This is a genomic window from Streptomyces sp. NPDC050164, from assembly GCF_044459945.1.
Lineage (GTDB): Bacteria > Actinomycetota > Actinomycetes > Streptomycetales > Streptomycetaceae > Streptomyces > Streptomyces coeruleorubidus_A.
This window is the reverse complement of record NZ_JBITJK010000011.1, coordinates 1-196382: the sequence shown is the minus strand read 5'-3', so window position 1 is coordinate 196382 and position 196382 is coordinate 1. Positions and strand designations below refer to the sequence as shown.

The following is a 196382-nucleotide window of genomic DNA, read 5'->3' as shown; positions in this document are numbered from 1 at the left end:
AACTCGCCCCGGAGTCGTTCCACCTCCCCCAACCTCATACCGGAGAGGATGCCCACCACCAGGCGAGATCACCCAACGTAACGAAGCACTACTAGGCACCCGGCGTTCTTGCCGGCGCGGGGTGGTCCGAGCCCGGCGGAACGGGGTGCCGCCAGCGGTTGCTGGGGCCGAGGCGTTGCGCAACCCCGCGCTGCGGGGTGCCGCTGCGCCCCCTCCCCCAGGCTCTGGGCTTCGCTCGAACGGGGGGACCCTGTGAGCAGGGGCGACCCCCATCGCCCCAGCGGCACGAGCGCCCGCAGCCAGGCGGGACCGGCGGCCCGCCGCGCCGCGGCCTGCGGCAGCTCAGCCGAGACGCGCCCGCACCCGCGCACGCCGAGAAGGGGACGTGTCGGGGGGTGTCCGCCCGCAGCGGTTGGCGCGTCAACGGGGAGTCAGCCGGTGTCCGACCCCCTCGCGCCGTTCCGAGGACGGACACCCCCGGCGCGGCCCCGACCCACAACCACCGCGCAGGCGAAGGCGCGCCCCCACCGAACCCGCACAGGACGCGGCTAGAGCGTCTGCTCGGGCTTCGTTTCCTCTCCCCTCGCGAGGCGGCTGTGCGTGCGGCCGTAGAGGAAGTACACGAAGAACCCGGCGGCCATCCAGATGCCGAACCGCACCCACGTCTCGGCGGGCAGGTTGATCATCAGCCACAGCGAGGCGCACACCGACAGGATCGGGATGAGCGGCACCCAGGGGGTGCGGAAGGCCCGGTGCAGGTCGGGGCGGGTCCTTCGGAGGACGAGCACACCGATGGCCACGACCACGAAGGCGAACAGCGTGCCGATGTTCACCAGGGCGGCGAGCTCCGTCAGCGGAGTGAAGCCGGCCAGGATCGCGATGACCACGCCGAGCAGGATGGTCGGCCGGTGCGGGGTCTTGAACCGCGGGTGCACGCGCGAGAAGAAGCGGGGCAGCAGTCCGTCGCGGCTCATCGCGAAGAACACCCGGGTCTGCCCGAGCAGCAGGATCATGCACACCGTCGTCAGACCGACAGCGGCACCGAAGCTGATGAAACCCGCGTACCAGGGATGCCCGGTGGCCTTGAACGCGTCGGCGAGCGGCGCGTCGACGGACAGTTGGCTGTAGTGCTGCATGCCGGTCACAACGATCGACACGGCGACGTACAGGGCCGTGCAGATGAAGAGGGAGCCGAGGATGCCGCGCGGCATGTCGCGCTGCGGATTGCGGGTCTCCTCCGCCGCCGTGGCGACGACGTCGAAGCCGATGAAGGCGAAGAACACGACGGAGGCGGCGGTGAAGATGCCCATCACGCCGAAGTTGGAGGGCGCCCAGCCGAACATGAGCTGGATCAGCGGGGAGTCGAGACTCGACCCGGCCTCCACCGGCTTCTCCTTCGGGATGAACGGGTCGTAGTTCTCGCCCTTGATGAGGAACGCGCCCGCGATGATCACGACGAGGACGACCGTCACCTTGATGGCGACGACGATCGACGTGATCCGCGCGGACAGCTTCATGCCGAGCACGAGGATGCCGGTGAGGACGAGGACGAGCGCGGCGGCGAGGAGGTCGAAGCCGAAGACGTCGGAGCCCTCTCTGCTGCCCAGGGCCGCGGGCATCGCCCAGCCCGCGTTGTCCATGAGCGACTGGATGTACCCGGACCAGCCGACGGCCACCACCGCCGTACCGAGGGCGAACTCCAGAACCAGGTCCCAGCCGATGATCCAGGCGGACAGTTCACCGAGGGAGGCGTACGAGAACGTGTAGGCGGACCCGGCGACCGGGACCGTGGACGCGAACTCGGCGTAACAGAGCGCGGCCAGGGCGCAGGCGACGCCGGCCGCGACGAACGCCAGAGCCGTCGCGGGCCCGGCGTTGTTCTTCGCGACTGTTCCGGTGAGGACGAAGATGCCGGTGCCGATGATCACGCCGACGCCGAAGACCGTCAGATCGAGCGCGGACAAGGACTTCTTGAGCGCGTGCTCTGGCTCCTCGGTGTCGAGGATGGACTGCTCGACCTTCTTCGTCCGAAAGAGGGTGCTGCTCACAGGGGATACCTCCCACGCTTGTCGTCCTCGACATGATCGAGAGGGGGCACCATCCGTATGCCCCGGCACGGACGAATTCACGCCAATGGGCCGGTTACACCACCCTCATGGTGGGGTAACCGGCCCATCCGAACCGCTCGGCCGTGCCGGCCGTGTCAGTCGCGCGCGGACTCCACCGAGTCCACCGCGTCCGCGGCGGACCGCTCGTACCGCCCGTCCAGCTTGGCGACCAGCCCGGTCACCTGGCGGGCGATGTCCGGCGCGGTGAGGCCGATCTCGGCCATGACCTCGGCGCGCGAGGCGTGGTCGAGGAAGCGCGGCGGGATGCCGAAGTCGCGCAGCGGCACGTCGACGCCCGCGTCGCGCAGCGCCTGCGCGATCGCCGAACCGACACCACCGACCCGGCTGTTGTCCTCGACGGTGACGACCACGCGGTGCCGCTCGGCGAGCGGGGCCATGGCCTCGTCGACGGGTTTGACCCAGCGCGGGTCGACGACGGTCGTGGAGATGCCCTGCTTGTCGAGCAGGCCGGCGATCTCCAGGCACATCGGCGCGAGGGCGCCGACGGAGACCAGCAGCACGTCGGGCCGGTCGGTGCCGGGCTCGCGCAGCACGTCCATGCCGCCGACCCGGCCCACGGCGGGAACGGCGGGACCAACGGCGCCCTTGGAGAAGCGGACCACGGTCGGCGCGTCGTCGACCGCGACGGCCTCCCGCAACTGGGCGCGGACCTGGTCGGCGTCACGCGGCGCGGCCAGCCGCAGCCCCGGCACGACCTGAAGGATCGACATGTCCCACATGCCGTTGTGGGACGCCCCGTCGGTGCCGGTGACACCGGCCCGGTCCAGCACGAAGGTCACCCCGCACTTGTGCAGGGCCACGTCCATCAGCACCTGGTCGAAGGCCCGGTTGAGGAAGGTGGCGTACACCGCGAACACCGGGTGCACCCCGCCCGTCGCCAGGCCCGCCGCGGACACGGCGCCGTGCTGCTCGGCGATGCCGACGTCGTAGACCCGTTCGGGGAAGCGCTTGGCGAACCTGTCCAGGCCCACCGGCTGGAGCATGGCGGCGGTGATGGCGACGACGTCCTCGCGCTCCTCGCCGAGCTTGACCATCTCCTCGCCGAACACGGACGTCCAGTCGGCGCCGGAGGAGGCGATCGGCAGGCCCGTGTCGGGGTGGATCTTGCCGACGGCGTGGAAGCGGTCGGCCTCGTCCTGGAGGGCGGGCTGGTAGCCGCGGCCCTTCTCGGTGAGGCAGTGCACGATGACCGGCCCGCCGAACCGCTTGGCCCGCGCGAGCGCGGACTCCAGGGCCTCCAGGTCGTGTCCGTCGATCGGGCCGACGTACTTCAGGCCGAGGTCCTCGAACATGCCCTGCGGGGCGATGAAGTCCTTCAGGCCCTTCTTGGCGCCGTGCAGGGTGTCGTAGAGCGGCCGCCCGACGACCGGGGTGCGCTCCAGCACCTCCTTGGTGCGGGCGAGGAACCGCTCGTAGCCGTCCGTCGTCCGCAGCGTCGCGAGGTGGTTGGCGAGACCGCCGATGGTCGGCGCGTAGGACCGCTCGTTGTCGTTGACGACGATGACGAGGGGCCGGTCCTTGGCGTCGGCGATGTTGTTCAGCGCCTCCCAGGCCATGCCGCCGGTCAGCGCGCCGTCACCGATGACGGCGACGACGTGGCTGTCGCGCTCGAGGAGCTGGTTGGCCTTGGCGATGCCGTCGGCCCAGCCGAGGACGGTCGAGGCGTGCGAGTTCTCGATGACGTCGTGCTCGGACTCGGCCTGCGAGGGGTAGCCGGACAGGCCGCCCTTCATCTTCAGCCGGGAGAAATCCTGACGGCCGGTGAGGAGTTTGTGCACGTAGGACTGGTGACCGGTGTCCCAGAGCACCTTGTCCTTGGGCGAGTCGAAGACCCGGTGCAGGGCGATGGTGAGCTCCACCACGCCGAGGTTGGGGCCGAGGTGACCGCCGGTCTTGGAGACCGCTTCGACAAGGAAGGTCCGGATCTCCTCCGCCAGCTGGTTCAACTCCTCCAGGCTGAGCCGGTCCAGATCGCGCGGTCCCCTGATACGGGTCAGCAGCGGCACCCGTGCCTCCTTGCAGTAGAGCTGTTGCCGGGTTTGTCGAGTCTAATGTTCCGCCTTCGCGGGCGGTGCCGAGGCCATGCGTCGTACGTCACGCGTTCGGCTGTACCCAAGTTGTGCCACACCTACGACATGACTGTGCCCGGCACCTCACGGTGCCGGGCACAGCGGTGTTCTTCGGCGCTACGCGCGCCCTGCCGTCTTCTGTGTCTTACGCGTCACCGCGTCGATCACGACCGTGGCCAACAGCACACCACCCGTGATCATGTACTGCACCGGAGAAGCGATGCCCTCCAGGGCGAGCCCGTACTGGATGGACACGATCACCAGCACACCGAGCAGCGCGTTCCACGTACGCCCACGACCGCCGAACAGCGACGTACCGCCGATCACCGCGGCCGCGATCGCGTTCATCAGCAGGTCACCGCCACCGGCACCCTGGTTGGCCGCCGCGATCTTCGAGGCGATGAACAGACCGCCCACCGCGGCGAAGGTCCCGGAGATCGCGAACACCGAGATCCGGACCATCTCCACGTTGATGCCGGCCCGCCGCGACGCCTCGACGCTGCCGCCGAGGGCGAACACCTTCCGGCCGTACGCCGTGCGCCGCAGCACGAAGTCCGTGACCAGCAGCACCACGATGAAGATCACCACGGCCAGCGGCAGGCCCTTGTACTGGTTGAAGACGATGGCGACGGCGAACGCGACGATCGCCAGCAGCACCGTCCGCACGATGGTCTCGCTCAGCGGCCGCGACGGCACCCCCGCGGCCTCCCTGCGTCGGTTACCGAGGAAGGAGCTGAGGAAGTACCCGGCGGTCACCACGGCGGCCAGCCCGTAGGCGGCGGCCACGTCCGAGAAGTAGTAGCTGGTCAGCTGGGCCACGACCCCGTCCGGGTCGAGGTTGATCGTGCCGTTGTCGCCCAGGATCTGGAGCATGAAGCCGTTCCAGAACAGCAGTCCGGCCAGGGTGACGGCGAACGCGGGGACACCGATCTTCGCGAAGAAGAAGCCGTGCAGCGCGCCGGCGACCGTGCCGGTGACGATGGCCAGCAGGAAGGCGAGCCACTCGTTCATGCCGTTGGTGACGTTCAGCACGGCGAAGCTCGCACCCGCGACTCCGCTGACCGAGCCGACCGACAGGTCGATCTCACCCAGAAGCAGCACGAACACGATGCCGACGGCGATCATGCCCGTGCCGACCATGGCGACGGACATGTCGGACAGGTTGCCCGCGGTGAGGAAGTTGGAGTTCAGGCTCTGGAAGATGATCCAGATGATGGCCAGGCCGACGACGACCGGGATGGAGCCCAGGTCGCCGGACTTCATCTTGCGCTTGAACTCGGTGACGTAGCCCGCGAGGCCCTGCTCGCGCACCAGCAGCCGGGGGTCGACGACCGTGACGGCGGCCTTGGCCGCCTCGGGGTTCTCCACGGCGTGGTCTTCGGGCGCCGCGGAGGTCTTGTCGATGCTCACTTGGAAACCTCCCCGTTCGTGCGCGCCGCACGGCGGGTCACGGCGTTGTCGGTGGCGCCGGTGATGGCGGAGATGATCTCTTCCTGCGAGGTCGACTTCACCTCGAAGATGCCGTTGTTGCGCCCGAGGCGCAGCACGGCGACCTTGTCCGCGACGGCCTTCACATCGGCCATGTTGTGGCTGATGAGGATCACGGCGTGGCCGCGCTCGCGCAGCCGCTCGACCAGGTCGAGGACCTGCGCGGTCTGCTCGACGCCGAGGGCGGCGGTGGGCTCGTCGAGGATGACCAGTTTCGGCTCGCCGAGCATGGACCGGGCGATGGCCACGGTCTGGCGCTGGCCGCCGGAGAGCGAGGCGATCGGGATGCGCACGCTGGGGATGCGGATCGACAGCGTGTCGAGCAGCTCGCGGGAGCGGCGCTCCATCTCCACCTCGTCGAGGATGCCGCGCTTGCGGATCTCCCGGCCCAGGTAGAGGTTGCCGACGACGTCGATGTTGTCGCACAGCGCGAGGTCCTGGTAGACGGTCGCGATGCCCAGGTTCTGGGCGTCGTGCGGCTTGTTGATCTGGACGGACCTGCCGTCCCATTCGATGACGCCCTCATCGATGGGGTGCACGCCGGCGATCGTCTTGACCAGCGTGGACTTTCCGGCGCCGTTGTCGCCGACCAGGGCGACCACTTCACCGGCGTGGACCTCAAGCTCTACGTCGGTGAGCGCCTGTACGGCACCGAACCGCTTGGAGACCCCGCGCAACGCCAGCACGGGCGTAGCGGACACGTGAACCATCTCCTTCGCCGCCTGACCCGGCGGGAGGTTGTGCAGAAGTGTGGGAGGAGTGATCACTCCGGCGCCCCGCGGAGCTTTGCGGGGCTGGTGTGGCGGGGCGCCGGAGGAACTCGGGGCAGCCGGTCCCGTGCGGGAGTCACAAGAGTCACGAGCGTCACGGGAGTCCGCACGCGGACTCCCGTACCCCTCAAGGGACCTGACGACTGCTTAGGGGACCTGACGGCTGTTTAGTTGAGACCGATCTTGTCGCAGGCGGCCTTGTACTTGCCGGTGCAGATCTCGCTCACGGTGTAGATGCCGTCCTTGATGACGGTGTCCTTGATGTTGTCCTTGGTCAGCGAGACGACAGGGACCAGGACGGAGGGGATGGCCTTGGTGGTCGGGCTGTCGACCTTGTCCTTGGCGATCGAGTCGAGCGACTTGCCCTGGGCGAGGGCGACGGCCATCTCGGCCGCGACGTCCGCCTCCTGCGGGTAGGGCTTGTAGACGCTCATGTACTGCTCGCCGGTGACGATGCGCTGCACGCCCGCGAGCTCGGCGTCCTGGCCGGTGACCGGGATGTCGGCGATGCCGGCGGCCTTCAGGGCCGTGATGATGCCGCCCGCCATGCCGTCGTTGGCGGAGTAGACGCCGACGATCTTGTCCTTGCCGAGGGCGGAGATGGCGCCCTCCATGTTGGAGTTGGCGTTCTCCGGCTTCCACTCCTTGGTGTCGTACTCGCGGCCGATCTTCACCTTGCCGTCGAGGACGGAGTGTGCGCCCTTCTTGAACTGGGCGGCGTTCGGGTCGGTGGACGACCCGTTCATCATGACGATCTGGCCGTCCTTGGCCTTGTCGCCCAGGGCCTTCAGCAGGGCCTCGCCCTGGGTCTTGCCGACGGTCTCGTTGTCGAACGAGGTGTAGGCGTCGATCGGGCCCTCGGCCAGGCGGTCGTAGGCGACGACCGGGATGCCCGCGTCCTTGGCCTTCTTCACCGAGCCGGCGATGGCCTTGGAGTCCACCGCGTCCACGATCAGCACGTCGACCTTGTTGGTCACCATCGTGTCGACCTGCTGGTTCTGCGTGCTGGCGTCCTGCTTGGCGTTGGCGTAGACGACCTCGCCCTTGCCGTTGGTGAGTTCCTTGACCTTCTTCTGGATGAGCGGCCGGTCGAACTTCTCGTAGCGCGCGGTCGCGTTCTCCGGAAGGAGCAGGCCGACCTTGATGTCGTCGCCCTTCTTGGCGGACCCCGTGGAATCGGCGTTGTCGCCGGACTCCTTGGCGCTGCCACAGGCAGCAAGCGAAACAGCCATCGCACCGGCGGCAATCGCAACGGCGGCGCGACGCATACGCGTGTTCACTTCAGAAACCTCCCTGACGAGGCCGCGACATTGCGGCCGAGGTGGCTGGAAGTCAACTCGGCCACACGTGCGACGTCAAGAAGTAAATCCTTAACGAGATGGCAACGGTGCCATCCGTTCTCTAAGTGAAGGCAGGGGCCGTCGCCTGCAGCGCCCCGACGGCAGTGCCGTCCAAAAGGGTCGAATCGCCCATCTCGCTGAGGGCCAGCGCGAGCGCTCCGAGCACCTCTGCACGGCCGCCGAGTGCCCCGGGGAGAACGGACAGCTGGCGTGCCGCACTGGGGATGGCGTAGCGGCCCACGGACTCCCGGATCGGTCCGAGCACCAGCTCACCGGCCTCGGCGAGATCACCGCCGAGCACCACGCGGCTCGGGTTCAGCAGGTTGCAGAGATTGGCCACTCCACTGCCGATATGGCGGCCGACGTCGGCGATCACCCGACGGCAGCCCGGGTCTCCGTCCCGCGCGAGCCGCACGACGCCTTCCATCGTCAGGTCGGTGCCGTGGCTGGACTGGAGGAGCGGGAGCACGTAGCGCGCGGCCGCGAAGGTCTCCAGGCAGCCGCGGTTTCCGCAGCGGCAGACGGGGCCGGATTCGTCGAGTGTAATATGTCCGATTTCTCCGGCGGTACCGCCCGGACCGCGGTAGATCTTGCCGTCGATCACCAGACCCGCGCCGACACCGCTGGCGACCTTGATGTACGCAAGGTCGCGCACGCCGCGGCCGCTGCCCCAGACCATCTCGCCGAGGGCGCCGAGGTTGGCGTCGTTGTCCACGTGGACGGGGACGCCGAGGCGGCCGCGGAGCTCCTCGGCGGGCTTGGTGCCCGTCCAGCCGGGGAGGATCGCGGTCGAGCCGAGGGTGCCGGACTCCACGTCGATGGGGCCGGGCACGCCGAGGCCTACGCCGGCGATCTTGGAACGGTCGACTCCGGTGGCCTCGATCAGGCGGGTGACCAGCTGTTCCGCCCGGTCGAAGCCCTGGGTCGAGGAGGCGTCCACGTCCAGCGGCTCGGACTCCTCGGCGAGGACCTGGTGGGCGAGGTTGCCGACGGCGACGCGTAGGTGGGTGTGGCCGAAGTCGACCCCTATGACGATGCCGGCGTCACCGCTGAGCGACACGCTGCGGGCCCTACGGCCGCCTGCCGAGGTGGGTGTGACCTCGACCGTGCCGCCGTCCTTCAACTCCCGGACGATGTTGGACACCGTCGCCGCGGACAGGCCCGTCGTCCGGGCGATCTCGGCCTGGGTGAGGGAGCCCGCCAGGCGTACGGCTCGTACGACCCGCTCCAGGTTGGCTCGGTGCAGCGATGACTGCGACCCCGGAGTCTCCACGACGACCTCCTGCGCGCGGGGCCGCTTCGATGAGGCCCCGTCCATGTCCAACTAGTGAACTCTAAGCTGAGCCGTTCGGGTTGCCTCCCGTCAAGAGGTTGAACCGATTCGAGGTGTGTGCATGTGGTTGCGGAGGGCTACGGGGGCCTCCGGCGGTTGGGCAGGGGCGCCTACGCGGTGGTGGTGGGTCGGGGCCGCGTCGGGGGGTGTCCGTCCTCGGAACGGCGCGATGGGGTCGGACGCCGGCTGACTGTCCGTTGACGCGCCTAGCTGCGGGCAATCGTGCCGCTAAGGGCGGCACGGGTGGGCGCAGCGGCACCCCGCTTCGCCGGGCTGCGGACCCACCCGGCATCAGCGCCAGTGCCCGGGCCCTGCAACGCCGGGCTGCGAAACCCCTGCGGCTCAGCTGCCGCAGGCCGTCGCTACTTCAGCGCACCCGCCGTCAGGCCCTGCACCACCTGTCGCTGGAAGATGATGTACGCCGCCAGGACCGGGAGCATGGCCATGACCAGGCCCGCGAAGAGGCCCGACCAGTCACCCTTGTAGCCCTGGCTGACCGCCAGCTGGACGAGGCCCTGGGTGAGGACGCGCTTGTCGGGGTCGGTGTTGAGGACCGTGGGGAGCATGTACTGGTTCCACTGGCCCAGGAAGTTGAAGATGCCGACGCTGACCAGGCCCGGCTTGGCCATGGGCAGCATGATCTGGAAGAACGTACGGCTGTGCGAGGCGCCGTCGACGAAGGCCGCCTCGGCCACCGACGTCGGCAGCGTGCGGAAGAACGCCGTCAGGAAGAACACCGTGAAGGGGAGGGAGTAGGCGATGTAGACGAGGATCAGGCCGTGGATGGTGTTCAGCAGGCCCATGTTGTTCACGACGTAGAACAGCGGGACCAGCGCCAGCATGATCGGGAAGCTCATGCCGCCGATGAACAGGTAGTAGATGAAGCGGTTGCCCGGGAAGTCGAAGCGGGCCAGGACGTACGCCGCCATCGAGCCGAGCACCAGCGTGCCGACGAGCGAACCCCCCACCACCAGGACGGTGTTGAGGAAGTAGTCGCTCATGTTGGCCTCGGTCCACGCCCGCGACCAGTTGTCGAAGTGCAGCGTGTCCGGCAGCGACCAGGGCGAGCTGAAGATGGACCGGTCGTCCTTGAAGGACGTCATCACCGCCCACAGCAGCGGCATGACCACCATGAACGCCCAGAGGACGAGGATGCCGTGGGAGAAGGCGTTGAGGACCGTGCCCTCCTTCTTCTCCTTCCGGGGCGGGCCCGGCGGGGTGTCGGCCTTGGTGACCGGCGCACCGGACTCGGCCGGCACGGGCGCGGGGGTCTGCGTCGTCTTCATCAGTACTCCAGCCGCTCGCGACGGCCCAGCCGCATCACCACGGCGGCGAAGGCCAGCGTGACGACGAGCAGGGCGACACCGATGGTGGTGGCGTAGGCGGCCTGCCCGTCACGGAACGCCTTCTGGTACACGTACAGGACCATGACGGTGGTCGAGTAGTCGGGACCGCCCGGCCCGGTCGTCATGATCTGCACGACCGCGAACGACTCGGCCCCCAGGGCGAGGATGCCCATGTAGACCCAGCCCGACTGCACGGTGTCCCAGAGCAGGGGCAGGGTGATGCGGAAGAACGTCGTGGCCCGGCCCGCCCCGTCCAGCAGCGCGGCCTCGTACATCTCCGCCGGGATGGAGGCCATGCCGGCGGAGAAGAGGACCACGAAGAAGCCGACCGTGGACCAGACGAGCACCGCCATCACGGCCCACAGCGCGAGGTCGGGGTCGCCCAGCCACAGCGGCTGGACGCCGTCCAGCCCGATCCCGCGCAGGATCGAGTTGATCGCGCCGCTGTCCGGGTTGTACGCGAACGCGAACAGCAGCGCGACGATGGCGATCGAGAGGACCTGCGGGAAGAAGTAGACGATTTTGTAGAAGGAGGAGCCGCGGACACCGGAGACGACGGGGCCGTTCTTCCTCTTTCTGCCGCCCACATTGATCATGAAGGCGAAGAACAGCGCCAGGCTGATCGTCACGACCGGCAGCAGGAGCGCGAACAGCAGGCTGTGCTGCAACGACTTCCAGAAGATCTCGTCGTCCAGCATCCGGCTGTAGTTGTCGAAACCGACCATCTTGAATTCGGGGCTCAGGCCGGTCCAGTCCGTGAACGAGTAGTAGATGGACTGGATGAACGGCCAGACCACGAAGAGCGCGTACAGTCCCAGGGGCAGCGCGAGGAAGCCCACGATGAACCGGTACTTGCCGTGCTGCATCGCCACTCCGGTGCCGTTGCGGAAAAGGTTTCCGGTGCCGTTACTGGTGCTTGTAGTGCTTGATGGAGTCGTCCTTGGCGGCCTCGTCGGCGTAGCCCTGGATCTTTTTGATGGCTTCGGCCGGGGTGAGGCGGCCGGCCATCATCTCGCCCAGACCGGAGACACCGATCTTCTCCTTCTGCAACTGCACGTACCAGTCCTGGAGGCGGGGATTCACCACGTTCTCGCCCGCCTTTTCCAGCGCCGCGACACCCGATTTCAGACCGGGGGTGAGGGCGATGCCGTCGGTGCCGCCGTTGTACGCGGTCAGCGACTTCACCTTGCCGGTGAAGTTCTTCGAGGACGCCTCACTGAGCATGATGCGCAACTGCTCCATGCCGCCCTCGGCGTTCTTCGCCTTGGCCGGGACGATGAAGGGCTCGCCGCCGGAGGCCCAGATGGTGCCGAAGGGCAGCTTGTCGGAGGAGTCGAGGCCGGTGGGCGCGGAGACGGCCAGGCCGAAGTCCTTCGGGATGACGTTGGCCGACTCGTTCTCCACCCAGGAGCCGTTCGGGATGAACAGCGCCTTGCCCTGGGCCCAGGCGGTCTGCGACTGGATGTGGTCCAGGCCCGGGGTGCCCTTGAGGATGTAGCCCTTCTTGTAGAGCTCGTAGTACGCGTCGAAGCAGGCCTTGACGGCCGGGTGCTTCCAGGCGTTCGGCTCCAGGTTGTCGATGGCGTCGAGGACCTCCCGGCCGCCGACCTTGCCGATCATCGGGTAGAGCGAGAAGGGGAGGTAGTACGGGTACTTGCCCGCGTACGTCCAGCCCGCCATGCCCTTCTTCTTGGCCTTCTCGCAGACCGCGAGCATCTGGTCCCAGGTCTCGGGGTACTGCTCGTCGAGCGAGTCCAGGGCCTTCTGCGAGTACCAGACGCCGTAGACCGTGTAGGCGTAGTAGAGGATCCAGACCTTCTCGCCGTCGAACTGGCCCATCTCGACGATGCCGGGGCGCAGCGTGTCGCGGACCTTCTTGGCCGGGTCGTCGTAGGAGGGCGCGTCCAGCAGCGGGGTGAGGTCGGTGAGCTGGTTCTTGCCTACCAGAACGCCCATGTCCATCTGCTCGGCGCCGGAGTTGTCGATGAGGTCCGGCGGGGTGCCCTGGTTGAAGCGGGGCTGGAGGGTGGACTGGATCTTCTGGGTGGCGGAGAACTTCACCTTCGCCTTGGGGAAGTTCTTCTCGTAGATCTTCACGGCGTCCTCGGCGTACTCCTTGCCGAAACCGCCGTCGAACAGGACGAATTCCATGCCCGCGGTGTCGTTGACGCCGAGCGGGTTCTTCGCGGTCTTCTTGCCGGCCTTGGCCTTGTCCCCGCTGTCGCCGCCGCCGCTGCTGGCGCAGGCGGACAGGAAGCTCATCGTGGGAACGGAGATCAGCCCGAGCGCGGCGGACCTTTTGATCAGATCACGGCGGCCGACACCTTCGGTGCCGTGGTTCTCGGCGGAAGTGGATCCCATGCTCAAGTCCTCGCCTTCTCCAGGACTCAGGCGGTGAACCGGATCCTTCCCGGCACCGCGATCGGGTCAAGCTGGGTCGTGCAGGAAGTGCGGGTGGTGACGTGCGGATCGCGTGAATCGTCCGACAGGTATAGTCCACTTCCCGCCAGCGGATCAACATCGAACACAGGGTTGGCCGTGGGTCTTATCCGAGTTGAGACCTCGCGGAAAGTCGAGCGCTCTGCCGGTAACCCGGCGGAAAATTCCCGGTCGTCACCCCCGAATGCCACAGCCAACACCCTTGACACTCTCCGGCACCTGGGCAACTACTGGTCCTTGTGTTCGAATTTGACAACGTTGTCCACTGTATGCCCTGCCTCCGCAGCCACCCCCACGTGCACCACCCCGCCCCCAGTAACCACCTCAGCCAGCGACAACAGGCACATGCGTTCGCATCACCCAGTGCCCCCGGCAGGCAACGTTTACCCGTCAAGGAGCGGCGTCCGGTGCGTGCTCTCGGCGTGCCGCAAGAAACAGGGGAAGACGCCCGGGAACAGCGCGCGGAACGTGTACGTGCAGGGGCTGAAGGTCAACGGCCGGACACGGGCAGGCACGCGCGTTCAGCGTGAGGTCACCGGGTACGTACGAGAAGTACCGCCTGGTCCTCGACGGCGAGGGCACGCCGGCGGAGGTCGAACTGCTCGCCTGAGCAGCCGAGTTGGGGGTCTGATGCCGCTTCCCGTGCCCGTCTTGCCCGAGGGAGTCGATCCGGCCTGGCTGTCGCCCGCCGTCTTCCGGGCGGTCGGCAGCCGGCGGACGCTGATCCGTGGATCGAGTGCGCTGGTGGAGACGGTGCACGGGGAGGTGGCGGAGGCCTGCCGGCGGTTCGGGGGGCGGGTCGTGCGCGACGTCCAGCCGGGCGAGGGCGCGTACGACCTGGTCCTCGACCTGGGTGCCGACGGCTTCGGCGAGGAAGGCTTCACATCCGCGCGTGAGGGCGGCACGACGACCGTCACCGCCTCCGGCGGACGGGGGCTGCTGTACGGCCTGTTCCATGTCGTGCGGCTCGGCGAGGCGGCGTTCACCGGCGCGTGGGTTCGGCAGACGCACCGGCCCGCCCTCGCCCTGCGCATGCTCGACCACTGGGACAACGTCGCCGTGCACCCGGTCATGGGTCAGGTGGAGCGCGGGTACGCGGGCGGCTCGCTGTTCTGGGAGGACGGGCGGGCGCGCGGCGACCTGGAGCGGGTGCGGGCGTACGGCAGGCTGCTCGCGGCGTGCGGGATCAACGCGGTCGCCGTCAACAACGTCAACGTGCACGAGACCGAGGCGCACCTGCTGACCGACCGGATCGGCGAAGTGGCCGCGATCGCCGATGTGCTGCGGCCCTATGGGGTCCGCACACACCTGTCCGTGTCCTTCGCCGCGCCGGTGGTGCTCGGCGGACTTCCCACGGCCGATCCGCTGGGTGAGGCGGTGCGGGCTTGGTGGGCAGCGGCGACACGACGGGTGTACGAGGCGATCCCCGACTTCGGCGGGTACGTGGTGAAGGCCGACTCGGAGGGTCAGCCGGGCCCGTTCGCGTACGGCCGCACTCACGCGGACGGAGCGAACATGCTGGCCGCCGTGCTCGAACCGTACGGCGGCACCGTCCACTGGCGGGCGTTCGTCTACGACCACCGCCAGGACTGGCGGGACCGCACGACGGACCGGGCCCGGGCCGCGTACGACCACTTCGTGCCGCTGGACGGCGAGTTCGCGCCGAACGCCGTGCTCCAGGTGAAGCACGGGCCGATGGACTTCCAGGTGCGCGAGCCGGTCTCGCCGCTGATCGGCGCGATGCCGCGCACCCGGCTGGCGGTGGAGTTGCAGGTCACCCAGGAGTACACCGGGCAGCAGCGGCACGTCTGCTGGCTGGGGCCGATGTGGAGCGAGGTGCTGCGGTTCCGGCACGAACCGGAGTCGTCCGTGGGGGAACGGGCGCGGGGCGGGCTGGTCGCCGTGTCCAACGCCGGCGACGATCCGTTCTGGACCGGGCATCCCCTCGCCCAGGCCAACCTGTACACCTTCGGACGGCTGGCCTGGCGGCCGGACGCGGAGCCGCGTGAGGTGCTCGACGAGTGGATCGGGCTGACCTTCCCGGAGGTCTCGGAGCGCCTGTCCGACGGGCTGCACGCGGTGCTCGACGGCTCGTGGCGGACGTACGAGAAGTACACCGCTCCGCTCGGCGTGGGATGGATGGTGCAGCCGGGCCACCACTACGGGCCCAGCGTCGACGGCTACGAGTACAGCCCCTGGGGCACCTACCACTTCGCCGACCGGGACGGCATCGGCGTCGACCGCAGTGTGGTGACCGGCACCGGGTACGCCGGGCAGTACGCCAAGCCGTGGGCCGAGCTGTACGAGTCGGCGGACACCTGCCCCGACGAGCTGCTGCTGTTCTTCCACCACGTGCCGTACGGACATCCGCTGAAGAGCGGGAAGACCGTGATCCAGCACATCTACGACACGCACTTCGAAGGCGTGGAGGAGGTCGAGGAGGCCCGGGAGGCGTGGGCCTTGCTGGCCGGGCTGGTGGACCCGGCGCGCCACGCGCGGGTGGCGGAGCGGTACGAGGAGCAGCTCCGCAGCGCCCGCGAGTGGCGCGACCAGATCAACAGCTACTTCTTCCGCAAGTCGGGGTTGCCGGACGAGCGAGGGCGCCGGATTTACTGAAGGATCGCCACGCCCAGGGGGTCGAGGACCAGGGGTTCGCCCTGCTCGACCCGTTTGCCGGTGAGCAGGTCGGTGGCGGTGGTGCGGGCCGTCAGGTGGGCCGGTTCGGGGGCGTGGTTGAGGAGGAAAAGGAGGGGGGTGCCGTCGGGGGTGACACGGGTGGCGGTCTCCACCGCGGGGTGGTCGGCGTAGGGGCCGAGCAGGTCGTGGCGGGCCAGGATGCGGCGGACGACCTCGTCGACGCCCGGCTGGTCGAGGGCGGTGGCGACGTACCAGGCCTCGCCGTCACCGAACCGGTTGCGGGTCACAGCCGGGGTGCCCGCGTAGAAGTCGGTGCCGTACGTGGCGACCGGTTCGGCGCCGCGTGGGAGCACGATCTCGAAGACGAGCCGTGCCTCGGCCGGCAGTTCGGGGATCGGCTGTGCGAACTCCGGGGGGCGGGCGTCCCATTCGTCCACGCGGATGCCCATGAGAGGGGCGAGCGGGCCGGGGACGTCGGTGAGCAAGGCGCGGTCGTGCTCGTCGACGCGGCCGGAGAGGAAGGTGGCCAGGACCGTGCCGCCGCGGGCGGCCACTTCTTCGAGGCGTGTGGCGAGGTCGCCCTTGACCATGTGGAGGACGGGGGCGAGCACCACGTCGTAGGGCGCGAGGTCGGCGGTCTGCGGGATCACGTCCACGTCGGCGCCGGCCTCGCGGGCGGCCCGGTAGTAGGCGTGGACCATGTCCGGGTACTTGACCGGCCGGGACGGGCCGTCGGAGATCTCCAGGGCCCACCAGCTGTCCCAGTCGAAGAGGAGGGCGGTACGGGCCGGGGTCCGGGCGCCGAGAGTCCGGTCGCCCAGGGACTCCAGCTCCCTTCCCACCTCGGCTACTTCGCGGAAGATACGGGTGTCGTCGCGGCCCGCGTGGCCGATGACCGCCCCGTGGTACTTCTCGCAGGCGCCCCGTGAGGCGCGCATCTGGAAGTAGAGGGCGGCGTCCGCGCCGTGGGCGATGGCCTGGAAGGTGGCGAGGCGGAGTTCGCCGGGTCGCCGGAGCGGGTTGACGTCCCGGCACGCGGTGGTGGAAGGCGTCTGCTCCATCAACCAGAACGGGGCGCCGTCCTTCAGGCCGCGCATCAGGTCGTGGGCGAGGGCGGGCCGGGTCGGCGGGGCGTCCAGGGGCGGGTAGTTGTCCCAGGAGGCGAAGTCGAGGTGGGGCGCCCAGCGGTGGTAGTCGAGGGGGCGAAAGGTGCCCATGAAGTTGGTGGTGACGGGCGTGTCCGGGTCGTGGGCGCGTATCACCTCCTTCTCGGCCAGGAAGCAGCCGAGGAGGGCGTCGGTGGTGAAGCGGAAGTAGTCGAGGGTGATGCCCTGGAAGGCGGTGTGGTCGGGGCCGCGCCAGTGTTCGGTGAGGGCGTTCGGCGGCTCGATCTGGTCCCAGTCGGTGTAGCGGTGCGACCAGAAGGTGGTCCACCAGGCGTCGTTGAGGGCGTCGAGGGTGCCGTGCCGGTCGCGGAGCCATTGACGGAACGCCTCGGCGCACAGCTCGCAGTAGCAGACGCCGCCGTACTCGTTGTTGATGTGCCAGGCGAGCAGGGCGGGATGGTCGGCGTACCGTTCGGCGAGGCGGGAGGCCAGCGCGGTGGCGTGCTCGCGGTACGTCGGTGAGCTGGGGCAGAAGTTGTGGCGCTGGCCGTAACGGTGGCGGCGGCCCTCGAAGTCGGTGCGGTTGACCTCGGGGTGGCGCTTGGCGAGCCAGGGCGGGAGGGCGGCGGTGCCGGTGGCCAGACAGACCCGGCGGTTCTCTGCGGTGGCACGGTCCAGGATGCGGTCCAGGACCGTGAAGTCGTAGGTGTCCGGGGCCGGTTGGGTGAGGGACCAGGTGAAGACGCCGACGGTGAGGGTGTCGATGCCGGCCCGGCTGAACAGGCGGTGGTCGTCGTCCCAGACGTCCTCGGGCCACTGCTCGGGGTTGTAGTCACCGCCGTAGGGGATCTTCGGCGTGCGGGGCGCGGTCATGCCGTGAAGTCCTCCTGGGTCTCGGTGATCACCGTGCGGCTGCCGTGCAGCAGGGACAGCAGTAACGGGGCGGCCAGCAGGGCTGCCACGGCCTCGGTCAGCAGGGCGGTCAGCGCGGCCGTCAGGACGAGCAGGGAGGCGGCGGCGAGGGTGGCGCGGCCGTGCCGGAGCAGGAAGTACCCGGCAAGGCGGGCGGTGTCCCGGGCGCGGAAGGCGAACAGCGAGGTGAGGACGAGGGCGTGCGCGCCCCAGAGGAGGGAGCCGGCGCCGATCGCCGCGAGCAGCAGCGCCCACCAGGCGGGCAGGCCGGTGGCGGAGAAGTGGGTCAGGGTGAAGGCGATGACCGTCAGCCAGGCCAGCAGGGGTGTCCACAGCTTCAGCGCCGGTACGGCGTTGAGCCGCCAGCCGCGCAGGAAGGCGCGGGCCGGGTGCAGTTCGGTGAGGTCGCGGCTGCGGTGGTGGAGGGCGTAGAGGGCGGCGGACAGGGCCGGTCCGGCGGGCAGGAGGCACAGGGCCGCGAGGGGCAGGTTGGCGGGGTCGGGGCCGAGCAGGAGCAGTCCGGCCAGTCCCGGGGAGGCGGCGAGGAGCAGCAGCGCCTCGACGGTGAGGACGGTGTGGATCAGGGCGGAGGCGCGGGAGAGGGCTCCGGTGCCGAAGTCGGAGGTACGTACGGTGCTCATGCCGCCTCCCGGCCGGGCAGGCGCCACTCGTCCCACCAGAGCGGGGTCCCGTCGGCGGCCGGGGTGAGCTCGACGAGGGTGACCTCGTGCCGGCCCAGGGTCAGGGGCAGGTAGACGCGGCCGGCGTCAGCGGCCAGCCGCCGACAGGTGCGCGCGGGCTCGGCGGAGTCCTGGAAGCCGCGGCGCAGGACCAGACCGACGCGGCCGGCGTCAGCGGCCAGCCGCCGACAGGTGCGGGCGGGCTCGGCGGAGTCCTGGAAGCCGCGGCGCAGGGCGAGGTCGTGGCGGCCGGTGCCGACGCGGTGTCGCCAGGCGCCGGTCAGCCGGCCGATCGGCGCGTCGGGGACGCGGATCACCCGTTCTCCTTCTTGAACCGCTCGTACGCCTTGTTGTGCAGGTCGACGAGCTGCTGCATGTTCTTCGACTTCAGTTCGGCGAGGTAGGCGTTCCATTCGGACAGCGGACGCTTGCCGAGGACGAACTGGAGGGTGTTCTGGATGACGGTGTCCTTGAGCGGGGTCTCCCAGAGGGTCGCCTGTTCCTGCTCGAAGGACTGGAGCGGGTGGGCCGGGTCGACGGGCAGCTGCTCGCGCTGGGTCATGGCGTCCTGGAACCTCTTCTCGTCCGGGCTGAACGAGGAGGAGACCAGGTCCCAGGTGCCGCCGTAGGTGAAGACGCCGTTGAAGAAGCCGTAGTCCTTCTGGAGGTCCTTCGGGGCGTCGGGGTCGGAGCCCATCAGGGAGATGCCGGGCTTCAGCCGGGGCCGGCCGCCGGACTCGGTGTAGGTGACGCCCTCGACGCCCCACTTGCAGAACTTCTGGCCCTCGTCGGAGTACCAGAGCCAGTCGAGGAACTGCATCATCGCGACGAAGCCGTCGCTCTTGAGGGCCTTGCTGGAGACCATGACGCCGTTCTCCAGGCGGGTGCCGCCGAGCACGACCGGGCCGGCCGGTCCGAGGGGCACCGGGACCATCTCGATCTCGGCCCCGTCGACCTGTTTCTCCAGGTTGTAGCGGTAGTTCTGCACCAGCTCCTGGGGGTTGGCGCTGATCGCGTAGGACTTCTCGGCGAGCAGCTTCTGCACGGCCTGGTCGTCGGTCTGGCTGAAGCTCTCGGGGTCCATGAGCTTCTCGGCGACGAGCCTGCGCAGGTACTCGACCATCTGGCGGTAGGCGTCCTGGGCGCCGGTGAAGACGAACTTCTGCGCCTTGTGGTCGAAGCTGATGTTGTCGTACGTCCATCCGGCCCGGACGCCGAAGGCCTGGCCGAGGTAGCTGAACAGGGCGCCGCAGGGGAAGGGGGTGTTGGTGCTCCAGCGGTCGGAGAAGGGGTACGTGCCGGGGTACTCCTCCCTGAGCGCCTTGAGGACGTCGTAGACCTCGTCCCAGGTGGTGGGCAGGCTCAGGCCGTGCTTGCCGAGGACGTCCGTGCGGAAGGACAGCGAGTAGCCGGACTTGGCCTTCTCGTGCAGACCGGGCAGCAGGTAGTACTTGCCGTCGGACTGGCGGATCGAGTCGAGCTCGGGCTCCAGCTTCCATTTGCGCACCTTGTCGCGGAAGTTGGGCATCAGGTGAACGTAGTCGCTGACCGCTAGGATCGCGCCCGACGAGACGAAGGCGACCTCGGAGGGGTGGTACGTCTTCGGGATCAGGAAGGGGGCGTCGCCCGCGCCGATGAGGACGCTGCGCTTCTTCTCGTAGTCGGCCAGCGGGACGTCGACCGGTTCGAGGGTGACGCCGGTGCGCTTGGTGAGTTCCTTCCAGAACAGCCAGCCGTCCTTCATGGGGTAGACGGGGTTGTTGTTGTGCAGGACCGAGAAGGACAGCGGCTTGGCCGCCTTGAACTGCTGCCCGGCCCGGTAGTTCTTCATCGCCCCGTTTTGCTTCTTCGACAGGTCCTTCCCGTCCCCGCCGTCCTCTGAGCTGCCGCAGCCGGTGACCGTGGCGAGGCCGATGAAGCCGGCGGCGGCGAGTATCTGGCGCCGCGACAGCTGTCCTGCGTTCTTCACGGAGACTCCTTTGTTCCGTAAGCGAGTTGATCCGTAGGCGAGTTGAGGAGGCCGCGTCAGCCCTTGACCGCGCCGAGCATCACGCCCGAGACGAAGTAGCGCTGGACGAACGGGTACACGCAGAGGATCGGCAGGGCGGTGAGGACGATGGTCACCGACTGGATGTTCGCGCCGACCTGGCTGAGCTGCTCCGTGCCCGCGCCGGCGTTGCCGCCGCCGGTGGCGCCCTGGATGAGGTTGCGGAGGTAGACGGTGACCGGCATCAGATCCGTCCGGTCCATGTAGAGGAAGGCGCTGAACCAGGAGTTCCAGAAGGACACCGAGTAGAACAGCACCATCGTCGCCACGACCGCCTTGGACAGCGGCAGGACGATCCTGAGCAGGATGCCGTACGTGCTGAGGCCGTCGATCTGCGCGGCCTCCTCCAGTTCGGTCGGCAGGTTCTCGAAGAAGGCCTTCATGACCAGGAGGTTGAAGACGCTGATCGCGTTCGGCAGGGCGATCGCCCAGACGCTGTTCTTCAGGCCGAGGCTGGTGACCAGGATGTAGTTCGGGATCAGGCCGCCGGTGAAGAACATGGTGAACACGGCGATCCCGACGAGCACGCCACGGCCCTTGAGGTGCTTCTTCGACAGCACGTAGGCGTAACAGGTCGTCAGCACCATGGCCACGGCCGTCGCCACGACCGTGTACAGCACGGTGTTGCCGTAGTTCCGCCAGAACATCGAGTCCTGGAACACGATCTCGTACGTGGTGAGGTTGAACCCCTTGGGCAGCAGGGTCACCTCACCGGCCCGGATCTGCCGCTCCCCGCTGAAGGACCGCGCGAGGATGTTGACGAAGGGGTACAGGGTCACCAGCACGACGAGGGTGAGGACCACCCCGTTGACGCCCTGGAAGACCCGGTAGGAACGACTCGGCTTCACCACAGGCTCGTCCCCACTGTGCGGCGCGAGAGTTGGTTGGCGGACGTGATGAGGACCAGGCCGATGATCGCCTCGAACAGACCGATGGCGGCGGCGTAGCTGAAGCTGTTGGACTCCACGCCGGACCGGTACACGTACGTCGAGATCACGTCGGCGGTCGGATACGTCAGCGGGTTGTACAGCAGCAGGACCTTCTCGAAGCCGACCGCCATGAACGCGCCGATGTTGAGGATCAGCAGCGTGACCATGGTGGGCCGGATGCCGGGCAGGGTGACGTGCCAGATCTGCTGCCAGCGGTTGGCGCCGTCGATGCGCGCGGCCTCGTACAGGTCCTCGTCGATCGTGGTGAGCGCGGCGAGGTAGAGGATCGTGCCCCAGCCGGCGGTCTGCCAGATCTCCGAGCCGACGTAGATCGTGCGGAACCACTCGGGTTCCTGGATGAAGCGGATCGGTTCGTGGCCGAACCAGCCGAGGATGTGGTTGACCGGGCCGTCGCCGGCCAGCATCTGCATCGTGATGCCCGCGACGATCACGATCGACAGGAAGTGCGGAAGGTACGACACCGACTGCACGAACCGCTTCAGGGAGCGCCGGCGTACCTCGTTGAGCAGCAGCGCCAGCACGATCGGGACCGGGAAGCAGAACAGCAGCGTGAGCCCGCCGATCCACAGGGTGTTGCGGAACACCTGCCAGAAGGTGGGGTCGTTGAGGAACATCTGCACATAGCGCAGCCCCACCCACTCCTCGCCGAAGAGCGATCCGCCCGGCTCGAAGCGCCGGAAGGCGATGACGTTGCCGATCATCGGCAGATAGCGGAAGACCAGGAAGAACAGCAGCGGCAGGATCGCCAGCGAGTACAACTGCCAGTCGCGGCGCAGCGCCCGCCGCCAGCCGGTCCGGGCGGGGTCCCGCTTGCCGCGTCGGGGTGCGGCTGAGGCCGGAGACGGATCCTCGGTGCCCGGCGGGGCCGATCTGGTGGACGTGCTCATTGCTCGGGCCTCCCGTGGGCATGGGACGCGGAACCGAAACTTTCGAGCTCTTACCGGTAACTTCGCGGCAACTTAAGGGCAGCAGAAAGCGCTGTCAATGGGTGCAGCGGCAGTCGGCTGAGGCCTCTGTGCCGCGTTGGAATCGCGTCGAACCTGGGTAGACCCCAGGGACCTGCCCCGTTGCCCGTCGCAAGTTTCTGGATGACCACCGACTCCTGCGAGGTGCCGCCGTGCCCGCGTTCGACCTGCCGCTGACGGAACTGGAGCTCCATCGCCCGGACATCGGGGAGCCCGCCGACTTCGACGCGTTCTGGCTGCGCACCCTGAAGGAGGCCGGCCAGGCGGACCCGCTGGTGTCGGTGCGGCCGGTGGAGACGGGCCTGCGGCTGACGCGGACCTGGGACGTGACGTTCCGGGGGTTCGCGGGCGACCCGGTGCGCGCCTGGTTCAGCAGGCCGGCGGTCTCCGGCGAACCCCTTCCCGCTGTCGTCGAGTTCGCCGGGTACGGACGCGGCCGGGGGCTGCCGCACGAGCGCCTGACGTGGGTGAACGCCGGGTACGCGCACCTGCTCATGGACAATCGCGGGCAGGGCGACGAGTACGGCTGCGGCGGCGACACCCCCGACCCGCACGCCACCGCACCGGGCGGCCCCGGCCCGGCGGTACGCGGCCTGCTCGCTCCCGAGGACTACCACTACCGGCGCCTGATCACGGACGCGGTCCGCGCGGTCACGGCGGTGCGGGAACTGCCCGGCGTCGACCCCGCGCGCATCGTCGCGGCCGGCAACAGCCAGGGCGGCGGACTGGCTCTGGCGGTCGCGGGGCTCGTCCCCGACCTGACGGCGCTGCTCGTCACCGCCCCGCTGCTGTGCGGCATCCGCCGCGCGCTCGACCTCACGGACGCGGGGCCGTACGGCGAGATCGCGTCCTATCTCGCCGTCCACCGGGGCGCCGAGCGCGACGTCTACCGCACCCTCTCCTACGTCGAGGGCGTCTCCTTCGCCCGTCGCGCGCAGGCTCCGGCTCACTTCGGCGTGGGGCTACGGGACACGGTGTGCCCGCCGAGCGGGGCGTACGCCGCGTTCAACCGCTATGCCGAACTGACCGGCACGGCACCGCGCAAGGAGATCCACGCGTATCCGTTCAACGGGCACGAGGGGGGTGACGCGGTGCAGGTGCGGCGTCAACTGGCCTGGATGCGAGAGGTGTTGGGCGGATCGGAGTGATGACCGCAGGGATTTGCGGTCACCCTTCGGGGTTCGTTGACCTGAGGTCCGGCCGGAACTCCGGGTGCGGGACGCCGGCCCGCCCATCGGCCTCGCAATTGGGGGCTACTTCCCGATCGGGGACTCCGCGGTGCAGCCGCCGGCGGTCACCAGACCATCGGCACTCTGCTCCTCGAGCACCTTGCCCTTGTGGATGATCTTGCATGTGACCTGGGCGCCTTCGGGGTCCGCGGCGACCGGCATGACCGCCGCGGGCATGATGCCGCGCAGCGTGACCGTCTTCTTCCAGGGCAGCTCGGGCTTCGACACCGACTCGACCTTCGGCTCCATGGCCTTGCCACCGCCGCCGTGGAACTCGATCGAGTCGACGTTCTTCCCGGTGACCTCGTAGGTGACTTGGTACGTCTCGTCCACTGCCTTGTCGACCTGGTCGACGGCCTCGGAACAGGAGCTGAGAGCGAGCGCGAGACCGGCGGTGGCGCCGACGCAGACGGCTGCACGGATGGTGCGGTTCAAAGGGATCCCCCCGGATCATGAAAGGTCGGATCCGCAGCCAATCGTGAAGGGAGAGCAAAGTCAACTTCACAAAACCCGACGCCGGTGACGCCGGAATCCTGACCGGCGCCCTGCTGCGACAGCCGTAGACAACTGCGCCGCTCGGCGCTAACTTCCGCAACAGCGGGGTGGGAGCGCTCCCATAAGGGTGGACCGGAACCCGCCCTTCGAGTCGCTCCCACCCCGCGCATCCGCGCACACGCATCCACAGGCCCGTACCTCAAGGAACGGACGATGCTGTCATGATCCTGACAAGAAACCCGGGTGGACCCCCGATTCCCCGATCAGTACTCCCTGCCCGGGCCAGAGCCTTCTTCCTGGTCCTGCTCTCCCTGCTCGTCACCGTTCCGGCCCTCGGCCTGGTCATGACGGCCGGTGGTGAGGCGGAGGCGCACGGCACTCCCATGAAGCCCGGCAGCCGTACCTTCCTGTGCTGGCAGGACGGTCTGACCGACACCGGTGAGATCAAGCCGGTCAACCCGGCGTGCCGGGCCGCACAGCAGGTCAGCGGCACCACGCCGTTCTACAACTGGTTCTCGGTGCTCCGCTCGGACGGCGCCGGCCGCACCCGGGGCTTCGTACCGGACGGCGAGCTGTGCAGCGGCGGCAACACCAACTTCACCGGGTTCAACACGCCCAGCAAGGACTGGCCGCTCACCCACCTCACCTCGGGCGCGACGGTCGACTTCTCGTACAACGCCTGGGCGGCGCACCCGGGTTGGTTCTACGTCTACATCACCAAGGACGGCTTCGACCCGACCAAGACGCTCACCTGGAACGACATGGAGGAGCGGCCGTTCCTGAGTGTCGACCACCCGCCGCTGAACGGCTCCCCGGGCACGGTCGAGGCCAACTACTCCTGGACCGGCAAGCTCCCCGAGGGCAAGTCGGGCCGCCACATCATCTACATGGTCTGGCAGCGCTCCGACAGCCAGGAGACCTTCTACTCCTGCTCGGACGTCGTCTTCGACGGCGGCAAAGGCGAGGTCACCGGCATCAAGCAGCCGGGCACCCCGTCCGAGCCGGTGCCCGGCACCTGCACGGCCACCCGCAAGACGACCGGCAACTGGAACGGCGGCTACCAGTCCGAGGTGACCGTCACCAACACCGGCACCGTCCCGATGCTCGGCTGGATGGTCGACTGGACGCTGCCGTCCGGCCAGAGGATCGAGAGCCTGTGGAGCGGCAACGCCACCTACAACGGCCAGTCGGTGATGGTCCACAACGCAGGCTGGAACGGCTCCCTCGATCCGGGCAAGAGCACGACGTTCGGGTACACGGTCTCCGGCTCGGGCGGTGACAGTACGACGAGCCTGCCCTGCCGGGTCGGCTGAACCGTCGCTTCGGGCGGGCCCGGTGGCCGGTGAGTCCCGGCTACCGGGCCCGCTTGCTCAGTGGACGTGGTGATGCGGCAGCGGCACCGAGTCACCGGCGGCCGGCCGTCGCCAGCAGGCGGCGCAGGGCGGCCTGGCCCGGTGGGCCCCAGGTGGACTTGCCGCCGGGGCGGCCCCGGACGCCGGCCTCGCCGATGAGGATGCAGGCGAGAGCGCGCCCGACGGCCCAGCCGCGGGCGCGGCGCAGGGTCGCGGGGTCCGGGGTCGGCCGGTAGGTGTCGTGGAAGCGGTCGGCGGCGCCGTCCGGCAGCAGGATCCAGGCGGCGGCGAGGTCAAGGGCCGGGTCGCCCGCGCAGAGGGCGCCGAAGTCGATCACGCCGCAGAAGGTGCCGTCGGCGGTGAGGATGTTGGCCGGGTGCAGGTCGCCGTGGAGCCACATCGCCGGGCCCGTCCATTCGGGCGCGGCTGCGGCGTCCTCCCAGACCGCGCGGACCCCGTCCGGGTCCGGGAGCAGTCCCATCTCCGTGGCCGCGGCGAGCTGCTGGGCGAACCCCTCGGCGGTGTCGGACAGGGGGCCGCCGCGGCCACGGTCAAGGGGTGCGTCGTCGGGAGCGGGGCGATGCAGAGCCGTCAGGAACGCGGCCAGGGCCTCGGCCGATTCCGCGGCGCGGGTGGCGGGGGCGCGGTCGGCGGGAGCGCCCTGCACCCAGGTGGTGACGATCCAGGGCCGCGGGAAGCGCTCGGAGGGTTCGCCGAGGCGCTGCGGGACGGGGACCTTCAGCGGCAGGCGCGGGGCGAGGGAGGGGACCCAGGTGTGTTCCTTGCGCAGCAGCGCGTCCGCGGACTGCGTCGCCCACGGCAACCGGACGGCCAGGTCGTCACCGAGGCGCCAGAGCTGGTTGTCCCAGCCGCGCGCGCCGAGCCGCACCGGGCGATCGGCCAGGTCGGGGTGCTGCTCGCGCAGCAGCTCACGGATCAGTGCCGCCGTGATCTCGATCTCGGTGTGGGCCATGCGGCGCAACGTTAGCGGGCGGCGGTCGTGGGAGACGCGCGTGGCCGGAAATCACCGGATCGACGGCCGAGCCGGTCCGTCGGTCCCATATGTCGCTGTTATCCAGGTGTGCGATTCTGTTGTGTGGGTGCCCTGCCGCTCATGTGGGGCGTGGATCCGCCGCGTCGTCGTCGCCTGAGTTCCGGGGACTCCCACCTGCCGGTAGCCACGGCATGGACGGGAGGTGGATGCGGACATGCCCCATCACGGCGATGCCCGGACCGCGGCCCCCGGCCTTCGGGCGCCGGGGAACGGGGGCACCGGTTCGCCTCGCCCCACGCCGGAGTCCGCCGCGCGGGAACGGGTCCTGACGTTCGCCGGGGTGACGCTGGCGGCGGTGTACGTACGGAGCGAGGACGGTGCGGAGCTCCGGCTGGTGGAGTCGGCCGGTGCCGAGCCGGAGCGGTACGGGCTGCCCAGCCGCGTGCGGCACGGCGGGGGCACCTCGCCCGCCCCGGCGCCGGGCTACGCGGAGGCGTCGGGAGACAGCGGGCCTGCCGTGGTCGAGGCCTTTCGCAACGGGCGGCCGCTGTGGCTCGCGGGTCGGCAGGAAGGCGGAGCCGCCGGCGCGCCGCTCGGGGCGGTGCCGCTGGGGGCCGCCGGCGGGTGGCTGGGATGCCTGGTCGTGGTGGGAGAGGCCGGGGAGGGGTTCGGGGCCGAGCAGCGGGAGTTCCTGCGGCGGTATGCCGAGGCGATCGCCGGGCGGCTCCGGGGGGAGGCAGACCGGTCCGCTCCCTCGCCCCTGCTCGATTCCGCCCTGCGTACGCTGGGGGTCGGCTCCTTCGCCCTGGCACCCGGCACCGGGCTGGTCGAGACCGACCCGGCCCTGCTGGAACTGGTCGGCATCCCCGAGGGCGGCTTCGACGGCAAGACCGACACCCTGCTCTCATACAGCGTCCCGGAGGACGTACCGGCCCTGTTGTCGGTTCTCGAACCGGCCCCACAGACACCCGGGCGCCGGGAACTGGAGTTCCGTACCCGCCGGGCCACCGGTGAACTGTGCTGGCTGCGCCTGTCCTGCCGCGTGCTGAAAGGGCCCGACGGCGTCCCGGAGCGGGTGCTGGGTGTGGTGACCGCGGCTCCCGTCCTGCGCCGGAGCGCAAGCGACGTCGCCCGGATCCAGTGGCTGACGGCCGCGCTCGACGACGCCACGACGGTCCGGGACGTCAGCCGCGTGGTGGTCGCCGCGCTGCGCGAGCCGCTGGGTGCCGACCGGGTGGCGCTCGCCGAGCTGCTGGAGGACCGGCTGGCGGTCACCGTGCTCGATCCGCCGGGTGCCGGTGCCTGGCCGGAGCTGTGGCGTTCCGAGTGGCGCTCGGAGTGGCCCGACGCGCCGGTCACCGCCCTGCCCACGCTCCTGGCGGCGCTGCGCGACGGGCGGATGAGCCTGTGGCCGGCGGGTGCCGTGCTGGAACCAGGGCTCGCGGGGATCGGCCCCGGCGGGCTCGCGGTCCTGCCGCTGCCGGCCAAGGGCAGGGTGGCCGGGGTGTGCCTGGTCGGCTGGGACGCGCCGCACGAGTTCGCGCCCGAGGAGCGGGCCCTGCTGACGGCGACCGCGGGGCTGGTGGGACAGGCCCTGATCCGCGCGCACGCCTACGACGCCGAGCAGGAACTCGCGACGATGCTCCAGCGCAGCCTGCTGCCGCGCCGTCTGCCCCTGTTGCCCGGGGGCACCGCCGTGGCCCGCTATCTGCCCGCCCGGCGCGGGCTCCAGGTGGGCGGCGACTGGTACGACGTGATCGCTCTGTCGGAGGGGAAGGTGGCCCTGGTCATCGGTGATGTGCAGGGGCACAGTGCCGGAGCCGCGACGATCATGGGCCAGATGCGCACCGCGGTCCGGGCCTACGCCGTGGAGGGTCATCCGCCGGACGTGGTCGTCGCGCACGCCAACCGGCTGCTCGTGGGCATGGAGACCGACCTGTTCGCCACGTGCTGCTATGTCGAGCTGGACATGGAGGAGGGCAACGCGCTGTTCGTGCGGGCCGGGCATCTGTCCCCGCTGCTGCGTCATCCCGACGGCGGCACGGAGGAGATCACGGTCGAGGGCGGGCTGCCGCTGGGCGTGCTGGAGGACGCGGAGTTCCCGATGACGGCGTTGGCGCTGGCGCCCGGCACGGTGCTCGCGCTGGTGACGGACGGCCTGGTCGAGTCGGCCGAACTGGACCTGGACGAGGGCATGCGGATCGTGGGCGAGGCGCTCGCCGCGGCCGATCCCTCCGACCCGGGGCGGATGGCGGACGACCTGCTCGGCGAGGCCGGCCGCCGGGAGGACGACGTGGCGTTGCTGCTGCTGCGCTACGACGGGATGCGGGTGCGGCCGGTGCGGGCGGGCTGGGTGGTGTGGCGGCTGCCGGACGCGGTCATGCACGCCCGCCGGTTCAGCGCGCGCACGCTGCGTTCGTGGGACGTCGTGGCCGAGGCCGACACCGTGCTGCTGGTGGTGTCCGAACTGGTCACCAACGCGCTCGTGCACACGCAGGGTGCGCTGCGGCTGGACCTGACCCTGGCCGCGGACCGGCTGCGGGTGACCGTGAGCGACTCCTCGCCGCGGGCGCCGGCCAAGCCGGTGGTCGTGGACTGGGAGTCGACCGGCGGCCGGGGGCTCTTCCTGGTGGAGGCGCTGTCGGCGGCCTGGGGCTCGGTGCCGGTCGGGGGCGGCAAGCAGGTGTGGAGCGAGATCGTCGTGTCTCGCCAGGAGCAGGAGGCGGACCGGGAACCGGAAGCGGAGCCGGTCCCGCAACCGTGGGTGGAGCCGGCAGAGGAACGGGAGGCCGGCCGGGACCGGGGCTGGGGCATCGGCCGCAACCGGGGCTGGGGCATCGGCCGCATCCGCGACCGAGGCGGAGGCCGTGCCTCGCGGCGGAACCGGGACCGCGACCAGCCCCGCATCCGAAACGAGAATCCGGGCCCCCCGAGCCCGGACGCGGGCCAAGGCCGACCCCGGGACCCCGCGGCGGCCGGGCCCCGGACCGGAGCAACCCCCGGGGACGAGGCCGGGACAAGGAGGGAGGTCCGGGATGAGGGGCCGTAGGTGGCGGGTGGGGGCCTGGCTCGTCGCGGCTGTCATGGCGGTGGCGTCGGCCGGCTGTACCGAGGACGGCGGGCAGGGCGAGGGCGGGCTCACCATCGGGCTGCTGCTGCCGAGCCGCGCGGTGCCCCGCTGGGAGCAGTCCGACAAGCCCCTGATCGAGAAGCGGGTGAAGGAGCTGTGCCCGCACTGCAGGGTCGTGTACGCCAACGCGGAGAACGACGCGGCGAGCCAGCGGCACCAGATGAACTCCATGATCACCAGGGGTGTGTCCGCCCTGATCCTGGACGTCGTCGACCCCAAGGCGCTGCGCTCCTCGGTCCGCGCGGCGGACCGCGCGGGCATCCCGGTCGTCGCCTATGACCGGCTCGCCGAGGGTCCGATCTCGGGTTTCGTCAGTTTCGACGGCGGCCGGGTCGGCAGGCTCCAGGGCGATGCGCTGCTGAAGGGCATGGGTGCCAGGGCCGACGACGGCGGCGTCGTCATGGTGAACGGCGACCCCTCCAGCCCCAACGCCGCCTGGTACGAGGGCGGGGCCCGGTCCGTGCTCCAGGACAGGGTGCGGATCCTCAAGTCGTACAACACGCTCGGCTGGCGCACGGAGAACGCGCACGACCACATGTCCGCCGCGATCAGCGCCCTCGGCCCGGACGAGATCGACGGGGTGCTCGCGGCCAACGACTCGATCGCCGCCGGCGTCATCGCGGCGCTCAAGAGCGCCCGCGTCTCGCCACTGCCCCCGGTCACCGGCCAGGACGCCGACCTCGACGCCGTGCGGCGCATCGTCAAGGGCGAGCAGTACATGACCGTCTACAAGCCCTTCCGGCAGGAGACCGAGGCGGCCTCCGCCATGGCCGTCGCCCTGGCGCGCGGCAACGACCTCGACGCCCTCGTCACGTCGACCGTGGACAGCCCCACCACAAAGGACGTCCCGGCGGTGCTGCTCGACCCGGTCTCCGTGACGGCCGAGACCGTCGGGCAGACGCTCGTCCGGGACGGCGTCTACACGATCGACCAGATCTGCACCCCGAAGCTCCGGTCGGCCTGCGACCGGATCGGGCTCACCCGGTGAGGGAGGTGATCCCCTGTGGTCCATCCACCCGTACTGGCGTTGCGTGGCATCTCCAAGCGGTTCGGCGGCGTACAGGCGCTCGTCGACGTCGACCTCCAGGTCCGGGCCGGTGAGGTCGTGGCCCTGGCGGGCGACAACGGCGCCGGCAAGTCCACGCTGATCAAGGTGATCTCGGGCGTGAGCCCCGCCGACCGGGGCGTCATCGAGTGGGAGGGGCGCCTCGTGCAGATCAAACGCCCGCACGACGCCCACGCCCTGGGCATCGCGACCGTTTACCAGGACCTCGCCATGTGCGACAACCTCGATGTCGTGGGCAATCTCTTCCTCGGCCGGGAGATCGACCGGGTGGGCGTCCTCGACGAGGTGGAGATGGAGCGCCGGGCCCGCGATCTGATGCGGGCCCTGTCGATCCGTATCCCCGACGTGCGCATGCCGGTCGCCGCGCTCTCCGCCGGGCAGCGGCAGGCCGTCGCGATCTCCCGCTCGCTCATGGGCGCGCCCAAGGTCCTGCTGCTCGACGAGCCCACCGCCGCCCTCGGGGTCGAGCAGACCAGCCATCTGCTCGACCTCATCGAGGAGGTGCGCGACCGCGGTATGGCGATCATCCTCATCAGTCACAACATGGGCGACATCAAGGCCGTCGCGGACCGGGTCGCCGTACTGCGGCTGGGCCGCAACAACGGTCTGTTCGACGTGAGCACCGTGACGCAGGAGCAGATCATCTCCTCCGTCACCGGGGCGGCGGACAACGCCGTGGCGCATCGCACGAAGGGCAACGAGGAGGCGTGGCCGTGACCGGGGGCGGGCCGCACCGGGGCGGCGGAACCGCCGGGACGGGCGGCGGCGCCGGGCCGGTCGCACCCGGCCGCGGGCCGCGCACCCGCGGCTGGCCCGGCAGTCTGCGCGACTACGCCCTGGAGATGCGCGGCAGTGTGCGGGACGCCGAGCGCGGGCCGCTGCTGGTGGTCGCCGGGCTGATCGTGATCTGGATCGTCTTCCAGGCGCTGGACGACAAGTTCCTCTCGCCGCGCAACCTGTCCAACCTGAGCGTGGACATCGTCGGGACCGGTCTGGTCGCCGTCGGCATCGTGTTCGTGCTGCTGATCCGGGAGATCGATCTGTCGGTCGGCTCGGTCAGCGGCCTGGCGGGGGCCGCCTTCGCGGTGCTGAACGTGAACCACGGGATGCCGGAGGGGCTCGCGGTGATCGTGGCGATCGCCGCGGGCATGGCGGTGGGCGCCTTCCACGGGTTGTTCTTCGCCTGGCTCGGCGTGCCCGCGTTCGTCGTGACCCTCGCGGGGCTGCTGATCTGGAACGGCCTGACGCTCGACCTGCTGGGCGCGAGCGGCACCATCAACATCGACGAGGAGGGCCTGGTCGCTTCCCTGACCAGCCGGCACTTCGATGACGACGTGGCGGCCTACGCGGTGGCGGCGCTCGGCACGGCCGGATACTTCCTGGCCGCCCACCGCAAGCGCGCCCGGCACCGGGCCGCCGGGATGCCGTACCGGCCGACGGTTGAGATCTGGTTGCGCACCGGTGTCCTCGCGGTGCTCGTCTTCGCCGCGGCCCACACGCTCAACCGGTTCCAGGGGCTGCCGCTCGCGCTGCTGATCTTCCTGGTGGTCCTCGTCGTCTCGGACTACGTGCTGCGCCGCACCCGTTGGGGGCGGCGGGTGTACGCGCTCGGTGGCGGGGTCGAGGCGGCGCGGCGGGCGGGCATCGCCGTGGAGCGGGTGCGGGTCGCGATGTTCATGGTGTCGGGGACGCTGGCCGCGATCGGCGGGCTGTTCGTGGCCTCGGGCCTGACCTCGGCGAGCCCCACGACGGCCCGCGCCGCCGGTTCCGGGATGCTGCTGATCAACGCGATCGCCGCGGCCGTCATCGGCGGTACGAGCCTGTTCGGCGGGCGTGGCTCGCCCTGGTCCGTGCTGCTCGGTGTGCTGGTCATCCAGTCGATCGCCTCGGGCATGGGGCTGCTGGGAGTGGAGGACGCCGTGCAGTTCATGATCACGGGTGGGGTGCTGCTGACCGCCGTCGCGGCCGACGCGCTCTCCAGACGCGCGGCGGCCCGGCGGGGCCGCCCCTGAGTCATGAATTTATCCCGAAATGCCTAAGAAACAGCAAAGATGGGTAAGGGGCGGAGTGCCATGAAACCCAGCCGCCTCGTCCGGGCGGCCGTGGCCGCCACGGCCGTCGCAGGCCTGGTCCTCGCCGGTTGCGGTGACACGGACCCGCCCGGCGGCGAGCAGGCCGACCTCAGCGTGCTCGCCACGGACGTGCCCCAGGTGCAGACCCTGAAGAAGCTCACCAAGAAGCACTTCACCGCGGAGACCGGCATCACGGTCGACTACACCCTGCTGCCGGAGAACGAGGCGCGGGAGCGGATGAACCGCGAGTTCGCGACCCAGGCCGGCCACTACGACGTGGCGAGCGTGAGCGCCTACGAGGTGCCGATCTACTCGGACAACGGCTGGCTCGCCCCGCTGGACTCCTATGTGAAGGCCGACGAGGACTTCGACCAGGGCGACGTCTTCCCGAACCTGATGTCCTCGCTGACCGGCGAGGACGGCAGGCTCTACGCCGAGCCGTTCTACGGCGAGGGCTCCTTCCTGATGTACCGCAAGGACCTCTTCCGCAAGGACGGGCTGACCATGCCGCCGAACCCGACCTGGGAGCAGGTAGCCGATCTCGCCGCCCAGGTCGACGGCACCGACGGCGCGAGCGGCATCTGCCTGCGCGGCCTGCCCGGCTGGGGCCAGAACCTCGCCCCCATCAACACGGTCGTCAACACCTTCGGCGGCACCTGGTACGACATGGACTGGAACGCGCGCCTGACCTCACCCGAGTTCAAGAAGGCCGTCGGCTTCTACGTCGACCTACTGCGCTCCCACGGCCAGCCCGGCGCCGAACGGATGGGCGTGCTGGAGATCCTCGACCGCTTCGTCGCGGGCAAGTGCGCCATGATGTACGACGCCACGTCGCTGGCCTCGTCGATCGAGGCCGACGGTTCCTCGGTCAAGGGCAAGGTCGGCTACGTCCCGGCCCCGCACGACCGGACCGAGAAGGCCGGCTGGCTGTGGACCTGGGCGTGGGGCGTCCAGCAGGCCTCCGACGACAAGGACGCCGCCTGGGAGTTCATCTCCTGGGCCTCCTCCAAGGAGTACCAGGAGCTGGTCGGGCAGGAGGTGGGCTGGACCGCGGCGCCCGCCGGGAACCGCAAGTCGCTCTACGCCAACCCCGAGTACCAGCAGGCGGCCGGCGCCTGGTACCGGCAGGAGTACACGGCGGCGACCGACTCCGCCGACCCGAAGAACCCCGGCGTCGCCCCCCGCCCCTACACCGGCATCGGCTTCCTGGGCATTCCCGAGTTCGCCGTGCTCGGTACGGCGGTCTCCGAGCAGATCGCCGCGGCCATCGCCGGGCAGCAGTCGGTGGACACGGCCCTGGACAAGTCGCAGGACCTCGCTCAGGCAGCGGCGGCGAAGTACCGGGGCGAGTGACCCGGCGGTCACCGCTGCTCGGAGAGCCCCAGTGCCCCGGCCGGCGACGGCAGTTCACCCTTCGTCTGCCGAGCGGGAGGAAGGTCCACGGTGAACTCGGTGTGTCCCGGCGCGCTGCGCACACCCGCGTGCCCGCCGTGCGCGGACGCGATCGCCTCGACGACGGCCAGGCCGAGCCCGGATCCCGCGGCTTCCGGGCCGCTGCGCGAGCGGGAGACGTCGGCGCGCGTGAAGCGGTCGAACACGGCGGCGAGGAGGTGCGGCGGGATGCCGGGACCGTCGTCGCGGACGCGGACGATGCGGCGCGACGCGGTGGACTCCACCGCGGCCACGACCGTGGTGCCGGGCGGGGTGTGCGCACGGGCGTTGGCGAGGAGGTTCGCCACGGCCTTGCGCAGGGCCGGTTCGTCGCCGGTGACCAGGACCGGCGCGTCGAGGCGCAGCGCCAGTCGCCAGGCGTGGTCCGCGTCCGCCGCCCGCGCCTGCCGCACGGCCTCGGCGACCAGCGCCGCCAGGTCCACCTCGGCGGACGGCAGGGGGCGGCCCTCGTCCAGCCGGGCCAGCAGCAGGAGGTCCTCGACCAGGACCGTCATGCGCGCCGACTCGGCGGCGACCCGGCGCCAGGCCGGCGCCGGGTCGACCGGGCCGGTGCCGCGGTTCATGAGCTCCGCGTAACCGACGATGGACGCCAGCGGGGTACGGAGTTCGTGGCCGGCGTCGGCCAGGAAGCGGCGCATGCGTTCCTCACCGCGGCGCAGCCGCTCCTCGCCCCGGCGGCATTCGGCACGGGCGGTCTCGGCATGGTCGATCATGCGGTTGAGCGCGGCGGCGACCCGCCCCGCCTCGCTGCCGGGGCCGGTGTCCGCCTCGGGCACCCGGGGCAGCCGGTCGCGGCCGAGCGGCGTCCGGGCGACCTCGGCGGCGATGGCGGCGACCCGGCCGAGGGGACGCGGCTGACGCCGTACGACGACGGCACAGGCGCAGCCCGCGACGGCGAGCCCGGCCGCTGCGACGACCGCCTCGACCACGGCCAGGCGGTGCGTCATCTCCTGTACGTCGCTTAGGGGGTGTCCGGCGAGGACACGGACCCCGCCCGCGTCCAGGCCCGTGACCCGGTAGGTGCCGAGGCCGGGGACGGTCCGGGTGTGGGGCGTGCCGTCGGGGGCGAGGCCGCGCAGGGCGGTGCGCTGGCCGGGGGTCAGGCTCCGCGGTGGGGCGTCCTGGCCGGTCACCGCCCCGGCCGTGACCGCGCCGTGCGCGTCGAGCCGGGCCGCGAGCAGCCCGCCGGGGTGCCCGGTCCCGTCGAGGAACGCCAGGTCCCGGTCGTCGTCCGGCCGCAGCGAGGCATGGGCCAGACCGTGTTCGGCGGCGTCCATGACCCGGCCGTCCAGACGGTCCAGCAGATACGCCCGCTGCGCGAGGACGCCGGCGAGCGCCATCGCGGCACAGACGGCGACGAGGGCGGCACCGATACGGACGAGGAGCCGGGTGCGCAGTGACCCAGGGGTGCCAGACATGTACCGATCCTGTCCCGGCCCGCTGGGGGAACCCTGTGTTCAGCCTGAGCGCGGGCGATGACCCCGTGCCGGCGGCCACCCGGCCCTGGCCTCAACGGCGCGGGCCGCGCCCCCGGTCACCCGGGAACGCGGCCCTCGAACTGCCGTGAACTGCCTTGCCGCTCCGCTTACTTGCGGATCAGGCTGCGCAGCACGTACTGCATGATGCCGCCGTTGCGGTAGTAGTCCGCCTCACCGGGGGTGTCGATGCGGACGACCGCGTCGAACTCGACGCCGGTGTCGGTGGTGACCTTCACCGTGCGCGGGGTGGTGCCCTCGTTGAGCTCGGTGACGCCGGTGATGGAGAAGGTCTCCTCGCCGGTCAGGCCGAGGGACTGGGCCGAGGCGCCCTCCGGGAACTGGAGCGGCAGGACGCCCATGCCGATGAGGTTCGAGCGGTGGATGCGCTCGTACGACTCGGCGATGACGGCCTTGACGCCGAGGAGCGCGGTGCCCTTGGCGGCCCAGTCGCGGGACGAGCCGGAGCCGTACTCCTTGCCGGCCAGGACGACCAGCTGGATGCCGGCGGCCTGGTAGTTCTGCGAGGCGTCGTAGATGAAGGAGACCGGGCCGCCCTCCTGCGTGAAGTCACGCGTGTAGCCGCCCTCGGTGCCCGGCGCGATCTGGTTGCGCAGGCGGATGTTGGCGAACGTACCGCGGATCATGACCTCGTGGTTGCCGCGGCGGGAGCCGTAGGAGTTGAAGTCGCGACGCTCGACGCCGTGCTCGGTGAGGTACTTGCCCGCCGGGGTGTCGGCCTTGATCGCACCGGCCGGGGAGATGTGGTCGGTGGTGACCGAGTCGCCCAGCTTGGCCAGCACGCGGGCGCCGGAGATGTCGGAGACCGGGGTGGTCTCCATCGTCATGCCCTCGAAGTACGGGGGCTTGCGGACGTACGTCGACCGCGGGTCCCACTCGAACGTGTTGCCGGTCGGGATCGGCAGCGCCTGCCACTGGGCGTCGCCCGCGAAGACGTCCGAGTAGGACTTGGAGAACATGTCCTCGCCGATGGCGTTGGCGACGACGTCGTTCACCTCGGCCTCGGAGGGCCAGATGTCCTTCAGGAAGACCGGGTTGCCGTCCTGGTCGGTGCCCAGGGCGTCACGGGTGATGTCCACCTTCATGGAGCCCGCGAGGGCGTAGGCCACGACCAGCGGCGGGGACGCCAGGTAGTTCATCTTGACGTCGGGGTTGATACGGCCCTCGAAGTTCCGGTTGCCGGAGAGGACCGAGGTGACCGCGAGGTCGTGGTCGTTGACGGCCTTGGAGACCTCCTCCGGCAGCGGGCCGGAGTTGCCGATGCAGGTGGTGCAGCCGTAGCCGACGAGGTTGAAGCCGACCTTGTCGAGGTACGGGGTCAGGCCCGCCTTGTCGAAGTAGTCGGTGACGACCTTCGAACCCGGGGCGAGGGTGGTCTTGACCCACGGCTTGCGGGTCAGGCCCTTCTCGACCGCCTTCTTGGCCACCAGGGCGGCGGCGACCATGACGTACGGGTTGGAGGTGTTGGTGCAGGAGGTGATGGCCGCGACCGTCACCGCGCCGTGGTCGATCTCGTACGTCGAGCCGTCGGGGGCGGTCACGGTGACCGGGTTGGACGGGGCGCCGTTCGGGGCGACGGCCGGGGCGTCGGAGGCCGGGAAGGACTCCTGGCCCGCCTCGTCCACGCTGTCGACGTAGTTGCGTACGTCCTGCTTGAACTGCTCGGCGGCGCCTGCGAGGACGATACGGTCCTGCGGGCGCTTCGGGCCGGCGATGGACGGCACGACCGTCGACAGGTCGAGCTCCAGCTTCTCGGAGAAGTCGGGCTCGGCCTTCGGGTCCAGCCAGAGGCCCTGCTCCTTGGCGTACGCCTCGACGAGGGCGAGCTGCTGCTCCGAGCGGCCCGTCAGCTTCAGGTACTTGATGGTCTCGTCGTCGATCGGGAAGATCGCGGCGGTGGAGCCGAACTCCGGCGACATGTTGCCGATGGTGGCGCGGTTGGCGAGGCTCGTCGCCGCCACACCCTCGCCGTAGAACTCGACGAACTTGCCGACGACGCCGTGCTTGCGCAGCATCTCGGTGATGGTCAGCACGAGGTCGGTGGCGGTGGTGCCGGGGGTGAGCTCACCGGTGAGCTTGAAGCCGACGACGCGCGGGATGAGCATGGAGACCGGCTGGCCGAGCATCGCGGCCTCGGCCTCGATGCCGCCGACGCCCCAGCCCAGCACACCGAGGCCGTTGACCATGGTGGTGTGCGAGTCGGTGCCGACGAGCGTGTCGGGGTACGCCTGGCCGCCTCGCACCATCACGGTCCGGGCCAGGTGCTCGATGTTCACCTGGTGGACGATGCCGGTGCCGGGCGGGACGACCTTGAACTCGTCGAACGCGGTCTGACCCCAGCGCAGGAACTGGTAGCGCTCGCGGTTGCGGCCGTACTCCAGCTCGACGTTCTGCGCGAAGGCCTCGTTCGTGCCGAACTTGTCGGCGATGACGGAGTGGTCGATGACCAGCTCGGCCGGCGCCAGCGGGTTGATCTTCGCCGGGTCGCCGCCCAGCTCCTTCACGGCCTCACGCATGGTCGCGAGGTCCACGACACAGGGAACGCCCGTGAAGTCCTGCATGATCACGCGGGCCGGCGTGAACTGGATCTCCTGCGACGGCTGGGCCTGCGAGTCCCAGCCGCCGAGGGCGCGGATGTGGTCGGCGGTGATGTTCGCGCCGTCCTCGGTGCGGAGCAGGTTCTCCAGCAGGACCTTGAGGCTGTACGGAAGGCGGGCCGAGCCCTCCACCTTGTCCAGCCGGAAGATCTCGTACGACTCGTCGCCCACCTGCAGCGTGCTGCGGGCGTCGAAGCTGTTCGCCGACACGACAGTCTCCTTCATTGATGTGCGCGTACCACCACGATCCTGCCGCCACGGCATCTCGACCGATCCGCTAAGGTAAGGCTAAGTTAGGTGAGCCTTACCGGGGTGGCGGCTGCGGTGCTCCTCGGCAGATATCTCGATGTCGAGATAACTCTAGTACACCGAGGCCGGTTGGTCATGCCCCGGCGTCCGCCATGCGGTCATACGCGCCCCTCTCCGGGGTATCCGAACCAGGTATCCACGCCACGAACGGAGAGGAGACAGGCATGCCACTCACGTTCCGCAAGAGTTTCCGGATCCTTCCGGGGGTGCGTCTGAACATCAACAAGCGCTCCTGGTCCATCACGACCGGCGGCGGAAAGAACGGCCCGCGTTACACCCGCAGCAGTACGGGACGTCGTACGACATCGATGGATTTGCCCGGACCTTTCGGGTGGCGACGTACGCGCACCACTCGCCGACCCTGAAGCCACCAGGGACGATTGACTTCCCGTCACCCGAACGGACCCCCCGGTCGGGCACCATCTCATATCTGAGATAACCTCAACCGCATGGCAGACGACTACCTCGTACGCATCGGCAAGCTCATCCGTGACGCCCGTCAGCACCGGGGCTGGACCCAGTCGCAGCTGGCCGAGGCACTCGGAACCAGCCAGAGTGCCGTGAACCGGATCGAGCGCGGCAACCAGAACATCAGCCTTGAGATGATCGCGCGCATCGGGGAGGCCCTCGACAGCGAGATCGTGTCCCTCGGCTACGCCGGTCCGATGCACCTGCGGGTCGTCGGCGGTCGCCGGCTCTCCGGCGCCATCGACGTCAAGACGAGCAAGAACGCGTGTGTCGCACTGCTGTGCGCCTCACTGCTCAACCAGGGGCGCACGGTGCTGCGCCGCGTCGCCCGTATCGAGGAGGTGTACCGCCTCCTGGAGGTGCTGGGCTCGATCGGCGTGCGCACCCGGTGGATCAACGACGGTGTCGACCTGGAGATCGTGCCGTCGGCCGAGCTGGACCTGGCGTCGATCGACGCGGACGCGGCCCGCCGCACCCGCTCCATCATCATGTTCCTCGGTCCGCTGCTGCACCGCATGGACCACTTCAAGCTGCCCTACGCCGGCGGCTGCGACCTCGGCACGCGCACGGTCGAGCCGCACATGATCGCGCTGCGCCGGTTCGGTCTGGACATCGCCGCCACCGAGGGCCAGTACCACGCCGTGGTGGACCGCTCGGTCCGCCCCGACCGTCCGATCGTGCTGACCGAGCGCGGCGACACGGTGACCGAGAACGCGCTGCTCGCCGCCGCCCGGCACGACGGCATCACCGTCATCCGCAACGCGTCCTCCAACTACATGGTCCAGGACCTGTGCTTCTTCCTGGAGGCCCTCGGCGTCAAGGTCGACGGCATCGGCACCACCACGCTCACGGTGCACGGCGTGCCGACCATCGACGTCGACGTGGACTACTCCCCCTCCGAGGACCCGGTCGAGGCGATGAGCCTGGTCGCGGCGGCCGTGGTCACCGAGTCGGAGCTGACGGTGCGTCGGGTGCCGATCGAGTTCCTGGAGATCGAGCTGGCCGTGCTGGAGGAGATGGGCCTCGACCACGACCGCACGCCCGAGTACTTCGCCGACAACGGCCGCACCCGGCTGGTCGACCTCACCGTCCGGCCCTCCAAGCTGGAGGCGCCGATCGACAAGATCCACCCCATGCCGTTCCCCGGCCTGAACATCGACAACGTCCCGTTCTTCGCGGCCATCGCGGCGGTCGCCCAGGGCAAGACCCTCATCCACGACTGGGTCTACGACAACCGCGCGATCTACCTGACGGACCTGAACCGCCTCGGCGGCCGCCTCCAGCTCCTCGACCCGCACCGCGTCCTGGTCGAGGGCCCGACCCGCTGGCGCGCCGCCGAGATGATGTGCCCGCCCGCCCTGCGCCCCGCCGTGGTCGTCCTCCTGGCGATGATGGCGGCCGAGGGCACGTCGGTGCTGCGCAACGTGTATGTCATCAACCGGGGTTACGAGGACCTGGCGGAGCGGCTGAACTCGATCGGGGCGCAGATCGAGACGTTCCGGGACATCTAGACTCGGGGAGACCACCCAGCCGTCGCGCTCAGGGGAGCGCGACGGCGCTCTGGCCGGCTGCGACGCGAAGAAGGTCCAGCTTCCCCGCGTCGCTGCTTGCGGCCGCTGCCGTGTAGGTGACCATGCGCAGGTCGGCGCCGGGAACGATGAGGACGTCGCAGTCGAGCTGGATGTCGCCGATCTCCGGATGCCGGATGGTCTTGCGGTCGCTGGTGTGCTGGGCGGCGGTCGTCTGCGTGGCCCAGTGATGGGCGAAGGCCTCGGACACGCCTCGCAGTTCCCGTACGAGACGATCGAGCTGGGCGTCCCCGGGATAGCGGGACACCGCGTCCTTGAGGTCGGCGACGATCGACGCCTCGAAGACGCCCGGTCCGCGCTCGGATCGGACGGGCGGCATCGCGGCGTGTGCGACGCCGTCGCCGAAGAGCGCACGGGCGAGGTTCCGTTCGGCGGGCGGGACGACGGCGGCGTCGCCGAACACGGCGCTCCACATGGTGTTCCACCACACCAGCGTCCAGTCCGCGCTGAACACGCCGATCGGGACGTCGCCCAGTCGCGCGGCGAGCCGTTGGATGCCCGGGGGCACATGGGTGCTGACCGTCCCGTCCTGCGGCGGCAGGAGCCCGGCGCTTCGGTACAGCTGGTCGCGCTCGGCACGGGAGAGCTGAAGGGCCCGTGCGAGGGCGCCGACGACCTGGGCCGAGGGGTTCTTCGCGCGTCCCTGTTCCAGCCGCAGGACGTAGTCGACGGAGAGCCCGGCCAGTTGTGCGAGCTCCTCGCGGCGCAGTCCCGGGGCACGACGGCCGTCCGTCACGGCGAAGCCGGCGTCGGCCGGAGCGAGGCGGTCTCGCCAGGCGCGCACGAGGGCGCCGAAAGGTGAGCGGGAGGAAGCCATGAGGGTCATTCTCGCCGCGCGGACCGAGATGAGCCTGGGTACTGCCAGTCCTGGTGACGGGGACGGCACTGGTCGGCGGTGGCGCGTGCGGTGAACGTGGAGGTGTGCCCGGGCCGGATGCCATCGGCTGACCTGTGAAGGAGCCTTCCATGAAGCACACCCTCGTGATGACGGGCGCGAGTCGCGGGATCGGCCACGTCGCCGCAAGGCACATCCTGCGCCGGTCGCCGGGCGTGCACCTCCTGGTTGTCGCCCGCGGATTCTCCGGCGCGCAGCTCGCCGCGGAACTCGCCACGGGCGGGCACAAGGTCTCGCACGTCCCGGCGGACCTCGGCTCGCTGGGCAGCGTCCGCTCGGCCGCCGGCGAGATCCGTGACCGGCTCGATCGCGGTGACCTCCCGCCGCTGCGCGGCTTCGTGGGCAACGCGGGCACGCAGTACACGAACGCGCTCACCGGGACACCCGACGGCTTGGAGTCCACCTTCACGGTCAACGTGCTCGCCAACCACCTGTTCGTCCGCCTGCTCCAGGACCGCTTCGCCGCCCCCGCCCGGATCGTGATCACCGCCAGCGACACCCACTTCGGCGACTTCAAGCACACCATGGGCATGGTGCCCGGCCCGGCCTGGAAGTCCCCGGACGTCCTCGCCCGCACCGGCGCCTTCCCCGACCCGGACACCGTGGTCGCCGGGCGCACCGCGTACTCGACGAGCAAGCTGGCCGCCATCTACCTCGTGCACGAGTACGCGCGCCGCCTTCCGGTCGGGATCGACGCCGTCGCCTACAACCCGGGCTTCGTCCCCGGCACGGGCCTGGCCCGCAACGCCGGCCCCGTCTCCCGGTTCGCGATGCGGCGCATCCTGCCGGTGATGGCCCTCACCCCGTTCGCCACCAGCCGCAACGCCGCGGGCCGCTACCTCGCCGACATCGTCCTCGGCACGCTCCAGGCGCCGACCGGCTCCTACGTCGACCGCAGCCGTGTGGACCGCTCGTCGGAGGAGTCCTACGACCCACGGCGTGAAGGCGAACTCTGGGATGCCGCCGAACGGCTCACCGCGGCGTGAGCAGCCACCCGGTCACCGGTCCTCCTCGGTGCGCGGCGGCGGGTGGGGCAGCTCGGCCCCTTCTCTCGTGTGGGTCCGCGAGAACGGGATAGTCCGGTGGTGTGGACGCGCTTTTGCTGACCTTCGGGCACAGCACCGCCGATCGGGACCGGATCGCCGATCTGCTGCGTCAGGCCGGCGTCACGGCCGTCGTGGACGTGCGGACCGCCCCCGGCAGCCGCCGCGACCCCGATCTGTCGCGGCGGCGGCTCGCCGAGTGGATGCCGGACCGCGGCATCGCCTACCGGTGGGAACCCGCCCTGGGCGGGTTCCGCACACCTCCCGTGGACAGCCCGGACATCGTCTGGCGCAACGCCTCCTTCCGCGGTTACGCCGCCCACACCCGCTCCCCCGAGTTCGTCACCGCGATGGACCGGGTGCTGCGCGAGGCCGCGCACGGCCGCACCGCCGTGATGTGCAGCGAGGCGGTCTGGTGGCGCTGCCACCGCCGGCTGATCGCCGACTTCTCGGTACTCGCCCGCGACGTACCCGCCCGCCACCTCATGCACGACGGGCGCCTCAGCACCCATACACCGACGCCCGGCGGGCGACTGCGCGACGACGGGCTTCTCGTCTACGACGGACGCGGAAGCCCTGCCCGCGGCTGAGCCCGTCAGTACAGCTTGTTGACCGCCGTGACGGTGGTGGTCTTGAAGTCGGAGACCTGGGCGTGCTGGAAGTTGCCCATCTGGCCCCACAGGACGATCGTCACGGTCCTGCCGTCGCGGCCGACCGAGAACAGGCCGATGTCGGAGGAACCCCACGCCGAAGCGGTGTGGAGACCGTAGACATGGGCGCCCTCCTCGACGTTCAGCCGGCCGTAGTACTTCTGCGTCGCCGTGATGTCGGGGTCCCGCTCCATCAGCTTCTTCGCGCAGCCGGCGAGGTCCTTGCGCAGCAGCGCCGCGAAGTCCTTGGCCCGCTGTACGTCGCGCTCCACGACCGTGATCTGCTGGGCGCTGGTCTCGAACTCGGTCCCGAACGAGCGGTGGGTGGCGATGGACGGCAGGGCCTCGCCGACGCAGACCGGCAGCGGATCCGGCTGACCGGCGGTGACCGGTCCGGCGTACCAGGGCGAGGTCGGGTGCGGCGGCAGCTCGGCCGGCTCCAGGAACCGGGGGGTGGCGGATGCCGGAGTGGTGGTGGAAGCAGGGGCGGTGGCGGCAGCGGCCGGGACGGCGGCTGCGGCGACACCGGCGGCGGCCGCCAGCGCGGCCACGGTGGTGCGGATGCCTCGGGTACGGACGTGCATGTTTCCCCCATGTTTTCGTGTGAATGCGCGGGCTTCAGCCCTTGCACCCACTACGACCCGTCACCCCCCGCATACGTTGCCCTGCACACCTGCTACGGGTTCGTCCCGAATGTCACCGGCACGCTACAGGGTGACGTAGGTGCTCTGCACGGGCCCCGGGCGGGAGGGGCGCATGCGTGCGGCTGATGGAGGCTCTGGGAAGACTGTGAGTAACGTCTCCTGTACGCAGTAGGTTCGCCTCACGCGCGCGTGGGTGTTGCGCGCGTTCTGGGCCGATGCGAGGGGGAGAAGAACGTGCGTCCCGGAGACGAGTTCGCCGGCCGCTATGTCCTCAAGGAGGTCATCGGCGCAGGCCGCGGCGGCGACGTGTGGCTGGCCCACGACACGGTGGTGGGGCAGGACGTCGCGCTGAAGCCGGAGCGGGTGGAGGGCGACCGCGAGACCGCGGTGCGGCGGCTGCTGGGCGAGCCGCGCGCCCTGGCCAAGTTCCGTGATCATCCCCATGTCGTGACGCTGTTCGACGTCGTCACGGTGCCGCCGGACGAGGACGCGGGCGGGGACGTGGGCGAGACCTACTGGTTCGTCATGGAGTACGTGCCCGGCGGCGGCCTCGACCGGCAACCGCCCATGAGCCCCGAGCGCGTGGCCCGGATCGGGGCCCAACTCGCCGACGCGCTCGCCGCGTTGCACGAGGCGGGCATCGTCCACTGCGACGTCAAGCCCGCCAACGTCGGCCTCACCCGGCGCGGCGCCGCGAAGCTGCTGGACTTCGGTGCCGCCTACCGGGCCGGCGGCAGCGAGACCATCACGGCCAACGGGCCCTACAGCTTCACCCCGGACTACGCCGCCCCCGAGCTGGCCCGGGGGAACGTCCCCCGGCCCGCCTCCGACGTGTTCTGCCTGGGTGCCACCCTCTACGCCCTGGTCACCGGTTCCCCGCCGCGCGGCGGGGAGCCGGAGGCGGACGGTGACGAGGCACGGGCCGCCGGGGAGGACCAGGACCGGCTGGCGTACTGGAAGGCCGAGCAATGCGTCGTCGAGATGGACACCGAGGCCGTGGGCCCGCTCCACCCCGTGCTCGGCGCCATGCTGCGGCGCGACCCGCGGCAACGCCCCGACGCGGCCGAGGCCGGACGGCTTCTGGCGGCCGTGGCGGACCACGGGACGGCGGACCCGGACGGCCGGCCCGCCGCGCCCGGCGGCGGGCGCCCGCGGCGGCGACGCCGTGTCCTGCTCGCGGCTGCCCTCGGCGTCGGCGTCGCGATCGTCCTGAGTCTCGTCGCCCTTCCCGGGAACGGTGACGAGCGCGGTGGCGGCGGGAACGGCACGCGTGGGTCAGCCGGGAGGCAGCTGCCGAAGGACTCCTCGAACGGGGGGACACGGGCCCTGATCGGTGATCCGCGCACCGCCGACGTGTGCGCCATGGCCGGCCCCGACGCGCTCGACCGGTTCGGGAAGAGCGAGGTCGACGTCGACTACGGCAACTTCGACCGCTGCGACGTGCTCGTCCACCCGGACGACAGGTCCCGTATCGACGTGTCGGTCCAGCTGCGCAGGGGCTCGCCGCCCGAGGCGTCGGACCCCGTGCGGACCATCGGGGGCATCGCCGTCCGGGAGGCACCGCCGAAGCAGGGCGAGTGCGGGCTGTTGCTGTCCCGGGACGCGGCCGGCAGCGGCGGCAGCAGCGGAGACAACACCGGCGGCGACATGTTCGTAGGGGTCCGTGTCGACGTGGGTCACGGCACGGTGGCGGGCGGTGCCGCGGCGCTGTGCGCGGTCGCCGACACCGCCGCCCGCAGCGCCGCCGAGATCCTCAACCGCGGCCCGCTCCCCCGCCGTTCCCCGCCCTACCCGGCCGCCTCGCTGGTCTGGACGAGCGCCTGCGCGCTGCTCGACGCCGAGGCGCTGTCCGTCGTCCCCGGCATCAAGGCCGACGTGCCGGAGGCCGGTGTCGCGGACTGGGACTGCGAGTGGTTCAGCGACGTCGACGATCTGGAGGCGGAGATCGCCTTCTTCCGCGACGAGCCCAAGTCCGCGCGGGACGGCCGCGTCGTCCGGCTCAGCGGCTACGACGCCGTCGTCGAGCCGGAGGGCAACGGCGACGACACCTGCACGGTCTTCGTCCCGTACCGCGAGTACGGCGGCCGTGACGCCGAGACGGCCGTCGAGATGCTGCGGCTGCACGTCGGCGGGCAGCGGCCCATCGGCGAACTGTGCCACCTGACCACCGAGCTCGCCGCCTCCGCGGCCGCGAAGCTGCGCGCCCGCTGACACCCCGCGCACCGGCGGGCAACCGGTCGTGGGGGCGGCCCGCAGGCCACGGGGAGGGGTCCCGAGCAGGTCGGCCCATGCTGACGGACACGTCCGGCAGGGCCCGCCCGCGCCGGGGCCGCACCGTGCCGATTCCGTACGAGTCGCACGCCCACGCACCGAGGAGACCAGCGATGACCTTCTCCGCCAGCCTCGCGCGCGGTGTCGCGCCCACCGCGCCCGGAACCCTGCACGCGCGCACGGTCACCGCTGACCTGTGCGCCCCGCCGCGTCCGGGACTGACCGTCCGCTTCGGACGGGGCGAGCGGCCGGACGTGGACCTGGAGGTCGGCGTGGACGACCTGCGGGTGAGCCGCCGGCACGGGGAGCTGACGTACCTGCACGGGCAGTGGTGGCTGCGCAACACCGGGCGGCAGCTGATGCGCCTGCCGCGCGGCCGGATGATGCACACCACCACCGAGCCGGTCCCCCTCACCACCGGCTACACGCCGCTGTTCGTGAAGGGCTCCGGCTACCGCGAGCACCTGATCGAGCTGTACGTGGCCGACCACGACGACCAGGGGCCGGTGTCGCGCCGCCGGGCCGAGACGCTGCGGCCGGAGACCTGGGCGCTCGACGACGACGAACGGCTGCTGCTGGTCGTCCTCGGCCAGCGGTACCTGCTGTACGAGGAGGACCCGCGGCCCCTGACGTACTCCATGGCCGCCCGGCAGCTCGTCCATCTGCGTCCGGACGGCAACTGGACGGAACGCAGGATCGAGCACCGCATCGAGGTGGTACGCCACCGGCTGCACGGCACCGGCTTCAAGTACCCGCTGGTGCACGACAAGAGCGAGGAGCGGCGGCCCTACGACAACACCCTGCTGCACAACCTGCTCAAGGGGCTCGTCGAGTCGACGACGCTGGTGCCGCCGGACCTCAACCTGATGGACGACACCCCAGACGACCCCGACGCCCCTGGACTCCACGACGGGTCGCCCGCGGGGCAGCCGTAGCCATGGGCGGTGACGCGCCTGTCGTCCGGGAACGGCTGCGGGAGCTGAGCGGCCCGGAGCTCTACCGCCGCAACGCCTTCCGGGTAACCGGGGCGAGCACCTGCGCGGCCCGCCGTACGATCGTCCGGCGCCGGCAGCAGATCGCCACGGCCGCGAAGGCCGGGGTCGCCGTCGGTCCCGCCGGTGAGCTGCGGCTGCCCTGCGAAGCCGGGCCGGAGGAACTGCGCACGGCCTTCGAGGTGCTCGACCATCCGCAGCGCCGGATCGTCGACGAGCTGTTCTGGTTCTGGGACGCTCCGGACGCCGCCTGCCCGTGCGAGCCGGAGCTGCACCGGCAGCACGACGAGGCGGTCCGGGCGCATGCCCGGGCGCTCGACGCGGAGTCGGGGGGCGGCGAGGCGCCGCGACGCCGGGCCGTGGGTGGGCCGAAACGTCCGGCCGGGAAGAAGAAGGGACGCGGCGGACCGCAGCGCCACGCCGAGCGGCCGCAGGACGGGTACTGGCAGACCGCGGCGCGGCTGTGGCGCAAGCTGCTCGGGCAGCGGGCGGTCTGGGCGCATCTGCGGCACCGGGTCGCCGCGCTCGACGACAAGCGGCTGACCGAGACCGCGGTGACGGTGCTCGAGGCCGAGGTGCGCCGCGTGCTGGTCTCGGCCGTCGCCGGTCTGGCCGCGCGCACGCAGGACCCGGCCCGGCTGGCCCGGTACTGCACGCAGTGGACCTGGACCGGGCGGGGCGTGCTCGGGGAGGCGCTGGAGGAGCAGTTGACTCCGTTGTACGAGTCGGCGGAGAGCGAGCTGCGCGAGACGGGGGAGAAACTCGCCGGCGCCTTCTCGGAACGCGACCGCAAGACCGCCGCGACCGCCGCGGCCGGGTCACTGCGCGCCCGGGTCGTCCCGGTCGTGGAGCGGCTCGACGCCTTCGCCGACTTCGGGATGTCGCTGGGCGTGGGCCAACTCTCAGACACCACCGCCCTGTTGCTCAACAACTGCGCGGTGGCCCTGTCCCCTGCCTCGGACACGGCCCCGCCCGTCCGGGAGAGCTTCGACCTGCTGGACCTGGCGCTGCGGCTGAAGCCGTACGAGGGGACGCGGCGGACGATCGAGCAGAACCGTGCGCGGCTGGACGATGCCGGGGTCTGGTTCGACAAGGCCAAGCCGGCCTTCGATCCGGTCGTGAAGGCGCTGGAGACGGCCGCGCGGCAACTCGACCGGAACGACGCGGACGGTGCGGCGGGCACCCTGGAGGCCGCCACGCCGCTGCTGCACGAGCTGCGCCGCCTGCGCCGGGGCGCGCTCGCAGGGCTTCCCGACATCCCGGAGGCCGTCGACCGGCTCAGCGACTCCGCCGCGATCCTGTTCAACAACTGTGCGATCGCCCTGGCGCCCGGTGAGAGCAGTCGCGGTCTCCGGCTGCTGGACCTGGCCGAGGATTTCTGCACGACCCAGGAGACACGGGTGCGCATCACCGCGAACAGGCTGCTGCTCGACCAGGCGCGGAAGATGGGGCTGCAGTACGGGACCTCGTACGGTGTGCGGCCGCCGCGCAAGAGCTTGCGGACGCATCTGGAGGAGATCTACTACGGGGAGTCCCCCATCGCCGCCAAGGTGTGGGCGTGGGTGGCGGTGCTGGTCATCGTCGGGCTGGTCGTGGTGTTCTTCGGCGGCTAGAACCGTCACTCGGGTGAGATGACGAGGCTGACCGTGCGGTTGCGGGCCGGGTCCGGGTGGGGGGCGTCGCGCTGGTCGGCGCTGTCCGTCGTGTACGCCGTGAGGGGTTCGCCGCTCGCGGCGCTGAGTTCGCGGGCGGCGACCAGGGCGCGCCACAGCGCGACGACGGAACCGCCGCTGCGCGGGGCGCCGGGGACGGTGGCCGCGTGGCCGTGCACGGTGACGGCCAGGTGCCGTCCGCCCAGCCGCTCACCGAGCAGGGCCAGTTGCCGGGCTCCGGCCGGGGTGAGCTGAGCGCCTTCGGAGAACAGCCCCTCGGTGAAGGCGACTTCGACCGTGTCGCCGTGCACGGTGACGCGCAGTCCGGGGGCGCGCAGGTCGTGGGCGAGCGCGGCGGCACGACGGGCGGCGGCCGGGTCCCCTTCCTGCCCGGCGCCCTCGGTGCCGCTCGCGCCGGTGGCCGCGTCGCCGGGGTCCGGCCGGCCGCTTCCCGCCGTGGCGCTCGCGCCGGGGCTCTGCGCTCCCGCCGCACGGTCGGTGCCCGCACGGTCGGTGTCCGCTCTGGCGGTGCGTGGTTCGTCCGGGGTGGTGACCACGCCGGCCACGACGGCGGTCACCACGCACGCCGCCGCGACCAGGGCCGTACGGGCGCGATGACGGCCGAGCGCGGCCACCGGTCCCGTACGGCCGAGCCGGGCGAGTCCCGCTCTGGCCGCCGGGTCCTCCGGGTGCCGCGCCAGGACCCGCTGCCAGCACTGAGCCGCCTCGGCCCTCTCCCCGCGCTGCGCGTGCACCCGCGCCCGCAGGTCCAGCACGTCCCGGTGCGCGCCGAGTTCCGTGGTCTCGGCCTCCCGCAACAGCCGTAGGGCACCGCCCAGTTCCCCGGCCCGGGCGAGCCCCCGGGCCCGCGACACGAGCAGCACGACGTCGAGCGCGGTGTCGCTCTCCGCGCCGGCCTGGTCTCTCATGCCGTCGGTCCGCCCGTCCGTGCCCGTTCCCCGCATGTCGCCTCCCTTCCGGCCCCGCTCCCCCGGCTCACCGGCTCTCCTGCACCCCGCCGATCCGCCGCTCCTCCGAGACCCCCGGAGGGAGCAGGCGGCGCAAACGCTGGTTGACGGCGGACAGGGCCGTGCGGTCGCCCGCGGCGACGGCTCGGCGGCCGTCGGCGATCGCGGCGTCCGCCTGGGCGCGGGAGGTCATCTCGTCGCGCAGTTCGACGAGGGAGTGGAAGACGAGGAAGTCCCACTGGTCGCTGCGGCGCAGCAGATCGACCTGGAAGTCCCGCACCCGGTCGGCGAGCCGGCGCAGCCCGGCCGGGCTGCCGTCCTCGCCGGCGCTGGTCGCGCGGGTGCGGAGGTTCTCCAGTTCGCGGCGTTCGGCCGGTCCGCCGCCGGTCTGTTCGATGAGGTCCTCGCAGTTGTTGAGGAGGTCCCACAGCTCGTGCTGGAGGCCGGGGATGTCGATGGCCTCCTCTACGTCGTCGAGCTGGGACTCCAGGTCCCGGATGCGCCGGTCGCTCGTACCGGCCGCACCCGTGTCGACGGCCGCCGCGTCGACCTCCTTGCGCAGATGGACGAAGGCCTTGTCGTCGGACAGGTCGTCGAGCTGGGTCAGTGCCTGCTCGGAGTGCACCTCCTCGGCGCGTTCCCGCAGGGCGTGCGTGCGCTGCTCCAGGTCGTGCAGCCGGTCGACCAGTTCGTCGTGCGTGGGCGCCACCAGCTGGGAGCGGTCGATGGCCGCCTCGAACTGGGCGTCGGCGACGGGGATGTCGGCGGTGACGGTGACTTCCCGGTTCGTGGCGTTGATCTCGAAGGTCACCTCGACGGGCGTCTGCGCGGGCAGGTCGAAGCGGACGTCCCGGGGCCGGATCTCCAGCAGCCCGACCCGGGTGTTGCGGTCGGCGCGCCGGCGTTCGCCCTCCAGCAGCGGGATGCGGATGACGGCGTCCGGCTGGGAGCGGCGCAGCGGGATGGACGTCTCGAACGTCTTCGTGATGGAGGTCGGCAGGGCGGTGCCCTTGCGCAGCATCGGCGCGAAGGAGCCGTCGGCCTTGCCGATGCCGAGCGTGCTGGTGAGCACGGCGTCGCCGGGCAGCACCTGGGCGTGGGTGATCGACAGGGTGTCCGGGGCGAGCCGCTGCCGGGTGCCGGTGCCGTCGGAGAGTTCCACGGTGAACCGGGACCGGCTGCCGGAGTCGATGGTCACCTCGGTGTAGAAGGCGCCGTCGGGGGTGAGTGTGGTCTGCGGTCCCCGGAAGGGCGGGTGGCCGTCGGGGTTGGTGAGGGTGACGGTGTACCGGGTCCAGTCGGGCACGGCGGTGCCGCCGCTGATCCGGCCGGAGACGGGGATGCCGGTGGTCTCCAGGGACTGGGGTTCGTAGTGGAGTTCCACGGTGAACTCGCCCGGCGCCGCCGTGCGCGGCTTGCTCGGCATCCGCACCGTACGGGCGAAGACGGCGGCCCCGCGCGCCACCACGGTGGTCGGGTCCTGGGTGTGGTCGAGCTGGATGCCAAGGCCCTCCACGGGATCGGCCAGCAGGTCGCGCAGCCCCGGGGCGAGGGTCGCCCCGCCGACGAGCAGCAGCCGGTCGATGTGGTCGGGCCGCAGCGAGCTCTCCGCGAGGGCGTCCCGGCAGAGCTTGACCGCGCGGGCGTAGAAGGGCTGGGCGAGGTCGTCGAGGGCGCCCCGGGTGAGGGTGAACTCGAAGGGCGTCGTGCCGCCTTCGCCGTCGGCGAGGTCGAGGACGATGTCGTAGGCGCCGCGCCGGGACAGCTCGATCTTGGCGTCCTCCGCGGCCAGTTTGAGCTTGGCGAAGTTGGCCCGCCAGCGCGGGGTGCGCCGGGCGAAGTCCGGCAGCCCGAGGTCACGCCGGACGGCGGGGACGAGCAGGTCCTCCACGATGGCCCAGTCGATGAGTTTGCCGCCCAGGCGCGGGTCGCCGGCGTGCTGGAGCAGTTGCAGTTCACCGTCGCGCTTGCTCATCACGGCCGCGTCGAAGGTGCCGCCGCCCAGGTCGAACACCATCCAGTGGGTGGACTCCGAGGCGTCCTGCACGCCGTACGCGATGGCCGCGGCGGTCGGCTCCTGGACCAGGGGGCAGTGCTCGCCGAGCCCGGCGAGGGCCGCGGCGGCGGACGTGGCGCTGTTCTGGTGCAGCGCGAAGGAGGCGGGCACCGTGATCACGGCCGCCTCCGGCGGGCTGCCGGTGTCGTGCGCGGCGTCCTGGCGCAGGGACTTGAGCACCTCGGCGGAGAGCTGCTCGGGGGTGAGGGACAGCCCCGCGCGGGCGAACCGCCGGTGGTATCCGGCCACGCCCATCTCCAGCTTGAACTCAGCGTGGGCGTCGTCGGGCTGGGTGTCGGTGCGCTCGCGGGCGCGGCGGCCCACGTGGATCACGTCCGGCTTGGGCATCCACACGGCGGACGGGGTGTAGTCCCAGCCGTCGTTGTTCTTGATGACGCGTACGCCGTCGTCGTCCGCCACCGCGATGGCGCTGTTGGTGGTGCCGAGGTCGATGCCGAAGTCGATGGTCTCGCGCATGGGGGTCGTCTCCTTGGTCGTTCACATGCCGGGTGCGGGCCGGCCGACGACGACCTGCCCCATCTGGATCCGCTCGCCGCGGTAGTAGACGGTGGGCCGCAGGGTCTCCAGCACCACCTCGTGGGTCAGGCCGGGTTCGTCCTGGAAGGCGAGGACTTCGAGGGACTGGCCCGGGTCGAAGGGCGCGCCGTCGTGTTCCTGGATCTCCAGTCCGCCGTCGGCGAGTGCCTGCCGGCCGGCCTGGACGTAGCGGCGCACCTGTCTGAGGTCCGCGGCCGACAGTTCGCCGGCGCACTGGTTCAGCTTGCGCTGGGCGCGCCAGAGGCCGGTGGCGGCGGCGAGCAGCGTGCCGGCGTCCGCGCCCTGCGGAGCGGGTTCCTCCGTGGCCGTCCCGACGTCGGCGAGTACGTCCGCGACCCAGTCGGCCTGGCCGGTGTCGAGGAACGGCGGCGGGACGCGGAACTCGGGCGGGTGGCGCAACTGGCCGAGGGCGGCGCGCACCCGGCCGGTCCTGTTGCCCCGACGGGAATGGAAGCTCATTTTCTTCTCCGTCCGCTGCGCACGCCGTCCGCCAGCCACGCCAGGAACCGCACGATGTAGCCGACGACACCGAGAACGGCGACTCCGATGAAGAGCACGGGGAGGAAGCCGAAGGCTTCGATCAGATAGCTGAGCGCGCCGCCGACGAACACGAGCACCAGGAGGAACGCCCTCCAGGGGAACGGCCTGGCCCGCGCGGGGCGGCGGCCGGTGCCCGTGAGGTGCTCGTAGATCGTCTCCCAGTTCTCCTTCAGCCCGTCCGAGTCACGGTCCGGGCCGATCTCGTACGCCTTCTCCGCGAGCCAGAGCATCTCCTCGCGCCGCGAGGCGCTCGGCGGGCGGTGCACGGAGATGCCGAGGAGCTCCACCGCGAGGTTGTTCAGCCCGACGGCGACGATGTGGGCGATCTCGTCGTAGCGCCAGTCGGAGACGAACGGTCTGAGCGGCGCCACGTCCTCGAAGCCGGGCACGACCCGGTCGCGCAGGAGCAGGAACGCCTCGCGGTAGTGGTGTGCCTCGCGCTCCCGCTCCGCCGTCAGCAGGTCGCCGTGGATCTTCTCGTACGCCTCTTCCACCGCGCGCTCGAACAGCTCGGCGAACAGTCCGGCGAAGGGCGGGAACCCGGTCCAGGCCGAGCAGACGAACGTCAGGCGGTTCGCGGTGGCCTGGTCGGCGAAGAGCCGGGGGAAGGGGGACGCGAGCAGCCGCGGCAGCCGGGCCAGGAGGTCGTCGGCCGCGTCCTCGTCGAGCCGGGGGTCGCCGAGCGCCCGGATCCGGTGCCGGACGTGCTGCCGCAGCGCCCCGTCCGCCAGCAGGTGGCCCCAGGCGGACACCACGTTCTCCCACATGGACGCCCGCAGCTCGACGGGCAGCCGGGACCGCCCGGTCTCCGCCTCCAGCACCCGGGCGTGCAGCAGCACGGCGGCGTCGTGCCATTGGTGCACGTCCGGGTCGCAGTCACAGCCGGAGTCCGATGGCCCCCACAGCCACAGCAGCTCGTCGACCATGCGCCGCCGCGGGTCCTGGAGGCCCTCGAAGGCGGCCCGTACCTCGTCCTTGCCGTAGCCGCCGGGCGGGGCCACTTCCGGGGCTCCGGGCCAGCTGTCCTCGACGGCCAGCCGAGCCTCCACCTTCTGCCGCTGCCGCCGCACGGCCGGTCCGCTCGCGCGGGTGGGCAGGCCGGTGACGGCGAAGACGTTCCTGCGGTACAGCTGTGTGCCCGCCAGTTCCTCGAAACGGTCGAACTCCCTTACCGGCGTGGTCACATGATCACCCCCCGGCGCCAGGTCATGAGTCGTGTCAGATGCCGCTCCCGCAGCAGCGGGTAGCGGCTGATGGTCTCCTCCAGCAGGTCGGCGGCCTCGCCGAGCCTGCCGGGCACCCGGGAGAGCGCGGTGGCCTCCCGGACCAGTGCGTCGGCGGACTCGGCCGGCTCGGCCGTACCGGCGGCTTCGGTTCCGGGCGCCGGGCACAGGCCGGCCGCGCGGTCGGCGACGTCACGGGCGGTGGCGGGCCGCTCGGCCGGGTCGATCCGCAGCATGTCGGTGACCAGCCGGTCCAGCTCGGGTCCCACGTCGTCGTTGAAGGCGCGGGGCGGCTGCAACGGCCGGGTGAACCGCTCCAGGGAGAAGGACTGCACCGGGTCGCCGCCGTCGTACGGGAAGTGCCCGGTGAGCAGGAAGTACACGATGGTGCCCAGCGCCCAGACGTCCCCCGGGCATCCGTAGCCCTTGCCGCGGCGCAGCACCTCGGGCGGCATGTAGGCGACGGTGCCCTGGGCGCTGGCCGCCATGGTGCCCGGGTCGGTCTCCTTGGCCAGGCCGAAGTCGCTCACCTTCACGCGCAGCCCGGTCTCGTCGTAGGTGATGAGCACGTTGGCCAGGGACAGGTCGCGGTGGACGATGGGGTGCGGCCGCTCGTGGGCGACGGCGAGTCCCTCGGCGGCCTGGCGGAGCACGGCGGTCACCTCGCCGACGGGCACGACGCCCGAGTGGGACTCCATCAGCCGCTCCAGGCTGCCGCCCGCCACGTACTCCATGGTGATGTAGCCGCGCACGCCCTCGGAGGTCTGAACGGTGCCGGCGTCGAACACCCGGATGATGTTGGGGTGGCCCAGGGTGGACAGGATCCGGGCCTCGTCGAGCATCCGGGACGTCGCCTCCAGCGAGGCCACGTGCTTGAACAGCTTCAGGGCCTGCCAGCCGAGGATGTGGTGCCGCACCCGGTAGACCTCGGCGAAGGCGCCCTCCCCCAGCCGGCGGTCCACGACGAGCGCCGAGTTGATCCGCTGCCCCTGCCGGAGCAGGGCGCTGCCCACGCCCGTCGCCGTGTCCTGCGTGCGGTCGAGCACGGGCTCACGCACCTTCCCCACCGGTGAAACCACCCGCGACGTCGCCGGTCCACTCCGTCCCGTCCGCCCTGCGGCGGCGCGGGACGCCAGGGTAGGAAGCCCCCGCCGGGACCCCTCCCGACGACCGGGGCCGTGATCCGTCTCACTCCCGGCACGGGTCGGTCCGGGGGTGGCGGTTATGGTGACCAGGGCGCATCAAAGCGCCCAAGACGGACAAGGTGGCGGAGGACACACGGTGTCGGACGAAGGGCGACTCGTCGCCGGGCGCTATCGGCTCGCCGAGCGGATCGGCCGGGGCGGCATGGGCACGGTGTGGCGCGCCGACGACGAGCTGCTGGGACGCCGGGTCGCCCTGAAGCAGCTGCACGAGCGGCCGCACCTGTCCGCCGACGAGCTCGGCACGCTGTACGAGCGCATGCGCCGTGAGGCCCGCAGCGCCGCGCGCGTCACGCACCCCAACGTGATCGTCGTGCACGACGTCGTGGAGGACGACGGCCGCCCCTGTGTCGTCATGGAGTACGTCCCCGGCCACACGCTCGGCGACCTCCTCCAGGACGGCCGGACCCTCGCGCCAGGACGGCCGGACCCTCGCGCCCCACGAGGCGGCCCGCATCGGCCTGGCCATGGTGGGCGCCCTGCGCGCCGCGCACGCCGCCGGCGTGCTGCACCGCGACGTCAAGCCCGGCAACGTCCTCCTCGGCGAGGGCGACCGGGTCGTCCTCACCGACTTCGGCATCGCCATGACGGCCGGTTCGTCGACGCTGACCAGGACCGGCGAAATGGTCGGCTCCATCGACTACATGGCCCCGGAACGCGTCAGGGGCCTCACTCCCGGCCCGGCATCGGACCTGTGGGCCCTGGGCGCGACGCTGTACCAGACGCTGGAGGGCCGCCCCCCGTTCCGCCGGGCGACGGCGATGGAAACGGCGTATGCGATAGCCACGGACCCCTTGGACCCACCTCGCAGGTCCGGCCCGCTGGGCCCACTCATAGGGTCCCTCCTGGCGAGGGACCCGGAGGTCCGCCCGTCCGCGGAAGAGACAGAACGTTCCCTCAGGGCAGTGGTGAACGACGCCCCTCAGGGGCGCGGGGCTGTGTCGACAGGCGGCTCCGCCGCGGGGCGCGACCAGCGACAAACAACCCGCACCCGCCGACGCCGCCGCATCACCACCCTCGCCGCGGCACTGACAGCCACCCTGGCCGTGGGCACCACCATTTACACAACAGCCCCGAACCGCACCGACAAACCGGACACCGACACAAGCCGCCCCGCCCCCACCCCCAAGGGCTACCACCGCGTCCACGAGGCAAAGCTCGGCATCTCCTTCCCCATCCCGGACGACTGGACGCCCCGCAACCGCACAGCGGAACAGGTCACCTACGCCACCCCCTCCGGCCTGGCCGGCATCACCATCGGCACGGTCGACCCCGCAGGCCCGAACCCCGCCGACCACTTCGCCGAGATCGAGGCGAACACCAAGGTCAACTACCCGACCTACCGCCGGATCCGCATGCAGCGCACGACCTTCCGCGAACAGCCCGCCGCCATCTGGGAGTTCACCTTCCAGGGCCGGGCCCGCCCGTTCCGCGCCATCGACCTCGGCTACGGCCGCGAGGGCGGGCGCGAGTACGACATCTACCTCTCGGCGCCCGCGGAGCAGTGGGACACCTACCGCCCCGTCTTCGACAAGGTCAGGGACGGCTTCAGGACAGGCTGAAGAAGATCATGGGGTTGTCCCTGCTGTCCTTGACGGGATGCCCGAGGCCGAGGCTCCGCTTGGCGTCGTTCAGCCGGTCGTGGATCTCGGGCGCGTGCGCCCGGGAGGCCGTGAAGTACCGGTTCCCCCGCTCGGCGAGCCAGCGCAGCACCACCGCTCCCTCGGTGAACGGCAGCGCCCGGCGACCGTGGAACACGTCGTGGACGCACACGGGTATGCCGGGCCGCATGAGCGGCAGCAGCTGCCGGACGTACCAGCGGGCGAAGCGCGCGGAGTGCGCGGCGTCGATGAACAGGAAGTCCGCCGTGTCGGGGACCTTCTCCAGGTTCTCCCGCACGTCCCCCTGGGTGAACGTCCAGCGGCCCTCGGCGAGTTGGCCGGGCACCTCGCGCAGGACGTGATCGACCACGTCGTACGAGTACAGATGGCCCGTACCGTTGTCGCGCAGCGCGCACAGGATCCAGGTGGTCGACCAGCCGTGGAACGTGCCGATCTCCACGACCGTCTGCGGCCGGGCCTCGCGCAGCAGCAGATAGGTGATCTCCGCCTCGAGGTCGTCGAGTTGGGCCTTCATCGCGTGGGGCGGTGCGAGCAGCGCGCGCTGCTCCTCGCGGACCCGGTCGAGGTCCGAGGCGTAGGTGCGGTAGAGGCGGACGACGTGGTCGATGTCGAGGGGCTGATGCATGTGGGCGCTCCGTGCGTACCGGTCCGTGGTCAGGGCGCGGCGACGGTAGGGCGCGGGACGTCGGCCGCACATCACACCCGGGTGCCAACCACGGTGTGGCACCTGGGTACGACCCTCGCCCGGGGCCTGCGGACTCAGCCGGTCGATCCGGGCACGACCAACCCCGATTCGTAGGCGAGGACCACCAGTTGGGCCCGGTCCCGGACACCCAGCTTGGCGATCAGCCGGGTCATGTGGGTCTTGACCGTCTGCTCGGCCACCACCAGCGTCCCGGCGATCTCCGTGTTGGACAGGCCCCGCGCGACCAGCCTCAGGACCTCCGTCTCCCGGGGCGTGAGGCCGTTCAGCCGCAGCCGGGCCTGCCGACCGGCCTGGGGGCGACGCCGGGCCATGTCCTCGATGAGGCGGCGGGTGACGGACGGGGCGAGCAGGGCGTCACCGGCCGCGATCACCCGGACGGCCTGGACGAGTTCGGCGACCGGGGCGTCCTTGAGCAGGAAGCCGCTGGCGCCGGCCTGGAGGGTCTCGTAGACGTAGTCGTCGAGGTCGAAGGTGGTCAGCATGAGCACCTTGGGCCGGTGTGTCACGCCCGGCGGCGGGTCGAGCAGCCGCCGGGCCGCCTCGAGACCGTCCATCTCCGGCATCCGGATGTCCATCAGCACCACGTCGGGGTGGGTGCTGCGGCAGACCTCCACCCCGCGCCGGCCGTCGGGCGCCTCCCCCACGACGTCGATGTCGCTCTGCGCGGACAGCAGCGCGGCGAATCCCGAGCGCACCATGTCCTGGTCGTCGACGACGACCACCCGTACGACCATGCTCACTTCTCCCGTTCCGGCACGCGAACCCGTGCGGCCCTGCCCCCCGTTGCCGGGGGCGGCGGTCCGCACCCCACTCTGCGTCGTGGCTGAGGGCCGCCGCCTCGGCCGAACGGCCACGACACACCGGCCCGACCTGCGAAGGCTCGGCCGAACGACGGATGCCGCGGCCCCGCGCCGGGCGCGCGCCGCGCAGCCGGACCGTGATCCGCTTCACACCGGCGCGGGGACAGGCCTGGGCCTTACATGGCGTAAAGCGACCGAAGAATGGATATGGGCTATACGGCGAAACGCGGGGAGTGTCCGAGGTGCCCGGATGCCGGGTGCAGCGGCTTCAAGGGAGGGAGCGCACATGGGTGGCCGGCCCTTGTATCTCGAACCGCGGCTGGAACCACGGCTCAGGTCGCTCCTCGCGGCGACCGGGACGCTGCACTCGCTCACCGACGCGCTCGGCTCACCGCTGCACGTCGTGGTGCCGGACCAGATCGCCGAGAACCTGGAGCGGTTCCGGTCCGTGTACCGCAGGCACCACCTGTCCGGCCAGGTCTACTACGCCCACAAGGCGAACCGGTCCAGCGCGCTGCTGCGCCGGCTCGCCGCCACGGACGCGGGCGTGGACGTCGCGTCGCTGGGCGAGTTGCAGCACGCGCTGGGGGCGGGTTTCACCGCAGGCCGGATCACGGCGACGGGTCCGAAGAACCCCGAGTTCCTGTGGCTCGCGGCCCTCACGGGCGTCACGGTCAGCGTCGACGGAGCAGGTGAACTGGACCAGCTCGCCGCGCTGGTGCGGGGGCACGCCCTCGCCCCGGTGCGGGTGCTGCTGCGGCTGTCGGGGTTCGAGACGTCGGGGGTGAAGGTGCTGAGCCGGCGCAGCCGGTTCGGCACGCCCGTACGGGAGTTGGATCCCCTGCTGGAGGCGGTCGAGCGGCAAGGCGACGCGGTCGAGCTGACGGGGGTGGCCTACCACCTGGACACCACGAGCGTCGCGGAGAAGGCGACCGCCCTCGAAGGGGCCCTGGCGGCCCTGGAGGCGTGCCGGAGCCGGGGGCTGCGGCCCCGGGCCGTGGACGTCGGGGGCGGGTTCGGCGTCAGTTACCTCGCCGAGCGGGAGCAGTGGGAGGCGTACACGACCGCGCTGACGGCCGCCGTCCTGGGCCGCCGTCCGCCCCTGACCTGGGGCGGGCACGGCTACGGGCTGCGGGGCGAGTCCGGCACCCTGCGCGGCGCGCTCGGCCTCTACCCCGCCCACCGGTCCGTCGCCGGCGCGGCCTATCTGGACGAGCTGCTGGCCCAGCCCGCCGCCTCCCTGGGCGGCCGTCCGCTGGCCGCGCTGCTGCTGGAGCACCTGTACGACCTGCACAGCGAGCCCGGCCGGGCACTGCTGGACCAGTGCGGGCTGACGCTGGCTAAGGTGCTGGAGGTCCGCTCCCAGGAGGCGGGCGGCGCACTGCTCGTACGGCTGGCCGCGAAGGCGGACGACATCGCCCTGGAGGACCACGGAGTGCTGATGGACCCGGTCGTCATCCCCGGAAGCGGAGCCGGGCCGGGCGAGGGGCCCGTCGCCGTCCACCTCTTCGGCGGCCTGTGCCTGGAGACCGATCTGATCACCCGGCGTACGGTCTTCCTGCCGCGCCGCCCGGTCCCCGGCGACCTGCTGGCCTTCGCCAACACCGCCGGTTACGCGATGGACTTCCACGCCACCCGCGCCCAGCACCAGCCCGCCGCCCGCAAGGTCGCCGCCTGGCAGGACGGCGACGCCTGGCGCTGGTGCCTGGACGAGCAGTTCTGGCCGATCACGCCCTCGGGGGGAGCTCAGTGAGGTACGACAGCATCACCGATGCGATAGGCAACACCCCGTTGGTACGGATCGACCCGGCCGTGCACGGCCTGCGCAACGTCGACCTGTTCGCGAAGCTGGAGATGCTCAACCCTTTCGGCTCGGTGAAGGACCGGGCGGCCTGGAACATGGCGCGTCCGCTGCTGGCCGAGGCGGTCGAACACGGCAGCCAGGTCGTGGAGTTGTCCAGCGGCAACACGGCGAAGGCACTGGCGGTCGTCGCGGGCATGCACGGCCTGGGCTTCAAGAGCGTCACCAACCGGATGCGGGTGCCGGAGATCAAGGACCTCCTGCTGCTGCTCGGTGCGGAGATCGAGGAGCTGCCGGGGCAGAGCGAGTGTCTGGACCCGACCGCGACCGACGACCCGCTGACCCTCTTCCACCGCACGCTGTCCGCCTCCGGCAGCGCCTATCTCCACACGGACCAGTACTTCAACCCGCGCAACACCGAGGCGCATCTCACCGGCACCGGCCCGGAGATCGTCAAGGACCTGGACGGCCGGGTGCCGGACTGGTTCGTCGCCTGTGTGGGCACGGCCGGTTCCTCCACGGGCGTGGCCCGCGCGCTGCGGGAGGAGGATCCCTCGGTGCGGGTGGTCGGGCTGGTCGCGGCCAAGTCCGACTTCATCCCCGGGATCCGCACCATCGACGAGGTGCAGGAGGTCGGCCTGTTCGACCCGGACACGTACGACACGATGGAGTCGGTGAGCGCCGACGAGGCGATCGAGGGGATGCTGACCCTGAACCGCCGCTGCGGCATCCTGGGCGGGCCCACCGGCGGCGCCGCCTACCACGGGGCCGTCCGTCATCTGCGCGCCGTCGACGAGGAGCTGACCGAGCGCCGGACGGCGGTGTTCATCGTCTGCGACCGCGTGGAGAGCTATCTGAGCTACGTCCGGCAGCGGCGGCCGGACCTGCTGGGCCGGCCGCCCCGGAAGAACTCGCCGGCCGACCTGACCGACGCCGAGGTCGGCGGGGCGCCGTCGGTCACGGTCGCCGAGGCCCGGCGGTGGATCGACTCCGAGGGGCCGCTCGTGGTCGACCTGCGCAGCCCCTACGCGTACGCGGCGCTGCACATCGACGGGTCGGTCAACATCGTCGACGAGCTGTTCGCCGAACTCCTCCAGGGCGGCCTGCCGTTCAGCCGGAGCCGGCCGGTGCTGCTGGCGTGCCCGGTGGGCGAGCAGTCCGCCCGGTACGCGGCGCTGCTGACCCGGATGGGCCATCCCGACGTACGCAGTCTGGCCGGCGGCATCATCGCCTGGCGGGACGCGGGCGCGCCCCTGGTGCGGGACTGACCGCCATGACCGCACCCGTGATCCGCGACGATCTGCGCCAGTGGCAGCAGGCGCTGCGCGCCCAGTTCCCCATCGTCACCGGGCACCCGGAGCTGGCGTACCTGGACAGCGCGGCGACGGCACAGAAGCCGCAGGCCGTCCTGGACGCCGCGCAGACGTACCTCACCACCAGCAACGCCAACGCGGCGCGCGGCACCTACACCTGGGCCAACCGGACCACGGAGCTGGTCGAGCGCACCCGCGAGCGCGTCGCCCGGTTCCTCGGGGATGACCGACCCGAGCGCTCCGCGGTCCACTTCACCAGCGGCACGACCGAGGGGCTGCACACGATCGCCCGCGACTGGCTGCCGGGGTTCCTGCGCGACGGCGACGAGATCGTCGTACCGGACGCCGACCACCAGGCCAACATCGCGCCCTGGCGGGAGGCCCAGCGGCTGCTGGCCCGCGAGGGCGTGCACGTCCGGGTGCTGCCGATGCCGTACCAGAGCGGTTCCGGGGACTACGACCATCGCGCGCTCGCCGAACGGGCCGGGCCGCGCACCCGGTTCGTCGCCGCCACCCACGTGCACCACGTCTACGGCGGCGACATGAACGTGCAGCGCATCCGCCGGGCGGTCGGCCCGGACGCGGTCATCTGTCTGGACGCGGCGCAGAGCGTCGGGCATCTGCCGGTGTCCGTGGCCGAGTTGGACGTCGACTTCGTCGTCTTCTCCGGGCACAAGGCGCTGGCGCTGCCCGGCACGGGGGCGGTGTGGGCCCGGCAGGCACGCGGCCCGGCGTTCACGCCGGGCGGGTGGAGCGGCACCCCGAACACCGTGGGCATCGCCTCGCTCGAAGCGGCCCTGGACTGGCTGGACGCCGCCGGCATGGAGCGCGTCGAGCGCTGGACGGTCGCCCTGGCGGCCCGGCTCACCGAGGGGCTGCGCCATCTGGACGCCTACGAGATCCTCGGCTGCCCGCTGAGCCTGGCCGCCGACTCAGCCGTGCAGCGGCGCCAGGGCATCGTCACCCTGCGGCACCGTGCCATCGACTCGGGCGACCTGGGCTTCATCCTGTTCAGCCACGGTTTCATGGTCCGCTCGGACAACCACTGCCAGGGCGACGCGGGCGAGAAGACCGGTTCGGTTCGGGTGAGTCTGCATGTGTACAACACCGTTGAGGAGATCGACCGGCTGCTGTCCGTCCTCGCCTCACTCCAGTGACTCCGCCAACTGGGCATAATGGGAACCGTTTCCACCTGTAGGCTCGGGCCGGAAAGAATCAGGTGCGAGACGGCAAGGTGGCGCGACCGGATGGGGCTGAGTCTGGCAACGGCACAGCGATGGGTGGAGCGCTGGGAGCTCCAGCAGCAGCGGTACGCGGTCGACCGCGAGGAGCGGTTCACGGTGATCGCCGACGTCGTCGAGCACGTCACGGCCGGGCACGCCTCCCGGCCCTTGGCCGTCGACCTGGGCTGCGGTCCCGGCTCCCTGGCGGCCCGGCTGGTGCGGCGGCTGCCGGACGCGGAGATCGTGGCCGTGGACCGCGATCCCCTGCTGCTGGAGCTCGGCCGCACCCACCACCCGGACGCGGCCCGCTACGTCGACGCCGAGATCGGCGCACCCGGCTGGACCTGGGCTCTGGACCTGGACCGGCCCCTGGACGCGGCCGTCTCCACGACGGCCCTGCACTACCTCGACCGCGACACCCTGCTGCGCACCTACCGGCAGCTCGCCGCACTGCTGCGGCCCGGCGGTGTCCTCGTCAACGGCGACCATCTCCCCCAGGACGACACGGGCCCGGCCGGGATCGCCACCCATGTCGGGCGGTGCCGGGCCGACCGGCAGCGGGTGTTCGCGCACGAGGACTGGGGTTCCTGGTGGGACGCCGTCGCCGACGACCCCGAGTTGACGGATCTGCTCGCCGAGCGCCGCCGCCGCGAGGCACCTCAGGACACCGGCCGCCCTGCCGAACTCCCCCTCTCCGCCCATCTGGAGCTGCTGCGGCAGGCGGGCTTCGCCACGGCGGGCCCGGTCTGGCAGTACGGCGACAGCTGCGTGGTCGTCGCGGTGCGCTGACCCGGGCGTCACCCCTGCGCCGCCCGGCCGGCGGGCGGCGCCAGGCGCCCGGACAATACATGCAGGAATCGCTATATGTTAATGTCGCCATGACAGCCCCGGCCGAAGCGCCGCGGGCGGCACGAGCCACACGCGAGGAGCCACCCCCATGACCACCGCCCAGCACATCACCCACGAGGACCACACCCACGCCCACGGCGACGACTGCGGCCACGTCGCCTTCACGCACGGCGACCACACGGACTACGCCCACGACGGCCACATCCACCGGATGCACGGGGACCACGTCGACGAGTGCGCGAACGGCGGCCACGCGGCACACCAGAACCACGACCACCAGCACGGCGACGACTGCGGCCACCTGGCCGTGCGGCACGGCGACCACACCGACTACGTGCACGACGGCCACCGCCACGCCGCCCACGAGGGACACTGGGACGACCACTGACGGTCCTGCCCCCGGAGACCACCGAGGCGGATTGGAAATCGTTGTCATATGCTAATGTGTGCATATGACAACGACGCCCTCTCCTCCGACGGACGATCCGGACCAGACCCTGCAGGCGGCCAGCGAGCTGCTGCGCGCGCTGGCCTCGCCCGTACGGCTGGGCATCGTGCGGGAGCTGTCCGCCGGCGGGAAATACGTCCATGAGCTGGTGACGGCCCTCGGGGTGAGCCAGCCGCTGGTCTCCCAGCATCTGCGGGTACTGCGGACCTCCCGGATCGTCACCGCCCGGCGTCAGGCCCGCGAGACGCGGTACACCCTCACCGACGACCACGTGGCGCACATCGTGCTGGACGCCATCCGGCACGCACAGGAGTAGCGCACACGGTGCCCCTCTTCGCGGGGTCAGGGGACGAGGGGGCGGACGTCCTCGGCCACGAAGCGGACGAAACCCTCGGGGTCCGGCTCATCGCCGGTGGGTTCGAGGATGACGGTGTCGGCACCGGCGGCGACCAGGCGTTGCACGGCCTCGGCCACCTTATTGGCGTCGCCGGCGACTCCCAGGTCGGGGATCTTGTCCGTGCCGGAGGCGGTGCGCTCGGCCTGGAGGCGGGCGGCGGCGTCCGGCCCGGTGGCGGTGAGGAGATAGACGACCACGCGATGGGAGCCGGTGCGGCCGGCCGACGCGCGGCCCTCGTCGATGAGCCGACGGGCCTTTCGCACGCCGTCCGGCGGGGTGGCCTCACTGAGCAGCGTGCCGTCGGCCACCTCGCCGGACAGGCGCAGCGAGCGGGGGCCGGTGACGCCGGCGAGCACCTCGGGAGCGGTGGGCGGGGGCCAGTCGAGGCCGACGTCGTCCAGTTTCACGTACCGCCCGTCCGTGGTGACGCGCTCGCCGCGCAGCAGCGCCCGGAGCGCGTCGAGGTACTCACGCAACAGCGTGACCGGCGACTCGGCCCGCGCACCGACCTGCCCCATCCAGTCCTGCACGCCGTGCCCGACGGTCAGCGTGAAGCGCCCCGGGAAGAGCCGGTCCAGGGTGGCGGCCTCCATCGCGGTGACGGCGACGTTCCGCAAGGGCACGGGCAACAGTCCGATGCCGACCCTCAGCCGTTCGGTCCAGGCGAGCGCGGCGGACGCGGTGGCGATCCCGCCCTCCAGGAAGCAGTCCTCCCAGAACCACAGCTCCTCCAGCCCCGCCGCCTCGGCGGTACGGGCTATGTCACGCAGCTTCTCGGGGGGCAGCTGAGGCCGGAAAACAGCACCAAGGGTAGTCATGGCCGCTTACCTACCCCTAGCGCTCCGGGATGAACAACTGCTTTATGCTGCTTGGCTCTTGACGCCGAGAGACGCCTTGCCGACGGAAGCGCACGCGCCGGTCCGGATCGGACCGAACCGGTGGCGCCCCCGCGAACCCGGGCCGCTCACCGGTCCGTTCACCGTTGTGCTCAGCCCTGGGTCAGGGTGACCGCCTGCCCCTGCACCGCGTGGAAGCGGGGCAGCGACAGGCCGCTGAAGGTGCGCAGTTCCACCAGGGTGGCCTCGACGTGGGCCGCGCCGGGCACGAGGGCGCCGGGCCTGGGGCGGCCCGTGTTCACCCAGCGGTGCTCCGCGCCGTCGCACACGGCCTGGGTGCCGCCGATGCCATAGCGGGCGGTGGAGGCGCCCTGGCTCACGGAGGAGCTGACGAAGACGGGGCCGCTGGAGCTCTGGCAGCGGTAGGTGCCGGAGAGGGTGACGGTGCCGTCGGCGGCGATCCGGCCCACCGTGTCGACCGTCACGGCCTCGTGGAGGGCGGGTGCCGCGGTGGCGGTCGCCGCGGGGGCGCCGGTGAGCAGGAGCAGCGCGGCACCGGCCGCGCCGAGAAGGGGACGCAGACGCATGGTGGAAACCTCCCGAAAGGAGTGGAATGGCGGCTTCCACTCGTACCGGGCCTCCGGCCCGGCGCCCGTGATCCTCACCCCTTCGGCGGCGAGTCCGACGCGTCCCTACGGCAGCACGGCGAAGCCGTCCAGTTCCACCAACGCCTCCTCGTCCCACAGCCGGACGACCTCGACGACCGCCATGGCCGGGTAGTCGCGGCCCGCCAGTCTCCGCCAGAGGCGGCCCAGTTCGGGGGCGTGGGCGCGGTAGGCGGCGACGTCCGTGGCGTAGACGGTGACGCGGGCCAGGTGGGAGGGCGTGCCGCCGGCCGCCGTGAGGGCGGTCAGCAGGTTGCCGAGGGCCTTCTCGAACTGTTCCGGCAGGGTCGCGCCGGCCACCTTGCCGTCGCCGTCGAGGGCGGTCTGCCCCGCCAGGAACACCACCCTGGACCCGGAGGCCACGACGGCGTGCGAGAAGCCCGCCGGCGGGGCGAGGCCGGGCGGATTGACGCGTTCGGTGGTCACCGGGCCTCCTGGTGGGCTGCGTACAACTCCTTGGCGATGATGCCGCGTTGGACCTCGCTGGCCCCCTCGTAGATGCGTGGGGCGCGCACCTCCCGGTAGAGGTGTTCGAGCAGGTGGCCGCGTTGCAGCGCGCGGGCGCCGTGCAGCTGGACGGCCGTGTCGACGACGTACTGCGCGGTCTCGGTGGCGAGCAGTTTCGCCATGGCGGCGCGCTGGGGCACGTCCGGGGCACCCTCGTCGTACGCCGTCGCCGCCGCGTAGACCATCAGCCTGGCCGCCTCCGTGCGCAGGGCCATCTCGGCGACCTGGTGGGAGACGGCCTGAAGGTCGCTCAGCTTGCCGCCGAAGGCGTCCCGCCCGGCGGTGTGCGCGAGGGTCGCGTCGAGCGCCGCCCGGGCCATACCGACGGCGAAGGCGCCGACGCTGGGACGGAACAGGTTGAGCGTCCCCATGGCGACCCGGAACCCCCGGTCGACCTCACCGAGCACGTCGTCGGCCGTCACCGGCACGGCGTCGAAGTCGAGCGCGCCGATGGGATGCGGGGAGAGCATGTCGAGCCCGCTGCCGGTCAGCCCCGGCCGGTCCGCCGGCACGAGAAAGGCCGTGACCCCGCGTGCCCCCGCCCCCGGGGTGGTCCGGGCGAAGACGGTGTAGAAGTCGGCCTCGGGGGCGTTGGAGATCCAGCACTTCTCACCGGTGAGGCGCCAGCGGGCGGGGCCGTCGGGGTCGGCGGCCAGTTCGGCGGGAGCCGGTGAGTCGTGGACCGCGCGTCCGGAACCCGACGAGCCGCTGGCAGCAGCCCCGGTTCCGCCACCGGACGCCGCCGCGCCGACTGAGCCACCGGCACGGGTCCTAGCACCGCGACTTCCGCCGCCGGCCGCTGCCGCTGAGCCACCGGCATGAGCCCGAGCACCCTGACTGCCACCGTCAGACGCCGGCGCGCCCGGCGAGCCGCCTTCACGGACCCCGGCGCCTTGAATGCCGCCGCCGGACGCCGCCGCGGCGGATGAGCGGTCGGCGGGAGTCGGAGTGCTCGGGGCACTTGCGTCGGGTGCCGCCGAGCCCGGTGAGCCGCCGCCCCCGATCCGGGAGCCCTGCGCGCCGTCGGATCCGGCAGGGCCCCGAGCGCGGCCGCCGGCTGTCGCGCCGTCACCAGCACCGGAAGCCACCGCACCGTCGGGTGCCGCCCCGCCCCGAGAACCGCCACCGGCCGTCGGCCCAGCACCGCCACCGGAAGCCGCCCCGCCTCGTGAGCAGCCGTCGGATACCGCCCCACCACCGCCCGAAGCCACCACACTTCCGGAAGCCACCCCACCCCGAGAACCGCCACCAACCGCCGCGCCTGCCCCGCCGCCGGAGGCCACCGCGCCCCCTGAGCCGCCGTCGGATGCCGCCCCCGGCGAGCCGTTTCGCTCCGCGCGCAAGCCCAGCGCCGCCGCGTCCGAGCCCGCGCCCGGCTCGCTCAGCGCGAAGGCCGCGATCGCCTGACCGTCGGCCACCCGGGGGAGCCAGCGGGCCCGTTGGGACTCCGTGCCGTGGGCGTGGACGGGGTGGGCGCCGAGGCCCTGGAGGGCCAGGGCCGTTTCGGCTTCCGTGCAGGCGTAGGCCAGGGACTCGCGCATCAGGCACAGGTCGAGCGCGCCGGAGGTGAAGAGGCGGCCGAGCAGTCCGAGGCTGCCCAGTTCGGCGACCAGGGCCCGGTTCACCCGTCCCGGTTCGCCCTTCTCGGCCAGCGGGCGCAGCCGCTCCGCGGCGAGGGCGCGCAGCTCGGCGCACCAGGCGAGCTGTGCCGGTTCGAGCGAGAATGCGGTCATCGCCGGTCCCTTCTCCGCCGCCCCTGCCTCCCGGCCGGGCCACTCCGAGGCTATCGCGGACCGTTGACTGTCGTCACCAACACGATACGCTCCAGGAGCGAGCCCACCACGCCAAGGGGGCGAATCGTATGAATCCACGGGGTACGGCCCACGTCGACACCTTCGCCCGTGACCATCTGCCACCCCCGGACCAATGGCCCGAGCTCCGTTTCGACCTGCCGGAGCTGCGTTACCCCGAACGGCTCAACTGCGCCGCCGAACTGCTCAGCGGCCCACCCGGCGACCGCCCGGCGTTCCTCACCCAGGCCCAGGAGCCATGGACGTACGCCGATCTGCGCGCCCGCGTCGACCGCATCGCGCACCTGCTCACCGGCGAACTCGGCGTCGTCCCCGGCAACCGCGTGCTGCTGCGCGGCCCGACCACCCCCTGGCTCGCCGCCTGCTGGCTGGCCGTGCTGAAGGCGGGGGCCGTCGCGGTCACCGTGCTCGCCCAGCAGCGCCCGCACGAGCTGAGCACGATGTGCGAGATCGCCCGGGTCCGGCACGCGCTGTGCGACATCCGGTCCGTCGACGACCTCGCCAAGGCCGAGATCCCGGACCTGCGGATCACGACCTATGGCGGTGACGCCCCGGACGACCTCCTCAACCGGCCTGCGCCCGGCACACCGTACGAGGCCGTCGACACGGCGGCCGACGACGTCGCGCTGATCGCCTTCACCTCCGGCACCACCGGCCGCCCCAAGGGCTGCATGCACTTCCACCGGGACGTCCTGGCCATCGCCGACACCTTCTCCCAACACGTCCTGAAGCCAGACGCGGACGACGTGTTCACGGGCAGTCCCCCGCTCGGCTTCACCTTCGGGCTCGGCGGACTGGTCGTCTTCCCGCTGCGGGTCGGGGCGAGCGCCCTGCTGCTCGAACAGGCCGGTCCGAAGCAGCTGCTGCCCGCCGTCGCCCGGCACCGGGTCTCCGTGCTGTTCACGGCGCCTACGGCGTACCGCGCGATGCTCGACGAGCTCGACGGGTACGACGTCTCGTCCCTGCGCCGCTGCGTCTCGGCCGGCGAGAACCTGCCGGCGGCCACCTGGCAGGCCTGGCACGAACGCACGGGCCTGCGCGTCATCAACGGCATCGGCGCCACCGAGCTGCTGCACATCTTCATCTCCGCGGCCGACGAGCGGATCCGCCCCGGCACGACGGGCGTTCCCGTACCGGGCTGGCACGCGCGCGTGCTGGACGAGCACGGCGAGCCGGTGCCCGACGGGCAGCCGGGCCTGCTCGCGGTGCGCGGACCGGTCGGCTGCCGCTACCTCACCGACCCCCGGCAGCGGGAGTACGTGCGCGGCGGCTGGAACATCACCGGCGACACCTACGTCCGCGAGGCCGACGGCTACTTCCGCTACGTCGCCCGCGCCGACGACATGATCATCTCTGCCGGGTACAACATCGCCGGCCCCGAGGTCGAGGACGCGCTGCTGCGGCACCCGGACGTGGTGGAGGCGGCGGTCGTGGGGCGGCCCGACGAGGCCCGCGGGCAGATCGTGGTGGCCTTCGCCGTCCTCAAGGAGGGCGCCGAACGGGACGCCGGGGCGCTGCGCGCCTTCGTCAAGAGCGAGCTGGCGCCGTACAAGTGCCCGCGCGAGATCGTCTTCCTGGACGCGCTGCCGCGCACGGCCACCGGCAAGCTCCAGCGGTTCAGGCTGCGTACGGGAGAGCTCCCGGACAGCGGCACCGAAAGCGACCGGGAGTGACCCGTACGACCTAAGATGATCAACGTGTCCGACCAGCATGCACCACGGTCTCTCATCGTCACGCTCTACGGCGCGTACGGCCGCTTCGCGACGGGCCCCGTGCCCGTCGCCGAACTGATCCGGCTGCTCGCGGCGGTCGGTGTGGACGCCCCGTCCGTACGCTCCTCGGTGTCGCGGCTGAAGAGACGCGGGCTGCTCGTGCCCGCCCGCACCGCCCAGGGCGCGGCCGGCTACGAACTGTCCCCGGACGCCCGCCAGTTGCTCGACGACGGCGACCGGCGCATCTACGCCACGGCTCCTCCCGAGGACGAGGGCTGGGTGCTCGCGGTGTTCTCCGTGCCGGAGTCGGAGCGGCAGAAGCGGCACGTGCTGCGCTCCCGGCTGGCCGGCCTCGGTTTCGGCACGGCCGCCCCGGGCGTGTGGATCGCGCCCGCGCGGCTGTACGAGGAGACCCGGCACACCCTCCAGCGGCTGCGGCTGGACGCGTACGTCGACTTCTTCCGCGGCGACCACCTCGGCTTCACCCCGACCGCTCAGGCCGTCGCCCGCTGGTGGGACCTGGCCGCCATCGCCAAGGAGCACGAGGCGTTCCTCGACCGCCACGCGCGCGTGCTGCACGACTGGGAGAAACGCGAGGACACCCCGCCCGAGGAGGCCTACCGCGACTACCTCCTCGCCCTGGACTCCTGGCGCCACCTCCCCTACACCGACCCCGGCCTGCCGTCCGAACTCCTCCCGGAAGACTGGCCGGGCACCCGCTCGTCGGTGGTGTTCCAGGGCCTGCACGAGCGGCTGCGGGACGCGGGCGCCGAGTTCGTGGGACTGCTCAGCTCCCCAGAATGAGGCGCGGCTTGGGCGCGTCCGTGCGGCCCGTCTGCGGGCGGCGGCTGCCCGCTCGGTAGGGGGCCGGCCAGACGGCGCCGGGGCCCGTGTAGCCCTGTTCGGCCGCCGCGTGCAGCGTCCAGTGCGGGTCGTAGAGGTGGGGGCGGGCCAGGGCGCACAGGTCCGTACGGCCCGCCAGGATCAGGGAGTTGACGTCGTCCCAGGAGGAGATCGCGCCGACCGCGATCACGGGGATGCCGGTGGTGTTGCGGATCCGGTCGGCGAACGGAGTCTGGTACGACCGCCCGAACTCGGGCCGCTCGTCCGCCACGACCTGCCCGGTCGACACGTCGATCGCGTCGGCGCCGTGCGCGGCGAAGGCCCGGGCGATCTCGACGGCGTCCTCGGCCGTGGTCCCGCCCTCGGCCCAGTCGGTGGCGGAGATCCGCACGGTCATGGGCCGCTCCCCCGGCCAGACGTTCCGTACGGCGTCGAACACCTCCAGCGGGAAACGGAGCCGCTTGTCCAGTGAGCCGCCATAGGCGTCGGTACGGCGGTTGGTCAGCGGGGAGAGGAAACCGGAGAGCAGATAGCCGTGGGCGCAGTGCAGTTCGAGCAGGTCGAATCCGGCCCGGGCTGCGCGGCAGGCAGCGGCCGCGAACTGCTCTCGGATGTCGGTGAGTTGGGCGCGCGACAGCTCGCGCGGGGTCTGGCTGAACGGCTTGTACGGGAGCGCGGACGCGGCCACGAGCGGCCAGTTGCCCTCCTGAAGCGGCTCGTCCATGCCCTCCCACATCACCTTCGTGGAGCCCTTGCGGCCGCTGTGGCCGAGCTGCACGCCGATCGCGGTGCCGGGCGCCTGGGCATGCACGAAGTTCGTGATCCGCTTCCAGGCCTCGGCCTGCCGGCCGGTGTAGAGGCCGGCGCAGCCGGGCGTGATCCTGCCCTCCTCGCTGACGCACACCATCTCGGTCATCACCAGCCCGGCCCCGCCCATCGCCCGCGCGCCCAGATGGACGAGGTGGAAGTCGCCGGGGACGCCGTCGACCGCCGAGTACATGTCCATGGGCGAGACGACGACCCGGTTGCGCAGGGTCAGGCCGCGCAGCCGCAGCGGCGTGAACATCGGGGGCGTGCCGGGCGGGCAGCCGAACTCCCGCTCCACCGCCTGTGTGAAGTGCGGGTCGCGCAGCCGCAGGTTGTCGTGGGTGACACGGCGGCTGCGGGTGAGCAGGTTGAAGGCGAACTGGCGGGGCGGCTGGTCCAGGTACAGGGAGAGGTTCTCGAACCACTCCAGGCTGGCCCGGGCCGCGCGCTGCGTGGAGGCGACGACGGGCCGCCGCTCCGCCTCGTACGCGGTCAGGGCCTCGTCCACGGCGCCCTGTTCCTCCAGGCAGGCGGCCAGGGCCAGGGCGTCCTCGACGGCGAGCTTGGTGCCGGAGCCGATGGAGAAGTGGGCGGTGTGGGCGGCGTCGCCGAGGAGGACGACGTTGCCGTGCGACCAGCGGTCGTTGACGACCGTGCGGAAGGTCGTCCATGCCGAGTTGTTGGACTTCAGGGGGCGGCCGCGGAGTGCTTCCGCGAAGATCTTGGCGCAGCGTTCGACCGACTCGGCTTCACCGAGTTCGTCGAAACCGGCCGCGTGCCAGACCTCCTCGCGCATCTCGATGATCACGGTGGATGCGTCGGGGGCGTAGGGATAGCCGTGCAGTTGCATGACGCCGTGTTCGGTTTCGGCGATCTCGAAGCGGAAGGCGTCGAAGGGGAAGTCGGCGGCGAGCCAGATGTAGCGGCAGTGGTGGGTCGTCACCCGGGGGTGGAAGACGTCCGCGCAGGTCTCGCGAGTGGTGCTGTGGATGCCGTCCGCCGCGATGACCAGGTCGTGGGTCTGCGGGAGGTCCTTCGGGGCCTCGGCGCGGAAGCGGAGGTCGACGCCGAGTTCGCGGCAGCGGGTGTGGAGGATCTCCAGGAGGCGTTTTCTGCCGAGTGCGGCGAAACCGTGCCCTCCGGAGGTGTGGCGCGTGTTGCGGTGGACGATGTCGATGTCGTCCCAGCGGATGAAGTGTCTCTGGAGGGCCTCGTAGACGTGGGGGTCTGCGTGTTCTATGCCGCCGAGGGTTTCGTCGGAGAGGACCACGCCGAAGCCGAAGGTGTCGTCGGGGGCGTTTCGTTCCCAGACGGTGATGTCGCGGGTGGGGTCGAGGCGTTTGAGGAGTGCGGCGGCGTAGAGGCCGCCGGGGCCGCCGCCGATGATTGCCACGCGTAGGGGGTGGCTCTTGTCGTTGGGCGGCTGCGGGTGCGTTGCGGCTTGTCGCGCCCCGCGGCGGAGCCGCACATCGACACAGCCCCGCGCCCCCGAAGGACGTGCACTCACCGTCCGCTCCACTTCGGGGGGCGCTTTTCTGTGAACGCCGCGTGGAACTCCGCGTAGTCCTCGCCTGTCATCAGGAGGGCCTGGGTCGAGGCGTCGAGTTCCACCGAGGCCGCCAGAGGCATGTCCAGTTCCGCCGTGAGGAGGGCCTTGGTCTGGGCGTAGGCCAGAGCTGGGCCGTCCGCCAGGCGGCGGGCCAGTTGTTGTGCTGCCTCATCGGCCCGGCCCTCCTGCGTCAGTTCGCTGATCAGGCCGATGCGCTCCGCCTCGGGGGCGCGGACCGGGTCGCCCAGCATCAGGAGGCGGGTGGCGTGGCCGAGGCCCACGACCCTGGGCAGGAGGTAGGCCGCGCCCATGTCGCCGCCGGAGAGGCCGACCCGGGTGAAGAGGAAGGCGAAGCGGGCCGTGGGGTCGGCCACGCGGAAGTCGGCGGCCAGGGCGAGGACCGCTCCGGCGCCGGCCGCCACGCCCTGGACCGCCGCGATCACCGGGAAGGGGCACTCCCGGATGGCGCGGACCACCTGGCCGGTCATCCGGTTGAAGTCCAGGAGCTGGGCGGTATCCATGCCCAGGGTGGCGCCGATGATGTCGTCGACGTCGCCGCCGGAGCAGAAGCCGCGGCCCTCGCCGGCCAGCACCAGGGCCCGCACGGACCGCTCCCGGGACAGCTCCGCGAGCAGGTCGCGCAGGTCGGCGTAGGCGCCGAAGGTGAGCGCGTTGAGTTTCTCGGGGCGGGCCAGCGTGACGGTGGCGACGCCGTCGGTGAGGTCGACGCGCAGGTGCTCCCAGCTCGGGGTGCGGGCGGCGGAGCCGGTGAAGGGACTCATGACGTGCGGCCTCCTCGGGCGGGCACTGCCTCACTGAGCTCTACCCCATGAAGTTATCACTCATTCGTGACTGTCGTCATGAGTGCGCGATAGACCGTCCGGGTAAGACTTTCACGGGGAGCCGGGCGTGAAGCGGGCCGGTTACATCCGTCACAGATCGTCCACACCGGCGTAACGGCGGGATCTGCTGTGCGCGGCACCGCGTTCACCTGGGTAAGCCGTGCGGCAAGGGGGCCGACGGCCCCCCGACGGCCCCCCGGCGGTGCCCCTCGGAAGCCACCGAAGAGCAGCGCCGTACCATTCATAAGGTTGAAAGCAGGATGTCCTGCTCCATGAACGGACCCGCCTTGTACGAACTCCCCTCAGCCCCCGCCTCCTGGCGCATCGCGCTGCCGCACACCGCCGCGGCGGTGCCCGTGGCCCGTGCCCTGGTCCGTACGGCGCTGGCCGAGCTGGAGCACGGGGCCGACTGCGACACCGCGGAGCTGCTCACGGCGGAGCTGGTGGCGAACGCCGTGGAGCACACCTCCGGCGAGACGCCGATCGAGCTGGTGGTGGAGCTGATGCCGTCGGGCTGCCAGGTCGAGGTGCACGACACCGACCCGAAGCCGCCCGGCGATCTCACCTGTCCGTCCGGCGGGATGCCCGACCCCTGGCAGGAGCACGGGCGCGGTCTGCTGCTGATCCGCACCCTGAGCTCCTCGTGCGGGCACCGGCCGACCGAGTCCGGCAAGGCGGTGTGGTTCAGGCTGCCCGTGGTGCCGGCTCAGCGGCGTCCGTCGGAATGACGGGTGAGGCGAGGCTCAGCCGAGCGTCGCGACCAGCACTGCCTTGATCGTGTGCAGACGGTTCTCCGCCTCGTCGAAGACGACGGAGTGCGCCGACTCGAAGACCTCGTCCGACACCTCCAGGTACTCCAGGCCGTGGGCCGCGTGGATCTCCTGGCCGACCTTGGTGCCGAGGTCGTGGAAGGCGGGCAGGCAGTGCAGGAACTTCACGTCCGGGTTGCCGGTGGCGCGCAGGACGTCCATGGTCACGGCGTACGGGGCCAGGGCGGTGATGCGCTCGTCCCAGACCTCCTTCGGCTCGCCCATGGAGACCCAGACGTCGGTGGCGACGAAGTCGGCGCCACGGACGCCCTCGTCCAGGGTCTCGGTGAGGGTGATGCGGGCGCCGCTGGCCCCGGCGAGGGCGCGGGCCCGGTCGACGACCTCCTCGGCCGGCCAGTAGTCCTTCGGGGCGACGAGACGCACGTCCATGCCGAGCAGGGCGCCGGTGACCAGGTAGGAGTTGCCCATGTTGAAGCGGGCGTCGCCCAGGTAGGCGAAGGCGGTCTCCGTCAGCGGCTTGGCACAGTGCTCGGTCATGGTCAGCACGTCGGCGAGCATCTGGGTGGGGTGCCAGTCGTCGGTGAGCCCGTTGTAGACGGGCACACCGGCGTGCGCCGCCAGCTCCTCCACCTTCTGCTGGCTGTCGCCCCGGTACTCGATCCCGTCGTACATCCGGCCCAGCACCCGCGCGGTGTCCCTGACCGACTCCTTGTGGCCGATCTGCGAGCCGGAGGGGTCGAGGTACGTCGTCGAGGCGCCCTGGTCGGCGGCCGCGACCTCGAAGGCGCAGCGGGTGCGGGTGGAGGTCTTCTCGAAGATCAGCGCGATGTTCCGGCCCCGCAGGTACTGCGTCTCGGTCCCGGCCTTCTTGGCGGCCTTCAGCTCGGCGGCCAGCTCGACCAGACCGCGGAACTCCTCCTCGGTGAAGTCGAGCTCCTTGAGGAAGTGGCGGCCGGCGAGGGCGGTCGGGACTGTCGCCATGGGGCGCTCCAGGGGTACGGCGGTACGGGGACGGACAGGACTCCTGGAATACTATACGAATGTCGGCATGCCTATACGTAGGTGCGGGTGCTCATACGCGCTCCCGTTCGACCGGGCAGCTCATGCACCGCGGCCCGCCCCTGCCCCGCCCCAGCTCACTGCCCGGGATCTCTATCACTTCGATGCCCTGTTTGCGCAGGTGGGTGTTGGTGGTGGCGTTCCGCTCGTAGGCGACCACGACACCGGGTTCGACGGCCAGGACGTTGCAGCCGTCGTCCCACTGCTCGCGTTCGGCCGCGTGCACGTCCTGGGTGGCGGTCAGCACCCGGATCTCGTTCAGGCCGAGCGCGGCGGCGATCGCGCGGTGCATGTGCTCCGGCGGATGGTCGGTGACCTTCAGCTCCTTCTCGCCGACGCCCGGTTCGATGGTGTACGAGCGGAGCATGCCGAGCCCCGCGTACTGGGTGAACGTGTCGCCGTCGACCATCGTCATCACCGTGTCGAGGTGCATGAAGGCCCGCCGCTTGGGCATGTCGAGGGCCACGATCGTCTCGGCGGAACCGGCGGCGAACAGCTTGTGCGCGAGCATCTCGACGGCCTGGGGCGTGGTGCGCTCGCTCATGCCGATGAGCACCGCCCCGTTGCCGATGACGAGGACGTCCCCGCCCTCGATGGTGGACGGGTAGTCGGCCTGCCCCTCGGACCAGAGGTGGAAGGTCTCGTCGCGGAACAGCGGGTGGTGCCGGTAGATCGCCTCGAAGTGCACGGTCTCGCGCTGCCGGGCGGGCCAGCGCATCGCGTTGATGGAGACGCCGTCGTAGATCCACGCGGAGGTGTCGCGGGTGAAGAGGTGGTTGGGCAGGGGGCCCAGCAGGAAGTCGTCCAGCTCCATGACGTGGAAGCGCACCGAGGTCGGCTCCGGGTGCACATCGAGGAACTCGCGCTTGGTCATGCCGCCGACCAGGAGCTCGGCCAGTTCCGCCGCGGGCAGGTTCTCGAAGGCGGCTCTGAGATGGTCGGTGGCCAGCGGGCCGTACTCCTTCTCGTCGAAGACCCGGTCCAGGACGAGGGCCCTGGCCGCCGGGACCTCAAGGGTCTCGGCCAGCAGGTCACCGAAGAGGTGGACGGTGACGCCCCGGTCGCGCAGCACGTCGGCGAACCCGTCGTGCTCGGCGCGAGCCCTGCGCACCCACAGCACGTCGTCGAAGAGCAGCGAGGTCTTGTTGCTGGGGGTGAGCCTTTTGAGCTCGAGATCGGGCCGGTGCAGGATGACGCGGCGCAGCCGCCCGGCCTCGGAATGGACGTGGTAAGCCATGCCTCCATCCTGACCATCACAGCGCCTGTTGACGCGCTGCTCGCGCGTTTCGGCGAACTCTTGTTTGTGTCCGCCTGACGACAATCAGCGTGGGCCGGGACGCCCCCGCTCAGCCGCTGGGCAGCGGCTGGAGCAGCTCCGGCCGGGCCAGCATGCGCCGCGTCGCCCGGCCCGGATCGAGCACGGCCCGGGCGACGATCCAGCCGGCCAGGGCGTGCGGCTCGGCGGGGTCGGAGGCCAGCTGTCCGGCGTACCGGGCGAGCGCGGCGGCCGCCTGCCCGGCGGCCAGGTACTCGTCTGCGGTGTGCGGAGCGGCGGGGCGGCCGGCGAAGGCGTGCGTGCGCACGTCGGGCCAGGAGGTGCGGTCGGGGCGGAAGCGGGGGCCGCCGTGTCCCGAGGTGGGCGGGGCGACGTTGCGCAGCCGCCACTCGGTGCGGTGCAGTGCGGCGGCCGTACGCGCCCGGGTGAGGGCGGCGTGCGGGACCGGCTCGCGCAGCCAGCCGTCGAGCGTGCGGGCGAGGCCGGATACGAGAGCGCGGCCCGGCACGGTCAGACGGCCGCTGGTCAGCAGGGTGCGCACGGCCAGGCGGCTCTGCAGGCGGCGCAGGGCGAAGAAGTAAGCGGCCCGCTCGACCGCCTCACTCCCCTCCGCACCGGCCAGCCGGTCCCGCCAGAAACCCGCGACGCCGGTGAAGGCGTACGCGCCGTGCAGCAGGCCGGTGAGGTGGCGGGGGTCGGTGCGCCAGGGAGCGTAGTAGCGCTCCGCCCGGTCGTCCTCCAGCAGCGGGAACAGGTGAAGGAGGGCGGCGAGTTTGCTGTGCTGAAGCTCGTGCACCAGGGTTTCGGCGAGGGCGAGCGCGGAGGCCGGACGGACGATGAGCATGCCGCCGAAGGAGTCACCGCTGGAGGCCGACACCTGCACGAAGGGGGGCGGGGGCGGGCTGACGGCGGTGCGCCCGAAGGGCACGATCGCCCGGATCATGGCGGGGTCGACCCGCCCGGGGCCGGGTATGCCCGGGCGGGCGAGGATCCGTACGGCCTCGCCGAACAACCGCTGCCACTCCTGTGCCTCCTCCTCGTCGAGCCGGGCGGGGGGCAGGTGGTCGTCGAGGTCGCGGTAGGGGTCGAGGTCTTCGAGTACGACGGTGACGGGGGCCATACCGTCGGGGCCGGTGTGGGTGAGGGTCCGCAGCGGAAGCCAGATGTCCCCTGTTGTCCCCGACCCGTCGGCGCCCGCACGCTCTCTCAGCGGGCGGTAGGTCACCCGCACCGTCCCGGTCGCGTTGCCCGGGCCCGTGACGGTCAGTTCTTCCCCGGCCGTCGTGGCCCGGCCGACCGCCAAGCCCTCTCTCGCGCCGGGAAGCCGGACCATGCCGAGACCGGGCAGGGGCAGGCGCCCGCTGGTGAGGGGAACGTCGAGGGCCGTCTCCGTGCCCGCGTGCAAGGAGGCCGAGAGGGCCAGCGCGCACAGGTGGCCCGCCTCGGCCCACAGCGGCGGCCCGGTCGCCGTGCCCTGCACCCGGCGCAGCATGTGGGAGATCCAGCCGCCGGTCGCCGGGGCCAGCAACAGGCGTTCGACCGGCTCGGGCGACTTCTCGGCCGCCTCCTTGAGTACCCGCCAGGCTTCGGCGACCGGGGTGAGAGGAGTGGGCAGGGCGTCGAGGTGGTCAAGGAGGGTGCGCAGGAGCAGCAACCGCCGTGCGCGTTCTGCCCGTTCGAGGAAGGCGACGGCCGCTGCCGAGCCGCCTCCGGCGGCCAGCTCCGCGAAGAGCCGGTCCGGCATGCGGAAGGGAGCGAGGTGCTGCTCGCTGGTCATCGTCGCGGACCTCCGGTCGGTTGGCGGACATGCGGGGACCCCGGTGCGCGTGCGGGTGTCGCACCGGGGCTCTGCCGTCGGGACGGTCGGCGGCTAGTCGGCTCGGGCGCCCGAGCCTCCTCCTTCACCGCTCCTCATGCTGCAGCGGGCACGCAGCACCTCGGTCAGCAGGCGCGTGGTGGGGGACAGGGTGGGGAGACCGTCCACGGCGCTCAGGGGCAGCGCCGCGAGGTCCGCCAGATCGGATTCCCAGACGTCGGTCCCCGCCATGGCGACGGCCGGTTCAGGTGCGACGGCTCCGGCGTGGTGCAGAACGGGCGGCTGGTCCAAGGTGCTCCCCCTTCTCGCACGGTGGCACGCGATGCCCCGTGTCTTTCCATCATGGCCAATACCCCCCGGAGCGAAAACCGTACGATCACGCCACTGATCATCGCCGATCACGCCGCTGCCCCGGCGCGGCTGCCAACTCGGCCAGGGCGGCGGCGAGTTCGTCCTTCAGTTCCGGATCGTCATCGAGAGCCACCACGGCGTCGAACAGGTCCCACAGTGCCTCCGGGTTCCGCCGGGCGAGGCCGCCGAGGATGTTGACGACGTCGGTGCGTGCCCTGCTGTGACGGCGCAGTACGGCTGCGACACGGGGGTCCAGCGCGGCGACGACCGTCTGCCGTTCGTCCGGATCGTTCATCAGGGAGTAGGCGAGGAGGGCCTCCACCGCTCGCTGCATCGCCATCAAGGGACGCGGCGCGGCGGGCGGTCCGGCCGGGGGCAGGGTCTCGGTGCGGTCGGGGCCCTGGAGCCGGATCTCGGGATGCTGAAGAGTACGGCCCTCTTCCCTGAGGGACGCGATGCGCGCCCGAACGGCCGGAAACAGTTCCTCCGGATCGGGCGGCGCGGGCAGAACGGCCGCCCGGTCGGCCAGCAGACCGAGCAGGACGTCGGAGAAAAGGCCGGTGGCACGGACGGGGTCGTTGGCCGCCGCCCTGCCCCGGCCGGCGGCGCGCAGCACGGTCTGCCGGTGCGCATGGTTGGGCTGGCCCACGGGCAGGGCGTCGGCGGGCAGCGCCTCCCGGAACGCCAGATCCTCCTCGAAGGTCTCGCAGGCGTCCACGATCCACATCTGCTCGCGCAGACCGGGCACGGCGTCGCCCGCGTACCGGGCGAGCGCGGAGTCCAGGTCGATGCCCACCTTGTCGGCGACGCCCGCGTCCGCGCAGAACAGCCGGAGCCGCCCGGCCCGGTCCAGCACGCCGTGCCCGCCCCACCACACCCACAGCATGTCGCCCTGGGCCGCGGACAGTTCGCGAACCAGCACCCGGCGCAGGGTCGCCTGGTCCGCGCGCTCGAACGGGACTTGCGGGTCGTACGACGGCAAGGAGGCCAAGTGGAGCCGCAGTTGGGACTCCGGAACCCCCGCGTCCCGCAGCAGTCGCCAGAACCGTACGGCGTCCCGTGCGGGCCCGGGCAGCCGCCACGCGTCCCCGGCCTCGTACGCCTCGATCCCGACGATCAGGGCGTGCACCCGGGCCGGGTCGACGGGCGGCATGGGAGCGGTCACGGCAGGTGGTCCACGATGTGGCGGTACACGGCGGGGTTCGTCCAGTAGGCACTGTGCGCTGCGGGGAACGGCTGACCGCTGTCGACGGCGACATCGGTGACTCGGCCCGGGAAGAGTCCCGCGCCGAGATAGCCGAGCAGATCGCGCGGGTCGTACAGGTTCAGCCAGGCGGGGACGTGCGACGGCAGGGGCGCGGGGTGTTCGAGGGACGGCAGGGAGCCCGACTCGTAGAGGAAGGGCCCCTGGGAGCCCGCCGTCACCAGGAGCCCTACCTGCGGCAGCGGGGCGGAGATCAGCGTGTCGAGGGCGATGATGCCGCCGAGACTGTGGCCGATCACGGCGACGGGCGGCTCCAGGTCGTCGACGAGGGTGCGCAGGCCCTCCCGGAAGGCCTCACCCCGGCTCAGGTAGCGCAGGATGTCACCGGCGGCGGGGTGGGCGGCCTCGGTGAGGACACGCCGGCGGCGCTCGACGGCGCGCGAGGCCACGGCTCCGGCTGTGCGCAGCAGGTAGGAGCGCAGCCCTCGCTCCGTGCCCCGGGCCGGTGCTCCGAGGGCCTCGGCGATCCGGTCGGTGACGGCGTCACGGGTCTCGCCGACCGGGACGAGCGGGGAGTCGGCGTCGAGGGCGCCGGCGATGAGGCGGGCGGCCAGGGAGCGGGCGGCGAGAACGGCGAGGTCCGCCGGGTCGAGGGCGTCGGCGGCGGGGCCGAGCAGGGGGTGGGCGGCCAGATCGGCGGCGGCGCGGGCCAGCCCGGGGCCCAACTCGGCACCGGGCGCGTCCCCTTGGGCGGCGAGTGCGGTGAGCTGTGCCCGTACCCGCTGCTGCGGCGGTACGGAACCGGGCGGGCGCTCGACGGCCGGACCGGATCCGGCGGCGGCCAGGGCCAGTTCGGCGTACGGGTCGGCGTAGAGGACGGCCCATGCCGCAGTCGTCTCGTCGCTCGGATCCGGCCCCGCCGGGCCTTCGCCGAGACCGCGCGTGGTGCCGGCCCGGGGTGGCAGACTCGCTCCGCCGGCCGCAAGCGTGGCACCGTGTGCCGCTGCCCAGTTGTAGGGGACGACGCGAAGCCCGTCGCGCTGTGCGGCCAGTCCGGCCGTCACACGCCCCACCAGCGCGGTGAAGCCCGGCTCGCGAACCCCGGTCCCATGGACGAAGACGACCGCCGCCATGCGCCCCCCGTGACCCGATTGCTCTTGCGATAGTCAACTTACCCATATTACGGGGGAGTTGAAGCCTCGTAAACGGAAGCGGCCCGCCGCCGGGAGGGCTCCCGGGCGGCGGGCCGTCGTTCGGCGCTCGCGTCACATGGGCATGGGAGCCAGGTCGCACTCGATGCGCCGGCGCTGGCGGGCGGCCTGGAGCCAGGGGTGGTCGTTGCGCAGCACTGCGGCGAAGCCCTCCACCGCCTTGCGCTGGAGCACGTCCGCCTCGTCACCCCGCCCGAGACCCCGCAGATCGAGGGCGAGGTTGGACGTGCAGGAGAGGGTGAGGGGGTGGTCCTCGCCCGCCACCTCTCTCAGCAGCGGCAGGTTGGCGGAGTCGATCTCATGCGCCCGCTCGAAGTCGAGCCGAGCGTAGGCGGTGTTGGCCTGGCCGATGCCGACGGTGAGGGTGATGACGTGGTGCGCCCCGACCGTGTCGCTCAGCCGGCGCACCACGTCGTCCTCCAGTTCCTGCGCGGTGTCCAGGGAGCCCAGGGCCCGCTGGGTGGCGGCCAGGTTCGCACGGGTCACCAGGGTGTGCGCGTGGTCTCCGCCGAGGCGCCGCACCAGCCGGGCCACGGTGGACTCCGCGATCCGGAGCGAGCCTTCCAGGTCACCGGCCAGACGGCGGTCGACGCAGACGTTGGTCGCCGTGGTCAGCGAGTCGAGGTGCTCGTCGCCGTAGCGGGACTTGAAGTTGCGCAGGGTCTCCTCGGCGAGCTTGGCGCCCTCGGAGAGGTCTCCGTCCCGGCGGCGGCAGACTCCGAGGTCACGGGCGATACGCAAGGTCAGGGGATGCTTCTCACCGAGGGCGGTGAGCGCCCGGCGGTAGACGTCCTCCTGCCATTCGCGCGCCTTGGGGTACCGGCCCGCCTCCCGCATGTCGATGCCGACGCAGTGCAGGGTGTTGAGCGTGAAGAAGCTGGTCTCTCCGAACAGCATGTCACGCTGGCGGGCGGTTTCCTGGTCGAGCGGCAGCGCTTCCCTGAACTCCCCGCACAGTCTCAGGTCGACGCCCCAGCTGTGGCTGCCCCGCAGGGTGGCCGGGTCGTCGGGGCCGAAGAGCGACCGGGCCAGTTCGGTGGCCTCCTTGCCCAGGTCCCGCGCCTCCTGGAAGCGGCCCTGGTACCGGCGGGCGTCGGACATCTCGCACAGGGAGTCGATGAGTTCCTCGGGCTCGACCTGCACCCGGCGGGAGACCTCCAGCGCCTTTTCGGTGAGCGGGATCGACTCGGTGATCTGACCCACCTGGCGCAGCAGGAAGGCGAAGCCCTTGGTCATCCGGATGACATAGACGTCGTCCTCGCCCGAGGCGGCGAGCCAGGCGCTCCACGCCTGCCGGCCGAAGGCCGCGGCGTTCTCGTGGTCGCCCCAGTAGTAGAGGAACCACATGGTGTCGTAGACCAGGTCACGCACATAGGGGTCCGTGCTGGTCACGGCCTGGGAGGCGAGAACGTGGGGCAGCAGCGCCTGGTAGTCGCGCCACTCCTGGGAGGATCCGAAGGGGCCGCGGTTGGCGGCGGACAGCAGCTGGTGGGCGGCGTCCCGCATCCTCTCGCGTTCCTCCTCGCTCAGCTTGGCGAGGAGCACGGTCTGGAGGAGGCGGTGCATTTGCAGGGTGCCCGCGCGCGGGTCGACCTTGATCAGGGAGAACTGGCTGAGGTCGCGGATGGCCCGGTTCAGTTTGATCGGCTCACGCAGCATCGGGTCGATCTGCGGCGTGATGTTGACGCCCCGGCTGCTGCGCAGGATCGACCTCGGGATCGGCTCGGGGGCCATGCTGGCGCAGATGTCGAGAAGCTGACGGGCGCCCGGGTTGTTCTCCCTGATGCGCTCCAGGGAGATGTCCCAGGCGGCGGCGACGGAGACCGGGTAGTCGGGGCTCTGCTCGATCTCGAGGATCTCCGGGCTGCGCTGGGCGAGCAGGTCGAGGTACTCGTCGACCTCCATGCCGGTGACGCCGAGCCAGGCTCCCGCCTGCTCCACGGCGAGCGGCAGGTCACCGAGCGCTTCGGCGAGCCGGTCGGCGTCCTCCCCGGGCAGGTCCTTGGCGCGCTTCTGGAGCAGTTCGATGGACTCGTCGCGCTCGAAGACGTTCACCGGCAGTGAGGTGGCCACCCGTTCCCAGCCCCGGTTCCGGGAGGTGACGATGACCTTGCCCGGCCCGTTGTGCGGGAAGTAGCCGCGCACCGCCTCGATGTCCTCGGCGTTGTCGAAGACCAGCAGCCAGTTGTCGTACGGCGTTCCGGTGCGCAGCGCCTCCAGTACGGCGGGCACGGCGGTGTTGGCCGCGGCGGCGCCCAGGCTGTCCTGGCCGGCCGGGGCGACACCCAGCTGCGAGGCGAGGGAGGACAGCGCGGCCAGGATGAGGCTCTCGCGCTCGGCCGGGATCCAGCAGATGATCCGGTAGTCGCGCTGATGGGTGTAGATGTACTCCAGCGCCAGCTGTGACTTGCCGACGCCACCGAGGCCGTGCAGGGCGTTGGGCAGCACGGCTGCGGTGTCCTGGGCGGCGAGCTGCTCCTCCACGGCCCTCAGCAGCGCCTGACGGCCGACGAACGAGGTGTTACGCATGGGGACGTTCACCAGTAGGGCCGGCGTTGCGGTCGTGGTGCTCTGCATGAGCGGCTCTGCCTCCGAGGTCTCTTGTCGGTGCGCGCCGGCCGTCTCAGACGGCGCGGATTCTCCAGTCGGATCGGGAATTTCCGAATCCGGGTTGATGCCCGCTGGGCTGGATGGAGTCGTTTCGCCCGGGTTATTCACCTGTGGGGGTGGCTGGGCGGACGCGCTGTTCTCCACCTGTTCGGCCGCGGCGGGCGGGTTCCTGGACAGGTTCGGTTCGATGCGCCTGGCCCGGTCGGAGTAGGGGCCCGACAGGGCGCGCATCACGGCCAGTTCGCTGCGCGCCCAGCCGCGTTCGGCGAGGTCGGGCAGTCTGGTCCGCAGCGGGTCGTGCAGGGCGGCACGCAGGGCGATGCCTCGCTCCCCCGCGGCGGGCAGCTCACCCACCACACTGACCGTGCGGGCGAGTTGGCTGCGCGTGGTGGTCGCCAGCAGCGCCTCACGGACGCCCTCGGCGAACTCGGGGCGCCCCTCCCCTCCACCCTCCCAGTCGATCAGCCCGCCCATGAGGATCTCGGCGAGGTGATCGGGACCTGTCTCCGGCATGACGCGTCGCCGTAACTGCTCGACGAGGTCGAAGTCGAAAGGGACGGCGGCGAGTTGGGTGGCGAGACGGCGGGCGGAGGGAGTGGCCAGACTGAAGAAGCGCCGTACGGCGGCGGTGGCGGCGCGTGGGAGGCGCGGGGCGCGCAGACCCGGAGCGGGCGCGCCCTTGCTCAGGGCGCCTGCCAGCACCACGGGCAGCGAACGCCGCACCCCGCGCCCACCGGTGACCAGATCGGACCAGGCGGCGAGGGATGCGGGTTTCAGGGAGAGCACCGGGACGGCGACGGAGCCGTCGCCCGTTTCGGGCAGAGGCCGCATCGGATCGGGGCCACCGGGCGGCGCCCAGTGCCCGAGGCTGCCGTTGGGGGCTCCGAACCCGCCGGCCTCCAGGACGGCCGGGTACGGATAGAGCGAGGAGCGGTGGCGCAGGTGCGGCGGCAGCAGGTGGACGAGGGCGGTGGGGCCGGCGTGGGCGAGCCGGCCGAGGAGTTCGTCGGCGGCGGTGGCGGCCCAGCCGTGGGCGAGTCCGTCGGTGACGACGAGGAAGATCCGGCTGCCCCGGCCGTCCAGCAGTTCCGCGGGGTCGGCGACGGCCCGTCCCGTGGACCAGCGCAGGGCGGCGGTGCCGGTGCGCGGGACGGTGACGCGGAGCGAGCGCACACTGCAAAAGGCCCCGCTGTGCTCGGCGGCGCGGGCCAGGCGTGCGGCGCTCTCCTCCCAGATCCGCATCGTGGGCGCGTCGTCGAGCAGCAGCACCAGGTCGAAGGCGGAGACCCGGGCGGGCCGCAGAAACGGCATCCACAGCCCGTCGGCGAGGCCCTGCTCGGCGGTGGTCTCCTCGTCCAGTTCCAGGCTGTCGCGGGACGGGATGCGGCGGGCCAGATGGTGCAGGGCGCGTGCGAGCAGGGCCGTGAAGCGGCCGGGCCCGGAGAGGTCGGGTTCGGCCCGGGGCAGCAGCGGCGACCCGAGGTGCAGGGTGGAGCGGCCTTCGGGGTGAAGCAAGAAACGATCGGCGGCACGGAATCCGGTTCGGTCACCGGAGGGGATCGACTCGGCGGGGGCGCGGTCGGCGGGCGTCGCCTCGGGAGAAGCATTCTCCTCGCCGGCCGCCCTCGGACCGTCGAGCGCGTCGTCGGACACCGGTGATCGGGACTGCTGTTCGACCTCGATGTCCTCCGGGCCCACGGAGGCCTCGGCGTCCTGCGGGCCCGCGGCCTCCACGGCCGGTCCCGACGCCTCCTGAGCGGCGTCGCCGGGGCCGGCGTACCGGCTCCGGTGGGCGGCGAGCCACACCGCGTCGGCGAACTCCTGCCAGCGCGGTACGAAGTGATCGGGAGCGGCCGGGACCCGGTCTTCGCGCTCGTTCGCGCGCGCGAGGGGGTCGGGGTACACCGAAGGAGGCGGCGACGATCCCGATACGGGATCCCCGTCGCCCAGTCCGGATGCGCGCTCCCGGGTCATCAGCGGCCCTTCGCGAGGTCGCGGAGCAGCAATTCGACGAGCTTACGCCCGTCACCGTCAGCCTGGAAACCACCCGCAGTAGTCATCTGGACAGCGTTGAGCAACTGGTCGAGGGAGTGGACACCGCCCGCCTGGACCCGCTGAACGAACAGGTCGACGAGGTCTTCGGTGCCTCGCGGCCGCTGGCCCAAGTGCCCTTCCACCATGGCCAGTAGTTGCTCCCGGGTGGGGGTGTGCATCTCCATCGGCAGACAGCGGCGACGGAAGGCGGCGGGGAATTCGCGCTCCCCGTTGCTGGTGATCACCACGACCGGGAACTCCCGGCACTCGACGCGCCCGCTGCGCACCACGGCCCGGCCTCCCGGGTCGCTGGTGTGCACGCTCGCCGCGTCCGCGGCGTCACGCACCAGCTCCGGAACCTCATAACTTCCATTCTCAAGAACGTGCAACAGGTCGTTCGGCAGGTCGATGTCGCTCTTGTCGAGCTCGTCGACGAGCAGCACCCGGGGCCGTTCGTAGGGCAGCAGGGCGGTACCCAGCGGTCCCAGTGTAATGAACTCGCCGATATCCGGCGCAAGTTGACGATCATTTGACGCGGTCGCGGGGTTGACGGCCTGTTCGCCCTCTTCGAACACCGGCTCCGCCCGTGCCGCGTCACGCAACCCCGCCTGCCAGGCGGCGATGGCCTGGGCCCTGCCCATGGCGTCGTGGACGTACAAGCCGTCGCGCAGGCTGGTACGACTCACGACGTTCCATTCGAGTACCCGGCCGAGCCCCAGCTCACGCGACATCAGGTACGCGAGCGTCGACTTGCCGACGCCGGGAGGGCCGGTGACCAGCAGCGGGCGGCGCAGCAGCAGGGCGGCGTTGACCGTCTCGATCTGCTCATCGTCGAGCTGGGGTGTGAGGCCGCCGGGCCCGAGGCGGCGCAGCGCGGCCTCGGCGTCGTCCGGGGGCGGGGCCTCGACGGGGCCTCCGCGGAACCTCCGCCAGGGCGGCGGGTCCGGCAGCACGGGTGGGACGTCCTGCGGGCGTCCGGTGGCGTGGAAGACGCGCCAGTCGTCCGCGGCCGTCCGTTCCTGTGCGCTCATGCCGAAGCCTCCTAGCTCAGCTGGCGAGATCATCTGGGTCGGTGATGTGCATGTCGACGACTCGAGTGGGGTCATCCCACATGAATCCGACATTTCGGGCAAGGTACTGGACCGCGTCCTCCGTGCCGCTCTCGGCGTTCAGACGCATGCGGTGAATGACGGAAGGAAGCTGCACGGGCATGGCGACGGCCGCGAAGACCGCGGTCACCACTTCGCGCCTCTCCTCTATGAACACACCTCTGCGGTCCCAGACCGCCAGTCCGATCCCCTCCGCGATCGCCGCTTTGAGCGCCTCCAGGGCCGGCACCCCGGTCGGCGCGTCCATGAGCACTGCCGTACTCCGTGATTCCCCGGCGAGCGCGATCTGCCACGCGCGCTGCCGCCGGGCGTCCGCCTCTCTCCAGGCGTGCACCGTGATCCCATGCTGCTTGAGAGCCGCCCAACGCCGCTGCCACTGCTGCCGGACCACGGCGTTGTCCGTACGCATGCGTTCAAGGCTGCGTAGATGCACCCCGTATCGCAGACCGAGCGGAGTGGGCTCACCGTCGCCGATGGCGAACGTCAACCCCGCCACATCGTGGTTCAGCAGATCGTATGGAAGTACGAACTCTATGTACGCAGGCGGTTCCTGAAGTCCGCTCGAGTCCGGTTCGCGGGGCACCAGCCAGAGTTGGGTGCCGCGCCGGAGCGCCATGTCCACGGCTCGGCCGAGATCGTCGAGGGGGATCGTGTCCGGCTCGCCGGGGCGTGGGTCCCAGCGGCCCGGGGTCGCGTTCGTCCAGGTCCGCACGGCCACGTCCGTGCTGCCGTCCCGGGCCGGTTCGACGGCGACGACGAGGGTGCGGGGGATGTCGGGCGACCACACCACCCCGGCGCGTCTCTCCCGGCGCTTCGCCAACTGCGCGGTCAGTCCCGCGCGTACGGCCCAGTCGTCCGCCCACGCGGTCAGCGCGAGGCGGTGTTCGACGGTCCGGGCGAGACGTGCCGCGTGGTCGAGGAGGAGGACGACCGGCGGCAGGCCGTCCTCCTGCGCGTTCCATTCGAGAAGGTGCGAGAAGAGCTGCTCGGGGGTGAGCCCGTCGGGTAGGTCGAGACCGACGAGTTCCTCCGCCAGCCCGTCCCGTAAGCGTGCGGCGGGCAGGTCTCCGCGGCTGAGCGCGACGCGGGCGCTCTTCTCGTCCTCCTTGGTCAGCGGTCCGGCCAGGGCGGGGGCAGGGGCGATCAGCCGCGCGAGTTCGTCCCCGGCCGGGGCGCCTTCGAGGATGCGGACCACCCCGACGAGTACGTGTTCCCCGCCCGCCACGCTCAGCGCGGCGGTCACCAGACTCACCACGTCCTCTCGGAGCCTCACGCCGCGTATGTCCACCGGCCTGCGGAGCTGGCCTGCCAGCAGCCCGGCGAACTGCACCCGGCTCGGCGCGTCCTCGACGCAGCCCAGCTCGCAGAGGAGGTCGGTGAGCTGAAACAGCAGCTCGAAGTCCGGCTGCCGTCCGGATTCGCCGCCGGACTCGCCGAACACCGCACCTGTCTGCACCGACTTTCCCCCTGAGTCGGTTCACCTGCCTGACCGACCAGCGAAGTTAGCACGGCAACCAGCGGTTAACCAGGGACGAATGGGACCCGAAGGACGACGTCCGGCCAGGATCGCCCCAGGGGGGACAAGCCTGGCCGGAACTGAGCGGCATCCGGCTCACAGCCTCGGGTCGACCGGCTCCGACTCCAGTGCCAGCACCCCGAACACCGCCTCGTGCACCCGCCACAGCGGCTCGCCCCCGGCCAGCCGGTCCAGGGCCTCCAGACCGAGCGCGTACTCGCGGATCGCCAGGGACCGCTTGTGGTTGAGGAACCGCGAGCGCAGGCGGGCCAGGTTCTCCGGGCGGGTGTACTCGGGGCCGTAGATGATCCGCAGGTACTCGCGGCCGCGGCACTTGATGCCCGGCTGCACCAGGCGGCCCTGCGCGTCGCGGACGAGTGCGCCGACCGGCTTGACGACCATGCCCTCGCCGCCGCGGCCGGTCATCTCCAGCCACCAGTCGACACCGGCCTGGACGGACTCGGGGTCGCCCGTGTCGACGTACAGCCGCCGGGTGGTCTGGAGCAGGCCGCTGCCGTCGTGCTCGACGAGCCGGTCGAGCAGGGCGAGCTGCTCGTCGTGCGGCAGTCCGGCGAGGCTGCGGCCCTGGACCGCGAGGATCTGGAACGGTGCCAGGCGGACGCCGTCCAGGCCGTCCGTGGTCCAGCAGTAGCGGCGGTACGCCTCGGTGAACGCTGCGGCGTCGGCGGACCGTTCGCGGGTGCGGGACAGCAGTCCGGTCACGTCGACGCCCCGTGCCGCCGCGCCCTGCAGCGCGGCCAGCGCGCCCGGGAACACCGCGCCGGACGCGGCACCCACGGCGGCGTACTGCGACCGCAGCAGCCCGGACGCCTTCAGCGACCAGGGCATCAGCTCGGCGTCGAGCAGCAGCCAGTCCGTCTCCAGGTGGTCCCACAGGCCGGCCTCGCCGGTCGCCGTGCGCAGCCGGTCGAGGATCTCCTCGGTGAGTGAGGCGTCGTCCAGGAACGGGCGGCCGGTGCGGGTGTAGAGGGAGCCGGTCGGCCCGTCCACCCCGAAGCGCTTGCGGGCCGCCTCCGCGTCCCGGCACACCAGGGCCACCGCCCGCGAGCCCATGTGCTTCTCCTCGCACACGACCCGCGCGACACCGTCCTGCGCGTACTGCGCGAAGGCCTCGGCCGGGTGCTCCAGGTAGCCGTCGACACGCGAGGTCGCGGTCGGGGCCATCGTCGGCGGGAGGTACGGCAGCAGCCGCGGGTCCACCGCGAAACGGCTCATGACCTCCAGGGCCGCCGCCGCGTTCTCCTCGCGGATCGAGACGCGGCCCTGGTGGCGGGTCTCCACGACCCGGCGGCCGTGCACGTCCGCCAGGTCCAGCGGGCGGCCGTCCTGCCCGCCGGGGGCCTCGGTGCGCAGCGGCCTGGCCGGCTCGTACCAGACCCGCTCGGCCGGTACGTCGACCAGCTCGCGCTCCGGCCAGCGCAGCGCGGTGAGCTTGCCGCCGAAGACGGCGCCGGTGTCCAGGCAGATGGTGTTGTTCAACCATGTCGCCTCCGGAACCGGTGTGTGCCCGTAGACGACAGCCGCCCGGCCCCGGTAGTCCTCCGCCCACGGGTAGCGCACCGGCAGGCCGAACTCGTCGGTCTCCCCGGTGGTGTCGCCGTACAGGGCGTGGCTGCGGACCCGGCCGGAGGTACGGCCGTGGTACCTCTCGGGCAGCCCGGCGTGGCAGACGACCAGCCGGCCGCCGTCGAGGACGTAGTGGCTGACCAGGCCGTCGATGAACTCCCGTACCTCGGCGGCGAACTCCTCGCTCTCGCCCGCCATCTGCTCGATGGTCTCGGCGAGGCCGTGGGTGGGCTGGACCTTGCGGCCGCGCAGGTACCGGCCGTACTTGTTCTCGTGGTTGCCGGGCACGCACAGGGCGTTGCCGGACTTCACCATCGTCATCACGCGGCGCAGTACGCCCGGGCTGTCGGGGCCGCGGTCGACCAGGTCGCCGACGAAGACGGCGGTCCGGCCCTCGGGGTGGACCCCGTCGGTGTAGCCCAGCTTGCCGAGCAGGGAATCCAGTTCGGCGGAGCAGCCGTGGATGTCGCCGATGATGTCGAAGGGGCCGGTGAGGTGGGTCAGGTCGTTGAAGCGCTTCTCGGTGACGACGGTGACGTGCTCGACGTCCTCCGCGCCGCGCAGGACGTGCACCTTGCGGAAGCCCTCGCGCTCCAGGTGCCTGAGGGAGCGGCGGAGTTCGCGGGTGTGGCGCTGGATGACCCGGCGGGGCATGTCCGCGCGGTCGGTGCGGGCCGCGTTGCGCTCGGCGCACACGTTCTCGGGCACGTCGAGCACGATGGCTATCGGCAGGACGTCGTACTGCCTGGCCAGCTCGACCAGCTGACGGCGGGCCTCGGGCTGCACGCTGGTCGCGTCCACGACGGTGCGGCGGCCCGCGGCGAGGCGCTTGCCCGCGATGTAGTGCAGGACGTCGAAGGCGTCTTTGGTGGCGCTCTGGTCGTTCTCGTCGTCCGAGACGAGTCCGCGGCAGAAGTCGGACGAGATGATCTCGGTCGGCTTGAAGTGCCTGCGGGCGAACGTGGACTTGCCCGAGCCCGAGGCTCCGACGAGGACCACCAGGGAGAGGTCGGTGACGGGCAGGACGCGCCCCTTGCGTACGTCGGTCATGCCGCCTTCGCCTCCTTCGGGGTGGTCAGTGTGAACACGGCCATCTGGGTGGGCGGTCCCACCTCCGGGTCGTCCGGGCCGACGGGTACGAACTCGGCCGCGTAGCCGTGCCGTTCGGCCACCGCCTCCGCCCAGGCGCGGAACTGCGCGCGGGTCCACTCGAAGCGGTGGTCGCCGTGCCGGACGTGGCCGGCCGGGAGGCTCTCCCAGCGCACGTTGTACTCGACGTTCGGGGTCGTCACGAGGACCGTCCTGGGCCGTGCGGCGCCGAACACGGTGTACTCCAGGGCGGGCAGCCGGGGCAGGTCGAGGTGCTCGATCACCTCGCTGAGCACGGCGGCGTCGTATCCCTTGAGCCGCTGGTCGGTGTAGGCGAGCGAGCCCTGGAGGAGCTTGACGCGCGCGGCCTGCCGCTCCCCCATGCGGTCCAGCTTCAGCCGGCGGGAGGCGATGGTGAGCGCGCGCATCGACACGTCAAGACCCACGATCTCCGTGAACGCCGGGTCCTTGAGCAGTGTCTGCACCAACTGGCCCTGCCCGCAGCCGAGATCGAGCACCCGGGCAGCCCCGGAGGCCTTGAGCGCGGTGGTGATCGCCTCCCGGCGCTGCACGGCCAGCGGGGTCGGCCGCTCCTCGGTCTCGGTCTCCGCCCCGACCGCGTTGTCGATCTCCTCGACCTCGCTGTCGTCCGCCTCCGCCAGCCGCACCAGCTCCAGCCGCTCCGTCGCCTGCCGGGTCAGCGACCAGCGGCGCGAGAGGTAGCGGCTGGTGATCAGCTGCTGCTCCGGGTGGCCGGGCAGCCAGCCCTCACCGGCGCGCAGCAGCTTGTCGACCTCGTCGGGGGAGACCCAGTAGTGCTTGGCGTCGTCCAGGACCGGGAGCAGGACGTAGAGGTGGCGCAGGGCCTCGGCGAGGGTGCGGTCCGCGGACTCCAGTTCGAGCCGGACGTAGCGCGAGTCGCCCCACTGCGGGAACTCGGTGTCCAGCGGCACGGGCTCGGCCGTGACCGTCCAGCCCAGCGGCTCGAAGAGCTTTCGCACGAGGTCGGGGCCGCCACGGGCGGGCAGCGCGGGCACCTCGATGCGCAACGGCCGGGCTGCGGCGGGCAGTTCGGGCCGGGCGTTGCAGACGCCCTTCATCGCGCTGGAGAACACACCGCTCAGCGCCACGGCGAGGAGGGAGGAGGCGGCGTACGGGCGGTCGTTGACGTACTGTGCGAGTGCCGCGTCCGGGGCGCCGCCCCGGCCCTTGCCCTTGCCGCGCCGGACCAGGGCCACCGCGTCGACCTCCAGCAGCAGCGCCGCCGTGCAGCGCTCGGCGTCCGCCTCGGGGTAGAGGACGTGGGCCGTGCCGTAGGACGTGGAGAACGCCTGCGCCTTCTCGGGGTGCTTGTGCAGCAGGAAGCCGAGGTCGGTGGCGGGGCGCTGAGGGGTGCCGGTGGTCGTGATGGTCAGAAACACGGTGGGTCGACCTTTGATCAGTGGTCTGAACTGCGGATACGCCCCACCGTACAGAGCCCGCACCGGCGGCACCCTGGAATTTTCGCTAGCCTCACGATCGACCGGGCGTTCGAGGGGGATTCAGGAAGAGCGCCCACGCACGCAAGGATGCGGAGGCCTCACGTGACAGACGCCGGGACCAGCGCGGGACAGATCGACACCGGCAAACCCCACTCGGCACGCATGTACGACTACTACCTCGGCGGGAAGGACAACTACCCGGTCGACGCGGAAGCGGCCGAGCAGGTGATATCCCTCTTCCCCGCCGCCAGGGAAATGGCGCGGACAAACCGCCTGTTCATGCACCGTGCCTCCCGGCTGCTGGCCGAGCGGGGTGTCCGGCAGTTCCTCGACATCGGAACCGGCATTCCGACCGAGCCGAACCTCCACCAGATCGTCCAGGGAGTCCTCCCGCAGGCCCGGGTGGTGTACACGGACAACGATCCGATCGTCCTCCGGCACGCCCAGGCGCTGCTGCACAGCGCGTCGGAAGGCAAGACCGCCTACGTCCACGGCGACGTGCGGGAACCGGGGAAGATCATCGCGGCGGCACGGGAGACGCTCGACTTCACCCAGCCCATCGCGCTGTCCCTCGTGGCCCTGCTGCACCTGGTGGACGACGAGGACGAGCCCGGCCCGATCGTCCGCGAGCTGCTCGAACCCCTGCCGTCCGGAAGCTACTTGACGCTTTCCCACGCGACGGGCGACTTCGACCCGGAGACCTGGGAGCGGGTCGTCGAGGTGTACCGCAAGGGCGGGACGGCGGCGCAGGTGCGCAGCCGCGACGAGTTCTCGGCGTTCTTCACGGGCCTTGAGCTGGTGGAGCCGGGGGTGGTGCTGGCCGCTCGGTGGCATCCCGAGCTCGGTGAACAGGGCGGGGGCGACGACGGGGGCGAAGAGATGCCCCTCTACGTGGGGGTCGGCCGCAAGCCGTGACGGACGGCGGGGGCCCGTGACGGACGACTGTCCGGCGGATCGCGCTCCGCACCCGATCCACCGGGCAGCCGTCCTTGCCGTACCGGCTTTACGACAGCTGGGACTGCACCTGCGAGGAGATCAGCTCCAGGTGGTCGAGGTCGTCCAGGTCGAGGATCTGGAGGTAGACGCGGCTCGCGCCGACCTCGGCGTAGCGGCCGATCTTGTCGACGACCTCGGCCGGGGAGCCCGCCAGGCCGTTGAGCTTCAGTTCGTCGGGCTGGCGGCCGATCGCGGCGGCCCTGCGGGCGACTTCCTGGTCGTCCCGGCCGACGCAGACGATGAGGGCGTTGGAGTAGGTCAGGTCGTCACCGCTGCGGCCGGCCTCCTCGGCGGCGGCGCGGACCCGGCCGAACTGGCGCTCGCTGTCCTCGATCGAGGCGAAGGGGATGTTGAACTCGTCGGCGTACTTCGCGGCCAGCCGCGGCGTGCGGGTGGCGCCGTGGCCGCCGATGAGCACGGGGATCTTCTGCTGCGCGGGCTTGGGCAGCGCGGGAGAGTCCGTGAGGTCGTAGTAGGTGCCGTGGAAGTCGAAGGTCTTGCCGAGATCCGTCGACCACAGGCCGGTGACGATCTCCAGCTGTTCCTCGAGGCGGGCGAACTTCTCCTTGGGGAAGGGGATGCCGTAGGCCTTGTGCTCCTCCTCGAACCAGCCGGTGCCGAGGCCGAGCTCGACCCGGCCGCCGGACATCTGGTCGACCTGCGCGACCTGGATGGCGAGCACGCCGGGGAGCCGGAAGGTGCCGGCGGTCATCAGGGTGCCGAGCCGGATGCGCTTGGTCTCGCGGGCGAGTCCGGCCAGCGTGATCCAGGCGTCGGTGGGGCCGGGCAGGCCGTCCACGGAGCCCATGCGGAGGTAGTGGTCGGAACGGAAAAATGCGTCGAAGCCGAGCTCTTCCGTGGCCTTGGCCACGGCGAGCAGAGTGTCGTAGGTGGCCCCCTGCTGGGGCTCGGTGAAGATGCGAAGATCCATGTTTCCATCCTGCACGCCGGGGTGCGGGACGACGAGATCGGACCCCCGTCCCACCCGGTCCCCGGTCGGGTGAAATTACGTCCATACCGCGACTCCCGCGTGACCGGGCCAGTGACCGGCCCCGTTGATGATCGTTGGCTCGGGCGGAGCCGGAGCCCCCGGCTTCCGCACCGGCCGGTGAGCGCCGGGGCGTCACCCGCGTCGGCCTCCCCGGGGGCCATGGGCCGAGGAGGCCGTCATGTCCGAAGAGACCGTGCCGCAGCAGGGCGGGACCGGGCAGCCGAAAGGGCTGTTGCAGCAGATGGAGGAGCTGATGGCGGCGTTGAACGCGGACCTGTCGGCACTGGACGCGGATCTTCAGGCGCCGGGGGACGCCGACCGGAGGCCGAGCGAGGAGGAGCAGGTCGGCTGAGGTCCGCTCCGGGGGCGGGCCCGGGCGGCCTTCGGCAGCCGCTACCCCGCCTCCCTCTCCGGTAACGCCTGTTCCCGGTCCGCGAGTCTGCGGAGCATTTCCAGGACGCGGTCGCGGGACTCGTCCGCCGCGTCGATGGCCTCCATGCACTGCCAGTACGTGCCCTCGTCGTCCGCGGCGCAGGCGAGGCCCACGAGCGCTATGCCGACCTCTCCGAGGAGGCCGCCGAGGTACATCAGGGTGTGGCGGGCGTCGCCCAGCTCGGTGAGCTGGCCCGCCCGCAGCTCACCGGGGGCCAGTTCGGGCGGGTCGAGGACACCGCAGCCGCGGCCCGCGAGCTCCGTCAACCCCAGTGCCTCGCCGCGCAGTTCGGGCGGGCCCGCGACCGCGAGACGACTTCCTATCGCCTGCGCGAGGGCCTGCGCCTGCCACACTTCGGCCAGGATCCCCGGCACGTCGCCGCCCGCGGCCAGGGACCGCCTGCTCGTCACGATGAGCCGCACAGCGTCCATGCGCTGCCCCCGTCCTGTCCCGACGCGCTCCGCGCGTCCGTCCGCCCGAACTCCCTTGTTCACTACCCAGAGTGAAGGGGTGTGAGACGAAAAGCCAGAGGAAGACGGAAATCTGCGGACAACAATTCGGATTCGGGCCGCGTTTTGGTTACGCAGAGTACATGTGGACTTCGCGACTCCCTGAAGTCGGCTGCGCGGCTCCTAGATCGGGAACCTCCGCTCGTTCCGGTCGATCTTCGCGTCCAGCGCCGTCAGCGGGTCGATGCCGAGCACCTCGCACAGCTGGAGCAGATACGCGAGCACGTCGGCGACCTCGTCGGTGACCCGGTGCGCGGTGTCCGGATCGGTCATGACGCGGGCCGACTCCTCGGGCGTCAACCACTGGAAGATCTCGACCAGTTCGGACGCCTCCACGCTGAGCGCGGCGGCCAGGTTCTTGGGGGTGTGGTACGGCTGCCAGTTGCGCGCGGCCGCGAACTCGGCCAGCCGGCGTTGCAGTTTCGCCACGTCGAGAGGTTCTGTCACGGCTTCAGGTGTACCACCCCGACCCCGTCGGTCCCGGCGGCCCACGACGCGTCACTCACCGCGCCGACCAGCCGGATGTGGCCGCGCTCGCACATCCGGGCCGCGAGCCGCAGCAGTTCGCCCCGCTGGCCGGGGTCGAGTCCCCGATCGAGGCCGTCGGCGAGCACGGTGAGGGTCTGCAGGGCGGCGGGCACCTCGCCGGCCGGGTCGACCTCCAGCACGCCGGGTCCGGTGAGCAGGACCAGTGCGAGCGCGACGTACCTCAACTCCCCGTCGCCCAGCCGGCCGAGCTCCGTTCGGATGCCGTCGCCCCGGTCGAGCACCGCCCGCACCGTCCCGTCGGCCGACGGCTCGGCCAGCACGTCCGCCACCGGCCCGGCGCAGCCGGCGCGCACCGCCGCGACGAACTGCGTGTGCCGCCGTGCGCACTCGGCGCGGGTGCGCCACAGGACGTCGGCGAGGTTGCCGCAGCCGCCGAGCAGCCGCCCGGAGCCGGCCGGTACGGGGCCGCGCATCCGGCCGGGGTCGGGGTCGCAGGTGAAGACGGAGCGCAGGGCGACGACCATCTGCTCGGCGGCGGCCAGCACCCTGCGCTGCCCGGGCGTCGTGCCGGCCACGCGCAGCGGCAGCAGGGCGGTGCCGAGCCGGTCGTCCGGCAGCGGGCCATGGGTCACCGGTGTCGGCCCGGCCGTGTGCCAGGCGGCCTGCACGGCGCGCTTGCCGGGGTCGCGCAGGGCGGTCTCCAGCAGAACCAGTCCGCCGGCCGTCAACCGCTCGCCCACGACGCGCAGGTGCGGCTCGGCCTGCACGGCGACATCGAGCCGGACCGGGCCGACGGGCCCGTCTGCCGTGCAGCCGATACGGAAGCCTCGGCGGCGCTGCGCGTCGGGCCGGGCCCGCTCCGGGACACAGGCGACGGGGTCGGGGAACGCCTCGCCGAGCGCGGCGCCCGCACCGAGCCGGGCGAGCGCCTCGTAGGCCCGCAGCGCGCTGGACTTGCCGCAGCCGCTGGGACCGGCGAGGAGGGTGAGCGGTCCGAGCGGGAGTGCGGCGCGGCGGTGGCCGGTGAAGGCGGACAGCCGCAGCTCGGTGATGCGCGGCCGCTCGGGGTGCGCGGCGCCGCCCGCCGGAGGGCCGGGCGGCACGAGGGGGGTCGGAGCGGGGGGCTGGGTCATATCCGGACCGTAGGACTCCGCCCACAGGGCGAACCGTTCCGTCTCCAGGGGCTTCCTACGAACGGGCGACCCGGCCCGCAGCGCACGTCACGTCACACCCCGGGAATCCCGACCCCCTCCATCAGCCCCGTCACCTCGGTCCCCGCCGGCGTCAGCAGGAACACGTTGCGGTCGACGCGGTGCATCCCGCTGGCCAGGCCGAAGACGACGCCCGTGCTGAAGTCGAGGACGCGCTTGGCGACCTCCGTCTCCGCGCTGGTCAGGTCGAGCAGCACCGGCACGCCCGCCATCAGGGTTTCGGCGACGTCACGCGCGTCGGCGAAGACGTTCACACGCAGCACGACGAAGCGGCGTCGCGCCTCCGTCTCGGCCTCGGGTATGGACCGGTGGTCGACGGAGGACGGCCAGGCGTCCCGGCCCCGCAGCGGCACGACCTGGGCGAGCCCCTCCCACTGTTCGTCGGTGACATCGTGGCTGTTCACCGGCATGCTCCGTCCTGGCTCCCGCTGGCTGTCTGCATCGGCCAATTCTTGCGCACGGTCACCCGTTCGGCCCAACAGCGACACGCTCCGCCACCTCTTTGCACCTCACAACGGCCGGAACGCGGCTGTGTGACGGGCGTAACTCCTGATGATCAAGCAATGTGACACCTGCGTAACGGGACATTCGTACCGTCGACGGCATGACCTCGACCACCCGGCCACAGCAGGAGACGCAAGCGGTGCGCACCGTCTGCTCGTACTGCGGGGTGGGCTGCGGCCTCGTGCTCGATGTGACCATGGGGCCGGACGGGCGGCGCACGGTCCTCAAAGCCTCCGGCGACAAGGCGCACCCGGCGAACGCGGGCCGGCTGTGCACCAAGGGCGCCACCACGGCCGACATGCTCGCCGCGCCCGGGCGGCTGACCACCGCGCTGGTCCGCGACGACCGGGGCGAGGAGCCGGTGCCCTCGCCCGTCGCCGACGCGATCGCCGAGACCGCCGCGCGGCTACGGGCGATCGTCGACGCGCACGGGCCGGACGCGGTCGCCTTCTACGTGTCCGGTCAGATGAGCCTGGAGGCGCAGTACCTCGCGAACAAGCTGGCCAAGGGGTTCGTGCGGACCAACGCGATCGAGTCGAACTCGCGGCTGTGCATGGCGAGCGCGGGCACCGGCTACAAGCTGTCGCTGGGCGCGGACGGGCCGCCCGGCTCGTACGAGGACTTCGATCAGGCGGACGTCTTTCTCGTCATCGGCTCGAACATGGCCGACTGCCATCCGATCCTCTTCCTGCGGATGATGGAGCGGGTCAAGGCCGGCGCCAAGCTGATCGTCGTCGATCCGCGGCGGACCGCCACCGCCGCCAAGGCCGATCTGTTCCTCCAGGTCAGGCCGGGAACCGACCTCGCGCTGCTGAACGGCCTGCTGCACCTGCTGCACGCGGACGGGCACACCGACCCGGAGTTCGTCGCGGCCCACACCGAGGGCTGGGAGGCCCTGCCCGGGTTCCTCGCCGACTACACCCCGGCGGCGGTCGCGCAGATCACCGGGCTCGCCGAGGACGACATCCGCCGGGCCGCCCGGCTGATCGGCGAGGCCGGCAGGCAGTGGATGAGCTGCTGGACGATGGGGCTGAACCAGTCCACGCACGGCACCTGGAACACCAACGCCCTGGTCAATCTGCATCTGGCGACAGGCGCGATCTGCCGTCCGGGCGCCGGGCCGTTCTCGCTCACCGGGCAGCCCAACGCCATGGGCGGGCGCGAGATGGGCTACATGGGCCCGGGGCTGCCGGGGCAGCGGTCGGTGCTCGTGGCCGAGGACCGGGCGTTCGTCGAGGACGTGTGGGAGCTGCCGCCCGGGACGCTGCGGGCCGACGGGGTCGGGCAGGGCACCGTCGAGATGTTCCGGAAGATGGCCGACGGGGAGATCAAGGCCTGCTGGATCATCTGCACCAACCCCGTCGCCTCGGTCGCCAACCGCCGTACGGTCATCGAGGGCCTGGAGGCCGCCGAGTTCGTCGTCACGCAGGACGTGTTCACCGACACCGAGACGAACGCGTACGCCGATGTCGTCCTGCCCGGCGCGATGTGGACCGAGGCGGAGGGCGTCTTCGTCAACAGCGAGCGCAACCTCACGCTGACCCGGGCCGCCGCGGATCCGCCCGGGGAGGCGATGGCCGACTGGCGGATCATCGCGGAGGTCGCGTGCGCGATGGGGTACGAGAAGGGATTCTCGTACGACAGCGCCGAGCAGGTCTTCGAGGAGATCCGGCGGTTCCACAACCCGAAGACGCAGTGGGACCTGCGCGGTGTCTCCTACGAGCGGCTGCGCCGGACGCCCGTGCAGTGGCCGGCCGCGCGGGAGGACGGGCCCGAACGCAATCCCGTCCGGTACGTGGGTGACGACGGGCTGCGGTTTCCGACGGCGAGCGGTCGTGCCGTCTTCTTCGCCCGGCCGCACCTGCCCGCCGCCGAGATGCCGGACGACGACTATCCGTTCGTGCTCAACACCGGGCGGGTGCAGCACCAGTGGCACACGCTCACCAAGACCGGGAAGGTCGCCAAGCTCAACAAGCTGAACGCCGGGCCCTTCGTGGAGCTCCATCCGCGGGACGCCGACGCGCTCGGGGTCGCGGAGGGCGATCTGGTCGAGGTGGCCTCGCGGCGCGGGCGGGCCGTGCTGCCGGCGGTGGTGACGGACCGGGTGCGGCCGGGCTGCTGCTTCGCCCCCTTCCACTGGAACGACCTGTTCGGCGAGTACCTGAGCATCAACGCGGTGACGAGCGACGCGGTGGATCCGCTGTCGTTCCAGCCGGAGTTCAAGGTGTGCGCGGTGTCGCTGACGAAGGTGGCGACGCCCGTGCGAGAGGCGTCCGTGCAAGAGGCGGCGAGCGCTGTGCGCGAGGAACCGGCCGGGGCTCTGATGCCGACGACCGTCACCCCCGGCGGGACCGACCCCTTCGGTCTCCAGCCCTCCCCTCCCCCCGTCCTGTCCGCCCAGGAACGCCAGTACCTCACCGGCTTCCTCGCCGGGCTCGGCTCGGGCGCCCCCGGCGTTCCGGTGCTCCCGCCCGACGCGCCCTTCACCCCCGAGCACGCCCTGTGGGTCAACGGGGTCCTCGCCGGCATGTACTCGCGCTCGGCGCCACCGGCCGCCCCCGCGAGGGAGCCGTCCGGCCGTGAGGTCGTGGTGCTGTGGGCCTCGCAGACGGGGAACGCCGAGGAGTTCGCCACCGCCACGGCCGAGCGGCTGACCGCGACCGGGCACCGTGCGACCCTCGTCGGCATGGACGAGGCGGACGTCGCCGCGCTCGCCCGCACGGCGGACCTGCTCTTCATCACCAGCACCTTCGGGGACGGCGACGCGCCCGACAACGGCACCGGCTTCTGGGACTCGCTCTCCGGCGAACGGGCCCCGCGGCTGGACGGGGTGCGGTACGCCGTGCTGGCCTTCGGCGACTCCTCGTACGACGACTTCTGCGGGCACGGGCGGCGGCTGGACGCGCGGCTCGACGAGCTGGGCGGGGTGCGGCTGGCGCCGCGTACGGACTGCGAGCCGGACTACGAGCCCTCCGCCGGGCAGTGGCTCGACCAGGTGCTCTCGGCACTGGGCGGTGCGGCCACCGCCCCGGCCACCGCCCCGGCCTCGCGACCGGAACCGAAGCCGAAGCCCGCCGCCACGGTCGCCCGGCTCGTCGGCAACCGGCTGCTCAGCGGGCCGGGCGCGGGCAAGGAGGTCCGGCGGTTCACGTTCGACACGAGCGGGACGGACCTGGCGTACGAGGCCGGGGACGCGCTCGGCGTGCGGCCGGTCAACGCGCCGGCCCTCGTGGCGGAATGGCTGGCGGTGACCGGGCTGGACGCCGGGGCGGCCGTCGAGGTGGCCGGTGTCGGCGAGGTGCCGTTCGACGAGGCGCTGGCCCGGCACCTCGACATCACGAAGATCACCCCGGACCTGCTGCGGTTCGTCGCCGAACGGGCCCGGGACAAGCACGAGTTGCGCAGGCTGCTGCGGCCCGACAACAAGGACGGGCTGGCGCAGTGGTGCTGGGGGCGGCAGGCCGTGGACGTGGTCGCCGAGTACGCGGTCCGGGCCGGCGCCGAGGAGTGGGCCGGGGTGCTGCGGAAGCTCCAGCCGCGGCTGTACTCCATATCGTCCAGCCCGCTGGTCGATCCGCGACAGGTGTCCCTGACGGTGTCCGTGGTGCGGTACGAGAACCTGCACGGGCGTCAGCGCGGCGGGGTGTGCTCGCCGTTCCTCGCCGACGCCGGGGCGGACACCGAGGTGCCGGTGTTCGTGCAGCGCTCGCCGCACTTCCGGCCCCCGGCCGACGCGTCGACGCCGATGGTCATGGTCGGCCCCGGCACCGGCGTCGCGCCGTTCATCGGTTTCCTCCAGGAGCGGCGGGCCCTCGGGCACCGGGCCCCCAACTGGCTGTTCTTCGGCGAGCAGCACCGCGCGACGGACTTCTACTACGAGGACGAGCTGACGGCTCTGCTCGACGAGGGCACCCTCACCCGTCTGGACAGCGCCTTCTCCCGCGACCAGCGCAACAAGGTGTACGTGCAGGACCGGATGCGCGAGCACGGGCCGGAGCTGTGGCACTGGCTGCGCGACGGCGCCCGCTTCTACGTCTGCGGCGACGCCTCCCGCATGGCCAAGGACGTGGACCGCGCCCTGCGGGACGTCGCGGTGGCGCACGGCGGGCTGAGCGAGGCGGAGGCCGCCGCGTACGTGAAACAACTGGCGGCGGACAAGCGGTACGTGCGGGACGTGTACTGAACGCCGGGCCTTACTCGCCTCACACCGGACTCTTCACCTCCGACCAGCCCCCGCTCACCTGCGGCGATTAGCGTCCTGCGGCGTGTACTCGGCAGAAACCACGCTGGTGGTACCCGGCCCGCGCACCCAGTCGGCGGCGGCCGGACCGCCGTCCCCGGCCCAGTGGCACCGCGTCCTGACCCTGCTCGCCGACATCAGCCTGCTGATCGGTACCCGAGCGGTGTGGGCGACGGCGGCAAGTCACCGGCCGGCCGTGGCCGCGGTGATCTCGGCGTGCTACGCCTCGATCCTGGCGTGCGGGGTGCTGGCCCTGGTCGTCCGCCGGGAACGGTCGCTGGCCCGGGTGGACCTGTGCGTGCTGGTGACGGGCGTGACGCTCACCCTGTGCGCGTGGATCATGCTGCACCACGGCTCCGACGAGGCGCTGCTCACCACCCAGGCGGCACGGGAACTGGCTGCGGGACACCCGGTGTACGGGCAGCCGTGGCCCTGGCTCTTCGGCCACGGCGTGGCTCTCACCCCGACGGTGACCGGGGGCTACGACCTCACCTACGGCTATCCGCCGCTGGCCCCGCTGCTGACCGTGCCGCTGCTGTGGCTGGGCCACGGCGGTGCCCCGGCGACGGCGGTGAGCATCGGCGCCCTGGTCGCCGGCACGGTCGTGCTGTGGCGGAGGCTGCCGGCGCCGTGGCGGTCGGCGGCGACCATGGTGTGCCTGGGCTTCGGGATGCTGCCGTCGTACGGGCGGCTCGGCTACCCGGCGATCGTGGCCCTGGCCCTGCTGGTGCCGGTGGTGGTGCGCTGGCCGGGTACGGGTGCGGGCGGGCGGCTCGGGGCGGCGGGTCTGGCGCGGGCCGCGTGTCTGGGGGCGGCGTGCGCGGCACAGCAACTCCCCTGGTTCCTGGCGCCGTTCCTGCTGGCCGGGATCTACGCCGTGCGCCGCGGCGAGCTGGGCGGCCGGGCCGCGGCGGCGGTGGTGCTGCGGTTCGCCGGGGCCGCGGCGACCGTGTGGCTGCTGATCAACACCTACTTCGTCGTCAGCGAGCCGGGCCCCTGGCTGACGGGGATCGCCCTGCCGCTGACGCAGGGCGCGGTGCTGCACGGGCAGGGCGTGGTGGACATCTCGCTGTACCTGACCAACGGCAGCGACCGGCTCGACTGGTACTCCTGCGCGAGCCTGCTGCTGCTCGCCGGCCTGCTCGTGCTGTTCGTGCTGTTCGTAAGGCGACTGGGTCCGGCCGCGACCGTCCTGCCCTGGTGCGCCTTCTATCTGGCGACCCGCTCGCAGGACGGCTACTACCTGCTGATGACGCCGCTGTGGCTGGCGGCGGCCGTCACCGCTCCCGCGTCGGCGTTCGCCGGGGCGTGGCAGCCCCGGCGGCGGTTGCTGTCCGGGCCGCGGCGCCGCCCGGTCCGGATCGCCCTGACGGTGCTGCTGCTCCTGCCCGCGCTGGGCGGCGCCGCCGTGGCGGCGACGGGTACGCCGCCCCTGCGCATGCGGGTCGTCGCGGCCCGCCACCCCACCCCGGCGACCGTCTCCCGCCTCACCCTCCAGGTCACCAACACCGGCGACACGGCCCTCGCCCCGCACTTCACCCTGACCATGGGCCAGGGCATGGATCCGTACTGGCGGATCGTCCGGGGCCCTCGCACCCTGTCCGCGCACACCACCGCCCGCTATGAACTCCGGCCGCCCAAAGGCCGGTTCACCCTGCCCCGGCCGAGTGTCCGGATCCGTCTGCGCGCGTTCACGGCGTCGCCGCAGACCCTGTCGAGTGCGGATGTGCAGCAGGCGGTGCGCCGGGCGGGCTGACGGCGGCGTCAGCCCGTGGCCCGGGTGAAGCGGAGGGCCGCGGTGACCGTGGTCCGGCCGCGGATCATCCCCAGCTGGTTCCAGCCCATGCCGAACTGGTCCCGGTCCACGCTGAACTCCGTCTCCAGCGTGAGTCCCGTGGTGTCCCCGTCCTTCAGGCGGGCGGTGAGGGACAGCGGCCTGCTGACGCCGCGCACGGTGAGCTGACCGACGATGTGCACCTGGTCGCCGTCGCGGAGCTCGGCGCTGCGGGCCGCGAAGGTGACCTCGGGGTGGTGGTCGGCGTCGAAGAAGTCGGCGGACCTCAGGTGGGTGTCGCGCTTGGCGTTCTTGGTGTCGAGGGAGGCGACCTCGAAGGCCAGGGTGCCGACGGCGGACCCGTCGGGCCGGACCTCACCCGAGCCGCCGATCGCGCCGAAGGTGCCCTTCACGGTGACCAGGCCCCACATGGTCTTGTGCCGGATGCCGACGGTCGAGGCGGTCGCGTCGAGCTGCCACAGTCCGGTTTCCACGGCGACGGTCATGATCCTTCTCCACTCATGTCGTTCAAATTTGGATGACTGCACACTAGCGGCTCGTTCAAAATTGGACAACCTCCTGCTCCAAATTTGGACGACAGGTAGGCTGGGACCCATGGCCGACCACCAGGAGCACCCCGCCGACCTGCCTGAATGTCCGTCCGCCGAGGGCGGCGGGCTGCTGCCGGCCGAGCTGCGCGCCTGGATGCTGCTGCTCGCCGCGACGGGGGCGGTGGAGCAGCGGCTGCGCGCGGTCGTGAAGGAGAAGCTGGACGTCTCGCACGACGAGTTCCTGATCCTTTGCCTGCTCGCGGAGCAGCCCGAGGGCGGCCTGCGCATGACGCGCGTCGCGGAGCTCCTGGGCCGCCCGAAGACCCGCCTGACCTACCAGATCGCCTGCCTCCAGCACACCGGCCTCGTCACCCGCAGGTCGGTGTGCGGTGACAAGCGCGGCGTCGAGGTCACCCTCACCGACAAGGCCCGCCGCCTCCTGACCGAGGCCTCCGGCCCGCTCGCCGAGACGGTGACGCAGTCCCTGGCCCGCTTCATGGGCCCGGACCAGCGTGAGGCGCTGTGCGCGCTGGTGCCGGACCTCGCCGGGGAGTCCCGCACGGAGTGAGCCGGGCGGTTCACCGGGACGGGGCCGGGGGTACCCGGCGGCTGCTCGTCCCGACACCAGCAGGAGGCCTCCATGGGCGCGCTGGCGCGGCACCACCACCCCGATCGGCGTCTGCCGGAAGTTGGACGCGTCCGTCGAGTACGCGGCCCGGCTCCCCCCCGTCGAACCGCACCTCACCGTCGACCCGCTCGCGCAACGCCTCGGCGAGCGCCACCGCGTCGACGGGCGAGCCGCCCACCGGATGCCGTACGACGGGATCGCCCACACCGCGCCTGTGTCGAAGGCGGCCGTCGCCGTGGCCGGGGTGGCGGACCGGGAGGTGCCGCTGGTCCCCGGGCGGACGCTCCAGCAGTGGTTCGGGGGGCACGAGCCCCGCGGCGACGGGCGGCGCGGGACGGTCCTGCTGTGGCCCGACACCTTCACCAACCACTTCCACCCGCACATCGGCCGGGCCGCTGTCGCACTGCTGGAACACGCGGGCTGGCGGGTCGAGCTGCCCACCGAGGCGCTGTGCTGCGGGCTGACCTGGATCTCCACCGGCCAGCTCGGCATCGCCGAACGCGTCCTGACCCGGACCGTGCGCCGGCTCGCCGGGCACGTCCGGGCGGGTGGTCTCGTGGTCGCGCTGGAGCCGAGCTGCACGGCCGTGTTCCGCTCCGGCGCGGCCGAGATGTTCCCCGGCGACCGCGACGTGCGCCGGCTGCACGAGAAGACGGTGACCCTCGCCGAACTGCTCACCGAGCACTCCCCCGGCTACGAGCCCCCGCGGGTGCCCGAGCGGTCCGCGCGGGCCCTGGCGCAGGTGCACTGCCACCAGCACGCGGTGCTCGGCTGGGACGCCGACCGGGAGCTGCTGCGCCGGGCGGGGGTCGACGCGGAGCGGCTGGAGGCGGGCTGCTGCGGGCTGGCCGGGAACTTCGGCTTCGAGCGCGGGCATCTCGACGTCAGCGAGGCGTGCGCGGAGCGCGCGCTGCTGCCGCGGCTGCGCGCCGAGGACGAGGCGACCGTGGTCCTGGCCGACGGTTTCAGCTGCCGTACGCAGATCCACGAGCTCGACAGCGGCGGCCACGAGGGCGTGCACCTGGCGGAGCTGCTGGCCTCGGCCCTGCCCGGTGCTCCGGGCAGGGCGTACGGCGTCGCCCCGGGCGCCCGCCCCGCGCCCCCCGGCCCGGCGGGCCCGGGCTCTCGCGCTGGCCGGTGCCGGGCTGGCCGCCGCCGGTGCCGGCGCCGGTGCCGGGCTGGTCCGCGGGCTGCGACACTGAGCCGCCACGCCCCGAGCGACGGTCTCTACACCGTCGTAGAATCCGGGAACACGGGCGCAGCGACGAACGTTGACCCGGAGACACACCACGCATAAGGAGCCACTTGTTGTCCGCCAGACCGACGGACCCCGCGGGGCACAGTCCCCGACCATTCCGCCACGACATCAGTGATCGCGGCACACGGCGGGATGGTGTTCTATGAGTGCCGCGAACGCTCTCCTGGGCCTGCTCGCCGTGTTCGTGCTGACCGCCGGCACCGGCTACTTCGTCGCCCAGGAGTTCGCCTACGTCTCCGCGGACCGGCTCACCCTCGCGCGCGAGGCCGAGGCCGGGGACAAGAAGGCCGCCCGCGCCCTGCGGGTCCTGGAGCGGCTGTCGTTCATGCTGTCGGGCGCGCAGCTCGGCATCACCGTCACCGGCCTGGTCGTCGGCTTCATCGCCGAGCCGTCGGTGTCCGCGCTGCTCAGGCCCGCCCTGTCCGGGCTCGGCCTGCCCGGCGCGGCCGTGAGCGGCGTCTCCGTGACGCTGGCCTTCGTCCTGGCCACGGTCGTGCAGATGGTGCTGGGCGAGCTGGCCCCGAAGAACCTCGCGATCGCCGTGCCGGAACGGCTGGCGAAGGCGCTGGCCCCGTCGACGCTTGCGTATCTGAAGGTCGTGGGCCCTGTCGTACGCGTCTTCGACAGCGCCGCGAACAAGCTGCTGCGCAAGGCCGGCATCGAGCCGGTCGAGGAGCTGCATCACGGCGCCACGCTGGAGGAGCTGGGCCATCTGATCGGCGAGTCGCACGAGCAGGGCGCCCTGCCCAAGGACACCGCCGCGCTGCTGGACCACGCGCTGGAGTTCTCCGAGCGCACCCTCGACGAGGTGATGGTGCCGCGCGCCGACGCCGTCTTCGTCCGCAAGGACGCCGGCGCCGACGAGGCGGTCGGCCTGATCGCCGAGCACGGCCACTCCAACTACCCCGTGCTCGGCGACCACCCGGACGACATCGTGGGCGTGCTCGGCGTGCGCGAGCTGATGGCGCTGCCCGCCGCCCGCCTCGCCGGCGCCAGCTCCGGTGAGGTGGCCCGGCGGCCGCTGCTGCTGCCGGACACGCTCGCGCTGCCCGACGCGGTGACGCGGATGCGGGAGCAGGACGACGAGTTCGCGGTCGTCCTCGACGAGCACGGCGGCGTGGCGGGCATCGTCACGTACGAGGACATCGCCGAGGAACTGGTCGGCGACATCGCGGACGAGTCCGACAAGGTGACCGTGCTCGCCGTCGCGGACGGCGACGGCTGGCTGGTGGACGCCGGCCGCCGGCTGGACGAGGTGGCCGACGCCACCGGTGTCCGGCTGCCGGAGGACGACGACTACGACACCGTGGCCGGTCTGGTCGTGGACCGGCTCGGCCGCTTCCCGACGGTCGGCGACCGGGTCACGGTCGAGCTGCCCGAAGGCGGCCGCGCCGTGATCGACGTCCGCACGCTGGACCGGCATGTGGCCGACCGCGTCCGGATCAGTCCGTTCGTGGACGCCGAGGAAGCCGAGGAGATGGCGTGAGTTTCCCGATGGCGGTCTTCGTGACCGTGCTGCTGCTGATCGGCAGCGGCTTCTTCGTGGCGGCCGAGTTCGCGCTGGTCGCCGCCAAACGGCACCGCATGGAGAAGGCGGCGGCCGAGGGGCGGCGCGGAGCCGGGGCGGCGCTGGCCGGTATGCGCGAGCTGTCGCTGATGCTGGCCGGTGCCCAGCTGGGCATCACCGTGTGCACGCTGGGCCTGGGCTCGGTGTCGAAGCCGGCGATCTCGCACGAACTCGACCCGCTGCTGCACAAGCTGGGCCTGCCCGGTGCCGTGAGCTACGGCGTGGCGTTCGCCGTGGCGATGGCCGTGGTGGTGTTCCTGCACATGGTGGTCGGCGAGATGGCCCCCAAGTCGTGGGCGATCGCACACCCCGAGCGATCGGCGATGCTGCTCTCCCCGCCGTTCCGGGCCGTGGTGCGAACCGTACGGCCGCTGATCCGGCTGCTCAACGCGGTGAGCAACGCGCTGGTACGGCTGTGCCGGGTGGCCCCGCGCGACCAGCTGGCCTCGGTGCACAACCGGGAGCAGCTGACGCACCTGGTGGCCGAGTCCGAGCGGCTGGGCCTGATCAGCGCGACCGACTCGGAGCTGCTGACCCGCTCGCTGACCGAGCCGGAGACGCCGGTCGCGGCGCTGCGGATCCCGGCCGCGGAGCTCACCTGGGTCGAGGGCGGCACGGACGTCGAGGCGCTGCTGCGGCTGGCCACCGGCCTCGACCGCACGCGGCTGCTCGTCCGGGAGAACGGCACCGTCCTCGGCTCGGTCCACGCCCGTGACGCCCTGGTCGCCCGGGCCCGGGGGCGTGCCACGACCGCCCGTGAACTGGCCCGTCCGGTGCCCGAGCTGACGGAGGCCACCACGGTCGCCGACGCGATCGAGGTGCTGCGCCGCCGCCGGTCCTCCCTGGCCGTGGTCCGTGACACCGCCGGCCGGCTCACCGGCCTGGTCACCCTGGACGACCTGCTGGCCCGGCTGATGCAGCCGTCCGCGGCGGCCTGACGGAGCGGAATCCGAACCTCCAGCCAATCTGCACACCGTTCGCCAGTACTCCATGGGACGGCACGCCGGGCGCCAAGTCCGCGGCACGCCATGGGAACTTGGCGTCGAAGTGCCCGCTTCGGGAATCGGGGCGCAATACACGTGGGCGTGGCAGGGCGACAGAGTGTGTGAAGGAATGGGCGTATTTCGTGTGCCCGTGGTCATGGCAGTGAAGGAGGTCGCCGAAAGACGCGATGGTGAGCCGGGATGCGGCTGGAACTTTTCTGCCACGGAGTGCTTTGATCCTGGTCACGGCGGAGCCGTCGGTGCGGAATCTCGGTTCCGGATCCGGCGACCCCCCACGCGCGCCGCCATTGCGAGACATTCACGCGAAGGGAAACACCTCCAATGAACCTCACCCCTCAGGTCGACAGCGCCGAGCTCTCCGACGCCGACCTGGACAACGTCTCCGGCGGCATGGCGGGCGGCGCCTCCCTGGACCTCGCGGGCAGCCTCACCAGCGGCCTGATCGAGCCCCTCACCGCAGGTGCCTGCGCCGAGCTCCACGGGGCCCTGTCGCCGGAGGGCGCTGCGGCCGGCGGCAGCGGGGGCATTCACACGACGTCGCTCTGACGACATCCGCGCAAGGGCCCCGGGACGCGATTCCCGGGGCCCTTCGCCGTGCCCAGGACTTTCCTCACGGTCGCAAAGTTGGGGAATTCGCGAAGCTCGTGACGGAATTCTGGACATGACCGGGGTGGGTAACACCGCGGCAGGGCATGACGCAGACTTACACAGGCCCCTCAGAACCGGCTGTAAAGCGATAGGACAATCCCTGTGAAACCCGACTCGACCCGGAACGAAGAACTGCCGATCTACGAGAGCCTCATACGCGAACGCGGTGACGTCGTCGAAGAGGCTCGCGTGGTCGCCGAAGAGACGCAGCACCAGATGACGCAGGCCCTGAACGGGCACGCACCGGTGCAGCAGGAAGCCGGCGCCCAGCAGTAGGCATCACCCACGGGCATCGCCCGGCTGCGGGACCGCGTTCGCCCTGCCGAAGGCCCACGCCATCCCCGGTTCCGTCACGCAGCGGAAGACACGCCGCACGGGCGACGTGCACAGCGCCGTGACGACCACGGCCGCGACCAGGGCGGCGGCGACCGCGCCGACGGGCCGGTGGACCCAGGCCGGCTCGTACCAGCCCCAGTGCTTGGCGGCCTGCGCGACGAAACCGTGCAGCAGATAGCCGTACAGCGTGCCCGCGCCCAGCGCGGTGAACCACGTCCGGCGCCCGGGCACCCAGGCGAGGAAACAGGCGACCAGGACGGCCGAGCAGCCGAAGGCGGCCAGCGTCATCACGGGCCCGTACCAGAACGGGGCGGCCAGTTCCCGGGCGCTGGCGGCGTGGAAGAACCACGCGTAGTTCATCCGCGGCACCGCCCAGTACGCCACGCCCAGCGCAAGGACGGCCACCGGCACGGCGAGGATCCGCACCGTGCGCCGGCGCACCAGCCGGAAGTGCTCCGGCCGCAGCAGCAGGCCGAACACGAAGTACGGCAGGAACTGGAGGGTGCGCTGGAGGTCGAGGTCGTGGCCGATGGACGGCGAGAGCGTCGCCAGCATCGCGACGACGAGGGCCGTCGGCAGGGGCCGGCGCACATGCCGCCAGAGGGGCGTCGTCAGCCGCCAGACGAACAGCGCCGCCAGGAACCAGGTCAGATACAGGGGGTCCAGCAGGCTGACCGGGCGGTCGGGGTCCTGGCTGGTCCACCGGGTGAACAGGGTGTACGCCGTCTCGAACACCACGTAGGGCACGGCGACACCGGTGACCAGGCGTTTGAGGCGGCCCGGGCTCCCGTCGAAGGTGCGCGAGAAGTAGCCGGAGACGATGATGAACGCCGGCATGTGGAACGCGTAGACGAACATGTAGAGGGCCGTGACGGCCCTGCTGCCCGGCCGCAGCGGCTCCCAGGCGTGTCCCACGGCCACCAGCACGATCGCCAGGTACTTGGCGTTGTCGAAGAACGCGTCCCGCTGCCGCACCGGCCGGACCGCCGCGCCCTGCTCCCTTCCCCGGGACGCCCGGTCCTCCTCGGCGGCCGGGCTGAGCGTCGTCACCGTGTCACTCACGGGGCCCTCCCGAAGCAACGCGAAGCGGCTGTGCCTCGTCCTACTCGGGGTAAGGGGGTGGGGTCTGCGCAGAACATCGCCCGCACCCTAATCACAGGGCCGTGCCCCGGTTCAACTCGTAACGGAGGTGACTCGCTTCGGTTCATGCCCGGGTATACGTGTCCGGACGGGCGATCGTCTCCGTGAGGGAGACGGTGAAGGGATGCCGCGGCTCGGTCAGGAACGGTCCACGCCTCGTCCGTCGCCGCCAGAGACCCCCTAGGGTCTGTCGTTTGGATCAGGTCGCAGGGAAGCGACTGTTCTGCTCGGTGCCGGCGAGCGGGGTCTGGTGCGTGCCTCTGCAAGGCGGAGGAGGGCGTCGACGCGATGGGGGTCCCCCCTTGCTCGAGCGAAGTCGAGAGCTTGGGGGAGTCGGCAACCGACGACAACGCCGCAGAGGTGCGTGCCAGACCCCGCGTCTGCGGCATGATCCAAACGACAGGCCCTAGGTCTCCTTCCACACCAGCACGGTCAGCACCGCGCTCGCGACGGTGACCGGGGCGGCGGCCTGGTTCAGCAGCCGCACCCGCATGCTCCGGCCCGACGGGAGCCGCTTCGTCAGGGGCACGACCGCGAATGTGCCGCCCCCGGTGCCGACGATCTCGTGGATCGGGTGGTCCGCGCGGTGCTGGTCGCCCTGGTACTCCGACATGCGCGCCTGGACGACCGCACCCGTCGGCAGCCCGTCTATGTGGAGGCTGACGCTCCCGCTGAACCGGGCCGGGCCACGGGCGAAGACGCTCCCGCCGGTGGCGTGGTCGCCGGTCTCGTCGGCCCACTCCGTGGCGAACTCGATCGAGTCCCAGGCTCCGGGCGCGAGCCGATATCCCCCGGATACACCGAGGTTGACGTACTGGGGCATGGGGTCCTCTCCTTCCCACAGGCCCGCCGGGAGGGCCAGGGCCTCGGCGACGTCACGGCGGAAGTCGGCCATGTCGAATCCGCGCGGGTCGACCTTCCAGTCGCTCCATTCCAGGTGCCCGATCGCGCTCTTGGGGCCCCAGCCGTGCGCGCGGCAGATCGCGGCGGTGGCCTTGACGATGGCGATGTACTGGACACTCGGCCACGGGTCCTTGCCGTCGCCCTTGTTCTCGCACTCCCAGCCGTAGAAACGGGCGTTGCCGTCGACCGCGCCCGCCGAGCCGTCGTGCTCGTGCGTCGCGGGCGGGTAGGTGCCGTACGACTCGCCGATGACGGCATCGAGCACGTCACCGTCGCCGCCACCGGCGTGGTTGGCCCGGCCGTTGCCGGTCAGGTGGACGACGCCGTCCTTGGTGATGCATCCGGTGGCGAGCGGACCGGGCAGGGCGCTGTGGCCGTGGTAGATCAGCTCGACGACGTCCGTGCCGGGCCCGGTGACGGTGTGATGGATCATCACCCCGTGCACGGGACCCCACGGACCCTTGTGGTTACGGTTGTTGGTGCGCCATCCGCCGACCTCGTGAACGGCGCAGCCCTCGGCCTTCAGCGCGGCGACGAGCCGGGCGGCGGTGAGCGGGGTGGCCATGAGTCAGTCCTCCGTTCCGGCGCGTTCGGGCCGGTCTGAAGAGGGTGCGGTCTGAAGAGGGTGCGGTCTGAAGACGGTGCGGTCTGAAGACGGTGCGATCGCGTCTGCGGAGCGTGCCCGGCCGGGGAGCGGGTCTGTCTGCGGTACGCGTCCGGCGGATCGTTTCTTCGTAGCTGCCGCGCGGACGTCGCCAGGCCCTCACCATTCTCGCGCCGCTCGCGTCGTCGCTCACCTCGCCGTACACCACGTGCGCAAATTCGGCGGGATTACGACCCTGCGGCACCAGGGAGGGCAGGGGGCGCTGTCAGTGGCCCGGCGTAGGGTCCGCTGCCATGAGCATCCCCGCCGTCGAGGAGTCCTGGGCCCGCATCGACGCCTGGCTGGCCCGGCACGCTCCCCTCACCCACGCCACCCTGCGCCCACCCGCACCGCAGGCCGGCATCGAGGACGCCGAGCGCACGCTCGGTGTGACGTTCCACCCCGACCTGGTGGCCTCGCTGCGGCGCCACGACGGGGTGGAACTCGACGACAGCGCAGCTCAACTGTCGTACTACGGGCCGCTGTGCGGTGTCGCGGACATCGTGCGGAACACGGACTTCCTCAGAGGCATGGCAGAGGATGCCGAACACGGTGAGGACGCGCTGCCCATCACCCTGGGCATCGGCCGGCGGCCCTCGGACGGCCTGTTCATCGCCTGCCGCCCCGGGCCCCGCTACGGACAGGTCGGCCGCCGCTTCGACGAGGACATGCCCTCCTTCGCGCACTGGCCCTCGCTGCGTCATGTCCTGGCCGGTCTCGCGGACGCCCTGGAGGGCGGCCTCCCCTTCCTCGACCGCATCCCCCTGGCGGTGGCCGGAAAGCTGCTGTGGGAGGAGGAGCGGACCGTGCCCACCGACGCGGTCTCCCCGCTGGCGCAAGCCGCGGCACTCGCCGAGCCGGAGTCGGACCCGCCGGCCCTTCAGCGGCCGGTCTTCACGAACTTCGCCGGGAGCGCCCCGCCGCCACCCCGGCAGGAAGGGACGCAGCGACTCTTCTTCGTCCGCACCTACGGCCCGCGTCCCGCACCGCTCCCGGACCAGCCGGACGTCGCCTTCGCCGCCGGCCTGACCCCGGCCGAGATGCTGCGCAGGCTCGGCGCGATCCCCGCCACCGTACGGCCGCGCGACCGCCGGCAGGCCCAGCGGGCGGCGGAGTCCGCGTGGGCCGCGCACCGGCCCCTGGTCCGTGCGGGCGAGGTCGACGGATGGGCGTACGCCACGCTGGAGGGCGGCGCCGCGCAGTTCGCCCGGCAGGAGGTGCTGCGCGCGCTGTCCGCCGGCACGCGCGTGGCGGTCCTGACCAGACACGGCCCGGAGGTCGTCCTCACCTTCGCCGAGGACGGCGTGCCGTGTCCGCAGGAGGACACCCGGCGCGTCATGTCACCGCGCAAGAGCAACACCGCCGGCGGACCAGAGGCGCGGCGCCTCGGCGTGGACCTCTGGCCCGGCTCGACCGCCGCGTACACCCGCTTCCTGGCCGTACTGCGACAGGACTTCGGCATCGCCTACGACCCGGACGAGGAGGGCCCGGAGGAGCTGACCAGTGCCCTGCTGCTGCCGCTCCTGGACGACCTCCCCGCCTCGGAGTGCGCATTCCCGGCACAGATAGGGAACTTGGACCTGGCCGGGCTCGTGGAGCGCACGCCGCCGCAGCGCCTGCGCGCCGCCGTCGGGGCCCAACTGTCGCGCCTGGCATCGCAAACGCGCCTCGACATCTACCCGGAGGTGGCCGAGGCCCTCGACCGGATCCACCGCGGCCTGCCCGTCGACTGTGACCAGGACGGCCCCCTGGGCCTGCGGATGCGCACCCTGGCCGCGGAGGTCCATGCGACCAGGGAGCTGCTGCAGCACGGCGACACCGGCCCCGTGTCCCACGAGGACCTCACCGCGTGGGTCGCACGCGACGACGCCGCCCACGCACTGCGCGAGTTCCTACGGCTCCCCCTCCCGGTCGCCGCGGCGACGATCCTCCAGCAGCGGGTCTCCCTCCACTGGCACGACGAACTCGCCGCCGGCCTCGACAGCGCGTGACGCCTGGGCCGCGTGCTCAGAGGTCACGTGCTCGGGCGTGCAGGTGACCTTCGAGGGGGAACGCGGGTGGCGCCGCGGGCCGGAGGGCAGACAGTTCGAATCCGCACTTCTGCGCGACGCGGCACGAGGCACGACGCCGAAGGCCAGGTCGGCCATCGCGAACTCCTGGAGTGAGGTCCGGAGAAGAACGGACGCCTCGACGAAACCTCCCCCATGGCCGAATCCCCCCTGACGGCACCCATACAGAGCCGCCGCCACTGCCGGGGGCAAAGGCACCTTTCCCGCACGGCTCCCGGGCACCGCCGGGCATCATGCGGAGATGCCTGATCACACAGCCCGGCCGCTTGCCGCCGACGACCGCGGCAATGCCCTGACCGCCTTCATCCGCCGGGCGGAGGAGCAGCCGCCCGGTGACGCGCCGCTGCCGCTCGCCCTGGTGGCCCTCTGGAACGGCGACCGTGTCCTCATGGTGTTCGACCGCTTCCGGCAGGGCTGGGAGCTGCCCGGCGGACTGATCGAGCCGGGCGAGTCTCCGCGCCAGGGGGCCACTCGTGAGCTGCTGGAGGAATCAGGGCAGACGCCCGGAGAGCCGCTCCGGTTCGTCGGGTACCCGCGCTTCACGCTCGCGCCGGACCAACGCGTCGAATACGGCGCGCTGTTCTCCGGGCGGTGCGCCGAGGCCGTGGCGTTCCAGCCGAACGAGGAGATCGAGGCCATCTGTTGGTGGGACCTGCGCGAGGCCCTGCCGGGGCGCGTGCACCCCTTGGACGCCCACCTCGCCCGGCTCACACGCTTCCCCCTGTAACGCTTCTCCCGCCCGGGCCCAAGAACAAGTGAACTGCCCTATACGGGACTCCGGTGCACCTCCGAGGAGGACCGGGGAGCCTTTGACGAGAAGGAGTCGTTTGTGGATGGCGCGGAACGGTTACGGAGTGGGCCCGCCGCGGCGGTACGTGACCCGCGGCTCTTCGAGGAGTTCTACCGGCGCCACGTGGACGCGGTCATGCGTTTCGTGGCCCGGCGCGTCGACGATCCGCACACCGCTGCCGACCTGACGGCGGAGATCTTCCTCGCCGTCCTCGACTCGGCCCACTCCTACCGGCCCCGCCTCGGCAGCGAGACGGCGTGGCTGTACGGCATCGCCCGCAACGTCGTGTCGTCGGAGCGCCGCCGGATGGCCCGCGAGGCGGAACGCGATCTGCGTTTCTCCGGGCGGCGGTTGCTGGAGGCCGACGACATCGCCCGTATCGAGGACAGACTCGACGCGGAGAGCCCGGGACGGCGCGCACTGGCCGCGCTGGCGAGCCTTCCCGAGGGCGAGCAGGCCGTCATGGAGTTGATCGCGGTCGACCAGCTCACGGTCACGGAGGCGGCGGCCGCACTGGGCATCCGCCAGGTCACGGCCCGGGTCCGGCTGCACCGGGCGCGCAAGGCGCTGCGGGACAAGGCGGACGTCAAGGCACCGGAGACCGAACCCGCGGCACGACAGGAAAAGCCCACGAGTCCCACGGGAGCGGGGGCCCCGGACCCGTCGCTGTTCCACGTCGCAAGGGGAGGTGCCCGGGCATGAGGGTGACATTCGAGGACCGTCTTCTCGACGAGCTGAAGAGGGAGATCCGGTTGCGTGAGAGCGCCGAGACCGGGTCGGGTGGCGTCAGGACGGGCCGGCGCGAGGCGAAGAACTCCCTCGGCCGTTTCCTCGCTCCGCTCGCTACTCTCGCTTCTCTCCGTCCTCTTGCTCCTCGACGGATCGCGGTCGTCGCGGCGGCCTGTGCTGCCGCCTGGCTCGCCGCGGTGGTCGTGCCCGGTGCGACGGCGCACTCGAAGGCGTACGCGGTGGAGCCGGTGGGAGACGGCAGCGTCAGGCTCACCGTGAAGGACCAGAGCATCGGTGTCCCCGCCCAGCGCGCTCTCGCCGAGAACGTGCGCCCGTGGGGCATCGAGGTGACCATTGACCTGCTCCCTTCCGGCTACGTCTGTGAGCGCAGCAAGGTCTCCCCGGTGACCGACATACACGGCCGCCCCCTGATCATCGACGGCCGTCCGTTGATCCCCGCGAAGGCCGGCTGGGACGTCACCCTGCGCCGGGGCAACGTGCTGGCCTTCGAGAACACCCGGGGCGACTCCCGGCCCCGCGCGGTCGAGTTCTACGCGACCAAGCGCGAGGCCGAACCCTGCGTTCCGATGAAGGTCTCCCTGTCTGACGTCCGAAGCGGTCGGCGTCGGTGACGTCACGATTACCCGGTCCCGCCGTGCCGGACGGTCCGTCGCGGCTGGGCTGGCTGGACGCGTTGCGCGGCATCGCGGCACTCCTCGTGGTGTTCGACCACTCGTCGTACACCTTCATGCCGGAATTCCGGCGGGAGCTGATGCCGGAGTTCAACACCAGCCGCTACGGCATCATGGTGTTCTTCCTGGTGAGCGGCTATATCGTGCCCGCGTCACTGGAGCGCCGGGGGTGCGTCCGGGCGTTCTGGATCGGACGGCTTTCCCGTGTGTACCCCCTGTGGGCGGCTGTCGTCGCGGCGGCCCTCGTCGCCGGCGTCCTGGGCATCGCGGAGATGCCCGACTTCGGCCGGCAGGGCGCCGTCACGGTGGCTGTCGCCCACGTCACCATGCTCCAGGAGTTGCTGGGGACACCCAATCTCCTGCTCGTCCTGTGGACTCTCTCGTACGAGATGGCCTTCTACCTGCTGGTCGTCGCTCTTTTCACGGTCCGCCTTCACCAGCGGTCTGCGACGGTCGCCGTCACCCTGGCCGTGGCCGCCGCCGTGAGCGTGGCGGCAGGGGTGGTGCTGCCGGTCTCCGCCCTGTCGGACATGGTCGGCACCGGCCCGCTGGTCGCCGTCACCTCGATCGCCATGGCGGTCGCCATCTGCTGTGCGAGTGCCACGTCACCCGCGCTGCGGGTGTCCGGGGGCGTGTTGGGCGGTGTGGCGGCACTCGTCCTGATCCCCTTCAACGGCACGGTCCCCCTCTGGGAGGGCCTGGTGATCCTGGCCGTGATGTTCCTCGGCACCGCCGTCCACCGGGCCGAGCACGGTCGGAGCACCTGGCGACGCACGGCCTGCGCAGGTGCCGTCGTGGCCGCCTGCGCCATGGGCAGCGCGTACTGGCACGGTGACGTCTCCCACTTCACGCGACGCGGCTGGATCACGGCGTTCCTGCTGGCCGTACTCACCTTCGGAGCCGGACTGGCGTGCCGCCGCCGGCGGATCCCGCACCAGCTCACCGGGCTGGGAACGCTCAGCTACTCGGTCTACCTGCTGCATCCGCTCCTGCTGGCCGTGTTCGACCACACGATCGGCCGGCGGCGGCAGGACCATCCCTTGCTCGAAGCGGCCTTCTTCGCCGTCCTGCTGCCCCTGTGTCTGCTGACCCACCGTTACATCGAAGCGCCGAGCCAGGCCTGGGGCCGAAAGCTCGCACACCGTCCCGGCATGAACGGAACACCACTCGTTCGCGTGGATCGCTCGGCCGTTCAGACCAGCGAAGCCCGACGTCAGAGGTCCGTGCCGCATCAGCGGGACTAGCTTCCGCCGAGTTGGACACGCACTGCCGATCGGGGAGCTCATGGCGACACATACCGAACCGGTCGCTCCGGTACCGGCGGCGGAGCGCCGCGGCCCGGGTCAGGTAATGACCGGCACGATGCTGGACGACCGCATCGAGAAGATCCGCTTCTGGACACTGTTCGTCGGCTTCCACACCACGTTCCTGGTGCAGCACTGGCTGGGTGCCGAGGGCATGCCCCGCCGGTACGTCGACTACCTGGCCGCGGACGGCTTCACCTGGCTGAACACCGTCTCGTCGATCGGCGCGTTCCTGCTGGGCCTGTCCACGCTGCCGTTCCTGTACAACGTGTGGAAGACCGCCCAGCAGGGCAAGCGGGTCGAGGTCGACGACCCCTGGGGGTACGGGCGTTCCCTGGAGTGGGCGACCTCGTGTCCGCCCCCGCGGCACAATTTCGTCACCCCGCCGCGCATCCGTTCCGAATCCCCCGCCTTCGACCTGCACCATCCGGACGTGGCCGAGCTGGACGAGGCGGAGAACACCGGCAAACGCGATGTCGTCGAAGCCGACGGCCACAAGGGCGAACGGCCGTGAGAGGCGCCGACAACGAGACGCCGCACGGCGACCCGCGGCAGGCGCTGGCCGACGAGGCCGAGGGCTACCTCCTCGCGCACGCCCATCGCGACCAGGCACGACGCGAGGCGGAAGACCTCTGCGCGCGCATGCCGTGGCTGACCACCGCCCAAGCCGAGGAACTCACCGGCCACTACGTCCGCCGGCGCCTCGACGTCACCCGTCAACTGCTGCACAGCACGGTCCGGCGGGCCGAGGAGCTGCGACAGGAGTACGAGAGCCGCTACGCCGCCCTCCGGCACGCCCTGCTCCGCCGCCACGCCGTCTGCGCCTGCGCCGTCCTCGCCTGCGCGGGCGCAGTGAGCGCCCTGACGGTCCTGCTCACCCGCTGACCAGTTCGTGTTCCGGTTCCGGTTGCCGGGCCGGCACTGCCTTCGTTTCCCACTGGCTGGTGGTCCGTACGTAGCCGTAGATCACCGAGGCCATCGCCAGAATGAGCAGCGGGCCGAACAGCCACGGCCGCTCGGCCATCTCCATCGGCAGATAGCGATAGGACACCAGGAGCGCGGCGAAGACCGCCACTCCGTAGGTGACCAGCTGGATTCCCGACCGGTCCCAGCCGCGTTCGAGCGAGCGCAGGGCCGCCTCTATCGTGACCGTGAACACCACACCGGCCACGAGGTCCACACCGTAGTGGTAGCCGAATCCCAGGGTCGCGGCGAGCGTGGCGATCAGCCAGAACGTGCCCGCGTACCGCAGCACGCGCGGGCCCCTGCGGGAATGGATGAAGATCGCGGTGGCCCACGCCGTGTGCAGGCTGGGCATGCAGTTGCGGGGGGTGATCTCGTCGTACGGCATCTCGTGCGGGGCGACGCCGATCGGTGGCGGCAGGTCCGGCCACAGGTTGGCCACCGCCCACTGCAGGCCGCCGGTGCCGGAGGCGCCCGGACCGTAGGCGAAGATCGGTCCGACGACCGGGAAGATCATGTAGATGCCCGGTCCGAGGAGGCCGATGACCAGGAAGGTCCGCACCAGGTGGTGGCGCGGGAAGCGGCGCTCGGCGGCCACGTTGCGCAGCTGGTAGAGCGCGACGACGACCGCGGCCACCGCCAGTTGGCCGTAGACGGCTTCGAGGGCGAGGGCACCGGCCGGGCCGGTGGCCGTGACGATCCGGCCCACCAGCCACGACGGGTTGCCCAGCGCGTGGTCGGCGGTGGCCAGGTACTGGTCGAGCACCATGGGGCGGGTCTTGGAGGTGATGAGCAGCCAGGTGTCACCGGTCTTGCGGCCGGCCAGCAGCAGCAGACCCAGTCCGACGCCCTTCAGCAGCAGGGCACGTTCTTGGCCGGTGCGGCGCGTGATCGCGATGACGGCAACGCCCAGAATCACCCATAACGCGCCGTTGCCGAAGGGATGGCCGCCGTCGGTCAGATCGGCGCCGACCACCCATCGCACCACCAGGAAGACGGCGTCGATGCCGATCGCGGCGCCCACCGCGATGAACCGTTGCCGCCGGGTGAGCACCACCATCGTCAGCGCCATGCAGGCGTACAGCAGGAAGCCCGATTTGGGGGCGACGATCACCTCTTGCACCTGGGAGGTGATCGGCCCGGGCAGCCCGTACCGGCGCGCGGCGATCTCCAAGGCGATGAGAAACCCGAGGGCCACCACGGCGGCCGTGGCCCACAGCATCGTCCGTGGTCGAGGCCATGCGGCGAGCGTGGTTCTGCGTCTTATGCGCGATAAAATCCGCGTTATTATCGATATCAATTGTTTTAGTCGATTTGTTAGTTGTAATGGGTATGATCGTCACGCGATCGAACATGCTATCGGAGTAGTGCGCCCGCGTCTGGTGGTTTTGACCACCGGGAGGTCGACGGCGTCACGGGCCCGTTCCGCACCATCGGCACCGGCCGCCGACACCGAGACCGGCCCCCACGGCCTTACTCACGCCGAGCCCGTCATTTACGGGACACACGCTTCCATCCGGCGTCGCGCTTCCATCCATCCATGACCCATAGCTGCCTGGGATTTTACGGGGGCCCTTCCGCGACCAGTGCCTTCCCGTCATCCTCGATCTCGGCTTTCTTACCCTTCTCGTCGCTGGTGTTGTACGTGGCGAGGATTCTCCACTCGCAACGCGAGTTGAGTCGGGAGTAGGGGGTGACGCTGAGAGGAAGAACTGCAGGTATTCCGACTGCCAGTTCTCCGTGACGTCGACGGCGAAGTCCGAGGACGTGAGGTAGGCGCCCAAGCCGATGGGTGCCATACCGTCCGACACGAGCTGGTTGTTGAACTCCGCGTGTCCGGCCATGGCCTGTCCGGCGAGTGCCAGCAGGAACGTGGACAGGGAGAAGAGGCCGAGACTGTTGTGGCTCAGGAAGCTACGCGCACGACGCCGGGCAGTCTGCGGGTGCGGTGTCCCGGCTGCTCGAATCGCGTCACGTGCGCGGTGACGCCGTCACGCCGCTCGGAGGCTCGGAGGGAGTTCCGCAGGCGCCGGCCGTGACCAGGACCACCACCGCCACGATGCCGGGGCCGCACCACCGACCTGACATCCCGCCTCCCGTACGGCCCTGGGCGGGACCGGACCGCCCCCCTTCCAGCGGCCCGCGATGAGGAGAGGCAGTCGGACCCATGACCGGCGGCCGCCTGCGGCTCTCCTCGCTCTCGCGTCTCACCTGCGTGTCAGCCCTGTCAGTGCTGTCTGTCAGTCCTGCTTTCCGCGCCCGGTGAGCGCGTCGCGCAGGCGGTCGACCATGCCGGCACCGGGCGCGAGGAGTTTGTTGGCCGGCGGGGTGTCCGGTGCGGAGGGGTGCGGGCGGGTGGGAGCGTGCTCCTTGGCCGCGCGGACCTCCTCGCCGAGCTTCGCGAGGGAATCGGCGGAGCAGGCGTCGGCCAGCAACGGGAAGAGCCGGTTCTCCTCGTCGCTGACATGGGCGGTGACGGCGTTCTTCAGCCGCAGGATCAGCGTGTCGAAACGCCCGTCGCCGGGCCGGCAGCCTTCGAGTTCCTTGAGCATGCGCTCGACTTCGCTGTGGTCGGCGAGCTCCTTGTCGGCGAGGTCGTCTCCCCCGTCGACGTACCGTCGCACGGCCGGGTACAGGTACTCCTCCTCGGCCACCGAGTGCCGGATCAGCTCCATCGTGAGCCGGTCCGCCAGTTCACGCCGCTGCTCGTCGGCCCCGGGCAGCGCTTCGATCCGCGCGAAGAGATCTTCCACCTCGCGGTGATCCGTGGTCAGTTCCTGGATGACGTTTCCGCCGTGTCCCATGGGTTCTCCACTCCTTGTCGTTCTGAGGCAGAGGGGGCGACCGGTTCCGTCCAGCGCTCCACCGGCTCGCCACCCAGGGATACCTGCCACGCGCGGATCGGCGACCTCGTGCAGGTCCGCCACTTCACTCCGGTGGCGGACGGCATCCGGCCGGTACCGCGGGAGAAGCCCACTCGCCCCGCCGCGTCTTGTGCGTGACGGACCACGCTTATGGCGGCCTCCGGCGGGCACACGTGTGGTGCCCGAAAGGGCAGCGAACGGAAGGAGTTGTCGTGTCGTTCCTCTGGGCGATCATCGCCGGGCTCGTCATCGGCCTGCTGGCCAAGCTCGTCGTTCCGGGACGTCAGCCCATTCCCCTGTGGCTGACGGTCATCATGGGCATCGTCGGAGCCGTCGCGGGCAACGCGCTCGCCACCGCCTTCGGTGTGCGCGACACCGGCGGTATCGACTGGATCCGCCACATCTTCCAGATCGGCATCGCGGCCGTCCTCATCGCGTTCGTCACCCCGTTGTGGGCCCGACGGCACGCATAAGTGACTGGCACTCCGGTCCTTGGCCCACTCTTGACACGTGGGCCTGTGGTGAAGAAGATTCGGGTCATCTTGGGGGCGTCTGTGCATCACCACTCCGTCCCCCTTCGCCGCCGGTAGGGCCGACAGGCCCCCCTCGGCCCGCATCGCGTCTGTCGCGTCGGCACACCTGCGAAGTGCCGACCCGCCTCGCACCTTCCCGCGCGTCGCCGCCACCGGCGTACCGCGAGCTGCCGCACGTACCGGTCGGCGCCCGCTGCGGCCGCGGCCGTTCACCGGCCGCGCGCGGCCCACTCGCCTCCGCCCGCCCCGGCCAGGCCCCCGTCCTTCAGGACGGGGGCCTGGCCGCATGCATCGCGGTCACGAAAGGACCCCTAACGGCATGGACAGCGAATTACGCACCGAGTCTCCCGGGCGGGGGACGCTCCCGTCCCTCACCGGTCTGCGCTGGATCGCCGCGCTCCTGGTCTTCGGACTCCACTTCGGGGCCCTGCAGTTGGGGACGGAGGTCGGCGCCCGGGAGCCGTCCGGGGTCGACCGCGGTATCCACAGCGTCTTCAGCACCGGATTCATCGGGGTTTCGTTCTTCTTCGTCCTCAGCGGTTTTGTGCTGACCTGGTCCACCCCGAAGGACCGCCCGGCCCGGCTGTTCTGGCGGCACCGGTTCGCGAAGATCTTCCCGGTGTACGTCGCCGGATCCGTCCTGGCGGTCCTGCTGACCTTCCTGTCCGCCGAGATCTGGCCGAGTTGGCGCACCGTCCTGGCGCACACCTTCCTGGTCCAGTCGTGGATCCCCGACCAGTCCTACATCTTCGGCCTCAATCCGGTGATGTGGTCCCTGAGTTGTGAGGCCTTCTTCTATCTGTGCTTCCCGGCGCTGCTGGTGACGATGGAGCGGGCGACCAACCGCACCCTGCACGTCACGGCCCTCGTCTGCGTCGCGCTGACCTTCGTGGGGCCGGCCCTCGCCGACCGGGCCTTCGCGCTCCGTGCGCCCGAGCCGCCGCCCGTCGTGCCGTTGGAGGGGTACGACAGCCAGTTCATGCTCTGGTTCACCGAGGTGTTCCCGCTGATGCGGCTCACCGAGTTCGTCCTCGGGATGATCGTCGCGCTGCTGGTGCGCCGAGGCACCTGGCGGGGGCCCGGTCTCCAGGTGGCGCTGGTGATCTGCGTCGTAGGCTTCCTCCTGAACCGGGAGCTGCCGCCGCCGCTCCAGCGTGCGGCCGGGATGCTCATCCCCTTCGCCCTGCTGATCGCCGCCCTCGCCAAGGCGGACCTGGCCGGGAAGCGGACACCGCTGCGCGGGCCGCTCATGGTGTTCCTCGGGAAGATCTCCTTCTGCTTCTACGCCGTGCACATGCTCTTCGTGCTGAACACCCTCGGCCGCCTCAAGCCGTGGCTGTTCGAGCTCGGGCTGCTCTCGCGGCCGACCGAGGCTCTGTCCGTCTGGGCGACCCTCGGTTTCCTCGTCCTGTACGCCCTCGCGGCGGCGCTGGCGGCCTGGGCCCTGTACCGGTGGGTGGAGGTGCCGATGACCAGGTTGATCCGGGGGCGGCGGACGCCGCAGGCGCCACCGCCGGAGGATTCGCCGGAGCCCGTCGTACCGCAGCCGAAGACCGCGCTGGGCTCGTCGGCGGACCGGCCGGACCTCTGAACGGTGCGGGCCGCCCGGTCCGCCGGGCGGCCCGCAGCGGCCGGCACCGTACCGGGCGGTGAGCGGACACGAAAGAAGACCCGGTCGGAGGGCACGGGGGATGGCCCCCCAACCGGGTCGGTCGGGGACACCGGCTCAACGCCGGTGCGGGGTGGTGCGGGTGGTGCGTCCGGACCGGGTCCGCTCGGTCGGTCCGGGCTCCGGTCCGGTGCGCGTCGGGTCGATTCCGGCCCGGTCGCGTCCCGTCAGTGCGCGCTCGGCTCCGGCTTCGAGGCCTCGTGCCTCTCCTCGGCGGCACCATCGCCGCCGGGGTTGTTCCGGGGCTTGACGAACAACGTGGCCGCGAGCGCCAGGAGGAGCAGCCCGGCACAGACGTAACTGGCCACCTCGGTCGCGTCGGCCATCGCCTGGCGTGCCGCCTCGGCGACGGACAAGGTCTCCGGATCCTTGGCGAGGGCGGGGATCACCGAACCGGCGCTGTCGGTCACGACACCGCTGAGCTCGCGAGCCTGCCCTTCAGGGATGCCGGAGCCGGTCAGGCTGTCGCGCAGGTTGGAGGTGAGCGTAGTGAAGAACAGCGTGGTCAGGACGGCGATACCGAGCGCGGCGCCGAGTTCGCGGGACGCGCTCTGGACGCCCGACCCCTGCCCGGCGCTTTCGACGGGCACGTCCACGAGCACGACGTTGGTGACCTGCGCGGTGGCGAAGCCGACACCGATGCCGTAGATGAACAGGGCGATCGCGATCAGCCACCAGGCGCTGTCGGTGGCCGCGATCAGACCCAGCATGGCCAGCCCCGCCGCTTCCAGGACCAGACCGATCCGCACCAGGGTGATCGGCGAGCTGGTCATCGAGAAGCTCGCACCACTGGCGCAGAAGCTGCCCGCCGCGAGGGCGACGAGCGCCAGTCCTGCCTGGAAGGCGCTGTAGTCGAGGGCGAACTGCAGCCACAGCGGCATCACCGCGATGATGCCGAACTCACCGAGACCGACGACCAGCGTGACGACGTTGCCGTTGCGGAACGAGGGGATGGAGAACAGCCGCACGTCCATCAGCGGCTCCTCGTTGCGTCGGCTGAGCGCCGCCTGACGGCGCCAGAAGACGAACAGGACGAGGAGGGACACGAGGAACGCGACGAAGACCGGGGAGGGGCCGCTGCTCCAGGAGAAGCCGCCGACCTCCAGCGGTTCGATGGTCTTGAGCCAGCCGTACGTACGGCCCTCGATCAGCCCGAAGGCCAGGAAGCCGAGCCCGATCGCCGACAGCACACCGCCGAAGACGTCGATGCTGCCCCGCGTACGGGGAGAGACAGGCAGGTAGACCAGGGCACCCGCGATGATCAGCGCCACGAGCGGGATGTTGATGCCGAAGGCCCAGCGCCAGGAGAAGTCCGCGAGCCAGCCGCCCAGCAGCGGGCCGACGGCCGCCGCGGCGCCGATGGTCGAGCCCCAGACGGCGAACGCCTGCCCTCGGGCCTTGCCGGTGAACGTCGCGTTCACCAGGGCCAGCGAGGTGGGCAGGATCATGGCCCCGCCGATTCCCTGCAGGAACCTCGCCAGGATCAGCAGGCCGCCGTTGGGCGCGACCGCTGCCACCAGGCTGGTGAGTCCGAAGACGACGAGGCCGACGAGGAAGATCTTGCGGGCGCCCTGCAGGTCGGACAGGCGCCCGGAGATCAGGAGGAGGGCCGCGAAGATGATCGCGTAGGACTCCTGAACCCACTGGGCCTCGACCGAGGTGATCTCCAAGTCCTCGATGATCGGGGCGAGGATCACGTTGACGATGGTGATGTCGACAACGATCAGAGCCACACCCAGGGACACGGCGATCAAGCCGAGCCACTGGCGCGTGGACGGGGATTCTTCTGTGGCGTTCAATGTTCCTCCACCCTGGTGTATCTTTATGGTGAAGGTAACTCTACGCGCCGTGGCTTGTCAAACTCGGTAGCGGAGGGTGTCGCACAGGGGGTGACCAAAGCGGTGCGGGGGCCGTTGACCGCGGCAGCAAGACATCTGCGCACCCGAGAGGCCCCATGCTGGATCGGCTACCAGCTGCCCCGCCTCGTCGGCACACCCGGCCTGCGACAGATCGACGCCGCCGAGGACTCCGACAGCCCGTACGCCGGCGGACCCTCCTTCGGCCTCGCCGAGGGCACCGACCCGGACACGATCGCCTGGGGCGACCTCGGCTACGCCGCGGAGTACCGGAAGTCCTACGCGGTCTTCACCGGGCTGCGCGAAGAGGGCGTCGTCCCCGCCGGCGTACGGATGCAGGCCGAATACCCGCCCCCCGTCGCGGTCGGCATGCTCTTCCACCCCCGACGACAAGGACCGGATCAGCCCGTCCTGCCAGCGGGCGCTCCTCGCCGACCTGGACGAGCTCGTCCGGAGCGTGCCGCACGACGATCTCGCGGTGCAGTGGGACGCGGCGGTGGAGACCGTCACGACCGACCAGCAACCGGAGCAACTGGAGGCCATGACCACGCAGCTCGCGGCGCTCGTCGACCACCTGCCCGCGGGCGCGCCCGTGCCAACGCGGTGACCCGCACCGCCGAACGCGCCCCGGCCTGGATCTCCTTCACCGTGCCGCAGGACCGCGACGACGAGGCCTACTTCGCGCCGCTGGCCGGCCTGCGCGCCGATCCGGAGACCGAGATCTACCTGTCGGTCGTGCCCTACCACCCCGAGCACCAGGCCGAGGGGACGACCGGGAGGCAGATCGCGCTCATCGACCGGTACCTGCCCGAGGGCGCCCGCCCCTGGGGCATCTGCACCGAGTGCGGCGTGGCCCGGGCGGACCGGCAGGACGTACCGCGGCTGCTCGAACTGCACCGCGAGATCCTCGCGCGGCACGCGCCGGGCCGGTAGCCCCGGACGGTCCGGGCCGGCTGCTCGCCTCCACGGCGGGCGGCCGGCCCTTCGTATGCGGCCAACGCCCCCGTGAAGAAGGGCCCTTGACAATCCGACCTGCGGTGAAGAAGATGTTGTCCATATTGGAATCTGTGTGTCCGGGTGGCTGTTTTCAGCCCCGATGCCGATTTCACCCCAGCCCGCAGCGGACAGCCGACGCCGAGATAATTCTCGGCGTTTTTCTATGCCCGTCGCACCGCTGCCCCGGGCGTTCTCCATCACCCGGCCTTCCGCACGAGAAGGCCCTGTGTCCGGCAAGCCCTGCCCAAAAGGAGAAGCATGAAAGTCCTCTTCATAGCAGCGGGAACGAGTCCCGCGGGCGTATTCGCCCTGGCTCCGTTAGCGACGGCACTGCGCAACGCCGGTCACGAGATCATCGTCGCGGCCTTCGACGAACTCACCCCGACCATCGAGGGCGTCGGACTGCCCCCGGTGGCCGTGGTGACCGAGCACACCACCGAGAGCATCAAGCAGCTGGACCGGCCCGGCGGCCCGATCGAATTCCCGTGGTCTCCCGAGCAGGAACTCCCCTACGTCGGCCGGTGGTTCGGGCGCCAGGCGGCGGTGAGCCTCCAGGGGCTGCTGGCGCTCACCAAGGCCTGGAGCCCGGACCTGGTGGTCGGCGGGACCGACGCGTACGCCGCCACGCTGCTCGGCGCCCACCTCGGCATCCCGCATGTCCGGCAGGCCTGGGACTGGCTGCACTTCGACGGCGGGGAGCGTTACGCGAACGAGGAACTGGCTCCCGAGCTGTCGGCCATCGGGCTCGACCGGCTGCCCGACCCCGACCTGTTCATCGACCTCTGCCCGCCCAGCCTGCTGCCGGCGGGCGCCACGGCCGGCATACCGATGCGGTGGGTGCCGGGCAACCGGCAGCGCAAGCTCGAACCGTGGATGTACGAACGCGGTGAGCGCCCCCGGGTCTGCGTCACCTACGGCAGCTTCCGGACCGCCATGCCCGAGATCTTCGACCACCTGTGCGGGCTGGTGTCCCGCCTCACCGAACTGGACGCCGAGATCGTGGTGGCGGCGAACGACGAGGCGGCCGAGAAGCTGCGCGCCCGGTTCCCGCAGGTGCGCAGCGGCTGGGTGCCGCTGGAGTTCCTCGTCCGTACCTGCGACACGATCGTGCACAGCGGCGGGCTCACCGCCCTCAACGCGATGGCCGCAGGCACGCCGCAGGTCGTGCTCAACCAGTTCGAGGCCTTCCAGCCGTCACTGCGGCTACTGGAGCAGCAGGGGTCGGGCCTGGTGCTCCACCGGGCGGCGGGTTCGCCCCAGGGCACGTTCGAGGCGTGCGGCACGATCCTGTCCGACGACCGCTACGCACGGCAGGCCCGGGAACTCGCCCGCGAACTCAACTCGCTCCCCACGCCCAACGACGTCGTCGCCGACCTGGAGAGGCTGGTGCGCTCGTGAGCAGCTACGGAGCGGATCACGCGGACGTCTACGACGCCGTCTACCGAGGCCGGGGCAAGGACTACGCGGCGGAGGCGGACGACGTCATGCGGCTGCTGCGCGAGCGGCAGCCCGACATCGCCAGCCTGCTGGACGTCGCCTGCGGCACCGGCACCCACCTGGACGCCCTGCGCAAATCCGTCGACCACGTCGAGGGGGTGGAGCTGTCGCCCGCGATGCACGCGCTGGCGGTGAAGCGGCTCCCGGGCGTGGCGGTCCACCTGGCCGACATGCGCACCTTCGATCTGGGCCGTGCGTTCGACGCGATCACCTGCATGTTCAGCTCGGTCGGGTATCTGGAGTCGACCGAGGAGCTGGACCGCACGCTGGCGGTGTTCCGGCGCCATCTGACGCCGGGCGGGGTGGTGCTGGTCGAGCCGTGGTGGTTCCCGGAGGAGTTCCTGGACGGGTACGTCTCAGCCGCCGTCGTGGAGGTGGACGGCCGCACCATCGCCCGCGTCTCGCACACGGTCCGCGAGGGCGACTCCACTCGGATGACGGTGGAGTACACCGTGGGTGAGCCCGCCACCGGCCTGCGCCGGTTCTCCGACACCCACGTGCTGTCGCTGTTCACGCGGGAGCAGTACGAGCGCGCATTCGAGCGGGCCGGGCTGGCCGTCGAGTACGTGGTCGGCGGGCCTTCGGGACGCGGGCTGTTCCTGGCGACCGCCCCTTCGTCCCCTTCCGGCGAAGAAGTCCGGGAGGGGCGATGACGGCGCCCTCCGCGCGCGGCCCGGTCGGCAAAGTGCGCTCCTGCGAGCTGATAGACCTCCAGACCATCGCCGACAGCCGTGGGCAATTGTCCGTGGTCGAGGGAATCAAGGACATCGGCTTCGATATCAAGCGGCTGTTCTACCTTTACGCATTGCCGCCGGACTCGTTGCGCGGCGACCACGCCCACCGTAATCTGGAGCAATTGGTCATCGCCGTTTCGGGCAGTTTCGACGTCACGGTCGACGACACCGCCGACACCTCGGTGTATCGCCTGGACAGCCCGCGTCAGGGTCTCTACATCGGGCCGATGGTGTGGAACGGCCTCACCAACTTCTCCGAGGGCGCGGTCGCTCTGGTCCTGGCCTCGGAGCATTACGACGAGGCCGACTACTACCGCGAGTACCAGGAATTCGCGACCGACGCCGGACGACTGACGTGAGCATTCCCTTCCTCGATCTGAAAGCGCCCCATGCGGAGATCCGGGAGGAGCTCGACGCGGCGTACCACCGGGTGGTCGACTCGGGCTGGTTCCTCCTGGGCGCCGAACTGGACGCGTTCGAGGCCGAGTTCGCCGCCTACTGCGGAGCCGAGCACTGCGTGGCGGTGGGCAGCGGCTGCGACGCCCTGGAGCTTGCTCTGCGGGGGCTGGGCATCGGCGCGGGCGACGAGGTGATCGTCCCCAGCGCGACGTACATCGCCACCTGGCTCTCCGTCTCGGCCGCCGGGGCCACCCCGGTGCCGGTCGAGGTGGACCCCGCCACCCACCTGCTCGACCCCGCCCGGGTGGCGGCGGCCATCACACCGTCCACCCGGGCCGTCATGCCGGTCCACCTCTACGGCCAGGCCGCGGACCTCGACGCGCTGCGGCGGACGGCCAAGGCGCACGGGCTCGCGGTGGTGGACGACGCCGCTCAGGCCCACGGCGCCCGGTACCGGGGCCGGCGGGTGGGCACCGGCACCACGGCGACCGCGTTCAGCTTCTACCCCGGGAAGAACCTCGGGGCGCTCGGCGACGGCGGTGCGGTGCTGACCTCGGACGCCGAACTCGCCGACCGGCTGCGGCTGTTGCGGAACTACGGCTCGCGGCGCAAGTACCACCACGAGCTCCAGGCGACCAACTCCCGCCTGGACGAGCTGCAGGCGGCCGTCCTGCGGGTCAAGCTCGGCCATCTCGACCGCTGGAACCGTCGCCGGGCGGAGATCGCCGGGCAGTACCGGGCGGGGCTCGCGGGACTGCCCGGGCTGCGCCTCCCGCAGACGCCGGCGGGAACCGAGCCCGCGTGGCACCTGTTCGTCGTCGGCTGCGACGACCGGGACCGGTTGCGCAAGAGCCTGGCCGAGGCGGGCATCGGCACGCTGGTCCACTATCCGATCCCCGTCCACCTGTCGCAGGCCTACGCCGACGACACCCGGTGGCCGGCCGGTACCTACCCCATCGCGGAGTCCATCGCCGAACAGGTGCTCAGCCTGCCGATGGGACCGCACCTGAGCGACCGGGACGTCGCCGACGTGGTCGCCGCCGTCCGCGCCGCACTCTGAGCCCCGGCCGCTCCCGCCCTTCGCTTCCTTCCCGTATCCGCGACCGAAAGGTTCCGCCGTCATGCAGACCCCACCGCAGCTGCCGCCCTCCGTCCGCGTGCTGCAACTCGCCACGGCGAGCTGGATGGCCGCCGCCGTGAGCGCCCTCGCCGAACTGGGTGTCGCCGACGCGCTGTCCGACGGCGCCCGCCCCGTGGACGAGATCGCCGAGGCCGTCGGCGCCCACGGACCGACGCTCTACCGGCTGCTGCGCGCGGGCGCCGACATCGGGCTGCTCGAGGAGCGCGCGGGCGAGGTGTTCGCCCTGACCGAGGTCGGCGAGGCGCTCCGCAGCGATTCGCCCACCTCGATGCGGAACTTCGCCCGGTGGGTCGGGCTCGCCGCCGACCGGAACACCTGGGCCGGTCTCGCCGACAGCGTCCGCACCGGCGAACCCGCCTTCGAGCGGGTGCACGGCCAGAACGTCTGGGACTTCATGCGCGAGAGGGCGGATGTCTCCGGCGTGTTCGACGACGCCATGAGCGAGGCCTCACGGCAGCTGATCGCCCCGGTGGTCGGCGCGTTCGACTTCAGCGGCATCGGCACGCTGGTCGACGTCGCGGGCGGCCACGGTGCGCTGCTCGCCGCGGTGCTCGCCGCCAACCCGGACGTCCGCGGCGTGCTGTACGACCAGCCGGACGTGGTCGCGGGCGCGGGCCGGGCGTTCAAGGACTCCGGTACGGACGGCCGGGTCGAGATCGTCGGGGGCGACTTCTTCGACTCCGTACCGCCGGGCGCCGACGCGTACCTGCTCTCCAACGTCATCCACGACTGGGACGACGCGCACTCGCTCACCATCCTGCGCAACTGCCGGGAGGCGCTCGCCGAGGGCGGCCGGGTGCTGCTGGTCGAGGCGGTCATGCCGGACCGGAGCGAGCCGTCGCCGACGGTCACCCTGATGGACCTCAACATGCTGGTGCTCTGCGGCGGCCGCCAGCGCACCGAGGCCGAGTTCGCCGCTCTCTTCGAGTCGGCCGGCCTCAGGCTCACCCGGATCGTCCGGGCCGGACTGCACAGCGTCGTCGAAGCAGTCCGCGCCTGACCCCGACCCGAACCGAAACGAAGGACTGGAACCCATGCCGTTCATCACACCGGACAACGGATCGCTCACGGTGTTCAACCTGTTCGACACCACGAGCACCGATGCGCAGAAGGTCCTGCTCGACACCATGAAAGGGATCATCAACGGGGCGAACTACCCGGGCTGGCGGTCCTCCACCCTGCACGGCGGGCTGGACCGGCCCTGCGCCGCGAACTACATCCAGTGGCGCAGTGTGGCAGACCTCCAGGAACGCTACGAGGGTGAGAACTTCAAGCACAACACGGTGCCCCACTTCAGCGAGCTGACCACCTCGGTCCACCTGCTCAAGACGGAGGTGGTCTCCACCCGGCTGCACGCCTCGCTGGAGCACATCGAGATATCGCCCGAGCGGGACGACTTCACCGTCATCGTCATCATGGGCGTCGAACCGTCGAACCAGGCGCGCCTGGTGGAGCTGTTCACGGAGCCCGACGCGTGGATGCAGGAGGTGCCGGGCTTCCGCTCCAACTCGATCCTGCGCGGGCTGGACGGCGACTACGTCGTCAACTACGCCCAGTGGGACGACCGCGAATCCTACGAGCGGTTCCACAAGCTGCCCGAGGAGGACCGCCCCGCACACTCCCGGGCGATGCGGGCGAAGGCGCGGCCGCTGCTGACGTCCCGGTCGTCGAACACGTACGAGGTCGTGTACTCCCGGTCCGCCGCCGACCAGCCGGCAGGTGGCCGGTGACCGCCACGATCCGCCCTTCCGCCCCCGCCGGGGCCCGCGGTTCGCGGCCCGTTCCCGACCCGGTCGTCGTCGGGCCCGAGGACCACCGCTACGCGGAACTGGTGCGGGGCGACAACTACCGGTTCGTCGGGCAGCCGGACCGGATCGAGCTGGTCCGCACCACCGAGCAGGTCGTCGACGCGCTGCGGCGGGCCCGGGCGGCGGGCCTGCGGATGGCCGTCCGCAGCGGCGGGCACTGCGGGGAGGCGTTCGTCGCCGACCCCGGGGTGCGGGTCGTCCTGGACCTTTCGATGATGTCGGAGGTGTACCACGACCCGGAGCGCGACGCCGTCGCGATCGAGGCGGGGGCGACCGTCGGGCACGTCTACAAGACGCTCTACCGCAACTGGGGCGTGACCCTTCCCGCCGGGGTGTGCACCGCGGTGGGCGCGGGCGGCCACATCAGCGGCGGCGGGTACGGTCCGCTGTCCCGGTTGCACGGGCTGGTCGCCGACCATCTGTATGCCGTCGAGGTCGTGCACGTCGACGCCGACGGCGAGGTGGCCGTCACGGTCGCCACCCGCGAACCCGACGACCCCCACCGGGAGTTGTGGTGGGCGCACACCGGCGGGGGCGGGGGCAACTTCGGCATCGTCACGCGGTTCTGGATGCGCTCCCCCGGGGCCGTGGGCTCCGACCCCGCGGAGCTGCTGCCCAAGCCGCCGCCCTCGCTGCTGCTCGCGATGGTCAACTGGTCGTGGGAGCAGGTGGATCTGCCGGCGTTCACCCGGATCATCAAGAACTTCATGGCCTGGCACGTGGAGCACAGCGCCGCCGGCTCGCCGTACGCGGGCCTGTTCGCCTCCCTGTGGGTCCGGCACCGCTCCGGCGGCGACCTGACCATGTTCGTCCAGATGGACCCCACGGCGCCGAACGCCGATGCCGCCATGGGCTCCTTCCTCGCCGCTGTGGACGAGGGCGTCGGGGTGGAGCCGTTCGCGATCCGGTACGAACTGCCGTGGCTGACCGCGGCCCGGCACATGGGCCAGGGCGACTCCGGTCCGGTGCTGGGCGCGAGGACCAAGTCCAAGGCCGCGTATCTGCGGGGCGTCCACACCGACGAGCAGATCGCCGGGCTCTACCGGCACTTCACCCGCGAGGACTACTTCGGCCGTGAGTCGCTGATGATGCTCAACGGGTACGGCGGCGCGATCAACGCGGTGGCGCCCGGTGACACCGCGTCCGCCCAGCGCGATTCGGTGATCAAGGCCGCCTACTCGGCCGCCTGGAACGACCCGGGCGAGGACGAGCTCCACATCGCCTGGCTGCGCGGCCTGTACGGAGAGCTGTTCGGCGCCGCCGGCGGCGCCCCGGTCTCCGACGAGCTGAGCGACGGCTCGTACATCAACTACCCCGACATCGACCTGGCCGACCCGGAGTTCAACACCTCGGGCGTGCCCTGGCACCAGCTCTACTACAAGGAGAACTACGTCCGTTTGCAGGCCGTGAAGGCGGCCTTCGACCCACTCGACGTGTTCCACCACCAGCTGTCGGTGCGGCTCCCGTCGTCCGGCACGACGACGACCGCGTCCACACCCCGAGTGCGGGAGAACCAGATGACCTACGCCTCCGACCACATCCCCGACCGGTACGACTTCGAGGACATGTACACCGGCGCGGCGGACGCTCCGCCCGTCCAGCCCTGGGACATCGGCAGGCCGCAGCCGGCCCTGGTCGCGGTCGAGGAGGCCGGTCTGATCGCCGGGAGCGTCCTGGACGTCGGCTGCGGGCTCGGGGACAACGCCTCGTTCCTCGCCTCCCGGGGCCACGCCGTCACCGCGGTCGACGTGTCGGCGACAGCGGTGGCCGAGGCCCGTCGGCGGGCCGAGGCCAAGGGCGTGGACGTCGAGTTCGTCGTCGGGGACGCCACCCGGCTGAAGGGCTTCGAGGGCCGCTTCGACACGGTCGTCGACAGCGCGTGCTTCCACGCGCTGGCCGAGGACGAGCGGCAGCGCTATCTCAGGGTGCTGCACGACGCCTGCCGACCGGGGGCCCGGTTGCACATGTTCTGCTTCGCCGAGGAGCTGGACGCGCCGTTCCCCGGCCCGCACCGGCACAGTGCGGTGAACCTCCGCCGGATGGTCGGGAGCGTCTGGGACGTCGTGGCCATCGAGGCCGTGGCGTACGCCAGTTCGCTGCGGCCCGAGGACATCGCGGCCATGATCAAGGAGGAGTATCCGGACGCCGAGGTCACGGCGGACCAGTTGCAGGGTCTGGCGCTGGACGAGACGGGCCGGGCGACGATGCCGGTCTGGCACGTGACGGCCGAGCGCCGGGGCTGAGTCCGCGGGGCTGCCGCGCCGGGTCGGCTGACGTCGGCGTGGGGCCTTTCGGATCCTGGTCGGTCCGGAAGGCCCCGCCGTGCGCTCCGGCAGGGACTACTGCCGGGATGCGTGCAGGAAGCGGCCGGTCATCGACTCCCCGGTCCTCGGCATCCGGCCGGGAGGACCTTCGTAGACGATGCGGCCACCCTCGTCACCGGCGCCGGGGCCCAGGTCGACGACCCAGTCGGCGCGGGCGATGATGTCCAGGTTGTGTTCGATCACGATGACCGAGGCGCCGCCGTCGACGAGCCCGTCCAGCAGCCGGATCAGGTTGTCGACATCGGCCAGGTGCAGCCCGGTGGACGGCTCGTCGAGGATGTAGATCTTCGCGTTCTTGCGCATCTCGATGGCCAGCCGCAGGCGCTGACGCTCCCCGCCGGACAGCGTGGTGAGCGGCTGCCCGAGGCTGACGTATCCGAGGCCGACGTCCTTCAGCGCGGCGAGCACCGGGGTGACGGACTTCTCCGTGAAGAAGTCCGCCGCGGTGTCGACGGACATCGCCAGCACGTCGGCGATGCTCTTTCCGCGCAGGTGGTAGGAGAGGACCTCGCCGGTGAACCGGCGGCCGTCGCACTTCTCGCAGGTGGTCGGCACGGCGGTCATGTAGCCGAGGTCCGTGTAGGTGACACCGAGCCCCTTGCAAGTGGGGCAGGCGCCCTCGGAGTTCGCGCTGAAAAGCGCGGCCTTGACGCCGTTGGCGCCGGCGAAGGCTTCGCGGATGCCGTCGAGCAGGCCGGTGTACGTGGCCGGGTTGGACCGGCGGGATCCCTTGATGGGCGACTGGTCGACGATCGCGGCCTCCGCGTCCTTCGGCAGGGACCCGAGCACGAGGGAGCTCTTGCCCGCCCCGGCCACGCCGGTGACGGCCGTGAGCACGCGGAGCGGGATGCTGACGCTGACGTCGCGCAGGTTGTGCAGGGACGCCGACTTGATGTCGAGCGAGCCGACGGGTTCGCGCACCTCGGTCTTGAGGGGCTGACGGACCGAGAGGTGGGCTCCGGTCGGGGTTCCCGACTTCTTCAGGCCGGCCACGTCGCCCTCGTAGATGACCTGTCCCCCGTTGAGCCCGGCGCCCGGGCCGATGTCGACGACGTGGTCGGCGGCGGCGATGACCTCGGGGTTGTGCTCGACGACCAGCACGGTGTTGCCCTTGTCCCGCAGGCGCTCCAGCAGGCCGATCATGCGCCTGGTGTCATGGGCGTGCAGGCCCGCGGTGGGCTCGTCGAAGACGTACGTGAGCTCGGTGAGGCTGGAGTCGAGGTGGCGGACCATCTTGATGCGCTGGGCCTCGCCGCCGGACAGGGTGCCGGCGGCGCGGTCGAGGCTGAGGTAGCCGAGCCCGATCTCCACCAGATTGTCGAGGATGGAGACCAGACCGGCCTTGAGCGGGGCGATCCCGCGGTCGGGCAACGTGGCGGCCCACTGGCTCAGTTCGGTGATCTGCATGGCGTTGCAGTCGGCGATGCTCACGCCGTCGATCCGGCAGGCGCGGGCGGCCTCGTTGAGCCGGGTGCCGGAGCAGTCGGGGCACGGGCCGGTGGTGCCGATCGCCTCGACGGCCCGCCGTACGTGCGGGCGCAGCGAGTCGGGGTCCTTGGAGAGGTAGAGGCGTTTGATCTTGTCCAGGACGCCTTCGTACGCCATGTTGTAGCCGCCGGTCTTCACGACGTCACCGGTCCCGGTGAGCAACTGCTCCCAGTCCTCCTCGGTGAACTTCCCCAGCGGCAGGTCGTTGTCGAAGAACCCGGACTCGGTGTAGATCTTCCAGAAGACCGAGCCGACGGCGAAGTTGGGGAAGGTGATCGCCCCTTCGTTGAGGGACAGCGAGCGGTCGAAGATCCCCTCGACGTCGAGGGCCGAGGTGCGCCCGACGCCCCCGCACTCCTGGCACATGCCGGCCGGATCGTTGAACGAGAGAGCGCTGGGGCTCGGCACGGCCGGGGTTCCCACCCGGGCGAAGACGATACGGAGCATCGTCCAGGTGTCGGTCACGGTGCCCACCGTGGAGCGGGAGTTGGCTCCGATGCGTTCCTGGTCGACGACGATGGCGGCGTTGAGGTTCTCCAGGCTGTCGACGTCCGGGCGGGGCAGCGTCGGCATCTGCGACTGGAGGAACGCCGGGTAGGTCTCGTTGATCAGGCGCTGCGACTCGGCGGCGATCGTGTCGAACGCGAGCGAGGACTTGCCCGAGCCGGAGACTCCGGTGAAGACGACGAGGTTCCTCTTGGGGATGTCGAGGTCGACGCCGGTGAGGTTGTTCTCGCGGGCTCCCCGGACCCGGATCACCTGGACTAAGTCCGCCGGGGCCCCGGCCGCACGTGCTGATGCTTTCGATGAGCTCACTCTGTCATCCGTTCCTTGTGCAGGGGTGTGTGACATGGAGGGTGGCGATCGGCACGGCGCCGTTCCGCTCCCCGGGCAGGCCAGGGAGCGCCGAGAGTGGTTCGGGCCGGGAGGGTGGTGTGGATGCGGCCCCGGTGCGGGCGGTGCGGCCGGTGCGCCGTTCGGCCGCCGCCGGCCCTGCCGCCGGCCTGCGCCTCGCGCGGGCCCAGGGGTGCCGGGTCAGGCCTTGCCGTGCGCGCGGGGCCCGTTCGGGCGGCGCTCGTCGTACTCGTTGGCGAGCAGGTGGTCCATGGTGTCGCGGAGTTGGGCGATGAAGTCCTCGAACTGCTTCAGCTGCGCGGGGGTGTACTGCGCCATGGCCTCGGCCATGCGCTCGGCGTAGGGACCGAAGAACTCCTCGGCCCGCGGCCTGACGTCGGGGCTGCTGCGCAGCGTGACGATCCGGCGGTCGGTGTGCTCCCGGGTGCGGATGATGTGTCCGGCCGTCTCCAGGCGGTTCAGCAAGGTCGCGGTCGCGCCGGAGGAGAGGGAGATGCGCTCGCTCAGCCGGGCGGGGGACAGCGGAGCACCCTGGTCCTCCGCATAGAGGATCTCGGCCAGGGCGGCGGCGTCGGTGGAGTGCAGCCCGAGCCAGCTCGCGAAACGCTGCGTGAACTCGGTGTAGTTCGCTCCGAACGCTCGGAGCCCGTCCATGAGGCGGTCACGCTGGGCCTCAAGTGCGCCGGACTCCGTTTCCTCCATCGACATGCTCCGCTTCCCGATCTGCCTGGGTGACACGTTCCGTCACCGGGTTTGACAACTTACCCGAGGGAAAATATCTTCACCGTAAAGATACACCAGCGGGGAGGTAGCTCGGGCGAGGCGGGGCCGGACGGACCGACACGGGGGCGGGGATCGCGAGCGACGATTCGCGACCGTGGAAAATTCACGGCCTCTATATGAACAATCAACATTCACTCCGCCTCTCACGGAAAGAAAGACGGAGAAGTGACCCGGATCTCTTTTCTGAAATCCGGAAGCCATGGACAAACCCGACCCGGACCGCATACATTCTTCTCGTCAGGCACGTGCACTACAAAGGTGATCGTCGCGGAGGCTGGCATTGACCCCAGCTGAAGCTTGGGGGCTGCTGAATGTCGTTGCATACATCCGTGACACGCAAAGGGCCAGAGGGGACGCCATGAAGGCCCTCGTGCTGGCCGGGGGCTCCGGCACACGCATGCTCCCGCTCACCCACACCACCGCGAAGCAGCTGGTGCCCGTCGCCAACAAACCGGTCCTTTTCTTCGGACTGGAGGCCATCGCCCAGGCCGGGATCAAAGATGTCGGCGTCATCGTCGGTGACACCGCGGACGAGATACGCGAAGCCGTCGGCGACGGATCGAAATTCGGCCTCGACATCACTTACATTCCCCAGCACAAACCGCTCGGTCTGGCCCACGCGGTCGTGATCGCCCGTGAATTCCTCGGCGACTCGGACTTTGTGATGTACCTCGGTGACAATTTCATCGTGGGTGGCATCACGGACCTCGTGGAGAATTTCCGCCGCGAGCGGCCGGACGCGCAGATCCTGCTGACCCAGGTCTCCGACCCCACCGTCTTCGGCGTGGCGGAGCTGGACGGGGAGGGACGCGTCGTGTCCCTGGAGGAGAAGCCCACGGCACCCCGGAGCGACCTCGCGATCGTCGGCGTCTACCTCTTCACGCCGGCCGTCCACGAGGCGGTGCGCGCGATCGAGCCGTCGCTGCGCGGGGAGCTGGAGATCACCCATGCCCTCCAGTGGCTCATCGACGAGCAGCGGGACGTGCGCTCGACGACGGTGCCCGGCTACTGGAAGGACACCGGCAACTTCATGGACATGCTGGAGGTCAACCGGTTGGTGCTGGAGACCCTGGAGCTCCGCATCGAGGGCGACGTCGACGAGGAGAGCCAGATCATCGGCCGGGTCCGGATCGAGGAAGGGGCGCAGGTGCGCAGGTCGCGCATCGTCGGGCCGGCCGTCATCGGCCGGTCCACGGTGATCAGCGACTCCTACATCGGCGCCTACACCTCGATATCGGAGGACTGCCGGATCGAGCACAGCGAGATCGAGTTCTCCATCGTGCTGCGGGGTTCGTCGATCATGGGGGTCGGGCGGGTCGAGGCGTCCATGATCGGACGCAACGTCACGGTGGTCCCGGCCCCCGCCGTTCCGCACGCCCACCGACTCGTCCTCGGCGACCACAGCAGAGTGCAGATCTCCTCATGAGCCCGACCGAGGTCCTGGTGACCGGAGGCGCGGGGTTCATCGGCTCCCATTACGTGCGGACGCTGCTGGGCACCGATGGTCCGGGCGATGTCGCGGTGACCGTGCTGGACAAGCTGACCTACGCGGGGAACCCGGCCAACTTGCGCGCGGTCCACGACGATGCCCGCTTCAGTTTCGTCCAGGGCGACATCTGCGACGAGCAGCTCGTCGCCCGGCTGACCGAGCGGGCCGGCCATGTGGTGCACTTCGCCGCCGAGTCCCATGTGGATCGCTCCATTCTCGGCTCGGCCGCGTTCGTGCGGACCAATGTGCTGGGCACTCAGGTCCTGCTCGACGCGGCACTGCGGGCCGGTACCCGGACCTTCGTCCATGTCTCCACGGACGAGGTCTACGGGTCGATCAGTGAGGGGTCCTGGCGGGAAGACCATCCCCTGAACCCGACATCTCCGTACTCCGCCTCCAAGGCGTCGAGCGATCTGCTGGCCCTGAGCTACCACCGCACGCACGGCCTGGACGTACGCGTGACCCGGTGCTCCAACAACTACGGCCACCACCACTTCCCGGAGAAGGTCATCCCGCTGTTCGTGACCAACCTGCTCGACGGGAAGAAGGTCCCCCTCTACGGAGACGGGCGCAACGTCCGCGACTGGCTGCACATCGACGATCACGTGCGGGGGATCGAGCTGGTGCGGACCGCGGGACGTCCGGGCGAGGTGTACAACATCGGCGGCGGCACCGAGCTGACCAACATCGAACTGCTGAAGCTGCTGCTGGCTCAGTGCGGGGCGGACTGGAAGATGGTGGAGTACGTCGCCGACCGCAAGGGACACGACCTGCGCTACTCCGTCGACTGGACGAAAATCCGCACCGAGTTGGGATACCAGCCGCAAAAGGATTTCGCCACGGGGCTCGCCGAGACCGTTTCCTGGTACCGGGAGAATCGGAGGTGGTGGGAGCCACTGAAGGACCATGCGGCGCTGTGACGCGTAAGAAGTCGGCACGTGGCCTGAATTAATCGGGCAGTCGCTCGAACGCAGAGACGTGCCCGACCGGAGAGAGGCGAAGAGGCAATCTTAGGTTGCCCGCCTTCCGTACGTATGTAGCCAGAAGGTAAAGAATCCTGTAAAAAACGCTCATCAGCAGATAGGATCCTGTCCGACCAGTGCAGCGAGGGGTCTCCAGCTCCTTGCGTTCACCCTGGAGGGCATGTGATTAAGGTTCTGCTCGCCGAAGAGTTGCACATGGTACGGGGGGCTTTTATCGCGCTGCTGACGCGAGAGAACGATATCGATGTCGTGGCAGAATTGGGCGACGGCTCGAAGATACTTCCCATGGCTCGTCTGCATCGGCCGGATGTCGCGGTGATCGACATTGATATGCCCGGTCAGGACGATCTCTCGACGATCGAGAAGGTTCATGCCGAGTTACCGAAGACGCGAGCTCTGATTCTCACCAATCACTGGCGACCCACAACGGTGCGCAGGGCCCTGAACATGGGGGTCGGCGGATTCCTGCTCAAGGACTCACCGCCGGAGAACCTCGTCAGCGCGGTCCGCGAGCTCTCAGCCGGGCGCCGGGTGATCGACGCGGATCTGGCCGTATCCGCCTGGAAGGCGCCGACACCTCCCCTCACCGACCGCGAGATGGAGGTGCTGCGCCTGGCCGCCGGGGGTGAAGGCGTGGCCGATATAGCGGCACGCCTTCACCTCTCCCCCGGCACCATACGCAACTACCTCACCACCGTGGCGACAAAACTCAACGCGCGCACGCGCGTGGACGCCGTCCGCATCGCCGTCGATGCCGGCTGGCTGTGATCACTTTGCGGGAATCATCCGGCGAATGAGCCCGACCCCCTTCGCCGGATGATTCCCGCCCCGTGTGCCTGGCATCAGTATCCCCTAAATTCGCTGCACCCGGTAGTAGATCTCGCACGACACCGGCATGAATTTACCATGATCGAACCGGAAGTTTTCCCTGCGCCTTCATGACAGATGCACTGCCGCACGAACTTCTTCTCGAATACCTTTGAAGCGCGAAAAGGTCATCGGTACATGCCGGAGCCGGGGGAAGTGAAACACTGCTATGGGATGCTTGCCGCCAAGCAATGCGAAACACGAAAAGCAAAACAGGTCACACAGTTGCTCCACAGAAAACACCAATACAGTTCTGTGCGGAGGATGCACTGAGCAGCTTTCCACCTTCCTGCGAGAGCTACCCGCCCTGTATCTCCATTGCGGGGCCTTACTCGGGGGCACACACACGCCGCAGGAAAAGGTGTCGAATTCCGGTCGGGGGCAGGGGATGCCGTTCAACACGGCGGCGGCCGACGTACGCGCCCACATCATCGCGCTGCTGGCGTCCTGGGCGTCCCTCGTCGCGGACGAGCGCGCCGTCGAGGCACCCCCGCGCAGGGTGGACCTGCTGGCCGGCTTCGTCCGGGCGAACCTGACGTGGCTGTCCGGCCACGGCGCGGCCCAGGACGCGGTCGAGGAATTCGGCGTCCTCACCCGGGCCGCACGCCGGGTCTGCGAGCCGCGGCCGGTGCGCACCGTCCCGGTCGGCGACTGCGTCCGGGCCGGTTGCACCGGGAAACTGCGCGCCGTGGTGAAAGCCGTTTCGGGCATCAGTCCGCGGCCTTCGGAGATACGGTGCAGCGCCGACGAATCGCATTGGTGGGCGTACGAGGAGTGGACGTCCCTGGAAACGGGAGTGAAGAGGCGTTCGGCCGCCGTCCGCACCTGGTACAGCGTGTCGGACATCGGCCTTTTGCGGGGCATCCCGGCCGGGAGCATCTACCGGCTCGCCAATCAGCACCAATGGCGTCGCCAGAAGGTCTCCGGGAAGGTCTACTACCACCATGCGGACGTCACCGCCGCATTGGGCGGATGACCTGACGCAGACAAGGGGGTGGGGGGGGGGGGGGGGGGGGGGGGGGGGGGGGCGCCCCCCCCCCCCCCCCCCCCCCACCCCCTGTTCGCGTCTCAGGCGGCCGCCTCCAGCCGGGCCAGCCCCCGCGTCCAGCCCTCCCAGGCATCGCGGCCCGGGGGCGCCAGCAGCGGAACCACCGTGCTGCGCCGCTGCACCACCGAGGGGTGTCGGCGCGCCAGGGTCGCGAGCGCCGCGGCGGGACCGCCGTCCACCACCACGTGACCGTCGCCGTCGAGCAGGGCTTCCAGCGCCGGCCAGAACAGCACCGGAGCGGCCATCTGCCCCGCCCAGAACTCCGGCCGGGTGGCCTCCGCCTGAGTGACGTACCGTCCGGTGCGGGTCGACAGGACCAGGATGCCCGGCGGACGCAGTGTCTCCGCCGCGATCGCCTCACCGAAGGCGCGGGAGGCCCGGTCCATCGCCGGTGAGTGCCACGGTTCGAGCGCCCGCACCCGACGCACGATCATGCCCGCCTCCCGCAGGGCGACCTCGGCCTCGGAGAGCCGCGGTTCCGGCCCCGCGAGAATCGTCTGGCGCGGGCCGTTGTGGGCGCCCAGCACCACCTCCTGCCGCAGGAACGGGTTCCGGAGGCGGTCGAGCACCTCCTCCGGTGTCCCCGCCACGGCCAGCATCCCGCCGGGAGGGGCCTCGGCGAGCGCGGCGCAGCGGCCCGCGATGATCCGGGCGGCGGCCTGCGGGTCGAACACCCCGGCCAGCGTGGCTGCGGCCAGCTCCCCCACGCTGTGGCCGATCAGCGCGGCCGGGCGGATCCCGCGGTCGGCCAGTACCCGGCCGATCCCGTATCCGATCATGAAGAGCAGGGGCTGCGCGGTCGTGCCCCGGTCCGCCGGTGCGCCGTCCACACAAGCCAGCCAGTCGTCGCGGACGACGGTCCCCCGCGGCCCGAGGGCTTCGAGGAACGCGTCGGCCACGGCGGTGAAGACCGGCTCCCGCTTGTACAGCTCGACGGCCATACCGGCGTGCTGGAACCCCTGCCCCGGCAGCATCAGGACGACGGGCCGCCCGCTCATGCCGACCCCGCCTTCTGCCGGTCCGGCGCCGCGAAGGCCGCGAGCACCCGGTCCAGATGGTCGCCGTCGGAGGTCCTGAACGTGTCGGCGCCCGGGCACAGCCGGCCGCACAGCGTACTCAGCGTCTTGCCCGGTCCGACCTCCACGAAGCGATCGACGCCCTCCTTCGCCAGCGCCTCTGCGGTGTCGGCCCACAGCACCCGGCCGGTGAACTGCCGGCGCAGGCAGTCGGCGGCCTCCCGGGCGGTGCGCACGGGCGCGGCGGTGACCGCGGAGAACACCGGGATCACCGGGTCGCGCAGCGGCAATGCCTCCAACGCCCGGCCGAACTCCATCTCGATGCCGGAGAGCAGGCTGCAGTGGGCCGCGCCGCCCACCTCCAGCGTCAACGCCCGTCGCGCGCCCGCGACTTCGGCGAGTTCGAGCAGGCGGGCCACTGCGCCCCGGTGACCGGAGACCACGATCTGCCGGTGGTCGTTCCGGTTGGCGATCTCGACCACCTCGCCGGTGGCGGCGGCCGCCCGGGCGCAGAGCTCCTCGACCTCGGCCAGGGTCAGGCCGATGACGGCGCCCATGCTGCCCGGGACGCTGCGGTTGACCGATTCCATCAACTCCCCGCGCAGCCGGACCAGGCGCAGGCCGACGGTCCAGTCGAGCACGCCCGCCGCGACCATCGCGGCGAACTCGCCCAGGCTGTGCCCGGCCACGGCATCGGGCTCGACCCCGTACGCCCGGAGCACTTCGAGGGCCACGACGCTGGTCAGGAAGACGGCCGGCTGGGTCACCGGCATGGCGCGCAGTTCCTCGGCCGGCCCCTCCCAGCACAGCTCGCTCAGCGGCATCCCCAGGATCTCGTCGGCGACCCGGTAGTGGGATGCAAGAAATCCGGGGTGGCGCTCGACCAGCGCGCGGCCCATGCCGACGCGCTGCGAACCCTGCCCCGGAAACACGAAGGCTGTCATGCTCATGTGCGATACCACCTTCCCTTCTGCGGACCGCGGCGCTCAGGTCACCCTGAGCGCCGCGATGGGGCACACCCGAACCGCGCGTATGGCGGCGGCCTGCTGATCCGCCGGTACCTCGCCTTCGAAGAGGAGCTCGGCGTATCCCTCGTCGGCCTGCAACAGAGCGGGGGCCGCGCCTTCGCACAGCCCGTGCCCCTCGCAACGGCTCCGGTCGACGGTGATCCTCATCCTGGCGGCCTTTCCGTCGACGCGGATCAGGGGTGGAGCGTCACGGGCATGGACGCGATGCCGCGGATCGTGTTGTGCAGGCGCCAGGTCGGCTCGCCGATCTCGATCGAACGGACCTTGCTGGTCAGCGACTTCAGGAGGCTGTGACTCTCCAGGCGGGAGAGCGCCTGGCCGACGCAGCCGTGGATGCCATGCCCGAAGCCGACGTGCTGCGCGACGCCGGGCCGCTGGATGTCGAACTTCTCCGGGTCGGTCCACTGCCGCTCGTCGCGGTTGGCGGAGCCGTACAGGAAGAGCACCCTTGAGCCCTCCGCCACCAGTGCGCCGCCCAACTCCCGCTCGCGGGTGGCCAGCCGCGTGAAGCCGCGCAGGGGGGATTCGATGCGGATGATCTCGTTGAACGCCGACGGGATGAGGGACTCGTCGCCGCGCAGCAGCTCCCACTGGTCCGGGTGCGATCCGAACAGCCACATCATGCTGGACAGCGCGCTGACGGAGGTGTCCATCGAGGGGGCCAGGAAGTCGCCCAGGAGCCCGGGCAGGAGGTACTCCTCGATCTTTCCCTCCTTGGCGTCGCTCACCAGCTGGGCGCCCCAGCTGCCCGGCCGCAGGTTGCCCGGGATCGACATCCGCTGGAGGAACTCCGACATCTCCTGGAGCAGCGGGAACCCGGCCATGGTGCGTTCGTTGAGCGGGCCGAAGGCGTTGAACCCGGCGGTCGCCCACTCCAGGAGCCGCTCCTTGCCCTCCTCGACGGGCCAGCCGAGCAGGTCGGGCACGACGGCGAGCGGGAACGCCTGCGCGAAGTCGGTGACCGCGTCGAAGGTGCCCTTTTCGATGAGCTGGTCGACGAGGGTGTCGGCCCATCCCGCGATGTAGTCCTGGAACTGCTCCAGCGCCTTGGGCTTGAGATGCCGGGCCACCAGGCTGCGCACATAGCCGTGGTACGGCGGATCGCTGGTGAAACTGCTGCCTTTCTGGGCCTTGTTGAGCGTCTCGGTGAGCCCGACGCCGGACGCCGACGAGAAGGTCGTCGGGTCGTGGAGCGCGTCGTAGACCTCCCGGTAGCGGGCGGCCGCGAAGACCTGGTGGGCCTCCAGCCAGACCACCGGGCCCAGCTCGCGCAGCCGCCGGTAGTCCTCGTAGGGCGAGAGGATCGACTCGTCGGTGTAGGGGTCGATGTCGGTACGGGGAATGGTGAGCGCCGCCATGCGGATCTCCTCGGGTCAGCTGTGGGCTCAGTGGCCCAGAAGGTGGGCGTTGACGACCCGGACGAGGTCGCGCGGGGTGTCGATGTCGACGAGCGCCGAGTCCTCGAACTCCAGTCCGTACTCCCGGCCGATCCGGCTGCCGGTCTCCAGCAGGGCGAGCGAGTCGTATCCGAGATCCACGAAGGTGGTGTCCAGGATGTCGGCTTCGAGCGCGCTGCCGCCGCCCGCGCCCTCCCGGAGAATGCGCTTGAGATCCTCAATGCCGAACTGCTGGCTCATACGTCCGTCCTGTTCGAAGGGGAATGGGATCGGCCGCCGGGCGGGGCACCCGGTGCCGACAGCTGTGCGGGGCGCGGTGAGGTCACTCGTCCGTTCCCCGCACCACGACCGCGGAGTTGAACCCGCCGTGGCCCCGCGCCAGGACGACGGCGGTACGCACCGGGGCCCGCCGGGCCTCGGTCACCAGGTCGAGGTCGTACCTGTCCGCGCGGGCGACATTGACCGTCGGCGGGATGACGCCATCACGGATCGACAGGAGCGCCGCCGCGACGTCGAGCGGGGCGGCCCCGGCCGCCAGGCGTCCGGTCATCGTCTTCGGAGCGGTGACGGCGACCGCGCCCGCGCCGAACAGGTCGCTCAGCGCGTCGGCCTCGATCCGGTCGAGCTCGGGCACGGCGGCGGCGTCCGCGAAGACCACGTCGACCTCGGCCGGGGAGATCCCCGCGTCGTCGAGCCCCGCCGCGACGGCCCGGCGCAGCCCGGGCTCGCGCCCGCTGCCCGGCCGCGGGTCCATCGTCGCGCCGTACCCGGCGATCTCTCCGTACACCTCAGCGCCCCGCTGCCGCGCGGATTCCGCGTCCTCCAGCACGAGCAGTGCGCCGCCCTCGCCCGGCACATGCCCTGCTGCCCGCGCGTCGAAGGGGAGGTAGGCGCGCTCGGGGTCCCGGGAGGTGCTCATCCGGTCGCCCGCCATCTGCGCCACCCAGCCCCACGGGCAGAGCGAGCCGTCCACGCCGCCCGAGATGATCCGCCGGGTGCCCTTGCGGATCTGCCGGCGGGACTGGGCGAGGGCGTCGAGCCCGCCCGCCTGGTCGCTCACGACGACCCCGCTCGGTCCCCGCATCCCGTGCTTGATGGAAATCTGACCGGTGTTGACGGCGTAGAACCAGGCGTAGGACTGGTACGCGCTGACGTACTTGGGGCCCTTGCTCCAGAGGTTCTCCAGCTCGCGCTGGCCGAACTCGAAGCCGCCGGCGGTCGCCGCGGTGATCACGCCCGTACTGAAGTCGGGCAGGTCCGACGGTGCGATACCCGCGTCCGCGAGGGCCCAGTCGGCGGCGGCGAGGGAGAGCCACGTCATGCGGTCGGTCTGCGGGATGAGCCGGCTCGACAGATGCGCGGCGGCGTCGAAGCGCACCTCGCCGGCCAGCTTCGCCGGATAGTCGGCGGTATCGAACCGGGTGAGCTCGCCGATGCCGCTGACCCCGGCGAGAGTCGACTTCCAATAGGCTTCGGTGCCTTCGCCGTTGGGCGCGATGACGCCCAGTCCGGTCACTGCTGCGGCCGTCATGAGGCCCCCCTCTCCGGGTCGGTCAGGACCATGGCGCTCTGGAACCCGCCGAACCCGCTGCCGACCGTGAGCACCCGGTCGGTGCGCCAGTCGCGCGCGGTCAACGGGACGTAGTCCAGGTCCAGTTCGGGATCCTGGTGGTGCAGGTTGGCGGTGGGCGGTACGACGTTCTCCTTGATCGCCAGCGCGGACGCGGCGATTTCGATGGAGCCGATCGCCCCGAGCGAGTGGCCCACCATCGACTTGATGGAGCTCACCGGCACCCGGTGGGCGTGCTCGCCGAGGCTGCGCTTGAAGGCGGCGGTCTCGTGCCGGTCGTTCTGCTTGGTGCCGGAGCCGTGCGCGTTGACGTAGTCGAGGTCGGCCGGGTCGAGCCGGGACTCGTCGAGCGCCGCGGTGATCGCCTCGGCCATCTCGACGCCGTCCGCCCGCAGTCCGGTCATGTGGTAGGCGTTGCTGCGGCCCGCGTAGCCGGTGATCTCCGCGAAGATGCTCGCCCCGCGCCGGCGCGCGCTGGTGTACTCCTCCAGCACGAAGCCGGCGGCTCCCTCCCCGAGGACGAAGCCGTTGCGCGTGCTGTCGTACGGGCGGGACGCGTGCTCGGGGTCGTCGTTGAAGACGCTCGTGGCCTTGATCGCGTCGAAGCACGCCACGGTGATGGGCGAGATCGGCGCCTCCGTGGCACCGGTGATCATCACGTCGGCCGCTCCGTCGCGGATCAGCTCGACGGCGTGCCCCACGGCGTCGATCCCCGAGGTGCAGCCGGTGGACACCACCGTGCCCGGCCCCTCCGCGCCGATCGACCACGCGACCTCGGTCGCGATCGAGCTCGGGACCAGGTAGTCGTACAGGTGCGGTGTCGCGTAGGTGTGGTCGACCAGGTGCCTGGCCCCGTCGTCGCTCACCACCCGGTACTCGTCCTCCAGGCTGGTGGTGGCTCCGACGGCGTTGCCGATCGTGACGCCGATCCGGTGGGGGTCGATCTCCGACAGCTCAAGTCCGCTGTCGAGGAGCGCCTCGCGGGTGCAGACCACGGCGAACTGGGCGGCCCGGTCCATCCGGCGGATCTCCTGGGAGCTCAGGCCGTGTTCCTGCGGATGGAAGTCGATCTCGGCCGCGACCCGGGAGCGGTAGGGCGCCGGGTCGAAGCGCGACAGCGTCCTGGTCGCCGTGCGCCCTTCGCTGATCAGAGCCCAGAAGTTCTTGGTGCCGACCCCTCCCGGTGCCAGCACCCCTATGCCGGTGATGACGACTCGTCGCCTCATGATTCTTCCTTCCGGAGATACGTCAGGAATGCGATGCCGAACGTGCTGGGGGCCTCCCAGCAGGGCTGTGGTGCGGATGTGTGCTCAGACCCGGGGAACTGCCGCGGCGGCGCCGAACCAGCGGTCCAGGGCGTGGTGCAGGGACGTCTGCGCCCGGTCGGTCCAGACGACGTGCCCGTCGGGGCGCACCAGGAGCGCGGTGGCTCCGTCGATGTCCGCCGGGCCCGCGCCGTCGACCACTCGCACCCGGTCGGCCCAGCCGCGGGCCGCTGCCCCGACCGGTGTTGCGCGGATGTGCTGCCCGTCGCGGGCCAGGGCGAGCAGGACGCCCCGGCCGTCGCCGAGGAGCCGGACGGCCGTGGTGGGTTCCCCGCTCACGGTGAGGTCGATGTCGGGGAGCCTCGCGCCGAGCAGCGGGGCGTCGTCGGCGCCCACGTCGTAGCGGACGTCCAGGCCGCTGACCATGGAGTCCAGGAGGGCGCGGGGCCCGGGCTCGGCCAGCAGTTCGGCGAGCACGCGGCGGACCGGCTCGGTCTCGGCGCCGCCGAACAGCAGCAGGCCCTGGGCCTGTACGTTCTCCAGCACCCGGCGTCCGACGGGGTGGCGTTCGGCGTGGTAGCTGTCGAGCAGTCCGGGCGGGGCCCAGCCGTGCACCTGCGCCGCGAGCTTCCAGCCGAGGTTCGCCGCGTCCTGGAGGCCGAGGTTGAGCGCCTGGCCGCCGACCGGCATGTGCGCGTGGGCCGCGTCACCGGCGATCAGCACCCGGCCCCGCCGGTAGCACGTCGCCTGCGCACAGCCGTCGTCGAAGGCGTCGGTCCAGCTCGCCGACGCGCCCGCGATGCTGTGGCCGGTGACCTCCTGCCACACCGCCGCGATCTCGTCGAACGGCGGCGGTCCGCTGCGCCCTCCCGGGAGGCGGCCGAAGGCGTGCACCATGACCCGGGTCACCCCGTCGGGCCGTCGGGCCGAGGTGGCGAAGCCGCGCGCGAACCGTTCGAAGCGGTAGGCGGGCACGTCCACCCCGGCGATGTCCGCGCGCAGGAGTTCCCGCGTGGGGGCGCTGCCGTCGAAGTCGATGCCCGCCAGCCGTCGTACCGTGCTGTCGGCGCCGTCGCACCCCACCACGTAGGCGGAGTGCAGGGTCCGGGGTCCGTCGGGGGTGCGAAACGCGGCGGCCACGCCCTCGTCCGTGACGGTGAGGGCATGGAGTTCGTGCTCCCGGTGGAGGTCCACGCCCATCGCGCGGGCCCGGGACCCCAGCACCGCTTCGGTGCGGAACTGGGGCACCTTCCAGTTGCCGATGTACCGGCTCCCCGACCCGTCGGCCCGGAACGACTGGCCGCCGAAGTGGCTGAGCGGTTCGTGCGTCAGCTCGCCGAACGCCTCCAGGAGCCCGCGCTGGTCCAGGAGTTCCATGGTGCGGGCGTTCAGCTGGGAGGCCCGCGACTCGGTCATCGGCGCGGCCAGCCGGTCGACGAGCGCCACCCGCACGCCGTGCCGGCGCAGGTCACCCGCCAGCAGCAGCCCGACCGGACCGGCCCCGACCACCAGGACGTGCGCGGCTTCGGCCGGATCCGGTGGCGTCATCGCCCGGATCCCGTAAGGCCCCCTCGCGGGGTCATGTCCCGCTGCCCTCGATGTGCGCCTTGGCGTGGGCGAGGGTGCTCAGGCTGTTGGTCCCCAGCGCCCCCCGGACCATCGCCCGGGCGTCGTCGAGCCCCGCGTCCGGGCCGAGGACCGCCGCGATGTTGGCCTCGTTGATGGAGACGGTGTGCTGCGAGGTGGCCAGCACGCCGTCGGCGTCCTCCTCGAACCGCCACTGCCCGGTGTGCAGCGTCATCAGCGCGGGCAGTTGGGTCTGCTTGTAGTAGATGCGGTCCGGGGCCAGGCACACCCGTACCGAGGTGGTGGTGTGGGTGGACCCGTCGACGGCGCGGGTGTCCATCTCCAGCAGTTGGAGTCCGCCGTCGTCCTGGAGGTTCACCCGCGCGACGTGCGGGAGGCGTTCTCCCCACAAGTGGGCCGCGTTGATGAAGTCGTAGACGTCCTCGGCCCGCCCCGCGATCCGGGTGGTGTCCTCGAATGCCAGGCGCACCTGGGCGCCGCGGAGCGCGGTCTCGGCCTTGAGCGCGCCCAGCTCCGCCCGGCTGTTGCGGTCGACGGCGGTGGCGATCCACTCCAGTGCCCCGGGGTCGTCGTCCACCGCCCGGTAGTCGTGCAGCAGCCGCACCCGGCAGCGGTCCTCGCCCCGGTCCTCGACGATCCAGGTGCCGCCCATCGCTGCGACCGGCGGGCTGGACACCTCCTGGCGGAACTCGATCCGGCCGTCGGCGGGCACCAGCCGCCGGCGGGAGGTCCACGTCTTCGCAGCTCCGTTGGCCGTGGCCCAGATCCGGATCCGCTCGTGCTCGCCCTCCCGCTCGACGCGCTCGACGTGGACGCTCGGCGGGAAGATCTGCGGCCAGTTCTCCACCTCCTCCAGCAGCCGGTAGACGTCCTTCGCCGAGGCGTCGACCGTGATCTCGTGTTCGACTTCGTGGACCTGGGGTCCGGACATGGTGCCTCCCGGCTCGTTCGGGAACGGGGTGTCTCGGGCGGCCGCGCTCACGCGGAGGTGATGAGCGCGATGAGTTCCCGGGGGGTGGTGACGGCGGTGACGGCATCGTCCTCCAGGCTGATGCCGTGCTCCCGGGAGATGAGCGCCGCGGTCTCCAGCAGCGCGAGCGAGTCGTAACCGAGCTCGGAAAACGACCGGTCGAGGATGTCGCCCTCCATGTCGATGTCCTCGTCCGCACCGGCGGCGCTGAACAGCGCCGTCTTGAGGTCGTCGACGGTGAACGCCGTGATGGTCATCCGTTTTCGTCCTTTCAGGATTCCTGTTCCCAGTGGTAGAAGCGCTGTGCCATCGCGTCCGCGGGCGAGCGCCAGGTCTCGGGGTCGTACGCGGTGATGTGCTTTTTCAGGTCGTCGCTGATCCTCGTGAACAGGGGGTGCGAGCGGGCTTCGGCGATCCGCTCCGAGCCGTCCTGTGAGGCGAAGTCCTGGAGGTGGAAGTACAGCCCCTGGTAGCTGAACAGCTGCCGGCGCAGGGTGCCCATGCGGTGCGGCATCTCCGTGCGGTCGAACTCCGCGAAGAGGGCACCGACGTCGTCGATCGACTTCGGGTCCAGGCGGGCGACGATCAGGGTGGTGTGCATGGCCTTCCTCGTCTCTCTGCGGCCCCGACGGGGCCGTCTGCGATGTCCTGGGGCCGGTTCTCAGGCGTGGGCGGCCGGCCCGGGGCCGAACCAGGTACGGAGTGCCTCGGTGAGCTCCCCGCCGTCGGGCGCCGCCCAGGCCACGTGGCCGTCGGGGCGCAGCAGCACCGCGCCCGTGCCCGCGAGCCGCTCGTCCGTCGAGGTCGCCGTGCGGACGTCGACGTGGGGCGCCCAGCCCTCGGCCGTACGGCGCACGGCGGGGTCGTCGGCCAGGTCGAGCAGCACCCCGCGCCCCGTGTGCAGCAGCCGCGTGGTGGTCGTGGGGCCGTCCGCGGTGCGCAGTTCGCAGGGCGGCATCCGCAGCCCGAGGAGGGGGTGGGCGCCGTCGGCGAGTGCGTAGCGGACGTCGAAGCCGGTGACCATCCCGGCCAGGTGCCGGGCGACGTCGTCGTTGCGCATCAGTTCGCCGAAGACGGCGCGCAGCGGCTCGACCTCCGTGCCGCCGAGGTAGAGGAGGCCCTGCGCGCGGGTGTTGGTCAGCACCCGCTCCCCCACCGGATGCCGCTCCTCGTGATACGTGTCGAGGAGTTCGGGGCCGCTGCGGCCGGTGACGACCGCGGCGAGCTTCCAGCCGAGGTTGACGGCGTCCTGCACCCCGACGCTCAACCCCTGACCGCCTGCGGGCAGGTGGATGTGGGCCGCGTCGCCCGCCAGCAGGACCCGCCCGACCCGGTAGTGGGCGGCCAGCCGGGAGGCGTCGGTGAAGGAGCTGATCCACCGGGCCTCGCCGTGGCTGATGTCCTCCCCGGTGAGCCGCTGCCAGGCGCCGGCCACTTCGTCGAAGGCGGGCGGGGTGCTGCGTTCGCCGGGCTGGGTGCCGCGTTCGCAGACGATGACCCGGTCCAGGTCGTCGCCAAGCCGGGCGGCCATGACCATGCCGCCGCGTACCCGTTCGCCGAGGAAGCGCGGGCGGATGGCGGCTCCGGCGACATCGGCGAGGAACATCTCGCAGGTCGCGTCCTGTCCGGGGAAGTCGACGCCCACGGCCTGGCGTACGGTGCTGCGCCCCCCGTCGGCGCCGACGAGGTAGGAGCAGCGCAGCACGCGCGGGCCGTCCGGTCCTGAGACCTCGACTGCGACGAACGCGTCCTTCTGGGTGACGGCGAGGACCTCGTGGCTCCGCAGGATCGTGGCGCCCAGGCCGGTGGCCCAGCGGGTCAGCACCGCCTCGGTCTCGGTCTGTTCGACGTTGCGCACGCCGAAGTGGCCGTCGGGCAGGACGGAGTAGTCCAGTTCGATGCCGCCGAAGTGGCCCTTGGTGCTGATCTCCGGGTTGCCGAAGTCCGCCAGCAGACCGCGCTGGTCCAGCACTTCGGTGGCGCGGGCGGTGAAGCCGAGTCCGCGGGACTCGCTGACGGGCTCCGCCAGCTTGTCGAGAACGATCACATCGGCTCCGCCGAGCCGTAGTTCGCCCGCCGTCATGAGGCCGGTCGGTCCGGCTCCGGCCACGATCACCTGCGCGTCGAGTTCCGGGGCGGCGGTCACAACTGCTGCCCCGCCTTGAGCCGTACCGGCTCCAGCGCCTGGCTCCAGGAGACGACCTGGTCGAGCACCAGCTCGACCGTCGCGGTGCTCTCCTCGGCGGGCCGGAACGTCGCGTGGTCGGCGAAGTCGGCGGCGAAGGTGAGCGCCGCCTGGGCGCGCACGGTGGCGACCTGGAGTTCGGACATGATCAGCCGGAGGTGCTCGACGGCACGGGTGGCTCCGGTGGGTCCGTATCCGACGAATCCGGCCGCCTTGTCGGCCCACTCCGCGAACAGGAAGTCGATCGCGTTCTTGAGCGCTCCGGGTACCGAGTGGTTGTACTCGGGCGTCACGAAGACGAACCCGTCCAGCCGCCGGATGCGTTCGGCCCAGGCGAGGGTGTGCGGGTGGGTGTAGGAGCCGGCCATCGGGGGGATCGGCTCGTCGAGGTGGGGCAGTGCCTGTTCGGCGATGTCGATGAGTTCGTACCCCGCGTCGTCGCGGCGGCCGGCGATGTCGAGGACCCACCGGGCCACCCCTTCACCGCTGCGTCCCGGCCGAGTGCTGCCGAGAATGATGCCGATTCGGGTCATGCTTGCTCCCGTGGAGGTGTGAGCAGGTGACGGGTGCGGGCCGGACCGGTGCCCCGGCGGGGGGCCGGCCGGGCCGGCGGACTGCGGGCTACTCGTCGTGATCTGCGTAATGCTTCTCCTCGATGCCGATGTGGTTGTCGGTGATGGTGACGTACCGCCGGCTCATCAGCGGGCTTTCGCTCAGCGACTCGATGAGCTCGCTGTAGTGGTCGACGTCGTCGAATTGCACGAGGAAGAAGTTCGTGTGCCGGGACCCGAAGGCCGCGGCGCGGAACGGTCGGATCTCAAGAAACTGGGCGTGTTTTCCGAGAATGGGAAAGAGGTGTTCCGCTTCGAACGTGTCGCGTTCGGAGGGGCTCATGACGAACCACTCCGGTTCGAACCGGACGCCGAGAAACGCCGTGTACTTCATGGGACTTCTCCTTGGGGGCGGTTCCGTACGCCGTGGGCCGTGCCGGTGGTGCGGGGGCGCTCAGAAGTTGCCGAGGCCGCCGCAGACGTTGATGGCCTGTGCCGTCACCGAGGCGGCGGTGTCGCTGACCAGGTAGCCGACCATGCCCGCCACCTCGTCCACGGTGGAGTAGCGGCCGAGCGGGATCTTGGCCTGGAACCTTTCGAGGATGTCGTCCTCGGTGGTCTCCCACGCCGCCGCGTATCCCCTGCGCACGCGTTCGGCCATCGGCGTCTCCACATACCCCGGGCAGACGGCGTTCACGGTGATGCCGGTCTTCGCGAGCTCGTTTCCGAGGGACTTCGTGAACCCGACGACGCCGTGCTTGGACGCCGAGTAGGGCGAGGCCAGGACGACGCCCTGCTTCCCGGCGGTGGAGGCGATGTTGACGATCCGCCCCCAGTTCTTGTCCCGCAGGCCGCCGACGGAGAGCACGTCCCGCGTGACCCGGAAGACGCTGTTGAGGTTCGTGTCGATGACGGTGTGCCAGGCCTCGTCGGTGAGGTCGGCGGTCACGCCGCCGCCTCCGGTGCCCGCGTTGTTGACGAGTACGTCGATCGTGCCGAAGCGCTCGACGGCGGCGGTCACCATGGCGCGCACCTGCTCGGAGGAGCGGACGTCGCAGTCGATGCCGTCGGCGTCGTGGCCCGCGGCCCGCAGCTGCTCCACCGTCAGCTTCACGGAGTCGGCGCTGCGCGCACAGATGAAGACGCGATATCCGATACTGCCGAGATGGTGCGCGACGGCCAGACCGATACCACTGGTCGCCCCGGTGACGATTGCTGTCTTCCCGTTGCCCTGCGTCATTCCGTCTCCTCACGTGGGGTCAAAAGCGCATGACGGCAACACCGTTGGCGGGCATGGCCGGTGGCGTCGCAATGAAAAAGACCCCGGAGATCTCCGGGGTCTTTCGGGAAAGTCCTCACTCGCGGGGCTCGGGCTCGATCCGAGTCAGAATCGGCCGAGCGTCAGGATTCCAGGCGAGTGCTCAATTGGCACAGAATTTCCAATGTGATGTATATGTTCTTCACTCCAGGTCGAGTTGTCAAGGGGGGTCTTCGGCAGTCAAGTCTCCTCCGTGCGTGGGCTGCTGTCCCTAGCGGGCGACGTAGCCACCGTCCACGGGGAGGGCGACGCCGATGACGAAACCGGCCCCGGGGCTGCACAGCCACAGGACCGCCTGGGCGATTTCCTCCGCGGTGCCGAGCCGGTTGATGGGCTGGTTGGTCTCGGCCTCGGCGCGGTCGAGCTCCCCCTTGGCGATCATGTCGCTGACCATGGGGGTGTCGATGGTGCCGGGGCAGACGGCGTTGATGCGGATCCCGCGGGGGGTGTATTCGAGGGCCGCGCTGGTGGTCAGGCCGACGACTCCGTGTTTGGAGGCGTGGTAAGAGGCTCGGCCGGGGAGACCGACGAGGCCGCCGAGCGAGGAGCAGTTGACGATGGCGCCGCTGCCCTGCGCACGCATGTGCCGCAGCTCGTGCTTCGGAACGGATGGCGAGCCCCACGTTGGACGACGAACTGCTCAGCACGGAGGCCGGTGTGGACGCGGAGCCGGCGAAGCGCACGACGAGCGCGCCGAGCACCGGGGTCGCGGCAGATGAGCCGGACATCGACTGAGGACATCCGGATGAGATCACATCTCCACGCAGTGACGGGTGCCCGCTGCTTCTCCCCACGCCCTGGCCCGGCCCTGGAGCGGGCACTGCAGGAGCCATCGATGCGCCCTGGCGACACTCTTGATGCGTGTGCTCGACGATTCGGTCCTGCTCCGAATGACGAGGATGGCGTCCGCGCGGTGACCAGCCGGTAGGCGACGACGAAGCTGGTGCAGCCGGTGCTCAGGTCGGCCACGGAATCGACGGCCGGCGAGGAAGGCGCGATGAGGGCCGCGCGGGGACGTGCTCCGCTGACTGCACTCACCCGCAAGACATTGTGTGGCCCGCGCCACTTACTAAGTACTCAGTTAGTGTGCTTTCATGTCGCCGTGACAGGGATGAAACCCCGCCGTCATGAGCTGGAAGGGATCCCTCGGCCTCACCCTGATCTCTCGCTCCCCGGCGGCGGCCAGACCGGCATCGAAACCACCGACCTCCCGTAAGAGCCCGCCCCCGGCTCGTCGTCGTCTTCTGACGTCACCGGGCCATCGCCCCACGGCCGCTCGATGAACACTCCTTGGCGCAGCTCAGCCCCGTGTGCACCCCTATCGAGGCTCCGGCGTGTCCGCAGTACGCAATCGTGCGCGGGTGGGCCGGTGTACTGCCCTCCCGTCAGGTCGAATCGAAGGAGAGCCGCATCATGCCACCCAGAACTCCGGTCCGGGCTCGCGCCGCCGGCGCAGCCCTCGTCCTGGCCGTCGCCGGACTCGGCACCACCGGCACCGGCACCGCCCAGGCCGCCGCCCCCACCGCACAGGTGTGGATCACCACCCCGGACGGCGCGAAGAAGCTGGCTGCTGAAGGCAGCGTCCCGTTCACCGGCACGCCGCAGGCCATCGACATACGCATCGACACCGGCAGCAAGGGCCAGCAGTTCACCGGTGCCGGCGCCTCGGTCACCGAAGCCTCCGCCCACCTCATCCAGAGCCTGCCCCCCGACAAGCGCGCCGACCTGATGACCTCGCTGTTCTCCACCAGCGGGGGCATCGGGCTCAACTACCTGCGTCAGCCGCTCGGCAGCACCGACTTCAACGCCACGAACAGCTTCTACAGCTACGAGGACACCCAGGGACAGTTCTCCATCGCCCGGGACCGAGCAGAGATCATCCCGGTCCTCCAGCAGGCCACCGCGGTCAACCCGGCGATCCGCTTCATGGGCTCCCCGTGGTCGCCGCCCGCCTGGATGAAAACCGGTGGCTCGCTGGGCGGCGGCAGCCTGAGGACCGAGTACTACCAGCCCTACGCCGACTACCTGGTCAAGTCCATCAAGGCGTACAAGCAGCAGGGCATCACGCTCACCGACCTCACGGTCCAGAACGAGCCCGAGTTCGCCACCAGCTACCCGTCCATGTCGATGCCCTCCGCCGAGCAGGCCGAGTTCTTAAAGGTGCTCGACGCCACCTTGAGTGCCAACGGACTGTCGACGAACATCCTCGCGTACGACCACAACTGGGACCACCCGAACTACCCGCTGGATGTGTTCTCCCGCACGTCCGGCATCCAGCGCGTCATCGGCGCCGCCTTCCACTGCTACGGCGGCACCCCCGCCGCGCAGCAGCGGATCGTCGACGCCGGCAAGCGCGTCTTCTTCACCGAGTGCTCCGGCACCGACAGCGCGGACGCGTCCAGGACCTTCGGCGACACGCTCCAGTGGCACGCCGAGAACCTGGTCGTGCAGAACATGCGCAACGGCGGCGAGACCGTCATCAACTGGAACCTCGCCCTCGACCAGAACGGCGGCCCTCACCAGGGCCACTGCGGCAACCGCTGCAACGGCATCGTCGAGATCGCGAACGGCAACGTCACCCCCGGCGCCGAGTACTACGTCCTCGGCCACGTCACCAAGTTCATCAAGGTCGGCGCCACCCGCATCGGTTCCACCAGCCAGGGCAGCGGAGGCGTTCAGAACGTCGTCTTCGAAAACCCCGACGGCAACCGTGCGGCATTCGTCGTCAACACCGCCTCCCGTGCACAGCAGTTCTCCCTCACCGACAACGGCAAGTCCCTCGCCTACACCCTGCCCGCAGGTGCCGTCGCCACCTTCGTGTGGAACGGCACCGACGGCGATCCCACCGAGCCGCCCACCGGCACCATCGACCCGGCCGCCTGGTACCACGTCGCCGGCACCAACAGCGGCGCGTGCCTCGACGCGGCCGACTGGGGCACCGGCAACGGCACCGCGCTGCAGCAGTGGGCCTGCGGCACCGGAGCCAACCAGTCCTGGCAGTTCCGCCCCACCAGCGATGGCTTCTACCAGGTCGTCAACCGGCACAACAGCAAGGTCTGGGACGTCGACGGCGGTCCCGGTGCCACCGCCGACGGCACCAAGGTGCACCTGTGGAGCTACGAAAGCGGCACCAACCAGCAGTGGCGCCCCGAGCCCGTCGGCACCAACGGGCAGTACCGCTTCACGGCCCGCCACAGCGGCAAGTGCCTCACGGTCGACAACGGCTCCGCCGCCAACGGCGCTCGCCTGTCCCAGCAGCCCTGCACCAACTCAGCCGCCCAGACGTTCACTCTGGCCGACTGATCACGGTTGGCCGTTCGGGCCCGGTGTACAGCACCGGGCCCCATTCGGGGCATCCAGCCCATCCGCTCCCGCTTGCCCACCAACTGACGCAACGTCTACGCGCTACGTGAAGGCAAAGACGCGCTCAACTTGACCGATGGAGATGAGATCAAGCGCCGACGGCCCGGCCCAGCCTTGGGCGCTGGGAACTGTCGCTTCCATGGTCACGCCGTAAGCGCTGAGGAGATCGGCGGCGGCGCCCTGTGGCAGCAGTTTCCAGGCGGCGTGCAGTCTGAAATCAGGGCGTTGGCAGGGTGCCGCCACCGCGTCGAGCCTCGACTCGAAGACCTCCGTGAGCTTCGCCAACGGGGTGCTCGCTCCGGGTTCGTGGGGGCGTCTTCCGGCGCCGGTTGGTGCAAGGCGCGCAGGAAATGGGCCAGGGTGTCCACCGCTTGTCGATCGTTGCTGATCTCAGCGCCGTCCGCCGGTTCGCCGGGAACCCACGTCGCGATGACCCACGGCCTGGGAAAGCGTGGTGCCGGCTCGCTGAGGCGCTGGGGCGTCGGTACCGGCTCGCTCCACGCGTTCCTCCGAGTAGTAGTGCCGGGCTGAGAGCGTAAGAGGGCGAGGGCCCGCGCAGATTCCCTCTGCGCGGGCCCTCGCTGTGTGGGCTTCATACAGGCGGTTTCCGCAGGCGTGCGGTCAGGCAGGCCGTGTGGTGAGGATCGCGGCGGCGCCGGCGGGCAGTCGGTAGCTGTACGTCGTGCCGCCCCACGGGACGTCGAACGTAGCGGCTCCGCTACCGGAGTTGTACGTCACCTGCAGCTTGGTGCCGTCGGGCAGGGTCGCGTTCTTGCGCTGGAGGCCGGCGCTCGTGGCCGGGGGCGACGTGGTCTTGCCGTCGGAGGTGAGGACGGAGACGTCGTGGATGGACCACCAGCTGCCGGAGCTTGCCTTGTTGACCACTCGGATGTAGCGGGCGGTGGTGGTGGGCAGCAAGATCCGGCTCACGGTACTGCCGGGGCCGGTAGCGATCGGCTTGCCCCAGCTGGCGCCGTCGTCGGAGGCGTACACCTCGTACTGGCGGACGAAGTCGCCCGACGAGGCGCTCGTGTCCAGGACAAGTTGGTCGAAGGTCTGGGTCGAGCCGAGGTCGACTTGGAACCAGTCGCCCGGTTGCATGCCGTGTCCCAGGCTCCACCGGGTGGTCGCGTCGCCGTCGATGGCCTTGGAGGGCGGGTCGTCCGAGCTGCTCGCGGATGCCGATGCCTGCCAGCCGTCGCGGGACAGGGCGCTCTCGCCGGTGGGCGAGGTGAGGGACGCGCCGGCGGGCAGGGTGTAGCCGAGCCACCGGTCGCCGATGCGTACCTGGGGCTGCTGGGCGAGCAGTCCGCTGTCGTAGGTGATCAGTGCCTGGCTTCCGTCGGTGTTGCGGAAGGGTATGTCGACGGAGCCGATGGCGGCCGGGTCGCTGCTGCCGTGCTGGGTGCCGGTCCAGGTGAAGGTCGCGGCTGCTCCAGCGGCCAGGGTGTAGGTGAAGTGGCGGTCGCCCCAGCCGACGTTGAAGGTGCGTGCCGTGCCGCCGGAGTTGTAGGTGACCAGTGCCGTGGAGCCGTCGGGGTTGGTGAAGGCGACGTCTTCGACGTTGCCCTTGCCGAAGGTGTTGGAGGCGACCCGGCGGGCGCCGGGCTGGACGAACTTGCTGGCGTGCGCGAGCCCCCAGTAGTCGGCCGTCGGTGTGTAGGTCCAGGTGCCGTTCGTCTTCGGGGAGACGGTCACCACGGGGCGGCAGCCCTGGCAGCCGTTGTTGGTGGGCCCGCCGCCGGCGTCCAGGGCGATGTTCCAGCGGATGATGCTCTGGGCCCAGTTCCGTGGGCCGTTGATGACGTTGTCCATCACACCGGCGAAGGCACCCTGCTCGCCGCCCTCCCAGCTGCCGCCGGAGCACTCGCTCTGGAAGGCGGGCTTGCCCGGGTAGTCGTTGTGGACGACGGTCTGCGCCACCTCGTCTCCGGCGTAGCAGTGCCAGGCGGTGCCGGTGACGTCCGGGGCGGTCGCCGGGTCGGCGTAGAAGGACTCGGGGTAGCTGGTGACATCCCAGTTGTGGTCATAGCCCAGGATGCCGGTGGACAGGCCCTGCTTGCGCAGTGTCGGGGCGAGGTGGTCGGTGACGAAGGTCTTGGCCTCGTCCGCCGTCAGGCTCATGCTCGGGTAGCTGGACGTGTTGTGCAACGGCTCGTTCTGCGGGGTGACGTAGCGCACCGGGACGCCGGCTGCCGCGTACGCCTTGAGGAACTTCGCGAAGTAGTCGGCGTACGGCTGGTAGGCGTCCGGCTTGAGTCGGCCGCCGTTCATCGAGTCGCCGGTCTTCATCCATCCCGGCGGGCTCCACGGGGTGGCCATGAGGGTCAGCTGCGGGTTGATCTTCCGGGCCTGCTTCAGCAGGGGGATGGTGTACGACCGGTCGTGGTCGATGGTGAAGTTGGCCAGGGTGGGGTCTGCCTGGCCGGCGGGCATGTCGTCGTAGGAGTAGTTGCCGCTCGCGGTGAAGTCGGTGGCGGCCATCGGCTGGCGCAGGAAGCTCAGGCCGATGCCGTCGCGGCGGCTGAACAGGTCGCGCATCAGCGCGTTCCGCTGATCGGCGCTGAGCTTGGTGCCGACCAACCAGGCGGAGGAGTCGGTGAAGGAGGCCCCGAAGCCTGTCATCGGCTGGTACTTGCGGGTGGTGTCCACGGTGATCGTCGAGCCGGCGGAGCCGGAGGGTGCGGGTCCGGTCTTCCAGGTCACCGGCGACTGCTGGGACAGGTACGTCTTGGTGGACGGGTTGGTGAGCCAGACCGACGCCTTGCTGAGGGCGGTGCCGGCGAAGGCCGGTGTGGCCGACGGGAGGACGGGGAGCGTGGCGATCAGGGTCGCGGTGGCTGCCAGGGCGGTCCGGCGCCATTGCCGGGTGGTGCGGTTCATGGTGCTGCTCCTTGCGGGCATGACGGCCGTGCACGGCGGCTCGCGTGCATGACGTGGGTGGTAGGAAACCGGCGCGTGGGGGCCGGGTAAGGGCGCCGGAGCTGGGGTCACTTCAGGCCGGTGGTGGCGATTCCGGCGACGAAGTGGCGCTGGAAGAGCAGGAAGACGACGGTCACCGGGAGCAGGACGACGACGGCACCGGCGAGCAGGATGCCGAAGCGGGTGAAGTCCTGCCCGCTGCTGGCCAGGGCGAGGCCGACGGGGAGGGTGTACTGGCTCTCGTTCTGGGCGACGACCAGCGGCCACAGGAAGTTGTTCCAGGAACCGAGGAAGGTGATGATCCCGAGGGTGGCGAGGGCCGGCCTGGTCAGCGGCAGGATGATCTTCCAGAAGATGGCCAGTTCGCGGCAGCCGTCGACGCGGGCGGCGTCGATGAGTTCGTCGGGCAGGGTGGAGATGAACTGCCGCATCAGGAACACCCCGAAGGGGGTGGCCAGGAACGGCAGGATCAGCCCGAGCAGGGAGCCGGTCAGCTGCATGTTGGCCACCAGCACGTACAGCGGTACGAAGGTGACGAGCCCCGGGACCATGAGAGTCGCGATGACCACGGTGAACACGGCGCGCTGTCCACGGAACTCGAGCTTGGCCAGGGCGTAGCCGAGCATCGAGCAGAAGATCAGGTTCCCCGCCGTGACGGCCAGGGCCACGATCACGGAGTTGGCGAACATCCTCGTGAAGTCCAGGCTGCCGAACAGTTCCTGGAAGTTGGTGAGCGTGGGCCTGGTGGGGATGAGGTCGGGCGGGATCCTGCGGATGTCCGCCTCGGGCTTGAACGCCCCGGACAGCATCCACAGGAACGGTGTGACCATCAGCAGCAGGAGGCCGGTGAGCGGCAGGTACAGCCACGGCCGGCCCCACTCCTGCCGGATGCGGCGACGCCGTACGGACCTTTGTACAGCGGGAGCGAGAGGTGTGGTGCTCATGGGGCATCAGTCCTTGTCGCGCAGCACGCGGAACTGCAGCACGGTCAGCGCGATGATGAGAACGAAGACGACGTAGCCGGCGGCCGAGGCGACGTCGTAGTTGCCGTTGCCGAACTGCTTGTAGGCGTACAACGTGGTCGACAGGGTGGAGTCCAGCGGTCCGCCGTCGGTCATGACGAACGGCTCGTCGAAGAACTGCAGGTAGCCGATGCCGGTGGTGACGGCGGTGAGGAGGAGGGCCGGGCGCAGGAGGGGGAAGGTGACCCGCCAGAACCGCTGCCAGGGCCCGGCGCCGTCGAGTTCGGCCGCCTCCATCAGGGAGTGGGGCACGGACTGCAGACCCGCCAGCATGATGATCATGACGGTGCCGAGGTTGCGCCACACGGCCATGAGGATCATGACGGGCAGGGCGAACCGGGTGTCGGCCAGCCAGGCCGGGCCGTCGATCCCGAACCAGGCCAGGACGGTGTTCACCAGGCCCGCGTGGGGCTCGAGGAGGGTCTTCCACACCACGGCGACGGCCACGATGCTGGTGATCACCGGCAGGTAGAAGCCGACCCGGAAGACGGCTCTGAAGCGCCTGATGCCGCTGTTGAGGGCGACGGCGGCGGCGAGCCCGGCGGCCAGTGTCAGGGGCAGAGCCACCAGGACGAACACGGCCGTGTTGCGCAGGGCGGTGAAGAACTGCGGGTCCTCGAAGAGCCGTATGTAGTTGTCGAGGCCGACGAACGACACGTTCAGCGGGGTGCGCAGGTCGGCGCTCTTGGTGTCGGTCAGGCTCATCAGCGTCGACCAGACGACCGGCAGCAGCATGAAGGCGAGGAACAGGGCGAGGAACGGGGCGGCGAGGATCCACGCGGCGCGGGTCTGGCGGCCTTGCGCGGGGCGCCGCGGCGAGGAGGTGCGGCGGCGCACCGCCGGCTGTTTGCCGGCGGTGTCGCGCTCCTCGGTGCCCTGCCCGGCGATGGTGTTCGTGGACATGGTGGTCATCCGTCCGTACGAGGGATGCGGGCGGCGGCGCTTCAGCGGCCGGTGCCGATGCTGGTGGCCTTGGACTGCAAGGTCTTCTGCACCTCGGCGACGCCGGCCTTGCCGTAGGCGAGCTTCTCCAACTCGGAATCGATGGCGTCGGCTATCTGCTGCCAGGTGGTGATCGCCGGCGGGGCCTTGGTGACCTTCAGCTGGCTCTCGAAGGCCGCCATCTTCGGGTTCTCGGCCAGGTCGTCCTCCGACCAGGACTGAACGGCGGCGGGCAGGTTGCCGGACGCCTCCCCGTAGGCGGCCAGGTTCTTCGGCTCGGTGAGGAACCGGACGAACTTCCACGCCGCGTCGGAGTTCTTGGCCTCCTTGAAGACCGCCAGGTCACTTCCTCCGGCCAGCCCGGCCGACCGCGTGCCCTTCGGCAGCGGCATGGTCTGCCACTTGCTGTCCAGCTCAGGAGCGTTCTTGTGGAGGTCGCCGCCGGTGCTGGCGCCCTGCTGCACGGTGCCGATCAGCCCGTTCTGGATGTTCACGCGGGCGTCGGTCTTGTCGTTCGGCGACAGCTTGTCCTTGAAGATGCCGCTGTAGTACTCCAGGGCCTTGGTGACCGCGGGCGAGTCGAAGGTGAACTTCTTCGCTTCGGCGTCGTAGATGTCACCGCCCTGCTGCCACACCATCGGCAGCCAGAACAGCCAGGAGTTGAAGCCGACCTGCAGCTGGGTGGCGTTGCGCAGCTTGGGGTTCTGCTTGCCCGCGGTGGCCTGGATGGCCTTGAGGTCCTTCAGGTAGCCGTCCCAGTCGTCGGCCGGGGCACCCTTGATGCCTGCCTTCGTGGTGATGTCGGTCCGGTAGTAGATCACCGAGGTGTCGGCGGTGAACGGGACGCCATAGGAGGTGTCCTTGTACTTCGTGGTGTCCCACTGGCCGGGAAAGAAGTCGGACGACTTGAACGAGGCCGGCGTGGCCTGGAAGCCCTTCATGGCGGCCATCTCGGCCATCCAGGTGGAGCCGATCAGGGACATGTCCGGGGTGTTGCCACCGGCGATCGAGGTGGTCAGCTTCTCGTGCGCGGCGTCCCACGGCACCGCGGTGATCTGGACCTTCACGTCCGGGTTCTGCTGCTCGAACTTCTTCGCGAGGCTCTGCAGGTCCTTGTCGGCCTTGTCGCCCATGGACCACATGACCAGCTTGCCCTTGGCCTTGCCGCTGCTGATCTTCGCCGGGCCGTTGTCGGCGGCCGAGTCGGCGCTGCGGCCGCAGCCGGTGGCCAGCAGGGCCGCCGTGACGGTCGCGCAGGCGATCTGGAGGGTTCTGGCGGTGGGACGGAGGGTGCTCATCGTTGCGGCTCCTTGCGATCGTGCTGAACAGGGCGCGGGGGGTGAGTGGGGCAAAAGGGGCTGACCGTCCGGACGGGTCAGACTGCGGGGTGCAGGCGGCCGTCGTCGACGGTCACCTCGGCGGTGAGACGCGGGTCACGGCTGGAGCGTCCGACGTGGAGGCGGTACCGGCCGGGCGGAGTAAGCCACGCGCGAGCCTGACTGTCCCAGATCTGGAAGGTGCGGGCGGGGACGTGCACCTCGGCTGTGACGCGGGCGCCCGGTGCCGCCTGGACCGCGGCGAAGCCGGCGAGCAGGCGCACCGGCCTGTCGGAGCCGTCCTGCGGCGGCTCCAGATAGACCTGGACGACCTCACGGCCGGCCCATGGGCCGGTGTTGGCCAGTGCCACGGTCAGGTTGAGCCCGTCTCCGCCCGCGGGGCTGGGCAGAACGGCGGAGACGGGAGCTGGGGAGAAGGTCACGGACTCGTACGTCCACCGGGCCCAGCCCAGACCGTGGCCGAACGGGAACGCCGGGACGAGCCCCGCGCGGTCCCAGGCCCGGTGGCCGACGTGGACGCCCTCGGTGTAGTCCACGATGCCGTCAAGTGGGCGGGCATCGGGGACCGGGACGTCCTCGGCGCGGGCGGGCAGGGTCCACGGCAGGCGGCCCGACGGCTCGCTACGGCCGAGCAGGACGTCGGCCAGTGCGTGGCCGGCCTCCTGGCCCGGCAGCCATGCCCACAGCAGGGCGGGGGCCTCGTCGGCCCAGGGCAGCAGCACCGGTGCGCCGGCGTTGACTACCACGATGGTGCGCGGGTTGGCGGCGATCACCTTGCGGACCAGGTCGTTCTGGTGGCCGGGCAGGTCCAGGCCGGTGCGGTCCCAGCCCTCGGACTCGACCTCCTCGTTGGTGCCCACCACGACGACGGCCAGGTCGGCCGCCTGGGCAGCGGCGGCGGCTTCGGCGATCTCCTCGTACGGCGTCGGCCCGGGCGGAGCGTGCCGCAGCTGAGCGGTGACGAAGCGGCCGTAGCCGCCGGCGTCCACGACGGTGAGGTCCAGGGCGAGCGCGAGCCTGCGGCCTTCCGGTCCCACCTCGACGTCGATCCCCCGCAGGGGCGGGTGGTTGTGGCTGGACTCCAGCACCAGCTCCACACCTCGGCCGTCGTCTCCGGCCAGGACCTCCTCACCGTCCACGTGCACGCTGAAGCGCCCCGAACAGCCGAACTCCAGACGGTGCGTCCCCGGTTCGGTGAGGATCAGCACCGTGCGCAGCAGCACCCGACGGGTCTTTGAGCCGAAGCCGTCGTACGTGGTCCAGTCCCCGGTGGCGCGGACCTCGCCGCCGATCCGGTTGCCGTCGGCGTCCAGGTGGTCGGCGCGCACGCCCCTCTCGCGGGTGTCGGGATCGGCGAGCAGTTCGGCGGAGGCGTACGGCAGGCGCAGGCGGGCGTCACCGCCCCGGTGCACGGTCAGCCGGACGTCCTCGGGGAGCGCGGCACGCAGCCCTTCCTCGAACGACACGGTGCGCACCGCCGGGACGTAGGCGCTGCCCCCGCCCTGGAGGTACGGCGCCACGGCGTTGGGACCGATCAGCGCGACGCTGCGGATGCCGTCCGGCGTCAGGGGCAGCAGGTCTTCCTGGTTGCGGAGCAGCACGGTGCCCCGGGCGGCGACTTCGCGCAGCAGCCGGAACTCCTCCTCAGCGGGCTGTGCCGGTACGGGCGCCGGCCCCGGCTCGTCGAGCCGGCCGACGTGCCGGGCCAGCCGCAGCAGCCGCAGCACCTTGTCGTCGACGAGCCGCTCGTCCACCTCGCCCGCGCGCACGGCCGCCGCGAGAGCGTCACCCCACGGACCGTCGGGGCCGGGCATCACCAGATCCAGACCACCGACCGCCGAGGCCACGGTGGACCGGGTCGCGGCCCAGTCGCTGACCACGGGGCCGGAGAAAGCCCACTCGCCCTTCAGCACCTCGCGCAGCAACCGCGCGTTCTCGGTCATCGGCGCCGACTCGGTCCCGTCGTCCAGGCCCGAGTACGCGGCCATCACGCTCCACGGCTCGGCTTCGGAGAGGACCTGCTCGAAGGGGGCCAGGTAGACCTCCCGCAGCGTCCGCTCGTCCAGCCGGGCGCGGTAGCGGGTGCGGTCGGTCTCGGAGTCGTTGGCCACGAAGTGCTTCAGGCACGCGGCCACGCCCCGGCTCTGCAGGCCGCGAACGACGGCGGCGGCCAAGGTGCCGGTGAGCAGCGGGTCCTCGGAGAAGTACTCGAAGTGGCGCCCGGCGACCGGGGTGCGCTGGAGGTTGACCACCGGCGCCAGCACCACGTCGACGCCCTTGCGGCGGGCCTCCGTGGCGAACAGCTCACCCAGGCGCTCGGCGAGGTCGGTGTCCCAGGCCGCCGCGAGCGCACTCGGCGCGGGGGCCAGCAGGCCGGTCTCGGCGGGGTCGTCGCCGGTCCCCCGTACCCCCTGCGGACCGTCGGACATCGTCACCGCGGACAGCCCGAGCCGGGGCTCGACCGGGAGTCTCCACAGGTCGGCGCCGGTCAGCAGGCGGAGCTTGGAGTCCAGGTCCAGGCCGTGGACTCGGTCACGGAGCTCGGTGTCATCAGGGAGGGCAGGGCGGCTCATGCTCGTCCTTCCAGGCCGCGATGCGGCACGAAGCGGGCGGAACGGAGAGCAGGAAAGCACACTTACTAAGTACTTGGTAAGTGCTTGTGCGTAAGTTCTTTCTCAGGTTTGATCGGAGGGTGACCACTGATCGACAGCCCCGTAGACTCCGCACGATGAGCGAGAGCACGCCGAACGGGGAGCGGCAGCCCCGCGCAGGGAAGAGCCTCAAAGCCCAGCAGCGACGGCAGGAAATCCTGCAGATCGCCATGGACACCTTCGCCGCCCGCGGCTACAACAACGCCTCCCTGCAAGAGATCGCCGACCGTGCCGGCGTCACGCAGGCCGGCGTCCTGCACTACTTCCGCTCCAAGGCCCAGCTGCTCACCAGCGTCCTGGCACTCCGCGACGAAACCGACATCGAACAGCTCGGCAGCGAACGCCCCCGGGGCCTGGCCTTCCTGCGCCACCTGGTCGACACAGCCCACCGCAACGCCGAACGGGAAGGCATCGTCCGGCTGTACGCTGTCCTGTCGGCGGAGAGCGTCACCGAGGGCCACCCCGCCCAGGAGTACTTCCGCGACCGCTACGCGGGACTGCGCATCTTCGTCACCGAGGCACTCGCCGAAGCATGCGACCTCGGCGAGATCCGAGCCGACTCGAACCTCGAACACACGGCCAACGCGATCATCGCCGTCATGGACGGCCTCCAGGTCCAGTGGCTGCTCGCCCCCGACTCGGTCGACATGGCCGCCTCCACCGACCGCGTCATCACGGCACTCCTGGCAGACCTCACCGACAGCCGCCCCTGATCTCGAGCACCGCTCGACTCCCCGGCTCTGCGACCGCCAGAAGTGCGCGATCCTGGCTTGCGCGTACTTGAACGGCTTGAGCGACCGGTCACGGTCCGCGGACTCTTCCGAGACGACCTCGACCACCAGCGTGACCTCTTCAGGCGCGTACCGGGTGAGGTCGGGGTCGTAAGCGGCGGTGGAGACCAGGATGTCGGGCTCCGGGCGGCTCTTGTTGTCGAGACGGACGGTCATCTCCCGCTCGTTCTTCCGGCGGCCCTCGTTGCAGGGTCTTGCGCTGGCCGGGCGCCAGCCGGCCAGGTGCTTCACGACCGCAGTTGTAAAGAAGGGTGGCGGTGCTCGCGATGGACCGAAGGCGGTTGCGGTCTCAGCAAGGGTGTCGTGCTTGCGCAGGTATGCGAGAGCCACAAGGGCACGCTGGTGCGGCGGCAGTTTGCAGCGGAAGTCACTCTCACGGGTGATGATGAGCATCGTGACCCATTCGACCAAGGTATGAGGGAGGTCGAGTGCGGCAGGATAGGGAATCTACGGGCTCCTAGGTCGGCAAGTCGAGGCTTCGAACACCACGCCCAACGGCTCAGGAGCTCTGTGAGTCGCGGGCACCCAGGCCGTCACCGGATCGATGCCACTCTGCAAGGCTCACCGGGACGACCAGCACCGGCCGTGACGGCTCCGACCCTCCTCTCCTTGTCACAAAACGGTGTCAACGCGGATCCGGGGACTCCTGTGGAGTGGAGGCACCCCGGAAAAGCCCCCGATACTTCGTCAGTAACGCATGACTTGCCAGGGATTAGGGGGGTGCAAGGCGGTGCAGAGCAGCGGGTCGTTCGAGACGTCCGTGGTCGGGACGTCCCAGGAGACAGCCCGTCAGCTTGTCCGTTTCATCGCGGGTCACCGTGAGCGGGAGACGTCCTGGCCTGTCGAGCATCTCCGGGCGACGGCTCCGTTCGTGGTGCTGATGCAGCGCCGGATCGCCATCCTCTCGTCAGCCGCCGCCGAACGGCAGGAAAGGATCGTCGACGGAGGTCCGGGTGCGGAGCTCGGGTCGTGGCTGTCGGAAGCGGCACTCGAGTCCGGCGACGTGGCGCTGGCACAGCTTCTGGACTGGTCGTCGAAAGCCTGGGAGGGGCGCGGCCGTACTGATCTGTTCCGTACGGTCCAGGCTCTCCCAGCGCCTTTGACACACCAGTTAGCGGAGACGGTGGACGGCACGTCGTCCGCGGCCCTGCTGAACTCCCTCGGTTCCGGCCTGCTGAGGAAGCAGGCCGAGAAGCTGCGCGATCTCACCCAGAGTTTGGCGGGGACCGACCGCGCCGTCACCCAAGGCCTGTTCGTCCAGCCGGTCGCCAACCTGCTCAGCGACGTGGCCGATGGCCGACTGGACGACCACGGGCTGTTGTCCAACAGCCCGGAGGAGTTGGTCGCCGGGGTCGTACGTTTCCAGCAGGACCAGCAGTCCTTCCGCCATCGGCAGTTGGTGAAGGCCACGACCGAGGTGGTCGCGCAGGTTGAGCGGTTGCTGGAACTGGCGGACGCCTTTCCCTGGGAAGCGCCGCGGATTCCCCGCCCGGAGGACCTGTTCGGGGCCGGCCTCGACGCGACGCTCGCGCCCGTGCTGACGGCGGCGCTGGACTACGCAGAAATCGACTCGCCGCGTACGGGCGACGGAGCTCCCCTCCTGCCGTTTCTGGCGCAGCGGGTCCTCGAGATGGCCGATCCGCTCGCCCGCCCCCGGGTAGCCCTGGTGGTCCGGCATTCCGGCATCCCTCGTCATGTGCTGAACGAGGCCTTGGCGCCTCTGGAAAGACTCCGGGAACAGGCACAGGCTCTGGCGTCTCCCGGCGAAGGACCGGGTTCCGAGGATCTGCTCCCCCTGCGCTCCCTCGTCATGGAGGCACTGGCACGCGGGGATCTGGAGGATGCCGAGCAGGGGATCGACATGCTCGCCGAGGCTCGGGAGGAGATGGATCTCGCCCGCCGGCTCGAGACGTGCCGTGAGGCGCTGAGCGATCAGACCGAAGAAGACCTGGATCTGCGAACCGCCGAAAGATACCTCAACGACAGGGACTTGCGTGCGGCCTCGCGCTACCTGGAGGCCGTTGAGCAGCGCCTCGGCCGGTCGGCGCCCCGGGAGACGGGGCTGGCCGCAGGCCAGGACGGCGGACCTGCCGGAACACCGCCGCCCCCCGTTGAGGATTCTGTTCCGTCGGGGACGACGTCCGCGTACCACGGAACCGTTGCGGGAAGCTCTCTCGACACCCGTCTGCGGTTCTCCGACATGGTCGTCGACGATCCGAGCGAGGCCCTGAGGACGCGGATCCTGGCCAGCAGGCGTTTCGACGCCACCCCGGCGATAGTGGCCGAGGCTCAGCAGGCCCTGAACCAACTCGCGCAGTCCGGCGACGACGAGGCGGTGCACCGCACTGCTCGGCAGCTGCTGCAGGTCGACCCCCGGGCAGCCGCCGAACTGCTGGAACGCTCCGAGCTGCGGTTCGCGGCCGCGCTGCGCCCGATGACCTGGCATCTGCTGGAACAGGCGCTCCAGTCCTGCGGCGAGTACACCCGGGCCGAGAAGGTCTTCCACCTCGGCCATCCGCCTCTGCCGCCCGAGGACCTCTCCTTGCATGCCGCCAAGGCCGGGGGCCTCCCTCTGGAACCACGACTGGGCAAGATCCCCCGTTCGTTCGCCGAGAGACCCGACATGGCGGAACTGGTCGACGCCGTCGCCCTCCACGATGCGCCGCAGGCGGCCCGTGCCTACGCCCAGGCCCGGGCGGCGGGATTCACCTCGGCCCTGGGGCCCGCCGTGGGATGGCATGTGTTGGCCGGACGCCCGGCTGAAGGACTGGACGTCTACCGCCGTTACGGGCGCCGCCAGTACCTCAACGCGTCCGCGGCCTGGAACATCGCCTGCGCGTACGCGGCGGTCGGTCTAGTGGGCCACGCCGTGGAGTCCCTCAAGGTCATGTACCGGATCCTGCCCGGGAAGATGTCCCGCGAGCAGCTGGACTCCGTGACCTCGTTCTGTGCCCAGCACAGTGTCCAGTCGCCTTTGGCGGCGGCCGCTCCGCAGCAGACTGTCCAGCACTCGGCCGGCGGCAGCCAGACCAGCGAGTCGCTGGCCAAGCATCTGTACGAGTCGGGGCGGGCGGAGGATGCGGCCCGTCTGCTGGAACAGGTGCTCGGCGAGAACGCTTCGTCGCCAGGGGCCTTTCTCATGCTGCGCATCTGCCGGGAGTCGGGGGACCTGGCGCGCGCGCGGGCGGTGATCACCCGGATCGCCGAGACGCCGGGCGCGCTCGTCTGGCGGCATTACGTCGAGCTGGCCCGTACGGCGCTCGATCCGCGGTGCCTCGACACCCTCGTCGCACGGAATGTGCTGAACCAGGCGCGTGCCCTGGGAGCGCCGGACACATGGACCGGTCCTCTGGAGCAGCGCCTCCGCGCGATGACCGACTCGGGTGGTTCGTCGCCCGCTGGTGGGCCGGGGGTCGTGACGACGGGGACCGGTGACCCGAACAACGGTCACGGGGAAACCCTCGTCTTCCGGACCCTAGAGGACAGGCTCCGCGTCGGCGGTCTGCTGGACGCGCTGTGGGAGGCCCGTGCCACGTCCGGACAGGGGGGCATCACGATCTCCGACATCGTGTCGGGGCTCCGGAACACTCAGACACCGATTCCGGACGGACTTCCCTTTGCGGTTCTCCTCGAGGACGTGGAGGGGACAGGCGACGACTACCTGGTACGTGAGGTGTCCTACTGGCTGCTCGACGGCGGCCGGGCAAGGGAAGCGGCCGAACTCCTGCAGAGGTGCGTGTCATGGACGCCACCGGAAAAGCTTCCCCGGATGCTGCTGCTCCGTGACCGGGCGGCGCGTGAAGCCGGGATGCCGAACGAGCTCCTGCCCAAGAGGCCACCGCGCACGCGGGAGGCGGGACCGCAACAGCCGACCGCCCGGCGAGAACTGAGGCCCAGGACCGCGGCCATCAGCGGTCCGGTGGCCACCGAGCCCGGTATCCGTCTGGCCCAGCAGCCACCGCCCGGATCAACCCTCGACTACATCGCCGACGCGTGGGCGGCGGCAGTCCGTGATCATCCAGTCGCCCTCGCGAACGCGCTGGGCTACCTGGTCCTGGCCGGACGCCCGGAAGACGCTCTGCACCTGCACGATCAGTGGGCCGACACCTTGTGGCTCACGGCCGGAGCGGCCTGGAACCTGGGATGCGCCTATGCGGCCACAGGCCGGCTGCACGCCGCCGCCACGACCTTCGAATACTGTCTGCGCGTGCTGCCCCGTCAGCCGTCGCCGGATCAGCAGGCCGCCCTCGACGACCTCTTCACGGAGATCGGCCGTAAGGTTCCCCAGCAGACGGGGCTGGTTCCTGTCCGACGGCGCACCATCGCGCAGCCGGACGATGTGCGGGGCAGCGCCTCCTCACGTCCGGCCTCGTCGTCCCCTTCCGTCCAGCACCGGCTTCTCGCCGAGGCGGAGGTCGAGGCGGCCCGTCTGATCGCGCAATGCCGCAGCGCCCCGAGTGTCAGCGCCTTCCGCACCGCGGCCGACGCGGTGCGGAAGGCGATGCGCCTGGGTGGCGTCCAGGAGGCCGGGCGTTATGTGCCGATCATGCGGGAACTGTTCTCCCTCACGCCGGATGCCGCCACGGCGGCCGGCCTGGCGATGGTCCTGGAGGCAGCACAGCGTCCGGTCCCCGCCTGGGAACTCCTGACGGAATGGATCGAGAGGACACAGGCGAACTTCGAGCTGCTCGCCCCGGCGGTACGCGTGGCGAGGGCGCTCGGGCGTGCACAGGAGCTGCGTGCCCTCTTGGAGCCCTATCACTCCAACGACGCTCACTTCGAGTTCCATCTCTCCCTGGCGAAGCTCTCCCAGCAGTTGGGAGCCCGGGAGGACCTGGGCCGCTATGCCGAACTGGCGCTGATGAGCAACCCGACCTGTGCCGAGGCCGCGATCCTGCGCAAAGCAGCCGGCCCTCTCCCTTCCCCGGGCCGGGCCGCCGACCGGGTAGTGCGGGACATCGTCGACCAGGGTCTGGACCGGCGGCAGACCGTGCGCAGGCTCAAGAAGGAGTACACACCCACCCTGGACGACCTCCGGGTACGGGCGCTGGCAAGGTTCCAGCCCCCGACGAGCCCGACGGCCCTGAGGAACCAGCTTCCCGGCTGGGCGAAGGAGGAGGCGCAGGATCTGCTGGAAGCGGCGGCGGACGAGGAATGGGAGCTCGCCTCGGACCACGCCCTAGAGCTCGTCGCCAGGAAGCCCCGCTACGCGCGCGTCTCAACGGTGGCCGCTGTCTGCCTGATCAACGCGGAGCGGGACGAGGAGGCCCGTACGGTCGCGTCGCTAATCGGTTCCCGGCGGGACCGACAGGTGGTCCTCGTGTACCTTGCCTGCGCCCGTCGTGACTACGCCGAGGCGGTGAGACTGCTCTCCGTCTCACCTGTCTGGTACTCCGACCAGGACCAGCTGCTCGCCCATGCCGGACTGCTCGCCGACCGCGAGATGGCTGACATGCCCGTCGCCGCGGTGGAACTGCTGCTGCTGCACGCACGGCTGGACCCCCGGCGCAGTTCCACACCGGCCGCGCTGGCGGCCGTCCTCGCGGACGAGGCGGGGGAGAAGTCACTGGTGGCCCAGGCGCTGGACCTGCTGCGCCAGCCGACCCCACCACCTGGTGACGTCCTGGTCGACACCGCGCTCGCGGCCGGCACACCCGAGGCCCTGAACAGCGGCGTCCAGCCGTTGACCGAGGCGCAGCTGCAGCGTGTGTACGAGTTTCTCGAGGACGATCCCGTCCGCCTGCACAAGTTCCTGAGCGGCAAGGTGCAGCGCTCGCCGGGCAGAGCGGCACAGAAGGAAGTCACGACGCGGGCCTTGCTGCTCGGGACGTTCTGTGCGCGCCGAGGACAGTACCGGACCGCAGTCGTCGCCTTCGAGCGAGCGCTGAAGGGTGGAGCGCCTTACCACACGGTCTGCTCCCGGCTGGCCGGCGCCTTCGAAGAGGCGGGTCTGCCGGACCCGCACCCCTACGCCGACCAGATTCTGGCCGGGCGGGCTGTCGCCGAAGCGGCGGCGGAGCCGTCCGAGAAGCTCGCGTCTCTGGTGTCGGCGACGAAGGAACTGCTGAGGAGTCCGAAGCTCGGAGACCACCTCAAGGAAGTCGGCGACGCGCTGGCCGAGTGCGCAGTGGGCCTCGACGCGGCAGTGAGCCGAAGCCTCGCCAGGTGCTGGCAGCGGCAGTGGCAGCAGTTCCAGGCTCGGCCGACGAGCAGAGCGTCGGCGGAGACGCTCGCAGACCACACAGCCGAGACCGAGAACCAGATTCGCACGGGAGAGGCGCTGATCCCGGATCTCTCCGAGCCGCTCGGCGTCCACGCCAAGGCGACGCAGGACGCGCTGCGCGCGGTGTGGGACAACTACGGCCGCGAACAGCTGCTGTCGGGTGCGACGTCGTCCGAAGGCTCCGTCACCCTGCGGCGATCCACCGCGACACGGCTCGGCAACGGGCCGGTCGAGCTCCAGCTCGTCGTGCGCGCGGGCCGGGATCTGCGTGACACGAAGGTCACGGTGCTCGGCCACGAGAGGTCTCTCGGGGAGCTGAAGGCGTCGAACACCGTCGGCTGCTTCCTCGCGGTCCCCGCCTCCGACCGCGAACTCACCGTCGAGGTCTCCGGGACGCCGGCCAACGGGGACGAGACGGAAACGGCGCTGTTCACCGTGCAGGTGAAGCAGCTCGTGCGTCAGGAAGCAGTCGTGTCCAAGTTCCGGCCGGGCGAACCGGCAGTGCCGGGCATGTTCGTCGGACGCACGAGCGAGCTCGAACGTCTGCGCACCGTGTACGCGGATGCTTACCGGCACTCGGTGCCGTCACTCGTCATGATGGGCTCTCGGCGAGCCGGCAAGACATCGATCATCCATGAACTGATGCGCATGCACAGCGGGGCAGGCGGCGAGCTGCTGGCGCCGGCGGAATGGCGCATTCCCCGCGCCCTCACCGTTCTGGTCGACGGACAGGAGACGAATCCGGGGTCGGCCCCGATGCTTCAGCAGATCGCCAACTCGGTTCTGGACCGGATCGAGGACGTGTACGGCCGCGACCTGAGCGGCGTGGAGCTTCCCGGGGACAACAGTGTGAACTTCCGCCGCTGGTGGCGGCGCCTGCGCCGCGAGGTGTGGCCGAACGAGGAGATCGCTCTGCTGATCGTCGTCGACGAGTTCCAGGAGCTGCTGAACCGCTATCCGAACGCTCAGGCCAAGGCGAACGACATGGGCGTTCTGCGCGCGCTGAAGCTCGACGGAACTCTGGCTCTGCTCTTCAGCGGCTCCTGCACCACCGAACAGTTGCGCCAGTCCCTCGAAGGCACGCTGTCACAGCAGGACTTCTCCCAGCCCATGCGCATCGGTCCGTTGGACCGTCAGGCGACCCTGCAGATCGTTCACCAGGGCTTCGACAACACTGTCCAGGTGCTCGCCTCTGCCGCCGAGCTCGTCTACGACAAGACACGGGGTCATCCTCAGCACGTCCACATGATGGGCAAGAGGCTCGCCGAGCTGCTGGAGCAGCTGAATCGTACGGTCATCGACGAACAGCTCGTGGACGAGGCCGGCGAGTGGGTCAGGAGGCAGCGTCAAGCCGTGCTGGACATCGCGGACCCCTACGCGAGCGGCGCCCGGATCCCGGACCTGTTCTTCAAGATCGACAGCGAACTGGACACCGATCCGGACGAACTGCAGGTGCGCCGTGCCCTGTCGGAGGAGGAACGGCGGCAGCTGGACGACTACCTGGACTACGGATTGCTGGTCCTCGAGGGCAACTGCCTTTCCTGGGCGAATGGAATCGTGCAGGGATGGCTCAAGGAGCAGAGCGGCCCTCCGGAGGACGACCCGGACGGGATGCATCCGCATGAGCGGGAGCTGCGCACTGCCGGCTACCAGGTGCAGGATCGCATCTCTCCGTCCGACAAGCGGTCCTGCGTGGCCGTGCACCGGGACGATCCGTCGACCAAGTACATCGCCAAGTACTACCCCGAAGCGGATCGCAACGTGCTGCGCGAGATCGCGAAGGTGCTCGGCGGCGACGCATACGAACAGATGCAGGGAGTCCCTTCGCGCTGGGAAGTCCGGGGAAGCTGGCTCGTCCACGAGCGGGTCAACGGATTCTCACTGGGCGGTCACCTTGTTTCGACCCCGTCCATCGATCCGGTGAAAGCCGCTCGTTGGGTGCTGATGGCATGCTGGACACTCCAGAATGTGTGGGAGAACCAGCGCATGTCGCACGGGGACATCCGCCCCGCCAACCTGATCCTGTCCGGCGACGCGCAGAACGACAATCGAGAGGTGTTCGTGGTCGGCTGGGGGTACGGGTGCGTGAGTGCGGGACCCGAACCCCGCCCGCTGCTGACACCGCAAGGTTCGCGCTACTACCGGTCGGCGATGGGGGACGGCGACATCCGGGGGCCCGAGCACGACGCCCTCGCACTGGTGGCCGTGCTGTACGAACTGGTCCACCCCGAGCACCGGTTGCCGCTGAAGCCGGACCATTCCGTGGACGCGGAGGCGCTGGTCCGCGACGACCTACCGGGGGTTCCGCCGGCCCTGCAGTTTCTGTTGAAGGATGCCCTGCACCCGCTTTCAGCCCGCCGGTACCGATCCCCGTCAGATCTGGCAGAAGCACTGATCAACGCGCTTCCGGCCGAACTCGGTCCGCAGGAGGCGCCTCCAGGCCCGAGCGAGGTTCATGTGAACGAACACGCTTTGAAGGCAATGCCGGTCTTTCCCTCACCATCTCCGCCACCGGTCATCAACTACGTCACCGCCTCAGCCCGTACCATCCAGGAGGAATCCATGACTGACAGCAGCATCAAGATCGATCGTTCCACCCTGCAGGGAAATGCGATCGGCCACAAGAGCAAGGCCAAAGTCACCAATACATCGTCCCTCGGTCCAGAGGCGACCGCTGAGAAGCAGGACCTGGGCACGCTGGTCGCCGAACTCCGGGCGGAGATCGAGCGGATCCATGACCAGATGGACGAGGGCGACGCGGACGACGTGGCGACCACGCTCGAGCGGCTCGAGGACGAGGTGCAGAACGAGCAGCCGAACCCCGGCAGGATCGCCCGACTCGCTGGCTTCCTGCGCGACACGCTTGAGACGGTCGCTGGAGCCGCCACGGCATTCACGGCTGCCACACAGATCGTCGACGCTGTCAGCGGCTGACGCTCTCCCGGCGCCGCAGGCGGCTGGTCAACAGCCGCCACAGCTCGGTGCGCCGCCTGACCGTCGGCCAGGACGACGGTCAGCCACGCCTCCACCACCCGCACCTCCACCCGCTGCCGCTCGCCCTGGCACGGTAGCGGCGGGGGGGACCGCGGTGAGGTAGGAGTCGTCGGGCAGCGGGCGGCGCACCGTCGGGTGCCGCTTGCGGGTGGAGCGCATCACGAATCGGGCGCCGGTGTCCTGCACGGCCTGAAGGAAGTCGACCGCGTCGTAGTAGGAGTCGGTCGGCAGGAGCATCGATGCCTCCAGACGTCCCAGCAGGCGTTGAGGGGAAGAGCACCTTGCTCCAGTGGTGCGCCAAGGCGGTGAAAGGCTTGGGGGACCGCCGCCGGCTGCGAGGACCATCTGGCGTTCTGCGTTCGAGGGCGAGCTGCTCCAGCACCTCCTCTCGCAGGTACTGGCACAGCGGAGCGATAGACGACACCAACTGGCCAATAGTGGTGAGGGGTCGGGGCTGCCACCCGAGAAATTCCCGCAGCAGAGCCCGAAACGCCGCCCCGTCGGCTTCGCTGGTACGCAACCGACTGCCGGACCGGTACAGATCACCTTCGAGCCGAACCGTGCGGAGGGGCCGCGAACCGCCTCGGTACAGGCACCAGATGTGACCATTGCTGTACAGCACGTTGGGCAGCCGGCGCATCAGCTCCCACTGCTCCCGGTCCCGCTTCGTGAAGCCGTCGGGCGTGACGTCGTGCCCAGGCGCCTTCAGTTCCAGGAAGCCGGTGATGCGCCCCGATGTCTCCACCGCGTAGTCCGGACGCACCCGGGCCTCTGGCAAGGGATACTCAGGATGAAGGCGAGGACTCTCCTCCGGCATCTTGTCCCCCTCCAAGCTGTGGACTCGGACGGTGGATCACCGCAGGCACAGCTTGTTGGAGGCGAAGGGACCGGCTCAGTGCGCGCGAGGGGCACGGACAGCGCGTTCCGTGACCGCTGGGAAAATAGGGGCGGGTGTTGGTTGGGAAGAGACCGTCGTAGCCGATGTGGACCTTGCCTGCCGCCCAAACGGGAAGGCGCTCTCGGGACGCCATTTCTGCGCCGAGCGGACCCGCTGCCCCGTCTCGCGAAAGCATACGAATCAACCCGCTTAACGAACGGGTCCCACAAGAACGGGATCAGTCCGCCCGGCGGACTGCCAGGAGCCAGCACCGCTCACGGAACCTCATTCCGTCCCGTACCTCACGACGTCGAACATCAGGAAACCGGGAACCAGGCCGACAGGCGCTTGGCAATGGCCGGTACATCGATGTTGTCCTGCGCGACTTCCTCGACGAAAGGGCCAGCAATGGAGACAGGTGGCGGGACGGTACTGGCGCTGACGCCGTTGAGCCGCAGGAAGACACGCATGGCAAGCCAGGCGGTGCGCTTGTTGCCGTCGATCAGCGCGTGATTGCGGGCAACGGAGTGCAGCAGTGCCGCCGCCTTCTCGTGCAGCGTGGGATACAGCTCGGCTCCGAACACGTTCGTCCGGGGCCGTTCGATCGCTGACACCAAAAGTCCCATGTCACGCACGCTGTGCTCGGTATCGTTGACCGCGCGAGCGATGGCCAGGATCTCGTCGATCTGGATGTAGCGCACTTCGGTCACTTCAGGTAGTCCAGAATCTCCGCATCGCTGTCCATGAGCTCGGCCAGGACGTCATCGACCTTCAGCTCGGCCCGATTCTGGGCGTCACGGATGGCCTCAATGGCAAGTTCCTGCTTGCTGCGGCCCTCCCGACGAGCCCGCTCGGTGAGCTTCGCGTCAAGATCGTCGGGGAGTCGGAGTGTCATCGCCATACAGTGATGATACCGGACTGGTATCTAGGTGGCGAGGTGATACCAGCCACTCAAAAGACCTCGGACGACGGCGCCGTCCTTTGTGGCCCGGTCGGGCCGCGCTCTCGGTTCCAAGGTGCGTGCGACGAAGCAGCACGCGCCGCCGCTGGCGAGGTGCAGTCGGACCCCCGAACCGGAGTCCTTGCCCCGGGCCGCGCGGCCCGGGGCCGGAGAGATCCGCGAGGTTGAGACTTCCGATATTCGAGCGTCATCCGAGCGTCGAAATTCTGCATTCCGCATCGCCACGTCGCCCGCGAGACCCGCGCCAGCCCTTGAAGCTGCAGCTCAGACCGTTCTGCACGAGCGAACCTCAGTCGACGCATTCCGCGAGCGAAAACGAGTCGAACTGACCACCTGGAATACAAAACAGCAGGTCAGAGGCCCTTCTCGGCAGGCTCAAGAATAGCCACGCACTCCACATGATGAGTCATCGGAAGGATGTCGACCTGAGCGAGTAACGAAAAAGACCAGGTCAGACCCTGTTTCTCGGCTTGCGGGAGCGCGTGCGGGCGCCCAGAGCGTCAAACGAGCGTCATGACCGACAGCCCATCCCTCCCCTTCGGAGTGAAACAGGCTGCCACGACCAGCTCCCCTGCGCGAGCCCGCCTGCGCCCACTCTGGACACCAGCTCGCACATCATGACCCGCGCCACTGCTCCGGCCGCCATGGTGGAGTCATGCCCTGGTCCTCGACCCGGACCGCAAGGGCGGTCATCGCGCCCTTCAGGTCGAACATGCCCTCCTCGAACTCGTCGTCCGGAGCCAGCCCGGTATCCGGTCGCAAGCAGAGGGTCCGCGTACACACCGGTCGCCTCGGCGAAGCGCGGGCCTCGGCCTGGTCGGTGCGCAGGCCGACCAAACGGCGTGCCCTCCGTGTGGAACATGTCGCCGAACTGCGCCCAGCCGTGCAGGCTGCGGCGTTCGTGGCGGCGCAGCAGCACGGGGCGGCCGAGGCGTGGGGCGTGCCCGTCAGCAAGCCGCCCGTAAAGGTCGAGGAACTGCCGGGCTCCCTTCAGGTTCCGGCGAACAGCGTCCTCGCCGACGCCGAGAAACCGACCACGCCTCGCCCGACCGGTCCCCTTGCCTGACTACGGCGTCAAACCGGAGAGCCATGTCTTCACCGTGACTACCCGAGACCATCACGGTCGACGTCGGTATCGGTCGCCGCCAGCACCGCGACCCGAGTGTGGGTGGCATCGAGTACGGCGAAGGCCGCGTCCGACGTGTCGTGGTGGAACCAGTCCGTGAACGCCATGAACCGCAGCCACCGGTGATCTGTGGCCTGCCGTACCGCTTCCAGGAACGGTACGGCTGCGGGAAGCCCCATGAGCGCGTACAGACTGTCCCAGGCATACAGCCGCGCGTACGCGCCGCCCTGTCCCTGGCCGTTCACGCCGCCACTGTACGAAGCCGAGAAGAGTTCGTTGAGCACTTCGTCGGGTGTCGTCGCGCAGGCGAGCGAGCTGCCCCGGCGCCTGCCTTCGCCTGCCAGACAGCGCAGGGGCAGTTCCTTGATGAAGGACATGCCGAAGTCGTCAGTGCTGAGCGGGCTCGGCAACGTGAAGAACCGTGCCTCGGGCTCACAGGCCCATCCGCCGGCCGTGAATGGACGGGCAGCCGCCTTCGCCCGCCCGTCGTCAGGTGTGTCACTTGCCCTGCGGCCCGCGACGGCACCGCTGTCGGTCGAGGGAACCTCTGGGAAACGCGACCGGAGCTGCTTCGGCGTCTTGATCGGCCCCAGGCCCCGGACACGAACCGTGAAGCGATGCTCGATGTCCAGTCGCGTCCCGGGCAGCCGAGCCAGCGGGTGTCCCAGCTCACGCAGCCTTTCGGCGTACGCGTCCAGGGTGCGCCGACCGGCCCCTGAGCCGATCAGCGCCAACTCGCCGAGGAGGCAGGCCCGAAGCTCCACCGCCGGACTCCGAATTCCGTCCGGCAACTCGCCGAACACAGGCTCAAGGTCCCGCAGCTGCTGAGCCTTGACCAGCTTCGCCGCCACCGAGCGCAGCAACCGATCGGCTTCCACCCGATCCATGGCCTCGAGGGGCAGCAGCCGGCCCACGATGTCCACGGCAGACGTCGCGCAGTCCCGCGAGCGCGTGTCGGCGAGGGTCTCGGCGATCCGCCCGGCGGCCCGCGCCGCAGAGGCGCCGCCGGGCTCCTCGGCGGACGCTCGCCGACACAACTGCTCCGCCGCTGCGTACAGTTCCTCCGGCCTGTGCTCGGCCAGATGCTGCGACTCTGATCCGGACCGCTCCCAAGGAGGTCGATCGGAAGGGTCGTCACCGGGCGTCACTTGGTTGTGGCTCACGCTCCGAGTCTACGAGCAGGAGATCAAGTAACTTTGCTGAGGCATACGTGCCTTGGTGGAGCAATGTGACGGGGGAAGAACGTGGGACACCGGCCGACGGATTGGCATGTCCTGGACTTGGACAAGGATCCGACCCCCGGTGATCCGGAGCGGGTGCGCAAGCTGGCCAAGATCCTGCACGACTTCGCCGACGATGTCTCCGACGCGCTGCGTCTGGTCAAGGGCATGGCGGGTGAGAGCACGCTCGCGGAGTGGGCGGGCAAGTCGGCCACGGTCTTCAAGGAGGAGTTCTCGGGCGTCCCGAAGAACTTGAAGAAGCTGGAGAAGTCGTACGGGATGTGCGGCGACGCACTTGCGGACTTCTGGCCGAAGCTGGAGCGCGCCCAGGCTCTGGCGGACAAGGCGCTGGTGAAGGCGCGGGAGGCCCGTGAGGACCTGTCCTCGGCGCAGTCGAAGCTCTCTTCGGCCGATTCCTGGGTGACCCGGGCCTCGAAGGAGGCCGACAAGTACGAGGACGACCCGACCGGCAGCAAGTCGGACGCGGACAAGCCGGACGAAGCGAAGGTGCGGGCGGCCACGCGGGACGTCCAGCACGCCAAGGCGGCGCAGACGAACGCGCAGTCGGCCGTCGACAACGCCCAGAGTGCGCTGGACGCGGCGAAGAAGATGGCCGAGGACGCGCGCAGGATGCGCGAGGACGCCGCCCGCGAGGCCAAGAACAAGATCGACGAGGCGTCCGACGCCGGCATCCAGAACCGGTCGTGGTGGGAGGACATCGGCGACTGGTTCACCGACAACTGGGACACCATCGTCGCGGTCTGCAAGGTCGTCGTCGCGGTGGTCGGCGTCATCGCGATGATCATCGGCGGGCCGATCCTGGCCGCAATCGTCGTCGTAGCAGCCCTCGTCGTCCTCGCCGACACACTCAACAAATACTCCCAAGGCCAAGCATCCCTGTGGGACGTGGGATTCGCGGCACTGGACTGCATACCGGGCGTCAAGGGACTCACCACACTCGGCAAGCTCGCCGCGGGGATGAAAGCCCTTGGCAAGGGCGGCCTCAAGGCGATGGCCAAGGGACTCGGAAGAGGTCTGCGCAAGGGGGCCGACGACGCCGTCGGCAAGAGCAAGCCGGCCAAGGGGCGGTGCAAGAACGGCGATCCCGTCGACATGGTCTCCGGCGAGATGCTCGTGGAGGCGACCGACGTGCAGCTTCCCGGGCTCCTTCCGCTCGTGCTGCGGCGTACGCATCTCTCGACGTACAACTGGGGCCAGTGGTTCGGTCCGTCCTGGGCCTCGACGCTCGACGAGCGTCTCGAACTGGACGGGGAAGGCGTCGTCTTCGCCGCTGACGACGGCATGATCCTCGTGTATCCCGTGCCCGCACCCGGCATCTCGGTCATGCCGGCGGAGGGCCCGCGCTGGCCGCTGGACTGGGACGGCGCGCCCGACACCCCCATCCGCATCACCGACCCGGCCACGGGACGCATTCGCCACTTCGCCCCGCTCGCCGAACCTGTCGCCGCGCACGAGGCTTTCACCCTTCCCCTGGCCGCGGTGACCGACCGCGACGGACGGCGCATCGACATCGACCGGGACGACTCCGGCGCCCCCACCGCCGTCCGCGACTCCGGCGGCCGCCACCTGCACATCGACACCGAGGGCGACCGGATCGTCCGGCTGCGGCTGCGCAACGAGGAGGCCGGGCCCGGCGGCACGACGCTGCTGCGCTACGGCTACAGCCCTGACGGGCACCTCGACGAGATCTACAACTCCAGCGGCCTTCCGCTCAGGTTCACCTACGACGTCCAGGGCCGCATCACTTCCTGGACCGACCGCAACGGCACCTGGTACCGCTTCACCTACGACGACCAGGACCGGTGCATACGAGGCGAAGGCGCCGACGGTTTCCTGTCCTGCTCCATCGCCTACGACCCGGCAGGACGTGAGACGCGCTACACCGACTCGCTGGGCCACACCACGACCTACCGGTACAACGAGCGCAAGCAGGTCGTCGCCCAGACCGACCCGCTCGGCAACACCACCTATGCCGAGTGGGACGCGTACAACCGGCTGCTCTCACGGACGAATCCTCTGGGCCACACCTCCCGTTTCGGCTACGACGAGCGCGGCAACCTCGTTTCTGTCGTCCGGCCCGACGGCACCGTCACCACATGCGAGTACGACGCCTCCGACCGTCCCCTGTGGATCACTCTGCCGACCGGCGGCAGGCGTGGCTACGCGTACGACGAGCAGGGCCACCCGGCAGCGACCGTCGACGCCGATGGTGCCGTCACCACCTACGCCTATGACGCCTCTGGTGGTCTGCTCGGCGTCACCAACGCCCTGGGAGCGACCCACCGTGTCCACCCGGGGCCGCTGGGGCTGCCCGACTCCGTCACCGCTCCACTGGGCGGTACGTCTCACGTCACCCGCGACGCCTTCGGCCGCATCGTCGGCACCGTCGACGCCACCGGAGCGACGACCCGCACCACCTGGACGGTGGAGGGCTACCCCGCCGAGCGGGTCATGGCCGACGGCAGCACCGAGAGCTGGTCCTACGACGGTGAGGGCAACATCGTCCGCTACACCGGCCACGACGGCCGGAGCACGACCCACGCCTTCACCCACTTCGACCGGCTCCGCAGCCGGACGGAGGCGGACGGCTCGACGACGTGGTTCGCGTACGACACCGAGCTGCGGCTCACGTCCGTGACGAGCGCGTCGGGTGCGGTGTGGTCGTACGCGTACGACCCGGCGGGCCGTCTCGTCCGCGAAGTGGACTTCAACGGCCGTGCCGTTTCCTACGCCTACGATGCCGCGGGCCGTCTGATCCGGCGCACCAACGGTGCGGGCGAGATCACCAGCTATGTGCGCGACGCGTGCGGACGGGTCGTGGAGCGGCACTCCGGCGAAGCGATCGCGGCCTTCACCTACGACTCCGCCGGCCAACTGGTCGCAGCGGTCACCCCCGACACCACGCTCACGCTCGCACGCGACGCGGTGGGCCGTGTCGTCGTCGAGGAGTGCAACGGCCGCGCTGTGCACACGACGTACGACGTGCTCGGCCGGCGGGTGAAGCGCCGGACTCCGTCGGGCGCCGTCAGCCGCTGGGAGTGGGACGCGAACAATCGTCCCACCCGGGTCCGACTCGCCGACCACGCGTTGTCCTTCGCGTACGGGGCGTCGGGCCACGAGACCGAGCGGCGGCTCGGGGAGGCGGCGGTGCTGTCCCAGGAGTGGGATGCCGGCCACCGTCTGACCGCGCAGACGGTTCTCGGGCGAGCCGCCTCTGACGCACATGCCTCGGACGAGGCACTGCTGCACCGCTCGTACTCGTACGGACAGGACGGCTGCCTGACCGTCATCGAGGATCAGACCTACGGCATCCGCCGGTTCAGCCGTGATCGTCTCGGCCGGGTGGAAGCGGTCTCCGCCACCGGGTGGTCCGAGCGCTACGCCTACGACGCGGCGGGCAACGTCAGCCGGGCGGACGCGCCGGAAGGCCCCGAGGGAGAACGGGTCCACGACGGCACCCTCATACGCAGGGCCGGCCACATCACCTACGTCCACGACGCACAGGGGCGCCTCGTCCGGCAGGCGCGCAAGCTGCTGTCCGGGGGAACGCGGGAATGGACCTACGCGTGGGACGCCGAGGACCGGCTCACACAGGTCACGACCCCTGACGGGCGTCGTTGGGCGTACGTCTACGACGGTCTCGGTCGTCGGGTCGCCAAACGCCTGCTGTCCGATGCCGGACGACCGGTCGAGGAGACCGTCTTCACCTGGGACGGTTCCCACCTGGTGGAAGAGAGCAGCTCCGCCGACGGTCCCACCAGAAGCTGGGAATGGGCTCCCGGCACCAACCGTGCGCTGCTGCAGTTCGACCAGGACGAGGTCGACCGCCGCTTCTACGCCATCGTCACCGACTTGGTCGGTACCCCTACCGAACTGGTCGACGAAGAGGGCCGGATCGCCTGGCGGGCACGCACCACGCTGTGGGGCACACCTGTAGGCGGCTCCGCGGGGCCGGTCGACTGCCCCCTCCGCTTCCCGGGCCAGTACCACGACCTCGAGACCGGCCTCCACTACAACTTCCGCCGCTACTACGACCCCGAGAACGCCCGCTACATCAGCCCCGACCCGCTGGGCCTCGCCCCTGCACCGAACCACCACGGCTACGTCCCCGACCCGCTTCGCTGGACCGACCCGTGGGGGCTGGTCAGCTGCGAAAGCAGCAGGCACGGCATCACGGAGGAACGCGAGGCCCACATCGAGGGCCAGCACGGCCCCGGCGCCCAGGACCGCGTGCGGGAGAACGCCGACCCCACCGGGCCGGAACCCTCACTGCCCGGCGAGTTCTACGAGGACTTCTTCTGGGAGGGCGACGACTTCGTCCTGGGCCGACGGCTCCGCGAGGGCGTCGACGGAACCCCTGCCATACCCAACCCGCGCGCCAGGGCAGGGCAGGACAGCCACCTGCACCGCTTCGAACACGGCGAGCCCGTGGGCATCAATGGCAGCGGACGGGAGACCAGAGATGTGGAAGTCGTCATCCGTGACGGCCATATTCATACGGCGTATCCGGTCTGAGAGGGCCGGTCGATGCGCGCACACGCTCGCCGAGCCGCCGGCATCCTCCGCCTGCGGCGCCCTGGCCGGTGAAACGCCCAAGGAAGTCGAACTCGACTGGGCCGCAACCGCAGAGCTCCCTCTCTGTAGGGGCTGCATACAGCCGAACCGAGCCCTTACGGGTGAGCTGGCTGGCCGACATTGGCCGGTCGCGTGCGGCACAGGGTGTCGTGCACGGGAGTGGAGTGAGCCAGCCGTGTGCGTCGCGCGCTGGTCGTCACACCCTGCCCCTCGTGTCGCTTGCACCCAGATTTTGGCGTGGACATGGCCTGATCCCTGGAAGGGGCCCGAGTGCGGCCGTTGGTCCGATCCCGAGTTCACATACTTCCTCCTCAGACCCGGCATGTCGCGGGGCTGCATTTCGGCTGGTGAGATCGACGACGGCACAGTCCTGGACGCGCCAGCCGTCAGCAAGTGCGTCCGCCCGGCCCTTGCGCTGTTGACCTGCCGGGCGGTGGGTGCGGACTCGCACGCCGCGCGAGCGGCGGCCGCTGCGGTGGAACTGGTCCACAACGCCAGCCCGCTCCACGATGACGTCATCGACAGGATCCGCTGCGCCGCAGTCGGCCCGCGCTCTGGGCAGCAAAGGGCGTACCGGCGGCGATCCTCGCAGGCGACGCCCTGTTCTTCGCCGCCGTCCAGACCCTCGCCAAGGCACCTGACGCGGGCCGGACGGTGCCGGTGCTGCTGGCCGCCGTGCAGGCGCCGATAGAGGGCGAGTACCTCGAAACGCTCATGAAGTCGGGCGCTGACGTCAGCGAGGACCGGGCCGCAGCGGTCGCGGCCGACGAGACCGGCGCGCTGCTGACCTGCGCCTGCGAATCGGCGCGAGCCCAAAAACCCGTGATGACAAGGGGAAATGCCGGCTGCGTGACTGCCGGGCATTGAAGTTGGCTTCGGCAGTGGGAAAGCAAGCGCCAGCGGCAGGGTCTCACCGGGGCTTGCCCAGCAGCCGCGGCGCCGGGCGCGGCCGGGCCGGGCGGCGGGGGCGTGCGGGGTGAGGCCCCAGGATCTCGGCCGCGCGGAGCGACGGGAAGAGGTGGGTCGGGGGCCAAGTCGACTGACCCGCGCCATCTGATCCAGGACGACCACCTCACGCTCCGTCAGGAACAGCGTCGAACGAGCGTCAAGACATTTCCCGACCCCGTCCTTTACGGAGTTGAGGCAGAGCGTTCCCGACCCACGCCCCCCTGCGAAACCGCAGGTGAGACACGAGGCAGGGAACCTGCAGCATGCTCTACCCGGTGGACCTACGGAAACATGTCGGCACGACCCGCCCGCAACCTGGGGAATCGATAAACCAGCAGGTCAGATGCCCTTTGCCGCGGGCTCAAGAATCGCCACGCACTCCACGTGCGAGGTCATCGGAAAGATGTCGGCCTGGACGGATCCCGGAAAGGTACTGGTCAGAGGCACTTTCCCCGCTCATCGTCCGTCGTGCAGACGCCCAGAGCGTCAAGGCCGAGAGTCCGTCCTGCTCAGGGCTGAGCAGACTGCGGCAACCAGCTCACCCGGGGATCCGCCCCCGCACGCTCCGGACACCAGCTCGCACATCATGAACCTCGCAACGTCTCCGGCCGCCATAATGGAGTCATGCCCTCCAGCCCACAGCACCCCGGTCCGACCCCGAGGTACGTCTCGGGCGCGGCGCCCGAGGACCTCGCGCTGTACCGGGAGAAGTTCCGCCGCCGTCTGCCGGAGTCGCTGGACGAGCTGCGCGGGCCGACCCAGGGTGTCGTCGATCTGCCGCTGCACATGGCCTGGTCCGGGATGACCTCATACGACCTGGGCAAGCCGCGCCAGCGTATGGGCCTGTACCGCACCGTCCTGCACGAGGGTCTGCGTGACGACCTGCCCTGCTACCTCAACCAGGACCTGCTCCTCCCGCTGTGGCCGGTGCTGCGCACCCTCGTCGGCCGCACCGTGCGCGCCGTGTGGGAAGACGCTTTCCCCCAGCTCGCCTCCCGCACCCGGGCAGCCGCGTGACGGACATGCCGGAGCTGCACACGCGGCTCCTGGCGCGAGTCTGCACCGCGAGGGCTGGCCCTGCCTCCTCGGCGGTGTCGAACTGAGGGCGAGATGCAGGCCCATGATGAGCCCTCAGCAGAACCGCCGACATGTTCGCGCGCGTCTTGATCTACGGTGCCATCAGTCACCTAGGACGGGGAGAGGCCGTGCAGCAGACCAGGACAGCGCTCGCTGAGCGAATCGACGAGCAGAGAAGGGGAGTCGGTGACCCTCGTGCGCTGGTCGGTGAGATGCGGCGCTCGGTCCTGCTGGTGCCCACGGCCGCTGGGGGCCTCTGGTCGGCGCGTTCGGGCGGGGTGCGGTGGATCTGCGGGTTCACCGACGAGGCCGCACTGGCCCGGTTCGCTCTGCTACACGGATCCGGTGATCAGCCCATGGACTACGCGGCGCTGTTGGGCGCGCGCATCGTCGACGAGGTCGTGCCGACTTTGGACGAGCCCGCCGGCCTGGCCGTCGACATCGCCACCGAGGACGGGTCGATGTTCTTCCCACCGGTCGTCGGCATCGTTGCGGACGGCATCGCCGTCGACACCGGCGAGGCGGAGGAGGGGCGCGGCCATGGGCGTTGACGGGGCCGATCTGCAGTTCGACAAGGCGTCTGTCGCGAAGTTCACGCAGGGCGTGGGCGCGACCATCGACGGGCTCGGTGATCTGGGCGGCGCCACCGGTTCGGTGCTGGGCAAGGGCTTTTCGGAGCTGGCGATGACCGGGATGGAGGCCGGGCACCACGGCCTCTCGGTCGACTTCGAGGACTTCTGCGAGCGCTGGGAGTGGGGTGTGCGGGCCCTGGTGGGCGACGCCAGCGCGATCGCGAACCGCCTCGGACTGGCAGCGGGCACCCAGTGGGAACACGACCAGTACGTCGAGGGCACGCTGAAGGTGGGTGTCAGTTCCGTGATGGGCGGCAACCCGCACGCCACCGAGGAGGAGATCGCCCGGCAGGGCTGGGGTGACATCGTCACGCCGGACTACCTGAACCCGGACTGGAGCGCGGAGTCGTTCGACAAGGCGGGTGAGGACATCGAGCAGACGTGGAAGGACACCGGCCGCACGGTTCTCACCGAGGGCGAGGGCGGCCGGCGGTCGCAGGCGATCATCGACGCGTCGGGGGTCTCCGAGGACCAGTGGAACCAGGCGCTGGACAACACCTTCGGCCCGTCGCCTGAGGAACGCGCCCAGCAGGCGCAGCAGCAGGGTGAGTCCGGGGGGAACTGACGGTGGGTATAGGCGACTTCATCAGTGACGTCACGCCCGACTCGGTCGAGAACGCGGTCGAGGACGGTGTCGAATGGGCTGGCAACCGGGTCGAGGACGCCGGCAGCTGGACCGCCGACCGGCTGCAGGACGTCGGCTGGGAGTCCGGCGCGGACTGGGTGCGCGAGCAGTCCCGTTCGGTCGCCAACCGCATGGGCGCCGAGGTCGACGAGATGGACCTCGGGCAGACCGAGGACAAGACCAAGCTGATCTACGGCAGCGCAAGCAAGATCAACGCCACCGCCGACAAACTCCGGGCCTTCCAGACGGCCTTCGACGACGCCGGTGACGGTCTCAAGGGCCTGGACTCCTCCCGGCTCAAGGGCGAGACGGCCGAAGCGCTGCGCACCGCGGTGAGCACCCAGCCGCCCAAGTGGTACGCCGCCGCCGACGCCTGTGCGAAGGCGCTCGGCGCGCTCGACGCGTTCGCCGGCACGATCACCTGGGCGCAGGGACAGGCGCAGACGGCGATCGACAAGTGGAAGGAGGGCGTCAAGGCGTCCGAGGACGCCGCAGAGGCCCACCGTAAGAAGGTCGACGACTTCAACAGCGCGGTCGATCGCTACAACGCCCAGCCCGCCGACAAGCGCGACCCGGCCTCGCTGCCGCCCAGGCCCGCGGCGACGTTCGAGGACCCCGGCAAGAAGCTGATGCAGGAGGCGCAGGACATCCTCGCCGAGGCCCGCAAGCAGCGGAACTCGGCCGCGGAGACCGCGCGCACGGCGGTCCGCGCCGCACGCGACATGGCCCCGCAGAAGCCGTCCTACGCCGAGCAACTGGGGAGCGGGTTCCAGGAGTTCCAGATCATGGGCGACCATGTCGGCGGCGGGATCATCAAGGGCACGGCGGGCATCCTCAACTTCGTCCGCAGCGTCAACCCCGTTGACCCGTACAACATCACGCATCCGGCCGAGTACGCCACCTCCCTCAACAGCCTCGCCGCCGGACTGATCGTCGCCGCCAACGACCCGGTCGGCACCGGCAAGCAGATGGTCAGCGACTTCATGAAGGACCCGGCCGAGGGCTTCGGCAGGCTGATTCCCGACCTCGCGCTGACCGCCGCCACCGGTGGCGGCGGCGCCGCGGTGAAGGGCATCCGCATCGCCGAGGAGGCCGCCGACGCCGCACGGGCGCGCAAACTGGTCGACGACGCCCCCGACGGCACCCACAACCGCCCCGACGGCGAGCGCACCACCGACGGCACCGACCCCGTCGACCTCGCCTCGGGCCGGATGTTCCTGCCCCAGACCGATCTGGGGATCCCCGGCATCCTGCCCCTGGTCTTCACCCGCCGCACCGAGTCCGGCTGCACAGCCGGCCGCTTCCTCGGCCCCTCCTGGACGTCCACCGTCGACGAACGACTGGAGGTCGACGCGGTCGGCGTCATCCACGTCACCGCCGACGGCCTCCTGATCCCGTACCCGCACCCGGTCCCCGGCGCCCCCACTCGTCCCGAGTCCGGCACCGCCCGCACCATGCTGGCCCGCGACGCCGTCGGCGACTACACCGTCACCGACCCGGACAGCGGCCTGATCTTCCACTTCACCGCCCCGCCCGGCAGCGAACCGGGGGACGACGGCGTCGCCTGGCTGTCGGGCATCACCGAACGCAACGGCCACACCATCACCGTCGACCGCGGCGAGGACGGCCTGCCGCTGACCCTGGTCCACTCGGCGGGCCACCAGGTGAAGCTGTCCCTCGCCGACGGCCTGGTCACCGCCCTGTCCCTGGCCGGCGCGGGCGAGGGCGGCGCGGACCTGCCCCTGATGCACTACGGCTATCAGGACGGCAACCTCACCACCGTCACCAAACCCTCCGGTGCCACCACCACCTTCGTCTACGACGACCGCCGCCGCGTCATCGCCTGGATCGACTCCAACAACAGCCGCTACGACTACCTCTACGACGACCGCGACCGCGTCATCGCCGAAGGCGGCGAAGCAGGCCACGTCCAGATCACCCTGGCCTACACCGAACCCGACCCAGAAACCGGCCACCGCACCACCACACTCACCACCGCCGGCGGACACACCACCCGCCACCTCGTCGACCACCGCTGCCGGGTGATCGCCACCACCGACCCCCTCGGCCACACCACCCGGTTCACCTACGACGCGGGCGGCAACCTCCTGACCCGCACCGACCCATTGGGCCGCAGCACCGTCTACACCTACGACGAAGAGGGCCAAGTGGTGTCCGCCACTCGGCCCGACGGGAGCGTGCTGCGCACGGTGCGCGGCCCGTTCGGCCTGCCGGTGTAGGTGATCGGTCCGGACGGACACCGCACGACCTACGCATACGACGAGCGCGGCAACCGCACCTCGGTCACCGAGTCGGCCGGACACACAACGCGCTACGGGTACGACCAGCACGGCCGCCTGATCTCCGTCACCGACGCCCTCGGCGCTACGACACGGAGGGTCTGCGACGCGGCGGGCCTGCCGGCGGAGGTCACCGACCCGGCCGGCGGAGCCACCCGACTGGAACGCGACGCCCTAGGCAGAGTGATACACATCACCGACCCGGTCGGCGGAGTCACTCGCTTCGTCTGGGACGTAGACGGCAATCTCGTTGGCCGAACCGCCCCGGACGGCGCCACCGAGTCATGGACTTACGACGGCGAAGGCAACTGCCTCACCCACACCGACCCGGCCGGAGGAGTGACCCATTTCGAGTACACCCACTTCGATCTCCTCTCTGCCCGCATCCAACCGGACGGATCCCGCTACGAATTCGAGCACGACACCGACCTGCGCCTGACCCGGGTAACCAACCCCCAGGGCCTCACCTGGAGCTATGAGTACGACCCGGCGAGCCGCCTTGTATCGGAAACCGACTTCGACCGCAGAACCCTCACCTACCGTCTCGATGCCGCAGGGCAATTGGTTTCCCGGACCGACGCCCTCGGCAGTGTCCTTTCCCTGGAGCACGACCAGCTCGGCCGCATGATCAGGAAGGACGCCGGAGGCAGGACCACCACCTACGCGTACGACGCGTCGGGACGCCTCTTGCAGGCATCCGGCCCGAACTGCGACCTGATCCGCCAGTACGACCGACGCGGCCTACTCAAGACCGAACTCGTCGACGGCCGCGCCGTCACCTACATGTACGACGCACTCGGTCGCCGGACTCGACGGGTGACCCCGACCGGCCATGTCACCACGTATACCTATGACGTGGCAGGCCGCCTCGACCTGATGGCCGTGAGCGGCCATCAGGTCGGCTTCACCCATGACGCCGCAGACCGTGAAGTGTCCCGTTCCTACGGCGACACATTGACTCTGTCATCCGTCCGGGATAAAGCCGGAAGGCTTTCCGCCCAGCACTTCACGGCCGGTGGACAGACCCTGAACAGCCGCACGTACACCTACCGTGCCGACGGTCACCTCACCTCCGTGACCGATCAGTTGTCCGGCACGCGGTCGTTCGAACTCGATAACGTCGGCCGTGTCACCACCGTCAACGCCCACGGGTGGACCGAACGCTACGCCTACGACGTCGTCGGCAATCAGACCGAAGCCTCCTGGCCCTCAACCCATCCGGGCCACGAGGCAACCGGCCCTCGCACGTACACTGGCACGACGATCACCCGTGCCGGCGACAGCCGCTTCGAGCACGACCGTCTCGGGCGCGTAGTCCTCAAACAGCGGACCCGTCTGTCCCGCAAGCCGCAGACCTGGCGTTACTCATGGGACTCCGAGAGCCGCCTCACCTCGGTCGTCACGCCGGACGGCGCCCTCTGGAAGTACCGTTACGACCCACTCGGCCGCCGCATCGCCAAGCAGCTTCTCGCGGACGACAGTGAGTCCGTCCTGGAGGAAACCCGTTTCACCTGGGACGGCATGGTCCTGTGCGAACAGACGACCGCATCCCATGACGTGCCGGACATCGTCGCACTCACCTGGGACCATCGCGGCTCGATTCCCCTCACCCAGACCGAACGCATCCTCTCCCGCGACGCGGGTCAGCGGGAGATCGACCGCCGCTTCTTCGCCATCGCCACGGACCTCGTCGGCACTCCGACCGAACTGGTCGCCGAGAACGGGGACATCGCCTGGCGCACCCGGTCCACCCTCTGGGGCACCACCGCCTGGAACCGGAGCAGCACCGCCTACACCCCCCTCCGCTTTCCCGGCCAGTATCACGACCCCGAAACCGGATTCCACTACAACCTCTTCCGGCACTACGACCCCGCCACGGCCCGCTATCTCACCCCGGATCCGCTCGGACTCGCTCCCGCGCCCAACCCTGCTGCCTACGTCCACAATCCACACACCTGGTCGGACCCACTGGGCCTTTCTCCCTATCAAGATCGGGCGGGAAACGCGGAGATCGATCCCCGAAAGCTCGACTACCTTTTCAACAAGGACATCAAGCCAGACTCGCACAACTCACCGAGGGCGCTCCAGAACGAACTGCAACTCCACCGGATCGGCATACCGGACACGCCAGAGATGCGGCAATACGTCACCGATCATCTGGCACACAGCTCCCAACAGCCGTTCGGGCGTACATTCAACAAGGAGTGGCCCGGCGGAAGCGGTGAATTCGGCGTGACCGAATCGGTCCTCTACGGCCCGCACGGAGCACTTGGTGTCGAGAGCACCTGGCAGATCCTGCCGGACGGCGGGCATAGACTCTCCACAGTCATCTTCCGCGGCAGTGGCCCGAATGTAAGCATTCACGGCAGCCTGGACCACTGGCCGCCGTACAGTGGAAAGTGAAGGCGGACGTGTACCGAGAGTTCCTCATCCCCGACGACGAAGAGATCTACGAGGCCATCGGAGAATGGCCGGATTCGGACGAGAGCGGCGCACGGATTCTCACTGTGCAGGACAATTCGGGGCAATCTCTCATTTTTTCCTACGATGCATTGGCGAGGTCGGTGAGGATCCGCTGGATGAACGAGCAGGGAATCGAGATGCTGGATTTCTTCCGTGAATCTGCAACTCGCCTTTCCTTCACCTCAAGTCAATCCACAAAGCAAATTTCCATCGATTTCCACACGGGCGAGTGCACGGGGACCATGGAAATTCAGGTGACACCCCACCTTTCGGTACGCGACCGCCTCCTGTTCCAATAGTAGGCAGGCGTCAGAGGCTCTTCCGGCAGGCTCAAGGATTGCCACATATTCCACGTGCTGCTTCACAGGAACACGTCAACTAACGCCACAGCAGGCAAAGCGACTGGTGAGCGGCGCGTTTCAGATCGGTTCGTCCTAACACACCCGCAGCACGATCTGGGTCGAATCCAGCCTCCACTGCGACTCATGGGGCGGTGAGAGGGTCGTGACCGGGTCGGACAGAGTCGGCGTACTCACTCCGACCCGTTATCAGACGTACATCGTGATGGAGACCGGCCGATGAGCAACACCACCTGGTGGGAAGGGAACGAGGAAGAAGTCTGTGTCGTCTCGAGCGACTCCTCGCACTTCGTTGCACGCGCCCTGCCTCTCACCGGACTGATCTACTCGGCCCGGATGCAAGGACAGCAAATGCGCGACTCCGACGGGGTGTTCACTCAGTTCTACGAGGCACTGCGCCTCCCGGACTACTTCGGCTGGAACTGGAACGCACTGCGGGACTGTCTGACCGATCTACACTGGATCAGCGCCAAGCATTTCCTCGTTACCATCGATGACGCCGACGCCGTGCTTTCCGAGAGCGCCGAAGAACGCGAAATTCTCTTCCGTTCCCTGAACGACGCCGTTAAGTTCTGGGCGGGAAAGCCCGAGCTTCCGGGCCAGGAGAAGATCATTTTTCAGACCGTACTGCTGTGCCCGCCCGACGTCCAGGAGGAGGTGCTCCGCGAAATCAAGACCTATTGATGTCTTCTTCACGCCTTTCGTTTCAGACGGTGAGCGTTTTCCAACCTGTCTCCTCCCCGTGGTACGACTGCGGTGGGGCGACCGGCCGATTGGCGCGGCGTGGCGCTGTCGGCGGCTTGTGGCGGTCGGCGGGCTGCACCTTAGCGGCGCGCGGCTTCATCTTCGCGTCGCGCTTCCGCAACGCATCCTCTTGCGGAGTTCGGCGCGGCCGATGTCTTTCGGTGCCCGGATGAGGCCGGTCGGAGCCGCCGAACGAGTCGCCGAGCGGTCCGTGGTCGACTGGCAGGCGCGGTGCACCGGCTATCCGCCCGGGGCGAAGACGAGCTTCGTCCTGGCCACCGGCAGGCGGCTTACGACACAGCGCTTGAGCCACAGGCTAGGACCTGAACGCGTCGGACTCGGATGGTGATGCCTTGGTGGGACAGCAGAATAGGCGCGCTGGTGACAGCCCGGGAGCATGGGGGCGAAAACCGTTGCGCCTCCATGAGCCGTCTTCCACCACACCGGACGGTTGATCCGCATACGACAGAACCCATGCAGCCGAGCGATCTGCCTGCGAATCCTCGTCGGCGAAGTCCGCTAGCCTCGACCTTTCATGACGGTCCGCCAGCTCCGTCGGCGGACCGTTTTCGTGCCGTGGACGAAGGCTGTGCAGGCCCAGGGCCCGAATGTCGCCTC

The 196382-nt window shown here is 70.6% G+C and carries 150 protein-coding genes and 10 pseudogenes; 70 read left to right on the top strand and 90 right to left on the bottom strand.

Annotated features, from left to right (window positions below; all coding sequences use genetic code 11):
* Nucleotides 1-548 precede the first annotated feature (548 nt).
* The 9 genes from ACIBNA_RS18220 to ngcE all read right to left on the bottom strand — a co-directional run bounded on the left by ACIBNA_RS18220 (nucleotide 549) and on the right by ngcE (nucleotide 12836).
* Nucleotides 549-2048, bottom strand: coding sequence for an amino acid permease (locus tag ACIBNA_RS18220; RefSeq protein ID WP_274820437.1), 1500 nt, complete (start codon nucleotides 2046-2048; stop codon nucleotides 549-551).
* A gap of 155 nt (nucleotides 2049-2203) precedes the next feature.
* Nucleotides 2204-4135: a 1-deoxy-D-xylulose-5-phosphate synthase gene (gene dxs, locus ACIBNA_RS18215; RefSeq protein WP_399166199.1), complete on the bottom strand. Its 1932-nt coding sequence runs from the start codon at nucleotides 4133-4135 to the stop codon at nucleotides 2204-2206.
* Nucleotides 4136-4315: 180 nt separating this feature from the next.
* Nucleotides 4316-5608 carry a sugar ABC transporter permease gene (locus tag ACIBNA_RS18210; RefSeq protein WP_399166198.1) on the bottom strand — a complete coding sequence of 431 codons (1293 nt, stop codon included), beginning with the start codon at nucleotides 5606-5608 and terminating at the stop codon, nucleotides 4316-4318.
* Nucleotides 5605-6396, bottom strand: coding sequence for an ATP-binding cassette domain-containing protein (locus tag ACIBNA_RS18205; protein WP_097221478.1), 792 nt, complete (start codon nucleotides 6394-6396; stop codon nucleotides 5605-5607). Before ACIBNA_RS18205 ends, ACIBNA_RS18210 begins: the two co-directional genes overlap by 4 nt.
* 227 nt (nucleotides 6397-6623) lie before the next feature.
* Nucleotides 6624-7724 (bottom strand): sugar ABC transporter substrate-binding protein, encoded by a 1101-nt coding sequence (locus ACIBNA_RS18200; protein WP_399166208.1) that lies wholly within the window; start codon nucleotides 7722-7724, stop codon nucleotides 6624-6626.
* Between the two features lie 133 nt (nucleotides 7725-7857).
* Nucleotides 7858-9069, bottom strand: a complete 1212-nt coding sequence (locus ACIBNA_RS18195; RefSeq protein WP_399166197.1) for an ROK family protein — start codon at nucleotides 9067-9069, stop codon at nucleotides 7858-7860.
* Between the two features lie 422 nt (nucleotides 9070-9491).
* Nucleotides 9492-10415: a carbohydrate ABC transporter permease gene (locus ACIBNA_RS18190; protein WP_399166196.1), complete on the bottom strand. Its 924-nt coding sequence runs from the start codon at nucleotides 10413-10415 to the stop codon at nucleotides 9492-9494.
* The gene (locus ACIBNA_RS18185; RefSeq protein ID WP_274820432.1) at nucleotides 10415-11341 is read right to left on the bottom strand and encodes a carbohydrate ABC transporter permease; all 927 of its coding nucleotides are present in this window, start codon (nucleotides 11339-11341) and stop codon (nucleotides 10415-10417) included. The genes ACIBNA_RS18190 and ACIBNA_RS18185 overlap by 1 nt, the downstream gene beginning before the upstream one ends.
* Before the next feature lie 40 nt (nucleotides 11342-11381).
* Nucleotides 11382-12836 (bottom strand): N-acetylglucosamine/diacetylchitobiose ABC transporter substrate-binding protein, encoded by a 1455-nt coding sequence (gene ngcE, locus ACIBNA_RS18180; RefSeq protein ID WP_399166195.1) that lies wholly within the window; start codon nucleotides 12834-12836, stop codon nucleotides 11382-11384.
* Nucleotides 12837-13544: 708 nt separating this feature from the next.
* Between ngcE and ACIBNA_RS18175 the strand changes: the two genes are divergently transcribed.
* The gene (locus ACIBNA_RS18175; protein WP_399166194.1) at nucleotides 13545-15530 is read left to right on the top strand and encodes an alpha-glucuronidase; all 1986 of its coding nucleotides are present in this window, start codon (nucleotides 13545-13547) and stop codon (nucleotides 15528-15530) included.
* Here ACIBNA_RS18175 and ACIBNA_RS18170 read toward each other — a convergent pair.
* Genes ACIBNA_RS18170 through ACIBNA_RS18145 form a run of 6 tightly spaced genes read right to left on the bottom strand, consistent with a single transcriptional unit; the run spans nucleotide 15524 to nucleotide 22133 of the window.
* Complete coding sequence (locus tag ACIBNA_RS18170; protein WP_399166193.1) at nucleotides 15524-17530, bottom strand: beta-galactosidase; 2007 nt, start codon at nucleotides 17528-17530, stop codon at nucleotides 15524-15526. The two genes, ACIBNA_RS18175 and ACIBNA_RS18170, sit on opposite strands and share 7 nt — an antisense overlap.
* On the bottom strand, nucleotides 17527-18210 hold the full coding sequence (locus ACIBNA_RS18165; protein WP_399166192.1) for a hypothetical protein: 684 nt from the start codon (nucleotides 18208-18210) through the stop codon (nucleotides 17527-17529). Before ACIBNA_RS18165 ends, ACIBNA_RS18170 begins: the two co-directional genes overlap by 4 nt.
* Nucleotides 18207-18566, bottom strand: a complete 360-nt coding sequence (locus ACIBNA_RS18160; RefSeq protein ID WP_399166191.1) for a hypothetical protein — start codon at nucleotides 18564-18566, stop codon at nucleotides 18207-18209. The genes ACIBNA_RS18165 and ACIBNA_RS18160 overlap by 4 nt, the downstream gene beginning before the upstream one ends.
* On the bottom strand, nucleotides 18563-20218 hold the full coding sequence (locus tag ACIBNA_RS18155) for an extracellular solute-binding protein (protein ID WP_399166190.1): 1656 nt from the start codon (nucleotides 20216-20218) through the stop codon (nucleotides 18563-18565). The genes ACIBNA_RS18160 and ACIBNA_RS18155 overlap by 4 nt, the downstream gene beginning before the upstream one ends.
* Nucleotides 20219-20274: 56 nt before the next feature.
* Nucleotides 20275-21147: a carbohydrate ABC transporter permease gene (locus ACIBNA_RS18150; RefSeq protein ID WP_397616581.1), complete on the bottom strand. Its 873-nt coding sequence runs from the start codon at nucleotides 21145-21147 to the stop codon at nucleotides 20275-20277.
* Complete coding sequence (locus tag ACIBNA_RS18145; RefSeq protein WP_399166189.1) at nucleotides 21141-22133, bottom strand: ABC transporter permease; 993 nt, start codon at nucleotides 22131-22133, stop codon at nucleotides 21141-21143. The genes ACIBNA_RS18150 and ACIBNA_RS18145 overlap by 7 nt, the downstream gene beginning before the upstream one ends.
* Before the next feature lie 230 nt (nucleotides 22134-22363).
* Here ACIBNA_RS18145 and ACIBNA_RS18140 point away from each other — a divergent pair, with 230 nt between their 5' ends.
* Nucleotides 22364-23359, top strand: coding sequence for an acetylxylan esterase (locus tag ACIBNA_RS18140; RefSeq protein WP_399166188.1), 996 nt, complete (start codon nucleotides 22364-22366; stop codon nucleotides 23357-23359).
* A 105-nt stretch (nucleotides 23360-23464) separates the two neighbouring features.
* Here ACIBNA_RS18140 and ACIBNA_RS18135 read toward each other — a convergent pair whose 3' ends face one another.
* The gene (locus ACIBNA_RS18135) at nucleotides 23465-23875 is read right to left on the bottom strand and encodes an MmpS family transport accessory protein (RefSeq protein WP_399166187.1); all 411 of its coding nucleotides are present in this window, start codon (nucleotides 23873-23875) and stop codon (nucleotides 23465-23467) included.
* Between the two features lie 281 nt (nucleotides 23876-24156).
* Between ACIBNA_RS18135 and ACIBNA_RS18130 the strand changes: the two genes are divergently transcribed.
* On the top strand, nucleotides 24157-25248 hold the full coding sequence (locus ACIBNA_RS18130) for a lytic polysaccharide monooxygenase (RefSeq protein WP_399166186.1): 1092 nt from the start codon (nucleotides 24157-24159) through the stop codon (nucleotides 25246-25248).
* Nucleotides 25249-25339: 91 nt separating this feature from the next.
* Here the strand turns inward: ACIBNA_RS18130 and ACIBNA_RS18125 are convergent, their stop codons facing one another.
* Nucleotides 25340-26260, bottom strand: coding sequence for an aminoglycoside phosphotransferase family protein (locus ACIBNA_RS18125; protein ID WP_399166185.1), 921 nt, complete (start codon nucleotides 26258-26260; stop codon nucleotides 25340-25342).
* Nucleotides 26261-26495: 235 nt separating this feature from the next.
* On the opposite strand from ACIBNA_RS18125, the gene ACIBNA_RS18120 reads away from it, so the two are divergent.
* Genes ACIBNA_RS18120 through ACIBNA_RS18100 form a run of 5 tightly spaced genes read left to right on the top strand, consistent with a single transcriptional unit; the run spans nucleotide 26496 to nucleotide 33902 of the window.
* Nucleotides 26496-29330, top strand: coding sequence for a SpoIIE family protein phosphatase (locus tag ACIBNA_RS18120; RefSeq protein WP_399166184.1), 2835 nt, complete (start codon nucleotides 26496-26498; stop codon nucleotides 29328-29330).
* Nucleotides 29317-30399 carry a substrate-binding domain-containing protein gene (locus ACIBNA_RS18115; protein ID WP_399166183.1) on the top strand — a complete coding sequence of 361 codons (1083 nt, stop codon included), beginning with the start codon at nucleotides 29317-29319 and terminating at the stop codon, nucleotides 30397-30399. The genes ACIBNA_RS18120 and ACIBNA_RS18115 overlap by 14 nt, the downstream gene beginning before the upstream one ends.
* A gap of 15 nt (nucleotides 30400-30414) precedes the next feature.
* Nucleotides 30415-31194, top strand: coding sequence for an ATP-binding cassette domain-containing protein (locus ACIBNA_RS18110; RefSeq protein WP_399166182.1), 780 nt, complete (start codon nucleotides 30415-30417; stop codon nucleotides 31192-31194).
* A complete protein-coding gene (locus ACIBNA_RS18105; protein WP_399166181.1) occupies nucleotides 31185-32489 on the top strand; it encodes a sugar ABC transporter permease in 1305 nt (434 codons plus the stop codon). The genes ACIBNA_RS18110 and ACIBNA_RS18105 overlap by 10 nt, the downstream gene beginning before the upstream one ends.
* A 60-nt stretch (nucleotides 32490-32549) precedes the next feature.
* The gene (locus ACIBNA_RS18100) at nucleotides 32550-33902 is read left to right on the top strand and encodes an ABC transporter substrate-binding protein (protein WP_399166180.1); all 1353 of its coding nucleotides are present in this window, start codon (nucleotides 32550-32552) and stop codon (nucleotides 33900-33902) included.
* Nucleotides 33903-33910: 8 nt separating this feature from the next.
* Here ACIBNA_RS18100 and ACIBNA_RS18095 read toward each other — a convergent pair whose 3' ends face one another.
* Both ACIBNA_RS18095 and acnA read right to left on the bottom strand, forming a co-directional pair.
* Nucleotides 33911-35419 (bottom strand): sensor histidine kinase, encoded by a 1509-nt coding sequence (locus ACIBNA_RS18095; protein WP_399166179.1) that lies wholly within the window; start codon nucleotides 35417-35419, stop codon nucleotides 33911-33913.
* Between the two features lie 167 nt (nucleotides 35420-35586).
* Entirely contained in the window at nucleotides 35587-38304 is a 2718-nt protein-coding gene (gene acnA, locus ACIBNA_RS18090) for an aconitate hydratase AcnA (RefSeq protein WP_399166178.1), read from the bottom strand.
* A 263-nt stretch (nucleotides 38305-38567) separates the two neighbouring features.
* Between acnA and ACIBNA_RS18085 the strand changes: the two genes are divergently transcribed.
* Nucleotides 38568-38768, top strand: coding sequence for a DUF4236 domain-containing protein (locus ACIBNA_RS18085; protein WP_359188469.1), 201 nt, complete (start codon nucleotides 38568-38570; stop codon nucleotides 38766-38768).
* Nucleotides 38769-38852: 84 nt separating this feature from the next.
* On the top strand, nucleotides 38853-40382 hold the full coding sequence (locus ACIBNA_RS18080; RefSeq protein ID WP_399166177.1) for a helix-turn-helix domain-containing protein: 1530 nt from the start codon (nucleotides 38853-38855) through the stop codon (nucleotides 40380-40382).
* Between the two features lie 28 nt (nucleotides 40383-40410).
* Here ACIBNA_RS18080 and ACIBNA_RS18075 read toward each other — a convergent pair whose 3' ends face one another.
* Complete coding sequence (locus ACIBNA_RS18075) at nucleotides 40411-41277, bottom strand: helix-turn-helix transcriptional regulator (protein WP_399166176.1); 867 nt, start codon at nucleotides 41275-41277, stop codon at nucleotides 40411-40413.
* Nucleotides 41278-41426: 149 nt separating this feature from the next.
* On the opposite strand from ACIBNA_RS18075, the gene ACIBNA_RS18070 reads away from it, so the two are divergent.
* Together ACIBNA_RS18070 and ACIBNA_RS18065 are read left to right on the top strand one after the other, a co-directional pair.
* Complete coding sequence (locus ACIBNA_RS18070) at nucleotides 41427-42341, top strand: SDR family NAD(P)-dependent oxidoreductase (RefSeq protein WP_399166175.1); 915 nt, start codon at nucleotides 41427-41429, stop codon at nucleotides 42339-42341.
* Between the two features lie 101 nt (nucleotides 42342-42442).
* On the top strand, nucleotides 42443-42988 hold the full coding sequence (locus ACIBNA_RS18065) for a DUF488 family protein (RefSeq protein WP_399166174.1): 546 nt from the start codon (nucleotides 42443-42445) through the stop codon (nucleotides 42986-42988).
* 5 nt (nucleotides 42989-42993) lie between these two features.
* On the opposite strand, the gene ACIBNA_RS18060 is transcribed toward ACIBNA_RS18065, so the two are convergent.
* Complete coding sequence (locus ACIBNA_RS18060) at nucleotides 42994-43632, bottom strand: hypothetical protein (protein ID WP_399166173.1); 639 nt, start codon at nucleotides 43630-43632, stop codon at nucleotides 42994-42996.
* 294 nt (nucleotides 43633-43926) lie between these two features.
* Here ACIBNA_RS18060 and ACIBNA_RS18055 point away from each other — a divergent pair, with 294 nt between their 5' ends.
* The 3 genes from ACIBNA_RS18055 (at nucleotide 43927) to ACIBNA_RS18045 (ending at nucleotide 48568) form a co-directional block, all read left to right on the top strand.
* On the top strand, nucleotides 43927-45903 hold the full coding sequence (locus ACIBNA_RS18055; protein WP_399166172.1) for a serine/threonine-protein kinase: 1977 nt from the start codon (nucleotides 43927-43929) through the stop codon (nucleotides 45901-45903).
* 173 nt (nucleotides 45904-46076) lie between these two features.
* On the top strand, nucleotides 46077-46898 hold the full coding sequence (locus tag ACIBNA_RS18050; RefSeq protein WP_399166171.1) for an FHA domain-containing protein: 822 nt from the start codon (nucleotides 46077-46079) through the stop codon (nucleotides 46896-46898).
* 2 nt (nucleotides 46899-46900) lie between these two features.
* Nucleotides 46901-48568: a hypothetical protein gene (locus tag ACIBNA_RS18045; RefSeq protein ID WP_399166170.1), complete on the top strand. Its 1668-nt coding sequence runs from the start codon at nucleotides 46901-46903 to the stop codon at nucleotides 48566-48568.
* Between the two features lie 5 nt (nucleotides 48569-48573).
* Here the strand turns inward: ACIBNA_RS18045 and ACIBNA_RS18040 are convergent, their stop codons facing one another.
* The 5 genes from ACIBNA_RS18040 to ACIBNA_RS18020 are packed head-to-tail and all read right to left on the bottom strand — an operon-like array spanning nucleotide 48574 to nucleotide 54998.
* Entirely contained in the window at nucleotides 48574-49572 is a 999-nt protein-coding gene (locus ACIBNA_RS18040; protein WP_399166169.1) for a tetratricopeptide repeat protein, read from the bottom strand.
* 31 nt (nucleotides 49573-49603) lie between these two features.
* Complete coding sequence (locus ACIBNA_RS18035) at nucleotides 49604-52108, bottom strand: Hsp70 family protein (protein ID WP_399166168.1); 2505 nt, start codon at nucleotides 52106-52108, stop codon at nucleotides 49604-49606.
* Nucleotides 52109-52129: 21 nt separating this feature from the next.
* Nucleotides 52130-52648 carry a hypothetical protein gene (locus tag ACIBNA_RS18030; protein WP_399166167.1) on the bottom strand — a complete coding sequence of 173 codons (519 nt, stop codon included), beginning with the start codon at nucleotides 52646-52648 and terminating at the stop codon, nucleotides 52130-52132.
* On the bottom strand, nucleotides 52645-53913 hold the full coding sequence (locus tag ACIBNA_RS18025; protein ID WP_399166166.1) for a hypothetical protein: 1269 nt from the start codon (nucleotides 53911-53913) through the stop codon (nucleotides 52645-52647). Before ACIBNA_RS18025 ends, ACIBNA_RS18030 begins: the two co-directional genes overlap by 4 nt.
* Entirely contained in the window at nucleotides 53910-54998 is a 1089-nt protein-coding gene (locus ACIBNA_RS18020) for a serine/threonine-protein kinase (RefSeq protein ID WP_399166165.1), read from the bottom strand. The genes ACIBNA_RS18025 and ACIBNA_RS18020 overlap by 4 nt, the downstream gene beginning before the upstream one ends.
* Before the next feature lie 178 nt (nucleotides 54999-55176).
* Here ACIBNA_RS18020 and ACIBNA_RS18015 point away from each other — a divergent pair.
* Nucleotides 55177-56716: pseudogene (locus ACIBNA_RS18015) on the top strand (serine/threonine-protein kinase).
* Here the strand turns inward: ACIBNA_RS18015 and ACIBNA_RS18010 are convergent.
* Nucleotides 56703-57401: a class I SAM-dependent methyltransferase gene (locus tag ACIBNA_RS18010; RefSeq protein WP_399166164.1), complete on the bottom strand. Its 699-nt coding sequence runs from the start codon at nucleotides 57399-57401 to the stop codon at nucleotides 56703-56705. The pseudogene ACIBNA_RS18015 and the gene ACIBNA_RS18010 sit on opposite strands and share 14 nt — an antisense overlap.
* Before the next feature lie 134 nt (nucleotides 57402-57535).
* A complete protein-coding gene (locus ACIBNA_RS18005; RefSeq protein WP_274820396.1) occupies nucleotides 57536-58216 on the bottom strand; it encodes a response regulator transcription factor in 681 nt (226 codons plus the stop codon).
* A 352-nt stretch (nucleotides 58217-58568) separates the two neighbouring features.
* Here ACIBNA_RS18005 and ACIBNA_RS18000 point away from each other — a divergent pair, with 352 nt between their 5' ends.
* The 6 genes from ACIBNA_RS18000 to ACIBNA_RS17975 all read left to right on the top strand — a co-directional run bounded on the left by ACIBNA_RS18000 (nucleotide 58569) and on the right by ACIBNA_RS17975 (nucleotide 64232).
* On the top strand, nucleotides 58569-60035 hold the full coding sequence (locus ACIBNA_RS18000) for a Y4yA family PLP-dependent enzyme (protein WP_399166163.1): 1467 nt from the start codon (nucleotides 58569-58571) through the stop codon (nucleotides 60033-60035).
* Complete coding sequence (locus ACIBNA_RS17995; protein WP_399166162.1) at nucleotides 60032-61351, top strand: pyridoxal-phosphate dependent enzyme; 1320 nt, start codon at nucleotides 60032-60034, stop codon at nucleotides 61349-61351. The genes ACIBNA_RS18000 and ACIBNA_RS17995 overlap by 4 nt, the downstream gene beginning before the upstream one ends.
* Nucleotides 61352-61356: 5 nt before the next feature.
* On the top strand, nucleotides 61357-62553 hold the full coding sequence (locus ACIBNA_RS17990) for an aminotransferase class V-fold PLP-dependent enzyme (RefSeq protein ID WP_399166161.1): 1197 nt from the start codon (nucleotides 61357-61359) through the stop codon (nucleotides 62551-62553).
* Nucleotides 62554-62643: 90 nt separating this feature from the next.
* Nucleotides 62644-63408 carry a class I SAM-dependent methyltransferase gene (locus ACIBNA_RS17985; protein ID WP_399166160.1) on the top strand — a complete coding sequence of 255 codons (765 nt, stop codon included), beginning with the start codon at nucleotides 62644-62646 and terminating at the stop codon, nucleotides 63406-63408.
* 148 nt (nucleotides 63409-63556) lie between these two features.
* Nucleotides 63557-63856, top strand: a complete 300-nt coding sequence (locus tag ACIBNA_RS17980) for a hypothetical protein (RefSeq protein ID WP_399166159.1) — start codon at nucleotides 63557-63559, stop codon at nucleotides 63854-63856.
* Between the two features lie 64 nt (nucleotides 63857-63920).
* A complete protein-coding gene (locus ACIBNA_RS17975; protein WP_059417859.1) occupies nucleotides 63921-64232 on the top strand; it encodes a helix-turn-helix transcriptional regulator in 312 nt (103 codons plus the stop codon).
* A 26-nt stretch (nucleotides 64233-64258) separates the two neighbouring features.
* Here ACIBNA_RS17975 and ACIBNA_RS17970 read toward each other — a convergent pair whose 3' ends face one another.
* From ACIBNA_RS17970 to ACIBNA_RS17950, 5 genes and pseudogenes are all read right to left on the bottom strand, one after another.
* Complete coding sequence (locus ACIBNA_RS17970; RefSeq protein ID WP_399166158.1) at nucleotides 64259-65131, bottom strand: LLM class flavin-dependent oxidoreductase; 873 nt, start codon at nucleotides 65129-65131, stop codon at nucleotides 64259-64261.
* 170 nt (nucleotides 65132-65301) lie between these two features.
* Nucleotides 65302-65736 (bottom strand): DUF6299 family protein, encoded by a 435-nt coding sequence (locus tag ACIBNA_RS17965; RefSeq protein WP_399166157.1) that lies wholly within the window; start codon nucleotides 65734-65736, stop codon nucleotides 65302-65304.
* Nucleotides 65737-65841: 105 nt separating this feature from the next.
* Entirely contained in the window at nucleotides 65842-66240 is a 399-nt protein-coding gene (locus ACIBNA_RS17960) for a RidA family protein (protein ID WP_399166156.1), read from the bottom strand.
* A complete protein-coding gene (locus ACIBNA_RS17955) occupies nucleotides 66237-67325 on the bottom strand; it encodes an acyl-CoA dehydrogenase family protein (RefSeq protein WP_399166206.1) in 1089 nt (362 codons plus the stop codon). The genes ACIBNA_RS17960 and ACIBNA_RS17955 overlap by 4 nt, the downstream gene beginning before the upstream one ends.
* Nucleotides 67326-67784: 459 nt before the next feature.
* A pseudogene (locus ACIBNA_RS17950) lies at nucleotides 67785-68054 on the bottom strand (acyl-CoA dehydrogenase family protein); the annotation flags it as partial.
* A 128-nt stretch (nucleotides 68055-68182) separates the two neighbouring features.
* On the opposite strand from ACIBNA_RS17950, the gene ACIBNA_RS17945 reads away from it, so the two are divergent.
* Together ACIBNA_RS17945 and ACIBNA_RS17940 are read left to right on the top strand one after the other, a co-directional pair.
* A complete protein-coding gene (locus tag ACIBNA_RS17945) occupies nucleotides 68183-69805 on the top strand; it encodes an AMP-binding protein (RefSeq protein WP_399166155.1) in 1623 nt (540 codons plus the stop codon).
* A 15-nt stretch (nucleotides 69806-69820) separates the two neighbouring features.
* A complete protein-coding gene (locus tag ACIBNA_RS17940; RefSeq protein ID WP_399166154.1) occupies nucleotides 69821-70648 on the top strand; it encodes a PaaX family transcriptional regulator C-terminal domain-containing protein in 828 nt (275 codons plus the stop codon).
* On the opposite strand, the gene ACIBNA_RS17935 is transcribed toward ACIBNA_RS17940, so the two are convergent.
* Both ACIBNA_RS17935 and ACIBNA_RS17930 read right to left on the bottom strand, forming a co-directional pair.
* Entirely contained in the window at nucleotides 70632-73013 is a 2382-nt protein-coding gene (locus ACIBNA_RS17935) for a bifunctional salicylyl-CoA 5-hydroxylase/oxidoreductase (protein WP_399166153.1), read from the bottom strand. The genes ACIBNA_RS17940 and ACIBNA_RS17935 overlap by 17 nt on opposite strands.
* Nucleotides 72998-73825, bottom strand: a complete 828-nt coding sequence (locus tag ACIBNA_RS17930; RefSeq protein WP_399166152.1) for an enoyl-CoA hydratase family protein — start codon at nucleotides 73823-73825, stop codon at nucleotides 72998-73000. Before ACIBNA_RS17930 ends, ACIBNA_RS17935 begins: the two co-directional genes overlap by 16 nt.
* A gap of 320 nt (nucleotides 73826-74145) precedes the next feature.
* Here ACIBNA_RS17930 and ACIBNA_RS17925 point away from each other — a divergent pair, with 320 nt between their 5' ends.
* The gene (locus ACIBNA_RS17925) at nucleotides 74146-74613 is read left to right on the top strand and encodes an ATP-binding protein (RefSeq protein ID WP_399166151.1); all 468 of its coding nucleotides are present in this window, start codon (nucleotides 74146-74148) and stop codon (nucleotides 74611-74613) included.
* A gap of 15 nt (nucleotides 74614-74628) precedes the next feature.
* Here the strand turns inward: ACIBNA_RS17925 and argF are convergent, their stop codons facing one another.
* From argF to ACIBNA_RS17870, 11 genes are all read right to left on the bottom strand, one after another.
* Nucleotides 74629-75636: an ornithine carbamoyltransferase gene (gene argF, locus ACIBNA_RS17920; protein WP_399166150.1), complete on the bottom strand. Its 1008-nt coding sequence runs from the start codon at nucleotides 75634-75636 to the stop codon at nucleotides 74629-74631.
* Nucleotides 75637-75727: 91 nt separating this feature from the next.
* Nucleotides 75728-76951: an arginine deiminase gene (locus tag ACIBNA_RS17915; RefSeq protein ID WP_399166149.1), complete on the bottom strand. Its 1224-nt coding sequence runs from the start codon at nucleotides 76949-76951 to the stop codon at nucleotides 75728-75730.
* A gap of 109 nt (nucleotides 76952-77060) precedes the next feature.
* Entirely contained in the window at nucleotides 77061-78767 is a 1707-nt protein-coding gene (locus tag ACIBNA_RS17910) for an HEXXH motif domain-containing protein (protein WP_399166148.1), read from the bottom strand.
* A gap of 93 nt (nucleotides 78768-78860) precedes the next feature.
* Complete coding sequence (locus tag ACIBNA_RS17905; protein ID WP_399166147.1) at nucleotides 78861-79097, bottom strand: hypothetical protein; 237 nt, start codon at nucleotides 79095-79097, stop codon at nucleotides 78861-78863.
* A gap of 97 nt (nucleotides 79098-79194) precedes the next feature.
* Nucleotides 79195-80322 carry a caspase family protein gene (locus tag ACIBNA_RS17900; RefSeq protein ID WP_399166146.1) on the bottom strand — a complete coding sequence of 376 codons (1128 nt, stop codon included), beginning with the start codon at nucleotides 80320-80322 and terminating at the stop codon, nucleotides 79195-79197.
* Nucleotides 80319-81494, bottom strand: a complete 1176-nt coding sequence (locus ACIBNA_RS17895) for a hypothetical protein (protein ID WP_399166145.1) — start codon at nucleotides 81492-81494, stop codon at nucleotides 80319-80321. Before ACIBNA_RS17895 ends, ACIBNA_RS17900 begins: the two co-directional genes overlap by 4 nt.
* 132 nt (nucleotides 81495-81626) lie before the next feature.
* Nucleotides 81627-86156 carry an FxSxx-COOH system tetratricopeptide repeat protein gene (gene fxsT, locus ACIBNA_RS17890; protein ID WP_399166144.1) on the bottom strand — a complete coding sequence of 1510 codons (4530 nt, stop codon included), beginning with the start codon at nucleotides 86154-86156 and terminating at the stop codon, nucleotides 81627-81629.
* Nucleotides 86156-87247, bottom strand: coding sequence for an AAA family ATPase (locus ACIBNA_RS17885; RefSeq protein ID WP_399166143.1), 1092 nt, complete (start codon nucleotides 87245-87247; stop codon nucleotides 86156-86158). Before ACIBNA_RS17885 ends, fxsT begins: the two co-directional genes overlap by 1 nt.
* 16 nt (nucleotides 87248-87263) lie before the next feature.
* Entirely contained in the window at nucleotides 87264-88781 is a 1518-nt protein-coding gene (locus tag ACIBNA_RS17880; protein ID WP_399166142.1) for a hypothetical protein, read from the bottom strand.
* Between the two features lie 156 nt (nucleotides 88782-88937).
* On the bottom strand, nucleotides 88938-91478 hold the full coding sequence (locus ACIBNA_RS17875) for a polynucleotide kinase-phosphatase (protein ID WP_399166141.1): 2541 nt from the start codon (nucleotides 91476-91478) through the stop codon (nucleotides 88938-88940).
* Nucleotides 91475-92938, bottom strand: a complete 1464-nt coding sequence (locus tag ACIBNA_RS17870) for a 3' terminal RNA ribose 2'-O-methyltransferase Hen1 (RefSeq protein WP_399166140.1) — start codon at nucleotides 92936-92938, stop codon at nucleotides 91475-91477. The genes ACIBNA_RS17875 and ACIBNA_RS17870 overlap by 4 nt, the downstream gene beginning before the upstream one ends.
* A gap of 162 nt (nucleotides 92939-93100) precedes the next feature.
* Between ACIBNA_RS17870 and ACIBNA_RS17865 the strand changes: the two genes are divergently transcribed.
* On the top strand, nucleotides 93101-93913 hold the full coding sequence (locus ACIBNA_RS17865; protein WP_399166139.1) for an SAM-dependent methyltransferase: 813 nt from the start codon (nucleotides 93101-93103) through the stop codon (nucleotides 93911-93913).
* 88 nt (nucleotides 93914-94001) lie between these two features.
* Here the strand turns inward: ACIBNA_RS17865 and ACIBNA_RS17860 are convergent, their stop codons facing one another.
* Nucleotides 94002-94925: an LLM class F420-dependent oxidoreductase gene (locus tag ACIBNA_RS17860; RefSeq protein ID WP_399166138.1), complete on the bottom strand. Its 924-nt coding sequence runs from the start codon at nucleotides 94923-94925 to the stop codon at nucleotides 94002-94004.
* A 238-nt stretch (nucleotides 94926-95163) separates the two neighbouring features.
* Here ACIBNA_RS17860 and ACIBNA_RS17855 point away from each other — a divergent pair, with 238 nt between their 5' ends.
* The gene (locus ACIBNA_RS17855) at nucleotides 95164-95337 is read left to right on the top strand and encodes a hypothetical protein (protein WP_399166137.1); all 174 of its coding nucleotides are present in this window, start codon (nucleotides 95164-95166) and stop codon (nucleotides 95335-95337) included.
* Nucleotides 95338-95378: 41 nt separating this feature from the next.
* Here ACIBNA_RS17855 and ACIBNA_RS17850 read toward each other — a convergent pair whose 3' ends face one another.
* The 4 genes from ACIBNA_RS17850 to ACIBNA_RS17835 form a co-directional block, all read right to left on the bottom strand.
* A complete protein-coding gene (locus ACIBNA_RS17850; protein ID WP_086604552.1) occupies nucleotides 95379-95849 on the bottom strand; it encodes a DUF6099 family protein in 471 nt (156 codons plus the stop codon).
* A 201-nt stretch (nucleotides 95850-96050) separates the two neighbouring features.
* Nucleotides 96051-96374 (bottom strand): nucleotide pyrophosphohydrolase, encoded by a 324-nt coding sequence (locus tag ACIBNA_RS17845; RefSeq protein ID WP_399166136.1) that lies wholly within the window; start codon nucleotides 96372-96374, stop codon nucleotides 96051-96053.
* Nucleotides 96371-97549 carry an AAA family ATPase gene (locus ACIBNA_RS17840; protein WP_399166135.1) on the bottom strand — a complete coding sequence of 393 codons (1179 nt, stop codon included), beginning with the start codon at nucleotides 97547-97549 and terminating at the stop codon, nucleotides 96371-96373. Before ACIBNA_RS17840 ends, ACIBNA_RS17845 begins: the two co-directional genes overlap by 4 nt.
* Nucleotides 97550-97641: 92 nt before the next feature.
* On the bottom strand, nucleotides 97642-98037 hold the full coding sequence (locus ACIBNA_RS17835; protein WP_399166134.1) for a cell division protein SepF: 396 nt from the start codon (nucleotides 98035-98037) through the stop codon (nucleotides 97642-97644).
* 194 nt (nucleotides 98038-98231) lie between these two features.
* On the opposite strand from ACIBNA_RS17835, the gene ACIBNA_RS17830 reads away from it, so the two are divergent.
* Together ACIBNA_RS17830 and ACIBNA_RS17825 are read left to right on the top strand one after the other, a co-directional pair.
* Nucleotides 98232-102314: a molybdopterin-dependent oxidoreductase gene (locus ACIBNA_RS17830; RefSeq protein WP_399166132.1), complete on the top strand. Its 4083-nt coding sequence runs from the start codon at nucleotides 98232-98234 to the stop codon at nucleotides 102312-102314.
* Between the two features lie 106 nt (nucleotides 102315-102420).
* Nucleotides 102421-104127 carry a hypothetical protein gene (locus tag ACIBNA_RS17825; RefSeq protein WP_399166204.1) on the top strand — a complete coding sequence of 569 codons (1707 nt, stop codon included), beginning with the start codon at nucleotides 102421-102423 and terminating at the stop codon, nucleotides 104125-104127.
* An 8-nt stretch (nucleotides 104128-104135) separates the two neighbouring features.
* Here the strand turns inward: ACIBNA_RS17825 and ACIBNA_RS17820 are convergent, their stop codons facing one another.
* Nucleotides 104136-104651, bottom strand: a complete 516-nt coding sequence (locus tag ACIBNA_RS17820; protein ID WP_399166131.1) for a YceI family protein — start codon at nucleotides 104649-104651, stop codon at nucleotides 104136-104138.
* Nucleotides 104652-104760: 109 nt separating this feature from the next.
* Here ACIBNA_RS17820 and ACIBNA_RS17815 point away from each other — a divergent pair, with 109 nt between their 5' ends.
* Complete coding sequence (locus ACIBNA_RS17815; protein ID WP_399166130.1) at nucleotides 104761-105264, top strand: MarR family winged helix-turn-helix transcriptional regulator; 504 nt, start codon at nucleotides 104761-104763, stop codon at nucleotides 105262-105264.
* 84 nt (nucleotides 105265-105348) lie between these two features.
* On the opposite strand, the pseudogene ACIBNA_RS17810 reads toward ACIBNA_RS17815, so the two are convergent.
* Nucleotides 105349-105529: pseudogene (locus ACIBNA_RS17810) on the bottom strand (hypothetical protein); the annotation flags it as partial.
* On the opposite strand from ACIBNA_RS17810, the gene ACIBNA_RS17805 reads away from it, so the two are divergent.
* The 5 genes from ACIBNA_RS17805 to ACIBNA_RS17785 all read left to right on the top strand — a co-directional run bounded on the left by ACIBNA_RS17805 (nucleotide 105506) and on the right by ACIBNA_RS17785 (nucleotide 110077).
* Entirely contained in the window at nucleotides 105506-106621 is a 1116-nt protein-coding gene (locus ACIBNA_RS17805) for a (Fe-S)-binding protein (RefSeq protein ID WP_399166203.1), read from the top strand. The pseudogene ACIBNA_RS17810 and the gene ACIBNA_RS17805 overlap by 24 nt on opposite strands.
* Before the next feature lie 103 nt (nucleotides 106622-106724).
* Nucleotides 106725-108068: a hemolysin family protein gene (locus ACIBNA_RS17800; protein WP_399166129.1), complete on the top strand. Its 1344-nt coding sequence runs from the start codon at nucleotides 106725-106727 to the stop codon at nucleotides 108066-108068.
* Entirely contained in the window at nucleotides 108065-109087 is a 1023-nt protein-coding gene (locus ACIBNA_RS17795; protein WP_399166128.1) for a hemolysin family protein, read from the top strand. Before ACIBNA_RS17800 ends, ACIBNA_RS17795 begins: the two co-directional genes overlap by 4 nt.
* A 387-nt stretch (nucleotides 109088-109474) precedes the next feature.
* Entirely contained in the window at nucleotides 109475-109699 is a 225-nt protein-coding gene (locus ACIBNA_RS17790) for a hypothetical protein (RefSeq protein WP_399166127.1), read from the top strand.
* Between the two features lie 204 nt (nucleotides 109700-109903).
* A complete protein-coding gene (locus tag ACIBNA_RS17785) occupies nucleotides 109904-110077 on the top strand; it encodes a hypothetical protein (RefSeq protein WP_274820356.1) in 174 nt (57 codons plus the stop codon).
* A 3-nt stretch (nucleotides 110078-110080) separates the two neighbouring features.
* Here ACIBNA_RS17785 and ACIBNA_RS17780 read toward each other — a convergent pair whose 3' ends face one another.
* Together ACIBNA_RS17780 and ACIBNA_RS17775 are read right to left on the bottom strand one after the other, a co-directional pair.
* Entirely contained in the window at nucleotides 110081-111199 is a 1119-nt protein-coding gene (locus tag ACIBNA_RS17780; protein WP_399166126.1) for an acyltransferase family protein, read from the bottom strand.
* Nucleotides 111200-111683: 484 nt separating this feature from the next.
* A complete protein-coding gene (locus tag ACIBNA_RS17775) occupies nucleotides 111684-112745 on the bottom strand; it encodes an N-acetylmuramoyl-L-alanine amidase (RefSeq protein ID WP_399166125.1) in 1062 nt (353 codons plus the stop codon).
* 332 nt (nucleotides 112746-113077) lie between these two features.
* Between ACIBNA_RS17775 and ACIBNA_RS17770 the strand changes: the two genes are divergently transcribed.
* From ACIBNA_RS17770 to ACIBNA_RS17740, 7 genes and pseudogenes are all read left to right on the top strand, one after another.
* On the top strand, nucleotides 113078-114814 hold the full coding sequence (locus ACIBNA_RS17770) for a hypothetical protein (RefSeq protein ID WP_399166124.1): 1737 nt from the start codon (nucleotides 113078-113080) through the stop codon (nucleotides 114812-114814).
* A 319-nt stretch (nucleotides 114815-115133) separates the two neighbouring features.
* Nucleotides 115134-115619 (top strand): NUDIX hydrolase, encoded by a 486-nt coding sequence (locus ACIBNA_RS17765; RefSeq protein WP_399166123.1) that lies wholly within the window; start codon nucleotides 115134-115136, stop codon nucleotides 115617-115619.
* A gap of 102 nt (nucleotides 115620-115721) precedes the next feature.
* Nucleotides 115722-116384 carry an RNA polymerase sigma factor gene (locus ACIBNA_RS17760; protein ID WP_399166122.1) on the top strand — a complete coding sequence of 221 codons (663 nt, stop codon included), beginning with the start codon at nucleotides 115722-115724 and terminating at the stop codon, nucleotides 116382-116384.
* Entirely contained in the window at nucleotides 116381-117043 is a 663-nt protein-coding gene (locus ACIBNA_RS17755) for a hypothetical protein (RefSeq protein ID WP_399166121.1), read from the top strand. Before ACIBNA_RS17760 ends, ACIBNA_RS17755 begins: the two co-directional genes overlap by 4 nt.
* Nucleotides 117044-117066: 23 nt before the next feature.
* Nucleotides 117067-118347 (top strand): acyltransferase family protein, encoded by a 1281-nt coding sequence (locus ACIBNA_RS17750; RefSeq protein ID WP_399166120.1) that lies wholly within the window; start codon nucleotides 117067-117069, stop codon nucleotides 118345-118347.
* Between the two features lie 106 nt (nucleotides 118348-118453).
* Nucleotides 118454-118921 (top strand): annotated as a pseudogene (locus tag ACIBNA_RS17745) (cbb3-type cytochrome c oxidase subunit I); the annotation flags it as partial.
* Nucleotides 118918-119292 (top strand): hypothetical protein, encoded by a 375-nt coding sequence (locus ACIBNA_RS17740; protein ID WP_399166119.1) that lies wholly within the window; start codon nucleotides 118918-118920, stop codon nucleotides 119290-119292. The pseudogene ACIBNA_RS17745 and the gene ACIBNA_RS17740, both read left to right, overlap by 4 nt.
* On the opposite strand, the gene ACIBNA_RS17735 is transcribed toward ACIBNA_RS17740, so the two are convergent.
* From ACIBNA_RS17735 to ACIBNA_RS17725, 3 genes are all read right to left on the bottom strand, one after another.
* The gene (locus tag ACIBNA_RS17735) at nucleotides 119282-120592 is read right to left on the bottom strand and encodes a phosphatase PAP2 family protein (protein WP_399166118.1); all 1311 of its coding nucleotides are present in this window, start codon (nucleotides 120590-120592) and stop codon (nucleotides 119282-119284) included. The two genes, ACIBNA_RS17740 and ACIBNA_RS17735, sit on opposite strands and share 11 nt — an antisense overlap.
* Nucleotides 120593-120782: 190 nt before the next feature.
* Complete coding sequence (locus ACIBNA_RS17730) at nucleotides 120783-121280, bottom strand: DUF6766 family protein (protein WP_399166202.1); 498 nt, start codon at nucleotides 121278-121280, stop codon at nucleotides 120783-120785.
* A 330-nt stretch (nucleotides 121281-121610) separates the two neighbouring features.
* Nucleotides 121611-122174: a hemerythrin domain-containing protein gene (locus tag ACIBNA_RS17725; RefSeq protein ID WP_399166117.1), complete on the bottom strand. Its 564-nt coding sequence runs from the start codon at nucleotides 122172-122174 to the stop codon at nucleotides 121611-121613.
* A 272-nt stretch (nucleotides 122175-122446) separates the two neighbouring features.
* Between ACIBNA_RS17725 and ACIBNA_RS17720 the strand changes: the two genes are divergently transcribed.
* Both ACIBNA_RS17720 and ACIBNA_RS17715 read left to right on the top strand, forming a co-directional pair.
* Nucleotides 122447-122707 (top strand): GlsB/YeaQ/YmgE family stress response membrane protein, encoded by a 261-nt coding sequence (locus ACIBNA_RS17720; RefSeq protein WP_274820346.1) that lies wholly within the window; start codon nucleotides 122447-122449, stop codon nucleotides 122705-122707.
* Nucleotides 122708-123086: 379 nt separating this feature from the next.
* On the top strand, nucleotides 123087-124358 hold the full coding sequence (locus ACIBNA_RS17715; protein WP_399166116.1) for an acyltransferase family protein: 1272 nt from the start codon (nucleotides 123087-123089) through the stop codon (nucleotides 124356-124358).
* A gap of 245 nt (nucleotides 124359-124603) precedes the next feature.
* Here the strand turns inward: ACIBNA_RS17715 and ACIBNA_RS17710 are convergent, their stop codons facing one another.
* On the bottom strand, nucleotides 124604-126235 hold the full coding sequence (locus tag ACIBNA_RS17710; protein WP_399166115.1) for a DHA2 family efflux MFS transporter permease subunit: 1632 nt from the start codon (nucleotides 126233-126235) through the stop codon (nucleotides 124604-124606).
* A 514-nt stretch (nucleotides 126236-126749) separates the two neighbouring features.
* Between ACIBNA_RS17710 and ACIBNA_RS17705 the strand changes: the two genes are divergently transcribed.
* The 9 genes from ACIBNA_RS17705 to ACIBNA_RS17665 all read left to right on the top strand — a co-directional run bounded on the left by ACIBNA_RS17705 (nucleotide 126750) and on the right by ACIBNA_RS17665 (nucleotide 135110).
* Nucleotides 126750-126899, top strand: coding sequence for a hypothetical protein (locus ACIBNA_RS17705; protein WP_399166114.1), 150 nt, complete (start codon nucleotides 126750-126752; stop codon nucleotides 126897-126899).
* Nucleotides 126896-127225 carry a hypothetical protein gene (locus tag ACIBNA_RS17700; RefSeq protein WP_399166113.1) on the top strand — a complete coding sequence of 110 codons (330 nt, stop codon included), beginning with the start codon at nucleotides 126896-126898 and terminating at the stop codon, nucleotides 127223-127225. The genes ACIBNA_RS17705 and ACIBNA_RS17700 overlap by 4 nt, the downstream gene beginning before the upstream one ends.
* A gap of 321 nt (nucleotides 127226-127546) precedes the next feature.
* A complete protein-coding gene (locus tag ACIBNA_RS17695) occupies nucleotides 127547-128686 on the top strand; it encodes a nucleotide disphospho-sugar-binding domain-containing protein (protein ID WP_399166112.1) in 1140 nt (379 codons plus the stop codon).
* Nucleotides 128683-129438, top strand: coding sequence for a class I SAM-dependent DNA methyltransferase (locus ACIBNA_RS17690; RefSeq protein WP_399166111.1), 756 nt, complete (start codon nucleotides 128683-128685; stop codon nucleotides 129436-129438). The genes ACIBNA_RS17695 and ACIBNA_RS17690 overlap by 4 nt, the downstream gene beginning before the upstream one ends.
* Nucleotides 129435-129878, top strand: a complete 444-nt coding sequence (locus ACIBNA_RS17685; protein ID WP_399166110.1) for a sugar 3,4-ketoisomerase — start codon at nucleotides 129435-129437, stop codon at nucleotides 129876-129878. The genes ACIBNA_RS17690 and ACIBNA_RS17685 overlap by 4 nt, the downstream gene beginning before the upstream one ends.
* On the top strand, nucleotides 129875-130978 hold the full coding sequence (locus ACIBNA_RS17680) for a DegT/DnrJ/EryC1/StrS family aminotransferase (protein WP_399166109.1): 1104 nt from the start codon (nucleotides 129875-129877) through the stop codon (nucleotides 130976-130978). Before ACIBNA_RS17685 ends, ACIBNA_RS17680 begins: the two co-directional genes overlap by 4 nt.
* A 61-nt stretch (nucleotides 130979-131039) precedes the next feature.
* Nucleotides 131040-132059 (top strand): methyltransferase, encoded by a 1020-nt coding sequence (locus tag ACIBNA_RS17675; RefSeq protein WP_399166108.1) that lies wholly within the window; start codon nucleotides 131040-131042, stop codon nucleotides 132057-132059.
* Nucleotides 132060-132093: 34 nt separating this feature from the next.
* On the top strand, nucleotides 132094-132789 hold the full coding sequence (locus tag ACIBNA_RS17670) for an antibiotic biosynthesis monooxygenase family protein (protein ID WP_399166107.1): 696 nt from the start codon (nucleotides 132094-132096) through the stop codon (nucleotides 132787-132789).
* Nucleotides 132786-135110 (top strand): methyltransferase domain-containing protein, encoded by a 2325-nt coding sequence (locus ACIBNA_RS17665; protein WP_399166106.1) that lies wholly within the window; start codon nucleotides 132786-132788, stop codon nucleotides 135108-135110. Before ACIBNA_RS17670 ends, ACIBNA_RS17665 begins: the two co-directional genes overlap by 4 nt.
* 96 nt (nucleotides 135111-135206) lie before the next feature.
* Here the strand turns inward: ACIBNA_RS17665 and ACIBNA_RS17660 are convergent, their stop codons facing one another.
* Both ACIBNA_RS17660 and ACIBNA_RS17655 read right to left on the bottom strand, forming a co-directional pair.
* Nucleotides 135207-137531: an ATP-binding cassette domain-containing protein gene (locus ACIBNA_RS17660; RefSeq protein ID WP_399166105.1), complete on the bottom strand. Its 2325-nt coding sequence runs from the start codon at nucleotides 137529-137531 to the stop codon at nucleotides 135207-135209.
* Between the two features lie 183 nt (nucleotides 137532-137714).
* The gene (locus tag ACIBNA_RS17655) at nucleotides 137715-138242 is read right to left on the bottom strand and encodes a MarR family winged helix-turn-helix transcriptional regulator (protein WP_399166104.1); all 528 of its coding nucleotides are present in this window, start codon (nucleotides 138240-138242) and stop codon (nucleotides 137715-137717) included.
* A 433-nt stretch (nucleotides 138243-138675) separates the two neighbouring features.
* Here ACIBNA_RS17655 and ACIBNA_RS17650 point away from each other — a divergent pair, with 433 nt between their 5' ends.
* From ACIBNA_RS17650 to ACIBNA_RS17635, 4 genes are all read left to right on the top strand, one after another.
* The gene (locus ACIBNA_RS17650; protein WP_399166103.1) at nucleotides 138676-139743 is read left to right on the top strand and encodes a glucose-1-phosphate thymidylyltransferase; all 1068 of its coding nucleotides are present in this window, start codon (nucleotides 138676-138678) and stop codon (nucleotides 139741-139743) included.
* Entirely contained in the window at nucleotides 139740-140726 is a 987-nt protein-coding gene (gene rfbB / locus ACIBNA_RS17645) for a dTDP-glucose 4,6-dehydratase (RefSeq protein ID WP_399166102.1), read from the top strand. The genes ACIBNA_RS17650 and rfbB overlap by 4 nt, the downstream gene beginning before the upstream one ends.
* A gap of 225 nt (nucleotides 140727-140951) precedes the next feature.
* Entirely contained in the window at nucleotides 140952-141557 is a 606-nt protein-coding gene (locus ACIBNA_RS17640) for a DNA-binding response regulator (RefSeq protein ID WP_399166101.1), read from the top strand.
* Between the two features lie 487 nt (nucleotides 141558-142044).
* Nucleotides 142045-142632 carry a hypothetical protein gene (locus ACIBNA_RS17635; RefSeq protein WP_399166100.1) on the top strand — a complete coding sequence of 196 codons (588 nt, stop codon included), beginning with the start codon at nucleotides 142045-142047 and terminating at the stop codon, nucleotides 142630-142632.
* Nucleotides 142633-142724: 92 nt separating this feature from the next.
* Here ACIBNA_RS17635 and ACIBNA_RS17630 read toward each other — a convergent pair whose 3' ends face one another.
* The 16 genes and pseudogenes from ACIBNA_RS17630 to ACIBNA_RS17555 all read right to left on the bottom strand — a co-directional run.
* On the bottom strand, nucleotides 142725-143702 hold the full coding sequence (locus tag ACIBNA_RS17630) for an acyltransferase domain-containing protein (RefSeq protein ID WP_399166099.1): 978 nt from the start codon (nucleotides 143700-143702) through the stop codon (nucleotides 142725-142727).
* Nucleotides 143699-144670 carry an ACP S-malonyltransferase gene (fabD, locus tag ACIBNA_RS17625; RefSeq protein ID WP_399166098.1) on the bottom strand — a complete coding sequence of 324 codons (972 nt, stop codon included), beginning with the start codon at nucleotides 144668-144670 and terminating at the stop codon, nucleotides 143699-143701. Before fabD ends, ACIBNA_RS17630 begins: the two co-directional genes overlap by 4 nt.
* A gap of 36 nt (nucleotides 144671-144706) precedes the next feature.
* Nucleotides 144707-144895 (bottom strand): ferredoxin, encoded by a 189-nt coding sequence (locus ACIBNA_RS17620; protein WP_399166097.1) that lies wholly within the window; start codon nucleotides 144893-144895, stop codon nucleotides 144707-144709.
* 26 nt (nucleotides 144896-144921) lie between these two features.
* On the bottom strand, nucleotides 144922-146106 hold the full coding sequence (locus tag ACIBNA_RS17615) for a cytochrome P450 (RefSeq protein WP_399166096.1): 1185 nt from the start codon (nucleotides 146104-146106) through the stop codon (nucleotides 144922-144924).
* Nucleotides 146107-146133: 27 nt separating this feature from the next.
* Nucleotides 146134-146385: an acyl carrier protein gene (locus ACIBNA_RS17610; RefSeq protein ID WP_399166095.1), complete on the bottom strand. Its 252-nt coding sequence runs from the start codon at nucleotides 146383-146385 to the stop codon at nucleotides 146134-146136.
* An 82-nt stretch (nucleotides 146386-146467) separates the two neighbouring features.
* A complete protein-coding gene (locus ACIBNA_RS17605; RefSeq protein ID WP_399166094.1) occupies nucleotides 146468-147676 on the bottom strand; it encodes a ketosynthase chain-length factor in 1209 nt (402 codons plus the stop codon).
* Nucleotides 147673-148944 carry a beta-ketoacyl-[acyl-carrier-protein] synthase family protein gene (locus ACIBNA_RS17600; RefSeq protein WP_399166201.1) on the bottom strand — a complete coding sequence of 424 codons (1272 nt, stop codon included), beginning with the start codon at nucleotides 148942-148944 and terminating at the stop codon, nucleotides 147673-147675. The genes ACIBNA_RS17605 and ACIBNA_RS17600 overlap by 4 nt, the downstream gene beginning before the upstream one ends.
* An 81-nt stretch (nucleotides 148945-149025) precedes the next feature.
* Nucleotides 149026-150528: an FAD-dependent monooxygenase gene (locus ACIBNA_RS17595; RefSeq protein ID WP_399166093.1), complete on the bottom strand. Its 1503-nt coding sequence runs from the start codon at nucleotides 150526-150528 to the stop codon at nucleotides 149026-149028.
* A gap of 31 nt (nucleotides 150529-150559) precedes the next feature.
* Nucleotides 150560-151498: an aromatase/cyclase gene (locus ACIBNA_RS17590; RefSeq protein ID WP_399166092.1), complete on the bottom strand. Its 939-nt coding sequence runs from the start codon at nucleotides 151496-151498 to the stop codon at nucleotides 150560-150562.
* Between the two features lie 47 nt (nucleotides 151499-151545).
* Nucleotides 151546-151794 (bottom strand): acyl carrier protein, encoded by a 249-nt coding sequence (locus ACIBNA_RS17585; protein ID WP_399166091.1) that lies wholly within the window; start codon nucleotides 151792-151794, stop codon nucleotides 151546-151548.
* Between the two features lie 14 nt (nucleotides 151795-151808).
* Nucleotides 151809-152138: a TcmI family type II polyketide cyclase gene (locus ACIBNA_RS17580; RefSeq protein WP_399166090.1), complete on the bottom strand. Its 330-nt coding sequence runs from the start codon at nucleotides 152136-152138 to the stop codon at nucleotides 151809-151811.
* A 60-nt stretch (nucleotides 152139-152198) separates the two neighbouring features.
* Nucleotides 152199-153683, bottom strand: coding sequence for an FAD-dependent monooxygenase (locus tag ACIBNA_RS17575; RefSeq protein WP_399166089.1), 1485 nt, complete (start codon nucleotides 153681-153683; stop codon nucleotides 152199-152201).
* Nucleotides 153680-154255: an NADPH-dependent FMN reductase gene (locus ACIBNA_RS17570; RefSeq protein WP_399166088.1), complete on the bottom strand. Its 576-nt coding sequence runs from the start codon at nucleotides 154253-154255 to the stop codon at nucleotides 153680-153682. The genes ACIBNA_RS17575 and ACIBNA_RS17570 overlap by 4 nt, the downstream gene beginning before the upstream one ends.
* A gap of 88 nt (nucleotides 154256-154343) precedes the next feature.
* Nucleotides 154344-154667, bottom strand: a complete 324-nt coding sequence (locus tag ACIBNA_RS17565; RefSeq protein WP_399166087.1) for a darcynin family protein — start codon at nucleotides 154665-154667, stop codon at nucleotides 154344-154346.
* 60 nt (nucleotides 154668-154727) lie between these two features.
* The gene (gene fabG / locus ACIBNA_RS17560; RefSeq protein ID WP_399166086.1) at nucleotides 154728-155513 is read right to left on the bottom strand and encodes a 3-oxoacyl-ACP reductase FabG; all 786 of its coding nucleotides are present in this window, start codon (nucleotides 155511-155513) and stop codon (nucleotides 154728-154730) included.
* Nucleotides 155514-155802: 289 nt separating this feature from the next.
* Nucleotides 155803-156192 (bottom strand): annotated as a pseudogene (locus ACIBNA_RS17555) (SDR family oxidoreductase); the annotation flags it as partial.
* 8 nt (nucleotides 156193-156200) lie between these two features.
* On the opposite strand from ACIBNA_RS17555, the gene ACIBNA_RS17550 reads away from it, so the two are divergent.
* The gene (locus ACIBNA_RS17550) at nucleotides 156201-156326 is read left to right on the top strand and encodes a hypothetical protein (protein ID WP_399166085.1); all 126 of its coding nucleotides are present in this window, start codon (nucleotides 156201-156203) and stop codon (nucleotides 156324-156326) included.
* Between the two features lie 678 nt (nucleotides 156327-157004).
* The gene (locus ACIBNA_RS17545) at nucleotides 157005-158894 is read left to right on the top strand and encodes an RICIN domain-containing protein (protein ID WP_399166084.1); all 1890 of its coding nucleotides are present in this window, start codon (nucleotides 157005-157007) and stop codon (nucleotides 158892-158894) included.
* A gap of 102 nt (nucleotides 158895-158996) precedes the next feature.
* Here ACIBNA_RS17545 and ACIBNA_RS17540 read toward each other — a convergent pair whose 3' ends face one another.
* From ACIBNA_RS17540 to ACIBNA_RS17510, 7 genes and pseudogenes are all read right to left on the bottom strand, one after another.
* Nucleotides 158997-159239, bottom strand: a complete 243-nt coding sequence (locus tag ACIBNA_RS17540; RefSeq protein ID WP_399166209.1) for a hypothetical protein — start codon at nucleotides 159237-159239, stop codon at nucleotides 158997-158999.
* A 2-nt stretch (nucleotides 159240-159241) separates the two neighbouring features.
* A pseudogene (locus tag ACIBNA_RS17535) lies at nucleotides 159242-159550 on the bottom strand (phosphotransferase); the annotation flags it as partial.
* A 25-nt stretch (nucleotides 159551-159575) separates the two neighbouring features.
* A complete protein-coding gene (locus tag ACIBNA_RS17530) occupies nucleotides 159576-161837 on the bottom strand; it encodes a discoidin domain-containing protein (protein ID WP_399166083.1) in 2262 nt (753 codons plus the stop codon).
* A gap of 107 nt (nucleotides 161838-161944) precedes the next feature.
* Nucleotides 161945-162820: a carbohydrate ABC transporter permease gene (locus ACIBNA_RS17525; protein ID WP_399166082.1), complete on the bottom strand. Its 876-nt coding sequence runs from the start codon at nucleotides 162818-162820 to the stop codon at nucleotides 161945-161947.
* Nucleotides 162821-162826: 6 nt separating this feature from the next.
* Nucleotides 162827-163810, bottom strand: coding sequence for a carbohydrate ABC transporter permease (locus ACIBNA_RS17520; protein WP_399166081.1), 984 nt, complete (start codon nucleotides 163808-163810; stop codon nucleotides 162827-162829).
* Nucleotides 163811-163842: 32 nt separating this feature from the next.
* Nucleotides 163843-165138, bottom strand: a complete 1296-nt coding sequence (locus ACIBNA_RS17515; protein WP_399166080.1) for an extracellular solute-binding protein — start codon at nucleotides 165136-165138, stop codon at nucleotides 163843-163845.
* Between the two features lie 77 nt (nucleotides 165139-165215).
* Nucleotides 165216-167750 carry a beta-glucosidase gene (locus tag ACIBNA_RS17510; RefSeq protein WP_399166079.1) on the bottom strand — a complete coding sequence of 845 codons (2535 nt, stop codon included), beginning with the start codon at nucleotides 167748-167750 and terminating at the stop codon, nucleotides 165216-165218.
* A gap of 155 nt (nucleotides 167751-167905) precedes the next feature.
* Between ACIBNA_RS17510 and ACIBNA_RS17505 the strand changes: the two genes are divergently transcribed.
* Nucleotides 167906-168541 (top strand): TetR/AcrR family transcriptional regulator, encoded by a 636-nt coding sequence (locus ACIBNA_RS17505; RefSeq protein ID WP_399166078.1) that lies wholly within the window; start codon nucleotides 167906-167908, stop codon nucleotides 168539-168541.
* Between the two features lie 36 nt (nucleotides 168542-168577).
* Here ACIBNA_RS17505 and ACIBNA_RS17500 read toward each other — a convergent pair.
* A pseudogene (locus tag ACIBNA_RS17500) lies at nucleotides 168578-168820 on the bottom strand (Uma2 family endonuclease); the annotation flags it as partial.
* A pseudogene (locus tag ACIBNA_RS17495) lies at nucleotides 168768-169012 on the bottom strand (IS5/IS1182 family transposase); the annotation flags it as partial. The pseudogenes ACIBNA_RS17495 and ACIBNA_RS17500, both read right to left, overlap by 53 nt.
* Before the next feature lie 337 nt (nucleotides 169013-169349).
* Between ACIBNA_RS17495 and ACIBNA_RS17490 the strand changes: the two are divergent.
* Nucleotides 169350-177776: a hypothetical protein gene (locus ACIBNA_RS17490; protein ID WP_399166077.1), complete on the top strand. Its 8427-nt coding sequence runs from the start codon at nucleotides 169350-169352 to the stop codon at nucleotides 177774-177776.
* A gap of 1254 nt (nucleotides 177777-179030) precedes the next feature.
* Here ACIBNA_RS17490 and ACIBNA_RS17485 read toward each other — a convergent pair.
* From ACIBNA_RS17485 to ACIBNA_RS17475, 3 genes are all read right to left on the bottom strand, one after another.
* On the bottom strand, nucleotides 179031-179423 hold the full coding sequence (locus ACIBNA_RS17485) for a type II toxin-antitoxin system death-on-curing family toxin (protein ID WP_399166076.1): 393 nt from the start codon (nucleotides 179421-179423) through the stop codon (nucleotides 179031-179033).
* Nucleotides 179420-179614, bottom strand: a complete 195-nt coding sequence (locus tag ACIBNA_RS17480) for a ribbon-helix-helix protein, CopG family (RefSeq protein ID WP_037672007.1) — start codon at nucleotides 179612-179614, stop codon at nucleotides 179420-179422. The genes ACIBNA_RS17485 and ACIBNA_RS17480 overlap by 4 nt, the downstream gene beginning before the upstream one ends.
* Before the next feature lie 675 nt (nucleotides 179615-180289).
* Entirely contained in the window at nucleotides 180290-180436 is a 147-nt protein-coding gene (locus ACIBNA_RS17475; RefSeq protein ID WP_399166075.1) for a hypothetical protein, read from the bottom strand.
* A 91-nt stretch (nucleotides 180437-180527) separates the two neighbouring features.
* Here ACIBNA_RS17475 and ACIBNA_RS17470 point away from each other — a divergent pair, with 91 nt between their 5' ends.
* Nucleotides 180528-180740, top strand: a complete 213-nt coding sequence (locus tag ACIBNA_RS17470) for a hypothetical protein (RefSeq protein WP_399166074.1) — start codon at nucleotides 180528-180530, stop codon at nucleotides 180738-180740.
* A gap of 38 nt (nucleotides 180741-180778) precedes the next feature.
* Here ACIBNA_RS17470 and ACIBNA_RS17465 read toward each other — a convergent pair whose 3' ends face one another.
* The gene (locus ACIBNA_RS17465) at nucleotides 180779-181948 is read right to left on the bottom strand and encodes a DUF6183 family protein (protein WP_399166200.1); all 1170 of its coding nucleotides are present in this window, start codon (nucleotides 181946-181948) and stop codon (nucleotides 180779-180781) included.
* A 132-nt stretch (nucleotides 181949-182080) separates the two neighbouring features.
* Here ACIBNA_RS17465 and ACIBNA_RS17460 point away from each other — a divergent pair, with 132 nt between their 5' ends.
* From ACIBNA_RS17460 to ACIBNA_RS17425, 8 genes and pseudogenes are all read left to right on the top strand, one after another.
* The gene (locus ACIBNA_RS17460) at nucleotides 182081-186556 is read left to right on the top strand and encodes a DUF6531 domain-containing protein (protein WP_399166073.1); all 4476 of its coding nucleotides are present in this window, start codon (nucleotides 182081-182083) and stop codon (nucleotides 186554-186556) included.
* A pseudogene (locus tag ACIBNA_RS17455) lies at nucleotides 186480-187483 on the top strand (polyprenyl synthetase family protein). Before ACIBNA_RS17460 ends, ACIBNA_RS17455 begins: the two are co-directional and overlap by 77 nt.
* A gap of 705 nt (nucleotides 187484-188188) precedes the next feature.
* Entirely contained in the window at nucleotides 188189-188581 is a 393-nt protein-coding gene (locus tag ACIBNA_RS17450; protein WP_399166072.1) for a hypothetical protein, read from the top strand.
* 188 nt (nucleotides 188582-188769) lie between these two features.
* A complete protein-coding gene (locus ACIBNA_RS17445; protein ID WP_399166071.1) occupies nucleotides 188770-189192 on the top strand; it encodes a hypothetical protein in 423 nt (140 codons plus the stop codon).
* Nucleotides 189182-189838, top strand: coding sequence for a hypothetical protein (locus ACIBNA_RS17440; RefSeq protein ID WP_399166070.1), 657 nt, complete (start codon nucleotides 189182-189184; stop codon nucleotides 189836-189838). Before ACIBNA_RS17445 ends, ACIBNA_RS17440 begins: the two co-directional genes overlap by 11 nt.
* 2 nt (nucleotides 189839-189840) lie before the next feature.
* Nucleotides 189841-194601 (top strand): annotated as a pseudogene (locus ACIBNA_RS17435) (putative T7SS-secreted protein).
* 8 nt (nucleotides 194602-194609) lie between these two features.
* The gene (locus ACIBNA_RS17430; RefSeq protein ID WP_399166069.1) at nucleotides 194610-194960 is read left to right on the top strand and encodes a hypothetical protein; all 351 of its coding nucleotides are present in this window, start codon (nucleotides 194610-194612) and stop codon (nucleotides 194958-194960) included.
* A gap of 279 nt (nucleotides 194961-195239) precedes the next feature.
* A complete protein-coding gene (locus tag ACIBNA_RS17425; protein ID WP_399166068.1) occupies nucleotides 195240-195704 on the top strand; it encodes a barstar family protein in 465 nt (154 codons plus the stop codon).
* Nucleotides 195705-196382: the final 678 nt, after the last annotated feature.

Coding starts and splice junctions, on each gene's coding strand:
- ACIBNA_RS18205 (WP_097221478.1), bottom strand. CDS start 6,396: ATGGTTCACGTGTCCGCTACGCCCGTGCTGGCGTTGCGCGGGGTCTCC.
- ACIBNA_RS18200 (WP_399166208.1), bottom strand. CDS start 7,724: ATGCGTCGCGCCGCCGTTGCGATTGCCGCCGGTGCGATGGCTGTTTCG.
- ACIBNA_RS18190 (WP_399166196.1), bottom strand. CDS start 10,415: ATGAAGACGACGCAGACCCCCGCGCCCGTGCCGGCCGAGTCCGGTGCG.
- ACIBNA_RS18185 (WP_274820432.1), bottom strand. CDS start 11,341: ATGCAGCACGGCAAGTACCGGTTCATCGTGGGCTTCCTCGCGCTGCCC.
- ngcE (WP_399166195.1), bottom strand. CDS start 12,836: ATGGGATCCACTTCCGCCGAGAACCACGGCACCGAAGGTGTCGGCCGC.
- ACIBNA_RS18175 (WP_399166194.1), top strand. CDS start 13,545: ATGCCGCTTCCCGTGCCCGTCTTGCCCGAGGGAGTCGATCCGGCCTGG.
- ACIBNA_RS18170 (WP_399166193.1), bottom strand. CDS start 17,530: ATGACCGCGCCCCGCACGCCGAAGATCCCCTACGGCGGTGACTACAAC.
- ACIBNA_RS18165 (WP_399166192.1), bottom strand. CDS start 18,210: ATGAGCACCGTACGTACCTCCGACTTCGGCACCGGAGCCCTCTCCCGC.
- ACIBNA_RS18145 (WP_399166189.1), bottom strand. CDS start 22,133: ATGAGCACGTCCACCAGATCGGCCCCGCCGGGCACCGAGGATCCGTCT.
- ACIBNA_RS18130 (WP_399166186.1), top strand. CDS start 24,157: ATGATCCTGACAAGAAACCCGGGTGGACCCCCGATTCCCCGATCAGTA.
- ACIBNA_RS18125 (WP_399166185.1), bottom strand. CDS start 26,260: ATGGCCCACACCGAGATCGAGATCACGGCGGCACTGATCCGTGAGCTG.
- ACIBNA_RS18120 (WP_399166184.1), top strand. CDS start 26,496: ATGCCCCATCACGGCGATGCCCGGACCGCGGCCCCCGGCCTTCGGGCG.
- ACIBNA_RS18115 (WP_399166183.1), top strand. CDS start 29,317: ATGAGGGGCCGTAGGTGGCGGGTGGGGGCCTGGCTCGTCGCGGCTGTC.
- ACIBNA_RS18100 (WP_399166180.1), top strand. CDS start 32,550: ATGAAACCCAGCCGCCTCGTCCGGGCGGCCGTGGCCGCCACGGCCGTC.
- ACIBNA_RS18095 (WP_399166179.1), bottom strand. CDS start 35,419: ATGTCTGGCACCCCTGGGTCACTGCGCACCCGGCTCCTCGTCCGTATC.
- ACIBNA_RS18085 (WP_359188469.1), top strand. CDS start 38,568: ATGCCACTCACGTTCCGCAAGAGTTTCCGGATCCTTCCGGGGGTGCGT.
- ACIBNA_RS18080 (WP_399166177.1), top strand. CDS start 38,853: ATGGCAGACGACTACCTCGTACGCATCGGCAAGCTCATCCGTGACGCC.
- ACIBNA_RS18075 (WP_399166176.1), bottom strand. CDS start 41,277: ATGGCTTCCTCCCGCTCACCTTTCGGCGCCCTCGTGCGCGCCTGGCGA.
- ACIBNA_RS18070 (WP_399166175.1), top strand. CDS start 41,427: ATGAAGCACACCCTCGTGATGACGGGCGCGAGTCGCGGGATCGGCCAC.
- ACIBNA_RS18060 (WP_399166173.1), bottom strand. CDS start 43,632: ATGCACGTCCGTACCCGAGGCATCCGCACCACCGTGGCCGCGCTGGCG.
- ACIBNA_RS18050 (WP_399166171.1), top strand. CDS start 46,077: ATGACCTTCTCCGCCAGCCTCGCGCGCGGTGTCGCGCCCACCGCGCCC.
- ACIBNA_RS18045 (WP_399166170.1), top strand. CDS start 46,901: ATGGGCGGTGACGCGCCTGTCGTCCGGGAACGGCTGCGGGAGCTGAGC.
- ACIBNA_RS18040 (WP_399166169.1), bottom strand. CDS start 49,572: ATGCGGGGAACGGGCACGGACGGGCGGACCGACGGCATGAGAGACCAG.
- ACIBNA_RS18035 (WP_399166168.1), bottom strand. CDS start 52,108: ATGCGCGAGACCATCGACTTCGGCATCGACCTCGGCACCACCAACAGC.
- ACIBNA_RS18030 (WP_399166167.1), bottom strand. CDS start 52,648: ATGAGCTTCCATTCCCGTCGGGGCAACAGGACCGGCCGGGTGCGCGCC.
- ACIBNA_RS18010 (WP_399166164.1), bottom strand. CDS start 57,401: ATGCATCAGCCCCTCGACATCGACCACGTCGTCCGCCTCTACCGCACC.
- ACIBNA_RS18005 (WP_274820396.1), bottom strand. CDS start 58,216: ATGGTCGTACGGGTGGTCGTCGTCGACGACCAGGACATGGTGCGCTCG.
- ACIBNA_RS18000 (WP_399166163.1), top strand. CDS start 58,569: ATGGGTGGCCGGCCCTTGTATCTCGAACCGCGGCTGGAACCACGGCTC.
- ACIBNA_RS17990 (WP_399166161.1), top strand. CDS start 61,357: ATGACCGCACCCGTGATCCGCGACGATCTGCGCCAGTGGCAGCAGGCG.
- ACIBNA_RS17985 (WP_399166160.1), top strand. CDS start 62,644: ATGGGGCTGAGTCTGGCAACGGCACAGCGATGGGTGGAGCGCTGGGAG.
- ACIBNA_RS17980 (WP_399166159.1), top strand. CDS start 63,557: ATGACCACCGCCCAGCACATCACCCACGAGGACCACACCCACGCCCAC.
- ACIBNA_RS17975 (WP_059417859.1), top strand. CDS start 63,921: ATGACAACGACGCCCTCTCCTCCGACGGACGATCCGGACCAGACCCTG.
- ACIBNA_RS17970 (WP_399166158.1), bottom strand. CDS start 65,131: ATGACTACCCTTGGTGCTGTTTTCCGGCCTCAGCTGCCCCCCGAGAAG.
- ACIBNA_RS17965 (WP_399166157.1), bottom strand. CDS start 65,736: ATGCGTCTGCGTCCCCTTCTCGGCGCGGCCGGTGCCGCGCTGCTCCTG.
- ACIBNA_RS17945 (WP_399166155.1), top strand. CDS start 68,183: ATGAATCCACGGGGTACGGCCCACGTCGACACCTTCGCCCGTGACCAT.
- ACIBNA_RS17940 (WP_399166154.1), top strand. CDS start 69,821: ATGATCAACGTGTCCGACCAGCATGCACCACGGTCTCTCATCGTCACG.
- ACIBNA_RS17930 (WP_399166152.1), bottom strand. CDS start 73,825: ATGAGTCCCTTCACCGGCTCCGCCGCCCGCACCCCGAGCTGGGAGCAC.
- ACIBNA_RS17925 (WP_399166151.1), top strand. CDS start 74,146: ATGTCCTGCTCCATGAACGGACCCGCCTTGTACGAACTCCCCTCAGCC.
- argF (WP_399166150.1), bottom strand. CDS start 75,636: ATGGCGACAGTCCCGACCGCCCTCGCCGGCCGCCACTTCCTCAAGGAG.
- ACIBNA_RS17915 (WP_399166149.1), bottom strand. CDS start 76,951: ATGGCTTACCACGTCCATTCCGAGGCCGGGCGGCTGCGCCGCGTCATC.
- ACIBNA_RS17910 (WP_399166148.1), bottom strand. CDS start 78,767: ATGACCAGCGAGCAGCACCTCGCTCCCTTCCGCATGCCGGACCGGCTC.
- ACIBNA_RS17895 (WP_399166145.1), bottom strand. CDS start 81,494: ATGGCGGCGGTCGTCTTCGTCCATGGGACCGGGGTTCGCGAGCCGGGC.
- fxsT (WP_399166144.1), bottom strand. CDS start 86,156: ATGACCCGGGAGCGCGCATCCGGACTGGGCGACGGGGATCCCGTATCG.
- ACIBNA_RS17885 (WP_399166143.1), bottom strand. CDS start 87,247: ATGAGCGCACAGGAACGGACGGCCGCGGACGACTGGCGCGTCTTCCAC.
- ACIBNA_RS17875 (WP_399166141.1), bottom strand. CDS start 91,478: ATGACCGACGTACGCAAGGGGCGCGTCCTGCCCGTCACCGACCTCTCC.
- ACIBNA_RS17860 (WP_399166138.1), bottom strand. CDS start 94,925: ATGGATCTTCGCATCTTCACCGAGCCCCAGCAGGGGGCCACCTACGAC.
- ACIBNA_RS17855 (WP_399166137.1), top strand. CDS start 95,164: ATGTCCGAAGAGACCGTGCCGCAGCAGGGCGGGACCGGGCAGCCGAAA.
- ACIBNA_RS17850 (WP_086604552.1), bottom strand. CDS start 95,849: ATGGACGCTGTGCGGCTCATCGTGACGAGCAGGCGGTCCCTGGCCGCG.
- ACIBNA_RS17840 (WP_399166135.1), bottom strand. CDS start 97,549: ATGACCCAGCCCCCCGCTCCGACCCCCCTCGTGCCGCCCGGCCCTCCG.
- ACIBNA_RS17835 (WP_399166134.1), bottom strand. CDS start 98,037: ATGCCGGTGAACAGCCACGATGTCACCGACGAACAGTGGGAGGGGCTC.
- ACIBNA_RS17830 (WP_399166132.1), top strand. CDS start 98,232: ATGACCTCGACCACCCGGCCACAGCAGGAGACGCAAGCGGTGCGCACC.
- ACIBNA_RS17820 (WP_399166131.1), bottom strand. CDS start 104,651: ATGACCGTCGCCGTGGAAACCGGACTGTGGCAGCTCGACGCGACCGCC.
- ACIBNA_RS17815 (WP_399166130.1), top strand. CDS start 104,761: ATGGCCGACCACCAGGAGCACCCCGCCGACCTGCCTGAATGTCCGTCC.
- ACIBNA_RS17805 (WP_399166203.1), top strand. CDS start 105,506: ATGCCGTACGACGGGATCGCCCACACCGCGCCTGTGTCGAAGGCGGCC.
- ACIBNA_RS17800 (WP_399166129.1), top strand. CDS start 106,725: ATGAGTGCCGCGAACGCTCTCCTGGGCCTGCTCGCCGTGTTCGTGCTG.
- ACIBNA_RS17790 (WP_399166127.1), top strand. CDS start 109,475: ATGAACCTCACCCCTCAGGTCGACAGCGCCGAGCTCTCCGACGCCGAC.
- ACIBNA_RS17775 (WP_399166125.1), bottom strand. CDS start 112,745: ATGGCCACCCCGCTCACCGCCGCCCGGCTCGTCGCCGCGCTGAAGGCC.
- ACIBNA_RS17770 (WP_399166124.1), top strand. CDS start 113,078: ATGAGCATCCCCGCCGTCGAGGAGTCCTGGGCCCGCATCGACGCCTGG.
- ACIBNA_RS17765 (WP_399166123.1), top strand. CDS start 115,134: ATGCCTGATCACACAGCCCGGCCGCTTGCCGCCGACGACCGCGGCAAT.
- ACIBNA_RS17755 (WP_399166121.1), top strand. CDS start 116,381: ATGAGGGTGACATTCGAGGACCGTCTTCTCGACGAGCTGAAGAGGGAG.
- ACIBNA_RS17735 (WP_399166118.1), bottom strand. CDS start 120,592: ATGCTGTGGGCCACGGCCGCCGTGGTGGCCCTCGGGTTTCTCATCGCC.
- ACIBNA_RS17725 (WP_399166117.1), bottom strand. CDS start 122,174: ATGGGACACGGCGGAAACGTCATCCAGGAACTGACCACGGATCACCGC.
- ACIBNA_RS17715 (WP_399166116.1), top strand. CDS start 123,087: ATGGACAGCGAATTACGCACCGAGTCTCCCGGGCGGGGGACGCTCCCG.
- ACIBNA_RS17695 (WP_399166112.1), top strand. CDS start 127,547: ATGAAAGTCCTCTTCATAGCAGCGGGAACGAGTCCCGCGGGCGTATTC.
- ACIBNA_RS17685 (WP_399166110.1), top strand. CDS start 129,435: ATGACGGCGCCCTCCGCGCGCGGCCCGGTCGGCAAAGTGCGCTCCTGC.
- ACIBNA_RS17675 (WP_399166108.1), top strand. CDS start 131,040: ATGCAGACCCCACCGCAGCTGCCGCCCTCCGTCCGCGTGCTGCAACTC.
- ACIBNA_RS17670 (WP_399166107.1), top strand. CDS start 132,094: ATGCCGTTCATCACACCGGACAACGGATCGCTCACGGTGTTCAACCTG.
- ACIBNA_RS17660 (WP_399166105.1), bottom strand. CDS start 137,531: ATGTCACACACCCCTGCACAAGGAACGGATGACAGAGTGAGCTCATCG.
- ACIBNA_RS17655 (WP_399166104.1), bottom strand. CDS start 138,242: ATGTCGATGGAGGAAACGGAGTCCGGCGCACTTGAGGCCCAGCGTGAC.
- ACIBNA_RS17650 (WP_399166103.1), top strand. CDS start 138,676: ATGAAGGCCCTCGTGCTGGCCGGGGGCTCCGGCACACGCATGCTCCCG.
- rfbB (WP_399166102.1), top strand. CDS start 139,740: ATGAGCCCGACCGAGGTCCTGGTGACCGGAGGCGCGGGGTTCATCGGC.
- ACIBNA_RS17635 (WP_399166100.1), top strand. CDS start 142,045: ATGCCGTTCAACACGGCGGCGGCCGACGTACGCGCCCACATCATCGCG.
- ACIBNA_RS17630 (WP_399166099.1), bottom strand. CDS start 143,702: ATGAGCGGGCGGCCCGTCGTCCTGATGCTGCCGGGGCAGGGGTTCCAG.
- fabD (WP_399166098.1), bottom strand. CDS start 144,670: ATGAGCATGACAGCCTTCGTGTTTCCGGGGCAGGGTTCGCAGCGCGTC.
- ACIBNA_RS17620 (WP_399166097.1), bottom strand. CDS start 144,895: ATGAGGATCACCGTCGACCGGAGCCGTTGCGAGGGGCACGGGCTGTGC.
- ACIBNA_RS17615 (WP_399166096.1), bottom strand. CDS start 146,106: ATGGCGGCGCTCACCATTCCCCGTACCGACATCGACCCCTACACCGAC.
- ACIBNA_RS17610 (WP_399166095.1), bottom strand. CDS start 146,385: ATGAGCCAGCAGTTCGGCATTGAGGATCTCAAGCGCATTCTCCGGGAG.
- ACIBNA_RS17605 (WP_399166094.1), bottom strand. CDS start 147,676: ATGACGGCCGCAGCAGTGACCGGACTGGGCGTCATCGCGCCCAACGGC.
- ACIBNA_RS17595 (WP_399166093.1), bottom strand. CDS start 150,528: ATGACGCCACCGGATCCGGCCGAAGCCGCGCACGTCCTGGTGGTCGGG.
- ACIBNA_RS17590 (WP_399166092.1), bottom strand. CDS start 151,498: ATGTCCGGACCCCAGGTCCACGAAGTCGAACACGAGATCACGGTCGAC.
- ACIBNA_RS17585 (WP_399166091.1), bottom strand. CDS start 151,794: ATGACCATCACGGCGTTCACCGTCGACGACCTCAAGACGGCGCTGTTC.
- ACIBNA_RS17580 (WP_399166090.1), bottom strand. CDS start 152,138: ATGCACACCACCCTGATCGTCGCCCGCCTGGACCCGAAGTCGATCGAC.
- ACIBNA_RS17570 (WP_399166088.1), bottom strand. CDS start 154,255: ATGACCCGAATCGGCATCATTCTCGGCAGCACTCGGCCGGGACGCAGC.
- ACIBNA_RS17565 (WP_399166087.1), bottom strand. CDS start 154,667: ATGAAGTACACGGCGTTTCTCGGCGTCCGGTTCGAACCGGAGTGGTTC.
- fabG (WP_399166086.1), bottom strand. CDS start 155,513: ATGACGCAGGGCAACGGGAAGACAGCAATCGTCACCGGGGCGACCAGT.
- ACIBNA_RS17550 (WP_399166085.1), top strand. CDS start 156,201: ATGGCGAGCCCCACGTTGGACGACGAACTGCTCAGCACGGAGGCCGGT.
- ACIBNA_RS17545 (WP_399166084.1), top strand. CDS start 157,005: ATGCCACCCAGAACTCCGGTCCGGGCTCGCGCCGCCGGCGCAGCCCTC.
- ACIBNA_RS17530 (WP_399166083.1), bottom strand. CDS start 161,837: ATGAACCGCACCACCCGGCAATGGCGCCGGACCGCCCTGGCAGCCACC.
- ACIBNA_RS17525 (WP_399166082.1), bottom strand. CDS start 162,820: ATGAGCACCACACCTCTCGCTCCCGCTGTACAAAGGTCCGTACGGCGT.
- ACIBNA_RS17520 (WP_399166081.1), bottom strand. CDS start 163,810: ATGACCACCATGTCCACGAACACCATCGCCGGGCAGGGCACCGAGGAG.
- ACIBNA_RS17515 (WP_399166080.1), bottom strand. CDS start 165,138: ATGAGCACCCTCCGTCCCACCGCCAGAACCCTCCAGATCGCCTGCGCG.
- ACIBNA_RS17510 (WP_399166079.1), bottom strand. CDS start 167,750: ATGAGCCGCCCTGCCCTCCCTGATGACACCGAGCTCCGTGACCGAGTC.
- ACIBNA_RS17505 (WP_399166078.1), top strand. CDS start 167,906: ATGAGCGAGAGCACGCCGAACGGGGAGCGGCAGCCCCGCGCAGGGAAG.
- ACIBNA_RS17480 (WP_037672007.1), bottom strand. CDS start 179,614: ATGGCGATGACACTCCGACTCCCCGACGATCTTGACGCGAAGCTCACC.
- ACIBNA_RS17450 (WP_399166072.1), top strand. CDS start 188,189: ATGCCCTCCAGCCCACAGCACCCCGGTCCGACCCCGAGGTACGTCTCG.
- ACIBNA_RS17440 (WP_399166070.1), top strand. CDS start 189,182: ATGGGCGTTGACGGGGCCGATCTGCAGTTCGACAAGGCGTCTGTCGCG.
- ACIBNA_RS17425 (WP_399166068.1), top strand. CDS start 195,240: ATGAGCAACACCACCTGGTGGGAAGGGAACGAGGAAGAAGTCTGTGTC.